Source organism: Pseudomonas sp. 22085, from assembly GCF_052045815.1.
Lineage (GTDB): Bacteria > Pseudomonadota > Gammaproteobacteria > Pseudomonadales > Pseudomonadaceae > Aquipseudomonas > Aquipseudomonas glycinae.
In genome coordinates, this window is record NZ_JBQEQA010000008.1 from 1 (window position 1) to 228,803 (window position 228,803).

Here is a 228,803-nt window from a genome sequence, read left to right on the forward strand (position 1 = left end):
GGCGGATGTCTTCGGTGCAGGGGCCGCTGATTGCAAACGCATTGAACAGCACGCTGCCCGCCGGATGATCATGACGAATCAGCTGCCCGAACTGGTTTCGCGACTGATCCCCGCTGCCGGGATGACCGTAGGTCAGGCGCTCGACACAACGCCGAGGCACGCCTGTTCCTTCTTCGAATATCGCAACGGGGCGCAGCAAACTGTCGTGTTCAATCTCGCGCTGCGTCTGACGGCTGTCCCAACGGAACAGCGTTTGTGCGGCGAGTCCCTTCAGCTCGACTTGCGTGCCGGCATCGACGCTGTCCGAGCGAATCACCGTGGCGTCCAAAGCAAATACCTGCTTCAGGTTGGCCGGCGTCAGCGGATTGCCGGCCTGCGACAGCCAAAGTCGCGGGTCCCACTGTTTCACCGCACGCCCCGCAGCGTCATGCAGGGTGCGGTTGATCCGGGACTCGACCGGTCCGTCCTCGATGTCTCGGCAATAGTCGACCGTGCGCACCGGCAAGCCGCGCGGGTCGATCACAGACATCCTCGGCGTATTGATGTGCAAGCTCATGGAGCGCGCTTCCCCGCAATCGGCATTCGGTGTGCCTCTGGCATCACAGCAAGCTCGGCGCTGTTTCGGCTACTGTCGGAAATGACAGTCCCGACCAACGGCACCTGTGCGCAATCCGTGAATGTCCATTCCCGCGCCCCTTCGGTAGGATGGTCATCACGAGTTCAAGGAGTGTTAGAACATGTTCATCGGCGTCTTGCTGGTCATCACCTGGCTGATCCTGCTGTTGCGCTACCCGGCCAAGGCCTTGCCGGTGTCGATGGCCGCCGCTGTCGGCCTGGGGCTGGTGGCGATGTGGGTGGTGTGGCTGGACAACCGCGAGGTCAAGCAACTGGCGCGCCTTGAACTGCGCATCGTTTATGCCCCCGAACACTGCCCCGCCGACCGTCCGCTGTTGCTCAAGTTGAACAATGGCAACGACGTGCCGCTGACCGAACTGCGCTGGCGCATTGCCGCGTACGCGCCGGGAGATACCGTGAACCTGGCCGACAATCAATACGCCGCCCCACGCTATCGCGGCCCAGGCGAATTGCAGGCGGGCGGCAACTGGGAAGACTGCCTGCCGATGCCGCCGTTGCGCCCCGGTTATCGCCCGCAAACCCTGGAGTTTCGCGCCGAGCGCTTGCAGGGCAGTTTCTCCGACTGATCCCCCCCCTCCCACTGTTTTGCACAAGGAATGCGCCATGCCCGTTGCGTTGATTACCGGTTGTTCCAGCGGCATCGGCCGCGCCCTCGCCGATGCCTTCAAAAGTGCCGGCTACGAGGTCTGGGCCAGTGCACGCAAAGTTGAAGATGTCGCGACACTCGGCGCTGCCGGATTTACCGCCGTTCAGCTCGACGTCAATGACAATGCCGCGCTGGAACAACTCGCCGAGCGAATCAATCAGCAACACGGCGGCCTCGATGTGCTGATCAACAATGCCGGTTACGGCGCCATGGGGCCGCTGCTCGACGGCGGTGTTTCAGCCATGCAGCGCCAGTTCGAAACCAACGTGTTTTCGATTGTCGGCGTGACCCGTGCGCTGTTCCCGGTGCTGCGCCGGGCCAAAGGCCTGGTGGTGAATGTCGGCAGTGTTTCCGGCGTGCTGGTCACGCCATTTGCCGGCGCCTATTGCGCCTCGAAAGCGGCGGTGCATGCGTTGAGCGATGCGTTGCGCATGGAGCTGGCGCCGTTCGGAATTCGCGTGATGGAAGTGCAGCCGGGGGCGATTCAGTCCAGTTTCGCCAAGAATGCCGGGCATGAGGCCGAACAACTGATCAACGAACAATCGCCGTGGTTTCCGTTGCGCGAAGGCATCCGGGCGCGGGCCAAAGCGTCCCAGGACAAACCGACGCCAGCCAGCGAATTTGCCGCCGAATTGCTCAAGGCTGTGCAGCAGAGCAAGCCACCGCGACTGATCCGCATCGGCAATGGCAGTCGGGCGCTGCCGCTGCTGGCAACGCTGTTACCCAAAGGCTTGCTGGAATCGACGTTGATGAAGCGCTTCGGCTTGCGCGGGCAGCTCTGAGATCGCGTCAGCCCCGTCGCGGGCAAGCCACGCTCCCACAGGTTTAGCGGTGCACTCAGATATTCAGTGCGACACAAAAGCCTGTGTGGCGAGCTTGCTCGCGAATGGCTACGACGCGGTCTGTCAGTTATCCACAACGTCCTGCGTCACCACAACGGTGCAGGTAATCCCCGCCGCCAGCAGCACCCCTTCCGGCACTTCATCAATGTGAATCCGCACCGGCACTCGCTGAGCCAGGCGCACCCAGTTGAAGGTCGGGTTCACATCGGCGATCAGTTCGCGGCTTTCCGGGTTGTCGCGGTCGTAGATGCCGCGGGAGATGCTTTCCACGTGACCCTTGAGGACTTCGCCGCTCATCAGTTGCATATCCGCTTTATCGCCGACCCGCACGTGAGGCAGTTTGGTCTCTTCGAAGAAGCCATAGACCCAGAAAGAGTTCATGTCGACCACGGCCATTTTCGCTTCGCCGATGCGGGCGTAGTCGCCGCGATGCACGTTAAGGTTTGTCACGTAGCCGTCCACCGCCGCCCGCACTTCGGTGCGTTTGAGGTTGAGTTCGGCGGCTTCCAGTTGCGCCTGGGCCTGTTGGTAATCGGCCAGTGCTGAGTCGGCGATGTTGCTGGCGTCGTCGCGGTTTTCCTTGGAGATCACCAGGTTGTCGAGGTCGGCGCGGCGATGGGCGTTGACCTTGCGCATCTCCCACGTGGCCTTGCGCGAAGCCACCAGCGACTGCGCCTGTTTCACCGCCAGGCGATAGTGCTCGGGGTCGATCTGCATCAGCAGATCACCTTTCTTCACCAACTGGTTGTCACGTACCGGCACGTCCACCACTTCACCGGTGACGTCGGCGGCGACGTTGATGATGTCGGCGCGCACCCGGCCGTCGCGGGTCCACGGGGTGTTCATGTAGTGCTCCCACAACGTGCGGCCGATCCACAGCGCCAGGGCCAGCACCAGCAGGGTCGCGAGCAGGCTGAAAAACTTTTTCATCAGAGCGTTCTCAACGGTAGACAGTCAGCGCCATCGCGCCGAACAGACAGGTAAACAGGCTCAGGCGCAGCAGCGCCGGGTGCCAGAAGAAGCGGTACAGATCGAACCCCGACAGAAACCGGTCCAGCGCCCAGGCCAGTGCCGCGGCGACGAAAAACATCAGGGTCATGGTCGGCATGTACACGCCGTGGAAGGCGATTTCACGAGGCATGGGCAAGTCCTTCGGGCTTGGCGATGGCATAGGCGGCAAGGGGTGATTGCGGGTCGAGCAACGAGGTGCGGATGAAGTGCAGGTAGCTTTTCACCCGCCGCAGTGCCGAGGTATCGAAGTGCGGTGCGAACGGTTCGTCAGTGGCGGCGACCCGACTGATGGCGTGATCGACCGCCACCAGTGCGCGTTCCAGATTGCTCGAATTCGGTTGCAGGAACAGCCGCACCAGCGAGCGCCCCATGACCCTGATCGCCTGACGCCATGGCTGGGATTCGGCATACGCCGGATGCACCGGCAGGATCGCCTGTTCCTTGCGCAGCTCGATAATCGCGTGGCCGACTTCCAGCACCACGAACATCCAGCGCAGCAGGTTCTTCTGCACCAACGGCTGACCCGCCGCCAGCCCATAGGCCTGATGCATCAGGTCGCGGGTACGGCTTTCGAAACTCGACGCCAGCCCCTTGAGTTTGCCGCTGATCGCGTACACCACTTGCCCGCGCAGGTCCTGCTCCAGGCGCTGCCACAACCAGCGGCTGTTCGGCGGCAGAATGATCGCCCCCGCCGCCGCGCAGACCAGCATGCCCATGACCATGGCGATGTAGTCGTTGATGAAGGTGTAGGGGTTGTAGATCGTCAGGTTGTCCGGCACCGAACCGGTACTGAAAAAAATCAGCAGGCCGAGACCGACACCGGCGTATTGCGGCCGCGAGGTGAGGAACGAGCCGAGCACGATCACCGGCGCGAGCATCACGCACAGCAGCGGGAAGCCATCGATCCACGGGAAGATGAAAAACATCTCGACGAAGCCGATCAGCGCTCCGAGGAACGTGCCGCAGGCCATCTGGAACGCCATGCGTTTCGGGTTCGGCGTCGCCGCCGACAGGCCCACGGTGGCGGCGGCGATCAGGGTCATGGTCGCGCCGCTCGGCCACGCGGTGGCGACCCAGTAACTGCCGAGCACGATCAGGATGAATGACGCGCGAATCCCTGAAGCCGCTGCGGCCCACCAACTGGTTTGCGGTGTGAACGGCTCGTCCCAGCACTCGCGTTCGTGGCGGTGATCGGCCAGCGACGCGTGGGTCTGTGCATAACTGTGCAGGTCATCGACGAAGCGATAGAGCAGTTCATACGCGGTGTGGAAATCCAGTTGCTCGGCGTCGCTCGGCTCGCTCTCCTGAAAGATCGCCCGCAGGCTGCGCACTCGCGCCGGCAAGGCTTCCTTGTAGACAGCGAGCGCCTGCACCAGACGCGCCGCGTCCGGGCTGGTCAGGGCGCGGCCGCTGAAGCCGTCGAGCACTTCGGCCAGATCCTGCAGACCCGGTTTGATCGCCGCTTCCACATGGTCGGCACCGTTGCGGCGCAGGCGCTCGAGCAACTGGTGCAGGGCGTTGAACCGGGTGGTAATGCCCATGAACTCGCTGTTCAGGCGACTGAGGCGACCGTTGCGCCGGCGCATGTGCGGGTCTTCGAACACGGTCACGCTGCGCAGCCCTTCCAGCCCGACCGCTTCGGCGATGAAGCGCACGTTGCTGGCCTCGAACGCCTCCGGCTTGCTGCGTCCGCGCAGGCCATCGGTGACGAACAACGCGAACACACCAAAGCGCTGATACAAGGCGTTGCGCATCGCCGCGCTGGCGGTCTGCGGCAGGATCGCGGCGCTGACCAGGGTCGAGCAGAGGATCCCCAGCGAGATCTCCAGCACCCGCCACACCGCCGCCATGAACGCACCGTCGGGATGGGCGAGCGCCGGCAAACCGACCATCGCCGCCGTGTAGCCGGCCAGCACAAAACCGTAGGCGCGGAAGTTGCGGCAACGGGCGGCGCCGGCCGAGCAGATGCCGACCCAGATCGCCAGCGAGCCGAGGAACAGTTCAGTGTTCTGGGCGAACAGCGAAATCAGCGTGACCATCATCGCCGACCCGGCCAGGGTGCCGAGGAAGCGATAGAAGCTCTTGGCGAACACCTGGCCGCTCTGCGGCTGCATGACGATGAACACGGTGATCATCGCCGTGCGCGGTTGCGGCAGTTCCAGGCGCATCGCCAGCCACAGGGTCAGGAATGCGGCAATCAACACCTTGAAGATGTAGACCCAGGTCACGCCGTCGCTGCGCGCCCAGTCGAAGAAACCCCGGCGCCATTCCAGGGAGTAGAGCCAGCGCAAAGGTGCGGGCAAGGGAGTCATTTGGTCGTGCTCAAAAATTCAGTCGAACCGTAGAAACTGTGGAAGCGGGCTTGCTCGCGAATGCGCTGTGTCAGNATGGGCTGCCTGACACTCCCTCTTCGCGAGCAAGCCCGCTCCCACAGGGGTTGTGTGTTCAACGCAGGAGGGCCGGGGTTTTCGGGGCGGCGGTCTGCTCAAAAGTCGGCACGTCGTTACCCGCACCAAGCCCACCGCCCAATGCCGTCACCAGTTCCGCATGAGCACTCAAACGCGCCGCCTGCACCTGCTGTTGAACCTGCTGCTGTTTGAACAGCAGGGTCTGGGCATTGAGCACGTTGAGGTAATCGGTGAGGCCGCGCTGGTAGGCGATCATCGCGATGTCGTAGGTCTTCTGCGCCGTGGCCACGGACTCGGCGGCGAATGTCTGCTGCTTGTCCATCGACTCGCGGCGGATCAGCTGATCGGAGATGTTCTTCAGCGCATTGACCAGGGTCTGGTTGTAATGCGCGACGGCGATGTCATAACCCGCCGACGCTTCGCCGAGCTCCGCACGCAGTCGCCCGCCGTCAAAGATCGGCAGCGAGATCGCCGGCCCGACGTTGTAGTTGAGCTTCTTGCCGGTCAGGAACTCCAGCGCCCCGCCGCCGGTGGCCATGTAGCCGAGGCTGCCGACCAGATCGACGTTGGGGTAGAACCCGGCATGCGCGACATCGATCCCGCGCGCCTGCGCCGCCACTTGCCAGCGACTGGCGACCACGTCCGGACGCTGGCCGAGCAGTTCGGCGGGCAGTGCCGACGGCAGTTTCAGCGCAGCGCCGAGGGACAGGGACGGCCGCTGCAACTGCGCGCCGGCGCCCGGCCCTTTGCCGGCCAGTGCAGCGATCTGGTTGCGGCTCAGGGCGATTTCTTCGTCCAGCGCATCCAGTTGCCGATGGGTTTCCGGCAGCGGGGTTTCGGCCTGGCTGACTTCAAAGTGGGTGCCGATCCCGCCGTCCAGGCGTTTCTGCGCCAGCTCAAGAATCTGCTGTTGCTGCTTGAGCGTCGCCGCGACGATGTCGCGCTGGGCATAGTGCAACGACAGTTCGATGTAGGCGCGCACGATGTTGTTCTGCAATTCGAGCTGCGCCTGACGCGCCTCGGCAGCGCTCATGTGCGCAAGATCCACCGCACGCTCGGTGCTGTTGCTTTCACGACCCCAGAGGTCGAGGGCGTAACTGAAACCCAGCGCAGCGTTGTTGTCCCAAGTCGTGGTATTGGCCAGCTCACCGGGGCCGTAGAACTGATCGGTCGGCCAGTTGTGGCGCTTGAGGGTCGACTCGCCATTGATCTGCAACGACTCGGCGGCTTCGGCGACACCGGCCAGTGACTGGGCCTGACGCACGCGCGCGGCGGCCATGGCCAGGGTCGGGCTGCCTTGCACGGCAAGGTCGATCCAGCGATTGAGTTGCGGGTCACCGTAGGCTTGCCACCATTGGGCGGTGGGCCAGTTTGCGTCACGGGCGGCGTGGGCGATGGCCTCGTCGGTGGCCAGTTCATTAGCCTCCAGAGCCTTGCCCTGCGGGGCAATTCCTCCGGTTCCAATGCAGCCGCCGAGACCTAACGAAAGAGCCAGAACACTGAGCGGCAAAAGCGCTCTGTTGATGCGACGCGGCACTGCTGCGAATTCCTGAGGTGGGAGATGTTTCGAGGTGGGCGCAATTCTAGGGGGGCGCCATGACGGCGATAAGCTGGGAATCCTGTGAATCTTTGTTACCGTTAACGAGATAATCCCTTGGTCGGGGGTCTCAGCCCCTGAAACTTCGTGTCACAATTTGCCATCTCCCTTGAGAGCACCCCATGGACACTTTGCAAAACATGCGCGCCTTCAGTTGTGTGGCCGAAGCCGGCAGCTTCACCGCCGCCGCCGTGCAGCTCGACACCACCACCGCCAACGTATCGCGCGCGGTCTCCAACCTTGAGGCCCACCTGCAAACCCGCTTGCTCAATCGCACGACCCGCCGCATCGCGCTCACCGAAGCCGGCAAGCGCTACCTGCTGCGCTGCGAGCAGATCCTCGCCTACGTCGAAGAGGCCGAAGCCGAAGCCAGCGAGGCCCACGCCCGCCCGGCCGGACAGCTGAAAGTCCACACCATGACCGGCATCGGCCAGCACTTCGTGATCGACGCCATCGCCCGCTATCGCAAGACCCATCCGGACGTGACCTTCGACCTGACCATGGCCAACCGCGTGCCGGACCTGCTCGACGAAGGCTACGACGTGTCCATCGTCCTCGCTCGCGAACTGCCGGACTCGGGTTTCGTCTCGCAACGCCTGGGCATCACCTACAGCATCGTCTGCGCCTCGCCGGCCTACGTGAAAGCCAACGGCTGCGCACAAAAGCCCAGCGACCTGCTGAACCACGCTTGCCTGCGCCTCGTGAGTCCGGTAATCCCCCTGGAAAAATGGGCCTTCGACGGCCCGGAAGGCCAGGAAATGGTCACCATCAACAGCTCACCCTTTTTGGTGAACTCCGCCGACGCGATGAAAACCGCGATCACCAGCGGGATGGGGGTCGGTGTATTGCCGGTGTACGCCGCGATAGAAGGCTTGCGCAATGGCTCGCTGGTACGGGTGATGCCGAACTACCGCTCGCAGGAACTGAACCTGTATGCGATCTACCCGTCGCGGCAGTACCTGGACGCGAAGATCAAGACTTGGGTCGAGTACCTGCGTGGGTCGTTGCCGGAGATATTGGCGGGGCATCAGGCGGAATTGGCGGCTTATGAGATGAGTGGGAGTCTGGGTGGAGCCAGGCTGGCGAACTGAGTTTACCGTCCTACAGACGGGGTGATTTGCGAGGACGTTTCCGACAAGTCGCGTCGGTTGCCCCTCGGAAACGAGGTGGGTAGGCTTTTGAGGGGCGCTGACGCATCAGCGGCCGGGTCTGGATAACGTCGAAGTACAACATCATCCCACACACAGCCAAGCCGCTCTGACCAATGCGACCTGCCAGCGACAACTGCATTCGCTGGCAGCTCGGATGGGACGCAGAGGGTCCCGGGCTGCATTCCCAAGCAGAGCGTGGGAACGATCAAAATAGAGCCGTGCTACTTCTTCACTTGCTCAAGACCTGAAACATTTTTGAATGCACCAATCGCTTTTAACCTTGGCTCAGTAGGACTGTTTTGAACTTCCAAGTTAAACCCAACTTCCAATGTACCTTTACTACGATCGAAAGTCATATTTACATTTCCACTACCGTAAACAGCCGGGAACGGCGTGATTTTTGTCCCCCCTGCGACCTCTTCGAACAAAGCATAACTAATATACATCCCTGAATCTGCCTCATAATCATGCCTACCATCAGGGATATCAGCTTTAAAGCTGAACGCCAGAGACCCTGATCGCTTGTCATCAAACTGCTGACGTGCACTGACGTAAACTTCCTCATTATCCGTTACAAAGATGTCAACCTCGCCGTTGAATGGTACAAGATTATCAATGAGAGCATTGGCTGTACCGCTCACATTTTCTTGTTGGTTTGAAAACAGAAAAAATTCATTCTTCATGGGAAGTCCTTTTATGTTGACTGTCGCGGAAAATGCGAAATAAAAGACTGCCATTATTATTAATTTCCGCACCTGTCAGAACTGACAGCCTTAGAGACCCATTCGCAATAAAAGCCTTTATCGGCGTTTCTTTTTGTTATAAGCGAAATCATCAAAAGTTCAGCGCAGTTTAGAACAGCAACACTGGAAGAGACTCCAGATGAACACGGAGCCGCTTCCGAAAAACCGTTTACTCACCCCAAAACCCAAGAGGCTGTTCGGCGCACAAGCCGCCAAGACAACCCGGAGCCAGAAATGTTAGCTTGCTTTGCATCAAGCCCGAACAAGAGCCAAAAACGATGAAAAAAACAGTCCTGGCCTTCAGCCGCATCACCCCGCCCATGATCGAACGCCTGCAGCAGGAGTTCGACGTCATCGTCCCCAACCCGAAGAACGGCGACATCAACGCCCAGTTCAACGAAGCCCTGCCCCACGCCCACGGCCTGATCGGCGTCGGTCGCAAACTCGGCAAGGCCCAACTGGAAAACGCCGCCAAACTCGAAGTGGTCTCCAGCGTCTCCGTCGGATACGACAACTATGACCTCGCCTACTTCAACGAACGCGGGATCATGCTCACCAATACCCCGGATGTCCTCACCGAAAGCACCGCGGACCTGGCCTTCGCCCTGATCATGAGCAGTGCCCGCCGCGTCGCCGAACTGGACGCCTGGACCAAGGCCGGCCAATGGCAGGCCAGCGTCGGCGCACCACTGTTCGGTTGCGACGTACACGGCAAGACCCTGGGTATCGTCGGCATGGGCAACATCGGCGCCGCCGTCGCCCGTCGCGGACGCTTCGGCTTCAACATGCCGATCCTCTACAGCGGCAACAGCCGCAAGACCGGACTGGAACAGGAACTCGGCGCACAATTTCGCAGCCTTGACCAACTGCTGGCCGAGGCCGACTTCGTTTGTCTGGTGGTGCCGCTCAGCGACAAGACCCGCCACCTGATCAGCCATCGCGAACTGGCGCTGATGAAGCCGGATGCAATTCTGGTGAACATCTCTCGTGGTCCGGTAGTGGATGAACCGGCATTGATCGAAGCCTTGCAGAACAACCGGATTCGCGGTGCAGGTCTGGATGTCTACGAAAAAGAACCGCTGGCCGAATCACCGCTGTTTCAGCTCAAAAACGCCGTGACTCTGCCACACATCGGATCGGCCACCCACGAAACCCGCGAAGCGATGGCCAATCGTGCCCTGACTAACCTGCGTAGCGCCCTGCTTGGCGAGCGCCCGCAGGATCTGGTGAATCCGCAGGTCTGGCGCGGATAAAAAAACGGGCAAGTACTGCGAGGTGCTTGCCCGTTCAATCGCGCTCCAATACATACTTTGAAAATCAACATATCAACGAAAAACATCATCGCGCTATAAACTTTCCGGACGTTTAAACACAACAACAAACACTCCGGAGAACAGCCACCTTGAGAACTTACAATACCGATCAACTAATCCGTTACAGCAAAGTCTTCCTGATGGCCTACATCAGTTTTTTTGGACTACTGGTGATGTACTCAAACTTGACAGACTACGCATCAAACTATGAGTACGTCGGACACATCCTGAGTATGGACACGACTCAGATCAACGAGAACATACGTTACAGAGCGATCGAATCGCCCATGATGCACCACCGGATCTATTGGTTCATCATTACCATGGAGTCAATCTATACCGCCTATTGCCTGGTTGGCACTTATCATCTCTATCGCAGCATCAACGACTCCGCCGCAGAGTTTCACGAGGCAAAGAAATATTCGATCACTGGTTTATTGATCGCCATCTTCATCTATTACGTCTGCCTGCAAAGTATCGGTGTTGAATGGTTCGACATGGACACTTCGCAAGCATGGAACGCGAAAGACTGGGCAAGGCACATTGTCGACTTCATATTGCCGGTACTGATTTTCATAACGTTGAAAAACGAGCGCTGAATAATCAACGCTCAAGATTCAATCAATATCAGGCCAATTTTCCTTGCGTGGAAACAACGGCAACTGGGGGTTTACGAAATACCAGTACATTCCCCAGCATCACCAGTACCAGCCCCGCCAATGCCGGTGCCGTCCACTGATAGCCCTCGGCAAATGCCGAAACGTTCAGCGCTACCACCGGGAACAGCACCGTGCAGTAAGCCGCGCGCTCCGGGCCCATCCGGCCGACCAGCGTCAGGTACGCGGTGAAACCGATCACCGACCCCGGGATCACCAGATACAGCAGTGCACCGATGTAGCGTGAGGTCCACTCCATCTCGAACGGAATGCCTTTGACCAGACACCACATCGAGAGCATCGCCGCGCCGTAGGCCATGCCCCAGGCATTGGTGGTCAACGGTTTGAGACCGGACTTCTGTTGCAGGCTGGACAACATGTTGCCCGCCGAGAAACACAGGGTGCCGCAGAGCGCCAGACCGAGGCCGAGCAGGGTTTGCGGACTGGCGTGATGCCCCGCCAGCTCAGGCCAGAACAACAGGCCCAGGCCAGACAGCCCCAGCGCCCCACCCATCAGCACATTGCGCGCAATGCGCTGGCCGAAAAACACTCGCGCATTCAGCGCGTTCCACAATGTAGCGGTGGAAAACACCACCGCCACCAGACCGCTGGGAATCCATTGGCTGGCGGTCAGGAAACACATGAAGTTGACGCAGAACAGACACAACCCCTGCGCCACGCAGATCAGATGCCCGCGCCGGTTCATCGGTTGCAGACGACGGCTGAGCAGCAACAACGCAAACAACACCAACGCGGCGAGACCGAAGCGATAGACGATCGACACCGGAATCGCCACCACGCCCAGTTGCCACTTCAGGGCAATCCATGTGGTGCCCCAGATCAGCACGGTCAACAAATACAACGACAGGTTCATGGCAGACACTCCTTGATTGGTTTTCAGTGTCCGCCCACCCCCTCGACCCTCGCTTGCATAAACTTGCGCTTTTGTCGGCGCGCAGGCTGGCAGCGCGAAATCCACGGAGTAGGATGCAAGGCGTTGAAGAGAACCGACCATGGCCGCCATCGATACCCTGCAAGTCTTTCAAGCCCTCAACAACTCGCCCAATGCACGCCTTGTGCACAGCGCCGAGCTGGGTGACGGCCTGTCCGCAGCCTTGTGGACCAATCATCACGACGCCCAGGAATACGAAGCGCCGAGCCATCACACCCTCTCCTGTTACATCGCTGGCGGCACCGGCACCTTCCGTCGTGGCGATCCGGGCCACAAGGGCGGCCCGGACAAGCTGTGCATCCTGCCGGCCGACCATGAATCGGGCTGGGTGATCAATGGCGATATCCGCTTGGCCCACCTGTATTTCAGCGCCGAACAATTTGCTCTGGGTTGCGTCACGCTGCTGGATCGCGAGCCCAGGGAAATGCAGCTGCGCGAACAGACTTTTCTGGAAGATCCGCAACAGGCGCGACGGTTTCGCCAGTTACTCACTCTGAATTGGGACGAGCCCGGCGAGCGTCTGCTGACCAGCAGCCTGGCCCACGAACTGATCAGCCATACCTTGTTGAGCCAGGTCGGCGTACGCCATGGCTTGCGCCTCAAGGGTGGACTGGCGCCGCATCAGCGTCGGCAACTGGTGGAGTTCATTGACAGCCAACTGGCCGAGCCGATCAGCCTCGGGCAACTGGCGGGGTTGTGTGCGTTGTCGGAATACCACTTCGCGCGGATGTTCCGGGTGAGCTTCGGTCTGCCGCCGCATCAGTATGTGCTGGCGCGGCGTTTGAGTCGGGCGCGGGAGTTGTTGCGGGGCACGGCGTTGCCGCTGGGGGAGATTGCCCTGGCGTGCGGATTTGCCAGTGCCAGCCACTTCACCAACCGCTTTCGCCAGGTGCTGGGTGGAACGCCCGGCGAGTATCGCCAGGCGTTCTTGCGCTAGTCCCAGGATTTTTACTGCCTGTCAGGGCCTTCATCGCGGGCAAGCCCGCTCCCACAAGGTTCTGCCTCGTTCCCGATAGGTGTGGTCGACCGAAAACCTGTGGGAGCTGGCTTGCCGGCGATGAACGATGACGCGGTTCTGGATCAGAACTCCAGCGTGCTCGACAACGAAATCTGCCGCGAATCGCCCATCGACACGAAGAAGCGGCTGGCCGCCGAGGTGTAGTAGGTGCGGTCGAACAGGTTCTTCACATTGAGCTGGAACTTGACCTTCTGCCCTTCCACCTTGGTGTCGTAAGTGGCGAACGCATCGGCCACGGTGTAACTCGGCAGATCGAAATCATTCACCGCGTTACCCGCTCGTTCACCGACATAGCGCGCGCCGGCGCCGACCCGAAGTTGATCGCCACCGATCACGCTACCGAAGTCGTAGACCGCCGACAGCGAGCCGGTATTTTTCGCCACGTTCTGCAGCCTGTTGCCTTTGTAGTCCGGATCTTCCGTAACCTCGGCGTCGGTATAGGCGTAGCTGCCGATCATGCTCCAGCGGTCGCTGAGCTGACCGGTCAGATCGACTTCCAGGCCACGGGAACGCACTTCACCGGCGGCGCTGTAGATCGTGGTCGGGCCTTCGGCGTTGGCCACCAGCACGTTGCGTTTCTTGATGTCGAACAGGGCGATGTTGCCGGTGATGCGACCCGGCATGTCCAGACGTGCGCCCAGCTCCCAGGACTTGGCTTCTTCCGGTGCGATGCTGCCGTCGAGCACGGTGCTGCTGCCGCTGAGCGGGGCGATGGTCGAGTTCGGTTTGAACGATTCGGTGTAGCTGCCGTAGAACGACAACGCGTCGGTGTAGCGATACACGAGACCTGCGCGCGGCACCCACTTCTGGCCGTTGCTGTCGGTGTTGGCCTTGAACGGCACGCCTTTGCCGGCGTACTGGTCGTACTCCTGGAAGCGCCCGCCGGCCACCAGAATCCACTGGTCGTTGAGGTGGATCGAGTCCTGCAGGAACACCGAATCACTGCGCAGCAGATCGGTTTGCGCACTGTCCGCCGGGCTGACGGTGGTGCCTTCGACTTCGCGGCCGTAGACCGGATTGACGTAGCTGAAAGTGCTCAGGCTTTTCTGGCGGATCAGGTCGGCGCGGTAGATCTTGCGATACTCGTCGTCGACGCCGAACACCAAGTCATGCTGCATGCCCAGCACGTTGACCTTGCCTTCGAGGCTGGCGGTGGTGAAGCGGTCGGTACTGATCGCGCCCTGAGTGCCGTCCATGCTGCGGGTCAGGGTGCCTTTTTTGGTGTCGATCGCGGTTACACGGACCTGGCTGGCGTCGTAGGTTTCGCGGTTCCAGCTGTAGCCGAAATGGGCTTTCCAGTCGTCGTTGAGTTCGTGGTCGGCCTCGAAGTGATACAGATCCGAACGCCCTTCCATGTCGTTGAATTTCTCGTCGAGCCGCTCGTTGCGAGAGATATCCAGCGGATGGTTGGTGCGTGGATCGATCAGGGTTCCACGATCAAACGGGGTCAGGAATTCACGGTGCTCGTAGGCGAACAGCAGCTTGGTGCGCTCGCCGTACCAGGCCAGCGACGGTGCGATCAGGGTTTCGCGGTGAGTGCCGAAGTTGCGCCAGTAATCTTCGTCTTCGTGATCCAGCACCATGCGATACGCGAGGCCGGAATCCCCCAGCGCACCGGTGCTGTCGAAGGAACCGCCGCTGCCATTCTTGCCGTCACCGTAAGTCGAGCCGCGCAGGGTCAGCGCGTTGTACTGGGTCAGTTCGGGCTTCTTGCTGACCATGTTGACCACGCCGCCCGGGTCCTGAATCCCGTAGAGCAGCGAGGCCGGGCCCTTGAGCACTTCGACGCGATCCACGGTCGCGTTCATGCCACGGCCCTGCACCACCGGCATGCCGTCGCGCATGATCGAGCCGTTGCGGTTGTCGCCGAAGCCGCGAGTCATCACCGAATCCTGAGTGCTGCCCAAGGTGTTGCCCTGGGTGATGCCGCTGACGTTGGCCAGTGCGTCATCGAGATTGCGCGGTGCCTGATCGCGAATGACCTGGGCCGCAATCACGTTGACGGTCTGCGGGATATCCTGAAGCGAAGCGGAAGAGCGCATCACCGAACTGGTTTCCGGTGGCTGGTAGCTCATCGGCTGGTCGACCACCGAGGTGATGGTGGTCGCACCGAGGTTCAATGCGCCTGCGGTCGGTTGCGGTTCGAGCGCCAGGGTATGGCTGTCGGTGCGGCGGAAGGTCAGGCCGGAGCCGGTGAGCAGATGTTGCAGCGCCTGTTCGGCACTCATCTGGCCGTTGATCGCCGGTGCGGTCAGGCCGTAAGGGGCGTCATCGGTGTAGACCACGCTCTGCCCGGTCACGCGACTGAAGTCGCTCAGGGCTTGCGGCAGCGGTTTGGCAGCCAGAGAAAAACTGAATTGCTTTTGCGGCTGACTGCTGACGGATTCAGCGGCCAGCGCCACGCTCAGCGGCAACAGCGCCAACGCCGAAAAACTCAATGCCGAAACGCCTAACCACTGTTTGACCGAACCCGATTTTGCCCTGGACTTCATTGCTCATGACCTGTGTAGAACCGCAACGGATGCGAATGACTCGCAGTTTCAGTCACTACACGGATGGCATCCGGGTTTACCTCACTACAAAGTTGAAAATATTTTCAGCGCAGGATGATCAGCTTGCCCAACACCTGATGTTGCTCGAATCCCAGCACTCCTTGCAGCGAATTCAGTACCGCTTGCGGATCCTTGCTCGGAAAGCTGCCGCTGACCTTGCGCGCGCCCAGCTCGTCATTGAGCAACACGATCCGTCCGGGGTAATAACGCCGCAGATCCTGCACCACATCGGCCAGCGTCGACTTGTAGTAAGTCAGCCAGCCCTGGCGCCACGCCAATTGCGCTTCGCTGTCCACGGCGTGGAGTTTTTCCGCGGTGCCTGCGCCGTACGCCACTTGCTGGCCAGCGGTCAGAACCTGCTGTTGGCCATCGCGGGATGGCGTCACGCCGACGCGTCCGGACAGCACTGTCACCTGGGCACCTTGCGGTTGCAGGCGCACTTCGAACTGCGTGCCCAACACTCGCGCCTGGCCTTTCTCGGCCTCGACCACAAAAGGATCGCCCGTGTGAGTCACGCTGAAAAATCCGGCACCCCGGCGAAGTTGCACATGCCGCTCGCCGTGACTGAAATCCACGGCGATAGCGCTGTCGCCGTCCAGCGTGACCTGCGATTGATCGGCCAGGATCACGGTGCGGATCTCGCCCGGTGCCGACACGTAATCGGCGCCCAGATCATCGATCCAGCGCTGCGGCTGCCAACCTGTGCCGAGGCTGATCATCAACAACAGGCAGGCCGCCATGGCCAGCGCGCCGGCCCAACGCCGGACCTGCGGACGACGCGGCCGGTCCATCACATTGAGCAAACCCTGCAACGCCAACGCGTCTTCATCGGCCAGAGTGCGCGCCGGCCCTTCGCTCAACTCCCAGACCACTTGCGCCTGGGCGTAGGCCTCGGCGTGAGCCGGATCGGCATGCAGCCATTGACTGAACGTCAGTTGATCGCCGGCGCTGGGGCGGTCGTGCAACAGGCTCAACCAGGCGAAAGCGGCCTGTTCCTGAGCAGGCGTCGGAATGACGCGTTCGATGTGATTCACGGTGCTTTCCCTGGCGTGCGTGGCGCGGGTTCGCGCAGGCTGGCCTTGCAGGCCTTGAGGGCGCGCATCATATGTTTTTCCACGGCGCTTTGGGACAGGCCCATGGCTTTGGCGATCTCGGCGTACTTGCGCCCATGGATGCGATTGAGCAAAAAGATCTGCCGCGTGCGCTCGGGCAACGCGCGCAAGGCCGCTTCGACATGACGTAAATCGTTGCCTGCTTCGAGCGCCGCCTGCGGTTCGCTGGCGGAGCTGTCCGGCTCATCCGGCTGCCAGCCTTCGTTGACTCGCACCCGCGTGCCTTCGCTGCGCAAATGATCGATGGCGATATTGCCGGCGCAGCGCAACAGATAAGTACTGAGTTCTTCGACCTGCACCAGCGGCCGACGCCAGAAACGCAGGAACAGGTCCTGCACCAGATCCGCCGCCGTCGCCCGACAGCCCACACGTCGGCTCACCAGCGCTTCCATCTGCGAACGCTGGGACAGGAACACCTGAAGAAAATACGCACGGGCACCATGGGGTTCGTCGTCGCGGTGCTCGGGGGGATGGCCGATCAACATGTCAGTTCAACGCCCATGCAGCGACCGGGCTGGCGAGCAGACTCGCGCCGGCCATGGTCAAGGCCAGGCGTGGGCGATAGGGCAACAACAGCACCAGCGTCAGCGCACTGAACATCAACACGGCGCACCAGTCGACCAGGCCAAAGCTCCAGCCCTTGCTGGCAACCGCCGCCCACAGCGACAGCCCCAGCAACAGCCAGCCTGCGAGTTTCAAATATTGCCGACGGCGAGCCGAAGCTTTGTGACCCAGCAGCTCTTCGTGATGCCGGGGCATCGCCAGGCACAGCGCCGTAAAAGCGCTATAACAGAGCAATAGCGGCAGTAGCATTCAGTTCGCCCCCTGCTCAAGGGAGATCGGCCGAGTCGTTTCGCGCGCTGTTTTTTTCACGTTGACGGTGTGTCCGGCGCGCTGCATTTGCCGCGCGGCCCAGGCGAGGAACAGACCACTGCCCAGACACGTCAGGTCGAAACCGGCCAAAACCCAATCGCCCGCGGGCACTGTCACGCCGAGGTGATGCGAGGAGGTCAATCCATTGAGAGCCGGCACCGCGAAAAACAGTGCGGCTCCGAGCGATAGCTGTTCGACCCAGGCCTTGCGCCCCGGGCGCAACATCGCATGCACCACGCTCAAGCCCCAGGCGATGAAGAACGCGTTCACTTCCCAGTCGGCACGCCCGGCCAGATTCACCGGCAGCAGACGATTGGCCCAGAAGAACACCGCCACTGCCGCCACAAGTCCGGCCATGCTGGCAATGTTCAGTACTTGCACCAGCCGCAACTCGAACGGCATCACACCGCTTTTGGCGTGTTTGAGCTGACGCTTGCCGAGCCAGATCACCAACCCGGTGCCGATCATCGCCGTGCCGGCCAGACCACAGATGAAATACAGCCAACGCAACACCGGCCCGGCAAAGTGCCCCATGTGCAAACCGTAGAAACTGCCGGCCACTGCCATCGCCATCGGCTGTTGAGATGGGGTGCCGATGATTTGCCCGCTGACGCCATGGAAAGTCACCGCGCTGCCGGCATCGTTCACCACCCGGTCGGAACCCGCACGGGACATCACCACCGAGGCGTTGGCATCGCCCGGATTGTTCACGCTGATACGCCCGACATGTCCACCCGACCATTGCTCGCTGGCCGACCGCAACAGTGGCGCCAGCGGTGCCAGTGTCGCCGGTTGACCGGCAGGCTCGGGAACGTTGGCGGCGGGAAACACCTCGTCGTAAAACGCCCGGACATTGTTGCCGTACGAAGCCAGAATGCTCGCCGGCATCACCATCGACATGAAGATCACCAGACTGCTGTAGGTGATCATCAGATGAAACGGCAGCACCAGCACACCCACTGCGTTGTGCCCGTCGAGCCACGAACGCTGGCCCTTGCGTGGGCGGAAGGTGAAGAAGTCCTTGAAGATTTTCTTGTGGGTGATGATCCCGGTGATCAGCGCGACGAACATCACCATGGCGGCAATCGTGGAGAGCCAGCGCCCCCACGGATAAGGCATTTGCAGCTGGAAATGGAAGCGGTAGAAGAACTCGCCGCCCATGCTTTCCCGGGCCTGCACTTCGGCGCCGGTTTGCGCGTCGAGAGTCTTGCTGATGAACTGGCCGCGCTCGCCGGGCCTGGCCGGGACCGGTTGCCAACGCACACCCAGGCCAGGATCGCGGGCATCAGGCAGGTCGATCAACCAGCGTGAAGCACCGGCCGCGTGCTGTTGCAGGTAGGTTTGCGCCAGGGTCAGGCTGGCCTCGGCATTCAACGGGCGGGCGGGGATTTCCGGTTGCATCCAGTGACTGGTTTCGTCCTTGAAATAGGCCAGGGTTCCGGTCAGGAAAATCGCGAACAACAGCCAGCCGAAGACCAGCCCGGCCCAAGTGTGCAGCCAGGCCATCGCCTGCCGGAAGCCCTCTTTCATGCCAGACCCAGACCGCGCGCAGCCCCGGAAACGGTCGCCAGAATCACGCTCGGCACCAGCAGACCGACCCACGCCGACCACGCCGTGCGACAGGCGAAACACCAGAGCACCGCCACCAGATAGACCAGAAACGAAACGGTCATGCCGGTCACCACCGCTTCTGCGCGGTTCAGCGGCAGCCACAGCGTCAGCGTGACACTCGCCAGCGCCGCGACCAGATAGCCGCCGAACACCGCCGCAAGCACCCGCGAAGTGACGGCCAGACGATAGGACAGGGGAAGTGTGGCGAGTTTGGCTTTCATGTTTCGACCCTGAAACGGTTAACGTCCGGCCAACACGCCGGACGACAGGTGAACAATATTAATGATAAATATTCTCATACGCAAAAGAGTCTGATTGCCGGACATCACCGACAACCCTACAATGCGAACCATTCTTGTTCTCTAACGCATCCCGCATGCGCCCGGAGTGATGCCGTTGTCGTCCGCCCATCCTGTCGAATCGCTCTATCAGGCCCACCACAGTTGGCTCACCGGCTGGCTGCGGCGCAAACTCGGCTGCCCGGACAGCGCCGCTGACCTGGCCCAGGACACCTTCATCCGGCTGCTGACCGCCCGCGAGCCGCCGGTGATTATCGAACCGCGCGCTTTCCTCACCACCCTGGCCAAGCGCGTGCTGTTCAACCATTACCGCCGCCAGGACCTGGAGCGCGCCTACCTCGACACCCTCGCGCAGATGCCGGAAATGGTTGCGCCTTCGGAAGAAGAGAAAGCGATCATCCTGCAAACCCTGATGGAGCTGGATCAGTTGCTTGATGGCCTGCCGCGCGTCGTCAAACGGGCATTTCTGCTGGCGCAGGTCGATGGCCTGACCTATCCGCAGATCGCCGCTGAACTGGGCATTTCCGTGGCCACGGTCAAACGTCATCTGAATAAAGCGGCAATGCGCTGCTACTTCGCCCTGTGAACCCGCCGATGGATTTTTCCGCGCAGGTCGCCGAACAAGCGGTGCACTGGCTGCTGGAAATGCAGCAGGGCCCGTTGAACCCGCGCCAGCAACAAGCCTGGCAGCAATGGATCGACGCCCACAGCGAACACCGCCGGGCGTGGGAGCACATTCAGCGGGTCAATTCTCGGTTGCGCGGATTGTCGTCGCCACTGGCCCACGCCGCACTGAATGCGCCGAAGTCCGGCAGCCGTCGTCAGGCGCTGAAGGTGTTTCTGATTCTCGGCGCTGGCTCGGCAGTCACCTGGGGAATGCGCGAGCACAATCCTCTGCCATCGCTGCTGGCCGATTACCGCAGCCCGATAGGTCAGCGACGCAAGATCTCGCTCGGCGCCGGCGGCCAATTGCAGCTCAACACCGCCAGCGCGGCGGATGTCCGGGGCGATGGCCTGATCCGCCTGCTCGAAGGCGAAATGCTGCTGACCGCCACGCAATCCTTCGAAGTGCAAACCGCCCAAGGCCTGTTGAAAACCCAGGGTGCGCGAATAAACGTGCGGCAGTTTGCCGACCGCACGCAGATCGCACTGTTTGAAGGTCGGGTCGAGTTGAATGTGCAAGGTCGCGCGCCGATGCTGCTGCCGGTCGCCCGACAACTGAGTTTCAGTACCACCGGCGTCAGCGCGACAAAACCGCTGGACGCCAACAGCGGCGCCTGGGCCGACGGCATGCTGGTGGCCGCGCACATGCGCCTGGGCGACTTCCTCGACGAACTCGGTCGCTACCGTCGCGGGCAGCTCCATTGCGATGCGAAAGTGGCGGACTTGCTGATCTCCGGGACTTATCCACTGGACGACAGCGAGCGGATTCTCGACCTGCTGGAAATCAGCCTGCCGGTGAAGGTGAAGCGTTTTACTCGCTATTGGGTGACGGTCGAAGCCAGAGCCTGATCGCTCCGCCCCCCTGTAAAAATAAATGAGCCGTTTTTCAGATCTGGCGTGACAGAGAAGGAAAGCCCCCTTGATTCAACCTTCTCAGGACCGTCCTCCATGCAACCCACCCGTCTCACGCCGCTGGCCCGAACCCTGCGCAATCTTGTCCTCGGCGCCAGCCTGAGCTTCAGTGCCCTGCCCCTTGCACAGGCTGCCGAAACCAAGGCTTATCACATCGCTCCGTCGTCGCTGGAAAATGCCCTCAACCAGTTCGGCCGTGAGGCTGGGGTGCTGATTTCCTTTGGCTCGCAGGTCACCAGCGGTGTGCAAAGCCGTGGACTGGAAGGCAGCTACACAGCGGAACAAGGTCTGAACGCGCTGCTCGAGGGCACTGGCCTGCAAGCCCGTGCCGAAGGTGGCAATGCCTTCAGCCTGCAGCCGTCGAATGACAGCGCACTGGAGCTGGACACCTCGAAAGTGGTCGGCGACTGGTTGGGTGAAGCGGCGCAGGTCAACGTCTTCGAACATCCCGGTGCCCGTGACGTGATCCGCCGCGAAGAATTCGAACGCCAGGGCGCGACTCAGGCCCGCGATGTGCTCAACCGCATTCCCGGCGTCAACGCGCCGGAAAACAACGGCACCGGCAGCCACGACATGGCGCTGAACTTCGGCATTCGCGGCCTCAACCCGCGCCTGGCCGCGCGTTCGACGGTGTTGATGGACGGCATTCCAGTGCCGTTCGCACCTTACGGCCAGCCGCAGTTGTCGTTCGCGCCGATCAGCATGGGCAACATGGACGCGGTGGACGTGGTGCGCGGCGGCGGCGCCGTGCGTTACGGCCCGCAGAACGTCGGCGGCGTGGTCAACTTTGTGACCCGGGCGATTCCGGACGAGCCGACCGTCAAGGGCGGCTTCCAGACTGAAACCAGTCCATCGTCCAGCCATGACGGCTTCAAGACCAGCGCCAACCTGCTGGCCGGCGGCACCAATGCCAACGGCCTGGGCGGCGCGCTGCTGTACTCCGGCACGCGCGGCGGCGACTGGCGCGAACACAGCGACACGGAAATTGATGACCTGATCCTCAAGGGCAAATACCAGCTCGACGAAGCCAACAGCTTCAACGCCATGGCCCAGTATTACGAAGGCAAGGCCGACATGCCCGGCGGCCTGAATGTCGCCGATTACGATGCCGATCCGTATCAGTCGACCCGGCCGAAAGACCAGTTCTGGGGCCGTCGCACGATGTTCAATGTCGGCTACCGCTATCAGGAAGACCGCCGCGAATTCACCGCCAATACTTTCTTCACCAAGACCCTGCGCAGCGGTTATCTGGACCAGGGCACCTTCCTCTCCCTGTCGCCGCGCGAGTATTGGGTTCGCGGTCTGGAAACCCGTTTCGCTCAAGGCTTCGACCTCGGCTCGACCAGCCATGAAGTCGGCGTCGGCTATCGCTATATCAACGAGGCCGGTCACGAACTGCGCTATCGCACGCCGATCAGCAGCAATGAGTACCCGACCACCAACAGCCGCAACGATCGAGACACCCGTGGCGGCACCGAAGCCAATGCGTTCTTCGTCGATGACCGGATCGACATCGGCAAGTGGACGATCACGCCGGGCGTGCGCTACGAGATGATCGAATCGCAGCAGACCAACAATCTGACCAACGTCAAATACAAGGGCGACTACAACACTGCGCTGCCAGCACTGAACGTGCTGTATCACCTGACCGACAGCTGGAACCTGTACGCCAACACCGAAGGTTCGTTCGGCAGCGTGCAATACAGCCAAATGCCCAACCGCGTCAGCAGTGGCGAAGTGAAACCGGAGAAGGCTCGCACCTGGGAAGTCGGCACCCGTTACGATAACGGCGCTCTGCGAGCGGAAATCGGTGCGTTCCTGATCAACTTCGACAACCAGTACGAAAGCAACCAGACCAATGATTCGGTGATCGCCCGTGGCGAAACCCGGCATCAGGGCATCGAAACCAGCGTCAACTACGCCCTCGACGACTTGAGCCCGGCGCTGACCGGCTTCGACGTCTACGCGACTTACGCCTATGTCGACGCGACCATTCGCGAAGACGGGCCGAACAAGGGCAATCGTGTGCCGTTTTCGTCGAAACACAAAGGAACGATCGGCGTCGGTTACACCGAAGGCCCGTGGAAGCTGAACCTGGACAGCAGCTTCCAGAGCGACCAGTTCGCCGACAACGCCAACACCTCCAAAGAAAGCGCCGACGGCAGCAACGGCAGGATCCCCGGCTACATGCTGTTCAGCAGCCGCGCCGGTTATGACTTCGGCCCACAGCTGTCGGACCTGAATGTGGCGGTGGGGGTGAAGAACATCTTCAACACCCAGTACTTCACCCGTTCGTTCGATGACAACAACAAGGGCAAGTATGTCGGCGAGCCGCGCACGGTGTACGTGCAGACTTCCGTTGCTTTCTGATTCCCGCTGAAAACAGAAAAGGCCTGCAATTGCAGGCCCTTTCTCATTGGGTGGCTTGGAAAATCAGCGCATCAACTGTTGATCGCTGCCTGTTCGTTCTCGTCAAACTCTTCCGCCAGCAGCTTGTCGTTGGCCTTGCTGGTGAAAGGCACCACAGCGGCTCGCGGTTTGCCGCGCAGTTTGCCAAACAGGTGCTCCAGCGCGTGCTCCAGCTTTTCAGCTGCACCATCGATCGCCTGTTCCAGCGAATCGGCTTTGTGGGTGACGGAAATCGGTTGATGGCCTTTTGGCCGCGCTTCCAGCTGACAGCGCAAATCATGAGGACCTGGCTTGTCACCGTTCTCGTCGCTCAGATGGACTTCGACACGGGTCAGGTCTTCCTCATAACGGTCGAGCGTGCTCTCAATGGTGGTTCGTACCCACTCCTCCAGTCGTTTGCTGCTTTGAATATGGTTATCGCTGTTGACTTGGATTTGCATAGTTCATCCCTTATTTCAGCTAGCTCGCAAGAGGCCTGGAACAGGATTTCGTGACCTCTTGATTACAACAATCGGCCCGCCGGACGAACATTTCAACCCCTGAAAAAAGATAAATATTCATTCGCAAAAAAAGCCGGACAACCGAGTAAAGCGCTGGTAAGGTCGGGAGTTGGGTCGCCCCGGCACCCCGAAAAATCTGCTCACAATTGGCCATCACCCAACGGGTGCAGACTGCGGAAAATCCCCGCCTCTTCCACCAGCCAGTCATGCACCGCCCGCACACCCGGATGGCTCAATGCCCCTGGCGCATAAAGCAAGACATAGCGCTTGTGATTGGGCACTGAAATCCCGAACGGCACGATCAACGTCCCTCGCTCCAGCTCGTCGTTGAGCAACGTGCGCCTTGCAATCGCCACGCCCATGCCGGCAATCGCCGCTTCGATGGTCAGGTGGTTGCGATTGAACGTGTGCCCGCGCCGCACATCGGCGCCCTCGAAACCGATGGCATTCAGATAAAACTCCCATTCCGCATATTCATAACTGCCGCGCCAGGCGGTGATGTCGTGCAACAGCGGAAAATGCACCAGATCCGCCGGCCCGTGCAGCGGCGGCCGTCCGCGCAGCAGGCCCGGCGCGCACACTGGGAAAATCTGCTCATCGAGCAAGGCTGTGGATAACAGTCCCGGATAACTGCCGTCGTTCAGGTCGATGGCCAGGTCGAAATCCCCCTCATGCAACGGCACGCTGCTGTCCTCGGCCACCAACCGCAACTGAATATCCGGGTAACGTTGTTGCAGGCGTGGCAAGCGCGGGGTCAGCCACTTGCTGAGGAACGACGGAATCGAGCGCACCCGCAGAATCCCACTGATCATCCCCGCATCCAGGCGACGCAATTCCGCATCGATGCTGCCGTAAGCCTCGTTGACCGTGATCGCCAGTCGCTGCCCTTCCGCGCTGAGCTCCACACCTCGTGCACGGCGGTGAAACAGGCGAAAACCCAGCCGCTCTTCCAGCTGTCGGATTTGCTGACTCACCGCCCCCGGCGTGATGTGCAGTTCCTCGGCACAGCGGGTGAACGACAGGTGCCGTGCGGCACAGGAAAACACCTGCAGCCAGACGTAAGTCTGGGCATGCAATTGACGGCTCATGGTTTAGTCCTGCTAAAGGCTTACTTAGGAAGTTTCGTTAGTCACGTTGAAGCGAGGTAGGCAGTATCGCCGACATTGCGCTTGTCCTACAAAAAATGGCAGCGATTCCTACTCCATTGCTTGTAAGGGTTTAGCATGGCTATCAGTGTTTTCGATCTATTCAAAGTCGGCATCGGCCCGTCCAGTTCCCACACCGTCGGCCCGATGCGCGCCGCCGCGACCTTCGCTCAAGCCCTGATCGACCAACATTTGCTGAACGATGTGCAGCGAGTGGAAATCCGTCTGTACGGCTCGCTTTCGGCCACCGGCGTCGGCCATGCCACTGACCGCGCGACGGTCATGGGTTTGATGGGCGAATGGCCGGACAGCATTGATCCGTCGACCATCGAGCCGCGCATCCAGCAACTGCGCGAGACCGGCCAACTGTCTCTGGCCGGTAAACGCTCAATCGCCTTCAACTGGCAGCACGATCTCCTGCTGCTGGACGAGAGCCTGCCCTACCACCCCAACGCCATGTCGCTGACAGCCTTTGGCGCATCCGGCCAACTGTTCGAGCAAACGTACTACTCGGTCGGCGGCGGTTTCATCATCGAAGCGGCCGAAGCCGAATCGGGTGTGGCGCCGGCCGGCGACGTCGAGTTGCCTTACGAATTCTCCAGCGCCGTCGAACTGCTGGCGCTGTGCAAGCAGCACAACCTGCGGGTTTCCGAACTGATGATGGCCAACGAAAGGGCCTGGCGTAGCGACGCCGAGATCCGTCAGGGCCTGCTGCACATCTGGTCGGTGATGCGCGAATGCGTCGAGCAAGGCCTGCGTCACGAAGGCATCCTGCCTGGCGGTCTGAACGTTCCGCGTCGCGCGGCGAAATTGCACCGCAGCCTGCTGGAAATCGGCAAGCCGAACGTCATCAGTTCGACCCTGTCGGCGATGGAGTGGGTCAACCTGTTCGCCCTCGCCGTCAACGAAGAAAACGCTGCCGGCGGGCGCATGGTGACCGCGCCGACCAACGGCGCTGCCGGGATCATTCCCGCCGTTCTGCACTACTACATGAAATTCAATCCGGACGCGTCCGACGACGACGTGGTCGCGTTCTTTCTGGGCGCGGCAGCGGTCGGCATCCTGTGCAAGAAAAACGCCTCGATCTCCGGCGCCGAAGTCGGCTGCCAGGGCGAGGTCGGTTCGGCCTGTGCGATGGCCGCTGCGGGTCTGGCCGATGTACTCGGCGCCACGCCTGAGCAACTGGAAAACGCCGCCGAAATCGGCCTGGAACACAACCTCGGCCTGACCTGCGACCCGGTCGGCGGGCTCGTGCAGGTGCCGTGCATCGAGCGCAATGCCATCGCTGCGGTGAAAGCGATCAACGCCACGCAAATGGCCCTGCGCGGCGACGGCAAACACTTCATTTCCCTCGACCGGGTGATCCGCACCATGCGCGATACCGGCGCCGACATGCATGACAAATACAAAGAGACTTCACGGGGCGGCCTGGCCGTGAGCTGGGTGGAGTGCTGAGGAGCACTCCCTGACCGCCCGTAACACGTGAGCCCGAGCAAGAATAATAACGAGGCAAAAACGATGACCGATGTACGCACACCTGCTGCCGAAAATCCCGCTGTAGACCGCACACGCAATAACGAAACCACCCACAAGGGCTGGAGCAAATTCGACACCACCTGGATGCTCGGCCTGTACGGCACGGCCATCGGTGCCGGCACCTTGTTCCTGCCGATCAACGCCGGTGTTGGCGGCTTCTGGCCGTTGCTGATCCTGGCGTTGCTGGCGTTCCCGATGACCTTCTTCGCGCACCGGGGCCTGACCCGCTTCGTGCTGTCGGGCCGCTCCGGTGACATCACCGAAGTGGTGGAAGAACACTTCGGCATCGGTGCCGGCAAGCTGATCACGCTGCTGTATTTCTTCGCGATCTTCCCGATCCTGCTGGTGTACAGCGTGGCGCTGACCAACACCCTCAGCAGCTTCCTCGAACATCAATTGCACATCGCCCCGCCACCGCGAGCGATACTGTCGCTGGCGTTGATCCTCGGTCTGATGGCCATCGTCCGCTGCGGTCAGAGCGTGATCGTCAAAGCCATGAGTGTGCTGGTCTATCCGTTTGTCGCCGCGTTGCTGTTGCTCGGCATCAGCCTGATTCCGAACTGGAACGGCGCGTTCTTCGCCAGTGCTCAAGAGCCGATGGAAATGTCGGTGTTCCTCAAGACCCTGTGGCTGGCGATCCCGGTGATGGTGTTCTCGTTCAACCATTCGCCGATCATTTCGGCGTTCGCTGTCGAGCAGAAACAGCGCTACGGCAACCAGGCCGAGCGCAAGAGCAGCGGCATCCTCGCCATGGCCCACGGCATGATGGTGGTGACGGTGATGTTCTTCTGCTTCAGTTGCGTGCTGGCGCTGTCGCCGACGGATCTGGCAGCGGCCAAGGCGCAGAACATTTCGATCCTGTCGTACCTGGCCAACCACTTCCAGACCCCGGTCATCGCCTACGCCGCGCCGCTGATTGCGCTGGTGGCGATCACCAAATCCTTCCTCGGCCACTACATCGGCGCCAGCGAAGGCTTCCAGGGCATGATCGTCAAAAGCCTGCGCAGCCGTGGCCGGGTGATGTCGGCGAGCTGGCTGAACCGTGTGACCGCGCTATTCATGATCCTCAGTTGCTGGGCCGTGGCGACCTTCAACCCGAGCATCCTCGGCATGATCGAAACCCTCGGCGGGCCGGTGATTGCCTGCCTCCTGTTTCTGATGCCGATGTACGCGATCCGCCGCGTGCCGGCCTTGCGCCAGTATTCGGGCCAGGTGTCGAACGTGTTCGTGGTGCTGATCGGCCTGATTGCACTGTCAGCGATCATCTACTCGGTTCTGCCCTGAAACGGGCCGCAAATGAAGAAGGCGAGCCATGGGCTCGCCTTTTTTTGGCCGGTTTCATTGTTCGACAATATTCCCGGCATGTCCCTTGCTACATCACTGAAGGAGACAGGACCACGGAAAAGGCCGATGGTCAGGTTTGGCGAACCAACCCGATCAAGGCCGGTCAACAACTGCACGTTCAATCAGGCGGTGACGCATCATGGACAATCCTTTTCAGATCATTACCGATGCCTTCGCGCCGGACTATCAGATCAACCTGAGCATTCAGGGGCTCGACGGCAGCATCATGCTGACCCTCTCCAAAAGCGGGCGGATCGTCGCCAAACGGATGATCAGCGCCGAACAGCGCAACGACCCCAAGCGCCTCAAGCGCCTGGTTCAGAGCATTCAATTCGGCATTGCCATCGAACAGGGCCACAGCGCCATGGCAATTCTCGACGCCATGACCCGCGGCGACGGAATCACTCCACCACTGCGTCAGGCCAAACATCAGCCCCGACCAGCCGCCGGCCTTTAAAGTTCGCCTTTCTCCACTTCCGGATGTTCACTGGAGCCCGTACCGATCTTGCGGTGCGGGTTCTCGATCTTCACCGAAGGGAATTGCGACGAAGCGTAACGCACCACCAGGATCGAGAACGCCAGCAGCAGAATCCCGCCGCACAGGTAGATGATGCCCATGTCCGGCGGATTGTGGTGCGAGACGTTGGAGATCAGCAGGCGCGTCAGTGCCGTAATCGCCACGTAGATCAGGAAGCGCACCGGCATGTGGTTGGTCTTGAAATAAATCCCGACCATCGCCCCCAGTTCCAGATAGATGAACAGCAACAGAATGTCATCGATCTTGATATGCCCTTCCTCGAGCATCCCGAGAAACTCCATCACCGCCGCCCAGGCGGTCACCGCACCAATGGCGAACAGCGCCAGGTAATGGAAGGTCTCGACGAACAGGTTGCCCAGGGACTCGGCCAGTTGATGCACGTTTTGCCGCAGTTTCTCGGCCCAGTTGATTTTCACGATGAAGGTTCCTTAGCCCGGTTCGAGCGGATGTTGCTTGCTGGACGTGACGGTTATTGCGCACGTACGCAGATGCATGCAGAAAAGAGGCCACGCCATCATGGCGAGCCGCCGCGAAACCCGCGCCGTGGCGTTTGGTCGCACCTGTGCGCAGACATCGGGCTGACAAAATCCGAATCCGGTCTACATTGAAAAGCCACTACCCAAAGCGCAGGGATTCGCTTATCCTTTTCGCTGTATATAGATACAGTAGTCGCAAAGACAACTTAATGTGAAGGCATGTGAGGTGGTGAATGGCCGTCGAAGTGGTATACCGCAGCAGCCGAGATCTGGAGCGCTTGTTCATGGATAAAGCCGAAGCTGACCGTCATGACAAAATGCTCGAACTGGCCGAACTGTTGGCCGAAGTGCTGGAAAAAGCCGTTCCATCGTTGAGCGAGCAGCAAGTGGAAGAAGTCGGGATCTTCATGGCGAAGAACCGCGATGTGTTCGCCCGGGCGTTCAAGAGCCAGCCTGACGCGTTGTCGGAGCTGATCAACGCACCGGCTGCACCGGTTGTGGCAACCGAGCCGGCAGACGTGGCTGAACCGGTAGAAGCGCCAGCCAAACCTGCCAAAGCGGCAAAGGCTGCGAAGTAATTGAAGCCTCTGAATTGAATAGCCCCTAAGTTGAAAGACTCAGGGGCTTTTTCATGCCCGGACAAACTTCAGCGGTACAACACCTTCTCCGCCAGCTCATCCGCCACCCGCGCGGGTGATCGTTTTTCCGCCTGGGCGTGAGCAAACACTTCGGTCAACCGCGAACTGATTTTCGACAGGTGCGCGGTAATGGTCGTCAGTTCTTCACCTCGATGCTTGAGGGAAACGTAGATCAGCCCGCCGGCATTGATCACGTAATCCGGCGCATACAGGATGCCGCGCCGTTCCAGTTGATCGGCGACGTCCAGATGCGTCAGCTGATTGTTGGCCGAGCCCGCCACCGCCGAGCAGCGCAACTGGGTGACCGTGTGGCTGTTGAGCACACCGCCCAAACCACACGGCGCGAGAATGTCGCACGGCGTGCTGAGCAACGCGTCGTTGGCGATCGGATGGGCGTTGAGCTGTTCCATCGCCAGTTGCACCTTGCCGTGGTCGATGTCGCTGACCAGCAGTTCGGCGCCGGCGGCGTGCAACTGTTCGGCCAAGGCATAACCAACATTGCCCAACCCCTGAATCGCCACGCGCAAGCCTTCGAGGTTGTCGCTACCGAGCCGTGCCATCGCAGTGGCGCGAATCCCGGTGAACACGCCCATCGCCGCATGCGGCGCAGGGTCGCCGGCCGAGGTGGTACTGGTGACATGCTGGGTCTGCTGGGCGATGCAATCCATGTCCGCCACCGAAGTGCCGCTGTCGATGGCGGTAATGTAGCGCCCGTCGAGCTGATCGATGCAACGGCCGAAGGCTTCGAACAGTGCGGCGCGGTTTTCCACGTGAACCGGCCGCACGATCACGGCCACCCCACCGCCCTGAGCGAGACCAGCCAATGCGGCCTTGTAGCTCATGCCCTGGGCCAGGCGTATGGCATCCTCGACCGCAGATTCGTCGTTCGGATAGGCAAGATAACGACACCCGCCCAGGGCTGGCCCGAGGCGACTGTTATGGATGGCAATGACCGCCTTCAATCCGGACACCGGATCAACGCTAAGGTGCAGCGATTCCAGGCGAGTGCTTTGCATGAGAGCGAACATCGGCAGGCTCCCGAATCACTTCTGGTAGACGCCAGTATAGGCTTGCGCCCGAAAATTGCTGAAGCGCACGGGAATAAGCCCCGACAGCGACCCACGCGTTGTGGCATAACCCGATGGCAGCGCGGCCCGGCACTGGACGAATGGTAAAGACGGGGTTAAAACGAGGCATACCCCGGAGATTGAGATGAGTCCGCGCCAACGTTTCTTCGATTGTCTGCACCGTTCACCGCCCGCGCTGTTCGAAGCAGCGTTGTGGATGGCCGCCGAACACGACAAACAAGCCGATCCCGAAGCGCTGCTGCAGGAATTCAAGGAACTGCAACAGCGGGTCAGCTATGGCTTGCCGTTGCTGCCGGTCAGCGAGCTGGCGCAACCGCTGCTGCGACGCATGGCCGATCTGGGGTTTGCCCAGGATGATTTCGTACCGCTGCGTCCGCAGGCGGCGATGGTGCACAAAGTCATACAGACCAAACGCGGCCAGCCGCTGGCGCTGGCCCTGATCGCTCTGGAACTGGCCCGTGGTCTGGAGATTCCATTGGTGGGCGTCAACTTCCCCGGGCATTTCCTGCTCAAGGTTCCCGGGGCCGATCACCTGCTCGATCCGTGCGGCGGACGGCGTCTGTATCCGAACGATTGCCGCGAACTGCTGCATCGCCAGTACGGCCACCAGATGAAACTCAGCGCCGATCACCTGCTGACTGCCGAACCGGTGCAGATGCTTCAGCGTCTGTCACGCAACCTGCGCCAGTTGCACCTGACCCACGACGACTTCATCGCCGCGCTGATCGATGCCGAGCGCGTGCTCGAGCTGGGCAACGCCAGCGCCGCCGACTACCTGGCGCGGGCCAGTCTGTACCAGCGTCTCGATTGCCCGAACGCCGAGCGTTTCGATCTGGAGCATGCGCTATTGCTCAGCGACGACCCGATTCAGCGACTTCGCCTGACGGAACGGCTGGGCCATCTGCCACCGAACGCGGTTGTCCACTGAACGGCGCAGTCACTGGCGAACGCACCTGAATGATCAGCAACGCCGCAATCACCGCCGGAATCGCGCAGAAGAAGAAAATCTGCTCCACCGGAATGTGCATCGCCAACAACAGGCTGCCGAACAACGGCCCGAGAATCGAGCCGAACCGCCCTACTCCCAAAGCCCAGCCAGTGCCGGTGGCGCGCACGTGGGCCGGATAGAAATTGCTGGCGAACGCGTTGAGCGTCAGTTGCCCGCCAATGATGCAAAACCCCGCCGCAAACACACAGGCCACCAGATAACGCGGATTGTCGTGGTTCAGGCCCAGCAGGATCGTGCACACCGCCGCGCCGGCCAACACGCCGGACAGCAGTCGCACCTTGCTTTTCAAGCGGTCGGCGAACCACGCCATGCAGATCGCGCCGAGCGTGCCGGCGAACAGGAACATCGACGTCACCAGGTTCGCTTCATTGAGTTTCAGCCCGCTTTCGAGCAGCAACGACGGCAGCCAACTGATCATGAAATACAGCAGGATCAGGCTGACGAAAAACGTCGCCCAGATCAGCAAGGTCGGACGTGCGTAACCATTGCGGAACAACTCCACCACGGTCAGTTTGCTGCCCTGCTCGCGTTCGTTCTGCTCGACCGATGCGGCGGGTGGTTGCCAGTCCGGCAGCATCCGCGCCGTGACCTTGCGCAGGCGCGTATACGGCGGCGCGTCACGCAGCAGACGTGGCAAGGATTCCGGAAGCATCCACCAGAGAAACGGGAACAACAGCAACGGCGTGACACCGCCGGCGAGGAACACCGCTTGCCAGCCGAAACGGTCGATGAAACCGGCCGCAACAAAACCACCCGCCGCACCACCGAAGGAGAAGCCGCAAGCCGCCAGCGTGACCATCAACGTGCGCAGGCGTGGCGGTGAATATTCCGACATCAACGCCATGGCGCTGGGCATCGCGCCGCCCATGCCGATGCCGCAGATGAAACGCGCGATCATCAGGGTATTCAGGGAATCGGCGAACACCATCAGCACGGTGAGGCTGGCGTAGATCAGCACGCAGGCGAGCAGAATTCGTCGAACGCCGAAGCGATCGGCCAGCGGCGTCACAGCGAGCGAACCGAGGGTCAGGCCCAGAAGGTTGGCGCTGAATACCGGACCGAATGCGGATTTTTCCAGGCCCCAGTCCTGCGCCAGTGCCGGCACTACGTAACCGAGCACTTGGGCGTCATAGCCGTCGGTGACCAGCAGCAAGGCGAGAAGAATCAGGAGCAACCACTGAAAGCGGGACACAGGACGGGCGTCGAGTGCCGCCCGAAAGCTGGCAATCTGGTTATGCATCGCAAGGTACCTGTTTTGTTTTTATGATTTTTTGCGGGTAACCGAAATGGCTCCCGTGCGCTGCACGGGAGCCATCAAATGCTACTTCGGCGTGTCCGGCTGGTTCGCCGGATGCGCCGCAATGAACGCCGGATGTTTAGCGGCCAGCGCAGCCACCCGACGAATCCGTGGATACGCCTCCAGCGAAACATTGAAACGCTCGGCCGCGTACAACTGTGGAATCAGGTACACGTCCGCCACACACGGCCACTCGCCAAAACAGAAGCCGCTGTCGCCGATCAACTGCTCCACCGTCGCCAGCCCCTGACTGATCCAGTGACCGATCCACTCGTTCACCTGCGCCTCGTCATGCCCCAGACCGCGCAGGCGATTGAGCACACTGACGTTGTGCAGCGGATGCACGTCGCAGCCGATCAACGCCGCCACACCGCGCACCCGGGCGCGGGCAACGAGGTCTTCGGGGAGCAACGGCACCTGTGGATAACGCTCTTCCAGATACTCGATGATCGCCGGCGACTGAATCAGCAACTTGCCTTCGTCAGTGCGCAGCGCCGGCACCCGGCCCTGGGGATTGATCGCCAGGTACGCCGGTTGCCGATGCTCGCCACCGGGCGGTGCGATCAGGTTGACCGGCAACGCCTGATAGTCGAGGCCCTTGAGTGCCAGCGCAATCCGCACCCGGTACGACGAGGTAGAACGGTAATAGGTGTAGAGATCCATGAGCCGCTCCTGTCAGCGCGCCGCCAGCACGGTGCCACGGCATTCGCCGAAACCGATCGAGGCAAAACCTTCGCGGGCGCAGCGGGCGCGCAGGATGATTTCGTCGCCGTCCTCAAGGAATTTGCGCACTTCGCCGGACGCCAGTTCGATCGGCTTTTTGCCGCCCTCGGTGATTTCCAGCAGGCTGCCGAACTGACCGCTTTCCGGCCCGGACAAGGTGCCCGAACCGAACAAGTCACCAGCCTGCAACTGGCAACCGTTGACGCTGTGGTGCGCAACCATTTGCGCAACGGTCCAGTACATGTAGCGGGTGTTGCTCAGGGTCAGGCGATGGGCCGGCAGGTTCTGCTCGCGCATTTTTTCGGTGAGCAGCAGCACTTCCAGCTCGATGTCAAAACCACCACCCTCCTGATCGCGCTTGTCGAGCAGGTACGGCAGCGGCTGCGGGTCACCTTGCGGACGCGCCGGTTGCGCGATGCGGAACGGCGCCAGCGCTTCGGCAGTCACCACCCATGGCGAGACGCTGGTGATAAAGCTCTTGGACAGGAACGGGCCGAGCGGCTGGTATTCCCAGGCCTGGATGTCACGGGCCGACCAGTCGTTGAGCAGGCAGAAACCGGCGATGTGTTCAGCGGCATCACCAATGGCGATCGGCTCGCCCATCTCGTTGCCCTGACCGATCCAGATCCCCAGTTCCAGCTCATAGTCCAGACGCGCGCACGGGCCGAAGGTCGGCTCGGTTGCGCCGGCCGGCAGGGTCTGGCCTTTCGGGCGGCGCACGTCGGCACCGGAAGCGCGCACAGTGGACGCGCGACCGTGGTAGCCGATCGGCACGTGTTTGTAGTTCGGCAGCAACGGGTTGTCCGGACGAAACAGTTTGCCGACGTTCTGCGCGTGTTCTATGCCGACGTAGAAGTCGGTGTAGTCACTGATGCGCGCCGGCAAATGCAACTGGCAATCGGCTGCCAGTGGCAGCAGTTTTGCGCCCTGGGCTTCAATGTTGCCGCGGTGAGTGCTGCCTTCGCTGAACAGTTCCAGCAGACGTTCGCGCAGGGCAACACGGGCATCGCGGCCGAGTTCGAAGAAGGCGTTCAACTGACCGCCGTGCATGGCTTCGACTGCACTGCGCGCGGCGCCGTCGAACAGACCGGCCTCCAACGCCACTTGCAGATCGAAGATGTGTTCGCCAATCGCCACGCCGGCGCGCGGTGCCGAGCCATTGGTGCTGAACACGCCCAGCGGCAGGTTCTGCAACGGGAAATCCGCGTGGCCGTTGGCCGAAGCGACCCAACTGCGGGTGATGGAATTCTGCGTCATGGGTTATCTCCGGGTCGGGTCAAACGTGGCGGGCAGCGTGGCCCAGCAAGCGTCGTAAGTGGATTGCAATTGCGGGCAGTCGAGGGCGAAGCGGCTTGGGCGCAGTACCTGGCTGGTCTCGAACATGAACGCCATGGTGTTGTCGATCTTCGCCGGTTTGAGGTCCGCGTTGATGGCTTTGGTGCAGGTCTCGCCGTCCGGGCCGTGGGCGCTCATGCAGCTGTGCAGGGACGCGCCGCCGGGCACGAAACCTTCGGCCTTGGCGTCGTATTCGCCCTGGATCAGGCCCATGAATTCATTCATCAGGTTGCGGTGGAACCACGGCGGACGGAAGGTGTTCTCGGCCACCATCCAGCGCGGCGGGAAGATCACGAAATCGAGGTTGGCCAGACCGTGGACGCTGGTCGGCGAGGTCAGCACGGTGAAGATCGATGGGTCCGGGTGGTCGAAACTGACGGTGCCGATGGTGTTGAAGCGGCGCAGGTCATATTTGTACGGCACGTTGTTGCCGTGCCAGGCGACCACGTTCAGCGGCGAGTGATTGAGTTCGGTACCCCACAACTGGCCGAGGAATTTCTGCACCAGGGTGGTCGGTTGTTGCAGGTTTTCGTAGGCGGCGACCGGGGTCAGGAAGTCCCGTGGATTGGCCAGGCCGTTGCTGCCGATCGGCCCCAGGTCCGGCAGGCGCAGCGGCGCGCCATGGTTCTCGGCGACGTAGCCGCGTGCCTGCGGGTCGAGCAGTTCGACGCGGAATTTCAGGCCCCGTGGCAGCACGGCGATTTCCAGCGGCGCCACTTCCAGCACACCCAGTTCGGTGGCAATACGCAAACGCCCCAGTTGCGGCACCAGCAACAACTCGCCGTCGGCGTTGAAGAACACGCGCTCCATCGAACGGTTGGCGCCATAGTGATAGATGCTGATGCCGGCCGGTTTTTCGGCGGCGGAGTTGGCCGCCATGCTCACCAGACCGTCGATGAAATCGGTAGGTTCGGCCGGGATCTCCAGCGGGTTCCAGCGCAGGCGATTGGGGGTGACTTCACCCAACGGACCGCCCGCCAGTTGCCGCTCGAGTTTGACGAATGCCGGGTGATTGGCCGACGGCTGGATCCGGTACATCCACGTGCGCCGCGCTTCACTGCGGGTCATGGTGAACGCGGTGCCGGAGAACAGTTCGGTGTAAAGACCGTATGGGGCTTTCTGCGGGGAGTTCTGGCCGACGGGCAGTGCGCCGGGCAACGCTTCAGAGCTGAATTCGTTGCCGAAACCGGACTGGTAAGCCAGGGCTGAATCGAGGTTCATGGAGCCTCCTGAACAGGGCGTCGGCATGGCCGGAGGCTCTGGATCAGAGGTCTTGGCACGCCGGGGTTGTTTTTATCGTAATTCAATTACGCATAACGTAATTTGCTCGCTATCCAGCGTCAAGCTATAAAGACGCCCATTCGTTCCGGGACACGGCAGCACCATGGAAAAAACCAGCGACAGCAACGGCAAACAGAAAGTCCGCTCCGCCGAAGTCGGCACCGACATCCTCAAGGCCCTGGCCGAGTTGTCGCCGTCCACTTCGCTGTCGCGTCTGGCCGAACATGTGCAGATGCCGGCGAGCAAGGTTCACCGTTATCTGCAGGCGTTGATCGCCAGCGGTTTCGCCGAACAGAACGCCGCCACCAACCATTACGGCCTCGGCCGCGAAGCGCTGCGCGTGGGCCTGGCCGCACTCAACAGTATGGACGTGCTGAAAGTCGCCGCCCTGCCGCTGGCCGAGTTGCGCGACGAACTCAACGAAACCTGTTTCCTGGCGGTATGGGGCAATCAGGGCGCGACCGTGGTGCACATCGAGCCGGCGGTGCGCGCGGTGACGGTAGTGACGCAATTGGGCTCGGTGTTGCCGCTGCTCAGTTCCTCCACCGGCCTGGTCTTCGGCGCGTACCTGCCGCAGCGGGAAACCGAGGAGTTGCGTGAACAGGAAATCGCCGTCGGCGGCCATCCGCTGGCGGACGAAAAAGCTTATGAGGCATTGTGCGAACAGATCCGCGCACGCGGTCTGCATCATGTCCACGGCTTGCTGATGCCCGGTGTGGACGCCTTGTCGGCACCGGTGTTCAACGCCCTCGGACAGGTTGCTGCGGTACTGACCATCGTCGGCCCGACCTCGCTGTTCCACGCCGACGAAAGCGGCCCGGCGGCGCAGCGGTTGCTGGCGGCGACGCGGGCCGTGAGTTGGCGGATGGGGTTTCAGCCAGCGTGAATGTTCATCGGCATAAACCGAGCATTCTCGCCCGCGCTACGGCGTGAGTCCTGCGCTCGACACCCAGTTTTGCGTGAATACGCCGGACATGCGTTTTGACTGTGTGCAACGAGATGAACAACGTGTCCGCAATTTGCTGATTGGAGCTTCCAGACGCAATCAATCCAAGCACCTGCGACTCTCGCAAACTCAGTGAACCTTCGTTATCCCCGTCATCAGCAAGTGAAGCGGCAAGCGTTGAACCGGGCCACAGGTTCAGCGCCTTCTGATCAAACTTCATCGACAAACGCTGCAAGTTGAAATGACCGGCCAACGTTCGCCCGTTGTCGAAGTAGCCCCGGGCAGAATCCAGATCATCGAGCTTCCAGGCCACCTCGCTCATGACCAACAGCAACTCGGCTTCAAGCACGACCATCCGGTTGGCATGAGCGTGCTCGAGCAAACGCTGCAGATGCGTCATCGGCTGCTGTGTCTGACCCAATCGCATCTCGGCCAGAATCAGCAAACACTCGATGCGCGGAATCAGCTCCAATGTCGCCGGCGGCGCCTGCCGTGAGCATGGGCCGCGATAGTGCCTGAGCACACGGCTCAGCGCCTCGCGAGCCAGTTCGGGTCGTCCTTGCTGCAACCAGAATTCACTGCTGACCTGCAACAGAACACCGCGATAAACCGTGTCCGGGATCTGCCGCTGTTGCATCAACCGTTCGGCATCCCGCAGGCGCATGAACGCCTGAGAATAATCACCCTGATCGGCAGCCAGTTGCGCCTGACCGAGAAAGCCATAAAGCACTCGCTTGTCAAAGCTGCGCAGGCAGTCGTCGAGCCCTTGCTGGAAGAATTCAGCCGCCCGGCCTTGTTGCCCCATACTCAATGCCAGCCTCCCGCGACGCAGGGCGATACGCCCCAGCAACGGCGTCGGTCGCTCGACGGAGGACGCGAGCATTTCGCAAAGATTGGCCAGCAACTCTTCGGCGCGAGCCGACACGCCCCGTTGCTCCAGCAGTTGGGCGTGATCAAGTTCCAGCAACGCTTCGAACAGCAATGAACCCTCAGCCCGGGCCAGGCACAGCGCTTCACGATTGATCGAATGAGCCATGTCCAGATCACCGCATAGCAACGCCTGCTGAGTGCGGCCCGACAAACACAGCAGGCGCGCCGTCCAGGCCTGCGGCGCCAGCTCGTTCAAGGCTTGCTCGAAATGCTCGCGCGCCTCGTCCATGTGCCCTTGCAAATGCAGCAGCCAGCCTTGCTGGGCCTGCCAGCGGGCGATCAGTTGCCGTTGCTGTTCCGCCGACCGGGGCGGCAGAAAACGCGCCAGTTGCCCGATGCAATCCGCCGCTTGAGCAAAGCGTCCGGCAAACAACAGCGCTGCCGTGACCAGGCCGACCAGTTGCGCCGACCCCAGCAGCAGCTCCTCGCCGTGCTGCTCGTAGAGACGCAACAACAGCACGACCGTCTGCTCCTCGAACAGATGCTCGAAGCTGAAGTGTTGCAGCAGACTGACCGCGACTTCGTACTCTTCAGCCAGCAACGCCTGTTCGAAGGCGCATTTCCAATGCTGTCCGGCGGCAAACCACTGACAGGCCCGGCGATGCCAGGAACGTCCAGCCGACCAGGGTTCATCACGCATCAAACGCGACAGCGGAGCGCACACCTGCAACCAGTCCGGCGACCCTTGCCAGGGTTCGATAAAACACCCAAGCGTTTGCAGAGTGCGCATCCATTGCGCCCCTTCGCCGGCACCGAACAGGTGATCGCACAGACTGGCGTTGAACCGCGGCAAATGCGCCAACACCCGCCAGGCCTCGGCCAGCTCCGGGCTCAAACCACTGAACAGTTCGTGTTGCAGGTAGTCCAGCAAGGTGTCCATGCGTTGCTGCGGCACGGTCTTTTGCAACCAGTCGCATTTTTGCATCAACAGTATCCGCACCCCGGCGCACCACCCGCCGCTGCGCTGGAGGATCCGCCCGGCCACGTCGTCGACCTGGGCTGGCGGCAGGTGCCGCAACAGTTGCGCGATCTCGCCGCGACTCAACGCCAGCGCCGCGCTTTCGCACTCGTACAAGGCGTCATCGAGCAGCAGGCGCGGCCAGTTGCATTGCGGGCGTCGACGGGTGCCGATCCACCAGGTGACGGCGGGACTGGCGAGCGTCAGCATCCGGTCGAGCAGCGCATCCAGTGCAGGCGCTTCAACACGGCAGTAATCGTCGAGAAAAACCCACACCGGTGAGGATCGGCGCGCCAGCTCGTTCAGCAGCGACGACTCATCCGCCGTCGCCCCTCCCAGGGACTGCGCCAGCCGCTCGCAAAATGCCGCGACACTCATTGACAGACCTGCCAGCGGCAGCCAGCACACCGTACATTCGGCGGGCGCCTGCAACAGGCATTCGCTCAAGAGCGTGCTCTTGCCGCTGCCGGCCGGTGCGCAGATCAGCCTGACCCGTGCCGAAGACTCAAGCAATGATGCCGTCAGACGTGGACGCGGAAGATGATGAGCTGAAAGTCTGGGCAGGAATCCCGGACGATCCGGAGCGTGAGTCATGGCGGTCATCGGGTACGCCTTCTTATCGTTGTACGCTCACCCTAGCCCTGTCACCGGCGCTTGTTTACGAGTATTCAGTACGCTGATTGGCAGCCATAAAAAAGGCGACCGTGCGGTCGCCTTTTCCCGAGTCTGTGTAGCGAAATCCTTACCGAACGCCCTCCGAGCGCAAAGCTGACGGAGTGTAATCGGCGGCTTTGGCTTCAAAGCCGAATTCGAAGCTGTGTTTCTCTTCGTTCTTCATCCCCAGGGCAATGTACCGGCCGGCGATGATGTCGTAGAGCGCTTCGAGGGTGTAGGCCTGGGTCTGGTGATCGTAGTAGTACTGAGCGTGGCCCTCGGCCACTCGCCACAGCTGTCCACGACCGTCGTAGTGATCGGCCAGCGCCACCTGCCAGCTGTCCTCGTCGATGTACATGTGCCGTTTGGCGTAGATGTGCCGCTCGTTCGGTTTGACTGTGCCGATCACTTCCCAGACCCGGTGCAGTTCATAGCGCGTCAGGTCCTGGTTGATGTGCCCGGCCTTGACGATGTCGTCGTACTTGAGGCTCGGCGAGTCGAGCTTGTAGCTGTTGTACGGAATGTACATTTCCTTCTTGCCGATCAGTTTCCAGTCGTAGCGATCCGGTGCGCCGGAGAACATATCGAAGTTGTCTGAGGTGCGCAGGCCGTCGGCAGCGGTGCCCGGCCCGTCATAGGCGACTTGCGGCGCACGGCGCACCCGGCGCTGGCCGGCGTTGTAGATCCACGCCAGTCGCGGCTCTTTCACCTGATCGAGGGTCTCGTGCACCAGCAGCACGTTACCGGCCAGACGCGCCGGGGCGGTCACCGACTGTTTGAAAAAGGTCAGGACGTTGGCGGCCTTTTCCGGATCGAGATCCTTCATCAGTTGCGGCACCGCGATCTCTTCTTCGAAGCGGATCGGCGTGTAGCTGCCGTTGGTCTGCGGGGTCACCTGAGTGATGATCCGTCGCAGATTGCCGCCGTGATAGCGGGTGATGTGATTCCACAGAACCTCAACGCCATTCTTCGGAATCGGGAAGGCGTAGTAGCGATTGCCGGTGAAATTGGCCAGACCGTTGCCGTCGTTGATCGTGGTGACGTTGAGCGCACTGCGCTTGGCCGACTCGTAGATTTCCGGTGGCACGGCCACGGTGCGATGGGTCGGGTAGACCGGGATCTTGTAGGTTTCGGGGTAGCGCTTGAACATCGCCACCTGCCCGTCGGACAGCTTGTCCTTGTACTTGTCGACGTTGGCGGCGGTGATGGTGAACAGCGGTTTTTCGCTGGCGAACGGGTCAGCCAGGAAGCCCTTGCTGTCGACCGCCCCGGCGTTTTTCGGGATACCGCCGGTCCAGGCCGGAATCGACCCGTCGGCATTGCCGGCCTTCTCGGCCCCCAGCGGCGTCAGGCTGGTGCCGAGCTTGTTGGCTTCGTCCGGCGACACCGCCGCGATCACGTTGGCGGCCAACAGGCTCAGGGCCAGGACACCGCATTGCAGAATCATCTTGCGCATTGCACTCATCCTTCTCGGGCAGATCAGAAGTTCACACCGAAGCTCAGGGCCACGAAGTCACGGTCTTCGAGGGTGTTGTAGTCACCACCGAAAAAATCGGTGTAACTCAGGCTCGCGGTATAGGTGTTGCGATAGTCGGCATCGACCCCGACGCTGACAGCCTTGGCGCCTTCGTTGAACAGACCGTTGGGGCCATAACCGGCGACATCGTGGGACCAGGACAGGTTGGGCTTGAGGTTGATCCCGCCGATCACGTTGGCGTAATCGAGGATCGCCCGGGCGCGATAGCCCCAGGAGGTGGAGGTGACAAAACCGTCGGTGTCACCGCCGAAACCGTACTGGCCGTAGACCGAGTCACGGCCGTAACGCAGCTTGCTGCGCGACTCCAGGCCGCCAACCCGCACCACCGCCGCTTCGCCGACCAGGGTCAGGCGCTGCGCCCCCCAGACCTGATCGATAAAGTGCGTCAGCGTGCTCTGGATTTGCGTCACTTCCTTGCGCCGATAACCCTTGTTGTCGGCACCGGGCGCGGTGACCAGCGGCGATGCAGCACCGCCGGCAATCGGATTGAGCAGCGCCAGAGTCAGGTCGTTGGTGTTGACCTGCACCGGCGCATTGGGCCGATAGCTGATCTCGCCGGTCCATGCCGTGCCGGTCGGCAGCGTGGTAGAGAAACTCGCGCCATACAGGCGGATGTCTTCCGGGTATTCGAGGTAGTACTGACCGCGCCCGAGCATCACGCTTTGTGCCAGTCCCGAACCGCTGCCGGGGGCCAGCCGGTTGGCGATCCCGACCATGCCCGGCAGCGCCGCGAGGGTCGACAAACCGGCCGTGCTGGTGCCCACCGTCGGCGTGCGGCTGTGGTAGTTCATGAAGTAGAGGCCGTACTCGGTGTCATCGCCGAGCCAGCGCAGTGCCGTACCCCATTGCCCGGAATCCCGCGCATCGCGGTCGCCGCCACGGGGCACGATCACACCTTCGCGGGTGACCTGGATCGGCTGACCGAAGGCTGCCGCCAGCGGCGCCAACGGAGCGATCGCCGGGCTGCCGACGGTGTAGCCGTTGTTGCAACCGTCCGCTGCCACATCGACGCCGAAAAACGTCCCGCAGTTGTCGAGGACTGTCTGATCCCATTCCAGTTGATAGAAGCCCTCGACCGTCAGTTGGTCGGTGAGCCCCTGAGAGGCGAACAACATGTTCACCGGAATCAGCCCCTCCTTGATCTCCGCACCCGGCCGACGGAACGCCGAAACGTCGATCGGGTTGATGCTGTTGATCGAGTTGCCGATGAAGGTGCTTTCGCCCCAGCTCACCACCTGTTTACCGGCGCGAACCGTGCCCGGCAGATCGGCGATGGAATAGTTGTGATAGACGAACGCATCGAGAATCTGCGCGCCCGAAGACTTCGCGCCCTCCTTGCGGCCCTTGTCGCTGATCGGTTTGAACTCGCGGTCTTCGTCCTTGAGTTCGAAGTCGTACCAGTACTTGCCGCGCACGAACACACCGGTGTCGCCGTACTTCAGTTCGAGGTCGTGAATGCCTTTGAAGATCTTGGAAAAGGTCTCGCCCTTCTTGAAGTTCAAACGCCCGTCATCACCGGTGGAAGACTGGCCCGTCCCGCCGTTGACCGTACCGACCAGCGACTTGTCGGCATCGCGCATGCCCCAACTCGCACCGACCGACAGCGACGAGTCGAACGTGCCTTCGATTTCCCCGATATTGAAAGCGACCGCGTGCGCCTGGGCACAGCAACCCAAAGCCACCGCAGCGGCAAGCGCCTGCGGAGTGAAGATGGCGCGCATTGTTGTTTTTGTCATGCGTCTTCCCCGGTGAGTGACAGAAGGCCCCACCCTACTGCCGCGCCACGTTGAGGATAAGCGCACCAAGGAGGTATTCATGCTGTCGCTCGAAAGGATGAACACCCGCCTGCGACAAGGCTTCGCGAGCGCCATGAACAGGCTGGATGCACCACTATCAACGCAACGGATAATGACGAAGCGGTGCACCGAACTGTTACATGCTCCGTAACAGTGCATGTCCGGAATCGCTATTTTTCCCCGAGGCGCCAGCCCTTATTCTGAGCGGGCTTTCACGGCAGACCGCCGGAAAGCACGAATCCCGCGACCGAGTCGTCGGCAATGATTTCTGATGGAGCGAAGCGTTTTTCGGTCCATCGCCCGGTGTTCACTGACGTTGATTTGTAGCTCCTTGATCCAACGTCTTACCTTGGCCGCTGCGTTTGCAGCGGCCTTTTTTATGGGCGATCGAAAGTTGCTGAATGCCCGTGCCCTGCATTTTTAAACTTCCTGAAATCAGACGTTTCCCAAGTTCGCATAGGACGTTTCTCTCAGGCTGAATAGCTTAAATAAGAGTTCTCTCACCGAAGAGAAACTTCACTCACATCCCTATGTAATGACTTACGCCCATCTCAGACTCGCGTCCGCCATTTCCAATGTAACTTTAAATGGCGAAACGTAGATTCCATGCCCCCCGTTTAAATTCAGAACAAGCACATTCAAAAGGATATGAATATGCAAAAGCCCCCGACATGGGAGTTGACCGAAGCCGTCCACACGACAGCCGTCGCGCCGTTGCACATCCCGGTTGCCTCGGCGACCGGTGCCACCCTTCCGCCCAGTGGCATGTTTGGCCCGCACGATTTCGGCCCGCAAAACATCGTCATCATCAACTCGAACACGATCGACGCCACCAAAAGATCCTACGCCCAGGAATATCAATCCCGCGCCAGCCAGCTGGCTCAGACCCTCGAACATGAATTGGCCGCCACCCGACTTGAAGGCTCCACCCACCCGTTGCCACCGGCCGAAGCAATCATTCGGGAGCTGGGCGTTCGCAATACTCTGATACTCAGGAAGTCCGCCGAGCTGCATCAGAAAACGGCGTTGGCCAACCTGTTTTATGGCGGTGACCCGTTCAATCGAAGCCTGCTTGATTTCTACCGGAAAGCTTCGACGATGGAAGCGCGAGTCATGCCCGGCGGACTGGCCATGCAGGCCTGGACGGCTTCGTACAGAGCCGCCCACGACGCGAGGCTGCTTGCGCAATCGATCCAGATGCTCAACCAGCAGCATGGGAATGTGCTCAATTGGCTGGCCTCGGTGCAGGCCAGCGATCAGGCACGCATCGCTGCGCAACAGGAGGCGCAAAGGGCCGCTGCCGAACTGGCGCGCATCAATGAACAGGCACGACTCGCAGCACTGGCAGAAACTGCGCGTCGGCAAAAAGAGCAGCAGGAAATCCAAGCCCGTGAGCAGGCGCGCCTGGCTGCGCTGGCTGAAGCGCAACGGCTGGCAGCTGAACAGGCACAAATCGCCGCCCAAGCCGCCGCGCAGCAGATTGCTGCCGAGCAGGCACGCCAGCAAGCGCAAGCCGATATCCAGCGCCGAAATGAAGAGCGCCTCCAGCTGGCTGAAAAAACCCGTCAGGAAAAACAGCAGAAGGCGTTGCGAAAAGCACAAAAAAGACAGCGCAAAAAAGCACGCAAGATCGCCAGGGAGCAGGCGCAACGGCAAGCCGAAAACGCCAAAACCGGACAACCTCCGTTCTTTGCCAATGCGGGTTCAATGGCCGCTTTGGGTCCCACCTTTACCGGCCCGCTCGGCGTTTTTGGCAACAACCTGGCCACGACTCTGGCGCTCAGGACATCGCTTCAAACCGCGGTGTCCCTTGCGCTGACCGCTATCTCCACCGCTGCCGCACCGCTGATCGTCGGGTTCGCGGCGTTGCTCGCCCCTTCAAGACTGGGGAACAGCGACCTGTATTCGGCCAGCGTTCCCTTGTCGGACCTCGCACCGGATCTGAACGCAGATCTTCAACACTTGGCGGCCGTCGGTGGAACAGTCGATCTGCCGGTCAGGCTGGGCTCGTCGACGATGGGGGACAAAGTCGAATTCGTCGTAGTCACGACGGACGGAGTGACAGTCCCCGCCCATGTTCCCGTGAGAGCCGCTCGCTTCGACGCCAGTAAAAACGTCTACGTTTCCACCGCCAGCGACACCAGCGGTCCCACGCTGACCTGGACGCCGTTGGTACAACCACAAGATACCTCGACCAACCTGCCGCTGGCCGATAACGATCCACCGGTCTACGACGGTGCTGAAGTTGTTCCAGACGAGGGACGAATCGATCCGTTTCCCGAGCTGGATCGGTATGGGTTTGGCGGGTTTATCACGGTCTTTCCGATTGAGTCCGGATTGCCGCCGTTGCTTGTGGTGTTCAGCAGTCCCTATGAGGGAGGCGTTGAAGGTGGCGAGCACAGTGGCCGCGCGTTTAACCCCGAGGAAACCGGTGGACCAATTCTTGACTTGGAGTGGTCCCCTGTAACTGCAACATTAAAAGGAGCAAGCACTGTGCGACTACACATCTCAAGATTTCCTGAATCGGCCGCCAATAAGGTAATGATTGATCGCCTGGAAAAAATCATCAGCGGAGAGCTTGAGATAACGGATACAGACAAGCGCTTCTACACTCATGAGTTGAGAGAGCTAGAAAGATTCAGAGCCTTGGGATATGGGGATAACGAACGACCTGATCCGAACTCTCCTGTGTGGAACAATGTTCACACAGCAACGCTGGAAGACTTCAAACTCAAAGACGATGCTTCGCTGCTGTACACACCTGAAGCGCTGGCCGCCGACGCAGAACAAGTGGAACTCGAATACCAAAAGTTGTTGAAGGAGATGTGGAAATGAATACTGTCGAACAAATCGTAAAAAACGAGTCTCTTGATGACATCGTTGCAGTGTTCGCGTTGATCAAAGAAAATGCACATCTGGACAGGATGATCAGACTCTATAACCGTGACATCCTCAAAGAGTATGGCGCACTCGAAAACGCCTACTCCCGCCTCTTCGACGCCGGGGTACTTGCTCTCGGAGAGCACGGCCTGGCGATCAAAGGCCCGAACTGGTCCCCACCAAAATTCATGATCGAAAACAGATACACCTGATCGGCAAATCGGCCACCAGGCTCTCACCTGGTGGCCACTTCGGGTTACAACGAATACTTCTGCAGATTCCCCATCATTTCCTTCAGCGCCTCGATGTTGTCCTTCGGATGCGCCGCACCTTCGAAATCACAGATCTGCTGCCAGTGCGCCGCGACGTCTTCCGGGGAAAACCCGACGCGTGGATCGAAGCCGGCGCCCAGGCTGCGCTCCCAGCGCACCTTGCCCATCCAGCCGCCGCCGACTTCGAACAGGCCCGAGGTTTCCTGGCACTGTTCACTGGCCAGGTACACCACCAGCGGGCTGACGAGTTCAGGCTTGAGTTGTTCGAACACTTGCGGCGGAATCAGGCCTTCGGTCATGCGGGTGCCGCCGGTGGGGGCGATGGCGTTGACCAGGATGTTGTTCTTGCGACCTTCGATGGCCAGGGTGCGGGTCAGGCCGTAGAGACCGAGTTTGGCCATGCCGTAGTTGGACTGGCCGAAATTGCCGTAGATGCCCGAGGTCGAGGCGGTGAAGATCACCCTGCCGTAGTTCTGCTCGCGCAGATGGGGCCAGGCGGCGCGGGTCACTTTATAGGCGCCTTCGACGTGGACGCGATAGACCAGATCCCAGTCGGCGTCTTCCATTTTATGGAAGGTCTTGTCGCGCAGGATCCCGGCGTTGTTGACCACGACATCGACGCGACCGAACACGTCGAGGGCGTTCTGTACCAGTTTGTCGCCGTCGGTAACCGAATCGTGGTTGGCTTCGGCGATGCCGCCGGCCTCGCGGATTTCCGCCACCACGCGGTCGGCGGCCGAAGCGTTGGCGCCTTCGCCCTGAGTCGAGCCGCCGAGGTCGTTGACCAGCACTTTGGCGCCCTGTTTGGCGAACAGCAAAGCGTGAGCGCGTCCCAGGCCACCACCGGCTCCGGTGACGATCACGATTTTATCTTCGAAACGCACAGACTCATTCATCGGGGCAACTCCAGCAGACCTGAGGGACAGTGTCCCTGAGTGTCAGGCACAGAGCGTGCGGTCACAACGAACACGGCTGGGGCTGAATGGTGCGCGATAAGGCTGAAGGATGATGAAAACGTGCCGAGGCGCCAAGCGCGTTCGGCACGAACTCAGGAACACGCTACCTTGCGCGGAGGCAGCACGAAGTGATCGCGAAATTCGAGGTAGTGCCTGAGCACCTGCACCGGCGCTTCTATTTGCGGGTAGTGACCGATGCCAGGCAACTGCACCGTGTCGGCGTCAGGGATCAGCTCGCGATACCGTTCAACCATGTGCGCCCCGGAAATCGGATCGACTTCGCCATCGATCACCCGCAACGGCACCTCGCCACGCTGCATTGCCGCGACCCAGCGATCACGCTGAACCCGTCGTTCGGGAATGTAGTGAATCAGCTTGTGCATGACCCGTTGCCCGCGATTGCATTCGATCAGGCTCCAGAAATCATCCATCTCGCTTTCACTGGGCCGGGTGTCCGGGCCGAAAATCTGCTGGAAACTCTTCACCAGCGCATCGCGGGTGAATGCCCGGCCGATCATCCAGCCCAAAGGGCTTAGCAGCAGCTTTTGCGCCAGCAGCGGCCGATGGGTTTCCGGGAACAGACCACCGTTGAGGAATACGCAACTGGCGACCTCGATCCGATCTTCGTAATGCCGGGCCAGCAGTTCCTGGGCAACACTGTCGCCGTAGTCGTGGGCCAGAATGTGCACCGGTTGTTCGACCTGCAGATGCGCCAGCAAGGCCTGTTGCAGATCGGCCTGCTCCAGCAGGCTGTAGGTGTGATTCAGCGGTTTGGCCGAGTCGCCAAAGCCGAGCATGTCGCAGGCAATCACCCGGTAGCGCTGGGACAGCGGCTGCCACAGGTAATGCCAGTCCCAGCTGGCCGTCGGAAAGCCGTGGATCAGCAGCAGCGGATCGCCCTGCCCGGCCGTCCAGTAGCGGATCGGCTGACCACGGAAGACAAACGTCTGGCTGCGCTTGCGCCAGACACTCAGAGGGATCTCGGCGAGAGGCATTAGAGTCTGTACCCCGGGTCTTGTTTATCGAGTTTGCGCAGCAGCGCCGGCCAGGCCAGCGCGCCTCCCATGCCTTGAGCACTTTTGGTGACGCCGGCAATCATTGCCTTGGCCCCTGCCAGAATCTGCGGTTCGATGGCGATCAGTTCGGCCCCGCCGGTCTGCGCCATGACCTGAATGTCGCAGGCACGCTGGAAGGTGAACATCATCAGAAACGTGTCGGCGATGGTGCCGCCACAGGTCAGCAGACCGTGGTTGTGCAGCATCAGGAAATTGTTGTCACCCAGGTCCGCCTGCAACCGCGCTTTCTCTTCATGGTTGAGGGCCACCCCTTCATAGGCGTGAAAGGCCAGGCTCGACAGTACGAACAGCGATTGCTGACTGATCGGCAACACGCCCTGCTTCTGCGCCGACACCGCGACACCCGAAGCGGTGTGGGTGTGCAGCACGCAGGCTACGTCGTGCCGCACTTCGTGCACGGCGCTGTGGATCGTGTAGCCGGCGGGATTGATCTCGTAGGGGCTGTCCATGAGTTTGTTGCCGGCCTGGTCGACCTTCACCAGACTGGACGCGGTGATCTCATGGAACATCAGGCCGAACGGGTTGATCAGGAAATCTTCGGTGCCGGGCACCTTGGCGGAAATGTGGGTGAAGATCAGATCGTCCCAGCCATGCAGCGCGACCAGACGATAACAGGCGGCCAGATCGACCCGGGTCTGCCATTCCGCGGCACTGACCTGGTCTTTGACATTCACGGATGAAGGGACGGGGGCTACGCTCACTGTATGCACCTCTGCGTTCTTATTGTTTTTGCGTATGTCAGCAGTCTAGTCAGCCCCGGATGATCGCGTAGTTGCATTGGCAGCCAGCTTGATGACTGAGCGAGTCAGCGACGCAAACCGCTTGGATCCACGTCAAAGCAACGACGCCAACAAAGGCGCGGCGAACAGATTGAGCAACCCCGTCAGCACCATCACCAACCCCGCCACCGAACCTTCTTCGCCTCCCACTTCATGGGCCCGGCTGACCCCGGCACCGTGCGCACCGACGCCGAACAATGCACCGCGCGCCAGGGCGCTGCGCAACGGCAGCCACTTGAGCAGCACACCACCGAGCATCGCGCCGAACACACCGGTGAACATCACGAACACCGCTGTCAGCTCAGGCACGCCACCCAGGTCTTGCGCCAGCGGCATGGCGAACGGCGTGGTGATCGAGCGCGGCACCAGCGACAGCGTCACCGAACTGTCCAGCGCCAGCGCTTTCGCGAGGCCGAACGAGGTGGCGATCGACGCCGCACTGCCGGCCAGCATGCCCAACAGCAACGCTGACCAATGCCGCACCAGCAAACGCCGCTGTTGCCAGATCGGCACCGCAAACGCCACGGTGACCGGGCCCAGTACCAGCATCAGCCAATGGGTGTTGCTCGAATATTCGGCGTAAGCGGTGTGCAGCGGCACGGCAAGCGCCAGCAGCAACGCGGGGACCAGAATCAGTGGCGACAGCACGTAACGCCCGGTCCGGCGATACAGCCAGCGACTGAACAGGTAGGCCAGCAACGTGAACGCCAGCCAGAACATCGGCATCAGCTCAAGCTTCATGGGACCGCCTCAGGCGCACGGCCAGTTCTACAGTGAACGCGGTCACCAGCATCACCATCAATGTGCTGGCCGCGATCACCAACAAGATCCGCCAGCCGTCATCACGCAGCAATGTGCCGTAATCCAGAAGGCTCATCAGTGCCGGAATGAAGAACAGCAGCATCTCGGCCATCAACAGGCCGGCGCCCATTTGCAGCGCCGCCGGTTTGATCCAGCCGAACGCAAAGCCCAGCAGCAATAGCGCCATGCCGATCACGCCGCCGGGAATCGGCCAGGCCAGCCACGCTGCGATCTGGCAGCCGAGCAGGTAAAAAGCGAGCAGCACGGCCAGTTCGGCCAGCAGGCGAGAGAGGTATTTAACGGTCGAGGCTTTCATCGGTGGGCTCCTTTCGGGTGCCTATTTTACGAAGCTACCTGCCATCTCCGAAGCGAATTGTTAGACTCAAATCCATTCCAATCTGGAATCGGGCCATGGAATTCAAACAGCTCAAAAGCTTTGTCGAAGTCATTCATCAAGGCGGCTTCACCCAAGCCGCGAAGACCCTGCACATCAGTCAGTCCGCCGTGAGCAAGCAGATCGCCCAGCTCGAACAGAGTCTCGGCACCCCGCTTCTCGAACGGCTCGGCTCGCAGATTCGCCTGACCGCCGCCGGCAGTGTGGTGTTGCATCGGGCCGAAGGAATGCTGCGCTTGCGCAATGAATTGCTCAGCGAACTGGATGACCTCAGCCAACTGGCACGGGGCGAGTTACGTCTCGGGCTGCCCTTGCTGGGCAGCGATGCATTGTTTGCCGGTTTGTTCGCCGAGTACCGTCGGCGTTACCCGAACATCAATGTGCAATTGCTTGAAGGTGGCAGCCGTAATATCGAACAGGCCGTGCTCAGCGGGGAGTTGGAGTTGGGTGGCAGCCTGCTGCCGAAAGATCCGCAGTTCGACTTCCAGCCGTTCTGTGATGAACCGCTGGATGCGCTGCTTCCGGTGGATCACCCGCTGGCGACAAAAGGCGAAATCGGTCTGGAGGAACTGGCCGATACGCCGTTCCTTTTGTATCAGCGCAGTTTCGTGCTCAACGATCGTTTGCTTCAGGCGTGCCAGCAAATGGGCTTCACGCCGAAAGAAGGCGGGCGCAGTGGTCAGGCGGATTTTCTCGCGGCGCTGGTCGCCGCCGGGCAAGGCGTGGTGTTGCTGCCCAGCGTGGTGGCGCGCGGTCTGGTGCGGCCAGGCGTGGTGCGCCTGACCTTGAACGCGCCGGACTACCTGCGCTGGGACATCGCTTTCATCTGGCGCCGGGGCGCCTATCTGTCGAAGGCTGCGCAGGCCTGGCTGGCGCTGCTGCGTGAACGCGGGATCAGCCCTTGAGCGTGGCGATCAACTGTTGCAGCCAAGGCTCGGCGTCGGATTCCGGGGTGACGCTTTCGCTGGCGTCGATGCGCAGCATGTCCTGCACCTCGCGTACGCCCAGTTCGCCGAACAACTCGCGCAGTTGCTCGCCGCCGCCGCAGAAAGTGTCGCCGTAACTGGCGTCACCCAAGGCGATTACCGCGCCGGGCAAGCCCCGCCAGGCCGCCGGTAACTGATTGCGAATGGCCGAATACAAAGGTTGCAGGTTATCCGGAAGCTCACCCATGCCGGTAGTCGAGGTCACGCCAAGCAAGGCTTCAGGGCCAAAAGCCTGGAGATCGGCAAGGCTGGCGCGCGAGTTGTAGAAGGTTTCAAAACCGGCGGCGTTCAACAGGCTCTGAGCGTGGCGAGCGACTTCTTCGGCCGTGCCGTACACCGAGCCGGAGAGGATGGCGACTTTCATCAATCTGATCCTGAAACTGAAAAAAAGAGCGCCGATAGTAACAGCCGGCGACGTCATGTTGCGATTGGCTCTCGATAAGCGCTGATGGCCAGTAGACAGCGCCGGGCGATCTTCTAGAATGCCTGCGGTCGATAACCTTGAAAGGATTCACAGATGATCAATGCCAGTCTCATGCAAATGGTGATCAACGCGTCGAACGATGGAATCGTGGTGGCCGAACGGGAGGGTAAGGACGACAACATCCTGATTTACGTGAACCCGGCCTTCGAACGCCTGACCGGCTACACCAGCGAAGAAATCCTTTATCAGGATTGCCGTTTCCTGCAGTCGGGCGATCGCGATCAGGAGAACCTGGCCCTGATCCGCAATGCTCTGCGCAACAACGGCTCGTGCCGGGAAATTCTGCGTAACTACCGCAAGGACGGCACGCCGTTCTGGAACGAGCTGTCTCTTTCAACGGTTAAAAATGTGGACGACGGGCAGACCTACTTCGTCGGCGTGCAAAAGGACGTCACCGTTCAGGTCAAGGCTCAGCAGCGGGTTGCGCAACTGGAAGCCCAGGTGGCGGCACTGGAAGCAGAACTTGCAGCCTTGAAAGCGACGAACGGCGCAAACAAAACTGCGAACTAAGTGTCAGTAACTACAATCACCAATGACTTTGTAATTATTCATTTCGAGTTAACCATGCAGCGCGACGCCCTCCTCACTCAGGATGAGCTGGATTTCATCCAGACCATGCAACACAACCCGCAACTCAATGTGCGGGATGCGACGTCGAGCCTGCTGGTCAATGGTGGTTCGCAGATCCGTGACCTGCTCACGCGTCTGGCGGCCCATGAGCAAGTCACCATCCAGGCCAACTTCGAAAATCAGCAGATGACGTTCCCGCTGCATCTGGTGGAAGACGAATTTCACGCCCTGCACCTGCGCCTGGGTGTACCGAGCATCTATGAAGACGGGCCGATGGTGCGTCCATGGCGCCTGACCCTGGAAGAGCCAGTGGCACTGGAAAATGCCAAGGGCCAGCCAGGTACGCTGTGGGTGCACGAGGTTTCGCACAAGGGTGTGCTCTTGGAAGTGCGCAACAAGACCAAACCGCCGAAGCATTTTGCCTTGTGGTTCAGCCCCTCGGGCTACGAGCGGATCGCCCTGCGCGGGACGTTCGAGCGGGAAACCGAAAGCGGCTTTTACGCTTACGAGCTGAGCCAGAGCGATGCCGACGAAACCGAGCGTCTGCGCCAGTTCATTCTGCAACAGCATCGTCTGACCCACCCTGCCCTGCACACCTGATACTCAGGTATCCAGCGTCCCCGCCAGAAACTGATTCATGCGCTGGCGCATGGTCGAACCTTCATTGCCCAGACAGCCGACCGATGATCCCGCCAGGCTGTCCTGGGCCAGATCGGCCGCATCGCCCGCCAGCAGCAACTGACAATCCAGACTCAGCGCCAACCGGTTCAGCCGCCGTGGAAGTTCGGCAGTCGGTGCGTGATTGGAAAACAGCACCAGGGCTTGAGGTTTGATCTTTTCGCACACCAGCGTCAGCTCATCGAACGGCTGACCGGTCGTGAGCACACGAACGCCCGCGTCATTGCCACTGAGGAACAGCGCCGCCACCAGCAATTCGAGCTCGCGACATTGACCGGCCAGCGCGCTGACAATCACCTTGCGCGGCTGCGAGCCACGCAGCACGACAATGCGCTGCAGCACCTTGGCTCTCAGAAAACCATCGAAGAACAACCACTCACTGGTTTGCCCGAATGCATCCTGACGCTGCAGCATTTGCAGCCACAGCGGCATCAGGATGTCCTGAAACACCACGGGCAAAGCATAGGAAGAGAAAATCTGACCGTAGACCCGATCAAGCAACTGATCGTCGAAAGAGCTGACCGCCTGCTGAACCTGCTCCTGCCACTGGATATAGTCCGCATGCACCAGGTCATCGGGAATCAGATGAGCCAGCACCTTCATCGGCTCGGTCTTGGCCAGGATCTTGCCCACCTTGCTCACGGCAACACCCCGGTCGATCCAGTCGACGATGCTGCGAACACGCTCGATATCGGTCATCGAATACAGGCGATGCCCACTCTCGGTGCGCGTTGGCTGGATCAATCCGTATCGCCGCTCCCATGCGCGCAACGTCACCGGGTTCACCCCGGTCAGGCGCGCCACTTCACGTATAGGGAAAAGATCCTCGCGCTCCAGCGCAACAGATTCCTGCGAAGCAGGGCGAACGTCTGTGATCACAGGCATTGGTGCGGACACGTCCTTGTTGGCAAAGTTGGATCCATTCTACTCCTGATGCCCCATGAAGGTTCAAGCGATCAAATGGAACGAAAGTCTCGGGTTCGTCACGGAAATAAGGAATAATCCTTGCTTGTCAAAAAACGCAGCCCTCTACCCCGGCGCTGCGTCAGGCGAAGTTCTTACCCGGAGCGACGCACATGCAATACGGAGATACACAATGTCTACTTCCCCCGTCACGCTGATGGTCGCGCGTCGTGTCGCCAATGGCCGTTATCAGGATCTGATCGCCTGGTTGCGAGAAGGCGAACAACTGGCCACCGACTTCCCCGGTTATCTCGGCTCCGGCGTACTGGCTCCGCCTCCCGGCGACGATGAATTCCAGATCATTTTCCGCTTCGTCGACGAACAGACCCTGCACGCCTGGGAACATTCGGCATCGCGCACTGCCTGGTTGGCCCGCGGCAGCGATCTGTTCGCCCACCCGACCGAACATCGGGTCAGCGGGATCGAAGGCTGGTTCGGAGCCGCCGGGCATCGCCCGCCGCGCTGGAAACAGGCCGTGGCGATCTGGCTCGCGTTCTTCCCGGTGTCGCTGCTGTTCAATTTCGTGCTGGGCCCGCTGCTCGCTGAAATGAGCCTGTTGCCGAGAGTCTTCATCAGCACGCTGTGCCTGACCCCGTTGATGGTCTACTTCTTCATTCCGCTGTCGACCCGCCTGCTGGCCGGCTGGCTCAACCCGGCGCCTGCACGCCCGCTGCCTGCCGCACCCTCCACGCAAAATCGCTGAAGCTGCCGCTCGCGTCGCTGTTATAGTTTTTGCTCTGACTTCGACGCGAGCCGTACATGACTTCTCCCACAGCTCCCATCCTCATCACCGGCGCCGGCCAGCGGGTCGGCCTGCATTGTGCGCAGCGTCTGCTGGAAGATGGTCATCGGGTGATCTTCACTTACCGCAGCGAACGGCCGGGCGTGAAGACCTTGCGGGATCTGGGCGCCCTAGGGTTGCACGCGGACTTTTCCAGCGAAGCTTCGATCCTCGCCTTCATCACCGAGCTGAAGTCACACACCGACAGCCTGCGCGCGATCGTGCACAACGCCTCGGAGTGGCTGGCGGAAACCGGTGACGGCGAAGCCGAAGCCTTCAGCCGGATGTTCAACATCCACATGCTGGCGCCGTACCTGATCAACCTGCATTGCGCGGAACTGCTGCAACGTTCGAGCCCTGCTGACATCATCCACATCAGCGATGACGTCACCCGCAAGGGCAGCAGCAAACACATCGGCTATTGCGCCAGCAAGGCCGGGCTCGACAGTCTCACGTTGTCCTTCGCTGCGCGCTACGCGCCGTCAATCAAGGTCAACGGCATTGCGCCGGCCCTGCTATTGTTCAATCCCGACGACGACGCGGCGTACCGTGCCAAGGCGCTGGCCAAGTCCGCGCTGGGCATCGAACCCGGCAGCGAAGTGATTTATCAGAGCGTGCGTTATCTGCTCGACAACCCGTATGTCACCGGCACGACCCTGACCGTCAACGGCGGGCGGCACGTCAAGTAATACGCCCCTGCGAGGATGCTCCATGACCCGTTCCCTGCCCGAGAATTACCGCGAGATCCTGATCGGTCTCGGTGAAAACCCTGACCGCGAAGGGCTGCTCGACACGCCGGTGCGGGCGGCCAAGGCCATGCAGTATCTGTGTCGCGGCTACGAACAGAGCGTCGACGAGATCGTCAATGGCGCGCTGTTTGCTTCCGACAGCGACGAGATGATCATCGTCGCCGACATCGAGCTCTATTCGTTGTGCGAACATCACCTGCTGCCCTTCATCGGCAAGGCCCATGTGGCTTATATTCCGACGGGCAAGGTGCTGGGGCTGTCGAAGATCGCGCGGCTGGTGGACATGTTCGCCCGCCGCCTGCAGATCCAGGAAAACCTCACCCGCCAGATCGCCGAGGCGGTCCGGCAAGTCACCGATGCTGCCGGTGTCGCGGTGGTCATCGAAGCCCGGCACATGTGCATGATGATGCGCGGTGTCGAGAAACAGAATTCGACCATGAACACCTCGGTCATGCTCGGCGCCTTCCGCGAGTCGAGCAACACCCGTCAGGAGTTCCTGCAATTGATTGGACGGAGCAAGTAAATGCCACAACTTCAACCGGGAATGGCGCGCATCCGGGTCAAGGATCTGCGCCTGCGCACCTTTATCGGGATCAACGAGGACGAAATCCTCAACAAGCAGGATGTGCTGATCAACCTGACCATCCTGTACGCCGCACAGGAAGCGGTGCGTGACAACGACATCGACCACGCGCTGAACTACCGCACCATCACCAAGGCGATCATCGCCCACGTGGAGGGCAACCGTTTTGCCCTGCTCGAACGCCTGACCCAGGAGCTGCTGGATCTGGTAATGGCCAACGAATCGGTGCTGTACGCCGAAGTCGAAGTCGACAAGCCGCATGCCTTGCGTTTTGCCGAATCGGTGTCGATCACGCTCGCCGCCAGCCGCTGAACGTGTCTGGCGCTCCGGGCGTCAGACTTTTATCATCCGCGCCACGATTTGACTGCACAGAGCCCATCATGACCGAGCAACAACGCCTCGAACTCGAAGCCGCCGCCTTCCGCCGACTGGTTGCCCACCTGGACAGCCGCAAGGACGTGCAGAACATCGACCTGATGAACCTTGCCGGGTTCTGCCGCAACTGCCTGTCCAAGTGGTACAAGGCCGAGGCCGACGAGCGCCGGATCGAGGTCAGCCTCGACGATGCCCGTGAAGTGGTTTACGGCATGCCGTACGCCGAGTGGAAAGCCCAATATCAGCAAGAAGCCAGCGCCGAACAGCAAGCGGCGTTCGCCAAAGGAAAACCCCATGAGTGATCTGAACACCCTGCGCGCCAGCCTCAAGAGCGGCGAACACGTTTTTGCCGACACCCTGTCCTTCATCGCCGCCGGTTACGACTACCAGCCGCAGGCGTTCAACAACGGCGGCGTGGAAAACGCCGCCGGGCAGAACGAAGGTTCGTGCAAGACTCTGGGTCTGGCGTTGCTGGAAGGCTTGAGCGATGAAGAAGCGCTGCTGGCGTTCGGCGAGCACTACCGTTCGGTCGTGGCAACGCCTGAAGGCAGCGATCACGGCAATATCCGTGCGCTGATCCAGCACGGTCTGGCGGGCGTGAAATTCGAAGCGCAACCGCTGACCCGCCGCTAATTCTTCGCGTCAGATCGTTCCCACGCTCCGCGTGGGAATGCAGCCGGGGACGCTCTGCGTCCCAAGGACGCAGAGCGTCCAGATGAGGCATTCCCACGCAGAGCGTGGGAACGATCACCGTCGTGGTGGCTGTGAATAACGGGCATGAAAAAACCGGCCAATTGGCCGGTTTTTTCGTTTCTGCGATCTTAGAACGAAGCGTTCTGCAGACCGTCCAGGTAACGCTCGGTGTCCAGTGCCGCCATGCAGCCGGCGCCGGCCGAGGTGATGGCCTGACGGTAAACGTGGTCGGCCACGTCACCGGCAGCGAAGATGCCTTCGACGCTGGTCGCAGTGGCGTTACCTTCACGGCCGCCCTGAACGACCAAGTAGCCGTCTTTCAATTCCAGCTGACCTTCGAACAGCGAGGTGTTCGGAGTGTGGCCGATCGCGATGAACACGCCGTCGACCTTGATTTCGTCGAAGCTGCCATCGTTGTTCTTCAGACGCGCACCGGTCACGCCCATGTTGTCACCCAGCACTTCGTCCAGGGTCGCGTTCAGCTTCAGCTCGATCTTGCCTTCGGCCACGCGGGCGTTGAGCTTGTCGATCAGGATCTTCTCGGCGCGGAAGGTTTCGCGACGGTGGATCAGGGTGACCTTGCTGGCGATGTTGGCCAGGTACAGGGCTTCTTCGACAGCAGTGTTGCCGCCACCGACCACGGCCACCGGCTTGTTGCGATAGAAGAAACCGTCGCAGGTCGCGCAGGCCGAAACGCCTTTGCCCATGAACGCTTCTTCCGACGGCAGGCCCAGGTAACGAGCGCTGGCGCCGGTGGCGATGATCAGCGCGTCGCAGGTGTAGGTGCCGCTGTCGCCGGTCAGGCTGTATGGCTTGGAAGCAAAGTCCACGGCGTTGATGTGATCGAAGACGATCTCGGTTTCAAAACGCTCGGCGTGCTCGCGCATGCGCTCCATCAGCACCGGGCCGGTCAGACCATGGACGTCGCCCGGCCAGTTGTCGACTTCGGTGGTGGTGGTCAGTTGACCGCCGGCCTGCATGCCGGTGATCAGCAGCGGCTTGAGGTTGGCGCGGGCAGCGTAGACGGCAGCGCTGTAACCGGCAGGGCCGGAACCGAGGATGATCACTCGCGAATGACGGACTTCAGACATGAACCTGCTCCTGTTGACCGGCCAAGTCACCTGGCCGGACGCCGGACTGCCGGCGGGAATAAAAAAGGACTGTGGATAACCTTGGGGAAGGCGTGAGCTCGACAGTCCTGTAAAAAGTTGGGTGCAGCGTATCGAGGGGGGCAAGATTAAGGAAATACGGTTTAACAATCCAGCTCATAGGTGGTCTCTATGCCGACACACTGACGAGATGGACGTCTTTGTTACAGTGAATGTCGATCCCGCCGCCGCGCTTTCACAGGTTCTGCAAAGTCGGTAAGGTCGGCGCGTTTTCCCTTGCTCGGAGCACCTTATGCCCGCCCCTGTTCTGTCCGGCCCGCAATACCTGCGCGAAGGCCTCAAACTGGTCTTGAGCCCGGGCCTGCGCCTGTTCGTGCTGCTGCCGCTGGCCATCAACCTGGTGCTGTTCGTCGGATTGATCTATCTGGCCGGCCACCAGTTCAGCCTGTGGGTCGACACGCTGATGCCGTCGCTGCCCGAATGGCTGAGCTTTCTCAGTTACATCCTGTGGCCACTGTTCGTGGTATTGGTGGCATTGATGGTGTTCTTCACCTTCACCATGCTGGCCAACGTGATCGCCGCACCGTTCAACGGTTTCCTCGCGGAAAAAGTCGAAGTCGTAGTGCGCGGCACCGACGACTTCCCGGCCTTCAGCTGGGGCGAACTGATCGCCATGATCCCGCGCACCCTGGCCCGGGAAATGCGCAAGCTCGGTTATTTCCTGCCCCGGGCGATCGGCCTGTTCATCCTCTCGTTCATCCCGGTGGTGAACATCGTCGCCGCGCCACTGTGGTTACTTTTCGGCGTCTGGATGATGGCGATCCAGTACATCGACTACCCGGCGGACAACCACAAGCTGGGCTGGAACGAAATGCTCGCCTGGCTGCGCCAGAAGCGCTGGCAGAGCATGAGCTTCGGCGGGATCGTCTATCTGGTATTGCTGATTCCGGTGGTGAACATCCTGATGATGCCGGCCGCGGTGGCTGGCGCGACACTGTTCTGGGTGCGTGAGCGCGGGGCCGAGAATCTGGTGACGCAACGCTGAAGTCGCGTCACAAATCCATCATCCGAACGTCACAACCACGACATGGCCTCAGCCGACACTGAGGCCATGACGACAGCTCTACATATCACCCTCATCAGCGAAACCTTCCCACCGGAAATCAACGGCGTGGCCAATACCCTTGGCCGTTTGTGCGACGGTTTGCGCGCACGCGGGCATCGGGTGGAACTGGTGCGACCGCGTCAGGCTGACGACCCGCAGCGCACTGAAGACGACTCGTTGCTGCTGTGCCGGGGCTGGCCGTTGCCGGGTTATCCGGGGTTGCAATGGGGTCAGTCGTCGATGCACAAACTGTTGCGGCGCTGGACCCGCCAGCGCCCGGATGTGCTCTATATCGCCACCGAAGGTCCGCTCGGGCTGTCGGCATTGCGCGCGGCACGGCGTCTGGGGATTGCGGTGGTCAGCGGTTTTCACACCAACTTCCAGCAATACACCCACCAATACGGGCTGGGATTGCTGACCCGTTTGCTCACCCATTACCTGCGCTGGTTTCACAACCGTTCGGCGCTAACGCTGGTGCCGAGCGTCAGCCAGCGCCTGGAACTGGAGCGTCGGCACTTCGAACGCCTGTCGCTAATGTCCCGGGGCGTAGACAGCCAGTTGTTTCACCCGGCCAAACGCCTGAATGCCTTGCGTGAGCAATGGGGTCTCGGCGAGCAGGACATTGCGGTCATTCACGTAGGACGCCTGGCGCCGGAGAAGAACCTCGGCCTGCTCAAGCGCAGCTTCGAGAAACTGGCCAGCACTTATCCACAGCTAAAGCTGAAGCTGATCGTGGTCGGCGACGGACCACAACGAATGGCACTGGAAAATGAACTGCCCGAGGCAATTTTCGGCGGCTCGCAACGTGGCGAAGCGCTGGCGGCGCACTATGCCTCGGGGGATGTGTTTTTGTTTCCGAGCCTGACCGAAACCTTCGGCAACGTCGTGCTGGAAGCGCTGGCCTCGGGCCTCGGGGTGGTGGCTTACGATCAGGCTGCGGCGGCCCAGCATATTCGCCATGGCTACAACGGCGTGCTGGCGATGCCCGGGGATGAAGAGGCGTTCTGCGAGGCAGCGGCGTGGCTGCTGGAAGAAAACGAAAGGTTGCGCTGCGTGCGCCTGAACGCGCGCCAACACGCCAGCCGTCAGGGCTGGGCAGCCATCGTCGAACAATTTGAAAACCATTTGCTGGGGGCTTGCCGCGACCTGCGCGACAAGCCGCCCACGTCGATCAAACCAGCGTCATCAACGCCTCACGGCTGAACGGCAGAATGTCCTGCTCGCGACCTTCGCGCACTTTCTGCGCCCAGTCCGGATCGACCAGCAGCGCACGCCCCACCGCCACCAGATCGAATTCGTCGTTGTTCAGACGCTCCAGCAGTTTTTCCAGACTGGCCGGTTGCGCGACTTTGTCAGTGTTGACCATGAACTGCAGGAACTCACCATCGAGGCCGACGCTACCGACGGTGATGGTCGGTTTGCCGGTCAGTTTGCGTGTCCAGCCAGCCAGGTTCAGGTCGGAACCGTCGAACTCCGGCTCCCAGAAACGCCGCGTCGAGCAGTGGAAAATGTCCACGCCGGCGTCGGACAACGGCTTGAGGAACTCGCCCAGGGCTTCGGCGGTTTGCACCAGACGCGCGGTGTAGTCCTGCTGTTTCCACTGCGAGAAACGGAAGATGATCGGGAAGCCTTCGCCAACAGCCGCGCGTACGGCCTGGATCAGCTCGATGGCGAAACGTGAACGGTTGGCCAGGCTGCCACCGTATTCGTCAGTGCGCTGGTTGCTGCCTTCCCAGAAGAACTGGTCGATCAGGTAACCGTGGGCGCCGTGGATTTCCACGCCGTCCATGCCGATGCTTTGGGCATCTTTGGCGGCTTGAGCGAACGCGGCGATTACATCCTGGATGTCCTGTTTGGTCATGCCGTGCACCACGACCTGACCGTCCTTGAGTTTTTCCGACGGGCCGTAACCCGGCACGCTCGCATCCGGCTCGGTGCCCAGACGACGCACATTGCCGACGTGCCACAGTTGCGGAACGATCTTGCCGCCTTCGGCGTGCACCGCATCCACGACTTTCTTCCAGCCGGCCAGCGCGGCTTCACCGTAGAAGTGCGGCACGTTCGGGTAACCGTTGGAAGCCTGGTGGCCGACGGTGGTGCCTTCGGTGATGATCAGGCCGACACCGGCCGCCGCGCGACGACGGTAGTACTCGATCACTTTGGAATTGGGTACGCCACCCGGGGAAAACGAACGGGTCATCGGCGCCATGACCACGCGGGTCGGCAGTTCGAGGGCACCGAGCTGGAACGGTTTGAACAGGGCTTGCACGGGCATGGGAGGCTCCACGAAAAATTGATCGACGGGCATGCGATTCATATGACGACGATAATATGCGGAGTTCCAATCAACCGATAGCACTATTGATCTGAATGATTAAGGGTCAAAAGGCAGGCGAAAAAAATCGCAGCGCGAGGGCTGCGATTTTGGTGTTTCAGCTCAGGGCTTTTTCAATCGCCGTAATCACCGAAGGATCATCCGGCGCCGTGCGCGGCGAGAATCGGGCCAGTACCCGACCGTCCTTGCCGAGCAGGAATTTCTCGAAATTCCAGGTGATGTCACCGGGAAACTCCGCGCCCTCGCCCGCCAGCAGACGGTACAGCTGATGACGGTCGTGGCCATTGACTTCGAGCTTTTTCGACAACGGAAAACTCACGCCATAGTTGAGGCTGCAGAATTCCTGGATCTCCTGCTCACTGCCCGGTTCCTGGCCGGCAAACTGGTTGCACGGCAGGCCCAGCACACTGAAGCCTTTGCCTTTGTATTGCTGATAAAGGTTTTCCAGCGCCGCGTACTGTGGGGTCAAGCCGCATTTGGAGGCGACGTTGACCACCAGCACGACTTGGCCCTTGAAGGGTGCCAGCGGTAGCTCCTGACCATCCAGGGCTGTCAACTTAAGGTCGTGAAAAGCACTCATGACGAACTCCAGATTCCCGTGTTCTACTCGAAACAGCCACTTGGCGAGACCACCAAGGACAGCCGCGGACTAAAAAGGCGCCCTCGGGCGCCTCTCCAGTACTCGAAAGCTTAGCGCAGAAAATCAGTGGTGATGGCCACCTTCGCCATGGACGTGACCATGAGCGATTTCTTCCTGGCTGGCGTCACGGATGGCAACGACCTTCACTTTGAAGTTCAGGCGCTGACCGGCCAGCGGATGGTTGCCGTCGACAGTGACGTCGTCGCCGTCCAGGTCACGAATGGTGACGATCTGCATCTGGCCGTCCGGCGCCGAAGCGTGGAACTGCATGCCGACTTCCAGCTCGTCAACGCCTTCGAACATGCTGCGGCTCAGGGTGCTGACCAGTTCAGCGGCGTATTCGCCGTAGGCATCTTCCGGCTCGACGGAAACTTCCAGATCGTTGCCGACTTCTTTACCTTCCAGGGCTTTTTCCAGGCCCGGGATGATGTTGCCTGCGCCATGCAGGTAGACCAGCGGAGCGCCGCCGGCGGAGCTGTCGATGACCTCACCAGCGTCGTTGGTCAGGGTATAGTCGATGGAGACAGCCTTATTGGCGGCGATCAGCATGGGGCGAGACCTTTTGCATAAGAATGAAGAACGGACAAGTCTAAACAAGGATTTGCCCGAAAGCGAACAGAACCCGGACAGACGGGATCGATTGGCGCCCGTGACCGTCACCGGATTCCATCAGGACGAGGACGGCCACTGGGTCGCCGAGCTGTCCTGCGGCCACACCCAGCACCTGCGCCACCTGCCGCCGTGGCAGTCCCGGGCCTGGGTCCTGGACGCCGCGCAACGTATTGAAAAAATAGGCCAACCCTTTGCTTGCGGTTGGTGCGCACAAGGCTCGGTTAGCGATAACCTTGGCGACTGAATTGCGGCAGATCGGCACACAGAGACGATCGCCATTGCCATGCACCCTTAGAGAATCCGCATGCAAACTTTTTTTATCGCGCCCACCGACTTTGGTGTGGGTCTGACCTCCATCAGCCTCGGGCTGGTGCGTACGCTGGAGCGGGCCGGGCTGAAAGTCGGCTTCTTCAAACCGATTGCCCAGCCGCATCCGGGCGACACCGGCCCTGAGCGTTCCACCGAACTGGTGGCCCGCACCCACGGCCTGAAACCGCCGCAGCCACTGGGCCTGGCCCACGTCGAGCGGATGCTCGGTGACGGTCAGCTCGACGAGTTGCTCGAAGAAATCATCACCCTCTACCAGCAGGCTGCCATCGGCAAAGACGTGCTGGTCGTCGAAGGCATGGTGCCGACCCGCAGCGCCAGCTACGCCGCGCGGGTCAACCTGCACCTGGCCAAGAGCCTGGATGCCGAGGTGATTCTGGTCTCGGCCCCGGAAAACGAAGTGCTGACCGAGCTGTCGGGCCGCGTCGAGTTGCAGGCGCAGTTGTTCGGCGGGCCGAAAGACCCGAAAGTCCTCGGCGTGATCCTCAACAAGGTCAAGACCGACGAGAGCATGGACGCCTTCGCCGCGCGCCTGAAAGAGCATTCGCCCTTGCTGCGCAGCGGTGATTTCCGTCTGCTCGGCTGCATTCCGTTCCAGCCCGAACTCAACGCCCCGCGCACCCGCGACGTCGCCGACCTGATGGGCGCCCAGGTGCTCAACGCCGGCGACTACGAAACCCGGCGCATGACCAAGACCATCATTTGCGCGCGCACCATGCGCAACACCGTCGATCTGCTCAAGCCCGGCGTACTGGTGGTGACCCCCGGCGATCGCGACGACATCATCCTCGCGGTCAGCCTCGCAGCCATCAACGGTGTGCCGCTGGCCGGCCTGCTGCTGACCAGCGACACCCTGCCCGACCCACGCATCATGGACTTGTGCCGTGGTGCTTTGCAGGCCGGTTTGCCGGTGTTGTCGGTGAGCACCGGCTCCTACGACACGGCCAACCTGCTCAACGGCCTGAACAAGGAAATCCCGGTCGATGACCGCGAACGTGCGGAGATCATCACCGATTTCGTCGCCAGTCACCTCGATGCCAACTGGCTGCACCAGCGCTGTGGCACGCCACGGGAAATGCGCCTGTCGCCGGCGGTGTTCCGCTATCAATTGATTCAACGTGCCCAGGCGGCCAACAAACGCATCGTCCTGCCCGAAGGCAGCGAACCGCTCACCGTGCAAGCGGCGGCGATCTGTCAGGAACGCGGGATTGCCCGTTGCGTGCTGCTGGCCAAACCGGTGGACGTCGAAGCCGTCGCCCGTGCCCAGGGCATCACGCTGCCGCCGGGGCTGGAAATCCTCGATCCGGATCTGATCCGCGAGCGCTACGTCGAACCGATGGTCGCCCTGCGCAAGAGCAAAAGCCTCAATGCGCCGATGGCCGAGCAACAACTGGAAGACACCGTGGTGATCGGCACCATGATGCTGGCGCTGGATGAGGTCGACGGACTGGTCTCCGGCATCATCAACACCACCGCCAACACCATTCGCCCGGCGCTTCAACTGATCAAGACCGCGCCGGGCTGCACGCTGGTGTCGTCGGTGTTCTTCATGCTGTTCCCCGAGGAAGTGCTGGTCTACGGCGACTGCGTGATGAACCCGCACCCGAGCGCCAGCGAACTGGCCGAAATCGCCCTGCAAAGCGCCGACTCGGCCGCCGCGTTCGGCATCACCCCGCGCGTGGCGATGATCAGCTACTCCAGCGGCGAATCGGCCACCGGCGAGGAAGTCGAAAAGGTCCGCGAAGCCACCCTGCTCGCCCACGAACAACAGCACTCTTTGCTGATCGACGGCCCGTTGCAGTACGACGCCGCCGCCAACGAATCCGTGGCCCGACAACTGGCGCCGAACAGCCAGGTGGCCGGTCGCGCCACGGTGTTCGTGTTCCCCGACCTGAACACCGGCAACACCACCCACAAAGCCGTGCAGCGCAGCGCCGATTGCGTCAGCCTCGGCCCGATGCTGCAAGGCCTGCGCAAACCGGTGAACGATCTGCCGCGCGGCGCGCAGGTCGACGACATCGTCTACACCATCGCCCTGACCGCGATTCAGGCTGCCAACCGACCTCTGGATATCTGACCCGATGCTGGCTTTTCTCCCTGCCACCCTGCGCGGCGTGATCGCCGCGCTGCTGCTGGCGCTGAACACGATCCTGCTGTGCTCGTTCCTGTTTCTCGTGGCGATGATCAAAGTGCTGCCGTTCGACCTCGCACGCCGCGCTTCGCGCTGGCTGATGAGCCACACCCACGAAGCCTGGATCAGCAACAACAAAGGCTGGATGAACCTGGTCCGCCGCACCCGCTGGCACCTCAGCGGTCTGCAAGGCCTGGACTATCAACACTCGTACCTGATCACCAGCAACCACCAGAGCTGGGTCGATATTCTGGTGCTGCAATACGTGCTCAACCGACGCATTCAGCCGCTGAAGTTCTTTCTCAAGCAGGAACTGATCTGGGTCCCAGTCATCGGCCTCGCGTGGTGGACACTCGGCTTCCCGTTCATGAAGCGCTATTCGAAAGCCTATCTGGAGAAGCACCCGGAAAAGAAAGGCAAAGACCTCGAAACCACCCGCAAGACCTGCGCGAAATTCCGCGACAACCCGGTGGGCATCTTCAACTTCGTCGAGGGCACACGCTTTACCGAAGGCAAACACGCGCAGCAGCAATCTCCGTTCAAACACCTGCTCAAGCCCAAGGCCGGCGGCATCGCATTCGTACTGGATGCGATGGGCGAACAGCTGGAATCGATCGTCAACGTGACCATTCACTACCCAGGCGGACGCCCTGGCTTCTGGGACCTGCTGTGCGGCAACGTCCGAGACGTAGTGGTGCACTTTGAAGAGCTGAAGATCCCGCCGCAGTTCATCGGCAGGAACTACGACCAGGACGGCGAGTACCGCCTGCAATTCCAGGGCTGGATCAATCAGCTGTGGCAGGACAAGGATGCGTTGCTGGAACAGATGCACCGCGAGTATCCAACGAAGTAATCAGGTGTCTGTAATACCCTCATCGCGGGCAAGCCCGCTCCCACAGTGATTTTCAGCGCACACAAATATTGTGTAAGGCAGGAACCCTGTGGGAGCTGGCTTGCCAGCGATAGCAATCTCAAAGGCAACAAAAAACCCGCAGACAATCACTTGTCTGCGGGTTTTCTTCTTTCAGCTGACGCTTAAATCGCGCCACGCTTGCGCAGCAGATCCAGCACTTGCTTGACGCTTTCATCCAGCGACAACGATTGGGTATCGATCACCAGATCAGCATCCAGCGGTACGTCATACGGGAACGACTCACCCGGAATGTTATCGCCACCGGCAGCGTACAGACCTTGCGGATCACGCTCGGCGCAGACAGTCGGCGAGGCCTGGACATAAACCGTCAGCAGACGCTCCCTGCCAATCAGATCCTTCGCCTGCTCACGACCTTCGGCACTCGGCGCCACAAACGCAGCAAGCGTCAACAGACCCGCTTCGTTGAACTGACGCGCCACATGCGCGGCACGACGCCAGTTCTCGGTGCGACCGGCGCGATCCTGCGGCAGACCTTTGTTGAGGTCATGACGCAGGTTCTGACCATCCAGCACGAACACCGCACGGCCCATATCGAACAGCTTGCGCTCGACGGCATAGGCCAGCGTGCTCTTGCCCGCGCCGGACAGGCCGCTGAACAGCACGGTGGCCGGTTGCTGGCCGAAACGCTGGGCGCGTTCTTCGGTCGCTACGTGGGCCAGTTTGCCGTGGTGCGTGGCCGTACCGTGAGTCACCGGCTGGGCGACGATCATGCCGGCGCCGACGGTGCCGTTGGTCAAACGGTCGATGACGATGAACGCGCCGGTGGTGCGATTGCTGTCGTAACCGTCGAGGGCGATCGGCGCGTCGAGCGCGATCTTCACCTTGCCGATTTCGTTGAGCTGCAACGCGCTCGCCGGGCCTTCTTCGAGGGTGTTGACGTCGACCTTGTTGACGATGCTGGCGATGGAGCCCGGCACGTAACTGGTAGCGCGCTTGATGTCGTATTTCTTGCCCGGCAGCATCGGCTCTTCAGCCATCCACACCAGCATCGCTTCGAAGCTGTCGGTGACCGGCGGAACATTGTCGGCGTGGACCAGCAGGTCGCCACGGGAGATGTCGATCTCGTCTTCCATGGTCAGCGTTACCGCTTGGCCAGGACCTGCGTGTTCCAGTTCGCCCTCGAAGGTGACGATGGATTTCACGCGGCTGCTCTTGCCCGACGGCAGGACCACGACTTCGTCGCCCTTCTTGACGATGCCGCTGGCCAAAGTGCCGGCGAAACCGCGGAAGTTCAGGTTCGGACGGTTGACGTACTGCACCGGGAAACGCAGATCGGTGAAGTTGCGGTCACCCGCCACTTCCACGGTCTCGAGGATTTCCATCAGCGACTGGCCGGTGTACCACGGCGAGCGCTCGGACTTGTTCACCACGTTGTCGCCCTTGAGAGCGGACATCGGCACGAAGTGCATGCTCGTCGGCTTCATCTTCAAGCCTTCGGCGAACTTCAGGTAGTCGGCCTTGATCGACTCGAACACGCCCTGATCGAAGCCCTTGAGGTCCATCTTGTTGATGGCGACGACGATGTGCTTGATGCCCAGCAACGAGGCAATGAAGCTGTGGCGACGGGTCTGGGTCTGCACGCCGTAACGGGCGTCGACCAGGATGATCGCCAGGTCACAGGTGGACGCACCGGTGGCCATGTTGCGGGTGTACTGCTCATGGCCGGGGGTGTCGGCGATGATGAATTTGCGCTTGGCGGTAGAGAAATAGCGGTAGGCGACATCGATGGTGATGCCCTGCTCGCGCTCGGCCTGCAGGCCGTCGACCAGCAATGCCAGGTCGATGTCGTCACCGGTGGTGCCGACTTTCTTCGAATCGCGGGTGATGGCTTCCAGGTGATCTTCGTAGATCATCTTCGAGTCGTGCAGCAGGCGCCCGATCAGGGTGCTCTTGCCGTCATCGACGTTACCGCAGGTCAAAAAGCGCAGCAGCTCTTTACGTTCGTGCTGGCCCAGGTAGGCGAGGATGTCCTCGCTGATCAAATCAGATGCGTGCGACATGACAACCCCTTAGAAATAACCCTGACGTTTCTTGTCTTCCATCGAGCCTGCGCCATCGTGGTCGATGACCCGGCCCTGGCGCTCGGAAGTTCGCGTCAGGAGCATTTCCTGAATGATGTCCGTCAGGCTTTCGGCCTCGGACTCCACCGCGCCCGTCAACGGGTAGCAGCCAAGGGTACGGAAACGCACTTTCTTTTTGACGATGCGCGCCTTGTCCTCGTCGGACAGGTGCTCGAGGATGCGCTCGTCGTCGATCATGATCAGCGTGCCGTTCTTCTCGATCACTTCGCGCTCTGCCGCGAAGTACAGCGGTACGATCGGGATGCCTTCGAGGTAGATGTACTGCCAGATGTCCAGCTCGGTCCAGTTCGACAGCGGGAACACACGAATGGATTCGCCCTTGTTGACCTTGCCGTTGTAGACGTTCCACAGCTCCGGGCGCTGGTTCTTCGGGTCCCAGCGGTGTTTGCTGTCGCGGAACGAGTAGACGCGCTCCTTGGCGCGGGACTTCTCTTCATCGCGACGGGCACCGCCGAAGGCTGCGTCGAAACCATGTTTGTCGAGTGCCTGCTTCAGGCCCTCGGTCTTCATGATGTCGGTGTGCTTGGCGCTGCCGTGGGTGAACGGGTTGATGTTCTGCGCCACGCCGTCGGGGTTGATGTGAGTGATGAGGTCCAGGCCAAGCTCTTCGACCATCTTGTCGCGGAACTTGTACATTTCCTGGAATTTCCAGCGGGTGTCGACGTGCATCACCGGAAACGGCAGTTTGCCCGGGAAGAACGCCTTGCGTGCCAGATGCAGCATCACGGCGGAGTCTTTACCGATGGAGTACAGCATCACCGGGTTGTCGAACTCGGCGGCCACCTCGCGGATGATGTGGATGCTTTCCGCCTCCAGCTGTTTCAGATGCGTCAGTTTGTCGACCATGGCTACTCACGAAAGCTTTCTTATGAACGGCCAGCGGGCCGTGTTCGAGCGGGGAATCCTAGCACAGCGACCTCTTCTAATCAGGACGCCGACTAGATCGAAAGGGTATATGAATATGCCTGCCCGTTCGGGCGCTCAGATCGGATTCGGGCAGTCGATAAAGATGTGTTCCAGAGCAAAGCGTTTCGCCAGATAGTCACCCAGCGCCTGCACGCCATAGCGTTCGGTGGCGTGATGGCCGGCGGCAATGAAGCTGATGTCGTTTTCCCGGGCGCTGTGGAATGTCTGCTCGGAAGCCTCACCGCTGAGGAACAGATCGACGCCGGCCGCGATCGCATTGTCGATGTAACCCTGGCCGCCGCCGGTACACCAGCCGACTCGACGGATCATCGCGCTGCCTTCGACCAGCAGCGGCTCGCGGCCCATGACTTCCTGCACTTTGCGTGCGAAGTCGCGCGGGGTCATCGGCTCGCTCAGCGAACCGACCAGACCGACGATTTTCAGATTGTCCGGATCCAGCGGCCCTTCGACAGTGATGTCCAACTGACGGGCCAACTGCACGTTATTGCCGACGTCCGGGTGCAGATCCAGCGGCAGGTGATAACCGAGCAGACTGATATCGTGCTTGAGCAGCGTCTTCAGACGGCGCTGCTTCATGCCGGTGATGCACGGGTTTTCGCCCTTCCAGAAATAGCCGTGATGCACCAGCACCAGATCGGCTTCGGCCTCGACGGCGGCATCGAGCAACGCCTGGCTGGCGGTGACGCCGCTGACGATGCGCATCACCTGCGGACGGCCCTCGACCTGCAGGCCGTTGGGGCAATAATCGGCAATTTTCGCACTGCCAAGGTAACGGTCGGCTTCTTCGACCAGGGTGCTCAGGGCGACGGCCATGAAAGACTCCTAAATATCCCGTTCAGAGGCGCGCGCGGCCTCGTATAATGCGCGACATTATGGGCGGTCTGCCCCCGCCTGCAACTTTTCCAGGACGTGCTTAATGCTCAAGGCGCTGCGTTTTTTCGGCTGGCCGCTGTTGGCCGGTGTGCTTATCGCTCTGTTGATTATTCAGCGTTACCCGCAGTGGGTCGGGCTTCCGAGCCTCGACGTCAACCTGCAACAGGCCCCGCAGACCACCAGCGTGCAGCAGGGGCCAGTGTCCTACGCGGACGCGGTGACCATCGCTGCGCCGTCGGTGGTCAACCTCTACACCACCAAAGTCATCAACAAGCCGAGCCATCCGCTGTTCGAGGATCCGCAGTTCCGCCGCTTCTTCGGTGACAATTCGCCGAAGCAGAAGCGCATGGAATCAAGCCTCGGCTCCGGCGTGATCATGAGCCCGGAAGGCTACATCCTGACCAACAACCACGTCACCAGCGGCGCCGACCAGATCGTCGTGGCGCTCAAGGACGGTCGCGAAACCCTGGCCCGAGTGATCGGCAGCGATCCGGAAACCGACCTCGCCGTCCTGAAGATCGACCTGAAGAACCTGCCGGCGATCACCGTCGGACGCTCCGACAATATCCGCATTGGCGACGTCGCACTGGCGATCGGCAACCCGTTCGGGGTCGGCCAGACCGTGACCATGGGCATCATCAGCGCCACCGGCCGTAACCAGCTGGGCCTGAACAACTACGAAGACTTCATCCAGACCGACGCGGCGATCAACCCGGGCAACTCCGGTGGTGCGCTGGTCGACGCCAACGGCAACCTGACTGGCATCAACACTGCGATTTTCTCCAAGTCCGGGGGTTCACAAGGGATCGGTTTTGCGATCCCGGTGAAACTGGCGATGGAAGTGATGAAGTCGATCATCGAACACGGCCAGGTGATTCGCGGCTGGCTGGGCATTGAAGTGCAACCGCTGACCCAGGAACTGGCCGAGTCGTTTGGCCTGTCCGGGCGTCCGGGAATTGTAGTGGCGGGGATTTTCCGCGATGGCCCGGCCCAGAAGGCCGGCCTGCAACTGGGTGACGTGATTCTCAGCATCGACGGCGAACCGGCCGGTGATGGCCGCAAGTCGATGAACCAGGTGGCGCGGATCAAGCCGACCGACAAGGTCACGATTCAGGTGATGCGCAACGGCAAGGAGTTGAAGCTGACCGCTGAAATCGGTCTGCGTCCACCGCCGGCGCCTGTGAAGGAAAAAGAAGAGTAAGACTTTGTTCGCGTCACTGACGCGAATAACAGACATTCTCAACAGGCATGTTATATTGTTTCAATTAGCACATTGGAACAACATAACATGTCGTCTCGAAAAAAGGCCTCCCTCCTCGGCCTGACCCTGGGCCTGCTGGGCGATCCCGCGTTTGCAGATGAACCGCAAACGCTTGAACTCGACGCCATCAGCGTCATCTCCGATTACGAATCCCCTGCCGGCCCGGTCAAAGGCTATCGCGCTACCCGCTCGTCCAGCGCCACCAAAACCGACACCGCGATCCGCGATATTCCGCAGGCCATCAGCGTGGTGCCCGCCAGCGTGCTCAAGGATTTGGGCAGCACCAGCGTAGAACGCGCGCTGGATTTCGCCGGTGGCGTGTCGAAGCAAAACAACTTCGGCGGCCTGACGCTTTACGAATACAGCGTGCGCGGCTTCACCACCTCTGAGTTTTACCAGGACGGCTTCAGCGCCAACCGTGGTTATCCGAGCACACCGGACGCCGCCAACATCGAGCGCATCGAAGTGCTAAAAGGACCGGCCGCCAGCCTGTATGGCCGAGGTGATCCGGGCGGCACGGTAAACATCGTCACCAAAAAACCGCAGCCAGCGGCCTTCACCACCCTGCAAACCAGCGCCGGCAGTCGGGATCGCTATCGCACCGCGCTGGACGTCAACACGCCGCTGGATGATCAGGGCGATGTGCTGTCGCGAATCAATCTCGCGGTCGAGGACAACAACAGCTTTCGCGACCACGTCGACAGTAAACGTGTATTCGTTGCCCCCTCTCTCAGTTGGCAGTTGAACCCGGACACCAGCCTGCTGGTGGAGAGCGAATTCGTGCGTCATAGCTCGACCTTCGACCGCGGCATCGTTGCACCTAACAATAAATGGAGCGGCGTCTCGCGCTCGACATTCCTGGGTGAGCCGAACGACGGCAACATCGACAACCACAACAACAGACTGCAAGCCACGCTTGAGCACCACCTCAACGATGCCTGGAAACTGCGCCTGGCCAGCCATTACAAGGAGGGCAAACTCTGGGGTTTCGCCTCCGAAAACCGTCCCTTGAATGCCGATGGCCACACCGTCAACCGCCGCTATCGCGAACGCGATACCAACTGGCACGACAGCATCACCCAACTGGAACTGCGCGGCCTGTTCGACCTCGGCACCTGGCAGCACGAACTGCTGATCGGCAGCGAGTACGAGAACTTCCGCAAGAACGAGCGCGTCACCACCATCGCCGGCGGGCCTTACGCCATCGATATCTATAACCCGGTGTACGGCCAACCCAAACCCAACGGCGCACGCTCCGGTACAGACTTCTTCGAACACGTCGAAAGCCATGCGCTGAACCTGCAGGATCAAATCGTCTTCAGCGAAAAACTGCGCGGGATGATCGGGGCGCGATTCGAGCACTTCGAGCAAACCATCGATGACCACAGCCGCAACACCACCAGCCGCCAGACCCACGACGCGCTCACCCAACGTGCCGGCCTGCTCTATCAACTGACACCGGACACCGGCCTGTTCGCCAACGCCTCGACCTCATTCAAACCGAACAACGGCCTCGATGCGGCTGGCAAATCCTTCGATCCGGAAGAAGGCGTGGGTTACGAAATCGGGATCAAGAACGAGCTGTTCGACGAACGTTTAAGCAGCACCCTCGCCTTCTTCCATATCGACAAGGAAAACGTCCTCGCCCTCGACCCGGGCACCGATACCAGCCGCGCCATGGGCAAGGCCCGCAGCCGGGGTTTCGATCTGCAGGTCACCGGGCAAGTCACCGACGCCGTCAGGGTGATCGGCGCTTTCGCCTGGATCGACGCCGAAGTGACCAAGGGGGATGCCGCGATCCCCGCCGGTAGCCGCATCCTCGGGGTCGCCAAACGCAGCGGCAGCGTGCTGGGTGTCTACGAGTTTCAGGACGGTCGCTTGCGCGGCTCGGATATCGGCGCGGCGTTCACTTACGTCGGTGACCGCTCAGGTGAGTCCGGCAGCGATTTCGAGCTGCCGGCCTATCACACCGTCGACCTGCTGGCCCATTACAAGGCCAGCGACACCGTCACTCTCGGCCTGAACCTGAACAACCTGTTCGACGAAAAGTACTACGAGCGCTCGTACAGCAGCTACTGGGTCAACCCCGGCGAGCCGCGCAATTTCACGGTCAGCCTGACATTCAACCTGTAAAAGGACGTCACCATGCATTACGGCAAACTCTTATTGATCATCGCTGCGCTGTTCGCTGGCCAAGCATCAGCGCATGGTCTGTGGACCGAACAACGACGCGGCAATATCGAAGTGATCTACGGCCACGGCGCAGAAGACAACGCTTTCAAAGCGCAGAAAATCAGCGGTGCATGGGCATATGACGTCAGCGGCAAGATGATCCCGGTCAACGTGCAACGCCTGACCGATCATGCGCGACTGCAACCGTTGAAACCGCCGGCGGTGATGGCCGTGGCCCTGAACAACGGCATGTGGTCGCAAACCGCCGACAAGAAATGGATCAATGAGGGACGCAGCAAGGTACCGGGCGCCATCGAGTCGACCGAGACCCTCAAGTACAGCCTGGCGATTTATCAGCCGGGAGCGAAGCTGCCCAAACTCAATCAGATCAAATTGCTGATCCTGCCAGAGGTCGATCCGCTGACCGTCGGCCCAGGGAAATCATTGCCGGTGCGGGTGTTGCTGGATGGCAAACCGGCAGCGGGCGTGAAGTTGATCGGTGACTACCGCAGCGCGCCGAATACCTTGAGCACTGAAACCGATAAGGACGGCCGCGCTCAGGTGCTGGTGCGTAACGAGGGATTGAATGTGATTGCGGCGCAGGTGGAGGTGCCGGTGAAGGACAATGCAGAGGTGAGCAGTCGGGGGTTGTTCAGTTCGTTGACGTTCCTGGGCGAACCGCATCACGAATGAACCAACGCTGATCCCTGTGGGACGAAACCCACAGGGATCAGCGTCGTTTCAGAGTTCGCCCAGACCGTCGATCAACGCCTGATTCTGTTCCGGCGTGCCGATCGAGATCCGCAGGAACTGGGCAATCCGCTCCTGCTTGAAGTGGCGCACGATCACGCCCTGTTCACGCAGTTTGGCTGCCAGCCCCGCCGCATCGTGTTGCGGATGCCGGGCGAAGATGAAGTTCGCCGCTGACGGCAGCACTTCAAAGCCCTTGGCCTGCAACTGCGCAACCACCCATTCGCGACTCTCGATGACCAGTGCGCAGGTCTTGTCGAAGTATTCGCGATCCTCGAACGCCGCCGCCGCACCGACATTCGCCATGCGATCGATCGGGTAGGAATTGAAGCTGTTCTTGATCCGCTCCAGCGCCTCGATCAGGTCCGGATGGCCGACCGCCAGACCGACCCGCAGGCCCGCCAGCGAACGGGACTTGGACAGGGTCTGGGTCACCAGCAGGTTCGGATAACGGTCCACCAGGCTGATCGCAGTTTCTCCGCCGAAGTCGATATAGGCCTCGTCGACCACCACCACCGAATCCGGGCTGGCCTTGAGAATCTGCTCGACCGCTTCCAGCGCCAGCAGGCAACCGGTCGGTGCGTTCGGGTTGGGGAAGATGATCCCGCCGTTCGGCTTGGCATAGTCCGCCGGGTTGATCTGGAACTTCGCATCCAGCGGCACCGCGTCGAATTTGATGCCGTACAGGCCGCAGTAGACCGGATAGAAGCTGTAGCTGATGTCCGGGAACAGGATCGGCTGATTGTGTTGCAGCAGACCGTGGAAGATGTGCGCCAGCACTTCGTCCGAACCGTTGCCGAGGAACACTTGATTGCTCTGTACGCCGTAGTACTTGGCGACGGCGTTTTTCAGCAGGTCGCTGTTCGGATCCGGATACAGACGCAGGTTGTCGTTGAGTTCGGCTTGCATCGCCGCCAGGGCTTTTGGCGACGGGCCGTACGGGTTTTCGTTGGTGTTGAGTTTGACCAGACGGGTCAACTTCGGCTGCTCGCCCGGCACGTAAGGCACCAGATTCTTGACGAACGGGCTCCAGAATTTACTCATGTTCAGTTCCCCTTCACGTCGTCTTTGATGCGGTATTCGGCGCTGCGCGCGTGGGCGCTCAGCGATTCGCCACGGGCCAGGATCGATGCAGTCTTGCCCAGCTCGGAAGCACCGGCCTCGGAGCAGAAGATGATCGACGAACGTTTCTGGAAGTCATACACGCCCAGCGGCGAGGAGAAACGCGCGGTGCCGGAGGTCGGCAGTACGTGGTTCGGGCCTGCGCAGTAGTCGCCCAGCGCCTCGGAGGTGTGGCGGCCCATGAAGATCGCACCGGCGTGGCGGATCTGCGGCAGCCAGGCCTGCGGGTCGGCGACCGACAGTTCAAGGTGTTCCGGGGCGATGCGGTTGGCGACTTCGATGGCCTGGGCCATGTCCCGCACGTGAATAAGGGCGCCACGGCCGTTGATCGAGGTTTCGATGATGGTCGCGCGATCCATGGTCGGCAGCAGTTTGTCGATGCTCGCGGCGACCTTGTCGAGAAACTCGGCGTCCGGGCTGACCAGAATCGCCTGGGCATCTTCGTCGTGCTCGGCCTGGGAGAACAGGTCCATGGCGATCCAGTCCGGATCGGTCTGGCCATCGCACACCACAAGGATTTCAGACGGGCCGGCAATCATGTCGATGCCGACCTGACCGAACACGTGACGCTTGGCAGTGGCGACATAGATGTTGCCCGGACCAACGACCTTGTCTACCTGCGGCACGCTCTCGGTGCCATAGGCCAATGCGGCAACGGCTTGTGCACCACCGATGGTGAACACCCGGTCGACGCCGGCGATGCACGCCGCCGCCAGCACCAGTTCGTTGACCTCGCCACGCGGAGTCGGCACTACCATGACCACTTCGGTCACGCCAGCGACCTTGGCCGGAATCGCGTTCATCAATACAGAAGACGGGTAAGACGCCTTGCCGCCTGGAACATACAGACCGGCGCGATCCAGTGGCGTGACCTTCTGACCCAGCACGGTGCCGTCGGCTTCGGTGTAGCTCCAGGAGTCCTGCTTCTGTTTTTCGTGATAGCTGCGCACGCGGGCGGCGGCTTTTTCCAGCGCTTCGCGTTGTGGGACAGTGATGCGGGTCAGGGCCAGCTCCAGACGCTCGCGCGGCAGGATCAGGTCCGCCATCGAAGCGACTTCGAGGCCGTCGAATTTCTGGGTGAACTCGACCAGCGCCGCGTCACCGCGCTCGCGCACAGCCTTGATGATGTCCAGCACCCGCTGATTGACCGAGTCGTCAGACACACTTTCCCAGCTCAGCAGATGATCCAGATGATGCGCGAAATCCGGGTCAGCAGCGTTGAGTCGGCGAATTGCAGTCGGTGCGGTCATAGCGAGAGCCTCATAGGAATGGCAAAAACTCAGGCGCCCTAACTTAGCAGTCGTTTCCGCTTGGGCACCTGAGATTCTGGCTATGAGGCGGATAGACGGGCGCGACTTAACGTCGCGCAGGTACATCAGCCGCGGTGTCGAGACTCCACTGCCTTGCGCAGGGTGTCGATCAACGCCTGGATTCGGGCGTGTTGCATTTTCATCGAAGCTTTATTGACCACCAGACGCGAGCTGATCGTGGCGATCAGTTCCTGGGGTTCCAGGCCGTTGGCGCGCAGGGTGTTGCCGGTGTCGACCACGTCGATGATCTTGTCGGCCAGGCCGATCAGTGGCGCCAGCTCCATCGAGCCATAGAGCTTGATGATGTCGACCTGACGGCCCTGCTCGGCGTAGTAACGCTTGGCGACATTGACGAATTTGGTGGCGACGCGCAGGCGGCCCTTGGGCTCGACCGCGCCGACCTTGCCGGCGGTCATCAGCTTGCACTGGGCAATCTGCAGATCCAGCGGCTCGTACAGGCCCTGGCCGGTGTATTCCATCAGCACGTCTTTACCGGCAACGCCGAGGTCGGCCGCGCCATGCTCGACATAGGTCGGCACGTCGGTGGCCCGCACGATCAACAGGCGAACGTCTTCCTGGGTCGTGGGGATGATCAGCTTGCGGCTCTTGTCCGGATTCTCGGTCGGCACGATGCCCGCTTCGGCGAGAAGCGGCAGGGTGTCGTCAAGGATGCGGCCCTTGGACAGTGCGATGGTCAACATGGGAAACGTCAGTCCTTATCAAGGTACTCATGTCCGGTCGCAATTGGCGCCGGACATACATCGAGGGAGTCACCCCCCCCGATCAAAACGAATTCAACGGACACTTCCCTGTGTCCAGATGCAGCGACTAGCCCGGAACGCGACGGATCCTGGCGCCCAGCATCTGCAGTTTTTCCTCGATGCACTCGTAACCACGGTCGATGTGGTAGATGCGGTCGATCAGGGTATCGCCTTCGGCCATCAGGGCCGAGATCACCAGACTGGCCGAGGCCCGCAGGTCGGTTGCCATCACTGGCGCGCCCTTGAGGATTTCAGTACCGGTCACGATGGCAGTGTTGCCTTCGACCTGGATCTTGGCGCCCATGCGGTGCAGTTCGTACACGTGCATGAAACGGTTTTCGAAGATCGTCTCGATCACGGCACCGGTGCCTTCGGCAATGGCGTTGAGCGAGATGAATTGCGCCTGCATGTCGGTCGGGAATGCCGGGTACGGCGCGGTGCGCACGTTGACTGCTTTCGGACGCTTGCCGTGCATGTTCAGCTCGATCCAGTCTTCGCCGCTGGTGATTTCGGCGCCGGCTTCACGCAGCTTTTCCAGAACCGCTTCGAGAATGGTCGGATCGGTGTCCTTGACCTTCACACGGCCACCGGTGACCGCAGCGGCTACCAGATAGGTGCCGGTCTCGATACGGTCAGGCATGACTTTGTAGAAAGTCGAACCCAGACGCTCGACGCCGTCGATGGTGATGGTGTCGGTGCCAGCACCGGAGACCTTGGCGCCCATGGCGTTGAGGAAGTTCGCCAGGTCGACCACTTCAGGCTCGCGGGCGGCGTTCTGCAACACGCTGCGGCCCTTGGCCAGAGCGGCAGCCATCATGATGTTCTCGGTACCGGTCACGCTGACGGTATCGAAGAAGAAGTGCGCACCGCGCAGACCACCTTCAGGGGCCTTGGCCTTGATGTAGCCACCTTCGACGTCGATGACCGCGCCCATGGCTTCCAGGCCACGGATGTGCAGGTCGACCGGACGCGAACCGATGGCGCAACCACCAGGCAGAGCGACTTCGGCTTCACCGAAACGCGCAACCATCGGGCCCAGCACCAGGATCGAGGCACGCATGGTTTTCACCAGTTCGTACGGGGCGATCAAGGTCTTGATGGTGCGCGGGTCGATTTCGACGCTGAGCTTCTCGTCGATCACAGGCTCGATGCCCATGCGACCGAACAGCTCGATCATGGTGGTGATGTCATGCAGGTGCGGCAGGTTGCCAACAGTCACCGGGCCATCGCACAGCAGGGTGGCGGCCAGGATCGGCAGGGCGGAGTTCTTCGCCCCGGAGATGCGGATCTCGCCATCAAGACGAGCGCCACCGGTAATAATCAATTTATCCATAAGAATCTCGACGCCCTAGGGCTCAGGTGCGCTCGGCCCAGGCCGCGCTGCTGAAAAATTTCATAGTGACCGCGTGGATGCTGCCATCGGCAATCCAAGGGTTCAAATGGGCATAGATGCTTTGCTGACGCTTGACCGGGCTCAACGCCGCCAGTTCATCACTAATCACGTTCAGCTGGAAGTTGCAGCCTTCGCCTTCAACTTCCACCTGCGTTCCTGGCAGCTTTCCTTCAAGGAAGCTCTTCACTTCTACGGCCTGCATGCTCAACCTCAATCGGCGCCCTGTGCGCACGGGTCGGACATCATACAAAAAAGCCCCGCGCCTGCGAACCCCGCTGCGCAGGACTCTGACGGGGGGCTTCTCTATTGATGCGGGTTCAGGGTTGCGCCAACAGCTCGGTCAGTTCGCTGACCTGAGCAATTTCGCGCATGTCTTCGGGCATCCCGCGAATGCTGACCGCCTTGCCGGCGGCCTTTGCGTCGCGAATGAAGCACAGCAGCAGCGACAGACCGACACTGCTGGACTTCTCCACCGCCGAGCAATCAATCACCAATGCCGGGGCATTGCACGATTTGATCAGCGCCCGGCCCTGCTCCCGCAGGTCAGGGCCGGTGCGGTAATCCAGCACACCGCTGAGCTGCAGCTGACTGGCTTCGTCCAGACGAATGGCCGACTCGGTCATTGGGCAGGTTTCTCGTTCTGCTCGGCCGACTGCTTGGCCTTGGCGACCTCCCCGGCCCAGCCGTTGATGGTCTTGTCCAGGTCGTTGCCATTGCGCTGCATCGCGTCGGCGAACTGGTCACGGAACAGCTTGCCGATGTTGATGCCGTTGATGATCACGTTGCGCAGTTTCCACTCGCCGTTGATCTTTTCCAGGGTGTACTGCACAGGATAGATCGCGCCGTTGTTACCTTTGACGGTCATGCCGACGCTGGTGCGGTCGCCCGATTCATCCTTGGGCGCATCGACGGTGATGCCCTGGTTGTTGTACTCGAGCAAGGCGTTGCCGTAGAACTGGAACAGGCCGCGCTTGAAGTTTTCCTCGAAGGTCTTCATCTGCGCCGGAGTTGCCTTGCGCGAATACTTGACCGTCATGATGCTCTTGGAAATGCCTTCGGCATCTACCACAGGACCGACGATGGTGTTCAGCGCCGTGTAGAAATCCTGCGGATCCTGCTTGTACTTCTCTTTATTGGCCGACAGATCGGCGAGCATCCGGTTTGTAGTGTCCTGAACCAGATCGTGCGCCGACTGTGCCGCCACGGCGTTAGCCACCAGCGGCAGCGTCGCAAGCAACACCAACAGGCCACGTCGCAAGGTAGAGATCATTCAAAAGCTCCTCATTTGGCGTCTTTGCTAACGGTATTGAGCAGGAATTTACCGATCAGGTCTTCCAGTACCAGAGACGACTGCGTGTCGTGGATGGTTCCACCATCCTTCAGGCGGGTGTCTTCGCCGCCCACGCTGATACCGATGTATTTCTCGCCCAGCAGACCCGCTGTCAGGATAGATGCTGTGGAGTCGGTCGGCAGATTGTCGACGCTTTTATCCACTTGCAGGGTCACCCGACCGGTAAAGCTGTCGCGATCCAGATCGATCGCGGTGACCTTGCCGATGGTCACACCCGCCATGGTCACTTTGGCTCTGACCGTCAGGCCGGCGATATTGTCGAAATAGGCGTAAAGCTTGTAGGTATCGGTGGTCGAAGTCGGAGACAGGCCACTGACCCGCAGGGCCAGCAGCAACAAGGCCAGGATCCCTGCCAGCAGGAACAGGCCGACACCGATTTCCAGGGTGCGGTTTTGCATCAGAAATCTCCAAACATCAAAGCGGTCAGAATAAAGTCCAGGCCGAGGACTGCCAGCGAGGCGTAAACCACGGTCTTGGTAGTGGCACGGCTGATCCCCTCGGAAGTGGGTTCGCAGTCATAGCCTTGAAATACGGCGATCCAAGTGACGACAAAAGCGAATACTGCACTTTTGATGATGCCGTTGAGCACATCGTCACCGAAGCTCACGCTGTTCTGCATGTTTGACCAGTAGGAACCTTCGTAGACGCCCAACCAGTCGACAGCGACCCATGAACCGCCCCAGATGCCGACCACGCTGAAGATCATCGCCAGCACCGGCAGGGAAATGAAGCCGGCCCACAGACGCGGAGCGATGATGTATTTGAGCGGGTCGACCCCGATCATTTCCAGGCTGGACAGCTGCTCGGTGGATTTCATGTTGCCGATTTCCGCCGTCAGCGCCGAACCGGCGCGACCGGCGAACAACAGCGCGGTCACCACCGGCCCCAGCTCGCGCAACAGGGTCAGCGCGACCATCTGGCCGACGGCCTGCTCCGAGCCGTAACTCGACAGGATGTTGAAGCCCTGCAGCGCCAGCACCATGCCGATGAAGATCCCGGACACCACAATGATCACCAGCGACATCACGCCGACCGAATGCAACTGCTTGACCAGCAGGCCGAAACCGCCGCCGATGCCGCCACGCCCGAGCAAGGCATGAAACAGGAACAGGGTCGAACGCCCGAACACTGCAACGCTGTCGATTCCGGCGAGGCCGAAACGACGCACACGCTCCATTAATGTAATTCTGCGCATCAGCGGCGCTTCCCCAGAAGATCTGCGCGGTAATCCGGCGCTGGAAAGTGATACGGCACCGGGCCGTCGGGTTCACCGGTCATGAACTGACGGATACGCGGATCGTCCGAGCTCATCAGTTCGTCCGGCGTGCCCTGCCCCAATACCTGGCCATCGCCGACCACATAGATGTAGTCGGCGATGCTCGCGGTTTCGGCGAGGTCGTGGGACACCACGATGCTGGTGATTCCCAGGGCATCGTTGAGCAGACGGATCAGGCGAACCAGCACGCCCATGGCGATCGGATCCTGGCCGACGAACGGTTCGTCGTACATGAGGATCTGCGGATCCAGGGCAATCGCCCGGGCCAGGGCAACACGACGCTTCATCCCGCCGGACAGCTCGTCAGGCATCAGCTCGATCGCACCGCGCAGTCCTACCGCCTGCAACTTGAGCAGCACGATGTCGCGGATCATCTCGTCCGGCAGTTCGGTATGAACGCGCAGCGGAAAGGCGACGTTCTCGAATACATCGAGATCGGTGAACAGCGCACCGCTCTGAAACAGCACGCCCATGTGCTTGCGCGCATCGAACAGATCGCTGCGCGACAGCTTCGGCAGGTTCTGGCCGTTGACCCAGACCTCGCCTTTGGATGGCCGCAACTGGGCGCCCATCAGGCGCAACAGCGTGGTCTTGCCACACCCGGAAGGCCCCATGATGCCGGTGACCTTGCCGCGCGGGATGCGGATATCGACGTTATTGAAAATGCTCCGCGCACCGCGCTTGAAGGAGACTCCCTTCAGCTCGACCGCGTAGGCGTTATCGGCACTCATCTAAACTCCTTGCGATGCAGCCTCTCACTCGGACGCCTGGCTTTCTTGAGAAAGCCCCTACATCCCGGGCAGGCCGAACTGGCGGCGAACTATATCACTGCAAAGGGCAAGCGCCCAAGGCCTGCACCGGTCCGCATTCTGCGAGTTGAAGGGCTCAAAGCCTTATTTGCAGAGTTTTGGTAACGAGGAATGACAAAGCGCGACGAACTTGCGTGAGGCTTTTCAACATAACCGCTATAATCGCCGCCTTTTCATCGGGCTATACGATTTCTGACATGAGCCAAACCAGCGACCTGATTCAATCGGCACAACGCACCATCCGCCTCGAAGTGGAAGCCATACAAGGCTTGCTGCCCCATATCGACGCCGATTTCGTACGCGCTTGCGAGATGATTCTGGCCAGCAAAGGCCGTGTTGTCGTGGTCGGCATGGGCAAGTCCGGGCACATCGGCAACAAGATTGCCGCCACCCTGGCCAGCACCGGCACCCCGGCGTTTTTCGTGCACCCGGCCGAAGCCAGCCATGGAGACATGGGCATGATCACTCGTGACGATGTGATTCTGGCCCTGTCGAACTCCGGTTCCACCAACGAAATCGTCACCCTGCTGCCACTGATCAAGCGCCTGGGCATCCAGTTGATCAGCGTCACCGGCAACCCGCAATCGCCACTGGCCAAGGCCGCCCAGGTCAATCTCAACGTTCACGTAGAACATGAAGCTTGTCCGCTCAACCTCGCGCCAACCTCTTCGACCACCGCGGCACTGGTCATGGGCGACGCCCTGGCCGTGGCACTGCTGGAAGCGCGCGGCTTCACCGCTGAAGACTTTGCCTTTTCCCACCCCGGCGGCGCACTGGGCCGACGCCTGCTGCTGAAAGTGGAAAATGTCATGCACGCCGGGCAGGAACTGCCTCAGGTTCAACGAGGCACGCTGCTCAAGGACGCGCTGATGGAAATGACCCGCAAGGGTCTGGGCATGACTGTGATTCTTGAAGCTGACGGCAAACTGGCCGGGATCTTCACTGACGGCGACCTGCGCCGCACTCTGGATCGCAGCATTGATATCCACAGCGCCACCATCGACCAGGTGATGACCGTTCACGGCAAGACCGCCCGTGCCGAGATGCTCGCCGCCGAAGCCCTGAAAATCATGGAAGACCACCGAATCAACGCGCTGGTTGTCGTGGATGAAGAGGATCGCCCGATCGGCGCCTTCAACCTCTCCGATCTGCTGCGCGCAGGAGTGATGTAAATGAGCACCGATCTGCTGCAACGCGGCAAAGTCATCAAACTGGCGGTTTTCGACGTCGACGGTGTTCTCACCGACGGGCGACTGTACTTCCTTGAAGATGGCAGCGAGTTCAAGACTTTCAACACGCTCGATGGTCAGGGCATCAAGATGCTGATGAACGCCGGCGTACAGACCGCCATCATCAGCGGTCGCAAGACTCCGGTGGTCGAGCGTCGGGCAAAGAACCTGGGCATCCCGCACCTGTTTCAGGGTCGCGAAGACAAACTGGTGGTTCTCGACGGTCTTCTGGAGCAACTGGGCCTAAGCTATGAACAAGTGGCTTACCTCGGCGACGATTTGCCCGACCTGCCCGTGATCCGCCGCGTAGGGCTGGGCATGGCCGTGGCCAACGCCGCCCCTTTTGTTCGCGAGCACGCACATGGCGTCACCCAGGCCCGTGGCGGCGAAGGTGCCGCCCGCGAATTCTGCGAACTGATCCTGCGCGCCCAAGGCAGCCTCGACGCCGCCAACAATGCGTACCTGTGAGTCCAACCATGTTTAGCAAAAAGTTTCGCAACATCTTGTTGTTCGGTTGTATCGCAGCGATATTCGGCGCTGTCGGCTACTGGAACATCAGCCCGGAACGTTTCCTCGACAAACCGCCGGTTTCGGCAGAGGAAAGCCCGATCGACTGGTATGCAACCAATACGCACACGATCCAGTACCTCGAAGACGGCAAAGTGCAGTACGAAATGACGTCCGACAAGGCCGAGCACGTCAAGGCGACCGACATTACACTGGTCACCAAACCCGATCTGAACATGTTCCGTGGCACCGATTTTCCATGGCACGTGACCAGTGAACGCGGCGAAGTGAACTCCGGTGGCACCGAGGTCGAGCTGATCGACTCCGTTCGGGTCAAGCGCACCGACGAAAAGAACCGCGACACACTGATTACCAGCACACGCATGACGGTGTTCCCTCAGCAGCAATATGCGCAGACCCAGCAACCCGTTAGAATCGACGGCGCTGGCGGTGTATCGACTGGCGTAGGAATGAAAGCGTATTTGAAGGAAAGCAGGATACACCTGCTATCGAACGTAAGAGGACAGTATGAGGCTCGTTAAAACCCTCCCTATTTTGCTCGGTCTGGGCGCAGCACTGGGAAGCGTGAGCGCCTGGGCTCTGCCGAACGATCAAGAGCAGCCAATCCGCATTCAGGCCGACGATGCCCAGCTGGACGACAAGAACGGCGTTGCCACTTATAAAGGCGACGTGATCATCACCCAGGGTTCGATGATCGTCAAAGGCAACACCGTGACCATGACCCGTGCGCCTAACGGTGACATCGATGTCGTGACTTCGGTGGGCAACCTTGCCTACTTCGAACAGTTGCAGACTGCCGGTGACACCAAGCCCGTCCAGGGCTGGGGCGTGACCATTCAGTACCACGCACAGCAAAACCGCGTCGTACTGATCGACAAGGCAAAAGTCGTCGACAAGGACAACAACACCACTCAGGGCGAGAAAATCGTCTATGACACGGTGAAAAAACTGGCCAGCGCCGGTCGAGCCACTGGCAGCAAGGTCACCGAAGCGCGTCCGCGCATCGACATGGTGATCCAGCCGAAGAAGAAAACCGACGAGAAACCCCAGTAATGGCAACTCTGAAAGCTCAGCACCTGGCCAAGGCCTATAAAAGCCGCCAGGTCGTGCGCGACGTCAGCCTTTCGATCGACAGCGGTCAGATCGTCGGCCTGCTCGGCCCGAACGGCGCCGGCAAGACCACGTGCTTCTACATGATCGTCGGCCTGGTTCAGGCCGATCAGGGTCGCGTACTGATCGACGACCTCGACGTCAGCCACCAGCCGATGCACGGTCGCGCCAAGGCCGGTATCGGCTATCTGCCGCAAGAAGCGTCGATCTTCCGCAAACTGTCGGTAGCCGACAACATCATGGCCATCCTCGAGACCCGTCAGGAGCTCGACAAGGCCGGTCGTCGCAAGGAGCTGGAAAGCCTGCTGCAGGAATTCCACATCAGCCACATTCGCGACAACCTCGGCATGAGCCTGTCCGGTGGCGAACGCCGCCGCGTGGAGATCGCACGCGCACTGGCTACGGCACCGAAGTTCATCCTGCTCGACGAACCGTTCGCCGGTGTCGACCCGATCTCGGTCGGCGACATCAAGCAGATCATCCACCACCTCAAGGCCAAGGGTATCGGTGTATTGATCACCGACCACAACGTCCGTGAGACGCTGGATATCTGCGAAACCGCCTACATCGTCAATGACGGCCAGTTGATCGCCGAAGGCGACTCCGCGACCATCCTCGCCAATGATCTGGTCAAGGAAGTGTATCTGGGTCACGAGTTCCGCCTGTAAGCGTGACAGCATTCGACCTGCCGTCCGGATGCTGTAACGTTGAAGCGCATTTTTTCTACGCTTTTATTGTTACAGCGCTCTAGGCAAACACGACAGTTTCAGGCATATAATTTGCTTAAGTTTGGCGCTTCGGCGCCCTGTAGTGGATGGCGCATAGCGCCGGCGAATAAGGTGTTAAGCCCCTGCCATGAAACCATCGCTAGTCTTGAGAATGGGCCAGCAGCTGACGATGACACCGCAGCTGCAACAGGCCATCCGCCTGCTCCAATTGTCGACCCTGGATCTGCAACAGGAAATCCAGGAGGCGCTGGAATCCAATCCGATGCTCGAACGCCAGGAAGACGGCGACGACTTCGACAACTCCGATCCCATGGCCGACAACGCCGAACAGAAGCCCAACACCGAGATCCAGGAACCTTCCTATCAGGAGGCCGCGCCGACAGTCGACAACCTCGAAGACGGCGAATGGAACGAGCGAATCCCCAACGAACTGCCGGTAGACACCGCCTGGGAAGACGTCTACCAGACCAGCGCCAGCAGCCTGCCGAGCAGCGACGATGACGAGTGGGACTTCACCACCCGCACCTCCGCCGGCGAGAGCCTGCAAAGCCATCTGTTGTGGCAGCTGAACCTGGCACCGATGTCCGACACCGATCGCCTGATCGCTGTGACCCTGATCGATTGCATCAACAATCAGGGCTACCTGGACGAAACCCTCGAAGAAATCCTCGACGCCTTTGATCCTGAGCTCGACATCGAGCTGGACGAGATCGAAGCCGTCCTGCACCGCATCCAGCAATTCGAACCGGCCGGCATCGGTGCACGCAACCTGGGCGAATGCCTGCTGCTGCAATTGCGCCAGCTGTCGGCCAAGACCCCCTGGCTGGCAGAGGCCAAGCGTCTGGTCACCGATTACATCGACCTGCTCGGCAGCCGCGACTACAGCCAGCTGATGCGCCGCATGAAACTCAAGGAAGACGAACTGCGCCAGGTCATCGAACTGGTGCAGAGCCTCAACCCGCGCCCCGGTTCGCAGATCGAGTCCACCGAAGCCGAATACGTGGTACCTGACGTCATCGTGCGCAAGGACAACGAGCGCTGGCTGGTCGAACTGAACCAGGAGTCGGTGCCGCGCCTGCGGGTCAATGCCCAGTACGCCGGTTTCGTGCGGCGCGCCGATACCAGTGCCGACAACACCTTCATGCGCAATCAGTTGCAGGAAGCCCGCTGGTTCATCAAGAGCCTGCAGAGCCGCAACGAAACCCTGATGAAAGTGGCCACCCAGATCGTCGAACATCAGCGCGGCTTTCTGGAGTACGGCGACGAAGCGATGAAGCCGCTGGTCCTGCATGACATCGCTGAAGCGGTGGGCATGCACGAGTCGACGATTTCCCGCGTGACCACGCAAAAGTTCATGCATACCCCGCGAGGCATATATGAGCTGAAATACTTTTTCTCCAGCCATGTGAGCACCTCAGAAGGCGGTGAATGCTCGTCCACGGCGATCCGCGCGATCATCAAGAAACTGGTTGCCGCGGAAAATCAGAAAAAGCCGTTGAGTGACAGCAAGATCGCTGGTTTACTGGAGGCACAAGGCATTCAGGTGGCTCGCCGCACCGTCGCCAAGTACCGCGAATCCCTCGGGATCGCGCCTTCGAGCGAACGCAAGCGGTTGATGTAAGCCACGTTACAGCGTTCCAGTGGCAGGCTTTTCGGCCTGCCGCTTTATGCACTGGCAACGAAGGAGAAGCTGTATGCAAGTCAACATCAGTGGACACCAACTGGAAGTTACCCAGCCTCTGCGCGAGTACATCGAGCTCAAGCTCAAGAAGCTCGAAGGGCATTTCGACAAGATCACCAACGTACAGGTCACGATGTGCGTCGAAAAGCTGAAGCAGAAAATCGAAGCCACGCTGCATATTCCCGGCAATGAGGTCGTCGCAAACGCGGAACATACCGATATGTACGCTGCGATCGACGCGTTGACCGACAAGCTTGATAAACAACTCAAAAAGCATAAGGAAAAGACCCAGAGCCTGCTCCAGGGCGCTACCGGTCGATAACCCCCACCCCCATGATCCGACTTGAAAGTATCCTGACCCCCGGCCGTTCCCTGGTGAACGTGCCGGGCGGCAGTAAAAAGAAAGCCCTCGAACAAATTGCCAACCTGATCGCCCGGGAAGTCCCGGATCTGGAGATGCAAGATGTCTTCGAGGCATTGATTGCCCGTGAAAAACTGGGTTCAACCGGTTTTGGCAACGGCATCGCCATTCCTCACTGCCGCCTCAAGGGCTGCGAAGCGCCGATCAGTGCGCTGATGCACCTTGATGCCCCTATCGATTTCGACGCAATCGACGGCGCGCCTGTGGATCTGCTGTTCGTCCTTCTGGTGCCGCAAGCTGCCACCGATGCGCACCTGGAGCTTTTACGCCAGATCGCCAGCATGCTCGACCGCAAGGACGTGCGCGACAGACTGCGCAGCGCGCCAAGCAACGAAGCCCTGTACCAGGTCGTACTGGAAGAGCAGAACAGGCCGTAATCATGCGCTTGATCATTGTCAGCGGCCGTTCCGGCTCGGGTAAAAGTACTGCCCTGGATGTCCTTGAGGACAACGGTTACTACTGCATTGATAACCTGCCGGCCGGCCTGCTGCCGGAGCTGGCCGAACGTGCCCTGATTCACACCGAACTGGCGCAGCCACTGGTGGCGGTATCGATCGACGCACGCAATCTGCCGAGCCATCTGAGCCGATTTCCGGAATTGCTCGAGGACGTACGCGCCAAGCATATTCAATGCGATGTCCTGTATCTGGATGCCGACGAAGAAACCCTGCTCAAGCGTTTCTCCGAAACTCGCCGCCGCCACCCGCTGAGCAACGCCAATCGTTCGCTGGCAGAAGCCATTCAGGATGAAAGCGCCCTGCTCGGCCCGATTGCCGATCTCGCCGATCTGAAGATCAACACCACCCATCTCAACCTGTACCAGCTACGCGACACCATCAAACTGCGCCTGTTGAACCAGCCGGAGCCGGGCACGGCGTTTCTGGTGGAGTCGTTCGGTTTCAAACGCGGCATGCCGGTGGATGCGGATCTGGTGTTCGATGTACGCTGCCTGCCGAACCCGTACTGGAAGCCGGAACTGCGCGCGCAATCAGGTCTCGATCAACCGGTCGCCGAGTATCTGGCCGCGCAGCCCGAGGTCGAGGAGATGTACCAGGATATTTACACGTACCTGCACAAATGGCTGCCGCGCTTCGCCGCGAGCAACCGCGCTTACGTCACCATTGCCATCGGCTGCACCGGCGGGCATCACCGTTCCGTTTACCTGACCGAACGTCTGGGCCAGGCGCTGCAGAAGACCCTGAAGAACGTCCAGGTCCGCCACCGCGACCTCAGCTAAAGGATTCACACCGCGATGCCTGCTCGGGAAATAGAAATCATCAATAAACTGGGCCTGCACGCCCGCGCATCGGCAAAATTCGTCGGCGTGGCGGGCCAGTTTCCCGATTGCACGATCAGAGTCGGCCGTACCCCGGAAACCACGGTTGACGGTAAAAGCATCATGGCGATGATGATGCTCGCTGCGGGCAAGGGCACCAAAATCCACCTGAGTACCGAAGGCCACCAGGAACAGGAAGCCATGGATGCGCTGGTTGCGCTGATCAACAACTACTTCGATGAAGGTGGCTGAAAACGCTTGAAGCGAGGGAGCCAGCTCCCTCCTGCGTTTCAGCCCAATGCCGTGTCCATCACCATCATCAGACAGAATCCGATCAACAAGCCCAGGCTTGCCAGCTTCTCATGACCATTGCGTCGCGACTCCGGAATGACCTCGTGAGTCACCACCAGCAGCATGGCACCCGCCGCCAACGCCAAGCCCAAGGGCAGCAATAACTCGGCAAGACTGACCAGCCAGGCACAGAGCAGCGCGAACACCGGCTCGACCAGACCTGACGCTGCGCCAATCAAGAATGCCTTGACCCGCGACATCCCGGCACCGGCCAGTACCAGTGCAATCACCAGCCCTTCCGGCACATCCTGCAAGGCAATGCCCATGGCCAGACTGTCTGCGTCCGGCACTCCACCACCCGCCGAGACACCGACCGCCATGCCTTCCGGGATGTTATGGGCAATGATGGCGAACACGAACAACCAGATCCGCGGCGGAATCACCGGATGCTCGACAGTGCCGATGAGCATTTCCGGCGAGGCGCCCGAGACCCGGCGATCAACCAGATAAAGGCCAAACGCCCCGAGCATGATGCCGAAACAGATCAGGCCGCTGGCGCCCCAAGGGCTCAACCCCAGACCTTCGGCGGCGGCGATTCCCGGCACGATCAGCGAAAACGCGGTCGCGGCCAGCATCACACCGGCGCCAAAACCCAGCAGCGTATCGCCCAGCGCCCGGGGCATGTTGCGGATCACCAGCACCGGAACCGCTCCAAGTGCGGTGCCGAGGGCGCAAATCGCGCCGCCCTGCAATGCCCGCGACAGCCTAGGTTCCAGATTCAGCCATTCCAGTCCGTGAGCGACCAGCAGGGTCATGCCCGCCAACAGCAACAGCGAACCGATTGCGTAACGAAACATACGCCCACTTCCGATCGCCAGTGTCTCAGTGCCCATAGTCAGCCTTGAATTGTTTTTATAGAAGACTTAAACCAGCGCGGCCTGATAGCGCGCAGCGACTTGCGGCCAGTTGATCACGTTGTAGAACGCGCTGATGTATTCCGGCCGACGGTTCTGATATCGCAGGTAGTAAGCGTGCTCCCACACGTCGAGGCCGAGAATCGGCGTGTTGCCGTTCATCAGCGGACTGTCCTGGTTACCGCTGCTTTCCACCACCAGTTGCTTGTCCGAGGTGACGCTGAGCCACGCCCAACCACTGCCGAAGCGGGTCAGCGCGGCCTTGGTGAAGGCTTCCTTGAAGCTGTCGAGGCCGCCCAGTTGCTCATCGATCGCCTTGGCCAGCGCACCGTCCGGTTTGCCACCGCCGTTGGGCACCATCACTTCCCAGAACAGCGAATGGTTGGCGTGACCGCCGCCCTGATTGATCACCGCCGCACGAAGTTTTTCCGGCAGTTGCTGGACACTGGCGACCAGTTTTTCCACCGGCCACTCCGCAAACTCGGTGCCCTCGACCGCGGCGTTCAGATTGTTGATGTAAGTCTGATGATGCTTGGTGTAGTGGATCTCCATGGTTTGCGCATCGATGTGCGGTTCCAGTGCGTCGTAGGCGTAAGGCAAAGCTGGCAGGGTAAAAGCCATTTCAGTGGACTCCATGGTGATGTGGGGCAGGCGCGCGCCGCGCATTGCCGGTATCCGGATGCAGCAAACGCTGGGTGCGCGGGTATTCGCCGTGTTCGCTGATGAAATTGAGCAGCTCGACGTAGGTCTTGCTGCTCTGGCGCAGCGCCGCTTCACGCAGCGCCGGGCGCAGGCGCTCGTCCTGCATGGTCTGCAACAGCCGTTGATGGATCGCGCACAGGTATTCGGCGCTCTCCTCCGGCTGATTCAGCCGCAGGTGCAAATCCGCCAGGTTGTGGTGGGAGATGACGCAGGCCGCCACCGCTTCGTCGGCATCGGCCCAGCGCTCGAACAACACCTGGGCCAACGCCAAGGCTTGCAGGTAGGCCTCGCGGGCGTCGATCAGCTCGCCCAGCATGAAGCAGCGATTGGCCCGTTCGATCGTGCGTTTCCAGTGCTCCATGGTGAACCTCCAAAGCGGTTGCGGTGCTTACACGCCGCCAGCGGTAAGTTTCTCGGGATTGAGCAACGCTTCCAGCTGGCTGCGCGACAGGTCGGTGTGCTCCAGCGCAACGTCGATCACCGGGCGACCCTGTTTGTAGGCCTGCTTGGCGATTTCGGCGGCTTTCTGGTAACCGATGATCGGGTTGAGCGCGGTGACCAGAATCGGATTGCGCGACAGCGCCTCCTTGAGGCGCGACTCGTTGACTTTGAAGCTGGCGATGGCCTTGTCAGCCAGCAGACGGCTGGAGTTGGCCAGCAACTCGATGCTGCTCAACAGGTTCTGGGCGATGATCGGCAGCATCACGTTCAGTTCGAAATTGCCCGACTGCCCGGCGATGGTGATTACAGTGTCGTTGCCTATCACTTGCGCGGCCACCATGGCAGTGGCTTCCGGGATCACCGGATTGACCTTGCCCGGCATGATCGACGACCCCGGCTGCAAGCCTTCCAGCTCGATCTCACCGAGGCCGGCGAGCGGGCCGGAGTTCATCCAGCGCAGGTCATTGGCAATTTTCATCAGCGATACGGCGGTGGCCTTGAGCTGGCCCGACACGGCCACGGCAGTGTCCTGCGAGCCGATCAGGGCGAACAGATTCTTGCCAGGGGTGAACTGGACATTGGTCAACTGGCTGAGCTGGCGGCTGAACCGCGCAGCAAATTCCGGATGCGCATTGATCCCGGTACCGACCGCTGTGCCACCCTGTGCCAGGGATTGCAGGCTTGGCAACAAGTCCTGCAGGTGACCGATATTAGCCTTGAGCTGCTGCGCCCAACCGTTCAACGCCTGGCTCATGCGCACCGGCATGGCATCCATCAAGTGGGTGCGGCCAGTCTTGACGTGGTGATGGACTTGCTCGGCCTTGCGTTCGATCACTTGCACCAGGTGCAGCAGTGCCGGCAGCAGTTGTTCGTGCAGGGCCAGCGCGGCGCTGACGTGGATAGTGGTTGGAATAATGTCGTTGCTGCTTTGCCCGCAGTTCACATGATCATTGGCGTTTACTGGCTCCTCGAGCAGACGACTGGCCAGCGTGGCGATCACCTCGTTGGCGTTCATGTTGGAGCTGGTGCCGGAACCGGTCTGGAAAATGTCCACCGGAAAATGCCGCATGAAGTCGCCCTCCAGCACCCCTTGGGCGGCATCGCTGATGGCTTTGCCTTGCGCGGCACTGATCTGGTTGAGTTCAACGTTGGCCCGGGCGGCAGCGGCTTTCGCCAGAATCAAAGCGCGAATGAACTGGGTCGGCATCGGCTTGCCGCTGATCGGGAAGTTATCCACGGCGCGCTGGGTCTGCGCGCCGTAGAGAGCGTCCACCGGCACCTGCAGTTCGCCCATGCTGTCGCGCTCAATACGTGTCTTGGTCATCTGAAAATCCTTGCACCAGTTCTATGAGAGGAATCGAGGGAAGCAACTCGCAGGTCGCCAATTGCCAGATGTAGCTTTGCCAGCGTTTGAGCCGGCACTTGCAAAGCGAGAGGCGCTCCATTTCACGCAAGGGCCGCCAGGCTTGATCGAGACACAGGCTGCGCCAATGCCACGGCAGCGCGATGTCGGTGGCCGTGTCGAGCAGCAGGCGGAAAGAGGTTTCAGCAACCATCCAGGGCGAGGTCGCCGTGCAGCAGGCCAGATACCGGCCTTCGGTCAGGTAGTGTTCAATCAGGCGAGGTTCATCGGGATCCATCGCGCAACGGATCTGGCAACTCATCCAGCGCCAGCTTTCGAGATACGGCTGCTCGTGCAAGGCAGAACTCATGACCCTGGGCTCACCCGATAATGAGATTTATTATTAGATGATAATGAGAAACAAAACAAGAGCAGCTTTTTTGCTGCCCTCATCAGATCGAAAAATTTGCAGACACAAAAAAAGGCGCGCCTCCCAATCGGGTGGCGCGCCTTTTTTGTACCTGCCTGCGGATTAGCTGCCCGCGACAGTCATCTTCTCGATCAACACCGAACCAGTGCGAATGTTGCTGCGCAGCTCCAGATCGTTACCGACCGCGACGATCTGCTTGAACATGTCACGCATGTTGCCGGCGATGGTCACTTCCTGCACCGCGAACTGGATTTCACCGTTCTCGACCCAGAAACCCGCCGCACCGCGCGAGTAATCACCGGTCACCATGTTCAGACCGTGGCCCATCAACTCGGTGACCAACAACCCACGCCCCATGCGTCGCAGCAAGGCGGCCTGGTCTTCATCCCCATGGGTGACGAACAGGTTGTGCACGCCGCCCGCGTTGGCGGTACTCGGCATGCCGAGTTTGCGACCGGAATAAGTGCCAAGAATGTACGACACCAACTCGCCCTTCTCGACGAACGGTTTGGCATAGGTCGCCAGGCCGTCACCATCGTAGGAAGCACTGCCCATGGCACGCATCAGGTGCGGACGCTCGTCGATGGTCAGCCATTCCGGGAACAGCTTCTGCCCCAAGGTGCCTTCAAGGAACGACGATTTGCGGTACAGACTGCCGCCGGAAATCGCCGACAGAAAGCTGCCGAACAACCCACCCGCCAGTTCTGCCGAAAACAAAACCGGCACTTCGCAGGTCGGCACCGGACGCGCTCCCAGGCGACTCGCCGCCCGCTGCGCAGCACGCTGGCCGATACTCACCGGATCCGCCAGCAAGCTGCCCTGGCGGTTCACGTCATACCAGTAGTCGCGCTGCATCTGGCCATCGGCCTCGGCGATCATCACGCAGCTCAGGCTGTGCCGGGTCGAGGCGTAACCGCCGATGAAACCATGGCTGTTGCCATACACGCGGCAGCCCTGATGAGTGCTCAACGTGGTGCCATCAGCATTCTTGATGCGCGCATCGGCGTCGAACGCGGCGGCTTCGCAGAGCAATGCCTTTTCAATGGCCTGCTCCGGGGTGATGTCCCATTGGTGGAACAGATCGAAATCCTGGATATCCCGGGCCATCAGCGCAGCATCAGCCAGCCCCGAGGCTTCGTCTTCGGAGGTGTGCTTGGCAATCGCCAGCGCCGCAGCAACGGTCTCGCGAATCGCATCCGGCCCGGTGGCGGAGGTGCTGGCCGAGCCTTTGCGCTGACCGACATACAATGTGATGCCGAAGCCCTGATCGCGGTTGAATTCGACCGTTTCGACTTCACGCTGACGCACCGACGTCGACAGGCCCTGCTCCAGCGACACCGCTACTTCGCAGGCACTGGCTCCCTGACGCCTGGCTTCGGCGATGATTTGCTCGACCTGTTCCTGCAGTGCCGGCAATGCCTGTGGGCCGACGCTTTCAACTGCACTCATGCTCATCTCCACTCAAATTCTGCTTTCGGCTGGGGCCTTCGAGCGACCGGGCCGGACAAGCGGCCCCCGACTGGTTATCATGGCGGCGTTTCTTTGCGGACTGCCACCATGGTTGATTCTTACGACGACTCCCTCGATACGGGAGAAAAAAGCAAATCCCAGGTCAAACGCGAGCTGCATGCTCTGGTTGACCTTGGCGAACGCCTTACAACGCTCAAGCCCGACTTGCAGGCAAAACTGCCACTGACCGACGCTTTGCGCCGGGCCCTGGCCGATGCGCCCAAGCACACCGCGAACATCGCGCGTAAACGGCACTTGCAGTTCATCGGCAAACTGATGCGCGATCAGGACACTGACGCGATTCTCACCTTGCTCGATCAACTCGATGCCTCAACCCGTCAGTACAACGAGCGTTTCCACAACCTCGAACGCTGGCGTGACCGCCTGATCGCCGGTGACGATGCCGTGCTGGAGAAATTCGTCGTCGATTATCCGGACGCCGACCGCCAGCAACTGCGTTCCCTGATCCGTCAGGCCCAGCACGAGGTTGCGCAAAACAAACCTCCTGCCTCGAGCCGCAAGATCTTCAAGTACATCCGTGAGCTGGACGAGACTCAACGCGGTCTGCGCTGATATTCGCCACCGGGTGGCCGCACCGCGCGCCACCCGAAGCTCCATTCCTTCTTATGCGCCCGTGCCACCCACGGTGATCGCATCGATTTTCAGGGTCGGCTGACCGACACCCACCGGCACCGACTGCCCGTCCTTGCCGCAAGTCCCCACGCCGCTGTCCAGCGCCAGGTCGTTACCGACCATCGACACCCGGCTCATCGCTTCCGGACCGTTGCCGATCAACGTTGCGCCTTTGACCGGCGCGGTGATCTTGCCGTCCTCGATCAAATACGCCTCGCTGGTGGAGAACACGAACTTGCCGCTGGTGATATCGACCTGACCGCCGCCAAGATTGGCGCAGTAGATGCCCTTCTTCACCGAGGCGATGATTTCCGCCGGATCGCTTTGGCCGCCGAGCATGTAGGTGTTGGTCATTCGAGGCATCGGCAGGTGCGCGTAGGATTCACGGCGACCGTTGCCGGTGCGGGCCACGCCCATCAGCCGCGCATTGAGCTTGTCCTGCATATAACCCTTGAGCACGCCGTTTTCGATCAGCGTGGTGCACTCGGTCGGGGTGCCTTCGTCGTCCACACTCAGGGAACCGCGACGACCGCTCAGAGTGCCATCATCGACAATGGTGCAAAGTTTCGAGGCAACCATTTCGCCCATGCGACCGCTGTAGGCCGAGCTGCCCTTGCGGTTGAAATCGCCTTCCAGACCGTGACCGACCGCTTCGTGCAGCAGCACGCCGGACCAGCCCGAACCCAGAACCACCGGCAAGGTGCCGGCCGGTGCCGGAATCGCTTCCAGATTCACCAGCGCCTGACGCAACGCTTCACGGGCATAGCTCATGGCGCGGTCTTCGGCGAGGAAATAACGGTAGTCGGTACGCCCGCCGCCGCCATGACCACCGCGTTCGCGACGGCCGTTCTGTTCGACGATCACACTGACGTTGAAACGCACCAGCGGACGCACATCGGCAGCCAGGCCACCGTCAGTCGAGGCCACCAGAATTCGCTCCCAGACCCCGGCCATGCTTACGCTGACCTGCTGGATACGCGGGTCGAGGGCGCGGGTCGCCACGTCGATGCGTTTGAGCAGTTCGACTTTTTCAGCGCGGCTCAGGACTTCCAGCGGGTTGTCCGGCGCATACAACTGGGCGACGTCCTGGCTGCTGAAAGCCTGCACTGTGCCGTTCTGCCCGGCGCGGGAAATCGAACGGGCCGCGCGGGCCGCCGCGCCGAGGGCTTCGAGGGTGATCGCGTTGCTGTAGGCGAAACCGGTTTTTTCGCCGGACTGCGCACGCACGCCGACGCCCTGGTCGAGGTTGAAACTGCCTTCCTTGACGATGCCGTCTTCCAGCGACCAGGACTCGGAAATCTGCCCCTGGAAATACAGGTCGGCCGCATCGATGCCTGGACCCGCCAGATCACCGAGCACGCCTTGCAGACTCTCGATCGTCACGCCGCCGGGCGCCAACAGGTGATCACTGACTGAGGACAACAACTCGCTCATAGGTTTTACGCCTTAAATTCGTGTTCTGAAGCAGGTCGCTGTGCGCCCTGCGAAAAAAACCGCCGATGACCCGTCACCGGCATTCGCGCCCGGATGGACGCCTGTTCATTACTGTCGCGTTCGGCCAGCAACACCGCTTCGCCTTGCTCCTGCTGCGCCAGCACGCGGCCCCACGGATCGACAATCGCCCCGTGGCCAAAGGTCTCTCGTGGCCCTGGATGTATCCCGCCCTGGGCTGCCGCCAGCACATAGCACTGGGTTTCAATGGCCCGAGCACGGATCAACACGTCCCAGTGTGCCGCACCGGTCACCGCGGTGAACGCCGACGGTGCGGTAATCAGGTCAGCCCCGGCTGCGCGCAATTCGCTGTACAGCTCCGGGAAACGCAGGTCGTAGCACACCGTCAGGCCCAGTCGCCCGACCGGGGTGTCCGCGACCACCACGCCACTGCCATAAGCATAGTCATCGGATTCGCGGTAACGGCCGCGATTGTCCGCCACGTCGACATCGAACAGGTGCAACTTGTCATAGCGCGCGACGATTTCGCCCTGATCATTCACCAACAGCGAGCAGGCATGGGACTTGGCCTCGGGCTGCCCCACCGGCGGCAACGGCAAGGTGCCGGCCACAATCCATAACTTGAGGTCTCGGGCGGTCTGTTTCAACCACGGCAGGATCGGGCCTTCGCCAAGCGCTTCGGCGCGACCGATATCGGCGATGTCGCGACGGCCCATGGCCGCGAAGTTTTCCGGCAGCACGGCCAGCTTCGCACCGGCATTGGCCGCCTGTTCGAGCAAACGTCGGGCATCGCGCAAGTTGGCCAGCACATCGCTCTGGCTGACCATTTGAATCACCGCTAAAGACATGGCGCACTCCGCAAGAGGTATGCGGCCATGCTACTCCATCGGTTCAGGGGCTGGCTGTTCAAAAAGGCTTGTCGAAGGTGATTTTCGGCTCTTTCCACGGGCCTTTGACGGTGTATTTGACGCTGGCGAACCGGGCCACGCGATCGCCGATCAGCTTATCGATCAGGAACAAAGCACCGCCGACCGCCGGTGCGCCGACAATCAGCGCGGCAATCGGCAGATTGTTGGTCACCGGCAAGGTCACCAGCAATTTGGCATCAACCTGATCGCCCACCAGATCCAGCGTGCCGTCCAGTTCCAGGTTGCTCGAAGGCCCGGTCAACTTGATCGGCTCTTTCGTCACATACACGCCATTGGTCGCCACCAGCAATCCCTTGACCCGGTCATAGCTCAAGCCTTTGCCGAACAGGTCGGAGAAGTCTAGGCGCAAACGCCGGCCAATCGAGTTGAAGTTGAGCAGACCGAATACCCGCAATGCCTGGGCGCCGCCCTCCACTTCAACAAACTGGCCTTTGTTGAGGGACGCATCGAGGGTCCCGGAGAAGCGCTTGGTCGCCAGCCACGCCGGCGAGCCCGGCCAGCGGCCGTCGACATCCATGTGGAATTCTTCGCTGGTCACGCTCGGTGCAAAGCCCCAGCCCTTGAGCACATCGGCGAGATTCTTGCCGCCGATCCGGCCCTTGTACCAACTGCTCGTAGCACCGGGCGCGCCTTCCCAGCCGCCGCTGCCCTGCAAAAGAATGCCCTTGAGGCCCAGATCGAGATTGTTCAGGGCGATGCCCTTGGCGGTCGGCCGAATCTTGAGCGACCAGCCACCGACCAGATCCTGGCCCTGGAACAATTGATTGATGGTGATATCCAGCGCCGGGATCTTGGTCGGATCGACCGAAGCCAGTGGATCCGGCGCGTTTTCGTCGGCCTGGACCGTCGGGTCCGGCGCCGGCAACCGCACGTATTGCAGGTTCACCGCAATCGGCGCGCCCTTGGCGTCAGGAATGCCCGCCGTGCCTTTGGCCTGCTGGCTGTCGAGGGCCAGTGCCCAGACACCGGGCTTGCGATTCACTTGCACGGCTGCCTGATCCAGCGTGGTGCCGAAGGCCGTGAGTTTGCCGATCTTGAAATCCGCGCTGCTGAGCAACTGCTTGGCGTTGGCACCCGGATCCTGGCCAGCGTATTTGTCCAGCAGGTCCTGCCAGGGCTTGACGTCAAGCTCGGACAGAACGCCGCGCACTCGCAGACCTTTGCTGCCCGGCAACACCGCTTCGCCGGCGCCGAGGAACAACTCGCCCCGACCATCGGCAAAATTTCCCGGTGGCGCGGCAAAGGTGAAATTGGCCAGTTGATCGTAATTGACCCAGAAACGCCGCTCCTGTCCTTGCAGGGTCATGCGGAATACCGTGTCACGCCCCACGTCGGCGGCCATGCCGAACGGCGCCGGCAGATCCACCGCCACACCCTTCATGCTGGAACTGACCATCAATTGGCTGTCGGCGCCGGCCAGATTCACTTGCAACTGGTAAGGAATCGTCCCGGACACCGGCAACGGTTGAGTCACGCCCAGCCAGTCAGTGAGTTTCTTGACCTCGACCTGCCCTGACGCCGCGACCCGGGTCTTGAGCTGGCCGGGAGCACCGTCGGCGAAGATCTGCGCCGAGACCGGTTTATCGAAGGCCCTGGCGCTGATGTTCTGACCGCTCAGGCCCTTGTCGCTGTCGAAGCGGAAATCACCCTTGAGCTGGCTCAGTTCGAGCTTCGGCTCGGCCAGCTTCAATCGCGCATTGGCGGTTTTGAAGTCGACGAGGATTTTCGGCTGATCGCCCTTGGCCAACGGCACATCGAGTTTGAGCTTGCCTTGCAGGTCACCCTCGCCTTCCCAGCCGGCAAAAGTGTCAGCGGTGCCGATCGGCGCTTCCTGAAGAATCTTCAAGCCATCGCCCAGCCCGCCGGCAAAGCTGCCGTCGAGGAACATATGGCTGTGCTCGCCGCTCGGCACATGGGGAATATTGACGAAGACATCGCTGACCTGGGTGTCGAGCAACTGCCCCTTGCTGGCCAGAATCCGCACACCGCTGTCTTCGATGAACACGTCACCGCTGACCTTGCTCACGTGCGGCCAGCCCGGCTGGAACGCCAGCTCGGCGTCGTGCACCTTGAAGAACAGGCTGATGCTGCGATCCGCTTCTCCGGCGTTCTTGTTCAGCGAACCCTGATACTGGAAGAAGCCCTGATCCACCGCGCCCTTGAGAATCGCCGTACGCAGCCATTCGTCGAGGGCCGGGCTCAGGACTTGCGGCAGGTACTTGGCGGTGTAGCGACCGTCGCCATCCACCAGACCGACCCGCAGATCCATGTAGTCTTCCTGGCTGTGATCGAAGTGCAGGCGGATCAGGAAGTCGCCGGCGATCTTGCCTTCCTCGCCGAGCACCTTCAAGTACGGCGCGATCAGGGTGAACCCTTCTTTATCGAGCTTCCAGGTCAACCGGGCGTTGGCCTGAATGTATTGCCACGGCTTGGCGAAAATCGGATCGAGGTGCAGGACGAAGTCCTTGCTGTCCATGCGCAGCTCGCCGCCGCCGAGATTGCCAGTAAGGCTGCCGCTGACATTCCGTGCCGCCGGCGCGCCGTGGTAGGCGTCGAAGCCGACTTGATCGAGGTTGGCGGCGAAGCTGAATTTGCTGTCGTCGGTGGCATTCGGCCGGAAATCCAGCAACACGTTACGCAGACTGCCGGTCACTTTCAGGCGCTCGACCACTGTGGCGAAGCCTTGGGGCAATGGGCCGAGGGCATTGAGCAAAGGTGTGATCGGCGTCAGGTCGAGCCGGTCAGCCTGCAGATGCCAGAGTTCTTCGGTGTTGTCGTTGGCGACAGTCTGTTTGATCTGGACATGGGATTCCCAACGGGTTTCGCCGACATTCATCGCCAGCGAATCCAGCGTGACAATGGCTCCCTCGGAACCGCGCTGGAAATAGCCATTGAGCGCCAGATTGTTGATCTGGATCGGCTTGCGTTCAGCGTAGGCGCCGGTCAGTTGCGGCGCATTGAGACGGATCGCGGCACTTTGCAGCGCCCCCTCGCGCCAGTTGACCCACAACTCGCCACCGGCCTTGATCGCGGAGAAATTCCACTGTTGAGTCAGGCGCTCGGGCAGCCATTTGGACCAGTCGCTCTGCGGCAGGCTGGCATAGCCTTCCAATTCGCTGTTCTGCCACTGATTCGGACGAAGGCGTGTGCGCAGGCTCAGCGCCACAGGCTGACCGTCGGGCAGGGTCAGGCGCGCATCGAGGCGTTGGCGGCTGGAACCGGTCTTTAGATTGAGGCCGACATAAGTGAGGGTCAGCGGCGCCTGCTCCAGCGGCTGCAACGTCACCTGACTGTCGAGCACCGACAGTTGCTGAATCATTTGCATGCGGTTGAACAGTTGTTCGGGATCCATGGGCTGATCCTGCTGCACCGGCAAGCCTTCCAGCGCCCACTTTCCGTCTTCGCCTTCCTTGAGGCTGATCTTCAGACCGTTGAGTTCAAGATGGGCGATGCGCACTTCCCGGGCCAGCAAACTGGCCCAAAGATCCGGCACCGCGCGCACCCGATCCAGGCGCAAGGCGTTGGCGCCGCTGCCGACCATCACGTCGTGGGCCAGCAGGATCGGGGCAAATCCGCTCCAGTTGCCTTCCAGCTCGCCGATCTGCAGCGGCATGCCCAGGGCAGCACTGGCCTTGTCTTCGATATCGGCGCGGTATTCGGCCACCAGTGGCGTGAGTTCCCGGCCGAGACTGACGTACAACGCCATCAATACCAGAACCAACGCGCACAGGCTCAGACCCCAGCGGGTCAGCGCAGCCAAAATGCGTGTCAGACGTTCCATGTCAGTTGGCTCCCATGGCAAAAATACTGCAAAAAGCTGAGGCCAGCCGTTTCAGGAAAAAGGTGATGCAGGGGTTCAGAGCAGCACCACGTCATATTGTTCCTGGGAATACATGGTTTCGACCTGGAAGCGTATGGTGCGCCCGATGAAACCTTCAAGTTCGGCCACGTTACCGGACTCTTCATCGAGCAGGCGATCCACCACTTTCTGGTTCGCCAGCACCCGATAACCCTCGGCCTGATAGGCCCGGGCTTCGCGCAGGATCTCGCGGAAAATCTCGTAGCAAATGGTTTCCGGAGTTTTCAGTTTGCCCCGGCCCTGACAGCTGCTGCACGGTTCACACAACACTTGCTCGAGGCTTTCGCGGGTGCGCTTGCGCGTCATCTGCACCAGGCCCAATTCGGTGATGCCGATGATGTTGGTCTTGGCGTGATCGCGCTCCAGCTGTTTTTCCAGGGTACGCAGTACCTGACGCTGGTGCTCTTCATCTTCCATGTCGATGAAGTCGATGATGATGATCCCGCCCAGATTGCGCAGGCGCATCTGCCGGGCAATCGCGGTCGCGGCTTCGAGGTTGGTCTTGAAGATGGTTTCTTCGAGGTTGCGATGACCGACGAACGCCCCGGTGTTCACATCGATGGTGGTCATGGCTTCCGCCGGATCGATCACCAGATAACCACCGGACTTCAGCGGCACCTTGCGCTCCAGGGCTCTCTGGATTTCGTCTTCGACGCCGTACAGGTCGAAGATCGGTCGTTCACCCGGGTAATGTTCCAGACGATCGGCGATTTCCGGCATCAGTTCGGCGACGAACTGCGTGGTTTTCTGGAAGGTTTCCCTAGAGTCGATGCGGATCTTTTCGATCTTCGGGCTGACCAGATCGCGCAGGGTACGCAACGCCAGGCCAAGGTCTTCATAGATCACGCTCGGTGCGCCGATGGTCTTGATCTGTTCGTTGATCTGATCCCACAGCCGGCGCAGGTAGCGGATGTCCATCAGGATCTCATCGGCCCCGGCACCTTCGGCGGCGGTACGCAAAATGAAGCCGCCGGCCTCCTTGATGCCTTCTTTGGCCACGCAATCGCTGACCACCTGCTTGAGGCGCTCGCGCTCGGCTTCGTCTTCGATCTTCAGAGAAATGCCGACGTGGGCGGTGCGCGGCATGTACACCAGATAGCGCGACGGGATCGACAGCTGCGTTGTCAGCCGCGCGCCTTTGGAACCGATCGGATCCTTGGTGACCTGCACCACCAGGCTCTGGCCCTCGTGTACAAGCGCACTGATGCTTTCCACCGCAGGACCTTCGCGCAGGGAAATTTCCGAGGCATGAATGAAGGCTGCACGATCCAGGCCGATGTCGACGAAGGCCGCCTGCATGCCCGGCAGAACCCGCACCACCTTGCCTTTATAGATGTTGCCGACGATCCCGCGTTTTTGCGTACGCTCGACGTGCACTTCTTGCAGCACACCGTTTTCGACCACCGCCACGCGCGATTCCATCGGCGTGATGTTGATCAGAATCTCTTCACTCATGGCAGGGTCTCGTTCAGGCATGTTCACGATAATGGCCGCATCTTGTCCGTTCGACGCTCATCGCGCGTTCAGGTTTTGCCAACAGGGTATGCCGAAATGGCCAAGCAGTTCTGCGCTTTCGCACACCGGCAAGCCGACGACCGCCGAGTAGCTGCCATTGAGGCCGGCGACGAACACCGCGCCGAGCCCTTGAATGCCGTAGCCACCCGCCTTGTCCCGGGGTTCGCCGCTGGCCCAGTAGGCGGCGGCTTCTTCGCGGCTGATCGAGCGGAACCGCACCAGACTGCGCACCACCCGCGACTCGATGCGCTCGCCGTCGAGCACGGCAATCGCCGTCAGCACTTCATGCTCCTTGCCGGACAACATCATCAGCATGGCGCATGCATCGGCTTCGTCCACCGGTTTGCCAAGAATTTTGCCGTCCAGCACCACCGCGGTGTCGGCGCCCAGTACGCAATACGCTACGTCGGAAACGACGGCGCGCCGCCCGGCCTCGGCCTTGCCGCGCGCCAGGCGCTCGACGTAGGCCGATGGGGATTCATTGGCGAGAGGGGTTTCATCGATATCCGCGCTGATGGCGGTAAACGGGATGCCGATCTGCGTGAGCAATTCACGCCGACGCGGCGATCCTGAGGCGAGGTAAAGCTTTTTCATCAAGACATCTCCCTGTTTGGTGCCCTGCCTCACAAATGCTGTTCCCTTTGGTCGGCGTCTGTTGTTGCCATACTGCGTTGCCGTTCCTCGCCATAGCACGCTATGACTCGTCACGGCGCCTTGTCTGGCAACAACAGCCGCTCGCCCAAAAAGAACTTCATTTGCGAGGCAAGGCACTGGTACGGGCAAATGCCTGACCGAATCAGTTGATTTTGTAGCGCCGACGCAATCCACGCAAAGCGAAGCTGACCCAAGGCCAGAGCAAGGCACTGACCAGTGCCGGCAGGACCAGTGCGAGGGTCGGCTGACGGTTGCCGGTCAAGGCACTGAGCCAGAGTTGTACGAGCTGGGCGAGGCCGAAGATCACCAGAATCACCAGGCACTGCTGCCACATCGGGAACATTCGCAGGCGTTGTTGCAACGACAGCACGAGGAACGTGATCAGTGTCAGGATCAATGCATTCTGACCGAGCAGATCGCCTTGCAGCACGTCTTCGGCCAGCCCCAGGCAGAACGCCGTGACCATGCCGACCGTATGCGGCAGGTACAAAGCCCAGAAAGTCAGGAGCAAGGCCAGCCACAGCGGGCGCAGGATTTCCATGAAAATGGGCAGTGGCGACACGCTGAGCAGTATGCCGACGATAAACGTCAGCCAGACGATCCAGCCGTTACGCGATGCGGTAGCTCCGACCATTATTCTTGCCTCCCGGTGGTCGCCGGCGCAGTGACAGGCGGCTTGGCCGCTGGTCGAGCAGCGGGCTGATTGGCCGGTGGCTTGCTGGCCGCGGGCGTGGCTGCAGGCGGTTTGCTCGCAGCAGGTTTGGCCGGCGTGGTGCCGGCAGCAGGCGCAGCCGACGGAGTCGTCGTGGCAGGAGTTGCGGCTGCGGCTGGCGGGGTGACGATTTTCGGCACCGTGGATGGAATCACCGGACCGCCACCAAAGGCATCGAGGTTTTCCTGAGCCTGCGCGGCATCGTTGGCGCGCTCTTCGGCAGTGCGGTTGTCACTGAATACCAGCAACAGGTAACGGCTGCGGTTGAGTGCGGCGGTCGGCACGGCGCGGACGATTGCAAAAGGCTGGCCGGAATCGTGGATGACTTCCTTGACCGTCGCCACCGGGTAACCGGCCGGGAAACGCTGGCCGAGACCGGAGCTGACCAGCAGATCACCTTCCTTGATATCGGCAGTGTCCGCCACGTGGCGCAGTTCCAGACGCTCGGGGTTACCGGTGCCGCTGGCAATCGCCCGCAGGCCGTTACGGTTCACCTGCACGGGAATGCTGTGGGTCGAGTCGGTCAGCAGCAGCACACGTGAGGTGTACGGCATCAGTTCGACCACCTGCCCCATCAGGCCGCGAGCATCGAGCACCGGCTGACCGAGCACTACGCCATCACGCTCACCTTTATTGATGATGATGCGATGGGTGAAAGGGTTGGGGTCCATGCCGATCAATTCGGCCACTTCGACCTTCTCGTTGACCAGCGCTGAGGAATTGAGCAACTCGCGCAGACGGACGTTCTGCTCGGTGAGGGCGGCAAGCTTCTGCATGCGACCCTGCAACAGCAGGTTCTCCGACTTGAGTTTTTCATTTTCGGCGACGAGCTCGGTGCGACTGCCGAACTGGCTGGCGATACCTTCCCACAACCGTCCGGGCAGGTCAGTAATCCAGTAGGCGTCCATCAGCACCAGAGAGGCCTGGCTGCGTACGGGTTTAAGCAGGCTGAAGCGCGCATCAACGACCATCAGCGCGACCGACAGCACGGCCAGCACCAACAGGCGCACGCCCAATGAGGGGCCCTTGGCGAAAAGCGGTTTAATAAGCCGCTCCTCCCAGGCAAATGTTCTGTTTATTCATACGGCATCAAACCGGCCTGGATGAAGACTGACAGAAGATAAACGCCAACAGGCAGCACTGCAAAGTGCTGCCTGTGCGCTCACCCACGTATTGCACCCGGCGATTATTCGCTGGAGAGCAGGTCCATGGTGTGCTTGTCCATCATTTCCAATGCACGGCCACCGCCGCGAGCGACGCAGGTCAGCGGATCTTCGGCAACGATTACCGGCAGACCGGTTTCCTGGGCCAGCAGCTTGTCCAGGTCACGCAGCAGCGCGCCACCACCGGTCAGCACCAGGCCACGCTCGGCGATGTCGGAAGCCAGTTCCGGCGGCGATTGCTCCAGAGCGCTTTTCACCGCCTGAACGATGGTTGCCAGCGACTCTTGCAGAGCTTCCAGCACTTCGTTGGAGTTCAGGGTGAATGCACGTGGAACGCCTTCGGCCAGGTTGCGACCACGAACGTCGACTTCGCGAACTTCGCCGCCCGGATAGGCCGTGCCGATTTCCTGCTTGATGCGTTCGGCGGTGGATTCGCCGATCAGGCTGCCGTAGTTGCGGCGCACGTAGGTGATGATCGCTTCGTCGAAGCGGTCGCCGCCAACACGCACGGATTCGGCATAGACCACACCGTTCAGGGAGATCAGCGCGATTTCGGTGGTACCACCACCGATATCCACGACCATCGAACCGCGAGCTTCTTCAACCGGCAGGCCGGCACCGATCGCTGCCGCCATCGGCTCTTCGATCAGGAACACTTCACGGGCACCGGCGCCAAGGGCCGATTCACGGATGGCACGACGCTCAACCTGGGTGGACTTGCATGGAACGCAGATCAGCACACGAGGGCTGGGCTGCAGAAAGCTGTTTTCGTGAACCTTGTTGATAAAGTATTGCAGCATCTTTTCGCAGACGCTGAAGTCGGCGATCACGCCGTCCTTCATCGGACGAATGGCAGCAATGTTGCCCGGCGTACGGCCGAGCATGCGCTTGGCCTCGGTGCCGACAGCGACGACACTTTTCTGGTTACCGTGTGTCCGAATGGCCACAACCGATGGCTCATTCAGGACGATACCGCGCTCGCGCACGTAAATAAGGGTGTTGGCAGTGCCCAGGTCAATGGAAAGATCGCTGGAAAACATGCCACGCAGTTTCTTGAACATGGGAAAGGGACCCTAGGCAACGCGTGGGTAAAAAAGTGCGGCAAACTCTAACAACGACAGGGATTTTGGGCAAGGCGCCAATATGTTAAATTGGCCGCTTTTCTGTGCACCAAGCCCCACAATCGCGGCCTTATGACCGTAGAAGTGCGGTAGTGTTCCGACAATCTAACACACGGACGCCGTCCGTCCTGTTTTCCACTGGAGAAACCCGATGGCGCTAGAACGCTCCGACGTGGAAAAAATCGCTCATCTGGCCAGCCTTGGCCTTAATGACGCCGATCTTCCACACATCACTTCGGCCCTCAACAGCATTCTCGGGCTGGTCGACGAAATGCAGGCGGTCAATACCGACGGTATCGAGCCGCTGGCCCACCCGCTGGAAGCCAGTCAGCGCCTGCGCGCCGATGTCGTGACCGAAAGCAATAACCGCGAGGCTTATCAGTCCATCGCACCAGCGGTCGAAAACGGCCTGTACCTGGTTCCGAAAGTCATCGACTAAAGGGAAAGAGCCTGCAATGCATCAATTGACTCTGGCCGAGATCGCCCGCGGTCTCGCCGATAAAAAGTTTTCTTCCGAAGAGCTGACCAAAGTCCTGCTGGCGCGTATCACCCAGCTCGATCCGCAGCTCAACAGTTTCATCAGCCTCACCGAAGAGCTGGCCCTCGAGCAGGCGAAAGCCGCCGACGTGCGCCGGGCCAATGGTGAGAGTGGCGCCCTGCTCGGTGCGCCGATCGCCCACAAGGATCTGTTCTGCACCCAGGGCATCCGCACCAGCTGCGGCTCGAAGATGCTCGACAACTTCAAGGCTCCATACGACGCCACCGTGGTGTCGAAGCTGGCCGCCGCCGGCACCGTGACTCTGGGCAAGACCAACATGGACGAATTCGCCATGGGTTCGGCCAACGAGTCGAGCTGGTACGGCGCGGTGAAAAACCCGTGGAACCTGGAACACGTGCCGGGCGGTTCGTCCGGAGGTTCGGCGGCGGCAGTTGCCGCTCGTCTGCTGCCTGCCGCGACGGCCACCGACACTGGCGGCTCGATCCGTCAGCCGGCCGCGTTCACCAACCTCACCGGCCTGAAGCCGACCTACGGTCGCGTGTCGCGTTGGGGCATGATCGCTTACGCCTCCAGCCTCGATCAGGGCGGCCCTCTGGCACGCACGGCCGAAGACTGCGCAATTTTGTTGCAAGGTATGGCCGGCTTCGATCCGAACGACTCCACCAGCATCGATGAGCCAGTGCCGGACTACGCCGCCGGTCTGAACGGTTCGCTGCAAGGCCTGCGCGTCGGTGTGCCGAAGGAGTACTTCGGTGCCGGTCTCGACCCGCGCATCGCCGAACTGATCCAGAACAGCATCAAGGAGCTGCAAAAGCTCGGTGCCGTGATCAAGGAAATCAGCCTGCCGAACATGCAGCACGCGATCCCTGCGTACTACGTGATCGCCCCGGCAGAAGCCTCCTCCAACCTGTCGCGTTTCGACGGCGTGCGCTTCGGCCACCGCTGCGCAGACCCGAAGAACCTGGAAGACCTGTACAAGCGCTCCCGTGGCGAAGGCTTCGGGCCTGAAGTGCAGCGCCGGATCATGGTCGGTGCCTACGCACTGTCCGCCGGTTACTACGACGCCTACTACCTGAAAGCGCAGAAGATCCGTCGCCTGGTGAAGAACGACTTCATGACTGCCTTTAATGAAGTCGACATCATCCTCGGCCCGACCACGCCAAACCCGGCCTGGAAACTCGGTGCCAAGAACAGCGACCCGGTCGCTGCCTACCTGGAAGACGTCTACACCATCACCGCCAACCTCGCGGGCCTGCCGGGCCTGTCGATGCCGGCCGGTTTCGTCGACGGTCTGCCGGTCGGCGTGCAACTGCTCGCTCCGTATTTCCAGGAAGGCCGTTTGCTCAATGTTGCGCACCAGTATCAGTTGAACACTGACTGGCACACCCGCACCCCAACCGGCTTCTGAGGAGACACACATGCAATGGGAAGTCGTGATCGGGCTGGAGATTCACACCCAGCTCACCACCCGGTCGAAAATCTTTTCCGGTAGTTCCACCCAGTTCGGTTCCGAGCCGAACACCCAGGCCAGCCTGATCGACCTGGGCATGCCCGGCGTGCTGCCGGTGCTCAACCAGGAAGCAGTGCGCATGGCGGTGATGTTCGGTCTGGCGATTGACGCCGAGATCGGCCAGCACAACGTGTTCGCCCGTAAAAACTATTTCTACCCGGACCTGCCGAAGGGCTACCAGATCAGCCAGATGGAATTGCCGATCGTCGGCAAGGGCCACCTGGACATCGCCCTGGAAGACGGCACGGTCAAACGCATCGGCATTACTCGCGCGCACCTGGAAGAAGACGCCGGCAAGAGCCTGCACGAAGAATTCAGCGGTGCCACCGGCATCGACCTGAACCGTGCCGGCACACCGCTGCTGGAAATCGTTTCCGAGCCTGACATGCGCAGCGCCAAGGAAGCCGTGGCCTACGTCAAGGCGATCCACGCGCTGGTACGTTACCTGGGCATCTGCGATGGCAACATGGCCGAAGGCTCGCTGCGTTGTGACTGCAACGTGTCGGTACGTCCGAAAGGTCAGGTCGAGTTCGGCACCCGCTGCGAGATCAAGAACGTCAACTCGTTCCGCTTCATCGAGAAGGCGATCAACTCCGAGATCCAGCGTCAGATCGACCTGATCGAAGACGGCGGCAAAGTGATCCAGCAGACCCGTCTGTACGATCCGAACAAGGACGAGACCCGTCCGATGCGCAGCAAAGAGGAAGCCAACGACTACCGTTACTTCCCCGATCCGGACCTGCTGCCGGTGGTCATCGAGGACTCGTTCCTCAACGACGTGCGCGCCACCCTGCCGGAGCTGCCACCGCAAAAACGCGAGCGCTTCCAGAGTGCGTTCGGTCTGTCGGCCTACGACGCCAATGTGCTGGCCACCAGCCGTGAGCAGGCGGACTACTTCGAGAAAGTGGCAGCCATCGGCGGCGACGCCAAACTGGCGGCGAACTGGGTGATGGTCGAGTTGGGCAGCCTGCTCAACAAGCAGAACCTGGACATCGAGGATTCACCGGTTTCGGCCGAGCAACTGGGCGGCATGCTGCTGCGCATCAAGGACAACACCATCTCCGGCAAGATCGCCAAGGTGGTGTTCGAAGCGATGGCCAACGGCGAAGGCAGCGCGGACGAGATCATCGAAAAGCGCGGCCTGAAGCAGGTTACCGACAGCGGCGCGATCTCGGCGGTGCTGGACGAAATGCTCGCGGCCAACGCCGAGCAGGTCGAGCAATACCGCGCGGCAGACGAAGCCAAGCGCGGCAAGATGTTCGGCTTCTTCGTCGGTCAGGCCATGAAAGCCTCCAAGGGCAAGGCCAACCCGCAGCAAGTGAACGAACTGCTGAAAAGCAAGCTCGAAGGCTGACGATGGCCCCGCGCCTGAGGATCGTTCCCACGCTCTGCGTGGGAATGCCGCCTCGGACGCTCCGCGTCCATTGCGGTGTGACGCAGAGCGTCACGGGGTGCATTCCCACGCCGGAGCGTGGGAACGATCACTTGGGAGCTTATGAATGAAACGTCTGCTCGGCGCCTGCGCCCTGCTCTCCTTGCTGGCCGGTTGCGCCAGCACCGATGTCATCGACCCGCACGGTTACGACCAGACCGGTGTCGCCTCCTATTACGGTGCCAAGCACCACGGTAAACGCACCGCCAGCGGCGAAGCGTTCAACCAGAATTCCCTGACCGCCGCCCACCGCCAGTTGCCGTTCGGCACCCGGGTGAAGGTCACCAACCTGAAAAACGATGAATCCGTCGTGGTCCGCATCAACGACCGCGGCCCGCACACTCGTGGTCGCCTGATCGATGTTTCACGTGCGGCGGCCGAACAGCTCGGTATGCTGCGCAGTGGAACCGCCCGCGTTCGGGTCCAGGCCCTCGACGACTGATGGAGCGTCCACCATTTTCGGACTGACCGACTTACCCCTGATCAGCGTGATCGAATTGCTCAGCGGGCTGTTCCTGCTGATCGTCGGCGCCGAACTGATGGTACGCGCCGCCGTGCGTCTGGCCGCGCGCCTGCATTTGCGGCCGCTGATTATCGGCCTGACCATCGTCGCCCTCGGCAGCAGCGCTCCGCAAATGGCCGTCAGCCTGCAAGCCGTGCAGGCGCACACGCCGGACATCGCCGTCAGCAGCGTGATCGGCAGCAGCATTTTCAACATTCTCGTCACCCTCGGCCTGTCGGCACTGATCATTCCGCTGCGGGTATCGCGACAACTGGTGCGCCTCGACATCCCGTTGATGATCGGCGCCAGCCTGCTGGTGTTCGTGCTGGCGTGGAATGAAGAGCTCGGGCGCTTCGACGGCATTCTGTTGCTCGGCGCCCTCGCCCTGTATCTCGGATTATTGCTGCGCCAGTCGCGGCACTCGACCCGCCCGCACTCCGATCAACCGCACGATCCGCAGGCACCGTGGTTCACCAGCCTGCTGATGATTGTCGGCGGTCTGGGCATGCTGGTGTTCGCCGGGCACTTGCTGCTGGGCGCCGCCGTGGTCGTGGCCACCGACCTGGGGTTCTCCGAACGGGTAATCGGCCTGACCGTGGTCGCGGTCGGCACCTCGCTGCCGGAACTCGCCACCTCGCTGATCGCCGCGCTACGCGGTCAGCGGGACATCGCGGTGGGCAACGTGATCGGCGCCAACCTGTTCAACCTGCTTGGGGTGCTGGGCCTCACCGCACTGATCGCGCCGACGCCGCTGTCGGTCTCGCCGAACGCACTGGATTTCGACCTGCCGGTGATGCTCGGCGTCGCGGCGCTGTGCCTGCCGGTGTTCTATTCCGGCTACCGCGTGACCCGGGCTGAAGGCTTGTTGCTGCTTGGTTTGTATCTGGCATACGGGCTGCACGTGGTGTCGTTCACCACCGGCATGCCACTGGCCGGCAAACTCGAGCGATTGATGCTGTTTTATGTGCTGCCGACGCTGCTGGCGTTTCTGTTTTTCACGTCCGTACGCGCCTGGCGCCGCCAACACCACAAGAGGGATGTGCCATGACCGAATCGAAGAAATCCGGGGTTGAAGTCCGCCGTCAGGTAATGGGCGACGCGTTTGTCGACCGCGCGCTGGGCAATGCCACCGAATTCACTCAACCCTTGCAGGATTTCGTCAACGAACACGCCTGGGGCGGCGTGTGGAATCGAGAAGGTCTGCCGCTGAAAACCCGCAGCCTGATCACCCTCGCCGCGCTGACTGCGTTGAAGTGTCCGCAAGAGTTGAAGGGCCACGTGCGCGGTGCGCTGAACAATGGCTGCACGGTCGATGAGATCCGTGAAGCGCTGCTGCATTGCGCGGTGTACGCCGGCGTACCGGCGGCGATCGATGCGTTCCGCGCGGCGCAGGAAGTGATCGACAGTTACCAGAAGCCCGAGTAAGCGCCGGCCTCAGATCCACCCGCCCCACTGCAGGAAGAAGATCCCGATATTGGTGGTGATCGCCGCCATCAACGTGGTCAGCACGATGATCGCCGCCGCCAGTTCATGATTGCCCTGCGCCGCACGGGCCATGACGAAACTGGCGGCGGCGGTCGGGCTGCCGAAGTACAGAAACAGAATTCCCAGCTCCGCCCCGCGAAAGCCCCAGAGCCACGCGCCCAGCGTGGCGATCACCGGCAGACCGACCATCTTCACCAGACTCGAACTGAGCGCCATCTTGCCGCTCTTGCGCAGCGCCGCCAGCGACAGCGTGCCGCCAATGCAGATCAGTGCCAGCGGCAGCGTGGTCTGCGCCAGATACTGGCCTGAGGTTTCCAGCCACCCCGGCAGACCGATCTTGAAATAAGCGAAGGGCGCCGCCGCGATCACGCTGATGATCAACGGATTGCTGACCACGCTTTTGCAGATGCTCCACGGGTCCGACTTGATCACCGGGCTGTAGACCGCGAGCACGATGGTCGACAGGGTGTTGTAGAACAGGATCACCAGCGCTGCGAGAATCGCCCCGAGAGAAATCCCGTAGTCGCCGTACATGCTCGCCGCCAGCGCCAGGCCGATCACCCCGTTGTTGCCGCGAAATGCGCCTTGGGTGTAGATGCCGCGATCTTCACGCGGGCAGCGGAAAATCGCCCAGCCCCAGGCCACGGCAAAACTGACCAGCGTCGCGAGAGCGAAATAGATCAGCAGCGCCGGTTGCAGTGCCGCGTGCAGGTCGGCGTGCAGGATGCCGAGAAACAGCAGCGCCGGCATGGTGACGTTGAACACCAGCGACGATGCCGTGTGGATGAAGTTGTCGTTGATCCAGTCGATGCGTTTGAGCAGCACACCGAGAAAAAGCATGGCAAACACCGGCGCGGTGATGTTCAGGGTTTCGAGGAAGATTGCCAGCATGCCGGGGAGCCTTGGAGGTGAGCGTCGTTAGGGGGCTAATGATAAGCCACTTTCACCCTGATCGTTCCCACGCTCTGCGTGGTAACGTCTCCTGTGACGCTCCGCGTCACGCTGTTGGGACGCGGAGCGTCCCCGGCTGCATTCCCACGCGGAGCGTGGGAACGATCAACGGGGTGGTCTCAGGTGATAGGCGCCGGATTGAACAACGTAATGTCGTTATGCAGCTTGTGCTTCTCCGCCCACGTCTGTTGCTTGCCGCTCGCCACATCCAGGTAGTAGTGGAACAACTCCCAGCCCAACTCCTCGATGGTTGCGCGCCCGGTGGCAATCCGCCCGGCATCGATGTCGATCAGATCCGGCCAGCGTTGCGCCAGTTCGGTACGGGTCGAAACCTTCACCACCGGCGCCATGGCCAGACCATAAGGCGTGCCACGCCCGGTGGTGAACACATGCAGGTTCATCCCCGCCGCCAGTTGCAAGGTGCCGCAGACAAAGTCACTGGCTGGCGTCGCACAGAAAATCAAGCCCTTCTGCTTGAAACGCTCCCCAGGGCCGAGCACGCCACTGATCGCACTGTTGCCGGACTTCACGATCGAGCCCAATGACTTCTCGACGATGTTCGACAACCCGCCCTTCTTGTTGCCCGGCGTGGTGTTGGCGCTGCGATCCGCTTCACCCTTGGCCAGGTAACGGTCGTACCAGTCCATCTCGCGTACCAATTCCTCGGCAACGGTTTTGGTCTGGGCCCGTGAGGTCAGCAGGTAAATCGCATCACGCACTTCGGTGACTTCGGAAAACATCACCGTCGCCCCTGCCCGCAGCAGCAAGTCCGAGGCGTAACCCAGCGCGGGGTTGGCGGTGATGCCGGAAAACGCATCGCTGCCTCCGCACTGCATGCCGAGGATCAGCTCGGACGCCGGCACGGTTTCCCGGCGGCGCTGGTCGAGTTTCTTCAGCCGGACTTCAGCCAACTCCATGATCTGCTCGATCATCTCGGTGAAACCGTGGCTGGAGTCCTGCAAGCGATACAGCCACGGCTCGCTCAGATCCACCGAGGCATCGTCCTCGTGCATCACCTGCCCGGCCTGCAATTTCTCGCAGCCCAGGCTGATCACCAACGCCTCGCCACCGAGGTTCGGGTTGCGCGCCAGATTGCGTACGGTACGGATCGGAATGTAGGCGTCGGTGGCGGTGATAGCCACGCCACAACCGTAACTGTGGGTCAGCGCCACCACGTCATCGACGTTCGGGTACTTGGGCAGCAGTTCGTCCTTGATCCGCTTCACCGCGTGATCCAGCACCCCGGTGACGCACTGCACGGTGGTGGTGATCCCGAGAATGTTGCGCGTGCCGACGGTGCCGTCGGCGTTGCGATAACCCTCGAACGTGAAGCCTTCCAGCGGCGCCTGGGTGGCCGGCACTTCGGTGGACAGCGGCAGGCTGTCCAGCGGTGGCGCGGTTGGCATGCGCAGTTGATCTTCCTTGACCCAACTGCCACGGGGAATCGGCTGCAACGCATAGCCAATGATCTGGCCGTAGCGGATCACCGTGCCGCCCTCGGGGATGTCCACGAGGCTGACCTTGTGACTCTGCGGCACAAAATCCACCGTCACCAGGCCATCGGCAAATGCGGTGCCGGCCGGAACGCCCTGGTCGTTGACCACTACCACTACGTTGTCCCGCTCGTGCAGGCGGATGTAGCGCGGCGAGTCGGAATGTTCAATCAACTGCATGACGCCGCTCCTCAGGAATGCGCTTGAGACAATTTGCCGGTGGCTTCGGAACCGCCATTGGTTGGCGGCTCTTTAAGTACCACACGTTTGATCGGGCCGACGATCACCAGGTAGCTGAACACCGCCACGAGTGCGTTGGCTCCGACGAACACCAGTGCCCATTTGAACGAACCGGTGGAACTGATGATGTAGCCGATGACGATCGGGGTGGTGATCGAGGCGATGTTGCCGAAGGTATTGAACAGGCCGCCACTCAGACCAGCAATCTGTTTCGGCGAAGTGTCGGAGACCACCGCCCAGCCCAGCGCACCCACGCCTTTGCCGAAGAAGGCCAGGGCCATGAAGCCGACCACCATCCATTCAACGTCCACATAGTTGCAGGCCACGATGCTGCTCGAAACCAGCAGGCCGGCAATGATCGGCGCCTTGCGGGCAAAGGTCAGCGAATGGCCCTTGCGCAGCAGGTAATCGGAAATCACCCCACCGAGCACGCCGCCGATAAAGCCGCAGATCGCTGGCAACGAGGCGATGAAACCGGCCTTGAGGATGGTCATGCCGCGCTCCTGCACCAGGTACACCGGGAACCAGGTCAGGAAGAAATAGGTGATGCCGTTGATGCAGTACTGGCCCAGATAAACGCCGAGCATCATGCGATTGGTCAGCAGCTGGCGGATGTAATCCCATTTCGGGCCGTCAGCCTTTTTGCCTTGTTTCTGGTCCATGTCGACCATGCCGCCGTTGTCGGCGATGAACTTCACTTCCGCTTCGTTGGCCATCGGGTGTTGGCGCGGGCTGTGGATAACCTTGAGCCAGACCAGCGAGAACACGATACCGAGCAGGCCCATGACGATGAACACGTGCTCCCAGCCAAAGGAGAACACGATCCAGCCCATCAGCGGTGCGAACAGCACGGTGGCGAAGTATTGCGCCGAGTTGAAGATCGCCGAAGCAGTGCCGCGCTCGGCGGTCGGGAACCAGGCCGCGACGATGCGTGCGTTGCCGGGGAACGATGGCGCCTCGGCCAGACCGACCAGAAAGCGCAGCATGAACAGCGCGACGATGGCCGTGGACATGCCGAACTCACCGACGAAGCCTTGCAGCACGGTGAACAGCGACCAGGTGAAGATGCTCAGGGCATAGACTTTTTTCGAGCCGAAGCGATCGAGCAGCCAGCCGCCGGGAATTTGCCCGGCCACGTAGGCCCAACCGAAAGCAGAGAAGATGTAGCCGAGGGTGACCGCGTCGATGCCGAGGTCTTTTTGCAAGCTGGAACCGGCGATCGCGATGGTGGCGCGGTCGGCGTAGTTGATCGTGGTCACCAGAAACAGCATGAGCAGGATCAAATAGCGGACGTGAGTCGGCTTGGACGATTGCATGTAGATGTACTCCCACTGATTATTTTTATGCGCGGGTGGATCTTCTTTGGTGTTTCTTTTGTGGGAACTGACCTGCCGGCGATGGCATCACTGCGGTCTGACTGAAAAACCGAGGTGATGCCATCGCTGACAAGCCAGCTCCCACAGATCAGGAACCGATGTAGCTGGTCTTCACGACCGTGTAGAACTCTTGCGCATAGCGGCCTTGCTCACGTGAGCCATAGGATGAACCCTTACGGCCACCGAACGGAACGTGGTAATCGACACCGGCGGTCGGCAGGTTGACCATCACCATCCCGGCCTGGGAATGACGCTTGAAGTGGTTGGCATACTTCAGCGACGTGGTCGCGATACCCGCCGACAGGCCGAATTCAGTGTCGTTGGCCATGGCCAGCGCAGCCTCGTAATCGGCCACGCGGACGATGTTGGCCACCGGGCCGAAAATCTCTTCGCGGCTGATGCGCATCGAGGCTTCGCTGTCGGCAAACAGGGTCGGCGCGAGGAAGTAGCCCTCGGTGTCACACGTCACCAGACCACCGCCGCTGACCAGACGCGCACCTTCGGACTGACCGATGTCGATGTACTTCATGTCCTGCTCAAGCTGTGCTTGCGAAACCACCGGACCGATGTCGGTGCCGGCCTTCAGCGCGTGGCCGACCTTGATCGACTTCATGCGCTCGGCCATGGCTTCGACGAACTTGTCGTGAATCCCGGCGGTGACGATCAAGCGGCTCGATGCTGTGCAACGCTGGCCGGTGGAGTAGAACGCGCTCTGCACCGACAGCTCGACCGCTTGCTTGAGGTCGGCGTCGTCGAGAATGATCTGCGGGTTCTTGCCGCCCATCTCCAGCTGAACCTTGGCCTGACGCGACACGCAATTGACCGCGATCTGCCGACCCACACCGACGGAGCCGGTGAAGCTGATGCCGTCGACTTTCGGGCTGTTGACCAGCGCTTCACCGACCACGCGACCGCTGCCCATCACCAGGTTGAACACGCCGGCCGGGAAGCCTGCGCGGGAGATGATTTCGGCCAGCGCCCAGGCACAGCCCGGCACCAGATCCGCCGGCTTCAACACCACGCAGTTGCCATAGGCCAGGGCCGGGGCGATTTTCCACGACGGGATGGCAATCGGGAAGTTCCAAGGGGTGATCAGGCCGACCACACCCAGTGCTTCGCGGGTGACTTCGACGTTGACGCCCGGACGCACCGACGGCACGTAGTCGCCGGACAGGCGCAGGCACTCGCCGGCGAAGAACTTGAAGATGTTGCCAGCGCGGGTCACTTCGCCGATGGCTTCCGGCAGGGTCTTGCCCTCTTCCCGGGCCAGCAGGGTGCCGAGTTCTTCGCGGCGCGCGAGGATTTCAGTGCCGACTTTGTCCAGCGAATCGTGGCGGGCCTGAATGCCCGAAGTCGACCACGCCGGGAATGCAGCGCGAGCGGCGTCGATGGCGGCATTGACTTGAGCCAGGTCAGCCTTGGCGTAATCGCCGATGGTATCGCTCAGCTCGGACGGGTTGATGTTCGCCGAGTAATCGTTGCCGGCGACCCATTCACCGTTGATGTAGTTGTCATAGCGCTTGGTCACGAATCATTCTCCTGACGCAAAAAGCCGCTGATTGCTCAGCGGCCTTGTTTATAGAGGTGTGTTACTGAGCACCTTGCTTGTCGATCAGCGCAGCGAGCATTTCGTACTCTTCGCCGGTCAAGTCGGTCAGCGGCGCCCGCACCGGGCCTGCGTCATAACCGGCGATCTTGGCGCCAGCCTTGACGATGCTCACGGCGTAACCGGCCTTGCGGTTGCGGATGTCGAGGTACGGCAGGAAGAAGTCGTCGATGATCTTGCCGACGGTGGCGTGATCTTCGCGGGCAATGGCGTGGTAGAAGTCCATCGCGGTTTTCGGGATGAAGTTGAACACCGCCGACGAGTAGACCGGTACGCCCAGGGCCTTGTAGGCAGCGGCATAGACTTCGGCGGTCGGCAGACCGCCGAGGTAGCTGAAGCGATCGCCGAGGCGACGACGGATCGACACCATCAGTTCGATATCGCCCAGACCGTCCTTGTAACCGATCAGGTTCGGGCAGCGCTCGGCCAGGCGCTCCAGCAGTGGAGCGGTCAGACGGCAGACGTTGCGGTTGTACACCACCACACCAATGTTGACCGACTTGCACACCGCCTCAACGTGGGCGGCAACGCCGTCCTGGCTGGCTTCGGTCAGGTAGTGCGGCAGCAGCAACAGACCTTTGGCGCCCAGACGCTCGGCTTCCTGAGCGTATTCGATGGCCTGACGGGTCGAACCACCGACACCGGCGAGGATCGGCACGCTGCTGGCGCAGGTGTCGACGGCAGTCTTGATGATTTCCGAGTATTCGCTGGCAGCCAGGGAGAAGAATTCACCGGTGCCACCGGCGGCGAACAGGGCTGAAGCACCGTACGGGGCCAACCATTCCAGGCGTTTGATGTAGCCAGCGCGGTTGAAATCGCCCTGAGCATTGAAATCGGTCACCGGGAACGACAGCAGGCCGGCGGAGAGGATGGACTTCAGTTCTTGTGGATTCATTATTCGAACACCCTGGTAGCAACGTTTTTTTGTGAGTGGACCGTTCAGCCTTCGCCGAAGTTGTAGGTCATCGTACAACTTAAAATATAACCGTCAACTGCATTTCATCGCTGGGGGCTTTTTTTGTCGGACAGAATTTCTTTTTGACGTAGGAAATTTCTCGACTAGGCTCGATTTAACTGTATATGCATACAGTTAAATAAAACCTGCCGACGACATATCAAGGAGAAAGAAATGTCCGGTCTTCAAACCACATGCGTTGAAAAAACCACACCGGTCATCGCCCGTTTCGATGATCTTTTCACCCCCGGCGGCATCGCTTTCAGTGCAGAAAATCCGCATATGCTGTTGCATATCGCCGACTCGCACAGCGATGTCGCCCCCGTCGCCACCCTGCCCGCTCACGCCTTGAAGGGCAAACCGCAGTTGCGCTTCGAAGGTGCGGAACACACGGCTATCGGCGATAACACCTTGCTGCGTTTCGTTGAAAATACCGCGCCGGTACTGGCGCAAAACGTGCCACTGCATCTGCCGAACGGATTGGCGCTGACCTACGGCCAGGTACTGGCACTGGGCGGTGATTTCTATGGCGTCGTCGATCGGCCGATCAACGAAGGCGCTTCTGCGGCAGATCGCCTTCAGCGCTTCACGGCAGCCTTCGACACCCTGGCCGCGCTGCCGGCGTCAAAGGCCGAGGCGACACAAATTCTTGCGATCATGCAAAAGGAGATCGACGCGGTTAAACAGGCGATCAAGGACGGCAGGCAACCTCATGAGGCCTACGACGCTTTAGGAGATACGTTGTCGGAGGAGTGGAACAAAATCACCGGCGGCGGCAGTTTTGTCTCGGCGCTGTTCCCTCTTGGTCGCTATCTGAAACTGGCGGCGAACAACGCCGACCATTTCGGCGAATGGGCCCGACAAGCCTACATCGCCGGGCACACCGTTGCCCTGCAAACCGCCGCTGCCGCCCACGCCACTCAGGACGAACTGCAACTGGAGCGGGCCTACGCGATGAACGCGTTCGCTGACCACTACCTCACCGACCTGTTTTCCTCCGGACATTTGCGGGTGCCGCGCAAGGCCATGGCCGCCGCGGTGACGCCGAGTGACCTGGGCTCGCTGATCACTCGCTTCATGCACGACGAAGACAGCAAGTTCGGCCTCAAGGTACGCAACGGACATGGCGAGCAATGGCGGGCATTCGGTGACAAGCGCTACTTCGACGCCACGGACGCCGACAACCGCAATCAGGTGAATCGGGCGGTACAGGATTCGGCGGACGAGGTGTATGCCGCGTATTCAACCGGCAATGTACCGACCACCTTCAACGCGCTGCAACGGGTGCCGGATCTGACGGCCGTGCTGGATCCGGCCAACAACTTCTCACCACTATTCCGCCTTCAAGGCAACAAAGTCCTGCGGCGCAAGGATGTCAACAATCTCAACGACATCGCCACCGTCGACGACTGGTGGGGCTGGAGCACTTACCTGCTGCTCAAGGACTATCACCCAAGCGGCAACACCAATTAAGGAGCGATTCGATGACGATTAAATTGAAACTGGAACTGGCCTCGGGCCAATCGTTGAAAGGCGCGCCGCTGCAATTGCTGCGCGACGGCGTGGCCATCGCCCGGGCGTCGGTGGATGCTCATGGCCAGGCGACGTTCGACGTCCGACCCGGCCCCGGCAAACTCGCGGTCAGGGTCGATCATTCGATTCTGCCCGGAAGCTGAAATGCCCGGACAAGATTGCCCCGGCGCGCCTCACGAATTCGCCGGGTAAAGTGCAACGACTGCCGCGAAGGATCGCGGCAGATCTTTCAAGGAGAACGAAGCATGACGTTTGCCGCTGCACACCTTCCGCAATTTCCCGATCACGCCAGCGACTCGATCATCCTGCGGCTGTCGACGCTGGATGACGACCTGATCGTTCGTGTACCCGATGGCCAGAACACACCGCCGAACTGGGATGTGTACCCGATCCTCGGCGATGATCCGCAAGAACCTGAATGGCAGGGGCTGTCGGAACCGACCGGCGTCTGGGATGACGCACTGGATGACATGGTCGGCCTGACCGGAATCGAATTGAGCATCCCGAAATTCGAACTGGAAAAGTACCTGAACAGCGTCGTCGAACTGCGTTACAAGTTTGCCGACGAGTCCAGTCTGGAGCCTTGTTCGGAGCCGCTGAAACTCTACATCGAAGCCTGATTTCTCACCCCTGCGCCTGCGCCTCTTCATGCGCCTGACGCAGCCGTTCGCGGCTGTTGGTCAGGTGCAGGCGCATGGCCGCGCGGGCGGCATCGGAATCCTGACGGGCGATGGCGTCGTAGATTTCTTCGTGTTCGCGGCTCAGGCGACTCATGTAGTGCTGTTGATCGTCATGGGCCAGGCGCGCCGAGTTCAGCCGCGTGCGCGGAATGATGCTGGTGCCCAGGTGGGTCATGATGTCGGTGAAATAGCGGTTGCCGGTGGACAGCGCGATTTGCAGATGGAACTGGAAGTCCGACGCCACTGCATCGCTGGCGTGGGCCACGCTGTCATTCAGCGCATCAAGGGCCGCGCGCATCGCAGCAAGTTGCTCGGTGCTGCGGCGCTGCGCGGCAAGGCCGGCGGATTCGACTTCGAGGCTGATACGCAGTTCGAGAATGGCCAGCACGTCACGCAGGGTGACCACGGTGGCCGGGTCGATCCGGAAACCGCTCGGGCTCGGGGTGTCGAGCACGAAGGTGCCGATGCCATGACGGGTTTCCACCTGCCCCGCCGCCTGCAGCCGGGAAATAGCCTCGCGCACCACGGTGCGGCTGACGCCGTGGGCGTCCATGATCGCCGACTCGGTTGGCAACTTGTCGCCGCGCTTGAGCAGACCGTCGCGGATCTGCTCGGTCAGCACCGTCACCAGTTCCTGAGCCAGGCTGCGGCGCTTGCGAGGGAGTCGCGGGGTGTCGATCGGGTTTTCCATGGTCTGCATCTTGTCTCGAAAGTTCGGCTTGTGGGCATCATAGCTCAAGCGGGTTGTACGATCACTTTCCGTTTCCACACAAATCCTGTGGGAGGCGGCAAGCCAGCCCCCCACAGGGTTTGTGTGGACATATCAGGCGGTCACGTTCTGCTCAACCAGGTGACCACTGTCTATCCGCACATGCCGTGGATGGAAGCGCTTGAGGCTGCTGCGATGGCCGACGCTGACGATGCTCAGGCCCGGTAACTGGTCGATCAACGCCTGATACAACGTGGCTTCGTCTTCCTCATCCATCGCCGACGTCGCTTCGTCCATGTACAGCCATTGCGGTGCGTAGAGCAGCGCACGGGCGAAGGCCAGACGTTGCTGTTCGCCCGGCGAAAGCATGCGCTGCCAGTGGTTGGCTTCGTCCAGTCGAGCCACCAGATGTGGCAAGCGGCAGGTTTCCAACACTTGTGCATAACGCTCGGGCGCGTAGGTGTCGCCCGGTTGTGGATAACTCAAGGCATCGCGCAGGGTGCCGATCGGCAGATACGGTTTCTGTGGCAGGAATAGATAACGCGAGGCCGGCAAGCGAATGCTGCCGTGCCCCGCCGGCCACAAATGGCCCATCGCCCGTAACAGAGTGGATTTACCGCTGCCGGAACGACCGCTGAGCATCACCCGCTCGCCCGCCTCCACGGTCATGTCGGCATTGGTCAGCAGGTGACGACCGTCGGCCAGATCGAGGCCGAGGTTATGAACCTTCAGCTCATCGCCCTGATTCTGCACGTCGATGGCCGGTGCACGTTCTTCGTTGTCGGTCATGGCCTGACGGAAGCTCAGCAGACGATCACAGGTGGCGCGCCACGCGGCGAGGTCCGCATAGGCGTTGATGAACCAGCTGAAGTTCTCTTGCACGTTGCCGAACGCCGAGTTGATCTGCATCAGCTCACCCAGCTCGATCTTGCCGGTCAGGTAACGCGGGGCCGCGACGATGAAGGGAAAGATGATTGCGATCTGGCCGTAACCCGAGGTGAAGAACGTCAGGCGTTTGGACACCCGCATGATGTCCCAGAAGTTGTGCCAGACCAGACCGAAGCGATTGCTCAAACGACGATTCTCGTTCGGTTCGCCGTTGTACAACGCAATGCTCTCGGCATTCTCACGTACCCGCACCATGGAGAAACGCAGGTCGGCTTCGAAGCGTTGTTGCTGGTTGTTCAGGCCGATCAGGCGTCGACCGATCAGGTGCGTCAGCCAGCTGCCGACCGCCGCGTACAGCAGCGCACACCAGAACATGTAGCCGGGAATCTCGACGCCGAACACCTCGATGCTGCCGGACACGCCCCACAGAATGATCGAGAACGACACCAGGCTGACCACCGTGCGGATCAGGCCCAGGGCCAGACTCAAGGTGTTGCTGGTGAAGGTGTTGAGGTCTTCGGAAATCCGCTGGTCAGGGTTGTCGGTGTAACCGCCCTGCTCCAGCTGGTAATAGTTCTTGTGCCCGAGCCAGCGCTTGAAATGGTTCTCGGTGAGCCATGCCCGCCAGCGGATGGTCAGCATCTGCGTCAGGTACAGGCGATACACCGCGCCGAGGATCGCTACCGCCGCAATGCCGCAGAAATACAGGATCAACTGCCAGAACGCCGCCTCGTCCTTCTTCTGCAGGGCGTTGTAGAAATCCTTGTACCAACTGTTGATCCACACCGAGATCGCCACGCTGAACAACGTCAGCGCGATCACGGCGATCAGCAACGTCCAGGCCTTGCCCTTCTCTTCGCTGCGCCAGTAAGGCGTGGTCATGGCCCACACCTTGCGAAAAAACTGCCCGCGCACAGTATCGTTGACCGCGGAATATTCAGCGTTCTGATTCATGAAAAAGGCTCGATAAAGAAAAGAACAGACACGCACCGATCATAGATGATCGGTGCGCTTTATCGCGAGGGCTGGCGATGGTCGTTCAGCGCAGGTTCAGCGACGAACCGGGCGCTTCTGCAGTTTGCGCTGCAGGGTGCGGCGGTGCATGCCCAAGGCGCGGGCAGTGGCGGAGATATTGCCTTCGTGCTCGGTCAGCACACGCTGGATGTGCTCCCATTGCAGACGGTCAACCGACATCGGGTTTTCCGGTACCAGGCTGTCGAGGTCGGCGTGTTCGGACAGCAGCGCTGCCAGCACATCGTCGGCATCCGCCGGTTTGCACAGATAGTTGCAGGCGCCGCGCTTGATCGCTTCAACCGCCGTGGCGATGCTCGAGTAACCGGTGAGGATCACCACGCGCATTTCCGGGTCCAGTTCCAGCAGTTTCGGCAGCAGGACCAGACCGGAATCGCCGTCCATTTTCAGGTCCAGCGCGGCATAGTCCGGCAGATCGGCCTGGGCAATGGTCAGACCTTCTTCGGCGGAACCGGCGGTGCTGACGCGGAAACCACGGCGAGCCATGGCACGGGCCATCACCCGGGTGAAGGTCGCGTCGTCATCGACCAGCAGCAAATGCGGCAGTTCTTCGCCTTCGACTTGGATTTCGTCACTCATGTTGCTCTCCTCGGGCGCCGTGGGGCAGGCGCAGCTCGGTGAGCGTGCCGCCTTCCTCATGACTATAGAGTTTCACTGAGCCGCCGGCGCGTGTCACGCTGGCCTTGCTCAAAAACAGGCCCAGGCCGAAACCTTTGCCCTTGGTGGTAAAAAACGGTTTGCCGATCTGCTCGGCGATGGCCAGGGGCACACCGGCGCCATGATCGCGGATGCTGATGGTCAGGTCTTCGGCGGTCCAGTCCAGGGTCACCTGAAGGTTTTCCGGGCAGGCATCGGCGGCGTTGTTCAACAGATTCAACAAGGCCTGGGTCAGATCCGGCGGCGGCGCCACCCGCGGCAACGGGCCCTGGCCCAGACGCTGGAAGCGATAACTGGCCTCGGGGCGCATCAGGTGCCAGCGATTGAGCGCTTCGTCGAGCCACTCGGTGACATCCTGCATCTCCACCGCCATCCGGCGATTGGCTTCGGCGGCACGCACCAGTTGTTGCAGGGTCTCCTTGCAGAGTTTTACCTGATCCTTCAGCACCTTCAGGTCTTCCTGAAGCATCGGGTCGGGGTGATCCTGCTGCATTTCGTTGAGCAACACGCTCATGGTCGCCAGCGGTGTGCCCAGTTCATGGGCCGCACCGGCGGCCTGAGTCGCGACGGCCAGCAATTGCTGATCGCGCAGGCCTTCTTCACGGCGGATCGCGCGCAATTCTTCCTGACGGCGCAGCTCTTCGGCCATCCGCGCGGCGAAGAAGGTGATCACTGCTGCCGCGAGGGCAAAACTCAGCCACATGCCGTAGATCTGCAGGTTCTCCCGGGCGACCGGCAGGGTTTCCAGCGGATAGAAATGCGTCAGCATCAATGTGTACAAGGCCAGCGCAATACCGGACAGCACCACCGAATAACGCCATGGCAGCGTCACCGCAGCGATGGTGAGCGGCACCAGATAATACGAAACGAACGGGTTGGTCGAACCACCGGAGAAATACAGCAAGGCACTGTGGATAACCAGATCGCAGGCCAGTTGCAGCGCGTATTCGAGCTCGGTCACCGGCCACGAAGTGCGCAGGCGTACGGCGGTGAACACACACAGCAGAATCGAACAGCCGAGGGTCATCACCAGTTGCACCCACGGCAACGGCAACAGTTCCAGCCAGTAGGCCAGGCCCACGGAACCGGCCTGTGCGGCGAGCACCAGGGTGCGGATGAAAGTCAGCCGCCAGAGGTTCTGGCGAGTGGCGGAAGTCAGTTGTACGGGGGCGAGCATGAGCTCTCCTGATGAGCGCTCCAGGCGGATCGCACGGAGTATAACCAAGGCGCGGGCTTGAGAGGCGAAAGTGCGGCAAACGACCACACCAAAAAGCAGTTGCAAGTTGCGAGCTTCAAGCTACGAGCAAAAGCTTGCGGCTGAATCTCATCGCTGGCCTTGTCATCTGTATAGAAGTTGTAACTGGGCGAACCGGATCATAAACGCTAGAGTCTGATGGTTTCACGCAGGCCCCCGAACCATCACCTGCGCCCTCATCAAGGAGCTTTCATGCACACATTTCGCCGCAGCGCCGCCCTTCTCGCCCTGACCGTCGGCAGCGTCGCCAGCCTTCCGGCCCTGGCCGCCGATGAGCTGCACTACAACCAGATTTCCCTGCGCGCCGAAGTCAGCCAGGAAGTGGCCCGCGACCTGATGATCGTGACCCTCTACACCGAAGAACAGAACACTGACCCGGGCAAACTCGCCGCCGACGTCAGCACCACCATGAACAAGGCACTGGCCCAGGCCAAGCAGGTCAAAGACATCACCCTGCGCCAGGGCAGCCGCAACAGCTACCCGATCTACGACACCAAGGGCCAGAAAATCACCGGCTGGCGCGAACGCGCCGAACTGCGCCTGGAAAGCGCCGACTTCGCCGCCCTGTCCAAACTCACCGGCGAACTGCTGACCGACCTGAAAATGGGCGGCATGGACTTCGCCATCGCCGACCCGACCCGCAAGGCCAGCGAAGACCAACTGCTCAAAGAAGCCGTCACCGCCTTCAAGGCCCGCGCCCAACTGGCCACCGACGCCCTGGGCGGCAAGGGTTACAAAATCGTCAACCTGAACCTCAACAGCAACGGCTTCCCGCAACCGTACATGCGCGCCCCGATGATGATGAAAGCTGCCGGCATGGATTCGGCGCCCGTCACGCCTGAAGTTGAAGCAGGCACCAGCCAGGTCAGCCTCACGGCCGATGGCTCGATTGAAGTGTTGATGCCGTGATTGAGTAACGGCTGAATGAAAACCGGCGATCAGTGATGATCGCCGGTTTTTTTATGCTCGGGATTTGAGTTGTCAGCTCTGCCGTCATCGCTGGCAAGCCAGCTCCCACCAGTTCTGCGGATTTATTGAAATCGCGCACGACCCTTTGGGAGCGGGCTTGCCCGCGATGAACGATGACGCGGTCTCAAGCTCGCGGATCAACCCGGTCCAGCGCGCGGTTCACTGCAAGCTCGGCCAGCATGATGATCTGCTGGATACCGAGCGCCGTACTGCGTTGTGGTCCGCTGAGCTCATTGGCGAAATTGCTCGCGATGGTACTGGCCGACGCCAGGGACTCGCAGGCATTGGCCAGCAGGCTTTCGGTGTCGACGTTGGGTGTGACCATATACATCGTGCTCGGGCGCGGTTTGGAAGGATTGGGGCACAGGTAATAGTCGAGGGCGCGTTTGATGGCTTCGCGGTTGCGGGCGAGGTCTTCGGCGCGCATGGCTTCTTCGAGGGGTGTGGGTGTTTCGAGGGGTGGGTCGGGGACAACCTTGTTCATTGATTAACTCCTTGCTGAATTGAAGCCACCCAATGCCGTTCTCACGCGGCGAAGAGGTGGCAGCTATGTGCGGGGTGAGAAACCGGGCAAGGAGATTCCGGCCAGACCAAAGCCTGCCCGCACACAGCCGCCATAAATCAATTACAGGCAGCAAAAGCTGGCGGCAATTATGGTCGGACTGACGTTTTAATAACACTCGCTTGCCTGGGTTCTCACACCCAATCACAGAGTTTTCTGCGACAACCAAAGACTAGGGATCGTGGTTCCGACGGACAACCTGAAAAAATTGTGGGAAGGTTCGGTGAATCCCACACATCCTTAAACATCCGAAAATGGAACGCGGAGCGTCCCGGGCTGCATTCCCACGCGGAGCGTGGGAACGATCAAGCAGTCCGCAGTTGCATTCAGCTTTCCGCTTTCTGATTTCGGCTTCCCGCTTCTCGCTTCCCACCACTCAACACGATGAGCGTTAGCTCGAGTACCGCTTTTGATCTTCGGGCGACGTCGGAAGGCTGAGTGGAGGGATTTATCCGGGGGTGGGAGCGCAGCGACCGTTTGGCGAAGCCAAACACATCGAGAGGAGGTGCAGCGAAGCAAACCGGAGGCGATGCCCCCGGATGAATCCCGTAGCGAAGGAACCCCGAGCCCCAGCGAGGGGCCGAACGTAGGAGCAAGCGTTTTTGGTTACTTTTTAGGCGTTTGTAAAAAGTGACCCGCCGTAAGGGCGGAACCATAAGAAGCCGTTACCGCAGCATCGGATATGCACACAATCACCCCAGATATACCGAGATAGACACCTCACCTAGAAAAACGATATTTCCGCGCCCACCGAAACCCCGGCTACCCTCCTCCCCACAACTACCTCCAGTGCACCCGGGGACTCCATGGATCGATTCACCTTCAAACCACTTCTAATAACCCTGGCCCTGACCGCCATAACCCCAATCGCCAACGCAGCCACAACCCTGGTCTATTGCTCCGAAGCCAGCCCCGCCGGCTTCGACCCCAGCCAATACACCAGCGGCACCGACTTCGATGCCTCCGCCGAAACCGTCTTCAACCGCCTCACCCAATTCAAACGCGGCGGCACCGAAGTCGAACCCGGTCTGGCGACCAAATGGGACGTAAGCCCGGACGGCCTCCAGTACACCTTCCACCTGCGCCAAAACGTAAAATTCCACACCACCGACTACTTCACCCCGACCCGAACCTTCAACGCCGACGACGTCCTGTTCACCTTCCAGCGCCTGCTCGACCCGGAGAACGCCTTTCGCAAGGCCTACCCCGCCGAGTCCCCGTACTTCACCGACATGGGCCTGAACACCACGATCAAATCCGTGGAAAAACTCGACGACAACACCGTGCGCTTCAACCTGAACAATGTCGACGCCGCGTTCGTGCAAAACCTCGCCATGAGCTTCGCCTCGGTGCAATCGGCCGAATACGCCGCCCAATTGCTGAAGGAAGGCAAAGCAGCAGACCTCAACCAGAAACCGGTCGGCACCGGCCCGTTCGTGTTCAAGCGCTATCAGAAGGACGCGCAGATCCGCTACGCCGCGAACAAGGACTACTGGAAACCGGAAGACGTGAAGCTCGACAACCTGGTGTTCTCGATCACCCCGGACGCCGCCGTACGCCTGCAAAAGCTCAAGACCGGCGAATGCCAGGTCAGCGGTTACCCGCGCCCCGCCGACATCGAAGTGATGGAAAAAGACCCGAACCTGCGGGTGTTGAAGCAACCCGGTTTCAACCTCGGCTTCCTCGCCTACAACACCACCCATCCGCCGCTGGATCAGCTCAAAGTGCGCCAGGCGCTGGACATGGCCATCGACAAACCGGCGATCATCAAGGCGGTTTACCAGAGTGCCGGACAGCTGGCGCAGAACGCCTTGCCGCCAGCGCAATGGTCGTTCGATCCGAACATAAAGGACGCGCCGCACGACCCTGCAAAAGCCAAAGCGCTACTCAAGGAAGCCGGGGTTGCACCGGGTACAACCATCAATCTCTGGGCCATGACCGTGCAGCGTGCCTCGAACCCGAATGCGCGGATGTCGGCTCAGATGATCCAGCAGGATTGGGAGAAAATCGGCATCAAGGCCAACATCGTCAGCTATGAATGGGGCGAGTACATCAAGCGCGCCAAGAACGGCGAGCACGACGCGATGATCTACGGCTGGACCGGTGACAACGGCGACCCGGACAACTGGCTGGGGGTGCTTTACAGCTGCGCGGCGGTGAAAGGCAGCAACTACGCCAAATGGTGCGACCCGGCCTACGACAAGCTGGTGCAGCAGGCCAAGGTGTCCACCGATAAATCGCAACGGGTAAAACTGTATCAACAGGCGCAACTCATCCTTAAACAGCAGGTGCCGATCACGCCGATCGCCAACTCCACGGTGTTCCAGCCGCTGCGCAAGGAAGTCACCGATTTCAAGATCAGCCCGTTCGGTCTAACCCCCTTCTATGGCGTGGGTATAAATAAGTAACACCCGGCCCCATTCCGGCGCGCACAACGTGACCAACGCACCGTTTTGGGGCCCCGTTTGCACCGTAAAAACCGGCCGCAAACGGTCAAATGCGTCAGAAGTTATACGGATGCGACATTAAGGTACGTTCGTGCCACGCTTTGACGCCGCCGAGCGCTCTGGATCTTGCATTGGGTATGGGCCCTGCATAAGTATCCGCAGGCACGACTCACGAGGTCGTACCTCACTACTAAAAAATGACAACAAATCATGAGGCCAACATGCTTAAACACGCGGTCATTCCGTTTTTAGTCGGCGCAGGCTTGTTAGCCTCCGCACCTTTCGCCACCGCTGCGACTAACCTGGTGTTCTGCTCCGAAGGCAGCCCGGCCGGTTTCGATCCAGGCCAGTACACCACCGGAACCGACTTCGACGCCTCAGCCGAAACCATGTTCAACCGTCTGACCCAGTTCGAGCGTGGCGGCACCGCCGTGACTCCTGGTCTGGCGACCAAGTGGGACATCTCGGATGACGGCCTGACTTACACCTTCCACCTGCGTGAAGGCGTCAAGTTCCACACCACCCCGTATTTCAAGCCGACTCGTGAGTTCAACGCCGACGACGTGCTGTTCACCTTCAATCGCATGATTAACAAGGATGACCCGTTCCGTAAGGCGTACCCGACCGAATTCCCGTACTTCACCGACATGGGGATGGATACCAACATCACCAAGATCGATAAAGTCGACGACCACACCGTCAAGTTCACCCTGAAAGAAGTCGACGCCGCGTTCATCCAGAACATGGCCATGAGCTTCGCGTCGATCCAGTCCGCCGAGTACGCAGCCCAGCTGCTGAAGGAAGGCAAGGCTGCCGACATCAACCAGAAGCCGATCGGCACTGGCCCGTTCGTGTTCAAGAGCTACCAGAAAGACTCCAACATCCGTTACACCGGCAACAAGGATTACTGGAAGCCTGAAGACGTGAAGATCGACAACCTGATCTTCGCTATCACCACCGACCCGTCGGTACGTATCCAGAAGCTGAAAAAGAACGAGTGCCAGGTCACCCTGTTCCCGCGTCCGGCCGACCTCGCGGCACTGAAAGCCGACCCTGCGCTGAAGATGCCTGACCAGGCCGGCTTCAACCTGGGCTACATCGCCTATAACGTGATGGACAAGGTCAAGGGCAGCAACGAGCCTAACCCGCTGGCCGACCTGCGCGTGCGCCAGGCGCTGGACATGGCCGTCAACAAGCCACAGATCATCGACTCGGTTTACCAGGGCGCAGGCCAACTGGCCGTCAACGCCATGCCACCGACCCAGTGGTCCTACGACACCACCATCAAGGACGCCAAGTACGATCCTGAGAAAGCCAAGCAGCTGCTCAAGGAAGCCGGCGTCAAGGAAGGTACCGAGATCGTCCTGTGGGCGATGCCGGTTCAGCGTCCGTACAACCCGAACGCCAAGCTGATGGCCGAAATGCTCCAGTCCGACTGGAAGAAAATCGGTCTGAACGTGAAGATTCAGAGCTACGAGTGGGGCGAGTACATCAAGCGCTCCAAAGGCGGCGAGAACCAGGCGATGATCATCGGCTGGAGCGGTGACAATGGTGATCCGGACAACTGGCTCAACGTGTTGTTTGGTTGCGACTCGCTGAGTGGCAACAACTTCTCCAAATGGTGCGACAAGAAATTCGACGGCCTCGTGAAAGAAGCCAAGCGCACCACTGACCAGGCCAAGCGCACCGAACTCTACAAAGAGGCGCAGCACGTCCTCAAAGATGCAGTCCCTATGACACCTATCGCTCACTCGACGGTGTATCAACCCATGCGCGCCAACGTGCAGGACTTCAAGATCAGCCCGTTCGGCTTGAACTCCTTCTACGGCGTCAGCGTCAGCAAATAAAAGAAGCAGCGGCGACGTTTTCAGCGTCGCCGCTGTTTTTTTGCCGAGAAGTCAGGAATTCGCCTACAGCCTTTTCTAACCAGTCTTACTAGGTTGGGTTAGGACGTGTTGCCTTTTCCTACGAGTCTTTAGGACTCAGCGCATTTACTGCCAGACCCACGGCCCCTACCGTCGGGTTCTGACCAGTGACTGCGTGGGCTATCGGTTTGCTGTTGGTTTGAGCTCAATGCAGCCACAACGTCCCTGGACGGGATCGCGGCGCATTGAAAAACACTAAAAAAGAGGGAGCGTCATGCGCCATACCTTGGTTTTTTCCGCATTGCTGGGCGCCGGCCTGTTGGCTGCCACGTCCGCCAGTTTCGCCGCCAGCAACAGTCTGGTGTTCTGCTCCGAAGGCAGTCCGGCCGGTTTCGACACCGCGCAGTACACGACGGCAACCGATAACGACGCCGCCGAACCGCTGTACAACCGACTGGCCGAGTTTGAAAAAGGCGCGACCAATGTCGTACCGGGCCTGGCAACCAGCTGGGACATCTCCGAGGATGGCCTCAAGTACACCTTTCACCTGCGTGAAGGTGTGAAATTTCACACAACGCCGTACTTCAAACCTACGCGCGATTTCAACGCCGACGACGTGCTGTTCACGTTTAACCGCATGCTCGATCCGCAACAGCCATTCCGTAAGGCTTATCCGACCGAGTTCCCGTATTTCAACGGGATGAGCCTCAACAAGAACATCGCCAAGGTCGAGAAGACCGGGCCGCTGACCGTGCAGTTCACGCTCAACAGCGTCGACGCCGCGTTCATCCAGAACATCGCCATGAGCTTTGCCGCCATTCTGTCCGCCGAGTACGCCGACAAGCTGCTGGCCGAAGGCAAGCCGAGCGACATCAACCAGAAGCCGATCGGCACCGGGCCGTTCGTGTTCAAGAGCTACCAGAAAGACTCGAACATCCGCTACACCGGCAACTCGCATTACTGGGATCAGAGCCGGGTGAAGCTGAAGAATCTGATTTTCGCGATCAATACCGACGCTTCGGTGCGTGTGCAGAAGCTCAAGGCCGGCGAATGCCAGATCACCCTGCACCCGCGTCCGGCCGATGTGCCGGCACTGAAGAACGACCCGAAACTGCAATTGATCGAGAAGCCAGGCTTCAACCTCGGCTACATCGCCTATAACGTGCGCCACAAGCCGTTCGACCAGCTCGAAGTGCGCCAGGCACTGGACATGGCGGTGAATAAACAGGGGATTCTCAACGCTGTTTATCAAGGCGCCGGCCAACTGGCCGTCAACGCCATGCCGCCGACCCAATGGTCCTACGACGACACCATCAAGGACGCCGCCTACAACCCGGAAAAAGCCAAAGAGCTGCTCAAGGCTGCCGGTGTCAAGGAAGGCACCGAGATCACCCTGTGGGCGATGCCGGTACAACGGCCGTACAACCCGAACGCCAAACTGATGGCCGAGATGCTCCAGGCCGACTGGGCCAAGATCGGGCTGAAAGTGAAGATCGTCAGCTACGAATGGGGCGAGTACATCAAGCGCACCAAGAATGGCGAGCACGACATCAGCCTGATCGGCTGGACCGGTGACAACGGGGACCCGGACAACTGGCTCGGCACGCTGTACAGCTGCGACGCCATCGGCGGCAACAACTACTCCATGTGGTGCGATCCGGCTTACGACAAGCTGATCAAGCAGGCCAAGGTCGTCACCGACCGCGATCAGCGCACCGTGCTCTACAAACAGGCCCAGCAACTGCTCAAGCAGCAAGTACCGATCACGCCTGTCGCCCACTCGACGGTCAACCAGCCGCTGAGCGCCAAAGTCGAAGGGTTCAAAGTGAGCCCGTTTGGTCGCAACGTGTTTTCGGGTGTCAGCATCGATTAAACACAAAACCGATTAGCCGCAATGCTGAGGGGCCGTCTACCCCCTCACGCAAGCGCTTTGCCGAAATTCGCCAATCAGGCCTTTTGCAAACGTTTGCGATGTGTGAATGAGTTCTAAACCAATAACCGGCCAACCCAAAAAAGCCGGCATAAAAAGAAAGTAAAGGAGCTTCACCCATGAAACTGAGCAATACCGCGATACTGGCCCTGGCCATCAGCAGCATCACCGCCACGGCTTACGCGGAAACCCAAAGCCAGGCGTTCACTCCGGTGACCGTCAACGAGAAGAGCGCCCAGGCTGAAGCCACCGGCTTCCTCGAAGGTCAGTCGATCAGCGGCTCGACCCGTAACTGGTACGCCAACGAACAACTGAAACGCGGCGGCAAGTTCACCTATCGCAAGGATGGCGTGGCCACTCCGACCGACCGCCGTATCAACTGGGTGCAGGGCACCATCGTCAAGTACAACTCGGGCTTCACCGAGGGCACCGTCGGTTTCAGCACCGAAGTGGCGGCGTACAACGCCATTGCGCTGGAGCGTGACCGCGAGAACCTGGCGTCCAACAACGGTGGCGCACCGGGCACCCGTCCAGGCGCGGGCAACAACCGTACCCTGACCCGTGAAGGCGGCGAAGCCCAGGGCCAGTGGAGCAAAGTCGGCCTGGCCAACGTCAAGGCGCGTATCTCCAACACCACCCTGACCGCCGGCCGCATGAACTTCAGCAGCCCGCAGGTCGACGTGATCGGCAACCGTCCGCTGCCATCGAGCTTCGAAGGTATCGCGATCCACAGCGAAGAGCTGAACAACCTGTCCTTCGACCTGGCCTCGTTCGACCGCGTTTCGCCGCGTACCGAAGAAAGCCTGAGCAAATTCCGCTCCGAATACGGCGCGATCGATGCCGAAGCCGACCACGTTCACACCGGCGGCATCTCGTATCAGCCGTTCGCCAGCCTGACCACCAGCCTGTGGGGCACCCAGGCCGAAGACCTGTGGAACCAGTACTACTTCGGCGCCACCCACGTGCTGGGTGACAGCTCGGTTCTGGCTCTGACCACCGGTCTGAACTACTACAAGACCGTGGACGAAGGTAAGAAAAAACTCGGTGAAATCGACAACGACACCTACTCCCTGTCGTTCGGTCTGACCCACCAGGCGCATACCCTGACCTTCTCCTACCAGGAAGTGAACGGTAACGAGTACTTCGACTACCTGCACGAAACCAACGGCATCTACCTGGCCAACTCCCTGCTGTCGGACTTCAACGGCCCGAACGAGAAATCCTTCCAGGTGGCCTACGGTCTGAACATGGCCGAATACGGCGTGCCAGGCTTGAAGTTCAACATCTACCAGGCCCGCGGCTGGGGCATCGACGGCACTCACTACAAGGGTGGCGGCTACGACGGCGTGCAGTCGATGGACGGCGAACACCACTATGAATACGGCATCGGCGCCTCTTATGCCGTACAGAGCGGTCCTCTGAAAGCCACTACCGTTCGTGCGACCTACACCGCGCACCGCGCCAGCGAAAACCAGGCTGACGGCAGCATCAACGAATTCCGTCTGGTGACCACCGTTCCGTTCAACATCCTGTAAAAACGCCAGCCGACGGCTGACTCAGTGACGAGTCGGCCGTTCGGCTTTTTGTCTTCAACCGATTGCAGAGGGTTCTTGATGAAAATGCTTCCCCTACGTGCGGCCATCGCGGCTGCGTTGCTGAGTGTCGCTGTCGGCGTCTCGGCCAAACCCTTGGTGGTCTGCACCGAAGCCAGTCCGGAAGGCTTCGATATGGTCCAGTACACGACTGCAGTCACTGCCGACGCGGTGGCCGAAACCATCTTCAACCGTCTGGCGGACTTCAAGCCCGGCACCACCGAAGTGATTCCGGCGCTGGCCGAGTCGTGGGACATCAGCGAAGACGGCCTGACCTACACGTTCCACCTGCGCAAAGGCGTCAAGTTTCACACCACCGAATATTTCAAGCCGACCCGCGACATGAACGCCGACGACGTGGTCTGGAGTTTCCAGCGTCAGCTGGACCCGAATCATCCGTGGCACAAGCTGTCGAGCGTGGGCTTCCCGTACTTTGAAAGCATGGGCTTCAAGGAACTGCTCAAAAGCGTCGAGAAAGTCGACGACAACACCGTCAAGTTCACCCTGACCCGCCGCGAAGCGCCGTTCCTGGCCGACATCGCCATGGCGTTCTCCTCGATCTACCCGGCCGAATACGCCGACCAGTTGCTCAAGGCCAACAAGACCGGTGACCTGAACAACAAGCCGGTCGGCACCGGGCCGTTCATCTTCCAGCGCTACAACAAAGACGCCCAGGTGCGCTTCAAGGCCAACCCGGACTATTTCCGTGGCAAGCCGCCGGCTGACGCGCTGATCCTGGCGATCGCCACCGACAACAACGTGCGCTTGCAGAAACTCAAGGCCAACGAGTGCCAGATCGCGCTGTACCCGAAACCGGATGACATCCCGAGCATCAAGAAAGACAGCAACCTGAAAGTCGACGAACTGGATGCGATGACCGTCTCCTACGTCGCCATGAACACCCAGCACAAGTACATCAGCGACGTGCGGGTGCGCAAAGCGATCGACATCGCCTTCGACAAGGAAGCCTACGTCAACGCCCTGTTCGGCAAAGGCAACGCCAGCGTGGCGGTCAACCCGTATCCGCCGACCCTGCTGGGCTACAACCACGAGCTGAAAAACCCGCCACGTGACCTCGACAAGGCCCGCGCCCTGCTCAAGGAAGCCGGTGTACCGGAAGGCACCACGTTCACCCTGTTCACCCGCAACGGTGGCGGCCCGACCAACCCGAACCCGATGCTCGGCGCGCAGATGATGCAGGCTGACCTGGCGAAAGTCGGGATCAAAATCGACATCCGCGTGATGGAATGGGGCGAGATGCTCAAACGCGCCAAGGCCGGCGAGCACGACATGGTCTCGGCCGGATGGGCGGGCGACAACGGCGACCCGGATAACTTCCTGACGCCTATGCTCAGTTGCGAAGCCGCCAAGAACGGCGAAAACTACGCGCGCTGGTGCAACGAGAAATTCCAGGCCCTGCTCGACGAAGCACGGGCTAAAGTAGATCCGGCCGAACGCGCCAGGCTGTATGAACAGGCTCAAGTGCTGTTCAATCAGGACCAACCGTGGATCAGCATGGCCCACACCCGCATGTTCACCGCAATGCGCAACAACGTAGAGGGTTATCACATCAGCCCTCTGACAACCAATAACTTCGCCACCACCCAGGTGAAGTAGATAAGAAAACTCCCGGTTTCCCTGACCCCAGGGAAACCGGGCACGCCTAACCGGCTGATGAGGTACCACACACGATGTTTAGTTTTATTGCCCGCCGACTGGGGTTATTGATCCCCACGTTTTTCGGCATCACCTTGCTGACTTTCGCGTTGATTCGCATGATTCCCGGCGACCCCGTGGAAGTGATGATGGGCGAACGTCGGGTCGACCCCGAAATGCACGCTCAGGCAATGGAACGCCTCGGTCTGAACAAACCGTTGTACGCCCAGTACCTGGACTACATTGGCAAACTGGCCCACGGCGACCTCGGTGAATCCCTGCGCACCCGTGAGAGCGTATGGACCGAGTTCACCTCCCTCTTCCCGGCGACCCTGGAACTGTCCATGGCCGCCCTGCTGTTCGCCGGCATCCTGGGCCTTCTGGCCGGGGTGATCGCGGCCCTCAAGCGAGGATCCCTGTTCGACCACGGGGTGATGGGCATCTCCCTCGCGGGTTATTCGATGCCGATTTTCTGGTGGGGCCTGATCCTCATCATGTTCTTCTCGGTGAGCCTGGGCTGGACCCCGGTGTCCGGGCGGATCGACCTGCTCTACGACATCGAGCCGCGCACCGGTTTCATGCTGATCGACACCCTGCTGGCCGATGATATGGGCGCCTTCCTCGATGCCCTGCACCACCTGATCCTGCCGGCCATCGTGCTCGGCACCATTCCGCTGGCGGTGATCGCGCGGATGACCCGTTCGTCGATGCTCGAAGTGCTGCGTGAAGACTACATCCGCACCGCCAAGGCCAAAGGCCTGTCGCCGTCGCGCGTGGTGTTCGTGCACGGCCTGCGCAACGCGCTGATTCCGGTACTGACCGTGGTCGGCCTGCAAGTCGGCACCCTGCTGGCCGGTGCGGTCCTGACCGAAACCATCTTCTCCTGGCCCGGCATCGGTAAATGGCTGATCGAAGCCATCGGCGCCCGGGACTACCCGGTTGTGCAAAACGGCATCCTGTTAATCGCCTGCCTGGTGATTCTGGTCAACTTCGTGGTGGACATCCTCTACGGCTTTGCCAACCCACGCATCCGTCATCAGCGCTGAGGTCAATACCCATGAGCACTCCAACTTCCTCAGTAGCCACCGCTGCCACCGCCGTGGATCAAAGTCTGCTGTACCCGTCTCCGTACAAAGAGTTCTGGCAGGCCTTCGCCAAGAACAAGGGCGCCGTCGCCGGCCTGCTGTTCATGCTGCTGGTGATTTTCTGCGCGATCTTCGCGCCGTGGGTCGCCCCGCATAACCCGAGCGAGCAATACCGCGACTTCCTGCTGACGCCGCCGGCGTGGCTCGAAGGCGGGCAGATGCAGTTCCTGCTCGGCACCGATGAACTGGGTCGCGACCTGCTGTCGCGCCTGATCCAGGGTTCGCGCCTGTCGCTGCTGATCGGTTTGTCGTCGGTGGTGATGTCGCTGATCCCGGGGATCCTGCTGGGCCTGTTCGCCGGTTTCTTCCCGAAAGTGGTCGGCCCGACCATCATGCGTCTGATGGACATCATGCTGGCCCTGCCATCGCTGCTGCTGGCCGTGGCGATCGTCGCCATCCTCGGCCCTGGCCTGATCAACACCGTGATCGCGATTGCCGTGGTGTCCTTGCCGTCCTACGTGCGTCTGACCCGTGCCGCCGTGATGGGTGAACTGAACCGCGACTACGTGACCGCCGCGCGCCTGGCCGGTGCAGGTCTGCCACGCCTGATGTTCATCACCGTGCTGCCGAACTGCATGGCGCCGCTGATCGTCCAGGCGACTTTGAGCTTCTCCTCGGCGATCCTCGATGCCGCCGCCCTGGGCTTCCTCGGCCTCGGCGTCCAGCCGCCAACCCCTGAGTGGGGCACCATGCTGGCTTCGGCCCGCGACTACATCGAACGCGCCTGGTGGGTGGTGAGTCTGCCTGGTTTGACCATTTTGCTCAGCGTGCTGGCAATCAACTTGATGGGCGACGGCCTGCGCGATGCGCTGGACCCGAAACTCAAGAACGCCGCCTGAGGAGATTCCCATGTCACTGTTAGAAATCAAGAATCTCAACGTTCGCTTCGGCGACAAGAACGCCACCCCGGTCGTGGACGGCCTCGACCTGAAAGTCGACAAGGGCGAAGTCCTGGCGATCGTGGGCGAGTCGGGTTCCGGCAAGTCCGTGACCATGATGGCGCTGATGGGCCTGATCGAGCACCCGGGGATCGTCACCGCCGATTCGCTGAGCTTCGACGGCAAGAACATGCTCAAGCTGAACAACCGCCAGCGTCGGCAGATCGTCGGCAAAGACCTGGCGATGGTGTTCCAGGACCCGATGACCGCGCTGAACCCGAGCTACACCGTCGGTTTCCAGATCGAAGAAGTGCTGCGCCTGCACCTGAAAATGTCCGGCAAGCAAGCGCGCAAGCGTGCGATCGAACTGCTGGAAAAAGTCGAAATCCCGGGCGCCGCCAGTCGTATGGACGCCTACCCGCACCAACTGTCCGGCGGCATGAGCCAGCGTGTGGCAATTGCCATGGCGATTGCCGGCGAACCGAAGCTGCTGATCGCCGACGAACCGACCACCGCACTCGACGTGACGATCCAGGCGCAGATCATGGATCTGCTGCTGGCGTTGCAGAAAGAGCAGAACATGGGCCTGGTGCTGATCACCCACGACCTCGCCGTAGTAGCCGAAACCGCTCAGCGCGTGTGCGTGATGTACGCCGGTCAAGCCGTTGAAGTCGGTCAGGTGCCGCAACTGTTCGACATCCCGGCCCACCCGTACAGCGAAGCGCTGCTCAAGGCGATTCCGGAACACAGCCAGGGTGCCGAGCGTCTGGCCACTCTGCCGGGCATCGTTCCCGGCCGTTACGACCGCCCGCAAGGCTGCCTGCTATCGCCGCGCTGCCCGTACGTGCAGGACAGCTGCCGCGCGCAGCGTCCGACCCTTGACCCGAAAAGCCACAGCCTCGCCCGCTGCTTCTATCCGTTGAACCAGGAGGTGGCGTAATGGCCGTCGTACTTACCGCCCGCGACCTGACCCGTCACTACGAAGTCTCCCGTGGCCTGTTCAAGGGCCACGCCACCGTGCGCGCCCTGAACGGCGTGTCGTTCGAGCTGGAAGCCGGCAAGACCCTTGCCGTCGTCGGTGAATCGGGCTGCGGCAAATCCACCCTCGCCCGCGCCCTGACCCTGATCGAAGAGCCGTCATCCGGCTCGCTGAAAATCGCCGGGCAGGAAGTGGCCGGCGCCGACAAGGCTCAGCGCAAACAACTGCGCAAAGACGTGCAGATGGTGTTCCAGAGCCCGTACGCATCGCTGAACCCACGGCAGAAAATCGGTGATCAACTGGCCGAGCCGCTGTTGATCAACACCAACCTGTCGGCCGCCGAACGTCGCGAGAAAGTCCAGGCGATGATGAAGCAGGTCGGCTTGCGTCCCGAGCACTACCAGCGTTATCCGCACATGTTCTCCGGTGGTCAGCGTCAGCGTATTGCACTGGCGCGCGCCATGATGCTGCAACCGAAAGTGCTGGTGGCGGACGAACCGACCTCGGCGCTGGACGTGTCGATCCAGGCGCAGGTGCTGAACCTGTTCATGGACATGCAGCAGGAGTTCAACACCGGTTACGTGTTCATCTCGCACAACCTGGCGGTGGTGCAGCACGTGGCCGATGACGTGATGGTGATGTACCTCGGTCGCCCGGTGGAAATCGGTCCGAAGCACGACATCTATGCCCGTCCTCTGCACCCGTACACCCAGGCGCTGTTGTCCGCGACCCCGACCATCCACCCGGATCCGGACAAGCCGAAAATCAAGATCGTCGGCGAGCTGCCCAACCCGCTGAACCCCCCACCTGGCTGCGCGTTCCACAAGCGCTGCCCATACGCCACCGCGCGTTGCAGCAGCGAAGAGCCGGCCCTGCGCCAGCTCGATACGCGTCAGGTTGCGTGCCACTACGCCGAGCAGTTCCTCGACGGCGCGGCATGAAAAAACCCGCCCTGTTTCCCGGGGCGGGTTGTTGATGAGTTGACCAAACCCCTTCTGCCCCGATTGCGCATCAATCGGGAAAGAAGGGGTTTTCTTTTGACCGGAATCTACGTCTGGCTATCGCCTTCGTCCGGATCATCGGTGTCCGGTTCATCGGTGGTCGAGTCGTCATCGTCGGCGCTGCCGCCCTGGCCCTGATCGCCGGGCTCGGACTCGGACTTGGCCAGCATCAGCGCGCTGTGCCCCACCTGCCCGCTGGAGGCCTGGGTATCGTGATCCTCGCACTCGGCCCAAGCCGTCGCGGTGCCGAGGGACAGCATCACCATCACTTTCAACAGCAGCAAAACCCGTAGCAACCTGTTTTTCATAGTCGAGTCCATCCTGTTCCAGGTGAGAAATTCATGCTGACCTGACGCTGATTGAAATCTAGTTCCGATCCGCCGGGTTCACCAGATAGGACGCTAACCCATGCCCGGAAATGCCGTGCGTGGACAGACCGCTTTCGAATAACACTCATAACCGGATCGGCTAAGCGAGGTAGCTTCTCTCCAATACTTGATGAGCAACTGATTCTGCAGCCAACAAAAAGCCCCCGAGGCTTGCGCATCGGGGGCTTGGGATGGAGCAACTCAGCGCTTAGTGATGCTCGCGCGTCGCACGGAATTTCACGTCCGGCCAGCGCTCTTCCATCAGGGCCAGGTTGACCCGGGTTGGCGCGAGGTAGGTCAGGTGACCGCCGCCGTCCAGTGCCAGGTTTTCCACAGCCTTGTTGGAGAATTCCTCAAGCTTCTTCTTGTCGCCGCATTCGATCCAGCGCGCGGAGTACACGGTGATCGGCTCGTAGGAGCACTCGACCTTGTATTCCTCTTTCAGGCGGCTGGCGACCACATCAAACTGCAGCACACCGACGGCGCCGAGGATGATGTCGTTGCTGCGCTCCGGGAAGAACACCTGGGTCGCGCCTTCTTCGGCGAGCTGTTGCAGGCCCTGGCGCAGTTGCTTGGATTTCAGCGGGTCGCGCAGGCGTACGCGGCGGAACAGTTCCGGGGCGAAGTGCGGAATACCGGTGAAGCCCAGGCTTTCGCCTTCGCTGAAGGTGTCGCCGATCTGGATCGTGCCGTGGTTGTGCAGACCGATGATGTCGCCGGCGTAGGCTTCTTCCAGCTGTTCACGCTCGGAGGAGAAGAATGTCAGGGCGTCGCCGATGCGCACGTCCTTGCCGGTACGCACGTGGCGCATCTTCATGCCTTTTTCGTACTTGCCGGAGCAGATACGCATGAAGGCGATGCGGTCGCGGTGCTTCGGGTCCATGTTCGCCTGGATCTTGAAGATGAAGCCCGAGAACTTCTCTTCCACTGGCTCCACGGTGCGCTCGTTGGCTACGCGCGGCAGCGGGCGCGGGGCCCAGTCAACCACAGCGTCGAGGACATGGTCGACCCCGAAGTTGCCCAATGCAGTACCGAAGAACACCGGGGTCAGTTGGCCGTCGAGGAATTCCTGCTGATTGAACTCGTGGCAGGCGCCCTGCACCAGTTCCAGCTGTTCGAGGAAACGCTCGTACTCGTCGCCCAGGTGTGCGCGGGCTTCGTCGGAATCGAGCTTCTCGATGATCTTGGTTTCGGTGCGTTCATGACCGTGACCGGCGGTGTAGACAATGATGTAGTCGTCGGCCAGGTGGTACACGCCCTTGAAGTCGCGGTAGCAACCGATCGGCCAGGTGATCGGCGCAGCCTTGATCTTCAGTACGGCTTCGATTTCGTCGAGCAGTTCGATCGGGTCGCGGATGTCACGGTCGAGTTTGTTGATGAAGCTGACGATCGGCGTGTCACGCAGACGGCAGACGTCCATCAGGGCGATGGTACGTGGTTCTACACCTTTACCGCCGTCGAGAACCATCAGGGCCGAGTCCACCGCGGTCAGGGTGCGGTAGGTGTCTTCGGAGAAGTCTTCGTGGCCCGGGGTGTCGAGCAGGTTGATCATGTGTTCGCGATATGGGAACTGCATGACCGACGTGGTGATCGAGATGCCCCGCTGCTTTTCCATCTCCATCCAGTCGGATGTCGCGTGGCGGTCGGATTTACGGGATTTCACCGTACCGGCCACAGCAATCGCCTTGCCCATCAGCAAGAGCTTTTCGGTGATGGTGGTTTTACCGGCATCGGGGTGGGAAATAATGGCGAAAGTGCGGCGTTTCGCGACTTCGGCGGCCTGTCTGGTCATGGGAAATCGCCTGGCGGTGATTCAAAAAAGGGCGTCGATTATAGCCCAACTCGATTCAATAACCGAACCGTTGAGCACATTAAGGGTGGCCAAATGCTGCCTCGGATGGGAACCTTTTAAAGCACGGAGACGTCCATCCCCTGTAACGACATTTCGTCAGGGGCTGAAAAATCAGCAAGTTAGCCTGACGAGGCTGCGCTCATGGCTGGCTTTCAGACCGCTTTTGCCGGGCTGAAAAAAAGCTGCTTCTCGCGAACACTGACTCCGGCAGCCAGGCATGGCATGCCACACGGAGCAGCGGTCGCCGACTAAAAAAAAGGAGTCCGCCTGTGGCTATCCGCTATGGCAAAGGGCTGATGGGAGGTGCGGTGGTGATCGCGCTCCTGGCCCTGCTGATCCACTGGATCGGCATCAACACGATCGAACACTACCGCGACGATTTGTTGTTTTACCTGCAAGCTCATCTGATTCTCGTCCTCGCTTCAATGCTGGCCGCCCTGGTCGTGGGCATTCCCGCCGGCATCTTCCTGAGCCGCCCGCACATGGTTGGCCGCGCCGAACGCTTCATGCAGATCTTCAACATCGGCAACACCGTGCCGCCGCTGGCCGTACTCGCGATTGCCCTGGGGATTCTCGGCATCGGCAGCGGCCCGGCGATCTTCGCTTTGTTCCTCGCCTCGCTGTTGCCGATTGTGCGCAACACCTATGAAGGCCTGAAAAACGTCCAGGGCTCGCTGAAAGAAGCCGCCGTCGGCATCGGCATGACTCCGCGCCAGGTGCTGTGGAAAGTCGAGTTGCCCAACGCCGTGCCGATCATCGTCGGCGGTGTGCGGGTGGCGCTGGCGATCAACGTCGGTACGGCGCCGCTGGCCTTCCTGATCGGCGCCAACAGCCTTGGCAGCCTGATCTTCCCCGGCATCGCCCTGAACAATCAGCCGCAACTGCTGCTCGGCGCCGCGTGCACCGCGCTGCTGGCCCTGCTGCTCGATGGCGTGGTCACCCTCGCCAGCCGCCTCTGGCTGGAACGCGGTTTGCGCCCGTCTTGAGGCTTTGCGAAGGAATATTTATGAAAAGACTTAGTTTGATTCTGGGCTGCGTGCTGCTCTTCGCAGGTATCGCCCAAGCCGCCGACAAACCGGTGATTCGCCTCGGCGCCCGAGTATTCACCGAGCAGACCCTGCTCGCGGAAATCACCGCGCAATACCTGCGCAGCAAAGGCTACGACGCGCAGATCACCGGCGGTCTGGGCAGCAACCTGGCCCGCAGCGCCCACGAAACCGGACAACTGGACATGCTCTGGGAATACACCGGCGTGTCGCTGGTGGCCTACAACCATGTCACCGAAAAACTCGACAGCGAACAGTCCTACGCCCGGGTGAAAGAACTCGACGCGAAAAAAGGCCTGGTCTGGCTGACACCGTCGAAATTCAGCAACACCTATGCCCTCGCTCTGCCGAAAAAAGTGGCCGAGGAATATCCGCAGATCCACACCATCAGCCAGTTGAACGACGTGTTGAAGGCTGAAGCCAAAACCAATCATCTGGTGGCGCTGGACACCGAGTTCGCCAATCGCTCCGACGGTCTGGACGGCATGGTCAAGCTCTACGACATGAACCTGACCCGCAAGAACATCCGGCAGATGGACGCGGGCCTGGTCTACACCGCGCTGCGTAACGGCCAGGTGTTCGCCGGTCTGGTCTACACCACCGACGGTCGACTCAACGCGTTCGGCCTGAAGCTGCTGGAAGACGACAAGCATTACTTCCCGGATTACACCGCAGCGCCGGTGGTGCGTCAGGCCTACCTTGATGCGCATCCGCAACTGGCGGAGCAACTCAAGCCGCTGGCCGAGCTGTTCGACGACGAAACCATGCGCCAGCTCAACGCGCGGGTCGACGTCGATCACGAGAGCCCGTCGAAAGTCGCTGCCGATTTCCTGCGCCAGCATCCACTGAATTAAAGGAGGAAAAGTCATGGAATTTTTGAACGCCTTTTCCCACCTCGACTGGCAGCAGGTGATGCATCTGACCTGGCAGCACATCACACTGGTCGGCATTGCTGTCAGCCTGGCAATCCTCATCGGCGTGCCGCTGGGCATCCTGATGACGCGCTTCCCGAGCCTCGCCGGCCCCTTGCAGGCCAGCGCCACGGTGCTGCTGACCGTGCCGTCGATTGCGCTGTTCGGCCTGCTGCTGCCGTTCTACTCGAAATTCGGCCAGGGCCTCGGCCCGATGCCGGCGATCACTGCCGTGTTCCTTTATTCACTGCTGCCGATCATGCGCAACACCTACCTCGCCCTGACCGGCGTCGAACCGGGCATCCGCGAAGCCGCACGCGGCATCGGCATGACCTTCGGCCAGCGCCTGCGCATGGTGGAGTTGCCGATCGCCGTGCCGGTGATCCTCGCCGGCGTGCGCACCGCCGTGGTGATGAACATCGGCGTGATGACCATCGCCGCAACCATCGGCGCCGGCGGTCTCGGCGTGCTGATCCTCGCCTCCATCAGCCGCAGCGACATGTCGATGCTCATCGTCGGCGCGCTGCTGGTCAGTCTTCTGGCGATCTTCGCCGACCTCATTTTGCAGTGGCTGCAACGTTCGCTGACTCCAAAAGGACTCCTCAAATGATCGAACTTCAAAACCTCAGCAAGACCTTCCAAAGCAACGGCAAAGATGTGAAAGCCGTGGACTCGGTAAGCCTGACCGTCAATGAAGGCGAAATCTGTGTGTTCCTCGGGCCATCGGGCTGCGGCAAAAGCACCACGCTGAAAATGATCAACCGCCTGATCAAGCCGACCTCGGGCAAGATCCTGATCAACGGCGAAGACACCACCGACCTCGACGAAGTGACCCTGCGCCGCAACATCGGCTACGTGATCCAGCAGATCGGTCTGTTCCCGAACATGACCATCGAAGAGAACATCGTGGTGGTGCCGAAACTGCTCGGCTGGGACAAACAGAAATGCCACGACCGCGCCCGCGAACTGATGAGCATGATCAAGCTTGAGCCCAAGCAATATCTGCATCGTTACCCGCGTGAACTGTCCGGCGGTCAGCAGCAACGGATCGGCGTGATCCGTGCGCTGGCGGCGGATGCACCGCTGTTGCTGATGGACGAACCGTTCGGCGCGGTCGACCCGATCAACCGCGAGATGATCCAGAACGAATTCTTCGAGATGCAGCGCGCGCTGAACAAGACCGTGATCATGGTCAGCCACGACATCGACGAAGCGATCAAGCTCGGCGACAAGATCGCGATCTTCCGTGCCGGCAAGCTGCTGCAGATCGACCATCCGGACACCCTGCTCGCCCATCCGGCGGACGACTTTGTCAGCAACTTCGTTGGCCAGGACAGCACCCTCAAACGCCTGCTGCTGGTGAAAGCCGAAGACGCAGCAGACAACGCGCCGTCAGTCAGCCCGGAAACCCCGGTGGCCGATGCGCTGGAGTTGATGGACGAACATGACCGTCGCTATGTCGTTGTCACTGACGCTGAGAACAAGGCACTGGGTTATGTGCGCCGTCGTGACCTGCATCGTCAGACCGGCACCTGTGCGCAGTTCCTGCGCGAGTTCAACGCCACGGCGGCATACGACGAGCATTTGCGCATCCTGCTGTCGCGCATGTACGAGTTCAATCGCTCATGGCTGCCGGTGATGGATGCCGAGCGGGTATTCCTTGGCGAAGTTACCCAGGAGTCGATTGCGGCCTACCTGAGTTCGGGTCGATCACGCGGCATGAAGACCAATATCGTGTCGCCAGCCGAGGCCGTGGCCTGATCAAAAGCAAAAGGGCTGTTCGACAGCCCTTTTTTTCGACTACCGGAACCTGAAAGCCGTGATTTTTTTGCCAACGAAGAGCCGGCAAGAAATATCAACACGTGAGAAGGCTGACCCCGTCCGCGAATGTCAGCCTTAACCAGCAACTTCCCCCTCATCTCCCCTTCTCGCCGCCAACGTCGCCGATGTTGAAGTGAACGCACTTATCTGAGACTTGGCAAACATCAGCGTCGAACGTGCAGGTATTTTTAACACCTGAAAATTATTGCGGAACATCTGACCGTCATCTCGGTCGGCTACAAAGAGTGATATCCACGACGCACGTCAGAAGCGTGCAAAAACGCGACATTTTTAGTTGATCTCAGGCCCCTCACGCCCTAAAGTTCGCGCCGAACGTCCATGCTGGAAACGATCCATCCGGCTCAAGTACTGACGACGAGACAGCAAGGCCAAGGGCAGCGACCCATGGCCTTTTTGCTTTCGGCGACATGCCTTGGGAAGTAGGCGAACCAAAGTGGGGATACGGAGGACGTTCATTTGCACCCATTGATTAACGACGTTTGCCACTAGGAGTCCCAAGTATGTCGATCCAGGTCGAAGACTATTTCGCGCGCGAAACCTTTCAGAAAATGAAGGCGTTCGCCGACAAACAGGAAACCCCGTTCGTGGTGATCGACACCGCGATGATCGCCCAGGCCTACGATGACCTGCGCGCCGGTTTCGAATTCGCCAAGGTCTACTACGCGGTCAAGGCCAACCCGGCCGTCGAGATCATCGACCTGCTCAAAGAGAAAGGCTCGAGCTTCGACATCGCCTCGATCTATGAGCTGGACAAAGTGCTGAGCCGTGGCGTCAGCCCGGACCAGATCAGCTACGGCAACACCATCAAGAAGTCCAAGGACATTCGCTACTTCTACGAGAAGGGCGTGCGTCTGTTCGCCACCGACTCCGAAGCCGACCTGCGCAACATCGCCAAGGCTGCACCGGGCGCCAAAGTCTATGTGCGCATCCTGACTGAAGGCTCGACCACGGCCGACTGGCCACTGTCGCGCAAATTCGGCTGCCAGACCGACATGGCCATGGATCTGTTGATCCTCGCCCGCGACCTGGGCCTGGTGCCGTACGGCATCTCGTTCCACGTCGGTTCGCAACAGCGCGACATCAGCGTCTGGGACGCCGCGATCGCCAAGGTCAAAGTGATCTTCGAACGCCTGAAGGAAGAAGACGGCATCCACCTCAAGCTGATCAACATGGGCGGCGGCTTCCCGGCCAACTACATCACCCGCACCAACAGCCTGGAAACCTACGCCGAAGAAATCATCCGCTTCCTGAAGGAAGACTTCGGTGATGACCTGCCGGAAATCATTCTGGAGCCGGGCCGTTCGCTGATCGCCAACGCCGGTATCCTGGTCAGTGAAGTGGTGCTGGTCGCGCGTAAGTCCCGTACCGCCGTCGAGCGTTGGGTTTACACCGATGTGGGCAAGTTCTCCGGCCTGATCGAAACCATGGACGAAGCGATCAAGTTCCCGATCTGGACCGAGAAGAAAGGCGAGATGGAAGAAGTCGTGATCGCCGGCCCGACCTGCGACAGCGCCGACATCATGTACGAAAACTACAAGTACGGCCTGCCGCTGAACCTGGCGATCGGTGATCGCCTGTACTGGCTGTCGACCGGTGCGTACACCACCAGCTACAGCGCCGTAGAATTCAATGGCTTTCCGCCGCTGAAGTCGTTTTACGTGTAAACGACGCTTCAACTGAAAAGGCCCATGCATGCATGGGCCTTTTTTATTTGCGCAGCCAGATCTCAAGATGATTGAGCATCGTCATGAACTCATCGGCGCCCTCTTGCGTTGCGGCCAGGTGGAAATTCAACTTTCCGAGTTTCGACGCGCGCCCTGCCTTCAATAACTCATTGAACACCGTGTCGATGTACAAGCCCGTTTCCTCGAGAAATAAGCTGACTTGCGAAATCACGGAAGCCAATCCGTTAAACAACGCAGCTATATCAGCTTTGTATTCGGCGCCCCTGACGAGCGGATCCGCGGACGAATAAGCCACGTCCCAAACCGGCGTCGTGCGCGCTTCGCGAAACAACTCCTCAACCACCGTCGGCTGGGTATGGCACTGGCACGAGCGATGATCCATTGCCCTGCCATACACCGACTTGAGCCCGAATGACTCGTCATGCACCTCGGCGATGATGTATTTCAGTTGGCGTATCGCGCCCCACAACGAGGAAAACCGAAGCGCCAGTTCGTGAACGAGGTCCGGGACATCGGTTGGGGGAAACAACTTCCAGGTCGGCGACCTGGATAAGCTGTACAACTTGAAATCCACCTGACTGAGAGGCTCATTCCTTGAAGTATTGCGGGTGATTTCCAGCGTTTCGGCAGTGAATGCAGCGAGATCCGCGACGTAAGTACTGCACAAGCGTCGAGCCTCTTCGGTGCGCTGCCAGAACTCCTGCAAGTAGTGCGCATTGAAACTGGCATTGTTCAAACGCGAATCGCTGGCCAGTACCGCCAGTTGATGACCGCTGGCTCTACGGCGTTCAAACACCAAAGGAATGTTGTTGAAGGTAGGGTGAAGAGAACCCAGGAAATTTGTATATCGGTCCAGTGTCCGCCGTTGTGCTGCGCAGAACTCGTACGCAAATGTATTCATGGCTGATCGGGAGACGGTGGGCACGACACCCACCGCCTCGACTCCTTACTGCTGAATCGTTTTCAGATACTGCCTGACGTCGGCAATCCGGGTGAGTGCGGCAGTCGTCCGTTGCTCGACAGGCTGCGACTTGTCCTGTTTGAAGTCCCGGGCGAAAAACTCGAACACGGCCACCAGATTCGAGAACTCATTCACGTAACTCCAACGCTCTTCGTCCAGTTGGTCGAGGACTTGCACCAGGTGAATTTTTCCATCGATCTGGGCGATCTCGTTGACATGCTTCTTCAACTGCTCCCTCAGATCAGCCGCCTTATCCTTGAGCTGGTTGTAACCCGCCAGCATGTTCAGATAGGAAATGGCCTCACCAATACCCGCGATCATTTTTTTCAGAGTATCGATGGCGAACAGTGCAATCTGGACCTGCGGTGGCGCCAGCCCCAGTGCTTTCAGGTTATCCAGTGTCAATCGGGCTTCCTGACCGATCTTCTCCACTCCGGCTTTAGCAATCAGCTCGAGCGCTTCAGACACCGATTTCATCTGTTTTTCGAAATCGGCGACTTTTTCTTCCGACTTGACCTTCAGTGCCTCCGTGAAGGCCCGATCCTGCTGCAGCGTCACCTTCCATTGCGCCGAAGCCGATCGGTCGTAAGCGGTACTCAAGCCGTTGTGCGTCATCTTCAAGTCGTCCGCGTGCTCGGAGACTTTCATCGATAAATTCTTGAGTTCGATTTCCATTTCCTCGCGGATGTCATCCGCCTCTTCCGGATATTCGAGAAGTTCGGCCTGAGATATTTTCAGCTTGTTCTGCGCGCGCTCCAGATTGATCGCTGTAGTCTGGGCCTGATTACGAAGTTCAAATGTGGCCTTCTGAATAGCCACCGTCAGTCCATTCATTGTGCGGACGGTACCCGGCAGATAATTGAACTCTTCACCGAGCATTTGCGCAGTGACATTGCTCGTTTGAACGGCCGCAGCGTGGGAACGCAAAGCAGCGATGTCAAAGTCCGAATCGGCTGAATGACTGTTTAGCGACAACATGATTGTGTTACTCCTGAATACCGCAAAGTTGCTTCCATACTCTTTATCTGCCGCATCAAAGACGTCCAATAGCTGATCGGAACTCACCTTGATCTGCTCCCACGGATCAATGATACCGAGAATCTGGTTCTTGAACTTCCTCAGGGAAGTGGCTTCCTCAAGCAGATCAACTTCTTTGACAGACGCACTGATATAGGTGCTCAACGCATTCCAGACCAGCATCAGGTTCTGCGTGGCAACTTCAGCCTCGATCGCCACGTAGTTGAGATTCTGCAAATCATCGCGCACTTTGTTCAGGGAACTCAGCGTCTGGTTTTTGCTGGCCATTACCTGGTTGGAAGCCTGTTGCTCTGCCTTCAACCGGTTTCGCTCCTTGCGGATTTTTTCAGCCTTGACGCCCTGGTAGATGCCGAGAATCAAACCACCGATATTCAGTGTCGCTGCCGACCTGATCGCTTCCTGAACCAACTGATCATATTGTTTGTTCAGCTCATCGATTTCTTTCGAGCGCTGGTCGATCTCCCCCTGCAGGGCCTGAATGTCTGCCTGATAAGTATTGCGCGATACGAACTCCAGTCGCAGTTTGATCTCCGGCAGCACGATCTCGCGCATATCAGAGCCAAAACTGTCGAGTTCCGATCTGACATGCTCGGCCTTCGCGTGGCACTGCATGACTTTAGCCAGCATGTCATTGAGATACGCTTTGATTTCCGGAACATCACCGGACGGCAAGCCCAGGTCGGGAAGGCCCGGTACCGTGCGCTTGAGCTGCACATACTCTTCGGGCGTATTGATATCGTATTCCTCCAGATACCTGGAGGCTTTCAGGTCCTCGTAGATCTCTACGATGCCTTTACCCGTACGAATAATGCTGCCGGCAAAAATCTTCAGATCAGTACCGGTGAGCATGATTTTCTCACGCAACGGGGACCAGCGTTTCGCATGGTCGTAGGTGTAGGTGAATGTGCGCAGGAAGTCTGTTGCCTTGAGACCAACGCCCCCCGCATCCCCGGTGCCGTAGTTCAGATAGGCAACAACGTCCGCCAGCCGAACCGGAAGCGACAGCCCCAGAACCTCATACTTGCGCAGGCTGATAATCTGCTCTTTGGTTAATTGAATACCGGTTTCCCGATTGTATTCTTCACCCTCGCCGAGCGAAGCACTTACAAACATCCGAGGCGCTTTTGCGGCGGCCTCGACGATCTTGCTGTCCATCTTGAACTCCATAAGAGACTCCTTGTCTTCTTCGGATATTTAATAAAAGTCATTTTAGATACGACATCATGGTTCGACTCATTTCAACTTGAGCGCCGACATCGCAAAACAACCCTAGAACAGCAAGACAACAATCAACAAGCACTCAAATATTAGTATTCAAGACAAATAAGCCACTCACCCGAATACTTATCCGAGAACAGCCATACAAACTTGACAAAACCTAACAACCGCAGAATAAATATTTACAAAACAACTAACTCTGCCAGCCGCAACTTGTAAGCGTCGGCCATGGCGCGGATTTGCGGATGTTGTGCATTCAACAAAGACATACTGGCAACACGCAGGAAATTCACATTGCCCGCGTCCAGCGCCTTGCGTAGCCAAACGAGAGCTTCGTCAATGCGCCCTTCATCGGCAAGCACCGCGGCGTGACTGAATTGGCCACGAAAATCGCCGCCCTCGGCCGCGCGACGATACCAGTCACGCGCCGTTGGCAGATCTTGCGGGCAGTGGAGTCCTTCTTCCAGATACCGGCCCAACAGGTTCATCGACTTGGCATGTCCCGACTCGGCGGCGCGGCGGTACAGAGCAAGGGCCTGCGCCTGGTTCTCGGGTGTTCCACGCCCGGTGGCGTGCAGGTTTGCCAGGTTGTACATCGCCCAATCCAGCCCTGCTTCGGCGGCCGTCTGGTAATGGCGCGCAGCAAGTTCGGCGCTGGCCACACAGCCCCATCCGTGCTCATGGCAGCGGCCGAGCATATTGCGCGCCATCAAATGACCTTGCCCTGCGGCAATTTCAAACCAGCGCAATGCCAGCGGCTGATCCTGAGCAATCCCGTGACCATCGAGCAGGATCTGCCCGAGCAGCGCCTGCGCTTCCAGCACGCCCTCACCCGCCGCCAGCAGAATCGCCTGAGCCGCGCGGGCAGGGCTTTCTTCGAGCATGGCCGTGAGGCGTTCGCCGTCGAGGACTTCTTCGCGACGTAACCGAAAGTCCGCCACTTACACCTCGACCCAGCGACGCAGCAGGTTGTGATAGGTGCCGGTGAGGCGGATCAGCGAAGGGTGATCGGGCATGTCTTGCGTGAGCTGCTGGATCGCACCGTCCATTTCGAACAGCAAGGCGCGCTGGCTGTCCTCGCGCACCAGGCTTTGAGTCCAGAAGAACGAGGCATAGCGCGCACCACGAGTCACCGCGTTGACCTTGTGCAGGCTGGTGCCGGGGTACAGCACCATGTCGCCGGCGGGCAGTTTCACCCGTTGGGTACCGAAAGTATCCTGGATTTCCAGCTCGCCGCCGTCGTAGTCCTCGGGCTCGCTGAAAAACAGCGTGGCGGACAGATCAGTGCGTACCCGTTCGATGCTGCCCTTGGGCTGGCGTACGGCATTGTCGATGTGGAAATCGAAACTGCCGCCCGCCGTGTAGCAATTGAGTAGCGGCGGAAATACTTTGTGCGGCAAAGCGGCGGACATGAACAGCGGATTTTTCCACAGCCGTTCAAGCATCGCGGCGCCGATTTCCTTGGCAAGCGGATGGCCTTCCGGCAGCTGCAGATTGTGCTTGGCCTTGGCCGATTGATAGCCGGCGGTGATCTTGCCATCGGCCCAGTCGGCCTGTTCCAGAGCCTCGCGGATGCGCTGCACTTCGTCTTTCTCGAACAGCGCGGGGATGTGCAGGAGCATGGCGACGTCACCAGATGGCAAAAAGATGCCAATGGTATTGATTCTTATTGACTGTGTAAAACCCGCTAGACGAATGAACTGGTAAAAACCGTAAGGTTAAATTGTAAAGAATGTAAATTTGTCGCGAATAGTAATATTTCGCAATTGATACGAATACCTGTTTACCCTATATTCCGCCGCCTCAAATCCTTGGGGAGGGGAATAAAAATGGCACGTCAACTCGCACAATTACCGGTCAGTTCACCGCGTCTGCTCGCTTCCGCCATCGGCGTGGCAATTACCGCCGGCTCCGCAGGCCACATGGTGTTCGCCGCCGAAAAAACCGACAGCAAAGCGACCGGCAATGCCATCGCCCTGGACGCCACCGCCATCACCGGCGAAGCCCAGGACTCGACGTCCTACCAGGTCGAGAAAGCCTCCTCGCCCAAGTACACCGCGCCACTGGTTGATACCCCGCGCTCGGTCACCGTTATCCCCCAACAAGTCCTGAAGGACACCGGCGCCCTGAACATGCAGGACGCGCTGCGCACCGTGCCGGGCATCACCTTCGGTGCCGGTGAAGGCGGCAACCCGCAGGGCGACCGTCCGTTCATCCGTGGTTTCGACGCCCAGGGCGACACTTACCTCGACGGCGTGCGCGACACCGGCTCCCAGAGCCGCGAAATCTTCGCCGTGGAAAACATCGAAGTCAGCAAGGGCCCGAACTCCGCCATCGGCGGTCGCGGCGCGGCGGGCGGCAGCATCAACCTGGTGAGCAAGAAAGCGCACCTGGGCAACTCGTTCGACGGTGGCTTCACCTGGGGCTCCGACCAGACCCAGCGCTACACCATGGATGGCAACTACCAGTTCAGCGACACCGCTGCCGGCCGTCTGAACCTGATGAGCCACGAGAGCAACGTCGCCGGTCGCGACAAGGTCGACTACGACCGCTGGGGCATCGCGCCGTCCCTGGCCTTCGGCCTGGGCACCGACACCCGCGTCAACCTCGATTACTACCATCTCGAAAGCAACGACACGCCGGATTCGGGCATTCCTTACACCATTCCGGCCGGTGGCTCGGCGGCGCGCACCAAGTCCAACCCGGACAAGCCGTACGCCGGCGGCGATCACAGCAATTTCTACGGTCTGGACCGCGACTTCCGCAAGGGCCGCACCGACACCGCGACCTTCGCCATCGAGCATGACCTGAGCGACTCGCTGACGATCAAGAACACCCTGCGTCATGGCACCAGCATGCAGGATTACATCCTGACCCAGCCGGACGACAGCAAGGGCAACGTCAACAACGGCAGCGTCTGGCGTCGTGCGAACACTCGCGTGAGCAACACCGAGACCACCACCAACCAGACCGATCTGTTCGGCAACTTCTACGTCGCCGGTTTCAAGAACAGCTTCTCCACCGGTGTCGAATACACCCGTGAGGAAAGCAGCAAATCCTCGTACAACGTCAACACCGACACCACGCCGCGCACCTCGGCCGTGACCACCAACTGCAACCCGGGCCTGATCGGCGCCGCCAGCGGCTACAACTGCACCTCGCTGTCGAACCCGAACCCGAACGACCCGTGGAACGGCGCGATCTCGCGCAACTACGCCGGCACCGACACCCAGTCCGATACCTACGCGCTGTATGCGTTCGACACCCTGGAGTTGTCCGAGCAATGGCTGGTGAACATGGGCCTGCGTTACGACCACTTCGAAACCGGCTACAAGACCTACACCGCCGCCGGCAACACCACCTCCAAAGGTTCTGACACCAGCGAGTTCGTCACCGGTCAGTTCGGCATCGTCTACAAGCCGGCAGAGAACGGCAGCATCTATGCGTCCTACGCCACCTCCGCCACACCGCCGGGCAACACCCTGGGTGAAGGTCAGGAAGGCAACCCGCTGGGCGGCACGCCGGATCGCAACGGCAACCTGCTCAAGAGCGACATGGAGCCGGAAACCACCAAGAACTACGAAATCGGCACCAAGTGGGATCTGCTGAACGATCGCCTGTCGCTGACCGCCGACATCTTCCGCACCGAGAAAGAAAACGCGCGAGTCCAGGTCGATACCACCTCTTACGAGAACGCCGGCAAGACCCGTGTTCAAGGTATCGAGTTGTCCGCCAGCGGCAAGATCACCGACAAGTGGCAAGTGTTCGCCGGTTACGCCTACATGGACAGCGAACAGGTGGACGGTGGTGACCTGCCGGCCAACAAGGCCAACAACGGCAACGAGCTGCCTAACACGCCGAAAAACAGCGCCAGCCTGTGGACCACTTACCAGGTCACGCCAAAGCTGACCATCGGTGGCGGTGCGTTCTACGTGGATGACGTGTTCGGCAGCGTGGCCAACACCACCATGGTCGATTCCTATGTTCGCTACGACGCGATGGCGGCGTACAAGCTGAGCAAGAACGTCGACCTGCAACTGAACGTGCAGAACCTGACCAACGAAACCTACTACGACAAGGCCTTCTCGACTCACTTCGCCAACCAGGCGGCGGGCCGTACGGCATTGCTGAGCACCAACTTCCACTTCTGATCGAAGAGGGAAGTACCGAGCCCCGTTCATTCATTTGAGCGGGGCTTTTGTGCGTAATAAAGAACGCTTCTCGATAGGCCACGGCATAATGCACGCCGTGAACACAATTTCCGAACGGACAAGGCAAGCGACGTGTTGAAGAAAACCCTGTTCCAGTTGCACTGGTTTTTTGGCATCACTGCCGGGCTGGTGCTGGCCCTGATGGGCATCACCGGCGCTGCCTATTCGTTTCAGGACGAAATTCTCAAAGCCCTCAACCCTTCAGTGTTGCAGGTCGAGAAGCAGGTCGCCGGCGTCCTGCCGCCCGCCGATCTGGTGGCACAGATCGAAGCGGCCTCGGGCAAGAAAGTCTCGATGCTTTCGGTCGAGACCGAAAGCGGCAGCGCCGGACGCGTCTGGTTCACCCCGCCCAAAGGCGAGCGCCGGGGCGAGATGCGCTACTTCGATCCCTACACCGCCGAGTTCAAGGGCGAGGCCACCGGCCAGGATTTCTTCGGCCTGATGCTGCAACTGCACCGGTTCCTCGCCATGGGCGATACCGGTCGCAACATCACCGGCGCCTGCACCCTGATGCTGCTGTTCTTCTGCCTGTCCGGCCTGTACCTGCGCTGGCCGCGCCAGTGGAACAGCTGGCGCGTGTGGCTGACCCTCGACTGGAAGAAAAAGGGCCGCAGCTTCAACTGGGATCTGCACTCGGTGTTCGGCACCTGGTGCATGCTGGTTTACCTGCTGCTGGCACTGACCGGACTGTCCTGGTCCTACGAGTGGTACAACAAGGGCCTGACCAGATTGCTTTCCGACGCGCCGCAAAACGAGCGCGTGCGCGGCGGTCGTGGCCCGGCCCCCGAAGGTCCGGCGCCGACTGCCGATTACGCCGCCATGTGGCTCAGCATCTACAGCACCGCAGGCCCAGGCCTCGCTTCCTACAACATCCGCATGCCGCCGGTGGCCGGCCAACCGGCGACCGTGTTCTACCTGCTCGACAGCTCGCCCCATGACCGCGCGCTGAACCAGATCACCCTCGACCCGGCCACCGGAGTGGTCAAACGCGTCGACCGCTACGCCGACAAGAGCTTCAAGGCGCAATTGCTGACCAGCATTTATGCGCTGCACGTCGGCAGCTATTTCGGGCTGGTCGGGCGGATCATCGTCACCGCCGCGGCCGTCTTGATGCCGCTGTTCTTCATCACCGGCTGGTTGCTTTATCTGGATCGCCGACGCAAGAAAAAGCAGATCAAGGATGCCCGCAAAGGCCTCGACCAACCGGCCGGCGATACGCCGGCGTGGCTGATCGGTTTCGCTAGCCAGAGCGGTTTTGCCGAGCAACTGGCGTGGCAGACGGCGGGTCAATTGCAGGCCGCCGGATTGCCGGTGAAGGTGCAGCCGCTGGCGAATGTCAGCGAACAGGATCTGTGCGAACCGAACAACGCGCTGTTCGTGGTCAGTACCTTCGGCGACGGCGAAGCACCGGACAGCGCTCGCGGTTTCGAGCGCAAGGTATTGAGCAAAGCCTCGACCCTCGACAGCCTCAACTACGCCGTACTCGGCCTTGGCGATCGGCAGTATCAACACTTCTGCGGTTTCGCCCGACGCCTGCATCAATGGCTGGGCGAACACGGCGGCAAGACCCTGTTCGCCCCGGTCGAAGTCGACAGCGGCGATCCTTACGCCCTGCGTCACTGGCAGACCCAGCTCGGCCTGCTCACCGGGCAAGCACCGGTCGACACCTGGCAGGCACCGAGCTACGAGAACTGGACACTGGTACGCCGCGAGCTGATGAACCCGGACAGCGCCGGCGCCCCGGTTTTCCTGCTCGGCCTGACCGCTCCGACTTCTCGCAGCTGGCTGGCCGGTGACCTGGTGGAAGTGCTGCCGCGCAACTGCCCGTGGGCCATCGAGCATTTCCTCGACGGTCTCGGCATCCGTGGCGAAACCAGCGTCAAGGTCAACGGCCTGCAAGAGCCGCTGGAAGTGGCCCTCGCCAGCCGCCAGTTGCCCGAGCACCGCGCCCATCTGGTGGGCCTGCACGCTCAGGCGCTGGTCGATGCGATGGTGCCGCTGGCGATGCGCGAATACTCGATCGCCTCGATTGCCGCCGACGGGGTGCTGGAACTGATCGTGCGTCAGGAACAGCATGCCGACGGCAGCCTCGGCATCGGCTCCGGCTGGCTGACCGAGCATGCTCCGGTCGGCGGCAGCATCAGCCTGCGGGTCCGTCGTAACAGCGGTTTCCATCTGCCGAACGCTCCGGTGCCGATGATCCTGCTGGGCAACGGCACCGGCCTTGCCGGACTGCGCAGCTTGCTCAAGGCACGGATCGCCGACAATCAACAGCGCCACTGGCTGCTGTTTGGCGAGCGCAATCGCGAGCACGATTTCCTCTGTCGCGCGGAGCTGGAAGAGTGGTTGATCAATGGCGATCTGGAACGACTGGATCTGGCGTTCTCGCGGGATCAGGCCGAAAAGATTTACGTGCAGGATCGCCTGCGCGAATCGGCCGGCGAGTTGAAGAAATGGCTGGCGGACGGTGCGGTAATCTACATCTGCGGCAGCCTTCAAGGCATGGCGTCGGGCGTGGATCAGGTGCTCAATGAAGTGCTGGGCGCCACTGAAGTCGAACGCCTGATCGAACAGGGTCGCTATCGCCGCGACGTTTACTGACCACACATGACAAATGTGGGAGCGAGCTTGCTCGCGATGACGGTTTTACATTCAACACATTGGTTGTCTGTTATACCGCTATCGCGAGCAAGCTCGCTCCCACAGTTTTTTTGCGCTGAACTCAGGTCGGTTGCAGCTTCTGCTCGAACACCGCAACACCCTCCAGATCCCGCAACACCACACTCATCTCCCCGCTCTGCCCCTCGATATTCACCTCACCGAAAAACTGAAACCCGGCAAACGGCGAGGCGTTCTGCGTCGGTGGTGCTTTCTGGAACACCACCTGCGGGCCAAAAGTCTTGTCCAGCGGATTGGGTCCGAAACTGCCGGCGTTCAACGGCCCTGCGACAAACTCCCAGAACGGTTCGAAATCCTGGAACGCCGCGCGCTCCGGGTGATAGTGATGCGCTGCGCAGTAATGCACATCCGCCGTCAGGAACACGAAATTGCGCACCTGTTGCGCGCGCAAAAAGCCCAGCAGCTCGGCGACTTCCAGCTCACGTCCCTGCGCCGGGCCGGGATCGCCGTTGGCCACCGCTTCCCAGCGCGCAACACCGGGGCTGACCTCGCCATCCGGCACGCCGAGACCGATCGGCATGTCGGCGGCGATGACTTTCCACTGGGCTTTCGACGCCTTCAGTCCGCGCTTGAGCCAGTTCAATTGCTCACGACCGAGGAATGGTTTTTCCGCCCCGAGATTGTCGTCGTTGGCGCCGCGATAACTGCGCATGTCGAGCACGAACACATCGAGCATCGGCCCGTAACTCAGCTTGCGATAAATCCTCCCGCCGCCATCGGCGGCCTGCAAACGCATCGGCGAATATTCGAGCCAGGCCTGACGCGCACGGCCGACCAGGGTGTGGATATTTTTTTCCTGATAACGCTCGTCGAGCTGCTTGCCCGGCGACCAGTTGTTGACCACTTCATGGTCGTCCCATTGCCAGATCTGCGGCACTTCGGCATTGAAGCGACGGACGTTTTCATCCATCAGGTTGTAGCGGTAATTGCCGCGATAATCGTCGAGGGTCTGGGCGACTTTGCTCTTGGCTTCGGTGGTGAGGTTGCGCCAGATCCGGCCACCTTCAGTGGTCAGTTGCGCCGGCACCGGGCCGTCGGCGTAGATGGTGTCGCCGCTGTGGATAAAGAAGTCCGGCAGGCGCATGCGCATGGCTTCATAGATGCGCATGCCGCCGATATCGGGGTTGATGCCGAAGCCCTGGCCGACGGTGTCGCCGCTCCAGACAAAACGGAGATTGCGCCGCGCCGTCGGTGCGCTGCGCAAATGGCCAAGCCACGGTTCGCTGGCGACGCCGGTGCGGGCATCCTTGAAATACACACGGTAGAAAATCGCCTGATCGGCGGGCAGCCCGGTGAGTTCGACGCGGGCGGTGAAATCGCTGCGGGCATCGGCCAGCGCCGAGACGACCCGGCGTGGATGGCGGAACTGACTGCGGGTGTCCCACTCCACCACCATCTGCGCCGGGCGGTCGGCGCGGCTCCAGATCATCGCCCGGTCGCCCTGCAAGTCGCCGGATTGCACGCCGTCAGTGAGTTGCGGTCGATCCTTGACCGACGCGATCACGGCCGGCGCCAGCCCCGGCATCAGCAGTCCGGCGCCGACGGCTTGCATCACGCGTCGGCGACCGGGATTGAAATCGCTCATGGTGTTCTCCCTGAAAAAAGGAAAACTTAAGCACTGCTAGATGAAAGGGGTGTGACACCTCACGCCTTCGCGGGCTCCAGCGCCAGCTCCAGGGCTTCCGGCCGCTTGACCAGCGCATACACCACCGCCGTCAGCAGGCTGCCCGCGACAATCGCCAGCAGGTACAACAGCGCATGGTTGATCGCATTCGGAATCGCCAGCACGAACAGGCCACCGTGGGGCGCCATCAGTTTGCAGCCGAAATACATCGACAACGCACCGGTCAGCGCACCGCCGGCAATGCTTGCCGGGATCACCCGCAACGGGTCTTTCGCCGCAAACGGAATCGCCCCTTCGGAGATGAAGCACAACCCGAGCACCAGCGCCGCTTTACCGGCTTCGCGCTCGGTCTGGGCAAACTTGCGTCGGGCGATGAACGTGGCGATGCCCAGACCAATCGGCGGCACCATGCCGGCGGCCATGGTCGCGGCCATCGGTGCATAACTCTGCGAGGCGAGCAGCCCCACCGAGAACGCATAGGCAGCCTTGTTGATCGGCCCGCCGAGGTCGACGCACATCATGCCGCCCAGCAGCACACCGAGCAGGATCGCGTTGGTGGTGCCCATGCTGTCGAGGAAATGGGTCAGCGCCGCGAGCATCCCGGCCACCGGTTTGCCGACCACGTAAATCATCACCAGCCCGGTGAACAGACTGGCGAACAGCGGGATGATCAAGATCGGTTTCAGCGCTTCAAGGCTTTGCGGCAGCGCCACATAACGACTGATCGCCTTGGCCGCGTAGCCTGCGATAAACCCGGCAACGATCCCGCCGATGAAGCCGGCGCCCAGGGTGCTCGCCAGCAAACCGCCGATCATGCCCGGCGCGAGTCCGGGACGGTCTGCAATCGACCAGGCGATGTAACCGGCCAGCAGCGGCACCATCAATTTGAACGCGGTCTCGCCACCGATCTGCATCAGCGCCGCCGCCAGTGTGCCTTCTTCCTTGAACGCGGTGATGCCGAACACGAACGACAAGGCGATCATCAGACCGCCCGCCACCACCATCGGCAGCATGAACGACACACCGGTCAGCAGGTGTTTGTAGACGCCGCTTTTCTCTTGTTTGGCCGGGGCCTTGCCGTCGCCGGCAGCGCTTTCCACGACACCTTCGGCCAGGGCTTTTTTCAGTGTGGCTTCGGATTGCTTCAACGCGATTCCGGTGCCACAGCGGTAGATTTTCTTGCCGGCGAAACGCTCGGTGGCGACTTCAATGTCAGCCGCCAGCAGCACCACGTCAGCCTCGGCAATCGCGGCTGCGCTCAGCGGATTGCGCGCGCCGACCGAGCCCTGGGTCTCGACCTGCAGGTCGTAGCCCAGACGCTTGGCGGCTTGCTGCAAGGCTTCGGCGGCCATGAAGGTGTGGGCGACGCCGGTCGGGCACGCGGTGACCGCGACCAGACGCGGCGCTTGAGCGCTGGCAACCACCGGCGGCGCTTCGGCAGCGACGTACACCTCGGCCTCGACAGCGCCACGCCGCAGCACGTCTTCGACATCCTGCAGGGCTTGCGCCGGTGCGATCCGAAAGACTTTCTTGCCGATGAACCGGGTCATGTCCACAGGTCCCGTGGCCACCAGCAACACCCACTCGGCAGCCTCGATGGTGGCCGCCGACAATTCACGTTCCGGGTGCGCGGCGTCTACCACTTCGACGCTGGTGCTCCAGCCCTGACGCTGGGCCGCGGCATCCAGCAACCGGGCGCACAGCACACTGGTGACCATGCCGTTCGGGCAGGACGTGACAATGGCTAACTTCATGACAAACCCTCTTATTGTTCTGTCAGGGGGCGCACGCGCACGCCCTGTTCGAGCTGCACCAGTTGCGCAGCATCGTGAATACCGAAACCGATCTGGGTTACCGCCTGCGCCGCAATTGCGGTGGCCGTGCGCAGGGTTTGTTCCGGCGTGTCGGCGCTGAGCAGACCGTGGAGCATGCCGGCCAGCAACGAATCGCCGGCACCGACCGTGCTGGCGACGCTGACCTTCGGCGGTGTCGCATGCAGCGCCGAGCCGACGCTGAACCAGTTCACACCGTCGGCGCCGTGGGAAATCACCACATGCTCGATGCCTTGAACGTGCAACCGATTGGCCGCTTCGGCCTGAGACGCGTGGGACAGCACTTCACAGCCCAGTGCATCGGCCAGCTCTTCGGTATTCGGTTTGATCAGCCACGGACCGGCCTTGAGCGCTGCGCGCAAAGCTTCGCCGCTGGTGTCCAGAGCGACTTTCAGGCCCAACGCTTTCAAGCGTCCGACCAGTTCGCGCAACCACTGTGCAGTGACTCCGCGCGGCAAGCTGCCCGCAACTACAACCGCGTCATGCCCCGGCGCGATCTGCACCAGACGCTCCAGCAACGCCTGTTGCGCCACTACGCCGACCACCGGCCCCGGGCCGTTGATGTCGGTGATGCGTCCATCCTGCTCAGCGACCTTGATGTTGCTGCGGGTCTCGCCGGGTACCCGGATAAACGCATCGGTGAAACCGCGTTTGGCGAACAGGGTTTCGAACGCTTGCAGATTGTCTTCGCCGAGAAAGCCGCTGACCGTCAGTTGATGACCGAGGTCGGCCAGCACTTGCGCGACATTCACGCCTTTACCGGCGGCGTGGGTGTGCATCTCGTCGCTGCGGTTGACCTGACCGGCCTCAAGACGTGGCAACTGCACCGTGAGGTCCAGCGCCGGGTTGAGGGTCAGGGTGAGAATCTTGGCCATTACAGGGCCTCCACTAATGCGCGCACTTCGTTGGCGCTGCCCAAGGCCAGGGTTTGTTGAGCAAGGGTTTGAGCCTGGGTCAGGCTGAGTTCGCGGATGCGTGCCTTGACCTCGGCGATGCTGCGCCCGGAGACGCTCAATTCATCCACACCGAGGCCGACCAGCACCGGCACCGCCAGCGGATCCGCCGCCAGCTCGCCGCAGACGCCGACCCATTTGCCGTGGGCATGGGCCGCGCGCACGGTGATGTCGATCAGTTGCAGCACCGCCGGGTGCAGGCCGTCAGCCTGGGCGGACAGGGTCGGATGACCACGGTCGATCGCCAGCGTGTACTGAGTCAGGTCGTTGGTGCCGACGCTGAAGAAGTCCACCTCTTTTGCCAGCACCGGCGCCAGCAGTGCGGCGGACGGCACTTCGATCATGATCCCCAGTTGCAGGTCGGCAACCGGGATTTCCAGACGCAGGCGTTCGGTCATGTCGCGGGCCTGACGCCATTCTTCGACACTGCCGACCATCGGGAACATGATCCGCAACGGACGGTTGTCCGCCGAACGCAGCAAGGCGCGCAACTGCGCTTCCATGATCTGCGGACGCTGCAAGGTCAGGCGAATCCCGCGTACGCCGAGGAACGGGTTTTCTTCCTTGGCAATCGGCCAATACGGCAGCGGTTTGTCGCCGCCGACATCAAGCGTGCGCACCACCAGCGGCCGACCGGCGAGGCCGTCGAGGACGCGGCGGTATTCGGCTTCCTGAGTCGCCTCGTCCGGTGCCTGTGGATGAGCCATGAAAATCAGTTCGGTGCGCAACAGACCGATGCCTTCGGCGCCCTGCTCCACCGCGCTGATGACGCCAGCGCTTTCGCCGATGTTGGCGAACACTTCCACGGCGTGGCCGTCGGTGGTGTGCGCCGGTTGATGACGTTGTTCGGCGGCGGCTTTCAGGCGTTGTTCGCGGGTGTCGCGTTCTTCGCTGGCGCGTTGCAGGGTCGCGGCATCCGCGTCCACATGCAGGCGACCGCGCTGGCCGTCGAGCAGCAACGGCGTGCCCGGCTTCAGCAGCAGCACTGCTGCGCCCGCACCGACCAGCGCCGGAATCCCCAGTGCGCGAGCCACGATGGCGCTGTGCGCGGTGGCGCCGCCACGGGCGGTGAGAATCCCCGCGACCCGCGCCGGATCCAGACGCGCCACGTCGGACGGGCCGACTTCATCCATCACCAGAATGTACGGTTGCTCAGGCTCGGCGGGCGTCTGCACGCCACACAGTTGCGCCAGCACCCGGCGACCGATGTCGCGCAGGTCGGCGGCACGTTCGGCGAGCAATGCGTCCTGCAACGCTTCCTGTTGTTTTGCGGCGGCCTCGATCACGGCCATCCAGGCTGCTTCGGCGCTTTCACCCTGCTTGAGACGGGTGTCGACTTCGTCGGTGAGTTCCGGGTCGTCGAGCATTTCCTGGTGGGTGATGAAAATCTCGCGGATCGCCTTGGCCTTGCTGCGTTCGATCAGGCCCTGAATGTCCTGACGCACGTCGGCCAGCGCTTGCTTGAGACGCTCGCGCTCGATGGCAGCGGACTCGCCGCGCAACGGGTAATCGATGGTTTGCTGGACCTGAATGTGCGCCGGGCCGATGGCGATGCCAGGGGCGGCAGGGATCGCTTGCAGCAGACTGCCGGAGGCCGGGGCGCTCAGGACTTCGGCGATGTCGGCGATGACTTCGCGTTGCTGACTCACGGCCGGCAGCGGTTCGACTTCTTCGCCGAGGCCTTCTTCGATGGCGGCCAGCAACGCCGGCAAAGCGTCGGCGGCGATGCTCGGTTCGGCGATGATTTCCAGCACCTGCCCACGACGAGCGCCGAGGCTCAGCAATTTGCTCAGGCTTTTCACCGATACGGCGCTGTCCTGACCGTCGACGATGCGCACACGGATTTCACCGTCAAAACTTTTCGCCAGTTGCGCGAGGATCTTCGCCGGCCGCGCGTGCAGACCATGGGCGTTGGCCAGTGCGATACGCGCACTCGGCCAGTCGGCCGGCAACTCGCCGCCGAGCACTTCGAGGACTTTGCGGCTGCTGGTGGCGCGGCCCAGTTCATGGCCACGACCTTCGATCAGCAACGCGCACAACCGTTCGAGTAACGCCTGATGCGCTTCACCGAGGCTGGCCAGACAGAACAGACCGCTGAGCGGCTGACCGAGGTAGCGCATCGGTTTGTCCGGGGTGACGAAGGCCAGGCCCGGACGCTTCACGGTCTGCTCGCTGTGCAGCCACCACAGGCCATCGCCCAGCGGCAGCGCTTCGACCTGCTGCAACACGCCAGCGAAACCGTTGCTCACGCAATCGGCCTGGCGCAGCAGTCGTGCCCCGCGCCAGACCAGCTCTTCGAAATCGTCGGCCGATACGCCGAGGCCGATCATCTGCGCATCCAGCGCCAGCTCTTGCGGCGCGCCTTGCAGCAGTTTCAGCAGCGCTTCGGGCGAACTGGCGCGGCGCAGGGCCTGGCCCAGATCGGTCTCGCCGAGAGCGCGGGTCAGCAGTTGCAGCAGGCGCAGGTGTTCGTCGGATTTGGCGGCGATGCCGATGGCCAGATAAACGATCTGGCCGTCGCCCCAGTCCACGCCGTCGGGAAACTGCATCAGGCGCACGCCGGTGGCGAACACCTGATCACGGGTTTCGGGCGTGCCGTGGGGGATCGCAATGCCTTGGCCGAGGAAGGTCGAGCCCTGAGCCTCCCGGGCCTGCAGGCCGGAGAGGTAGCCGTCGGCGACAAGTCCATCGGCGACCAGATGACTGGCCAGCAATTGCAAAGCGGCGGGTTTATCCACAGCCGACTGGCCCATGGATATCTGCTCTACAGTGAGCTCGAGCATGCGATCTCCTTTTTGGCGCGGTGGCGCGCCAGGTATTGTTTTGAATGGTTGCAGCTTAGGCGCTGTGAGCCATCCTTTTCAGGAGGCAGTTTTGGCGGTTTCACGGCAGAACCGGCCAAAGGCGTCTAAAACGTAGAAAATACGCTTGCTGAAACGTTTAATCTAGATTGATCGGCACGTTACTCGATAATGTCCCATCCTTGAAGTCCAACTTGTCGGATGCGCTGAGACAATGGTCGCCTGCCTGAATCGGGTAGGATTGGCGAAAATGTCGCGGCAAGCTCGAAAAAACAAGGAAATCCCGGGTTGAAACTCAGTGATATCGCGCGGTTGGCCGGAGTGTCCGTGACCACCGCCAGCTACGTCATCAATGGCAAGGCCGAACAGCAACGCATCAGCAACGCCACCGTCGAGCGGGTGCGGGCGGTGGTCGAACTGCACGGCTTTACCCCCAATCCACAGGCAGCCGGGCTGCGCAGTCGGCACACCCGGACCCTGGGTTTTATCCTGCCGGATCTGGAAAACCCCAGTTACGCGCGGATCGCCAAACTGCTGGAGCAAGGTGCCCGTGCGCGGGGTTATCAGTTGCTGATCGCCAGCTCCGACGATGCCCCCGACAGCGAACGGCAACTGCTGCAACTGTTCCGCGCCCGACGCTGCGATGCGTTGATCGTCGCCAGTTGCCTGCCGGCCGGTGACGACAGTTATCGCCAGTTGCAGACCAAGGGTTTGCCGATCATTGCCATCGACCGGGTGATGGATGCCGAACATTTCTGTTCGGTGGTCAGCGATGACCGCGAAGCCAGCCTGCACCTGACCGAAAGCCTGCTCGACCCGCAGCCGAAACAGATCGTGCTGCTGGGCGCTCGCCCGGAACTGAGCATCAGCCAGGAACGTGAAGCCGGTTTCAAACAAGCCCTGGCCGGGTTCAAGGGCGAAGTGCTGATCGAACACGCCGAATCCTTCAGCCGCGAGTGCGGCAAGCAGTTGATGGAAGAACTCCTGCAACGCCTCGGGCATTTGCCGGATGCGCTGGTGACCACGTCCTACGTACTGTTGCAGGGGGTGTTCGACGCGCTGCATGACTTCCCGTTAAAAAACCGCCCGCTGCGCCTCGGCACGTTCGGCGACACCCAGTTGCTCGACTTCCTGCCGCTGCCGGTCAACGCCATGGCCCAGCAGCACCAGTTGATCGCCGACAAGGCGCTGGAACTGGCGTTGGCGGCGGTCGAACAATCGGACTACCAGCCTGGCGTGCAAGCCATTGCCCGAACCTTCAAGCAGCGTATTCACCGGGACTGAGCCGTGGAGCTGATCGACAGCCACACCCATCTGGACTTCCCCGACTTCGACGCCGACCGCGCGGCACTGCTCACCGAAAGCCGCGCCCTCGGGGTGCGGCGAATGGTCGTGTTGGGTGTCTACGAAGGCAACTGGCAACGGGTGTGGGATCTGGTGCAAAGCGATGCCGATCTGTACGCGGCGTTCGGATTGCACCCGGTGTATCTCGATCAGCATCGGCCGCAAGACTTGCTGGCACTGGGCGACTGGCTGACACGGCTAAAGGGTCATCGGCAGCTGTGCGCGGTCGGCGAAATCGGCCTGGACTACTTCATCGAAACCCTCGACCGCGAACGCCAGCAAGCGCTTTTCGAGGCACAACTACAATTGGCGGCAGATTTTGAACTGCCGGCATTGATCCATGTGCGGCGCAGTCATGCGGCGGTGATCGCCACGCTCAAGCGCTTCAAGCTCAAGCGCGCCGGCATCATTCACGCCTTCGCAGGCAGCCGTGAAGAAGCGCGGGAATACATCAAGCTCGGTTTCAAACTTGGCCTCGGGGGGGCACCGACCTGGCCGCAGGCGTTGCGCATGCACCGGGTGCTGGCCGACTTGCCGCTGGATTCGGTGGTGCTGGAAACCGACTCACCGGACATGGCGCCCGCCATGTACCCCGGCATTCGCAATACGCCAGCGCATCTGCCGGCGATCTGCGACTCACTGGCCACTTTGATGAACATCAGTGTGCAACAACTCGCTGCCGCCAGTACCGCCAACAGTTGCGAGGTGTTCGGCTGGTAGTCAGTCGGCGTGGGCCTTGGCCGCGTCGAGAATCAGCGTCAGATGCTGGCGCTGCCGGGCATAACGAATCACCGCGAAGTACACGAAAATCGCGATCAGCGATCCGTTCAGCTGCTCGGTGACGCTGAGCAGACCCACCCATTCCATCACCAGGGCCACCAGCAGCGCGGTGCACACCGTCACCAGCGCACTGGCGCGCAGCAGGCCGAGTGAATCGAGCGAACGGAAACGTTTGATCTGCTTGGGGCAACGCAATTCCAGGCTTTTCTGGCAATGGGCACAGGTGAACGCTTCGTGGATCGAAATGGCATTCAGCTGCCAGGGCTTGAGCACCAGCGTGGTCTGGCAGTGGGCGCAGCGGCCCTGGACGCCCAGGGTTGCGACAGACATATGCGATCTCCTCCAAGTGGTCAAAGAACTGAGCTTGGTTCATTGAGGCCGAAAAACCAGCGCCTGGAGGAAAACAGGATTGGGCTTACAGATGTAGGCAAAAAAGTACTACAAGCCATTCCGAAAAAACCTGCCTCACAAGAGGCAGGTCAATTCAAACCCGGAACGCGCTGATCAGCTGTTTCAACTCGACCACCTGCGCCGACAACGCGCGGCTGGCGTCTTCGGTCTGATGCGCGCCTTCTGCGGTGCGCTCGCCGGCACGGTTGATCTCGACGATGTTCTGGTCGATATCGTGGGCGACGGCGGTCTGTTGTTCGACGGCGGCGGCGATCTGCTGGTTCTGGTCGACGATCATGCCGACAGCGCCGAGGATGTTTTCCAGCGCCTGCTGGACTTTTTCCGACTGCCCCACCGTGCCGTTGGCCATCTGATGGCTGACGCCCATGGCCTTTACTGCCGCGCCGACGCCGCCGTGGAGTTTGGCGATCATCTGCTCGATTTCTTCGGTCGATTGTTGGGTGCGCTTGGCCAGCGTGCGGACTTCGTCGGCGACCACGGCAAAACCGCGGCCCTGCTCACCGGCCCGCGCGGCCTCGATCGCGGCGTTGAGCGCCAGCAGATTGGTCTGTTCGGCGATGCTCTTGATCACTTCCAGCACGCGACTGATCGACTGACTGTCGCTGGCCAACTGGTTGATCACCAGCACCGATTGATCGATTTCGCTCGCCAGTGCAGCAATGCTGCCCTGCTGCGATTCCACCAACCCGCGACCGCTGATGGTTTCGTCGTTCACGCTGTGCGCACTGCTGACCGCTGCCGCTGCACTGCGTGCCACCTCCAGCGATGTCGCCGACATCTGGTTCATCGCGGTGGCCACCTGCTCAATCTGCGTGCGCTGCCCGGCGACTGCCTGATTGCTTTGCGCCGAGACGTTTTCCACCTGTCCCGCCTGTCGCTCGACCTCGCCAACGGTGTGGCCGACCCGCTCAATCAGGTCATGGATTTTCTTCACCGTACCGTTGAACACCTCGCCCAATTCGCCGAGTTCATCGCGGCTGTTGGCGCGGAAATTCACCGTCATGTCGCCCGCCGCGACCTTATCCATCATGGCCCCGAGGTTTTTCAGGGTGGCGCGGGTCGACGCGTAGAAGCCGCCATAGAGATAGAAAATCAGCACGAACACCACCGACAACGCCACAGCTTGCAGCACCATGTGCGTGCGGTTTTGCCCCAGGCGCTGCTGCAACTGGGTATCGAGGAATTTCAGGGTGGCGTCGTTGAGCTGATAGGTCTGGTCCATCAGCCCGGTGACCTGGTCATAAAACCCCTGCCATGGAGCGTCGAGCGTTTCGGCCATCACCACTTGTTCTTCGATCAGGGTGCCGGCCTGTTTCAGCGATGCCTTGCTGGCATCGGCCGGTGCGCTCAGGGAATCACGGGCGGCTTTGCTTGAGCCCAGCGCGTCCTGCAATTTCAGGCCGTACTCGGCCTGAAGTTTTTCGATCTGCACCAGCAACTCGTCGAAGCGGGTGCTCGACGAACTGTTGAGAAAGCCCTGGCCCAATGAATACGAACCCATCGCCCGCCCCTCGCCCAACGCCTGAGTAACAGCCGGCGTGATCGCGGTGATCAGCTCGCTGAGCTGGCGAATGTCGCCCTGATTGTCGCGACTCAATCCGGCCTGACTGGCCACGATCTGGCTGAAAACCTGCGCATTGCCCAGCAGCTTGCCGATCAGCGCACTTTTGCTTTGCAGGGAGTTTTCCGCTTGCTGGGCCTTGAACGCGGCGATCATTTCATCGCGTTTGGCCTCGAAGAATTTGATCTGCTCCGGATCCTCGGTCATCGGCGTCAGCCCTTGCAGGCGCGCCAGGACGTTTTGCTCAAGGCTGGTGATCTGCGCCTCGACATTGCCGGCCTTGCCGGACTGGCCGAGGGTGACGTTGATCTGCACCAGATTGTTGAGGGTTTCCAGATCCCGGCGCAGGGTCAGGCTGCTGCCCAGCAGGTCGAGGCTCTGCAGCTCCACCCGGGTGCCCTGGAATTCACGATAGGAGTCGCGCACCAGATAGAAATTGGTCACCAGCATCGGCACCAGGAACAGCACGCTGATCAGGCTGAACTTCATGCCGAAGCTCAAGCGGTTCATCAGCGAGACGGCGGGATAGAGCAAGCTCTTCACTGGATGTCTCCCTTGGTTTTTTCTTGTTTTTATTGGCAGGCGCGGGGCGACAGCAGATAGCCACTATCGGGCGCTATCTCTGTATAGCTCAAATCGAAGGGAGGTTTTGTAACTTAAGGTTAACGAGGGGGATTGCCCCCCTCGTCACGCGAACGGCCTACGCCAGCACCGTCCACAGGGCAAAGCCGGCATACCACAGCACCGCCGCCCGCAGCAGCAGTTCCCACAGGCAGTCGAGGGTGTTGATGCCTTCGGGACCGACAGCGGCCGGCGGGATTTCCCCGGCCGCCAGCCCGACCTTGTTGATCAGTTGCGCAGCGCTGATGTTCCAGTTCAGCAGCTCGTGCAGCATTACTCGGCTGACCGCGACGAAATTGCCCACCAGTGCAAGGCTCGCGGCCAGCAGGCGCACCGGCACCCAGTCGAAGGCATGACGCAGTTGCCCGGCGCGTTCGGCCACCGCCGGGTTCTGGGCGTTTTCTTCGGCCAGCGCCAGCAAGCGATAGCTCAGCGCCGCCACCGGACCGAGCAGGAAATACCAGAAAATCACCGCAAAAAAGCTCTGGTAGGCCTGCCACAACAGATGTCGTTGCACTTGCTCCAGCAATTGTTCGCCGCTTTCGGCGCAGATGTTCAGATCACGCTTGGCCACATGGGCAGCGGCCTGCAGATCCTCACGGCGCCAGGCGTCGCGGAACGGCCCGAGCTCGCCGAGCAGGTCACCCCGCCCCAGGCTGTAAATCACCACCAGCAAATGCACCGGCAACGCCAGCAGACCGTAGGCCACCGGCTCCAGCACCACCAGCAGCAATCCCAGCAGCGCTACCGGCAACAGCACCAGGATGGTCAGCACCAGCCACGGCTGTTTCGCCAACCCGCCGGTTTCAAGCTTGTGCAGTTCGCGGATCCATCCGCCATCGCGTTGCACCCGTTGGCGCAGAGCCGAGAACTTCTCGATCCAGACCGCCAGCAGTAACACCAGAAAACTCATTGTCCTTCCTCTTGTGCCAGGGCAGCGCGGTAGCGTGCCCAGTCGAATGCGGGTCCGGGGTCGGTCTTGCGACCGGGGGCGATGTCGCTGTGCCCGCAGATACGCTCGAGCGTGATCGCCGGGAACGCCGCCTGTATCTGCCGGGTCAGCACGGTCAACGCCTGGTACTGCGCATCGGTGAACGGCAGATCATCGGTGCCTTCCAGCTCGATGCCCACGGAAAAATCGTTACAGGTTTCCCGTCCCTCGAACACCGAAACGCCGGCATGCCAGGCACGCTCAAGACAGGAGACAAACTGGGTGACCTTGCCGTCACGTTCGATCAGAAAATGCGCAGACACGCGCAGGTCGGCGATCCCGGCAAAGTAGGGATGTTCCGTGACATCCAGACGATTCTGGAAAAATTCATGGACCTTGCCGGTGGCGAACTGCGCCGGTGGCAGGCTGATGTTGTGGATGACCAACAGGGAAACTTCGCCCGCCGGGCGTTCATTGAAGTTGGGCGAAGGGCAGACCTGCACCCCGTGACACCACCCGCTTGCGGGATCCAACTGCATACCGATTCCTTCAACGCCGACTGTGTTGGCGACCAGTATGCCGTGATCGGCCCCCGGCGCGCGATCACTTGCCGCGATTGAGCCGCCGCAGATTGCCGAGCACCGACTCCAGCGCCCGATCGAACAGCAAGGTGTCGTCCAGCGCCCGCACCGCGCCGCGACGAAATGCCAGGGCCAGTTCGGTGCGGTCACGCTCCAGCACTTTCATCCCGGTGCGGTCGACGAACACGTACTTGCCGGTCGCCTCGATGATCGCCGCCAGTTTGCAGCGCAGGGTGTGTTCTTCGTCTTCCTCGAACGCCACCCAACTGCCCAGACGCAGCTGATCGACCTGGCGCAAACCGGCGTCGTCGGCCGGCAAACGCGCCGGCGTGCGTGGCTTGAGACCGTCGTCGGCCATCTGCAAGACAATCGTCTGCGACACCTCGATCATTTCCGGCAGCACGGACTGATCCGGTCCGCTGGACGGCTCGAGCAGGCGCACATGCAGCGCTTCCAATTCACTGAAAAAGCCGCTGGTGGCAAACGGATCAAAAGCTGAAGTGCTCAGGCCGTCGCGCAATGACTTGAGCAACCCCGGCACCAGCGCCAGCAGACGCAGACCGGCTTCGGCGTCGTCGTGGCGCTGCACGCTCCAGATCAATTGCTCCATGGTCTGCACGTCGGCCTGCCATTCGGCAGACTGATCGCCGTGCTTGAGGCAGGTCAACAGCAACACCTTGCTCCAGGCCTCCTGCACGAACGTCACCACCGACGGTGGCAGGACTTTGCCCAGCAACGCCTGATTGAGCGCCTGCTCGACCCGTTGGCGGGCCATTTCGGTTTTCGCCCGGCCCTCTTCGGCATCGCGCAATCGCTGTTCAAGCAATTCACTGCGACGGCGCTCGTCACTGGTGAACGCAAGGAAGTCCGCCAGCAACTCGGAAAAAATCGCCGGGTCATCGACGAAATCCGTCAGCAGGCGCTGCACCACTTGCTCGATGCGCAGGTACAGGCTGTCGCGCGCATTGCCGTCGCACTCACCCCAGCCCATCGCCGCTTCGGCGATTTCATTGAGCAGGCGCCGCGCCGGGTGGCTGCTGCGGCTGAAGAAGCTTTTGTCGATCACCGCGACCTTCAACATCGGGATCTGCAACCGGGCAATCAGCGCCTTGAGCGAATCCGGCAGGTTGCGATCATCGAGGATACAGTCGAAGACCATGGCCACCAGATTGATCACGTCCTCGTCGGCCCCGCCGACGATTCGCGACTTGCCGCTGCGCACGCTGACCCGGGTCAGCAACTGTTCAAGCTGATGGCGCAAATCGAAGTCGTCCTGCACCGCCAGCGCCGGCACGTATTGCTGCAGGTGCGAAAGCAGGCGCAGCAGGTCGCGGGTGGAAATCGGTTGGGCGGGAGCGCTGGGCTCAAGGGTCGGTGCGACGCTGCCGCGCACATGCAGCAGCAACTCCTGCAACGCGGCGAAGACCTCCTGCACGCCCGTATCGGTCTGGGTTGGGTCGACGCCCTCGAGTTCACTCTGGACGCTGGCCACGGCCTGATCGATGGCACGACGGGCCGGTGCCGGCTTGAGCTCGGGCAACACGCCCGTGGCGATCAGCAGTTGGTTGGCTTCGGCATAGAGTTGATCGGTGTCGGCCAGCACATAGCGCTCGAACAATTTGAGCAGGATCAGTTTGACCTTGATCTCCACCCCCAGATTGCGCCCGGCTTGCAGGAAGTATTCGCAAAGCATCGCCGGGCCCAGCGGGTTGTAATGATCGTCGAGGGTCTTGCCCAACAGCGCATTGAATCGCGCGGTCAGTTGATCGAGGGCGAAACCGTCGCGATTCAGTACGCGGCCGACCATGGTTTCCACCGCGACGTTGCGCTCCATGTCATCGGTGCGCGCTGTCGTGTCCTCGTGCTGCAAAGCATGAGAGAGGACGGTGGGGACGGGATCGAATTGAGTGAGGCCGACGAAGGCCTCGAAGAACTGCTCGAGAAAACCGCGCTCGATGTTCTTGCGCTTGAGGCGCAGGTCGCGCATGGCCTCGAAAAAAATGTTCTGTTCGACGTCATTGCGTGCCCGATCGGCCATTTCGAACAGGGTGTCGTCGGCGTTATCGAACAACTCCTGCAAACCGTTGCGCAGGCGCTGGGCAGCCTTGTCGCGAACCTGAAGCAGAATCACGGGCAGGCGGGCGAGCGGCGAGTGAGTCGCCTGATCGGCAGTGACCTTGTGCAAAGGCACTACATTCCCGTCGTTGTGCATCCAAGCCTCCTGAAACGGTGATTCGCCGACGTCAAAGTCATGGCGTCAAATGCAAGGCGGATTATCTTGCAAAAGATGTCTCCGGCGCCATAGCCGTCAGGGTTTCCCCTATGCGCCGACACCTTCCAGTGACCACGAAGGAATGGGGATTGCTCAAGAAAATCGACCGGATGCAGCGCTGCGTAGCGGTTCTCGCCTTGGGTTGGCTGATGCCATGCCCCTATAATCGGGCCACTTAGTTTGTGGAGCCCGTTATGCCGAATCTACGTCTCGCCGATTTGACCGCCGAAATCGAAGCCAACGTGCGCCGTGCGTTGCTCGAAGACATCGGCAGCGGCGACATCACCGCGCAACTGATCCCGGCCGAACGCCTGGCCAAAGCCACCATCATCACCCGCGACGCCGCCGTCATCAGTGGCACCGCCTGGGTCGATGCGGTGTTCCGCCAGCTCGATCCACGGGTAGCGGTGCACTGGCAGGTGCGCGATGGCGAACGGGTTTCGCCGAATCAGCCGCTGTTTCATCTGGAAGGCCCTGCCCGTTCGCTGCTGACCGGCGAGCGCAGCGCCCTGAACTTCCTGCAATTGCTGTCGGGCGTGGCGACCCGCGCGCAGTACCTGGCGGACTTCGTTGCCGAGACTTCGGTGAAACTGCTCGACACCCGCAAGACCCTGCCGGGGCTGCGTCTGGCACAGAAATACGCGGTCACCTGCGGCGGTTGCCATAACCATCGCATCGGCCTGTACGACGCGTTCCTGATCAAGGAAAACCACATCGCCGCCAGCGGTGGCATCCCGCAAGCCATTGCCGCTGCGCACAAGATTGCCCCGGGCAAGCCGGTGGAAATCGAAGTGGAAAGTCTGGAAGAGTTGAAAGAGGCGCTGGCCGCCGGTGCCGACATCATCATGCTCGACGAACTGAGCCTTGATGACATGCGCGAAGCCGTGCGCCTGAACGCCGGCAAGGCAAAACTGGAAGCCAGTGGCGGCATCAACGAAAGCACGCTGCTGCCGATCGCACAGACCGGGGTGGACTACATCTCGATCGGTGCGATGACCAAGGACGTGAAGGCTGTAGACCTGTCGATGCGCCTGAGCATTTAAGGGCAGCGGCAAGATGCGAGCTACAAGCTGCAAGCCAAAGCGGTTGTGCTTTTACTTGTAGCTTGCGGCTTGTAGCTGGCAGCTCTCGTCAAACGACGAGATTGTTCATCTCGCAGTATTCTTCCCACTCGACGCCCAACACTTCAGCCGCTTCCTTGTGCAGCTCCAGGCGCTTGGCCTCGAACTCTTCAGGCGTACTGGTGTACTTGAGGGTCAACTCCCACGGCTGCAGGCCCTGGGCTTCGGCTTCATCTTCGAACGCCCACTGAATCTGGTCTTTCTGATCATCGGGACTCAGGTCCTTGATCTCTTCCTTCAGATCCGGAACATCAAGGATGTATTTTCTAAGCGCTTCTTCGTGACGTTGCTCTTGAGTTAATTCGTTCATGGCGTTCTCGCTGATCATGGGAATGGAGGATGGATCTGGATCATCAAGGATCTCTCTGACGCGGACTGTCCGGCCTTCGGAACCATTCGGGATCATCTGAAAACTGCTAAGCGATGCTCATGCAGACAACGAATATAGGACGTTTGGCGAGCGAATTACACGGGACTTTACATCTCTCCCACAAAAAGTTGACCTACGGAACATAAACCGGATTTCCAAGTCATAGCGATGTGCCATATCGGCACTCACCTTCGCTGTTCACAAGGAAACCCAGTGATGCGCAGCTTTTCGAAGATCTCTTCTGTTGTGTCCGCCACCGCCTTGACCGCCCTGCTGGGCACCCTGGCCCTGCCGGCCAGCGCAATGGCAGTTGAACTGAGTAGCAGCAGCCCTTCCTATGGCGACCAGATCTCCGCCATTCACAACGATTTCGGCAAAGACGTCGTGATCAAGAGCGGCATCGGAGTCGAGGAGCTGAAAAAGATGCGCGACACTATCAACGAGCAGTCGCGTCAGATTGAAGAATTCAAGCGCAGCAGCGGCTCCAGTTCGAGCTCCAGCAGCAGGGAGATCGACGATCTGAAGAACAAGGTCAAGGAACAGGATCGTCAGCTCGATACGCTCGGCCGTCAGGTTGAAGACCTCAAACGCAATAGCGGTTCCAGCTCCAGCTCGAACAACAGCGAAATCTCCAGCCTGAAGCAGAAGCTCAACGATCAGGATCGCGCGATGGACCAGCTCAAGCGTACCGTCGAGGAGTTGAGCCGCAAGGTGAAATAAGGGAAGTGGTGCCCGAGACAGGAATCGAACCTGCGACCTTCGCGTTACGAGTGCGCTGCTCTACCGGCTGAGCTACACGGGCGGTGGGCTAAACCTAGCACTGGTCTTGCAGGTCGGCAACTTCGCCGAATGACTCGATATTTCACGGACAAAAAAATGCCCCGCCGTTTTCACGGCGGGGCATCTTTCATTGCACTGGAGCTGCGGGGTGATTAAACGCCCGAAGCCTTGGCCGCTGCCACGTCTTTGATGGACAGCTTGATACGGCCGCGGTTGTCCACGTCCAGTACCAGCACTTCCACTTCCTGGCCTTCTTTCAGGATGTCGGTCACTTTCTCTACGCGAGCGTCGCTCAGCATCGAGATGTGCACCAGACCGTCCTTGCCCGGCAGGATGTTGACGAATGCGCCGAAGTCGACGATGCGTTCAACCTTGCCGACGTAGATCTTGCCGATCTCGGCCTCTGCGGTGATACCCAGAACGCGCTGACGAGCTGCTTCAGCGGCTTCCTTGGTTTCGCCGAAGATCTTGATCGAACCGTCGTCTTCGATGTCGATCGAAGCCTTGGTCTCTTCGCAGATCGCACGGATGGTCGCGCCGCCTTTACCGATGACGTCACGGATCTTGTCGGTGTCGATCTTCATCGCGATCATGGTCGGAGCGTTGGCCGACAGTTCGGTACGCGACTGGCCGATGATCTGGTTCATCTGGCCGAGGATGTTCAGGCGCGCTTCCAGGGCTTGGCCCAGAGCGATTTCCATGATCTCTTCGGTGATGCCCTTGATCTTGATGTCCATCTGCAGCGCGGTCACACCTTTGGCGGTACCGGCTACTTTGAAGTCCATGTCGCCCAAGTGGTCTTCGTCACCCAGGATGTCGGTCAGGACGGCGAATTTCTCGCCTTCCTTAACCAGACCCATGGCGATACCGGCAACCGGTGCCTTCATCGGAACACCAGCGTCCATCAGGGCCAGGGAAGCGCCGCAAACGGAAGCCATCGAGCTCGAACCGTTGGATTCGGTGATTTCCGATACCACACGGATGGTGTACGGGAACACGTCAGCGGCAGGCAGCATGGCCGAAACCGAGCGACGGGCCAGACGGCCGTGACCGATTTCGCGACGACCGGCGCCACCCATGCGACCACACTCGCCCACCGAGAACGGAGGGAAGTTGTAGTGCAGCATGAACGGGTCTTTTTTCTCGCCTTCCAGGGTGTCCAGCAGTTGTGCGTCGCGGGCAGTGCCCAGCGTCGCGACGACCAGAGCCTGGGTTTCGCCACGGGTGAACAGTGCCGAGCCGTGAGTCTTCGGCAGAACGCCGACTTCGATGTTCAGCGGACGTACGGTGCGAGTGTCGCGACCGTCGATACGTGGCTTGCCGTTGACGATGTTTTCGCGAACGGTGCGGTATTCGATTTCACCGAAAGCGGCTTTGACGTCGGCAGCCGAAGGCTGGCCTTCTTCACCGGACAGCTTGGCAACAACCTGGTCACGCAGCTCGCCCAGACGCGCATAACGGTCGGCCTTGATGGTGATGGTGTAAGCCTGGGAGATCGCTTCGCCGAACTCGGAACGGATAGCAGCCAGCAACTCGGTGGCTTCTGGAGCAGGCGCCCAGGTCCAGGTTGGCTTGGCCGCTTCGGCAGCCAGTTCTTTAACGGCGTTGATCACGACCTGGAACTCGTCGTGAGCAAACAGTACTGCGCCCAGCATCTGGTCTTCAGTCAGCTCTTTGGCTTCCGATTCAACCATCAGCACGGCGTCCGAAGTACCGGCAACGACCATGTCCAGGCTCGAGGCAGCTTGCTGCTCGTAAGTCGGGTTCAGCAGGTAGCCGGTGCTTTCGTGGAAAGCCACGCGGGCGGCGCCGATCGGGCCGTCAAAAGGAATGCCGGAGATCGCCAGGGCAGCCGAGGTACCGATCATCGCAGCGATGTCCGGATCGGTCTTCTTGCTGGTGGAAACGACGGTGCAGACAACCTGCACTTCGTTCATGAAACCTTCAGGGAACAGTGGACGGATCGGACGGTCGATCAGTCGGGAAGTCAGGGTTTCTTTCTCGGAAGGACGGCCTTCACGCTTGAAGAAACCGCCAGGGATCTTACCGGCAGCGTAAGTCTTTTCCTGGTAGTGAACGGACAGAGGGAAGAAGCCCTTGCCCGGATCGGCTTGCTTGGCACCGACTACGGTCACCAATACGCTGACGTCGTCGTCAACGGTGACCAATACTGCGCCGGAGGCCTGACGGGCGATACGGCCAGTCTCGAGGGTAACGGTCGACTGACCGAACTGGAATTTTTTGATTACCGGGTTCACGGTGTCCTACCTTCTTTGTGGCTCTTGGGGGAACTGGTTTCTTGCGAAATTCTTGGGCAATGCCGGGAATCGGCCCGACGCCTGTCCAGGGTAAAACGTGTATCCAGATAAAACTTGAGGCTGGGAGCCTGCCGGACGCCGGCGGAAACCCGCTGACGTCTGACAGACAACCAACCTCATAGCGCAATCGCTGATTAGCGACGCAGACCCAGGCGAGCGATCAGAGCGCTGTAACGGCTCACGTCCTTGCCTTTCAGGTAGTCCAGCAGCTTGCGACGCTGGTTAACCATGCGGATCAGACCACGACGGGAGTGGTGGTCTTTACCGTTGGCCTTGAAGTGACCTTGCAGTTTGTTGATGTTGGCGGTCAGCAGTGCAACTTGCACTTCTGGCGAACCAGTGTCACCAACGGCTTGCTGGTAGTCGGCAACGATTTGAGCTTTTTCTTGAACGTCGAGAGCCATGAGGCAATCCTTTTATCAGGAAACTGTTTCAAAAACAGTTTCAACAGGCCAGGGACAAATCCCTGTATCTATAAAGGAGTAGTGACCGTGCCTGTTGACAGCCACACTCGCCGGCCTGCTGTTACACAGACCGGTTTCCGGTCATTCTGACCGAATCAGTCGACGCGGCGCGATGCGCCCGTCTTCGCTCACTTCACCGATACCGATGAAGCGACCGTTGTGATCCTGTACCCGCACCATGCCGAACTTCGGAGCATCCGGGGCACGTACCGGCTGGCCGTTGAGCCAGTAGAACGCGCTCGCTTCCGAGAACTGCAGCAACGGCCAATCCTGCAGGCCGCTGTCCGATGGCATCAGGAAGCGGTCGACCGCTTCGTTGCCGCCTTCGGCATGTACCGCTTCCAGCTCTTCGAGGGTCACGGTCTGCGCCAGGGTGAAAGGCCCGGCCTGGGTACGACGCAGTTCAGCGACGTACGCACCACAACCGAGTTGCTCACCGATATCCTCCACCAGGGTGCGAATATAGGTGCCCTTGCTGCAATCCACCGCAAGACGCGCAGTATCGCCTTCGAAGGCCAGCAACTCCAAGCGCGCAATAGTAACAGAACGCGGTTCGCGCTCCACTACTTCGCCTGCACGGGCCAACTTGTACAGGGGCTGGCCATCACGCTTGAGAGCCGAGTACATCGGCGGTATCTGACTGATTTGCCCGCGAAATTTCGGCAGAACCGCTTCAATGTCGGCCTGACCAACGGTCACCGGACGTTCCTGCAAAACCTCACCTTCGGCGTCTGCCGTGGTGGTGGTCTTGCCCAGTTGCGCCAGGGTTTCGTAACCCTTGTCGGAATCGAGCAGGTACTGCGAGAACTTGGTCGCCTCGCCAAAGCACAACGGCAGCACGCCGGTGGCCAGAGGGTCGAGACTGCCGGTGTGACCGGCCTTTTCGGCGTTGAGCAACCAGCGAACCTTCTGCAAGGCTGCGTTGGAGGTGAACCCCAGCGGCTTGTCGAGCAGGATGATGCCGCTGACGTTACGACGGATACGTTTGACCTGAGCCACCGAGTTACTCCTTGGTGTCTTCGGGTTCTGCCGCAGCCACGTGCTGATTGTCCTCAGCCACGGCGCGCTCGATCAGGGCCGACAGGTGCGCACCCCGCACGACGCTTTCGTCGTAGTGGAAGTGCAATTGCGGCACGCTGCGCAGCTTCATTTCACGGGCCAGCTGCATGCGCAGGAAGCCGGCGGCAGCGTTGAGAACCTTGATGCTTTGCGCGATGTCTTCGGCGTTGTCCTGCCCCATCACGGTGATGAAGATCTTTGCGTGACCGACGTCACGGCTGACTTCCACAGCGGTAATGGTGACCAGGCCGACGCGCGGGTCTTTGACTTCACGACGGATCAGTTGGGCCAGCTCACGCTGCATCTGATCGCCGATACGTTGGGTACGGCTGTATTCTTTTGCCATGATTTGTTACCTGTTACTGCCCTGCGGTGAAACCCGCAAGGTCTGAAAGCGGCAAACGCCCGGCCTGACAAAAGCCAGACCGGGCGTTGCGTTTAGAGTCCTGACGCCGTGCCGCGCATTTGCATGCGGCGGCCCGACGTGGCCCTTGAAGTGCGCGAGTCAGAGGCTGCGAGCAACCTGAACCTTCTCGAAGACTTCGATCTTGTCGCCGACTTTGACGTCGTTGTAGCTCTTCACGCCGATACCGCATTCCATGCCGGCACGTACTTCGGAAGCGTCATCCTTGAAGCGGCGCAGGGATTCCAGCTCGCCTTCGAAGATAACGATGTCTTCACGCAGCACACGGATCGGACGGTTACGGTGAACAGTACCCTCGATCACCATGCAGCCGGCGATGGCGCCGAACTTAGGCGAACGGAATACGTCACGGACTTCGGCCACACCGAGGATGTTCTCGCGAACGTCGCTGCCAAGCATACCGGTCAGGGCTTTCTTGACGTCTTCGATGATGTCGTAGATCACGTTGTAGTAACGCATGTCCAGACCTTCCTGCTCGACGATCTTCCGTGCGCCGGCATCGGCACGCACGTTGAAGCCGAACAGTACAGCGTTGGAAGCCAGTGCCAGATTGGCATCGGATTCGGTGATACCACCGACGCCGCCACCGACCACGCGCACTTGCACTTCGTCGTTGCCCAGGCCGTTCAGAGCGCCCTGCAAGGCTTCCAGCGAACCACGGACGTCGGATTTGAGGACGATGTTGAGCGTCTTCTTCTCTTCCTGACCCATGCTTTCGAAGATATTTTCCAGCTTGCCGGCGTGAGCGCGAGCCAGTTTGACTTCGCGGAACTTGCCTTGACGGAACAGAGCCACTTCACGGGCTTTCTTCTCGTCGGCAACCACGCTCATCTCGTCGCCAGCGTCAGGCGTACCGTCCAGGCCGAGGATCTCGACCGGAATGGCCGGGCCCGCTTCCTTGATCGGCTTGCCGTTCTCGTCGAGCATGGCGCGCACGCGGCCATAGTTCGAGCCGACCAGCACCATGTCGCCTTGACGCAGCGTACCGTCCTGAACCAGAACAGTCGCCACCGGGCCACGGCCCTTGTCGAGACGCGATTCAACCACGACACCACGGCCAGGAGCCGAAGGCGTGGCGGTCAGTTCGAGAACTTCAGCCTGCAGCAATACAGCTTCGAGCAGTTCGTCGACGCCGGTACCCATCTTCGCGGAGACCGGGACGAATGGAGTGTCGCCACCCCAGTCTTCAGAGGTCACGCCGTGGGCCGACAGTTCGCTACGGATGCGATCGAGGTCGGCACCCGGCTTGTCGATCTTGTTCACCGCAACCACCAGCGGAACGCCGGCAGCAACAGCGTGCTGAACGGCTTCGATGGTTTGTGGCATCACGCCGTCGTCCGCCGCAACCACCAGGATCACGATGTCGGTCGCCTTGGCACCACGGGCACGCATGGCGGTAAACGCGGCGTGACCCGGGGTGTCGAGGAAGGTGACCATGCCGCGTTCGGTTTCAACGTGGTAGGCACCGATGTGCTGGGTGATACCGCCGGCTTCGCCAGCAGCTACCTTGGCACGACGGATGTAGTCGAGCAGCGAGGTCTTACCGTGGTCAACGTGGCCCATTACGGTCACGACCGGCGCACGAGGAACTGCTTCACCTTCGAACTTCAGGGACTCGGCCAGGGAATCTTCCAGGGCGGTGTCGCTGACCAGGGTCACTTTGTGGCCCAGTTCTTCGGCTACCAGTTGAGCAGTTTCCTGATCAAGCACCTGGTTGATGGTCGCTGGAGTACCCAGTTTGAACATGAACTTGATGATTTCGGCAGCCTTGACCGACATCTGCTGGGCGAGATCGCCAACAGTGATGGTTTCGCCGATCTTCACTTCACGCACGACAGGGCCGGTCGGGCTCTGGAAACCGTGAGCGTTGCGTTTTTTCAGCTTGGCCTTGCCGCGACCGCCGCGACGGAAGCCATCGCTTTCTTCGTCGGTAGTGCGTGGCGCCACACGTGGTGCCGGAGCCTTTTCCTTGACCGATGCGCGATGCGGAGCGTTTTTGCGCTCGCCATCACCACCGCCACGACGGTTGTTGTCGTCGGCACGCGGCTTGTCCGGGCGGCGCTGCTCGTCACGCTTGCGAGTGTCGGCAGCTGGGGCAGCAGCCACAACCGGCGCGGCTTCGCGCACTGGTTCGGCCACTGGCGCAGGTGCCGCGACAGCTTCGGCAGGAGCGGACGGCGCAGCAGGCTGGCGACGCGCTTCTTCTTCGGCGCGAACGCGGGCTTCTTCTTCAGCCTTCTGACGGGCAGCATTTTCTACTGCGCGACGTTCATCCAGTTCACGCTTGCGCTCGGCTTCGATTTCTTCCGGGCTACGCTGTACGAAAACTTTCTTCTTGCGGACTTCAACGCTGATGCTTTTGCTGCCAGCCACACGCAGGGTGCTGGTGGTTTTACGCTGCAGCGTGATCTTGCGTGGTTCTTCCACTTTCGCCTTGTGGCTGCTTTTCAAGTGGGTCAGCAGGGATTGCTTCTCACTGTCAGTCACATTTTCTTCGGCGGCGGTGTGCGGCAGACCTGCCTCACGCATCTGCTGCAACAGGCGCTCTACCGGTGTTTTGACCTCATCGGCCAGTTGTTTCACCGTGACTTGCGTCATGCACTTCTCTCCTCAGGCCGCGCCTAATTACTCGAACCAGTGGGCTCGGGCGGCCATGATCAACTTGCCGGCACGATCTTCGTCAATGCCGTCGATGTCGAGCAGGTCGTCAATAGACTGCTCGGCCAGGTCTTCGCGGGTAATTACGCCGCGCACCGCCAGTTCCATCGCCAAATCCTTGTCCATACCCTCAAGCGAGAGCAGGTCTTCGGCCGGATGGGCGTCTGCCAGCTTTTCCTCAGTAGCGATGGCTTTGGTCAACAAGCGATCCTTGGCACGAGCGCGAAGCTCGTTGACGATGTCTTCGTCAAAGCCGTCGATGTTGAGCATTTCTTCCAACGGTACGTAGGCAATCTCTTCCAGGCTGGTGAAGCCTTCGTCTACCAGCACCTGAGCCAGTTCTTCGTCGACTTCCAGCTCGTCGATGAAGTTGCGCAGGATGTCGCCGGTTTCCGCTTGCTGCTTAGCCTGGATGTCCGATTCGGTCATCACGTTCAGGGTCCAGCCAGTCAGCTGGCTCGCCAGACGCACGTTCTGACCACCACGACCGATGGCCTGAGCCAGATTGTCTGCGCCAACGGCGATGTCCATGGCATGGGCATCTTCGTCAACGATGATGGCCGCCACTTCTGCCGGCGACATGGCATTGATCACGAACTGTGCCGGGTTGTCGTCCCACAGGACGATGTCGACACGCTCGCCACCCAACTCGCCCGACACGGCCTGGACGCGCGAACCGCGCATACCGATGCACGCGCCCTGCGGGTCGATGCGTTTGTCCTTGGAGCGGACAGCGATCTTGGCACGCGAACCCGGATCACGGGATGCGGCCATGACTTCGATCAGACCTTCAGCAATTTCCGGCACTTCGATACGGAACAGCTCGATCAGCATTTCCGGCGCGGTACGCGACAGGATCAGCTGAGGACCGCGGTTCTCGGTGCGGATTTCCTTGAGCAGCGCACGCAGACGCACGCCAACACGGAAGGTTTCACGAGAAATGATGTCTTCACGGGCCAGCAACGCTTCAGCGTTATTACCCAGGTCGACGATCACGTTGTCGCGGGTCACTTTCTTCACGGTGCCGGAGATGATTTCTCCCAGGCGCTCGCGATAAGCGTCAACCACTTGAGCGCGCTCGGCTTCGCGCACTTTCTGCACGATGACCTGCTTGGCGGTCTGAGCAGCGATACGGCCGAACTCGATGGACTCGATCTTTTCTTCAACAACGTCGCCAACCTTGGCGCCAGGGTGCGTTTCAGCAACCTTGCTCGGCCAGGTTTCGATGGCCGGATCATCGAGATCATTCTCTTCGACGACCGTCCAGCGACGGAATGTTTCGTAGGAACCGGTGTGGCGGTTGATTTCCACACGCAGATCAACTTCGTCTTCAAAACGCTTTTTGGTAGCAGTGGCCAGAGCCAGCTCCAGCGCTTCAAAAATCACGCTTGCCGGTACACCCTTTTCATTGGATACCGACTCAACAACCAGCAGTACTTCTTTGCTCATCGTACGCCTCGCCTTTCGCAAGCCATTGGATCCGCGGGATCCGCGTCTCAGTCATAACTGGGAATAATGTTGGCCTTGTCGATCATATCGATCGGCAACAGGAACTCATGGTTTTCCACCTGCACCACGACGTCCTGCTCTTCTACACCGCGCAGAAGGCCCTGAAAGTTGCGTCGTCCTTCAAAAGGCGAGCGCAGCTTGATCTTCACTTGTTCACCGACATATTTGGCAAACTGCTCAAGAGTGAACAGAGGGCGTTCCATGCCTGGCGAGGAAACTTCAAGGGTGTATTCAACGGAGATCGGATCTTCAACATCCAGCACACCGCTGATCTGACGGCTGACGATGGCACAATCGTCCACCAGTACGCCGCCTTCCTTATCGATATAAACGCGCAACATTGAGTGACGACCTTGAGCCGAAAACTCAATACCCCAGCATTCATAGCCTAGGGCCACGACCACCGGGGCCAGCAAGGCCTGCAACTCTTCTAGCTTGCTCGACACCTGAACCCCCTCGTGCATGTATGTGCATGCTATGCAAAATAAAAAAATGGGCGAAACGCCCATCCTTGAAACGCCGTCGAACAGCGGCGTTGAAAGTGTCCAGCTAACAAAAAGCCCCTTAAAAGGGGCTCCTTAAACTGGTTGCGGGGGCCGGATTTGAACCGACGACCTTCGGGTTATGAGCCCGACGAGCTACCAGACTGCTCCACCCCGCGACAAAGCTGGGGCGGAAGTATACGACCGATCCCTCATAGGGTCAATGTAACCTTCCACCTGCAAGAAAGCCCGCAACAGCGGGCTCTCCTGACTAATTGGTACCGAGAAGGGGACTCGAACCCCTACACCCTATGGGCACAACCACCTCAAGGTTGCGTGTCTACCAATTCCACCACCTCGGCAATACTACGTTTGAAACCCTTCTTACTTCTGCTCTTGAGCTGGAGGTACGTCAGTCGCTGGAGTAGCCGACTTTTGCTCTTGAAGCACCGGGACATCATCAGAAGCCGGTTGTTGCTTTGGAACTTCCAACACTGCCGGGTTTGGCAAACCTGCTTGAGTCAGCTGATGAGCCTTCTCTTTAGCAAAGTATCCTAACCCCAAGCTGGTTATGAAGAAACCGGCGGCAAGTATAGCAGTAAACTTACTAAGAAAGGTAGAGGAACCTTGGCTTCCGAACACAGTATTTGAAGCACCTGCTCCGAAAGACGCGCCAGCATCCGCACCTTTACCCTGCTGCAGCAAAACCAGAGCTACTACGCCCAATGCACCCAGCAGATGAAAAACGACTACGACTGTTTCCAGCATTTTTTCAGTTTCCCGCGGCGCGACAAATCGCACCGAACTCATCTGCATTCAGGGAAGCTCCACCAATGAGCCCCCCATCGATATCCGGCATGCCGAACAGTTCGACCGCATTGGCCGCCTTCACGCTGCCGCCGTATAGAAGCCGCACACCTCGTGCCACTTCAGAATTCTCTGCCGCCAACTGCTCGCGAATGGCTTTATGCACATCCTGAGCCTGTTGCGGCGTTGCAGTCAGCCCGGTACCAATCGCCCAGACCGGCTCGTAAGCGATCACTGCGTTGGCAAAAGCACCGACACCCAGCTCCTCGATGATACTGCCCAGCTGACGCCCGACAACCTCAAGAGTTTTTCCGGCTTCACGCTGCTCCAGGGTCTCCCCCACACACAACACCGGAATCAAGCCACATGCCTGTGCCGCTGCGAACTTGCGATTCAGCATTCCGTCTCGCTCACCCATGATCTGGCGGCGTTCGGAGTGCCCGACAAGCACCAGGGAACAACCTGCATCCACTAACTGACTCGGCGCAATCTCGCCCGTCAACGCACCTTGCATGGATTCCACCGCAGAGTTCTGCGCACCGACCGAAATCGATTTACCTTTCAAGCCATCAATCACTTGATTGATATACAAGCAAGGCGGGAATACCGCGACATCAACACCGCTTGGCAAAGCCAGATGACGAAGGCCGTTGATCAGCTCAGCGACGCTGGCGCGGGTACCGTGCATCTTCCAGTTACCAGCTACCATAGGGCGACGCATGCTGTACCTCGTCGGTCAAAGTGGGCGCAGATGTTACCCAACACAATCATGGCTGGCAAGCCGAATCAGGCAGAAACTTCAGTTACCAGTTTTGCCAGTTCTTCGGCATACCCACGAACCTGGGTTTCGTCCTCGCCTTCGACCATTACACGCACCAAAGGCTCTGTCCCGGACTTGCGCAAAAGTACACGACCACGCCCCGCCATGGCCTGAGTTACACGCGCACTGGCTTCCTTGACAGCCGGATGCTCCAGCGGGCTATCGCCACCACCGAAACGCACGTTGATCAGCACCTGCGGGCACTTGCGCAACGCCTGGCGAGTTTGAGCAAGCCCCTCGTTACGCGTCTTCAGCGCCATCAACACCTGCAAAGCAGCGATGATCGCATCACCCGTGGTGGTGTGATTGAAGCACACGACATGCCCCGAGTTCTCGCCACCCACCAGCCAGTTACGCTCCAGCAGCTCGGCGATCACATATCGGTCGCCGACATTGGCGCGCACGAAAGGAATACCCAGATCTGCGAGCGCGAGCTCGAGCCCAAGGTTACTCATCAAGGTACCGACCACACCACCCTGCAACTTGCCTCGCTCATGCAGATCGCGCGCAATAATGAAGATCAGCTCATCGCCATCAACAATTGCCCCCGTGTGATCAACCATCAACACCCGGTCGCCGTCGCCATCGAATGCAATCCCCAGGTCAGCGTGCTCGGACAGCACCGCCGCCTGCAACTGTCCCATGTGAGTGGAGCCACAGTTGTCGTTGATATTCAGACCGTTGGGCTGCGCGGACAGAACCACAACTTCGGCACCCAGTTCACGGAATACGCTCGGCGCAACCTTGTAGGTTGCTCCGTGTGCGCAGTCGATGACGATCTTCAGGCCGGAGAAACTGGTGCCGGTCGGCACGGAGCTCTTGCAGAACTCGATATAGCGACCGGACGCATCATTAATGCGCGACACCTTGCCAATCTTGCTCGACTCGACAACGGTCATTGGCGTATCGAGCAGCTCTTCAATCATCAGCTCCAGCTCATCGGGCAACTTGGTGCCCTTGCCGGAGAAAAACTTGATGCCGTTATCGTCATGCGGATTGTGCGATGCACTGATCACGATCCCGGCCTCAGCCTGGAAGGTCCGAGACAGGTAGGCAATAGCTGGAGTCGGCATCGGGCCGAGCAGCATTACATCGGCGCCGGCAGATGTCAGGCCGGCTTCAAGTGCCGATTCGAACATGTAACCGGAAATCCGCGTGTCCTTGCCGACCAACACCTTGCAGGCGCCCATCTTGCGAAAGGCCATACCGGCAGCCCAGCCGAGCTTGAGCATGAAGTCCGGCGTGATCGGGTATTCCCCGACACGACCACGAATGCCGTCAGTACCAAAGTATTTCTTGCTCATAAGTGCCCCATCATTCTTATTCGGCTGATTCCACGGCCGCGAGCATTCGCACCACGTCCACCGTTTCCGCCACATCATGGACGCGCAATATACGCGCACCTTTCACCGACGCCAGCGCAGCCAGTGCCAAACCACCGTATAGACGCTCACCCACCGGACGATTCAATGCATGACCGATCATGCTTTTGCGCGAAACACCCACCAATAGTGGCCGCCCCAGCGCATGCAGGGCTTCCATATGCTTGAACAAGCTTAGATTGTGCTGCAGGGTTTTGGCGAAGCCGAAGCCCGGATCAAGAATGATCCGCTCGGCCGGAATACCTGCCAACTCACACTGAGTCATGCGCTCGGCGAGAAATTCGCCCACTTCCCAGGTGACATCCTGATAGCGCGGATCGTCCTGCATATCGTCAGGTTCACCGAGCATATGCATCAGGCACACGGGCAATCCCGTGGCAGCAGCAGCATCCAACGCGCCATCGCGCCTTAGCGAACGAACGTCGTTGATCAAACCAGCACCCAACCGCGCTGTTTCGCGCATGACCGCCGGAGTGGATGTATCGACCGATATGACCACATCCAGTTCGCGGTTGATCAGCTCGACGACGGGAGCGACACGCTCCAGTTCCTCCAATGGAGAAACCGCCCGCGCGCCTGGACGGGTCGACTCGCCGCCCACATCGATCAGCGTTGCACCCGCCGCAACCATGGCTTCGGCATGACGCAAGGCTGCATCGAGCTGGCTGTATCGGCCACCGTCGGAGAAAGAATCGGGAGTGACATTGAGAATGCCCATGACATGCGTCCGGGCCAAATCAAGAACCCGGTTGCCGCAAGGCAACCGGGTCAGGGACTTTACAGAAGTCATTTCAAACCTTAAACGTCGGCAGCCGGACCGCCAATCGGTGTTTCCGGGCGCTCGCCCTGAATGACAGGAGGCGTGCCAGTACCGGTACCTCCCGACCAGTCGCGAGGCTCGCGAGGTGTACGACCGGCCATGATGTCGTCGATCTGCTCGGCATCGATCGTCTCGTACTTCATCAAAGCATCCGCCATGGCATCGAGCTTGTCGCGATTGTCCGTCAGGATCTGCTTGGCGGTGCCGTAGCACTGATCGATGATGCTGCGTACTTCGGAGTCGATCAGCTTGGCTGTCTCACCGGAGAAGCTGGCATTCTGACCGCCACCACCACGACCGAGGAATACCTCACCCTCTTCTTCCGCATACATCAACGGGCCGAGTTTTTCCGACAAGCCCCATTTGGTCACCATGTTCCGCGCGATCTGACTCGCACGCATGATGTCATTAGAGGCACCAGTGGTCACACCGTCGAAGCCCAAGGTCATTTCTTCAGCGATACGGCCGCCGTACAGCGAGCAGATCTGACTGATAAGCGCACGCTTGGACAGGCTGTAACGATCTTCTTCCGGCAGGAACATCGTCACACCCAGCGCACGACCGCGCGGGATGATCGACACCTTGTAGACCGGATCATGCTCGGGCACAACGCGACCAACGATAGCGTGGCCTGCCTCGTGATAAGCGGTGTTCTGCTTTTCCTTCTCGGACATGACCATGGATTTGCGCTCGGCGCCCATCATGATCTTGTCTTTCGCCAGCTCGAACTCTTTCATTTCAACGATGCGCTTGCCGGCACGGGCAGCGAACAACGACGCTTCGTTCACCAGGTTCGCCAGATCGGCACCAGAGAAGCCCGGCGTGCCACGCGCGATGACAGCCGGAGCAACGTCGTCACCCATTGGCACCTTACGCATGTGAACCTTGAGGATCTGCTCGCGACCACGAATGTCCGGCAGGCCGACCACCACCTGACGGTCGAAACGGCCAGGACGCAGCAACGCAGGGTCCAGCACGTCAGGGCGGTTGGTCGCGGCGATGACGATGATGCCGTCATTCATTTCGAAACCGTCCATCTCGACCAGCAACTGGTTGAGAGTCTGCTCGCGCTCATCGTGACCGCCGCCCATACCGGCGCCACGATGGCGACCCACGGCGTCGATCTCGTCGATGAAGATGATGCATGGAGCGTGTTTCTTGGCCTGTTCGAACATGTCACGAACGCGGCTTGCACCGACACCGACGAACATTTCGACGAAGTCGGAACCGGAAATGGTAAAGAACGGCACTTTGGCCTCACCGGCAATCGCCTTGGCCAGCAAGGTCTTACCGGTACCCGGTGGCCCCACCATCAGCACGCCGCGAGGAATGCGACCGCCCAGGCGCTGGAACTTGCCCGGATCACGGAGGAACTCGACCAGCTCACCCACTTCTTCCTTGGCTTCATCGCAACCGGCAACGTCAGCCAAAGTGGTTTTCACCTGATCTTCGGACAGTAGACGCGCCTTGCTCTTGCCAAAGCTCATCGGCCCGCCCTTGCCGCCCGCACCGCCCTGCATCTGGCGCATGAAGAACATGAACACCGCGATGATCACCAGGATCGGGAAGCTGGCCACCAGAAGCTGGGTCCAGATGCTTTGCTGCTCAGGCTGCTTGCCTTCGACCACAACGTGGTTGTCGACCAGATCGCCGATCAGGCCATTGTCCTGAATTGCCGGACGAATGGTCTTGAAGCTGTCGCCGTCGTTGCGCTTGCCGGTAATCACGTAGCCGTCGACGGCCACGCGCTCGACCTTGCCATCCTTGACCTGCTGGATGAAGTCGGAATAGTTGAGGGTCTGCGGCTCGTTAGGGCTGGAGAAGTTGTTCATCACCGTCACCAGGACTGCCGCGATGATCAACCACAGGATCAGATTCTTTGCCATATCGTTCAATTAACTACCCTCTGAAGCAAGCTCCGCTACTGGCGCGCGCTTCGCATGATATTCACCGGCCTAACTTACTACATTACCTACAGCTCTGGCAGGCGCCGTCTGTAACCCTTTGTGAAACACTTTCTACACAATATGCGCTTATGCGCGCGGGGCGAAATACGAAAAACCTATCACCCCGCCAAAAAACCTCGTTTTACTCGCTACGACCGCGGTAGCCCCAAGCCAGCATGTATTGCTCGCGAGAGCTGCCGCGAGATGAATCCGGCTTGATCATCTGGATCTTGTCGAACTTCTTGCGAGCATCCTTCAGGTACGTATCGAATCCTTCGCCCTGAAAAATCTTGATCAGGAAATTACCGCCCGGCTTGAGTATCCGCTCCGCCAGATCAAGCGCCAGCTCGCAAAGAAACATGGCCTTGGGCATGTCCACTTCAGGCGTACCACTCATATTGGGGGCCATATCGGAAATCACAAGGTCAACCTGTGAATTACCTACAGCTTCAAGGATCCGCGCGAGCACTTCGTCCTGAGTGAAGTCACCCTGGATAAAGGTCACATCCGGAATACTGTCCATCTCCAGGATGTCCGAGGCGATCAATCGCCCCTGGCCACCGATCAGCCGACTGGTGACTTGAGACCAGCCGCCAGGCGCCGCACCCAGGTCAACGACGCTCATGCCCGGACGGATCAGCTTGTATTTTTCCTGGACCTCCAGAAGCTTGTAACTCGCACGCGAACGGTAACCGTCCTTCTGCGCCTGCTTCACATAGGGGTCATTGACATGTCTTTTCAGCCAACCAAGGCTTGTCTTGGAACGCGCCATTGGGCACCTCGTTGATTAGGGTCGTGATTAATTGGGCGGATCCACGAGCCCTCGGGTAAAATGGCCGCCATTTTACAGAATCCAGACGAAAGGGTCAGATTATGCCGCTCACTCCAGAGCAGAAGAAACAGTACAAATCCATTGGCCACCACCTGAAACCGGTTCTGACTGTGGCTGACAACGGTTTGACTGAGGGTGTTTTAGCCGAACTCGAACGCGCATTGGCAGATCACGAGCTGATCAAGATCAAGCTCAACATCCTCGATCGCGAGGCGCGCCTGGCGTCCGTTGCAGAGCTGTGCAAGGTCGGCAAGGCCGATCTGGTTCAAGTCATCGGCAAGATGGCACTGATTTACCGCAAGAACTTCAGCGTCAACAAGCAGCTGTCGAACGTCCATCGTTTCAAGTGATGGCAAGGGTCAAGGGTGTGCTTCGCGCACCCTGCCACTCCATCCCGGCACCGGCTGCAATACCAGCACCAGCCCGGAAAAACCCAACACGAGAAAGCTGAACACCTGCCAGCGCTGCGCATCCGGCCAGCCGCCACGCACTGCGACAAACATCGCACACGCATACAACGCCATCAGCAACACTTGCCCGCGAAAATCCCGCCATAGACTGTCAAGGCCCTCGGCCTGTACCAGCACCAAAGCCTGAAATATCACGCACGCGACGGCAAACCCCACCACCGCCACTTCAAACGTACTTGCAACTTCATCGATCAGCAGCGGTGCCAGGCCGATTTGACCCAGCACCGGTCGCAGACCGAGATGTACCAGCCACAGGCCACCGACCCACAACATCTGGGCCAGTTGCCAGAGCATTGCGCCCGCATGCAGCAGGCGCCCACCCTCAGATGTGACGGACTTCGACAATCTCGTACTCGATAACGCCACCTGGCGTCTTCACGACGACCGTATCGCCCTCTTCCTTGGCAATCAAGGCGCGAGCGATCGGCGAGCCGACGGAAATCTTGCCGAGTTTGATGTCCGCCTCATCCTCACCCACGATCTGGTAAGTCACGCTTTCATCAGTCTCGACGTTGGCGATTTCGACGGTAGTGCCGAAAATCACTTTGCCGGTGTGCGGAATGGTAGTCACGTCAATGATCACCGCGTTCTGCAGGCGACCTTCGATGTCACGGATCCGCGCCTCGACCATACCTTGCTGTTCGCGAGCGGCATGGTATTCGGCGTTTTCTTTCAAGTCACCCAACTCGCGGGCCGTACCGATGTCCTGGCTGAGCTTCGGACGAACGACCTTGGTCAGGTGAGCATGCTCTTCTTCCAGGGCCTTGGAGCCCTGGACGGTCATTGGGTATTTATTCATGCCTTCAATCCTGCGTGTAGATCCTGCAAGCGGCGTACGGTCTTCTCGGGACCGAACTTCAGCGCTTCACAGATAGCTTCGCCAGCAGCAATGGTGGTGGTGCAGTAAATCTTGTGCTGCAAGGCGTTACGGCGAATGGAATAGGAATCGGCGATCGACTGACGCCCCTCGGTGGTGTTGATGATCAGAGTGACTTCGTCATTCTTGATCATGTCGACCACGTGCGGACGCCCCTCGGTCACCTTGTTCACGCGACGCACTTTCAGACCTGCGGCTTCGATCAGCTTGGCAGTGCCGGCAGTGGCGACAACTTCGAAGCCCAAGTTGATCAGATCACGGGCCACGCCTGCAACCAGTGGCTTGTCATCATCGCGCACGCTGATGAATGCGGTACCGCCGGTCGGCAGCACTTCGCTGGCGCCCATCTGGGCTTTGGCAAAGGCTTCGCCGAAGGTGTCGCCGACGCCCATCACTTCACCGGTGGACTTCATCTCTGGGCCGAGGATCGGGTCAACGCCAGGGAATTTGGCGAACGGGAACACCGCCTCTTTCACACTGTAGAAGTTCGGGATGATTTCCTTGGTGAAGCCGATTTCCTTCAGGGTTTTACCGGCCATCACGCGAGCCGCGACCATTGCCAGGGAAATACCGATGCATTTCGACACGAACGGTACGGTACGGGAAGCACGCGGGTTGACTTCGATGACGTAGATGTCTTCGCCCTGCAGCGCCAACTGAACGTTCATCAGGCCGACCACGCCCAGTTCCAGGGCCATTTTCTTGACCTGTTCGCGCATCTCGTCCTGGATGTGTGCCGGCAGCGAGTACGGCGGCAGCGAGCACGCGGAGTCACCGGAGTGAACGCCCGCCTGTTCGATGTGCTGCATGATCGCGCCGATCACTACGTCCTTGCCGTCGCAGACCGCATCCACGTCCATCTCGATGGCGCAGTTGAGGAAGTGGTCGAGCAGCACCGGACTGTCGTTCGACACTTGCACCGCGTCACGCAGGTAACGCTTGAGCTCTTCTTCCTTGTAGACGATTTCCATCGCCCGGCCGCCCAGTACGTAGGACGGACGCACCACCAGCGGGTAACCGATCTTCGCAGCTGCGCGAACGGCTTCGTCTTCGCTGCGCACGGTGGCGTTTGGCGGCTGACGCAGGTTCAGACGCTCGACCATTTGCTGGAAGCGCTCACGGTCTTCGGCGCGGTCAATGGCATCAGGACTGGTGCCGATGATCGGCACGCCGGCTGCTTCCAGGGCGCGAGCCAGTTTCAGAGGCGTCTGGCCGCCGTACTGGACGATCACGCCCTTCGGCTTCTCGACGCGGCAGATTTCCAGCACGTCTTCCAGGGTCACTGGTTCGAAGTACAGACGATCGGAAGTGTCGTAGTCAGTGGAAACGGTTTCCGGGTTGCAGTTGACCATGATGGTCTCGTAACCGTCATCGCGCAGCGCCAGTGCCGCGTGTACGCAGCAGTAGTCGAACTCGATGCCCTGACCGATACGGTTCGGGCCACCGCCGAGGATGATGATCTTGTCGCGACCGGACGGCGCGGCTTCGCACTCTTCCTCGTAGGTCGAGTACAGGTAGGCAGTGTCGGTGGCGAACTCGGCCGCGCAGGTGTCGACGCGCTTGTAGACCGGGAACACTTCCAGCTTGTGGCGGTGAGTACGCAGGTTCTTCTCGGTGACGCCCAGCAGCTTGGCCAGACGCTGGTCGGAGAAACCTTTGCGCTTGAGCTTGTACATCAGATCGCGGTCGATAGCGGACAGACCGAGAGTCTTGACCTTCTCTTCGTCCTTGATCAGGTCTTCGATCTGCACCAGGAACCACGGATCGATCATGTTCATGCCGAAGATTTCTTCGACGGTCATGCCGGCGCGGAAAGCGTCCGCCACGTACCAGATACGCTCGGCGCCCGGCACGGTCAGTTCGCGCTTGAGTACGCTCATGCTTTCCGGGTTGCTCAGGTCGACTTTCTCGTCCAGGCCGCAAACACCCACTTCCAGACCGCGCAGGGCTTTCTGCAGGGATTCCTGGAAGGTACGACCGATGGCCATGACTTCACCGACCGACTTCATCTGAGTGGTCAGGCGCGCGTCAGCGTTGGCGAACTTCTCGAAAGCGAAGCGCGGCAGCTTGGTCACGACGTAGTCGATGGATGGCTCGAAGGACGCCGGGGTACGACCGCCGGTGATGTCGTTCTGCAGTTCGTCGAGGGTGTAACCGACCGCCAGCTTGGCCGCGATCTTGGCGATCGGGAAACCGGTGGCTTTCGAAGCCAGAGCCGACGAGCGGGATACACGCGGGTTCATTTCGATCACGACCATGCGGCCGGTGTCCGGGCAGATACCGAACTGAACGTTGGAACCACCGGTCTCGACGCCGATCTCGCGCAGTACCGCCAGCGAGGCGTTACGCAGGATCTGGTACTCCTTGTCGGTCAGGGTCTGAGCCGGGGCAACAGTGATCGAGTCACCGGTGTGCACGCCCATCGGGTCGAAGTTTTCGATCGAGCAGACGATGATGCAGTTGTCCTTTTTGTCGCGGACAACTTCCATTTCATATTCTTTCCAGCCGATCAGGGATTCGTCGATCAGCAGTTCCTTGGTTGGCGACAGGTCCAGACCACGGGCGCAGATTTCTTCGAACTCTTCACGGTTGTAAGCGATACCGCCACCGGTGCCGCCCATGGTGAAGGACGGACGGATGATGCACGGGAAGCCCAGGCGCTCGAGCACCGCGTTGGCTTCTTCCATGCTGTGGGCGATACCGGAACGCGGGCATTCCAGGCCGATGGCTTTCATCGCCTTGTCGAAACGCGAACGGTCTTCAGCCTTGTCGATGGTGTCGGCGTTGGCGCCGATCATCTCTACGCCGAACTTCTCCAGAACGCCTTCACGCTCCAGGTCCAGGGCGCAGTTCAGAGCAGTCTGGCCGCCCATGGTTGGCAACACGGCATCCGGACGCTCTTTCTCGATGATCTTGGCAACGGTCTGCCATTTGATCGGCTCGATGTAGGTGGCGTCGGCCATGTCCGGGTCGGTCATGATGGTGGCCGGGTTGGAGTTCACCAGGATGACGCGGTAACCCTCTTCGCGCAGGGCTTTGCAAGCCTGGGCGCCGGAGTAGTCGAATTCGCAGGCCTGGCCGATAACGATCGGGCCAGCGCCGAGAATCAGGATGCTTTTAATGTCTGTACGTTTTGGCATGGGTTTGTCACTCAAATCCGCAGGTCAGTCGGCAAGCCGTCTTGATCGATTTCTGAAGCCCCGAGGGGGCCGCCGGTTCCGGGGCCGCCCTCAAGGGCTTCTCGCTACAGTCTCAAGGCGAGCGCTTAGCGTCGCTTGGCCATCTCGTTGATGAAGCGGTCAAACAGAGGGGCCACATCGTTCGGGCCCGGGCTCGCTTCAGGGTGACCCTGGAAGCTGAACGCGCTCTTGTCGGTGCGCTCGATGCCTTGCAGGGTGCCGTCGAACAGCGATTTGTGGATCGCGCGGACGTTGGCTGGCAGGGTTTCTTCGTCAACCGCGAAACCGTGGTTCTGGCTGGTGATCATCACGACGCCAGTGTCCAGATCCTGAACCGGGTGGTTGGCACCGTGGTGGCCATGACCCATTTTCAAGGTCTTGGCGCCGGAAGCCAGAGCCAGCAGCTGGTGACCGAGGCAGATGCCGAAGAGCGGAATTTCGGTTTCCAGTACTTCCTTGATCGCCTTGATCGCGTAGTCGCAAGGCTCCGGATCACCAGGGCCGTTGGACAGGAACACGCCGTCCGGCTTCAAGGCCAGCACGTCGGCCGCCGGGGTCTGTGCCGGAACGACAGTGACGCGGCAGCCGCGCTCGACCAACATGCGCAGGATGTTGACCTTGACGCCGTAGTCGTAGGCAACCACGTGGTAAGGCAGCTCGGAGGCTTCGATGGTCGCGTGGCTGTCGGTTTTCAGATCCCAGACAGTGGAGCGCCATTCGTATTGGGTCTTGGTGCTGACGACTTTCGCCAGATCCATGCCCTTCAGGCCCGGGAAGCCTTGCGCCGCGGCGATGGCCGCTTCTTCGGAGATGTTGTCGCCGGCCATGATGCAGCCGTTCTGTGCGCCTTTTTCACGCAGGATGCGGGTCAGGCGGCGGGTGTCGATACCGGCGATCGCCACAACATTGTTGGCTTTCAGGTAATCGGACAGGGACATCGTGTTACGCCAGTTGCTCGCTACCAGCGGCAGGTCACGGATGACCAGGCCAGCGGACCAGACGCGATCGGACTCGGCGTCTTCCGGCGTGGTGCCGGTGTTGCCGATGTGCGGGTAAGTCAGGGTAACGATCTGTTGGGCGTAGGAAGGATCGGTAAGGATTTCCTGATAGCCGGTCATTGCGGTGTTGAACACCACCTCACCAACGGTCTGACCGTCGGCTCCAATGGCTTCGCCGCGAAAAATGCTGCCATCAGCAAGGGCGAGTATGGCTGGCTTAGTCAAGAAGACCTCCCGTAAATAACGCATGAAAGGGCAATCGCAGGTTGTAAAAAAGCGGAGTGACGTATGGACACGTCACCCCGCTTCTTCACTGAATTATTCTGCGCGCTTTTAGTGGACACACTAAAGCTGTAGCTTACAGAAAAAGGGATTTTTGGTCTACCGCCAATGAGGCCTGAAGGCCGGAGAATGCGACAGGGCGTCGCCCGGCGGAGCAAAACCGGCACAAACAGGGCATTTGCGCCGGTTTCAGAACATCTCAATGCAGGTCGAGCACGTCCTGCATGTCGTACAAACCAGGCTCGCGACCGTCAAGCCACAACGCCGCACGCACCGCGCCCTTGGCGAATGTCATGCGACTCGAAGCCTTGTGCGTGATCTCCAGACGCTCGCCCTCGCAGGCAAACAGCACTGTGTGATCGCCCACCACGTCACCGCCGCGAACAGTGGCAAAGCCGATGGTTTCACGGTCACGGGCACCGGTGTGACCTTCGCGACCATAGACCGCGACTTTTTGAAGATCACGATCAAGCGCATTGGCAATCACTTCACCCATGCGCAGGGCCGTACCCGACGGCGCATCGATCTTGTGGCGGTGATGGGCTTCGATGATCTCGATGTCCGCATCATCAGCCAATACCCGCGCTGCCATGTCGAGCAGCTTCAGCGACAGGTTGACGCCGACACTGAAGTTGGCGGCGAAGACGATCGGAATATCCTTGCCCGCCTCGGCCAGCAACTGCTTCTGCGCAGCGTCCAGCCCGGTCGTGCCGATCACCATCGCCTTGCCGGCCTTGCGGCAGAAGGCCAGGTTTCTCAGCATCACTTCCGGCAGGGTGAAGTCGATCAACACATCGAACTCTTCCGCCACCGATTCCAGATTTCCGGACAGCGGCACGCCGATTCGGCCCAGCGAAGCCAGCTCACCGGCATCCACACCGATCAGCGTACTGCCAGGACGAACAATCGCGGCCGTCAGACCGGTCAGCGGTGCGCGCTGCTGCACGGCCTCGACCAGAATCTTGCCCATGCGCCCGGCAGCGCCCATCACAGCTATACGTCGCATGCCGACTCCTTACAGATCGCCGAAGAAGCGTTTCACACCGTCGAACCAACCGGTGGTTTTCGGGGAGTGGCTGTTGTCGTCCGCCAGGGAGCTGCGGAACTCTTCCAGCAGTTCACGTTGACGACGGGTCAGGTTGACCGGAGTTTCGACGGCCACACGGCACATCAGATCGCCCGCCCCACCGCCACGCACTGGCGCAACACCCTTGCCGCGTACGCGGAACTGCTTGCCGGTCTGAGTTCCTTCCGGAATCTTCAGTTTGACGCGACCGTCGAGGGTCGGAATTTCCAGCTCGCCGCCCAGGGCCGCGTCGACGAAGCTGATCGGCACTTCGCAGAACAGATGCTTGCCGTCACGCTGGAAGATGTCGTGTTCGCGGACATTGATCACTACGTACAGGTCGCCGGTCGGGCCACCCTGAGTGCCCGCCTCGCCTTCACCGGACAGACGAATGCGGTCACCGGTGTCGACACCGGCCGGCACTTTGACGGAGAGGGTTTTGTATTCTTCGACGCGACCGTCGCCGTGGCAGGAATCGCACGGATCGGAAATGATCTTGCCCTGACCATGGCAACGCGGGCAGGTCTGCTGCACCGAGAAGAAGCCTTGCTGCATGCGTACCTGACCGATGCCGCCGCACGTCGGGCACGTCGATGGCGACGAGCCTTTCTTGGCACCCGATCCATCACATGGTTTGCAATTGACCAATGTCGGAACGCGGATATTCACGGTAGTACCGCGTACCGCTTCTTCCAGGTTCAGCTCCAGGGTGTAACGCAAATCGCTGCCGCGCTGAGCGCCGCCACGGGAACCGCCGCGACCGCCACCGAAGAAGTCACTGAAGACATCACCGAAGATGTCGGAGAAGTTCTGACCGCCGAAGCCTGCACCGCCGCCGCCCATGCTCGGGTCGACACCGGCATGACCATACTGATCGTACGCTGCACGCTTGCTGGAATCGGACAGCACTTCGTAGGCTTCGTTAGCCTCTTTGAACAGATCTTCCGACGCCTTGTCACCGGGATTACGGTCCGGGTGGTGCTTCATCGCCAGACGGCGATAGGCCTTTTTCAGGTCTGCTTCGCTTGAGCCGCGCTCAACACCCAACACTTCGTAATAGTCACGCTTAGCCATAAGTTCTTCATACTCTTGAGGACGTTCGGCAAACCCCTCCTGAGCTTCGCCAAACTCGTTGAGCCCCAATACAGGCCCGGACCCAACTCACGTCAATTCAACGATCCTGGTCTTTGGTTCATGCGGTATTTGCGGCGCGAAAAGCAGGAGCATTCCCGGCCATACCGCCAACACACGAAGCTCGTCGCATGCTGTAAAAATTCGCGTATTCCAGATACGCCAACGCGGGAGCAAGCTCCCGCGCGGCGACATCCTACCAGTCACCGCCGCAAGGCAGTCAACCGGGCGACCAACAACTTACTTGTGGTCTTTGACTTCTTCGAACTCGGCATCGACAACATCGTCAGCCTTTTCAGCTTTCTCGTCGTGCGGTGCTGCGCCTTCAGCAGGCTGAGCCTGTTCGGCGTACATCTTCTGAGCAACCGGTGCAGAGACTTTCGACAGCTCTTCAACCTTGGCGTCGATGGCAGCCTTGTCGTCGCCTTTGACGGCAGCTTCCAGGGCAACCACAGCCGCTTCGATTGCAGTCTTCTCTTCTGCAGTCACTTTGTCGCCAGCGTCGGCGATCATCTTGCGAGTCGAGTGAACCAGTGCATCACCCTGGTTACGGGCAGCGGCCAGCTCTTCGAACTTGCGGTCTTCCTCGGCGTTCAGCTCGGCGTCGCGCACCATCTTCTGGATTTCTTCATCCGACAGACCAGAGTTGGCCTTGATAGTGATCTTCTGCTCTTTGCCAGTCGCCTTGTCCTTCGCACCTACGTGCAGGATGCCGTTGGCGTCGATGTCGAAGGTCACTTCGATCTGCGGCACACCACGTGGAGCAGGTGGAATGTCGGCCAGGTCGAACTTGCCCAGGGACTTGTTCTGTGCGGCTTGCTTGCGCTCGCCTTGCAGGACGTGAATGGTCACGGCGCCCTGATTGTCGTCGGCCGTCGAGAACACTTGCGATTTCTTGGTAGGAATCGTGGTGTTTTTCTCGATCAGCGCGGTCATCACGCCACCCATGGTTTCGATACCCAGGGTCAGCGGGCTGACGTCGAGCAGCAGAACGTCTTTCACGTCACCGGCCAGAACGGCGCCCTGGATCGCAGCACCCATGGCAACAGCTTCGTCCGGGTTCACGTCTTTACGTGCTTCTTTACCGAAGAAATCCGAAACAGCTTTCTGCACCATCGGCATACGGGTCTGACCGCCGACCAGGATCACGTCGTCGATCTTGCTGGCGTCGATGCCGGCGTCTTTCAGAGCAATGCGGCATGGCTCGATGGTACGAGTCACCAGATCTTCAACCAGCGATTCGAGCTTGGCACGGGAGATCTTCACGTTCAGATGCTTCGGACCGGTCGCGTCTGCAGTAATGTACGGCAGGTTGACGTCGGTCGACTGCGAGGAAGACAGCTCGATCTTGGCTTTCTCAGCGGCTTCTTTCAGACGCTGCAAGGCCAGAGGATCGTTCTTCAGGTCCATGCCGGACTCTTTCTTGAACTCGTCGACGAGGTAGTCGATCAGGCGCATGTCAAAGTCTTCGCCACCCAGGAAGGTGTCGCCGTTGGTGGCCAGCACTTCGAACTGGTGCTCGCCGTCAACTTCAGCGATCTCGATCACGGAGACGTCGAAAGTACCACCACCGAGGTCGTAAACGATCACGGTGTGATCGCCCTTGGCCTTGTCCATACCGTAAGCCAGAGCAGCAGCGGTCGGTTCGTTGATGATACGTTTTACGTCCAGACCGGCGATGCGGCCAGCATCTTTAGTTGCCTGACGCTGACTGTCGTTGAAGTACGCCGGAACGGTGATCACCGCTTCGGTCACAGCCTCACCGAGATAGTCTTCGGCGGTCTTCTTCATCTTTTTCAGGACTTCGGCGCTGATTTGCGGCGGAGCCATCTGCTTGCCGGAGGCCTCGACCCAGGCGTCACCATTGTTAGCCTTGACGATCTTGTAAGGCACCAGCTTGATGTCTTTCTGTACAACTTCTTCTTCGAAGCGGCGACCGATCAGACGCTTTACTGCGAAAAGGGTGTTGTGCGGGTTGGTCACAGCCTGACGCTTGGCCGACTGACCGACCAGGATTTCGCCATCGTTGGCGTAAGCGATGATCGACGGCGTGGTGCGCGCGCCTTCAGCGTTCTCAATAACTTTGGCTTTGCCGTTTTCCAGCACGGAGACGCAGGAGTTGGTAGTCCCCAGGTCGATACCGATAATTTTGCCCATGTTCACTCTCCCGAAACTTTGGATTTTTTTGCCGCAGCAGTGGTGGCTGACTGCGGTAATACTTAAACGCTTGACTTGTAAATGGGGGCCTTGCGGCTAATTTCAAGCCTTCTCGTCAATCGAAGGCGAAACTGGCGCCGGCGCCTTGCTGACCACGACCATCGCCGGACGCAGCAGGCGACCGTTGAGCTGGTAGCCCTTCTGGAACACCTTCAGAATGCTGTTCGGCTCCAGGTCAGCACTTTCCTGCATGGCCATCGCCTGATGCTCCACGGCATTGAACGGTTCGCCTTCCTGCGGGCTGACAGCGACAAGCTGATAGCGCGTGAGGGTGTCGTGAAACATTTTCAGGGTCAGCTCGATGCCTTCGCGCATCGGACGGATGCTTTCGTCATCCGGGCTCGACAGCTCGAGACCACGCTCCAGGCTGTCGACGATCGGCAGCAGATCGCCGGCGAATTTTTCCAGCGCAAACTTGTGCGCCTTTTCGACATCCTGCTCGGCACGGCGGCGGACGTTCTGCAGATCGGCAGCTACGCGCAGCGATTGATCCTGCGCGGCGGCCAATTGCTCTTCGAGCACTTGTACACGGGTCGCCAGGTCATCACCCGAGGCCTCGGGCGCCTGATTGGCTTCTGGATTTTGCGTATCTACTGTCTGTTCGTCAGCCATAGAATTCTCCTTTCAATATCGTCCGCGAGTTCGATTCGCGCTTCTGCCCCGATATATGGGGCCGCAAAATCAGGCTTCAAGGGCTGACAACGATTAACCCTACAAAAAAGTGCTGCATTGGCATTCCCGGGCGCGACAGGCATTTGATCGGATCATCCTCATCGATCCAAGCGAGGGCATTGTCAGCCCGAAACAAAACACTGTATAAATAACCAGACCTGAAGCCTGGGAGCGGCCTTTATGCTGGTGCACCTGTCCGTACACAACTACGCCATCGTTGAACATCTCGATCTCGAACTTGATCGCGGCATGAGCGTGATTACCGGGGAAACCGGCGCCGGCAAGTCGATCATGCTCGACGCCCTGGGCCTGACGCTCGGTGATCGCGCCGACAGCGGCGTGGTTCGACCGGGCGCCGACAAGGCCGATATCCTGGCGACCTTCGACCTGGCCGACATCCCCGAGGCCAGCGCCTGGCTGGCGGAACGCGACCTGGAAATCGACGGCCCGTGCATCCTGCGCCGGGTCATCACATCCGAAGGTCGGTCACGCGGCTATATAAATGGCACGCCCTGCCCGCTTGGCGATCTCAAGGCACTCGGCGAGCTGCTGATCGATATCCACAGCCAGCACGAACACCAATCCCTGCTCAAGACCGATACCCACCGGCGCCTGCTCGACGAGTACGCCGGGGCTACCGATCTGGCACGCCAGGTACACTTGGCCGCCCAGCGCTGGCGCCAGACTCGCCAGGAGCTGGAACGCCTTTCCAACTCCGGCGACGAACAGCGTGCACGCCATCAACTGCTCAGCTATCAACTCGAAGAACTGGAAAACCTCGGCCTCGGTGAAAACGAGCTGGAAGAGCTGGAGCAGGAACACAAGAACCTGACCAACGCCGAAACCCTGCTCGGCATCTGCCGACAAGTGGTCGAGCAATGCAGCGAAAGTGATTCCGGCAATGTGCTGAATGCCTTGACGGCCAGCCTCAACCGACTGTCGAGCGTGAACAGCTCGGTGGGTGCGCTGGGTGAAGCGAGCAGCCTGCTGACCAGTGCACAAATCCAGGTCGAAGAGGCCGTCGGCGAGCTCAATCGTTTTCTCGACAACTTCGACGCTGATCCGGCGCGCCTGCAATATCTCGAGGAACGCCTGGACTCCATTTACACATTGGCACGCAAACACCGCATTCAGCCGACGGAAGTGGCAGAGATGCAGCAGAAGCTGCTCGACGAAATCGAAGCGCTGGACGCCAACGATGAATCCATCGAACGCCTCGCCGAAGAACTCGCTTCCTATGCCCGCCACTATCAGGAAAAGGCTCGGGAACTCAGTGAGCTGCGCCATCAGGCGGCCGGCAGCCTGGCAAGCGCGGTGGAGCAGGAGATTCAGCGCCTGGGCATGCCCGGCGGTCGCTTCACCATCGAACTGCGCGCCAACAATAGCAGCGAGTTGCAACCCAATGGTCTGGAACAAGTCGAGCTGCTGGTGAGCGCCAACCCGGGCCAACCCTTGAAAGCCTTGGCCAAAGTGGCGTCCGGCGGTGAGTTGTCACGGATCAGCCTGGCCATCCAGGTGATTACAGCCCAGACCTCTCGCGTACCGACATTGGTATTCGACGAAGTGGACGTGGGGATTGGCGGTCCGACGGCGGAAATCGTCGGCCAGTTGTTACGCCGCCTCGGGGATCGCGGACAGGTTCTGACGGTCACGCATTTGCCGCAAGTTGCGGCTCAGGGGCATCAGCACCTGTTCGTGCACAAGGTACGTGGCGAGCAGGCGACTCATACGGCCGTTTCTAAGCTGAGCAAGAATGACCGCATAGAAGAAGTCGCGCGGATGCTGGGCGGCATCGATCTGACCAAAGAGTCCTTGGCGCACGCGAAAAAGATGGTCGTAACCGCAAAGGTTTAAGAACCGCAGAAAGCACGAAGGCGACCCTCGGGTCGCCTTCGTTCGTTTCGCGAACCTGAAATTCGCGCGACATGCTTACTTTTTCTTGCGTACGTACAGGACGAGATTGTGATCAACCATCTCGTAACCGTGCTTCTCGACGATCGCCTTCTGAAGTTTTTCGATTTCTTCGTCGAAGAATTCGATGACTTCGCCCGACTCCACGTTGACCATATGGTCGTGGTGGCCACCATCGGCCAATTCGAATACCGCGTGGCCGCCGTCGAAGTTGTGACGGACCACGAGGCCAGCCGCTTCGAACTGGGTCAGAACACGGTAAACCGTGGCCAGACCGACATCCTCGCCAGCTTCCATCAACGCCTTGTAGACGTCCTCGGCACTCATGTGACGCTGCTCGGTAGAGTCGAGCATTTGCAGGATCTTGACCCGTGGCAGGGTCACTTTGAGGCCGGCTTTGCGTAGTTCGCTATTTTCAACCATGGTCAGCTTTCTCGCGATGCTGCTTCGCAGCTTCTCTTAATGCGGGTATGATCGGCGTTTACGTTGTCCCAGCCAAGATAGTGGAAGTCGCCCACCGATGCAAAACACCAAGCTCTTGCTAACCAGTTTCACCTTTGTGGGACTGCTCGCACTCGCCGGTTGTTCATTCCCCGGGGTTTACAAAATCGACATCCAGCAGGGCAATGTCGTCACGCAGGACATGATAGACCAGTTACGCCCGGGAATGACCCGGCCGCAAGTACGGTTTATCATGGGCAACCCTCTGCTTGCCGACACGTTCCATGCCAACCGCTGGGATTACCTGTACAGCCTGCAACCGGGGGGCGGTGAACGCCAGCAGGAACGCGTAAGTGTCATTTTCGACTCGAATGACCGCCTTGCCAGCCTGTCCGGTGACTTCATGCCGGGCGTCAGCCGTGACGAAGCCATTCTCGGCAAGGACAGCGGCACCAGCGTGACCGCTCCTGCTGAAAACGCCGAGCAGCCGAAACCGGAAAAACCGGCCAAGCCAGGCTCCTTGCTGGATCAGATCCAGAAGGACGTCGATGGTGTGGAAACCGTTCCGGTTCCAACGCCAGAACCGCTGGACACCTCGCCGCAGTAATTTGCGACGCAATAAAAAACCCGGAAATTCCGGGTTTTTTATTGCCTGCCGTTTGGCCAGCCTACTGGTTTCGCGCCTTGGCCTCGGCGGCCTTGGCGGCGCGCAGACGGCGCACCTCTTTCGGATCAGCCAACAGCGGTCTATAGATCTCGATGCGATCGCCTTCCTGGACCCGTCGAGCATCCGGATCAGCGATCACTTTGCCGAAGATCCCCAAGGGACAACCGTTCAGATCCAGCTCCGGAAATTCAACGTCAATCCCGGACGCCATCAGCGCCGCACGCACCGTCGTACCCTCGGCGACGCTGATCACACGCAAAACCTGACGATCAACGGCGGCATACACCACTTCGATTTGAATCACCGGCTCAACCATGCATCTGCTTGGCGCGCTGGCAGAACGCATCCACCAATGTATTGGCCGCCTGATTGAACAAAGGACCGAGCGTCGCGCGGACCAGCGGCCCGGCATAGTCGAAGGACAGATCCAGACTGATCTTGCAGGCTTTCTCGTTCAACGCCTTGAACACCCAGACACCGTGCAACTGATTGAATGGACCTTCCTCAAGATTCATCTCGATCGACTGTCCCGGCACCAGCGTATTGCGCGTCACGAAGTGCTGACTGAGACCGCCCTTGGCCACGCCAACACTGGCGCGCATATGCTCAGGCGAGCTTTCCAGGACTTCGGCAGACGAGCACCACGGCAGAAACTCCGGGTAACGCGCCACGTCATTGACCAGGTCATAAAGAAATTGCGCCGGATAAGGCAGCAGCGCCGATCGTTGAATATGTGTCGTCATGTAAGCGTCACTTCCAGAGCTGGGCGGCAAACACTACAAGGATGCCGATGGGCGCCACATAGCGCATCAAAAATAGAGACAGGGCGAACAGCGCCGGGCTGCGAATCGACAATTCGTCACGCACCGCTTCACGCCCCATCACCCAGCCGGCAAACAGCACAAAGCACAGCCCGCCGAGCGGCAACATGATCCGCGAGGTGAAGAAGTCGATCACACCAAAGAAATCCAGACCACCGGCCGCACCCCATAGGTAGAGATGGAACACCCCGCCATCGTTCACGAAAAATTTGGCTTCCTTCCAGATATTGAAGGAAAACACCGTGCCCAGACCGACGAACCAGCAGGTGAACGCCAGCCAGAACGTCACCCACGTACGACTGATTTTAGTCCGCTCGACCAGATAGGCGACCATCGGCTCCAGCAGGGAAATGGCCGAGCTCCAGGCCGCGATTGCCACCAGAACAAAGAACACCACGCCCATCAACTGGCCGAACAGCACGTTACCGAAAGCAAATGGCAGACTGACGAACATCAGCCCCGGGCCTTCACTCGGGTTCAAACCACCGGCAAACACAATCGGAAACAAGGCCAGACCGGCCACCAGCGAAACAAAGGTATCGAGCAGTGCCACACCCACAACCGTACCGGACAGCGAAGCTTCCTTGGTCATGTAGGCGCCGTAGATCATGATCGAGCCCACCCCAACGCTCAGGGAGAAGAACGCGTGGCCCATGGCCGGCAGCAAGCCGTCGAGGACTTTTTCCGGGTGGAAGTCGAACATGAAGTGCACGCCCTCCATGAAATGCCCGGTGGTCATGCTGTAACCCAGCAGCACCAGTACCATCACGAACAGCAGCGGCATCATGATCCGCAGGCTGCGCTCAAGCCCCGCGACGACGCCTTTGGCGATCACCACCGCAGACAGCAGCATGAAAACCGTGTGCCAAAGTGTCAGGCGCCAGGGGTCGGAGATGACATTTCCAAAATAGGCCCCGACCTGATCGGCCGTAGCCCCCTGAAAATCTCCGCGTCCCATATCAATGATGTAATCCAGCGACCAGCCGCCGACCACACTGTAGAAAGACAGGATCAGCAACGCCGTGATCATCCCGGCGAAGGCGCCCCACGACCATTTGCCCGAGTGCCCGGCTTCCCGCGCCAGCACCTTCAGGGCGTTCGCCGGACTCTGGCGGGCACGGCGGCCGATCAGGGTTTCAGCGAGCATCACCGGGATGCCGATCAGCGCGATGCACGCCAGAAACATCAGTACGAAGGCGCCGCCACCGTAGACCCCGACCATGTAGGGGAATTTCCAGATGCTGCCCAATCCCACGGCCGAACCGGTCGCGGCGAATATGAAAACCCAGCGGCTAGCCCAACTGCCGTGGACAGAAACCTTGTCTGTCGACATCGTTTATCACGCCCAAGCGTTAGAAAAAGAGGCCGCATTGTCCGGGATTCACTCAACCTGCTCAAGCACGCAGCATCACCGTAGCCGACAGCCGTTTATCTCCATATAATGCCGCCCCTATGGCTAAACAGAAGAAACACCCAACAGGGACCATCGCGCAAAACAAAAAGGCGCGACACGATTACTTCATCGAGCACAAGTTCGAGGCTGGTCTGGTCCTGGCCGGCTGGGAAGTAAAAAGTCTGCGGGCAAGCAAGCTGCAACTGGTCGACAGTTACGTGCTGCTCAAGGATGGCGAGGCCTGGTTGCTCGGCAGCCACATCACGCCTCTGATGACCGCCAGCACCCACGTCATTGCCGACCCGGTGCGTACCCGCAAGCTGCTGCTCAACCGCCGCGAGCTGGACAAGCTCGCCGCCGCCGTGCAGCAGAAGGGTTACGCCTGCGTGTGCCTGTCCTGGTACTGGAGCAAGCACATGGTCAAGTGCGAGATCGCGCTGGGCAAGGGCAAGAAGGAATACGACAAGCGTGATACCGAACGCGAACGCGACGCCGGTCGCGAGTTGCAGCGCGCGGTGCGCAACAAGGGCAAGGAAGACTGATTTTTCTGCCTGAATGACCGTTCCCGCGTCCTGCACGGGAGCGGTCATGTCTACATCCCTTTGCGTCGTTCGGCGCGAGCCATGCGTTGCACTTCCTGACGCACCTCTTCCAGCACTTCCTGCACATAGAGAATGTGTCGGCTGGATACCTCACGCGCCTGTTCCGCGCGCCCCTCGATAATCGCCAGATACAACTCCCGATGCTGCGTGATCAGCATGTCGCGGGTTTCCGTGCGCTGCTTGTACATGCCGCCGATGTTGGTCACCACGTTGCGCTTGAGCAGATCGAACAGCCCGCGAATGGTGTGCAGCAACACCGCGTTGTGACTGGCTTCGGCAATCGCCAGGTGGAATTTCGCATCCGCCGCACCCTCTTCCGCCCGGCTCACTTCGTCATGACGCGAATAGCAATCCTGTAACTCTTCAAACGCCGCCGTCAGCCGTTCACGATCCACGTCTGTGGCGCGCAACGCTGCGTAATAGGCGCACGATGCCTCCAGTGTGTGGCGAAATTCCAGCAGATCGCGCTGTGCCTCGGGATTGCTTTCCAGCAATTGCAGCAGCGGATCGCTGAACGTCGAACCGAGGCTTTCCACAACATAGTTGCCGCCGCCCTGCTTGCTGACCAGCAAGCCCTTGGCCGCGAGTTTCTGAATCGCCTCGCGCAACGAGGGCCGGGAAACGCCGAACTGTTCCGCCAGAGTCCGCTCGGCCGGCAGACGCTCGCCGGACTTCAGCGTGCCCTCGAGAATCATCCCTTCCAGTCGCTCGACAATGTCATCAGACAAACGGCGCTGACGTATCTGATCAAACCCCATCACTCAACTCTCCACCATCCCGACCGCTCGCCGGGCTCTCTATTCTGGCCTATCGACGCTGCGCCGACACCTGCCAGATGACGCCAATTCAACCGGTGCAATCCGACTCGCCGTCCGGTTGTTCGACAAAAGTTTTAGGGCGGCAAATTGACACACCGACATCAAGGCTTTTACCCTAGCCAACAGCGATTGTAAATTGGTCTTACCAATTAACCAAGAACGCTGACAGTGCCTGACCAACAACAATTAGGGGCCACCCCATATGCAAACCTGGCAACAGCTCTACAGCCCGCTCGGCAGTCTCGGCGTGTCCGCACTCGCGGCCGTCATCCCCATCGTTTTCTTCTTCCTCGCTTTGGCGGTGTTCCGCCTCAAGGGTCATGTGGCCGGCAGCATCACGCTCGCCCTGGCTATCGCCGTGGCGATCTTCGCGTTCCAGATGCCGGTCGACATGGCGTTTGCCGCCGCCGGATATGGCTTCGCCTATGGTCTATGGCCGATTGCCTGGATCATTGTGGCGGCGGTGTTCCTGTACAAACTGACGGTCAAGAGCGGTCAGTTCGAGGTCATCCGCAGTTCGGTGCTGTCGATCACTGACGACCAGCGCCTGCAGGTGCTGCTGATCGGTTTCTGCTTCGGCGCATTCCTCGAAGGTGCCGCCGGTTTCGGTGCACCCGTGGCGATTACCGCTGCGCTGTTGGTGGGACTCGGTTTCAACCCGCTGTACGCCGCCGGCCTGTGCCTGATTGCCAACACCGCCCCAGTGGCATTCGGCGCACTGGGGATTCCGATCATCGTGGCGGGCCAGGTCACCGGCATCGACGCGTTCAAGATCGGCGCCATGACCGGCCGCCAACTGCCACTGCTGTCGCTGTTCGTGCCGTTCTGGCTGGTGTTCATGATGGATGGCCTGCGCGGTGTGCGTGAAACCTGGCCGGCGGCGCTGGTCGCAGGCCTGAGCTTTGCCGTCACCCAATACTTCACTTCGAATTTCATCGGCCCGGAACTGCCGGACATCACGTCGGCCCTGGCCAGCCTGATTTCGCTGACACTGTTCCTGAAGGTCTGGCAGCCGAAACGTGCCGCCGGCCAGCACATCGTCGGCGCCGTGTCCGCTTCGGTGGTGACTGCCAGCGTCGGCGGTTTCGGCCAGAAGCGCACCACCGTCGCTTCGCCTTACAGCCTCGGGGAAATTTTCAAGGCGTGGTCGCCGTTCCTGATCCTCACCGTGCTGGTGACCATCTGGACGCTCAAGCCGTTCAAGGCCATGTTCGCCGCCGGCGGCTCGATGTACGCCTGGGTGTTCAACTTCGCGATTCCGCACCTGGATCAACTGGTAATCAAGACCGCGCCGATCGTTGCCGCCCCGACCGCGATTCCGGCCGTGTTCAAACTCGATCCGATTTCCGCGACCGGCACGGCGATTTTCTTCTCCGCGCTGATCTCGATGCTGGTGCTGAAGATCAATATCAAAACTGGTCTGACCACTTTTAAAGAGACCTTCTACGAACTGCGCTGGCCGATCCTGTCGATCGGCATGGTGTTGGCGTTTGCCTTTGTCACCAACTATTCCGGCATGTCCTCGACCATGGCTCTGGTGCTGGCGGCGACCGGCGCGGCGTTTCCGTTCTTCTCGCCTTTCCTCGGCTGGCTCGGCGTGTTCCTGACCGGATCCGATACCTCATCCAACGCCCTGTTCAGTTCGCTGCAAGCAACCACCGCACACCAGATCGGGGTCAACGACACCTTACTGGTGGCGGCCAACACCAGCGGCGGCGTGACCGGCAAGATGATCTCCCCGCAATCGATCGCCGTGGCCTGCGCCGCGACCGGTCTGGTGGGCAAGGAATCCGATCTGTTCCGCTTCACCCTCAAGCACAGCCTATTCTTTGCAACGATTGTCGGCCTGATCACCTTGGCCCAGGCCTACTGGTTCACTGGCATGCTGGTGCATTAAGACTACAAGCGACATGGAAATAACCGACGCCGGTTCGTGATTCCGGCGTCAGCAATTCACAACCCGGTCTGTAAGGCTGCTGAAAGCAATGCGTTCTATATTCGGCAGCCTCAACAGACGGATAACCGGGCCCACCCGGAGACACGCCTGATGAGCGAGCTTTTTTACAACGCTGTGCCCAACGCTACTCGCGTCGCACCGCCACTGCCCGAACCCCGGCAATATCCCAGCGAGAAACCGTCGCGGGTTTACCTGTTCGGCACGTGCGTGGTCGACCTGTTCTACCCGGAAGCCGGGATGGACGCGATCCACTTGCTGGAGCGCGAAGGCATCCGGGTCGACTACCCACAAGGGCAGAGCTGCTGCGGACAACCGGCCTACACCTCGGGTTACACCGAGCAGGCACGGACGGTGGCGCGCTCGCAACTGGCGCTGTTTGCCGGGGACTGTCCGGTGGTGGTGCCGTCGGGTTCGTGCGCCGGAATGATCCGCGAGCATTACGCCGACTTGTTCAAGGACGAGCCGGAAACGTTGACACAGGTTCAGGCCCTTGCGGACCGTACCTATGAGCTGGCCGAGTTTCTGCTGTTCGTCTGCAAGGTGCAGCTAAAGGACAGCGGCGAGCCGGTGAAAGTGGCGCTGCACACCTCGTGTTCGGCGCGACGGGAAATGAACACCCACCTGCACGGCCGCGAGTTGTTGGCGCAGTTGAGCAACGTGGAACGGGTCAACCACGATCACGAAAGCGAATGCTGTGGCTTCGGTGGGACATTCAGCGTCCGTATGCCAGACATTTCCGGCGCGATGGTGGCCGACAAGACCCGGGCGTTGAAGGAATCCGGCGCGCATCAGGTACTCAGTGCCGACTGCGGCTGCCTGATGAACATCAACGGCTCGCTGGAAAAACAGCAGGAAGCACTGCGCGGGCAACACCTGGCGAGCTTCCTCTGGCAACGAACCGGAGGTGCGCGATGAGCACTTCCACGATTATTCCTACGGTTGCCGTAGAAGAAGATTTCCGCACCCGGGCACACAACGCCCTGGGCGATTCGCAGTTGCGGAACAACTTCCGCACCGCGATGGATTCATTGATGACCAAGCGGGCAGCGGCTTTCAGCGATGCCCACGAAAGAGAACACTTGCGCGCCCTGGGCAACTCGATCAGGGCGCGCGCTCTCTCCAAGTTGCCCGATCTGCTCGAGCAACTGGAACAGAACCTGACCCGCAACGGTGTGACAGTGCACTGGGCGGAAACGGTGGACGAGGCCAATGGCATCGTCCTTTCGATCATCCGCGCTCACGAGGCGCGGCAAGTGATCAAGGGCAAATCGATGGTCAGCGAAGAGATGGAGATGAACCATTTCCTCGAGGCTCGGGACATTGAATGTCTGGAGTCCGACATGGGGGAGTACATCGTCCAGCTCGACCACGAGAAGCCTTCACACATAATCATGCCGGCAATCCACAAGAATGCCGGTCAGGTCGCGTCCTTGTTCCACGACAAACTTGGCGTGGAATACACCAAGGACGTTGACCAACTCATTCAGATCGGTCGCAGGGTCCTGCGGCAGAAATTCTTCGAAGCGGACATCGGCGTCTCCGGCGTCAACTTCGCCGTGGCCGAAACCGGCACCCTGCTGCTAGTGGAAAACGAAGGCAACGGCCGCATGACCACCACCGTGCCACCGGTTCACATCGCCGTCACAGGCATCGAAAAAGTCGTGGAAAACCTGCGCGACGTGGTGCCGCTGCTGTCATTACTGACCCGCTCGGCGCTGGGTATTCCGATCACCACCTACGTCAACATGATCTCCGGCCCGCGCAAGGAACATGAACTCGACGGCCCGCAGGAAGTGCATCTGGTATTGCTCGACAACGGTCGCAGCCAGGCGTTTGCGGACAGCGAACTGCGCCAGACCCTGAACTGCATCCGCTGCGGCGCCTGCATGAATCATTGCCCGGTTTACACCCGCGTCGGCGGCCATACCTATGGCGAGGTTTACCCCGGCCCGATCGGCAAAATCATCACCCCGCACATGGTCGGTCTGGCGAAAGTCCCGGATCATCCGAGCGCGTCTTCTTTGTGCGGCGCCTGCGGTGAAGTGTGCCCGGTGAAGATTCCAATCCCCGCGTTGCTGCGGCGCCTGCGCGAAGAAAACGTCAAAGCCCCGGACGCACCGCATCAGGTGATGCGCGGTCAGGGCAGCAAATACTCGCGCAAGGAACGTTTCATCTGGAACGCTTGGGCGAAGCTCAACAGCTCGCCGACTTTGTATCGACTGTTTGCGTTTTTCGCCACGCGCCTGCGCGCCCTGGCGCCGAACAATGTCGGGCCGTGGACGCAGAATCACAGCGCACCGAAACCCGCCGCCCGCTCACTGCATGACATGGCTCGCGAACACCTGGCCAAACGAGGAGACCGTTGATGAGCGCCAAACAAAACATCCTCGGCAAGTTACGGAAGAGTCTGACCGGCACCACACCGATTGCCGACAACTTTGACGTCGATCTGGTGACCCAGCCTTACACCTACAGCGCCGAACAACGGATCCCGCAACTGCGCAAACTGATGGAAGCGGTGCACACCGAAATCCACCTGACATCCGCTGATGGCTGGCCGGTGCTGCTGGCGCAATTGCTGCGCGACCGTCAGTTGCCGAGCTTGCTGATTGCACCGACTACGCCCCATGGGCAGCGCATCACACAGCACTGGGCGAACAATCCTGATCTGCCGGCGCTGAAGTCCTACGACCGCCCGATGGAAGAGTGGAAAGCCGAGTTGTTCAACGACACCCCGGCCAGTCTGACCGGCACCCTCGGCGCCATTGCCGCCACCGGCAGCCTGATTCTCTGGCCGACCCGCGAAGAACCACGGCTGATGAGCCTCGTGCCGCCGGTGCATTTCGCCCTGCTCAAGGCCAGCCAGATCCGCGACAACTTCTATCAGGTGCAGCAGGAATTCGAGTGGGCGCAAGGCATGCCGACCAACGCGCTGCTGGTGTCCGGCCCGTCGAAAACCGCCGACATCGAACAAGTCCTGGCCTACGGCGCCCACGGACCGAAAGACCTGGTGGTGTTGATCCTGGAGGACCAATGACCTTACCGGCGACTTTCCTGCGCGATGCGCAGCAGCTGATTCCGGCCGAACGGCGTTTCGACGATCCGCTGTCGACCCTGGCCTTCGGCACCGATGCCAGTTTCTACCGATTGATTCCGCAACTGGTGATCCGCGTCGAATCCGAAGACGAAGTAGTGGCGCTGCTGAAACTGGCCCAGCGCGATCAGGTCCCGGTGACCTTCCGCGCCGCCGGCACCAGCCTGTCCGGCCAGGCGATCAGTGATTCGGTGTTGATCGTGCTTGGGGATAACTGGAACGCACGTGAAATTCGCGGCCAGGGCACACAGATCCGCCTGCAACCGGGCGTAATCGGTGCCCAGGCCAATGCATGGCTGGCGCCATTCGGGCGCAAGATCGGTCCGGATCCGGCGTCGATCAACGCCTGCAAGATCGGCGGCATTGTCGCCAACAACGCCAGCGGCATGTGCTGCGGCACCGCGCAAAACACCTATCACACGCTGGCCGGGATTCGTCTGGTGTTGGCGGACGGCACACGTCTCGACACCGAAGATGCCGCCAGCGTCGAGGCGTTTCGAGTCAGCCACCGCGAACTACTGGAACGCTTGGCAACATTGGGCCGCGAAACCCGCGCCAATGCCGAACTCGCCGCGCGAATCCGCCACAAATACCGTCTGAAAAATACCACCGGCCTGTCGCTCAACGCCCTGGTGGATTTCGATGAGCCTGTGGATATCTTGAGCCACTTGCTGGTTGGCTCCGAAGGCACCCTTGGTTTCATCAGCGCGGTGACCTACGACACGGTGATCGACCACCCGAACAAGGCCTCGGCGCTGATCGTTTTCCCGGATGTGGAAACCTGCTGCAACGCCGTCACCGTGCTGAAAAGCCAACCGGTGTCCGCCGTGGAACTGCTCGACCGCCGCAGCCTGCGCTCGGTGCAGGACAAACCCGGCATGCCGGCTTTCGTACAGCAGCTGTCGAACAATGCCTGCGCGCTCTTGATCGAATCCCGCGCCGCGTCTTCCACTTTGCTGCAGGAACAACTGGCGCAGATCATGGCGTCGCTCAGCGGCTTCCCGGTGGAGAAACAGGTCGACTTCACCGAAGACCCGGTCGAAAACGCCCGCCTCTGGGCGATCCGCAAGGACACCTTCCCCGCCGTCGGCGCCGTGCGCAAGACCGGCACTACGGTGATCATCGAAGACGTCACCTTCCCGGTGGAACAACTGGCCATCGGCGTGAACCGTCTGATCGAACTGTTCGACAAACATCACTACGACGAAGCGATCCTTTTCGGACACGCGCTGGAAGGCAATCTGCACTTTGTCTTCACCCAAGGCTTCAACAGCCCGGAAGAAGTCGCACGCTATCAGGCGTTCATGGACGACGTGGCGCAACTGGTGGCCGTGGAGTTCGGTGGTTCGCTGAAGGCGGAGCACGGCACCGGACGCAACATGGCGCCCTTCGTCGAACTGGAATGGGGCAGCGACGCCTATCAATTGATGTGGCAGCTCAAACGCCTGCTCGACCCAAAGGGCATTCTCAATCCGGACGTGGTGCTCAGCGAAGATCCGCAGATCCACCTCAAGCACCTGAAACCGCTGCCGGCGGCCGACGAGATTGTGGATAAATGCATCGAGTGCGGTTTCTGCGAGCCGGTCTGCCCCTCGAAAGGCCTGACCCTGAGCCCGCGCCAGCGCATCGTGATCTGGCGCGATATCCAGGCGCGAAAGCGCGCCGGGATCGACACCACCGAACTGGAAAAAGCCTACGAATACCAAGGCATCGATACCTGCGCCGCGACCGGGTTGTGTGCGCAACGCTGCCCTGTAGGCATCAACACCGGCGAGCTGGTGAAAAAGCTGCGCAGCCGTCACGCAACCCATACGAAAACCGCCAACCTGATCGAAGGAAATTTCGCCACCACCCTGCAAGGTGCGCGTTTCACCCTGCATGTGGCCAACGGAGCGCGGATTTTGATGGGTGCACCGCGCCTGACGAAGCTTTCAGCGACCCTGACGCGGCTGTCCAAAGGTCAGGTGCCGCTGTGGACCCACGCGATGCCGCAGCCGGAAAAAGCCATTCGCTTCAGCCCGGCCGTGTCGGACGAACGCCCGCGCGTCGTGTATCTGGCAGCCTGCGTTTCGCGGGTGATGGGGCCGGCGGCGGGCGACAAGGAGCAGATGTCGCTGTACGACAAAACCCGTGGTCTGCTGGAAAAGGCCGGTTATCAGGTGGTGTTCCCGGACAATCTGGACAACCTCTGCTGCGGCCAGCCTTTCGCGTCCAAAGGCTATGCCGAACAGGCCGAGCACAAGCGTCAGGAACTGATCGGCGCATTGCTCCAGGCCAGTCGCGGCGGCCTCGATCCGATCTATTGCGACACCAGCCCCTGCACCTTGCGACTGGTGCAGGACGTGGGAAATGTTCGCCTGGATCTGTATGACCCTGTGCGATTCATCCGTACGCATCTGCTGGACCGGCTCGACTTCACGCCCCAGGAAGCACCGATTGCCGTCCACGTGACATGCAGCACTCAGCATCTCGGGGAGAGCCAGGCGCTGATCGAACTGGCGCGCAAATGCAGCAAGAACGTGGTGATCCCGGAAGGCATTCACTGCTGCGGTTTCGCCGGCGACAAGGGTTTCACCACGCCGGAGCTCAACAGCCACTCACTGCGAACGCTCAAGGATGCGGTGCAGCATTGCAGCGAGGGGATTTCCACCAGCCGCACCTGTGAGATCGGTCTGACGCAACATGGTGGAATCGACTACCACGGTCTGGTGTATCTGGTGGATCGGGTGACCCAAGCCAAAGCCCCCGCAACCGCCCTCTGAAGAAAAATAGAACCCTTGCGAGCGACCGCAGTCCACAGAACAGGCCCCGAACAATCGGGGCTTGTCCTCCATTCGGTTGCCCGTCCTGACGGCCAGCGAAGTCTGGATCCCTCAGTTCAAGGAGATACACATGAAGCGTTCTGTACTGTTAGGTCTGTTCGTTACTGCCTCGATGATGGCTTCCACTTCGTTCGCCGCAGACAAGCCTGCTGACTTGTGCGACGCCAACATCCAGGAGATCAATAATCTCAAAGGGCAGTTGTCATCGTCCCCGGAAAAAACCCAGATGGTTGAAACCAGCCTGAGCAAGGCCCAAGCCCTCAAAGCTCAAGGCAAAATTGATGACTGTGTGGCAGAAACCTCGAAAACCAAGCTGGAGATACAAAAAGCCAGCGGCACCAACAACTGATCGATGCTGACGGGCCAACCTGCGGGTTGGCCTCGTCGGCAGATTGACGTACACTGTGCACGCTTGTTGCCCGATCAGATTTACCAGGCAATGAGTTCGGGGCCGTTTAGGATTCGACGCCGGTTGCGAAACTCTAGGTGCATGCCGACTTGGTAACAGAAGTCGTAAATCCACTGTTGCAACTACTTATAGTTGCCAATGACGACCAATACGGTGCTGCTCTCGCTGCTTAATTGCAGCTGACATGCACTCCTGGTACCTTCGGGTCCAGCAATCATCAGGGGATGTCTGTAAACCCAAAATGATTGTCATATAGAACAGAATCGCCGTGCAGTACGTTGTGGACGAAGCGGCTAAAACTTACACAACTCGCCCAAAGCACCCTGCCCGTCGGGTCGCTGAGGGTTAACTTAATAGACACGGCTACGCATGTAGTACCGACAGCGGAGTACTGGCGGACGGGGGTTCAAATCCCCCCGGCTCCACCAACTCTCAACGACAAGGCCCGCCCAGTGCGGGCCTTGTCGCATCTGGAGATTCACCCTGAAGACCTCGTGCGCCAAGCATTGCTGATCATCGACGTCCAACCCAGCTTCTCCCCGCCGCAATGACTGATCGACGGCATTCAATCGCTCATCGGCAAACTGCCCAGCATCGCCACGGTCGAGCGCCATGATGAAACCCGCACACCGTTCCAGCGTCAGCTCGGCTGGCACCCGGCGGCGGACGATGACAGCCTGATCGCCGCAGACCGCATCTTCATCAAATACGGCTACGCGCCCTCCCCGGACACAATCGAATACCTGAAAAGCCTGAACCTGGATCGCGTGCTGGTCTGCGGCCTGCAAACCGAAACCTGCTGCCTCGCCGCCGGTTTTGCGCTGTTTGATGCCGGTTTGCAGCCGACGTTGCTCACGGATCTGACGGTGGGTTCGTCGCTGGATCGTTCGGGTGGGTTGGGTGTGCGGTTGTGGGAACATCACTTCAAGCACACGCTGACGTCGAGTGAGCTTCACTCCTGTCTACAGGCGTGCTAGGAAATTTCCCGCAGCACGCGTCGACTTTCATGAACTGGGTCAAGATGCTTCCGGACGCTAGTCTTCGCGCTCCGCTACAACCCGACAGATGGTTTACCAAAGGGATTCGCCGGGAGCCTGAAACCATGTGAAACCATGGAGCGTTGTCATGAAAAAGACACTCGATGCCAAATGAAAGAGGGGACAGATTGATTTCGTTCAAAATAAATCTGTCCCCTTTTCCCCTGCGGTGTGTCGCCACTTCTGTCGCCGCCTTGTCGCCGGGTCCCAGGCCGGCAACTGCGGGCGTTGTCGTCACTGTCGCCGTTGTCGCCACACCTACCTTAGGTTCCGCCGACATCGATCTGCTTATCCAGCAGTTGCGCGAAGTAGGGGTCATGCTGCAGCACCAGCAAAATGCCCTGCTAATTCGTCCCACACACTGGCAACAGGTGGACAAGATCAGCACACACTGGATAGCCGTGCTGCACTTTCTGCAAGACAATGAAAACGGTGACGCAGATGGCGTTGGTCGGTCGGCGTGATGGGCGAAACTTTGGCTACGGCCGCCAATTGAGCTATGCCGGCCCGCAGGCACTGAAAGATATGTTTGCGGGCGGCCACTTCGCCACGGTCAAAGCACACAGCGATCGCTGGCAGGCGTTTGTGAAATGGTGTCGGTCTACGGACGGCCCAGGTTACAACGATGCCCGCCAGATAGATCGCAGTACCTTGCAAAGCTACGCCGCGCACCTGCGCCAGCAGATCCAGCATGGCGAACTCTGCATCGCCACCGCGCAGAACCGCCTGAGTAGCGTCAACCGCACCCTCGCTGAGCTACGCGGTGATCAGTACGTGAAAATCGCCAGCCCGAGCAAGGCACTCGGCATGCAGCGATCAAGCGTACGCACCCGAGCACCGGATGGCCAAGACCACCAACAACTGAGTCGAGTGATTGAAGCGCTTCGCGAACAGCAGCACCACCGCGTAGCCGCGATTATCTGATTGGCCCGCGCAACCGGCATGCGCCTACGCGAAGCAGTCCTCGCTGACTTGCCACGCTTGCAACGTGAGGCTGAGTGTTTAGGTCGCATCAATATTCAGGACGGTACCAAAGGTGGCAGGTCCGGGGCTTCGGCACCGCGCTGGATCGAGGCCAATGAAGAGGTGAAGGCGGCGCTGCTGATCGCTTGTCATACCTCGCCGACCGGCAGCCGCAATTTGTTAGCCCGAGACGAAAGCTACGCTAAGTTCCTGCAACAGACAGCGCGCCCTGCTCGTGAATTACTTCAGGAACAAGGGTTGAAGGGGTTTCATGAATTGCGAGCAGCGTACGCCTGCGAACGTTACACACAGCTCACGGGCCACCCCGCGCCCATCAATGGTGGCCGATGCTATCGCATTGACCGCGGTCTTGATCAGAAGGCACGACGGCAAATCAGCATTGAGCTTGGGCATAACCGAATTGATGTGGTTTCGGCCTATGTAGGAGGAAGAACGTGACCAAACCCTTCGAAATGGAGATGTTTCTGAGTGGTGCCCTGACCGGCTCGCAGATCACACAGCGACGACACCTACGCCAAGCTCGAATCATGCAAGCTGCCATCCAGCAGCAATGGCAGCGCGAAAACCCTTGGACCTGGCAATGCAAACATGTGCGTTGGTTCCTGGCTCACTACTTGAAGGATCGCTCCGAGGCTACTCGATATTACTATCAACTCACCGCCATTTTGATCTGGCACCGAATGGGTAAGCCGGCTTTGCGCATCACCATGTGATCTACATATCCTGGACGTTCCATTGGTCCCCAGCGTTGGGATATTATCTTGCTACTGAAGAAACACCGAGCCCCCACGTTTTTTCCTGTGCCACATCACGAGAAAGTAGAGGGTTGCCAACCAACCGAGGCTGACAAAAGGCCTGGAAATCGCTATGGAAAACTTCGACGATGAGATTGGCAGAGCTATAGAAGCAGGCCAGGCCAATCTCCGGGCAATGACACTTGTACGTAACTGGTGTTTCCACGCCGAAATCACAAGGAGTGGTGGCAGGGGGATGATAGAAGAAATGACCAACCTCCCTATTGGTCACATGGGCATGCAATGCAAATACTCCAAATCGCACTCAATGCAAAGTTGGCGACTAGAAGATGCTGCTTATGACTTCTACATAAATAACTGCAAAGGGTGTACAAAACGTGTTCACGTAGGGCTCCCCAACATATCTGCCTTCATTGGACCAAGGGAACAAGCTGCTGATCTCCGAAAAAAAGAACGTGAGAAAGAAGAAAATTTAAGAAAACAAAACCAAGATCTTAGACGCCAAGCACGGGCAAAACTACGTCACGAGTCCTCATTAGAAGAAAGCTTCGTCCTTGACCTGCTGGACGAACTTGATCAGGACTCAATCGATAGCGAAGATCCTCGCCTCGAACAGCTTGCAAAGCTAGCACCTGAGACCTTCACTAGAAATATCATCCTACATGTACTACCCGATGTCTTATGTGGAAACTTACCTTATTCAATTTCAGCAGGTAAAGCATTACTCAAAGCCTCGCTGGAAGACGAGGAGCGGCTCCTAATCGCTATCCGATTGATAAAAGCGGGTGAAATGTCAACCTATGCCGTTGATATTGTTCTGTCTAAATCTGAGGCGATCCCCTCAACGGATCTCCCAATGATAGTACGCCGTTTTGCAACACTAGCCTTAGGTGCTCCCCCTGGACAAATATTCGGATCCGTCGTGCGAGAAAGCCTCGACAGCAGACCTATTCGTCAACTTTTCGCATCCAAATCAACAGAAATCAGCTCAAAAATAAAAGAGTTATTAAGTGATCCAAGATCGGACGCGGTGCAGGATGCCTTAGAGATTATACTTGCCACCAACGATAATGACTTACTCTTGCTGCATGCAAGAACGGTCATTTCGAAACTTATGCGCAGGCGAACATTATTCCCTAACGAGAGGAAATACAGCGCAACCATTTATTATTTACGGAAGGCTGCAGAAAAACTTCTAGAATTTTCTCCAGCCAATACCGACCTGCTTCTTGAGTCCTATCTCGCAGACAATGACGAAATAGGGCGGAAAGAATACTGCAAAGTCTACTACTCAGTTCTTAATCAACCCTATGATGAAGCTCCACGTATCGGCCAGGCACAACGAATAGCATTCAGAAGGCTATTATGGAGCGCGGTTCAAAGCCCTACAGACTCAGGAAGTGAAGCAGCCCATTTCTTTCTTAATCCACGAGAGCGTTTTGAAGAGATGGCCGCTTTTCACTTCGACGACATGATTGGGGCTGCTGCCACGCTGGGAAGAATACATGATGACGAACGAGAAAAAGGACTTGTTGATGTTCCCGATAATCTATTCTCTGAAATAGACAAAAGGAACAAACTTTCGGCAATTGATAGGTTACAAGGAGCATTAATCAGTTGGGCAGCGAAAGGCGCAAACTATAAAGGTGTCGAAGGCATCGAAGACTTTTTGCGGCTTTACCGAGGTTTGCCCAACGACCAAATTCTATTACGCGGAAAGATGATCGGCGCTATCTCTTTACTCCTCACGGATGTGCAAAGTATAAATCTTATACTATCAGATTGGTACCGCGCGATTTTGGACGAACATAGCTTCATCCGGGCCTCCGCGATTGAGGCATGGGAGAAAGTCCCAAGAAAATTAATCGAAAATTTCCCTAATCTCTTCATAGAATCAGTGGCCGTTCTCTTAACAGACCCTTATATAATTGTCCACAAGGCTGCCGTTCGCACTTTACGACACAACCCCTTACCCAAAGAACACTCTTTCATAATACAAAATAAGCTTTGGAGCTTAATCCTCCACTATTCAAATACAAACAAACAGGATGAGTTCACGGTGGACTGCATTGAAACACTGATATCCACTGGCATATCAGCAGAACAAATAGAGGGATCAACGGGCAAGTTTTTATCAGAAGTTACTTTAAGGCTTGAACAGGGCGCACTATACCGCGCAATCGAACACCTAGGGCGCAGCTTAAAAAACGCTCCGAATTTTACAAAGGTCGCGACTAAAGCAATTCAAGATAATTATATCCGATCTATCTCTATCGATTCCGCTTCTGCCATTATACTACGCGCGAGCAAAAACGAACTCAGGAACTGTTCAGACGATTTAATTTCAGCATTCAACAAACTTGACCTCTCCAACCCAACAAACTTCAGCGAGGCTTTGCTGTATATCGCCTCACTAAGCAGGGCCGGACTACAGGAGCTTGCTGAGGGCTGCCTATTAAAAATAACAGAAAACATCCCTAACGAAGACAGAGCTACACATTGGCTACTACAAGCTAGTTTAGTTTCCACATCCAGCTGCATTGAAAAAACCATCAAAAGCGGAATCACCAACAAAGAATTGTTCAGCAACTGGAAAAAGCTAACATCTGACCTGGAGAAAGAGAATGAGGCAAGAGCCAAAACTAGAAATTTTCCACCAGATTTTTTCTTTGAGAATTGAAATCTGGTCGGCACTTGAAGACATTCTACTGCCAACACACAGAGAATTCTCCGAATTAAATACGGCCTGTACCAAGCTGCAAAACAATCTTGCAACATTCACATCCTCAGACATAGTGGACGATTACAAGGCTCATTGCACTGCGGCTACAATATTCATACTGTTAGCAGAGTGGCGACACAGTATTCGCGTTGCGGCACCTGACTCCCAACGTTTCTTGCAGTCAGCGAAGCTTCACGTTTCCGATATAGATCGCAGTTTAAGTTTCACAATGAATTACCGATTACTAAAATTCTTTTCCACAGTGGAGAACCTTGTCAATCCAAGCGACTTATTTGCCATACAGAAAGATTTGCTCAACTGGCCTCTCCCTCTACCGCTTTTTTTGAAAAGCCGGAGCAGCGGCTTATCGATTCCACACACTAAACTACCAGATCAACCCGCTGAAAATCTCGATTCCACGATCGCCTTTCTAAAATTTGATATCGATGGCCAACCTGCAAAAAACTGGAATTATTTGAAACCAGGAATATCATACGATCTGGCCATTGAGGTCAGAGTGTCGAATTGGCCAAACGACGCACACTCACTTTCTCTCTCTCCAGTGACAATGGACTCAAGAGAGAGAAATTGGCTTCCGAGCTTTAGATTCTCGAAACCTGATGGCGTACACCCATTCACATTTACGGCGACTGGTCGAGCAGTTTTAGAAGTCGCACACTCATTTGGCTCACGGCCCTATGAGTTTCTCTACGCAGCTGAGTTTGACCAAATAAATGGTCGGCAAAAGGTCACTACGATAGGCCATAGACGACTTTTGCTAGAAGGCTGCGATGTTGTAGCCAACCCGCTTACCGGTTTCTCAAATATCGACCAATATCTTCTTAAAATAAGGAACGAGTTAAGAAGCCAACCTGGGATTAACCCTGACGACATTTCCAACGCTATGGTTTTACTTTCAGGGATTGGGAACATTGCTGGCCAAGCCCTGAGAGATGCAATCTTTGAGATTGGGACTTCTGAGCGTGCTTTTCAAATCAAGGCGACCGAAATGCTGCGAAACCGCAGCGATATTGGAGAAAACCTTCAAGCTCATGGCGAAGCCGCTGGAGGTATAACCGACCTGAGCTTTCACAGCATTCCTCTGGAATTGAAGGTGGAGCACAAGAAAGCTTTACTGCCAGAACACTTTTCGAAATATTTTGAACAAGCGGCCGCATATGCAATTGGGTTTGGCAAACGGATCGCTGTACTTTCCGTACTTGAAACTTCTGAGAAATTGACCCCCATCGGAGTTATCGAAGACGATATAAAAGTCTTTGCCCATCAATCAGGCCAATCAATTATTCTGATTATAGTGGCCGTTATTAGAGGCGGCTTTCCTAAACCAAGCTCATACTCACGTTGAAACAAATTACATCCTACTACCAAAAAAGCTGGCTCCCCATTAGGCGATCAAGACCCAGACTAATAAAAAAGGGCAACGGCCACCTCGCCTCGAGTTTCTCTGGGATCACTCTTGGCAAATCACACAACCGAAAGCCCCTACCTCAGCACACGCGGCAAAGTAAGACGAGAGGAGCCAATAGAGCTGCACAAAATAAGGGTCAACCCGTCCTCCGACGTTCATCCTGTCAAATTCTGCCGCTACGGCAGCCTTGCTGAGCGATGACGTCACAATCGCTACCCTCTTCATGGTATGCGGAGCACTACGACACTGGGTAACAGCGGCTTGGACGGCGGCCATGGTCCCTCTACAGACTCGCTGGATCCTAGTTCTTTGTCTGTCGTTGTTGTAACAGCGGTCCCATACCCCAAATTTCGCTGCCATTTTCGGTTCTGGAAGTGCCAGGTTTCCCAGGTTTTTCAGCGCCTGGCTGACCGAAATATGGAACGGGCTGGCACCCAGAGAAAGCGCCCCATGCTTGGCATGATAAAAGGTGATCCGAGGGGAAGCTGGGTCTGTTCTGAATCCGATGAAGTCAGCCCATTCTTCGTTGAGATCGTCACACACGATGACATCATCCTCTGCCGCAATAGGGCCAAGAATTGCCCCAAAGGTTGAAGTATCATCAAATTTCGTATGCGCTGCCGAGAACGTCCCTTTCTCACCCGTGACGTGAGCAAGCTCTTCACTTGCGAATAGGTAACCCAAGAAAGTAGCCCCTCCGCTCGTGAGGGAGTCGTCCTGGTACACGCTTCCGTCGATATAGGCGTACTGAGGTTGATCGAACAACACAATGAAGGCGTCGTTTTGATCGATGAAGCGTCTAAGCGGCAGGCGGTTTTCATCTGTTCCCAGTACATACTGTGTACTCTCGACAGAGACGTCCAAGATCGAAGGGACGTCCAGGCTCCTCAATGCGATTCGAGTTTTGTTCAGCGCGATTCCGCCAACCTCATCTCCTGTCACAGGATGCTTCAGCAACGCCTTCCCCCCTGCCTGCTCAACAGTAAGAACATGCGTCAGATCCTGAATGATGGCTTCAACCTCTACGCGTCCCAGCTCCCGATAGCCCGCACCGTTCGGCTTTACGAGTCGTACGGAGGCATCATCAAAAATGCTCTCCTGCAAGAGTGCAGTGTCTACCGCAAATTGTGTCGGCAGTGCACTGAGTTGGGATAGCTCTAAAGGTCGGGCAAAGGTGCTCAGGAAGGCTGAAGAATCGGCGCCGGCATTGGCCGTGATCTGGTCGATAATTGCGGTGGCAAAATCCACCAGATGCTCATGGCCAGATCGGTCAGACCGCTGGGAAATGCGTCCCGTCCGTGGGGTGGTGGAGAAATGCTCTCCGTCGTGGCGGAAGCTGTACCCGAGCGGCGCGAAACGGCTGGATGAAGTCAATCCAACATTGTTCAGAAGGTTCTCCCCTTCAAGCGTCTTCCCTCGCAGGGCTAGTCTAGAGGTCGTCATATGCCGGAGCCGAACGCGACCGAATACAGAGCTCTCGGTGGTTATCCCGGTATCGATATCCTGAGCATTGATACGTAAGAGATGCGCTTTGACAAACGCCGGGGTGAGATCCAGTTGGGATTTGAACACCGCAATGTGATCGCTGTACTCGACAATCAGCAAGTAGCCACTCACCTTTTCAAACACTTTGGTGGTATCGGCCAAGAAGGCTGGCTTACGATCAAACTGGAAACATACAGCCGACCAAAGGGCGTCACCATGCGGCTGGCGGACGTAGCAAAAATGGTTATTAGAAGGGGTAATCTGACCTTGCCGCACCGCTCGAAAAAGCTGATTAACTGCTTTAGCTGTGAGAGGGGCGCTTTGTTTGTAGAAATAGCAGGACTTGCTGGCTTGAAGCTCAGTGATCATAACCGTATTCCTACCGAGGCGTAGTGGCCTGTTGTCGATGCACAAGCCGCCAAAGTAGCCCAATGCTATTACAGGTGTCTAGCCGAGCAGGCATACCTACTTGCCTTCTTGAACTCCCCTCTCCTGACCGCTTCTGCCCCACCTATGCCAGGTTGCACAAAGCATCTTGAGAAGAAAAATAGAGGCGAAAAATTTACTACTCCGAATTTTCCTTCATGACATTGACTCATAGAGAAAACCTGAACAGAGCAGTTTTCACTAAAACCGTAATCCAATCGGTATTCCACAAACAAAACATGCGAACTATTATTCATAAAAATCATATATATACAGCAGCAGTTCAACTTACCCCGGCACTCCCAACGACAAGGCCCGCCCAATGCGGGCCTCGTCACATCTACACTTCCTCATCCCCAACACCTCCACCCAACCTCCTAGGAAATTTCCCTCAACCCGCGTCGAATTCCATGAACTGGTTCAAGATGCTTCCAAACGCTAGTCTTCGCGCTCCGCTGCAACCCGGCAGATGGTTTACCAAAGGGATTCGCCGGGAGCCTGAAACCATGGAGCATCGTCATGAAAAAAGACACCCCAAGCCTGCCTGATCAAACACCGTCTCACGAAGCCGAATCGAAAGAACCGGCTGTGCTTGCCCAGCCTCAGGAGTACGTGAGAAAGCCGCGTCGAACCCTGCCTTTCAACGAGATTTTTTCCGTGCGCACCGACGTGGATACGGCCACTCTGCTGACCCATGCCTGCGAAACCCTGGCGGCTCTCAACATGATGACTGCCAACATCGCCGATGATTTCACGGGCTCTCAACGCAGCCGGTTGCTGGCGATCCGGCAGCTGTCGATCATGACCGAAATGCTGGTCAATCGCGCCGTGGAGAACCTGGATCCGGTGAATCTGGTGCCTCGTACGACGGCGCCTGTCGTGCACTGACAATGACCGCTCGTCGATGACGCAAGTCGTTCATCGACATGAACTTTTCTTCACCCCGGCGGCGGTGATGGCCGTGTACATTGGCCTCGCTCATTCAAGAAACTACGGTTCGCCCGCGCTCCTGCGGGCTTTTTTTCGCCCGGAATCTGGCGGCGATTTGTATTTTCCTGCCCACCGGGCAATTCTGGTGATCAATCCCGAGACCCGGAGCACCCGATGCCGCTGCTGACCCTGCCCTGTCAACGCCTGACGCTCGCGGTACTCGACCCGGATCAAGCGCCGCTGGAAAGCGCGTTCTACCAGCGCAATCAACGTCACCTCGCGCCGTGGTCGCCGATCCGTACCACCGATTACTTTTCCACTGAACAGATCCGCCGACGCCTTGAAATTCAGGCGAGCGCCTTCGAAGCCGGGCTGGCGGTGCATATGGCGTTGCTGACCCCGGACGGCGCGCAAATGATCGGGGCCTGCAATTTCAGCGGGATCATCCGCGGTGCGTTTCAGGCGTGTTATCTGGGTTATCACATCGACGAGGCGCATCAGGGCAAGGGGTTGATGCAGGAAGCGCTGGAGGCGGCTATCGCCTATATGTTCGAGACCCAGAACCTGCACCGGATCATGGCCAACTACATTCCCGGCAATGAGCGCAGCGCCCGGTTGCTGGAGCGCCTCGGGTTCGAGCGTGAAGGCTATGCCAAGGCGTACCTGAACATTGCCGGGCGCTGGCAGGATCATGTGCTGACGGCGCGGGTCAATTCGCGTTTCGAAACGCAGGAGCAACGCTGGTCGCGGCCGCTGTCGTGACGTTCACAAATTATTAAGGATTGGCCGCGTAAGCTCGGGGTTCCGCTCACTTCCGGTTGCCTGAACCCATGTCGCGTGCCGCCTCTTCCCTGCTTCTGCTTGCCGCTCTGCTGTTCTTTTTCGCCCTCGGCAGCCATCAACTGCAAGGTTCCACCGAGGCCCGGGTTGCGGGCATTGCGATGGAAATGCACCTGGACAACGACTGGGTGACGCCGCGTCTGTTCGGCGAAC

The 228,803-nt window shown here is 60.0% G+C and carries 206 protein-coding genes, 3 tRNA genes, 1 other RNA gene and 3 pseudogenes (1 of these 213 running past the window's edge); 95 read left to right on the top strand and 118 right to left on the bottom strand.

Translation table 11 applies throughout. The features are described 5' to 3' along the window. Positions 1-556: pseudogene (locus tag ACTJK7_RS11495) on the bottom strand (hypothetical protein); the annotation flags it as partial. Between the two features lie 181 nt (positions 557-737). Between ACTJK7_RS11495 and ACTJK7_RS11500 the strand changes: the two are divergent. Beyond that, complete coding sequence (locus ACTJK7_RS11500; protein ID WP_064382468.1) at positions 738-1,202, top strand: hypothetical protein; 465 nt, start codon at positions 738-740, stop codon at positions 1,200-1,202. 37 nt (positions 1,203-1,239) lie between these two features. Continuing rightward, positions 1,240-2,064: an SDR family oxidoreductase gene (locus ACTJK7_RS11505; RefSeq protein ID WP_108559674.1), complete on the top strand. Its 825-nt coding sequence runs from the start codon at positions 1,240-1,242 to the stop codon at positions 2,062-2,064. A 123-nt stretch (positions 2,065-2,187) separates the two neighbouring features. Here ACTJK7_RS11505 and ACTJK7_RS11510 read toward each other — a convergent pair whose 3' ends face one another. The 4 genes from ACTJK7_RS11510 to ACTJK7_RS11525 all read right to left on the bottom strand — a co-directional run bounded on the left by ACTJK7_RS11510 (position 2,188) and on the right by ACTJK7_RS11525 (position 7,080). Further along, positions 2,188-3,054, bottom strand: coding sequence for an efflux RND transporter periplasmic adaptor subunit (locus ACTJK7_RS11510; protein ID WP_440780358.1), 867 nt, complete (start codon positions 3,052-3,054; stop codon positions 2,188-2,190). A gap of 10 nt (positions 3,055-3,064) precedes the next feature. Continuing rightward, entirely contained in the window at positions 3,065-3,265 is a 201-nt protein-coding gene (locus ACTJK7_RS11515; protein ID WP_003221811.1) for a DUF1656 domain-containing protein, read from the bottom strand. Next, positions 3,255-5,447, bottom strand: a complete 2,193-nt coding sequence (locus ACTJK7_RS11520; protein ID WP_440780360.1) for an FUSC family protein — start codon at positions 5,445-5,447, stop codon at positions 3,255-3,257. The genes ACTJK7_RS11515 and ACTJK7_RS11520 overlap by 11 nt, the downstream gene beginning before the upstream one ends. Before the next feature lie 133 nt (positions 5,448-5,580). Next, entirely contained in the window at positions 5,581-7,080 is a 1,500-nt protein-coding gene (locus tag ACTJK7_RS11525; protein ID WP_108559668.1) for an efflux transporter outer membrane subunit, read from the bottom strand. A 182-nt stretch (positions 7,081-7,262) separates the two neighbouring features. Here ACTJK7_RS11525 and ACTJK7_RS11530 point away from each other — a divergent pair, with 182 nt between their 5' ends. Then, complete coding sequence (locus ACTJK7_RS11530; RefSeq protein ID WP_064382473.1) at positions 7,263-8,231, top strand: LysR family transcriptional regulator; 969 nt, start codon at positions 7,263-7,265, stop codon at positions 8,229-8,231. Between the two features lie 281 nt (positions 8,232-8,512). On the opposite strand, the gene ACTJK7_RS11535 is transcribed toward ACTJK7_RS11530, so the two are convergent. Beyond that, the gene (locus tag ACTJK7_RS11535) at positions 8,513-8,974 is read right to left on the bottom strand and encodes a hypothetical protein (protein WP_108559666.1); all 462 of its coding nucleotides are present in this window, start codon (positions 8,972-8,974) and stop codon (positions 8,513-8,515) included. Positions 8,975-9,312: 338 nt separating this feature from the next. Between ACTJK7_RS11535 and ACTJK7_RS11540 the strand changes: the two genes are divergently transcribed. Together ACTJK7_RS11540 and ACTJK7_RS11545 are read left to right on the top strand one after the other, a co-directional pair. Beyond that, positions 9,313-10,287, top strand: coding sequence for a 2-hydroxyacid dehydrogenase (locus tag ACTJK7_RS11540; protein WP_064382475.1), 975 nt, complete (start codon positions 9,313-9,315; stop codon positions 10,285-10,287). Between the two features lie 149 nt (positions 10,288-10,436). Further along, positions 10,437-10,946 carry a DUF2165 family protein gene (locus tag ACTJK7_RS11545; RefSeq protein ID WP_064382476.1) on the top strand — a complete coding sequence of 170 codons (510 nt, stop codon included), beginning with the start codon at positions 10,437-10,439 and terminating at the stop codon, positions 10,944-10,946. Positions 10,947-10,974: 28 nt separating this feature from the next. Here ACTJK7_RS11545 and ACTJK7_RS11550 read toward each other — a convergent pair whose 3' ends face one another. Beyond that, entirely contained in the window at positions 10,975-11,877 is a 903-nt protein-coding gene (locus ACTJK7_RS11550; RefSeq protein ID WP_108559664.1) for a DMT family transporter, read from the bottom strand. 139 nt (positions 11,878-12,016) lie between these two features. Here ACTJK7_RS11550 and ACTJK7_RS11555 point away from each other — a divergent pair, with 139 nt between their 5' ends. Further along, positions 12,017-12,892, top strand: a complete 876-nt coding sequence (locus ACTJK7_RS11555) for an AraC family transcriptional regulator (RefSeq protein ID WP_064382478.1) — start codon at positions 12,017-12,019, stop codon at positions 12,890-12,892. A 143-nt stretch (positions 12,893-13,035) separates the two neighbouring features. Here the strand turns inward: ACTJK7_RS11555 and ACTJK7_RS11560 are convergent, their stop codons facing one another. The 6 genes from ACTJK7_RS11560 to ACTJK7_RS11585 all read right to left on the bottom strand — a co-directional run bounded on the left by ACTJK7_RS11560 (position 13,036) and on the right by ACTJK7_RS11585 (position 19,342). Beyond that, positions 13,036-15,465 carry a TonB-dependent siderophore receptor gene (locus ACTJK7_RS11560; protein WP_108559662.1) on the bottom strand — a complete coding sequence of 810 codons (2,430 nt, stop codon included), beginning with the start codon at positions 15,463-15,465 and terminating at the stop codon, positions 13,036-13,038. Positions 15,466-15,569: 104 nt separating this feature from the next. Beyond that, positions 15,570-16,559 (bottom strand): FecR family protein, encoded by a 990-nt coding sequence (locus ACTJK7_RS11565; protein WP_085654653.1) that lies wholly within the window; start codon positions 16,557-16,559, stop codon positions 15,570-15,572. Continuing rightward, positions 16,556-17,122, bottom strand: a complete 567-nt coding sequence (locus ACTJK7_RS11570) for an RNA polymerase sigma factor (protein ID WP_108559661.1) — start codon at positions 17,120-17,122, stop codon at positions 16,556-16,558. Before ACTJK7_RS11570 ends, ACTJK7_RS11565 begins: the two co-directional genes overlap by 4 nt. Position 17,123: 1 nt before the next feature. Further along, positions 17,124-17,450 carry a DUF3325 domain-containing protein gene (locus ACTJK7_RS11575; protein WP_108559658.1) on the bottom strand — a complete coding sequence of 109 codons (327 nt, stop codon included), beginning with the start codon at positions 17,448-17,450 and terminating at the stop codon, positions 17,124-17,126. Beyond that, on the bottom strand, positions 17,451-19,040 hold the full coding sequence (locus tag ACTJK7_RS11580; RefSeq protein ID WP_108559656.1) for a PepSY-associated TM helix domain-containing protein: 1,590 nt from the start codon (positions 19,038-19,040) through the stop codon (positions 17,451-17,453). Further along, a complete protein-coding gene (locus tag ACTJK7_RS11585) occupies positions 19,037-19,342 on the bottom strand; it encodes a DUF3649 domain-containing protein (protein WP_039769401.1) in 306 nt (101 codons plus the stop codon). Before ACTJK7_RS11585 ends, ACTJK7_RS11580 begins: the two co-directional genes overlap by 4 nt. 175 nt (positions 19,343-19,517) lie before the next feature. Between ACTJK7_RS11585 and ACTJK7_RS11590 the strand changes: the two genes are divergently transcribed. From ACTJK7_RS11590 to fecA, 3 genes are all read left to right on the top strand, one after another. Continuing rightward, complete coding sequence (locus ACTJK7_RS11590; RefSeq protein ID WP_085654726.1) at positions 19,518-20,006, top strand: sigma-70 family RNA polymerase sigma factor; 489 nt, start codon at positions 19,518-19,520, stop codon at positions 20,004-20,006. After that, on the top strand, positions 20,003-20,932 hold the full coding sequence (locus tag ACTJK7_RS11595) for a DUF4880 domain-containing protein (protein ID WP_108559654.1): 930 nt from the start codon (positions 20,003-20,005) through the stop codon (positions 20,930-20,932). Before ACTJK7_RS11590 ends, ACTJK7_RS11595 begins: the two co-directional genes overlap by 4 nt. A gap of 99 nt (positions 20,933-21,031) precedes the next feature. Continuing rightward, complete coding sequence (fecA, locus tag ACTJK7_RS11600; RefSeq protein ID WP_108559652.1) at positions 21,032-23,365, top strand: TonB-dependent Fe(3+) dicitrate receptor FecA; 2,334 nt, start codon at positions 21,032-21,034, stop codon at positions 23,363-23,365. A 71-nt stretch (positions 23,366-23,436) separates the two neighbouring features. Here fecA and ACTJK7_RS11605 read toward each other — a convergent pair whose 3' ends face one another. Together ACTJK7_RS11605 and ACTJK7_RS11610 are read right to left on the bottom strand one after the other, a co-directional pair. Next, positions 23,437-23,844 (bottom strand): HPF/RaiA family ribosome-associated protein, encoded by a 408-nt coding sequence (locus ACTJK7_RS11605; protein ID WP_011332524.1) that lies wholly within the window; start codon positions 23,842-23,844, stop codon positions 23,437-23,439. Positions 23,845-24,044: 200 nt separating this feature from the next. Further along, on the bottom strand, positions 24,045-24,992 hold the full coding sequence (locus tag ACTJK7_RS11610; protein ID WP_011332523.1) for a LysR substrate-binding domain-containing protein: 948 nt from the start codon (positions 24,990-24,992) through the stop codon (positions 24,045-24,047). Between the two features lie 135 nt (positions 24,993-25,127). Between ACTJK7_RS11610 and ACTJK7_RS11615 the strand changes: the two genes are divergently transcribed. The 3 genes from ACTJK7_RS11615 (at position 25,128) to ACTJK7_RS11625 (ending at position 28,386) form a co-directional block, all read left to right on the top strand. Further along, positions 25,128-26,504: an L-serine ammonia-lyase gene (locus ACTJK7_RS11615; RefSeq protein ID WP_074691739.1), complete on the top strand. Its 1,377-nt coding sequence runs from the start codon at positions 25,128-25,130 to the stop codon at positions 26,502-26,504. Positions 26,505-26,567: 63 nt separating this feature from the next. Next, entirely contained in the window at positions 26,568-27,869 is a 1,302-nt protein-coding gene (locus ACTJK7_RS11620; RefSeq protein WP_108559650.1) for an HAAAP family serine/threonine permease, read from the top strand. 199 nt (positions 27,870-28,068) lie between these two features. After that, entirely contained in the window at positions 28,069-28,386 is a 318-nt protein-coding gene (locus ACTJK7_RS11625; protein WP_108559648.1) for a DUF3509 domain-containing protein, read from the top strand. Here the strand turns inward: ACTJK7_RS11625 and ACTJK7_RS11630 are convergent. Then, a complete protein-coding gene (locus ACTJK7_RS11630; RefSeq protein ID WP_007957255.1) occupies positions 28,383-28,883 on the bottom strand; it encodes a phosphate-starvation-inducible protein PsiE in 501 nt (166 codons plus the stop codon). The two genes, ACTJK7_RS11625 and ACTJK7_RS11630, sit on opposite strands and share 4 nt — an antisense overlap. Positions 28,884-29,176: 293 nt before the next feature. On the opposite strand from ACTJK7_RS11630, the pseudogene ACTJK7_RS11635 reads away from it, so the two are divergent. Then, positions 29,177-29,434, top strand: a pseudogene (locus ACTJK7_RS11635) (YebG family protein); the annotation flags it as partial. A 155-nt stretch (positions 29,435-29,589) separates the two neighbouring features. On the opposite strand, the gene ACTJK7_RS11640 reads toward ACTJK7_RS11635, so the two are convergent. Beyond that, positions 29,590-30,609 carry a Glu/Leu/Phe/Val dehydrogenase family protein gene (locus tag ACTJK7_RS11640; RefSeq protein ID WP_108559646.1) on the bottom strand — a complete coding sequence of 340 codons (1,020 nt, stop codon included), beginning with the start codon at positions 30,607-30,609 and terminating at the stop codon, positions 29,590-29,592. Between the two features lie 184 nt (positions 30,610-30,793). On the opposite strand from ACTJK7_RS11640, the gene ACTJK7_RS11645 reads away from it, so the two are divergent. Further along, positions 30,794-31,597, top strand: a complete 804-nt coding sequence (locus tag ACTJK7_RS11645) for a SirB1 family protein (RefSeq protein WP_108559644.1) — start codon at positions 30,794-30,796, stop codon at positions 31,595-31,597. Here the strand turns inward: ACTJK7_RS11645 and ACTJK7_RS11650 are convergent. From ACTJK7_RS11650 to hmgA, 4 genes are all read right to left on the bottom strand, one after another. Further along, positions 31,521-32,918, bottom strand: coding sequence for an MFS transporter (locus ACTJK7_RS11650; protein ID WP_108559642.1), 1,398 nt, complete (start codon positions 32,916-32,918; stop codon positions 31,521-31,523). The two genes, ACTJK7_RS11645 and ACTJK7_RS11650, sit on opposite strands and share 77 nt — an antisense overlap. An 81-nt stretch (positions 32,919-32,999) precedes the next feature. Continuing rightward, positions 33,000-33,638: a maleylacetoacetate isomerase gene (gene maiA, locus ACTJK7_RS11655; protein ID WP_108559640.1), complete on the bottom strand. Its 639-nt coding sequence runs from the start codon at positions 33,636-33,638 to the stop codon at positions 33,000-33,002. 12 nt (positions 33,639-33,650) lie between these two features. Next, positions 33,651-34,955: a fumarylacetoacetase gene (gene fahA / locus ACTJK7_RS11660; protein ID WP_064382493.1), complete on the bottom strand. Its 1,305-nt coding sequence runs from the start codon at positions 34,953-34,955 to the stop codon at positions 33,651-33,653. A 3-nt stretch (positions 34,956-34,958) separates the two neighbouring features. Next, positions 34,959-36,254 carry a homogentisate 1,2-dioxygenase gene (gene hmgA, locus ACTJK7_RS11665; RefSeq protein ID WP_085608108.1) on the bottom strand — a complete coding sequence of 432 codons (1,296 nt, stop codon included), beginning with the start codon at positions 36,252-36,254 and terminating at the stop codon, positions 34,959-34,961. 163 nt (positions 36,255-36,417) lie between these two features. On the opposite strand from hmgA, the gene ACTJK7_RS11670 reads away from it, so the two are divergent. Beyond that, complete coding sequence (locus ACTJK7_RS11670; protein WP_440780363.1) at positions 36,418-37,200, top strand: IclR family transcriptional regulator; 783 nt, start codon at positions 36,418-36,420, stop codon at positions 37,198-37,200. A 4-nt stretch (positions 37,201-37,204) separates the two neighbouring features. Here the strand turns inward: ACTJK7_RS11670 and ACTJK7_RS11675 are convergent, their stop codons facing one another. The 3 genes from ACTJK7_RS11675 to ACTJK7_RS11685 form a co-directional block, all read right to left on the bottom strand. Continuing rightward, on the bottom strand, positions 37,205-39,751 hold the full coding sequence (locus ACTJK7_RS11675) for a LuxR C-terminal-related transcriptional regulator (protein ID WP_323150621.1): 2,547 nt from the start codon (positions 39,749-39,751) through the stop codon (positions 37,205-37,207). Between the two features lie 139 nt (positions 39,752-39,890). Continuing rightward, positions 39,891-41,258 carry a DUF1329 domain-containing protein gene (locus tag ACTJK7_RS11680; RefSeq protein WP_440780364.1) on the bottom strand — a complete coding sequence of 456 codons (1,368 nt, stop codon included), beginning with the start codon at positions 41,256-41,258 and terminating at the stop codon, positions 39,891-39,893. A 23-nt stretch (positions 41,259-41,281) separates the two neighbouring features. Continuing rightward, the gene (locus ACTJK7_RS11685; protein ID WP_440780366.1) at positions 41,282-43,075 is read right to left on the bottom strand and encodes a DUF1302 domain-containing protein; all 1,794 of its coding nucleotides are present in this window, start codon (positions 43,073-43,075) and stop codon (positions 41,282-41,284) included. Positions 43,076-43,789: 714 nt separating this feature from the next. On the opposite strand from ACTJK7_RS11685, the gene ACTJK7_RS11690 reads away from it, so the two are divergent. Both ACTJK7_RS11690 and ACTJK7_RS11695 read left to right on the top strand, forming a co-directional pair. Then, on the top strand, positions 43,790-45,970 hold the full coding sequence (locus tag ACTJK7_RS11690; protein WP_440780367.1) for an S-type pyocin domain-containing protein: 2,181 nt from the start codon (positions 43,790-43,792) through the stop codon (positions 45,968-45,970). Continuing rightward, positions 45,967-46,227, top strand: a complete 261-nt coding sequence (locus ACTJK7_RS11695) for a hypothetical protein (protein ID WP_440780368.1) — start codon at positions 45,967-45,969, stop codon at positions 46,225-46,227. Before ACTJK7_RS11690 ends, ACTJK7_RS11695 begins: the two co-directional genes overlap by 4 nt. A gap of 44 nt (positions 46,228-46,271) precedes the next feature. On the opposite strand, the gene ACTJK7_RS11700 is transcribed toward ACTJK7_RS11695, so the two are convergent. The 5 genes from ACTJK7_RS11700 to ACTJK7_RS11720 all read right to left on the bottom strand — a co-directional run bounded on the left by ACTJK7_RS11700 (position 46,272) and on the right by ACTJK7_RS11720 (position 50,215). Beyond that, positions 46,272-47,183, bottom strand: coding sequence for an SDR family oxidoreductase (locus ACTJK7_RS11700; protein ID WP_440780370.1), 912 nt, complete (start codon positions 47,181-47,183; stop codon positions 46,272-46,274). A 152-nt stretch (positions 47,184-47,335) separates the two neighbouring features. Beyond that, positions 47,336-48,238, bottom strand: a complete 903-nt coding sequence (locus ACTJK7_RS11705; protein WP_064382502.1) for an alpha/beta fold hydrolase — start codon at positions 48,236-48,238, stop codon at positions 47,336-47,338. Continuing rightward, complete coding sequence (locus tag ACTJK7_RS11710) at positions 48,238-49,020, bottom strand: class II aldolase/adducin family protein (RefSeq protein WP_039769359.1); 783 nt, start codon at positions 49,018-49,020, stop codon at positions 48,238-48,240. The genes ACTJK7_RS11705 and ACTJK7_RS11710 overlap by 1 nt, the downstream gene beginning before the upstream one ends. 132 nt (positions 49,021-49,152) lie before the next feature. Next, positions 49,153-49,839 (bottom strand): LrgB family protein, encoded by a 687-nt coding sequence (locus ACTJK7_RS11715; RefSeq protein ID WP_007957226.1) that lies wholly within the window; start codon positions 49,837-49,839, stop codon positions 49,153-49,155. Further along, positions 49,829-50,215, bottom strand: coding sequence for a CidA/LrgA family protein (locus ACTJK7_RS11720; RefSeq protein WP_085654636.1), 387 nt, complete (start codon positions 50,213-50,215; stop codon positions 49,829-49,831). The genes ACTJK7_RS11715 and ACTJK7_RS11720 overlap by 11 nt, the downstream gene beginning before the upstream one ends. A 95-nt stretch (positions 50,216-50,310) precedes the next feature. Here ACTJK7_RS11720 and ACTJK7_RS11725 point away from each other — a divergent pair, with 95 nt between their 5' ends. Further along, a complete protein-coding gene (locus ACTJK7_RS11725) occupies positions 50,311-51,198 on the top strand; it encodes a LysR family transcriptional regulator (protein WP_085654634.1) in 888 nt (295 codons plus the stop codon). Here ACTJK7_RS11725 and ACTJK7_RS11730 read toward each other — a convergent pair. Then, positions 51,188-51,643 carry a flavodoxin gene (locus ACTJK7_RS11730; RefSeq protein ID WP_108559628.1) on the bottom strand — a complete coding sequence of 152 codons (456 nt, stop codon included), beginning with the start codon at positions 51,641-51,643 and terminating at the stop codon, positions 51,188-51,190. The genes ACTJK7_RS11725 and ACTJK7_RS11730 overlap by 11 nt on opposite strands. Before the next feature lie 153 nt (positions 51,644-51,796). On the opposite strand from ACTJK7_RS11730, the gene ACTJK7_RS11735 reads away from it, so the two are divergent. Both ACTJK7_RS11735 and ACTJK7_RS11740 read left to right on the top strand, forming a co-directional pair. Continuing rightward, positions 51,797-52,273: a PAS domain-containing protein gene (locus tag ACTJK7_RS11735; protein WP_064382506.1), complete on the top strand. Its 477-nt coding sequence runs from the start codon at positions 51,797-51,799 to the stop codon at positions 52,271-52,273. A 54-nt stretch (positions 52,274-52,327) separates the two neighbouring features. After that, a complete protein-coding gene (locus tag ACTJK7_RS11740; protein ID WP_039769347.1) occupies positions 52,328-52,933 on the top strand; it encodes a hypothetical protein in 606 nt (201 codons plus the stop codon). A 3-nt stretch (positions 52,934-52,936) separates the two neighbouring features. On the opposite strand, the gene ACTJK7_RS11745 is transcribed toward ACTJK7_RS11740, so the two are convergent. After that, a complete protein-coding gene (locus ACTJK7_RS11745) occupies positions 52,937-53,896 on the bottom strand; it encodes a MerR family transcriptional regulator (protein ID WP_064382507.1) in 960 nt (319 codons plus the stop codon). Positions 53,897-54,107: 211 nt separating this feature from the next. Here ACTJK7_RS11745 and ACTJK7_RS11750 point away from each other — a divergent pair, with 211 nt between their 5' ends. From ACTJK7_RS11750 to ACTJK7_RS11775, 6 genes are all read left to right on the top strand, one after another. Continuing rightward, positions 54,108-54,677, top strand: a complete 570-nt coding sequence (locus ACTJK7_RS11750) for an antibiotic biosynthesis monooxygenase (protein WP_011332499.1) — start codon at positions 54,108-54,110, stop codon at positions 54,675-54,677. Positions 54,678-54,733: 56 nt separating this feature from the next. Next, positions 54,734-55,444: a dihydromonapterin reductase gene (gene folM / locus ACTJK7_RS11755; RefSeq protein WP_064382508.1), complete on the top strand. Its 711-nt coding sequence runs from the start codon at positions 54,734-54,736 to the stop codon at positions 55,442-55,444. A gap of 22 nt (positions 55,445-55,466) precedes the next feature. Next, entirely contained in the window at positions 55,467-56,027 is a 561-nt protein-coding gene (gene folE, locus ACTJK7_RS11760) for a GTP cyclohydrolase I FolE (RefSeq protein ID WP_108559626.1), read from the top strand. After that, positions 56,028-56,399 (top strand): dihydroneopterin triphosphate 2'-epimerase, encoded by a 372-nt coding sequence (gene folX, locus ACTJK7_RS11765; protein ID WP_007957207.1) that lies wholly within the window; start codon positions 56,028-56,030, stop codon positions 56,397-56,399. Between the two features lie 68 nt (positions 56,400-56,467). Then, positions 56,468-56,764: a DUF1244 domain-containing protein gene (locus ACTJK7_RS11770; protein ID WP_064382510.1), complete on the top strand. Its 297-nt coding sequence runs from the start codon at positions 56,468-56,470 to the stop codon at positions 56,762-56,764. Next, complete coding sequence (locus ACTJK7_RS11775; RefSeq protein WP_011332495.1) at positions 56,757-57,095, top strand: HopJ type III effector protein; 339 nt, start codon at positions 56,757-56,759, stop codon at positions 57,093-57,095. The genes ACTJK7_RS11770 and ACTJK7_RS11775 overlap by 8 nt, the downstream gene beginning before the upstream one ends. Positions 57,096-57,283: 188 nt before the next feature. Here ACTJK7_RS11775 and trxB read toward each other — a convergent pair whose 3' ends face one another. After that, positions 57,284-58,246, bottom strand: coding sequence for a thioredoxin-disulfide reductase (trxB, locus tag ACTJK7_RS11780; RefSeq protein ID WP_039769336.1), 963 nt, complete (start codon positions 58,244-58,246; stop codon positions 57,284-57,286). Positions 58,247-58,556: 310 nt separating this feature from the next. Between trxB and cysZ the strand changes: the two genes are divergently transcribed. Beyond that, a complete protein-coding gene (gene cysZ, locus ACTJK7_RS11785) occupies positions 58,557-59,309 on the top strand; it encodes a sulfate transporter CysZ (RefSeq protein WP_011332493.1) in 753 nt (250 codons plus the stop codon). Between the two features lie 42 nt (positions 59,310-59,351). Beyond that, positions 59,352-60,572 (top strand): glycosyltransferase family 4 protein, encoded by a 1,221-nt coding sequence (locus ACTJK7_RS11790; protein WP_440780373.1) that lies wholly within the window; start codon positions 59,352-59,354, stop codon positions 60,570-60,572. On the opposite strand, the gene ACTJK7_RS11795 is transcribed toward ACTJK7_RS11790, so the two are convergent. The 3 genes from ACTJK7_RS11795 to ACTJK7_RS11805 form a co-directional block, all read right to left on the bottom strand. Beyond that, positions 60,541-61,644, bottom strand: a complete 1,104-nt coding sequence (locus tag ACTJK7_RS11795; RefSeq protein ID WP_064600676.1) for an NADH:flavin oxidoreductase — start codon at positions 61,642-61,644, stop codon at positions 60,541-60,543. The two genes, ACTJK7_RS11790 and ACTJK7_RS11795, sit on opposite strands and share 32 nt — an antisense overlap. A 157-nt stretch (positions 61,645-61,801) precedes the next feature. Next, entirely contained in the window at positions 61,802-62,284 is a 483-nt protein-coding gene (locus ACTJK7_RS11800; RefSeq protein WP_007959082.1) for a glutathione peroxidase, read from the bottom strand. Between the two features lie 123 nt (positions 62,285-62,407). Beyond that, positions 62,408-62,893, bottom strand: a complete 486-nt coding sequence (locus tag ACTJK7_RS11805) for an FKBP-type peptidyl-prolyl cis-trans isomerase (RefSeq protein WP_011332490.1) — start codon at positions 62,891-62,893, stop codon at positions 62,408-62,410. On the opposite strand from ACTJK7_RS11805, the gene ACTJK7_RS11810 reads away from it, so the two are divergent. Genes ACTJK7_RS11810 through ACTJK7_RS11820 form a run of 3 tightly spaced genes read left to right on the top strand, consistent with a single transcriptional unit; the run spans position 62,862 to position 66,267 of the window. Further along, a complete protein-coding gene (locus ACTJK7_RS11810; protein WP_170928952.1) occupies positions 62,862-63,200 on the top strand; it encodes a DUF3565 domain-containing protein in 339 nt (112 codons plus the stop codon). The genes ACTJK7_RS11805 and ACTJK7_RS11810 overlap by 32 nt on opposite strands. Before the next feature lie 60 nt (positions 63,201-63,260). Continuing rightward, positions 63,261-65,360, top strand: coding sequence for a phosphate acetyltransferase (gene pta / locus ACTJK7_RS11815; protein ID WP_108559618.1), 2,100 nt, complete (start codon positions 63,261-63,263; stop codon positions 65,358-65,360). A gap of 4 nt (positions 65,361-65,364) precedes the next feature. Continuing rightward, complete coding sequence (locus tag ACTJK7_RS11820; protein WP_108559616.1) at positions 65,365-66,267, top strand: acyltransferase; 903 nt, start codon at positions 65,365-65,367, stop codon at positions 66,265-66,267. A 182-nt stretch (positions 66,268-66,449) separates the two neighbouring features. On the opposite strand, the gene cysN is transcribed toward ACTJK7_RS11820, so the two are convergent. From cysN to ACTJK7_RS11835, 3 genes are all read right to left on the bottom strand, one after another. Beyond that, entirely contained in the window at positions 66,450-68,348 is a 1,899-nt protein-coding gene (gene cysN / locus ACTJK7_RS11825; RefSeq protein WP_236195812.1) for a sulfate adenylyltransferase subunit CysN, read from the bottom strand. Positions 68,349-68,357: 9 nt separating this feature from the next. Continuing rightward, the gene (cysD, locus tag ACTJK7_RS11830; protein WP_007912374.1) at positions 68,358-69,275 is read right to left on the bottom strand and encodes a sulfate adenylyltransferase subunit CysD; all 918 of its coding nucleotides are present in this window, start codon (positions 69,273-69,275) and stop codon (positions 68,358-68,360) included. A 135-nt stretch (positions 69,276-69,410) separates the two neighbouring features. After that, positions 69,411-70,169, bottom strand: coding sequence for a Nif3-like dinuclear metal center hexameric protein (locus ACTJK7_RS11835; RefSeq protein WP_011332485.1), 759 nt, complete (start codon positions 70,167-70,169; stop codon positions 69,411-69,413). A gap of 103 nt (positions 70,170-70,272) precedes the next feature. Here ACTJK7_RS11835 and algW point away from each other — a divergent pair, with 103 nt between their 5' ends. From algW to ACTJK7_RS11850, 3 genes are all read left to right on the top strand, one after another. Next, on the top strand, positions 70,273-71,430 hold the full coding sequence (gene algW, locus ACTJK7_RS11840) for a Do family serine endopeptidase AlgW (RefSeq protein WP_011332484.1): 1,158 nt from the start codon (positions 70,273-70,275) through the stop codon (positions 71,428-71,430). Positions 71,431-71,517: 87 nt separating this feature from the next. After that, positions 71,518-73,623: a TonB-dependent siderophore receptor gene (locus ACTJK7_RS11845; protein WP_323150628.1), complete on the top strand. Its 2,106-nt coding sequence runs from the start codon at positions 71,518-71,520 to the stop codon at positions 73,621-73,623. 12 nt (positions 73,624-73,635) lie between these two features. After that, positions 73,636-74,355 (top strand): DUF4198 domain-containing protein, encoded by a 720-nt coding sequence (locus tag ACTJK7_RS11850; protein WP_085654632.1) that lies wholly within the window; start codon positions 73,636-73,638, stop codon positions 74,353-74,355. 48 nt (positions 74,356-74,403) lie between these two features. On the opposite strand, the gene hisC is transcribed toward ACTJK7_RS11850, so the two are convergent. From hisC to ACTJK7_RS11900, 10 genes are all read right to left on the bottom strand, one after another. Beyond that, positions 74,404-75,456 (bottom strand): histidinol-phosphate transaminase, encoded by a 1,053-nt coding sequence (gene hisC / locus ACTJK7_RS11855; protein ID WP_108559610.1) that lies wholly within the window; start codon positions 75,454-75,456, stop codon positions 74,404-74,406. Positions 75,457-75,458: 2 nt separating this feature from the next. Then, the gene (hisD, locus tag ACTJK7_RS11860) at positions 75,459-76,784 is read right to left on the bottom strand and encodes a histidinol dehydrogenase (protein WP_108559608.1); all 1,326 of its coding nucleotides are present in this window, start codon (positions 76,782-76,784) and stop codon (positions 75,459-75,461) included. 125 nt (positions 76,785-76,909) lie between these two features. Next, positions 76,910-77,545 carry an ATP phosphoribosyltransferase gene (gene hisG, locus ACTJK7_RS11865; protein ID WP_007953554.1) on the bottom strand — a complete coding sequence of 212 codons (636 nt, stop codon included), beginning with the start codon at positions 77,543-77,545 and terminating at the stop codon, positions 76,910-76,912. A gap of 127 nt (positions 77,546-77,672) precedes the next feature. Further along, positions 77,673-78,938, bottom strand: coding sequence for a UDP-N-acetylglucosamine 1-carboxyvinyltransferase (gene murA, locus ACTJK7_RS11870; RefSeq protein ID WP_064382523.1), 1,266 nt, complete (start codon positions 78,936-78,938; stop codon positions 77,673-77,675). A gap of 22 nt (positions 78,939-78,960) precedes the next feature. Further along, positions 78,961-79,200: a BolA family protein gene (locus ACTJK7_RS11875; RefSeq protein WP_007953556.1), complete on the bottom strand. Its 240-nt coding sequence runs from the start codon at positions 79,198-79,200 to the stop codon at positions 78,961-78,963. Between the two features lie 115 nt (positions 79,201-79,315). Beyond that, on the bottom strand, positions 79,316-79,621 hold the full coding sequence (locus ACTJK7_RS11880; protein WP_064382524.1) for an STAS domain-containing protein: 306 nt from the start codon (positions 79,619-79,621) through the stop codon (positions 79,316-79,318). Continuing rightward, on the bottom strand, positions 79,618-80,268 hold the full coding sequence (locus ACTJK7_RS11885; RefSeq protein WP_064382525.1) for an MlaC/ttg2D family ABC transporter substrate-binding protein: 651 nt from the start codon (positions 80,266-80,268) through the stop codon (positions 79,618-79,620). Before ACTJK7_RS11885 ends, ACTJK7_RS11880 begins: the two co-directional genes overlap by 4 nt. A gap of 11 nt (positions 80,269-80,279) precedes the next feature. Then, entirely contained in the window at positions 80,280-80,747 is a 468-nt protein-coding gene (mlaD, locus tag ACTJK7_RS11890; RefSeq protein WP_007953559.1) for an outer membrane lipid asymmetry maintenance protein MlaD, read from the bottom strand. Further along, positions 80,747-81,544 carry a lipid asymmetry maintenance ABC transporter permease subunit MlaE gene (gene mlaE / locus ACTJK7_RS11895; protein ID WP_007953561.1) on the bottom strand — a complete coding sequence of 266 codons (798 nt, stop codon included), beginning with the start codon at positions 81,542-81,544 and terminating at the stop codon, positions 80,747-80,749. The genes mlaD and mlaE overlap by 1 nt, the downstream gene beginning before the upstream one ends. Next, positions 81,544-82,356 carry an ATP-binding cassette domain-containing protein gene (locus tag ACTJK7_RS11900; protein WP_011332478.1) on the bottom strand — a complete coding sequence of 271 codons (813 nt, stop codon included), beginning with the start codon at positions 82,354-82,356 and terminating at the stop codon, positions 81,544-81,546. Before ACTJK7_RS11900 ends, mlaE begins: the two co-directional genes overlap by 1 nt. Positions 82,357-82,631: 275 nt before the next feature. Between ACTJK7_RS11900 and ACTJK7_RS11905 the strand changes: the two genes are divergently transcribed. From ACTJK7_RS11905 to ACTJK7_RS11950, 10 genes are all read left to right on the top strand, one after another. After that, a complete protein-coding gene (locus ACTJK7_RS11905; protein ID WP_064382526.1) occupies positions 82,632-83,606 on the top strand; it encodes a KpsF/GutQ family sugar-phosphate isomerase in 975 nt (324 codons plus the stop codon). Next, complete coding sequence (locus ACTJK7_RS11910; protein ID WP_108559604.1) at positions 83,607-84,131, top strand: KdsC family phosphatase; 525 nt, start codon at positions 83,607-83,609, stop codon at positions 84,129-84,131. 8 nt (positions 84,132-84,139) lie between these two features. Beyond that, a complete protein-coding gene (lptC, locus tag ACTJK7_RS11915) occupies positions 84,140-84,712 on the top strand; it encodes an LPS export ABC transporter periplasmic protein LptC (RefSeq protein WP_007953568.1) in 573 nt (190 codons plus the stop codon). Further along, entirely contained in the window at positions 84,699-85,244 is a 546-nt protein-coding gene (lptA, locus tag ACTJK7_RS11920; RefSeq protein ID WP_108559600.1) for a lipopolysaccharide transport periplasmic protein LptA, read from the top strand. Before lptC ends, lptA begins: the two co-directional genes overlap by 14 nt. Then, positions 85,244-85,969 (top strand): LPS export ABC transporter ATP-binding protein, encoded by a 726-nt coding sequence (gene lptB / locus ACTJK7_RS11925; protein WP_007953572.1) that lies wholly within the window; start codon positions 85,244-85,246, stop codon positions 85,967-85,969. Before lptA ends, lptB begins: the two co-directional genes overlap by 1 nt. A gap of 187 nt (positions 85,970-86,156) precedes the next feature. Further along, complete coding sequence (locus tag ACTJK7_RS11930; RefSeq protein WP_064382529.1) at positions 86,157-87,650, top strand: RNA polymerase factor sigma-54; 1,494 nt, start codon at positions 86,157-86,159, stop codon at positions 87,648-87,650. A gap of 73 nt (positions 87,651-87,723) precedes the next feature. Beyond that, complete coding sequence (hpf, locus tag ACTJK7_RS11935; RefSeq protein ID WP_011332471.1) at positions 87,724-88,032, top strand: ribosome hibernation-promoting factor, HPF/YfiA family; 309 nt, start codon at positions 87,724-87,726, stop codon at positions 88,030-88,032. Between the two features lie 11 nt (positions 88,033-88,043). Further along, positions 88,044-88,508 (top strand): PTS IIA-like nitrogen regulatory protein PtsN, encoded by a 465-nt coding sequence (gene ptsN / locus ACTJK7_RS11940; RefSeq protein ID WP_064382530.1) that lies wholly within the window; start codon positions 88,044-88,046, stop codon positions 88,506-88,508. 2 nt (positions 88,509-88,510) lie between these two features. Then, positions 88,511-89,368, top strand: a complete 858-nt coding sequence (gene rapZ, locus ACTJK7_RS11945) for an RNase adapter RapZ (protein WP_064382531.1) — start codon at positions 88,511-88,513, stop codon at positions 89,366-89,368. A gap of 15 nt (positions 89,369-89,383) precedes the next feature. Then, the gene (locus tag ACTJK7_RS11950) at positions 89,384-89,659 is read left to right on the top strand and encodes an HPr family phosphocarrier protein (RefSeq protein ID WP_064382532.1); all 276 of its coding nucleotides are present in this window, start codon (positions 89,384-89,386) and stop codon (positions 89,657-89,659) included. Between the two features lie 38 nt (positions 89,660-89,697). Here ACTJK7_RS11950 and ACTJK7_RS11955 read toward each other — a convergent pair whose 3' ends face one another. The 6 genes from ACTJK7_RS11955 to pmbA all read right to left on the bottom strand — a co-directional run bounded on the left by ACTJK7_RS11955 (position 89,698) and on the right by pmbA (position 94,976). Continuing rightward, positions 89,698-90,591 (bottom strand): ZIP family metal transporter, encoded by an 894-nt coding sequence (locus ACTJK7_RS11955; protein WP_440780380.1) that lies wholly within the window; start codon positions 90,589-90,591, stop codon positions 89,698-89,700. Positions 90,592-90,621: 30 nt separating this feature from the next. Next, positions 90,622-91,233: a superoxide dismutase gene (locus ACTJK7_RS11960; protein ID WP_108559596.1), complete on the bottom strand. Its 612-nt coding sequence runs from the start codon at positions 91,231-91,233 to the stop codon at positions 90,622-90,624. A gap of 1 nt (position 91,234) precedes the next feature. Beyond that, complete coding sequence (locus ACTJK7_RS11965) at positions 91,235-91,675, bottom strand: hypothetical protein (protein WP_007953590.1); 441 nt, start codon at positions 91,673-91,675, stop codon at positions 91,235-91,237. 27 nt (positions 91,676-91,702) lie between these two features. Continuing rightward, on the bottom strand, positions 91,703-93,079 hold the full coding sequence (locus tag ACTJK7_RS11970; RefSeq protein WP_108559594.1) for a class II fumarate hydratase: 1,377 nt from the start codon (positions 93,077-93,079) through the stop codon (positions 91,703-91,705). Beyond that, positions 93,060-93,467, bottom strand: coding sequence for a FagA protein (locus tag ACTJK7_RS11975; protein ID WP_108559592.1), 408 nt, complete (start codon positions 93,465-93,467; stop codon positions 93,060-93,062). Before ACTJK7_RS11975 ends, ACTJK7_RS11970 begins: the two co-directional genes overlap by 20 nt. 162 nt (positions 93,468-93,629) lie before the next feature. Then, positions 93,630-94,976 carry a metalloprotease PmbA gene (gene pmbA, locus ACTJK7_RS11980; RefSeq protein ID WP_064382538.1) on the bottom strand — a complete coding sequence of 449 codons (1,347 nt, stop codon included), beginning with the start codon at positions 94,974-94,976 and terminating at the stop codon, positions 93,630-93,632. 108 nt (positions 94,977-95,084) lie between these two features. Here pmbA and yjgA point away from each other — a divergent pair, with 108 nt between their 5' ends. After that, complete coding sequence (gene yjgA, locus ACTJK7_RS11985) at positions 95,085-95,609, top strand: ribosome biogenesis factor YjgA (RefSeq protein WP_007953598.1); 525 nt, start codon at positions 95,085-95,087, stop codon at positions 95,607-95,609. 51 nt (positions 95,610-95,660) lie between these two features. On the opposite strand, the gene tldD is transcribed toward yjgA, so the two are convergent. The 8 genes from tldD to mreB all read right to left on the bottom strand — a co-directional run bounded on the left by tldD (position 95,661) and on the right by mreB (position 107,014). Further along, positions 95,661-97,103 (bottom strand): metalloprotease TldD, encoded by a 1,443-nt coding sequence (tldD, locus tag ACTJK7_RS11990; RefSeq protein ID WP_440780382.1) that lies wholly within the window; start codon positions 97,101-97,103, stop codon positions 95,661-95,663. 5 nt (positions 97,104-97,108) lie between these two features. Further along, on the bottom strand, positions 97,109-97,969 hold the full coding sequence (locus tag ACTJK7_RS11995; RefSeq protein ID WP_108559590.1) for a carbon-nitrogen hydrolase family protein: 861 nt from the start codon (positions 97,967-97,969) through the stop codon (positions 97,109-97,111). Between the two features lie 58 nt (positions 97,970-98,027). Then, positions 98,028-101,831: a YhdP family protein gene (locus ACTJK7_RS12000; protein WP_440780383.1), complete on the bottom strand. Its 3,804-nt coding sequence runs from the start codon at positions 101,829-101,831 to the stop codon at positions 98,028-98,030. A 75-nt stretch (positions 101,832-101,906) separates the two neighbouring features. Then, the gene (rng, locus tag ACTJK7_RS12005) at positions 101,907-103,364 is read right to left on the bottom strand and encodes a ribonuclease G (RefSeq protein ID WP_064382542.1); all 1,458 of its coding nucleotides are present in this window, start codon (positions 103,362-103,364) and stop codon (positions 101,907-101,909) included. Between the two features lie 57 nt (positions 103,365-103,421). Continuing rightward, the gene (locus ACTJK7_RS12010) at positions 103,422-104,018 is read right to left on the bottom strand and encodes a Maf family protein (protein ID WP_236195802.1); all 597 of its coding nucleotides are present in this window, start codon (positions 104,016-104,018) and stop codon (positions 103,422-103,424) included. Positions 104,019-104,220: 202 nt separating this feature from the next. Beyond that, entirely contained in the window at positions 104,221-104,712 is a 492-nt protein-coding gene (gene mreD / locus ACTJK7_RS12015) for a rod shape-determining protein MreD (RefSeq protein ID WP_064382544.1), read from the bottom strand. After that, positions 104,712-105,836: a rod shape-determining protein MreC gene (gene mreC, locus ACTJK7_RS12020; RefSeq protein ID WP_108559584.1), complete on the bottom strand. Its 1,125-nt coding sequence runs from the start codon at positions 105,834-105,836 to the stop codon at positions 104,712-104,714. Before mreC ends, mreD begins: the two co-directional genes overlap by 1 nt. Before the next feature lie 140 nt (positions 105,837-105,976). Beyond that, positions 105,977-107,014 (bottom strand): rod shape-determining protein MreB, encoded by a 1,038-nt coding sequence (gene mreB, locus ACTJK7_RS12025; RefSeq protein WP_002555108.1) that lies wholly within the window; start codon positions 107,012-107,014, stop codon positions 105,977-105,979. Between the two features lie 211 nt (positions 107,015-107,225). On the opposite strand from mreB, the gene gatC reads away from it, so the two are divergent. The 6 genes from gatC (at position 107,226) to ACTJK7_RS12055 (ending at position 112,442) form a co-directional block, all read left to right on the top strand. Further along, a complete protein-coding gene (gene gatC / locus ACTJK7_RS12030; RefSeq protein WP_007953612.1) occupies positions 107,226-107,513 on the top strand; it encodes an Asp-tRNA(Asn)/Glu-tRNA(Gln) amidotransferase subunit GatC in 288 nt (95 codons plus the stop codon). Positions 107,514-107,529: 16 nt separating this feature from the next. Beyond that, a complete protein-coding gene (gene gatA / locus ACTJK7_RS12035) occupies positions 107,530-108,981 on the top strand; it encodes an Asp-tRNA(Asn)/Glu-tRNA(Gln) amidotransferase subunit GatA (protein ID WP_108559582.1) in 1,452 nt (483 codons plus the stop codon). A 10-nt stretch (positions 108,982-108,991) separates the two neighbouring features. Further along, on the top strand, positions 108,992-110,437 hold the full coding sequence (gene gatB / locus ACTJK7_RS12040) for an Asp-tRNA(Asn)/Glu-tRNA(Gln) amidotransferase subunit GatB (protein WP_440780385.1): 1,446 nt from the start codon (positions 108,992-108,994) through the stop codon (positions 110,435-110,437). 145 nt (positions 110,438-110,582) lie between these two features. Next, on the top strand, positions 110,583-110,957 hold the full coding sequence (locus ACTJK7_RS12045; RefSeq protein ID WP_011332454.1) for a septal ring lytic transglycosylase RlpA family protein: 375 nt from the start codon (positions 110,583-110,585) through the stop codon (positions 110,955-110,957). A gap of 46 nt (positions 110,958-111,003) precedes the next feature. After that, a complete protein-coding gene (locus ACTJK7_RS12050) occupies positions 111,004-112,065 on the top strand; it encodes a calcium/sodium antiporter (protein WP_108559580.1) in 1,062 nt (353 codons plus the stop codon). After that, complete coding sequence (locus ACTJK7_RS12055) at positions 112,062-112,442, top strand: carboxymuconolactone decarboxylase family protein (RefSeq protein WP_011332452.1); 381 nt, start codon at positions 112,062-112,064, stop codon at positions 112,440-112,442. Before ACTJK7_RS12050 ends, ACTJK7_RS12055 begins: the two co-directional genes overlap by 4 nt. Before the next feature lie 9 nt (positions 112,443-112,451). Here the strand turns inward: ACTJK7_RS12055 and ACTJK7_RS12060 are convergent, their stop codons facing one another. The 5 genes from ACTJK7_RS12060 to kdgD all read right to left on the bottom strand — a co-directional run bounded on the left by ACTJK7_RS12060 (position 112,452) and on the right by kdgD (position 119,063). Then, positions 112,452-113,393, bottom strand: coding sequence for an AEC family transporter (locus tag ACTJK7_RS12060; RefSeq protein ID WP_064382550.1), 942 nt, complete (start codon positions 113,391-113,393; stop codon positions 112,452-112,454). A 179-nt stretch (positions 113,394-113,572) separates the two neighbouring features. Continuing rightward, the gene (garD, locus tag ACTJK7_RS12065) at positions 113,573-115,126 is read right to left on the bottom strand and encodes a galactarate dehydratase (protein ID WP_064382551.1); all 1,554 of its coding nucleotides are present in this window, start codon (positions 115,124-115,126) and stop codon (positions 113,573-113,575) included. 11 nt (positions 115,127-115,137) lie between these two features. Continuing rightward, complete coding sequence (locus ACTJK7_RS12070; protein ID WP_041475503.1) at positions 115,138-116,502, bottom strand: MFS transporter; 1,365 nt, start codon at positions 116,500-116,502, stop codon at positions 115,138-115,140. Positions 116,503-116,650: 148 nt separating this feature from the next. Beyond that, positions 116,651-118,090 (bottom strand): aldehyde dehydrogenase family protein, encoded by a 1,440-nt coding sequence (locus ACTJK7_RS12075; protein WP_011332449.1) that lies wholly within the window; start codon positions 118,088-118,090, stop codon positions 116,651-116,653. Positions 118,091-118,151: 61 nt separating this feature from the next. Beyond that, on the bottom strand, positions 118,152-119,063 hold the full coding sequence (gene kdgD, locus ACTJK7_RS12080; protein WP_011332448.1) for a 5-dehydro-4-deoxyglucarate dehydratase: 912 nt from the start codon (positions 119,061-119,063) through the stop codon (positions 118,152-118,154). Positions 119,064-119,297: 234 nt separating this feature from the next. Here kdgD and ACTJK7_RS12085 point away from each other — a divergent pair, with 234 nt between their 5' ends. The 3 genes from ACTJK7_RS12085 to ACTJK7_RS12095 all read left to right on the top strand — a co-directional run bounded on the left by ACTJK7_RS12085 (position 119,298) and on the right by ACTJK7_RS12095 (position 121,276). Further along, positions 119,298-120,596, top strand: a complete 1,299-nt coding sequence (locus ACTJK7_RS12085) for a phospholipase (RefSeq protein WP_108559578.1) — start codon at positions 119,298-119,300, stop codon at positions 120,594-120,596. A gap of 11 nt (positions 120,597-120,607) precedes the next feature. Then, the gene (locus ACTJK7_RS12090) at positions 120,608-120,799 is read left to right on the top strand and encodes a hypothetical protein (RefSeq protein WP_440780386.1); all 192 of its coding nucleotides are present in this window, start codon (positions 120,608-120,610) and stop codon (positions 120,797-120,799) included. Between the two features lie 102 nt (positions 120,800-120,901). Beyond that, on the top strand, positions 120,902-121,276 hold the full coding sequence (locus ACTJK7_RS12095) for a hypothetical protein (RefSeq protein ID WP_236195800.1): 375 nt from the start codon (positions 120,902-120,904) through the stop codon (positions 121,274-121,276). A 4-nt stretch (positions 121,277-121,280) separates the two neighbouring features. Here ACTJK7_RS12095 and ACTJK7_RS12100 read toward each other — a convergent pair whose 3' ends face one another. The 4 genes from ACTJK7_RS12100 to ACTJK7_RS12115 all read right to left on the bottom strand — a co-directional run bounded on the left by ACTJK7_RS12100 (position 121,281) and on the right by ACTJK7_RS12115 (position 125,799). After that, positions 121,281-122,027, bottom strand: coding sequence for a FadR/GntR family transcriptional regulator (locus ACTJK7_RS12100; RefSeq protein WP_085654724.1), 747 nt, complete (start codon positions 122,025-122,027; stop codon positions 121,281-121,283). Positions 122,028-122,159: 132 nt separating this feature from the next. Further along, positions 122,160-123,887 carry an ABC transporter ATP-binding protein/permease gene (locus ACTJK7_RS12105; protein WP_064382555.1) on the bottom strand — a complete coding sequence of 576 codons (1,728 nt, stop codon included), beginning with the start codon at positions 123,885-123,887 and terminating at the stop codon, positions 122,160-122,162. A gap of 96 nt (positions 123,888-123,983) precedes the next feature. Beyond that, complete coding sequence (locus tag ACTJK7_RS12110; protein WP_003221630.1) at positions 123,984-124,544, bottom strand: response regulator transcription factor; 561 nt, start codon at positions 124,542-124,544, stop codon at positions 123,984-123,986. Further along, entirely contained in the window at positions 124,537-125,799 is a 1,263-nt protein-coding gene (locus ACTJK7_RS12115) for an ATP-binding protein (protein WP_064382556.1), read from the bottom strand. The genes ACTJK7_RS12110 and ACTJK7_RS12115 overlap by 8 nt, the downstream gene beginning before the upstream one ends. A gap of 270 nt (positions 125,800-126,069) precedes the next feature. On the opposite strand from ACTJK7_RS12115, the gene ACTJK7_RS12120 reads away from it, so the two are divergent. After that, complete coding sequence (locus ACTJK7_RS12120) at positions 126,070-126,786, top strand: SIMPL domain-containing protein (RefSeq protein WP_064382557.1); 717 nt, start codon at positions 126,070-126,072, stop codon at positions 126,784-126,786. 184 nt (positions 126,787-126,970) lie between these two features. Here ACTJK7_RS12120 and ACTJK7_RS12125 read toward each other — a convergent pair whose 3' ends face one another. Beyond that, a complete protein-coding gene (locus tag ACTJK7_RS12125) occupies positions 126,971-127,330 on the bottom strand; it encodes a DUF6124 family protein (RefSeq protein ID WP_440780388.1) in 360 nt (119 codons plus the stop codon). An 884-nt stretch (positions 127,331-128,214) separates the two neighbouring features. Between ACTJK7_RS12125 and ACTJK7_RS12130 the strand changes: the two genes are divergently transcribed. From ACTJK7_RS12130 to ACTJK7_RS12170, 9 genes are all read left to right on the top strand, one after another. Beyond that, a complete protein-coding gene (locus ACTJK7_RS12130; RefSeq protein ID WP_440780389.1) occupies positions 128,215-129,816 on the top strand; it encodes an ABC transporter substrate-binding protein in 1,602 nt (533 codons plus the stop codon). 260 nt (positions 129,817-130,076) lie between these two features. Continuing rightward, positions 130,077-131,702, top strand: coding sequence for an ABC transporter substrate-binding protein (locus ACTJK7_RS12135; RefSeq protein ID WP_064382560.1), 1,626 nt, complete (start codon positions 130,077-130,079; stop codon positions 131,700-131,702). Between the two features lie 292 nt (positions 131,703-131,994). Then, complete coding sequence (locus tag ACTJK7_RS12140) at positions 131,995-133,593, top strand: ABC transporter substrate-binding protein (RefSeq protein ID WP_440780391.1); 1,599 nt, start codon at positions 131,995-131,997, stop codon at positions 133,591-133,593. A gap of 176 nt (positions 133,594-133,769) precedes the next feature. Next, positions 133,770-135,185 (top strand): OprD family porin, encoded by a 1,416-nt coding sequence (locus tag ACTJK7_RS12145; RefSeq protein WP_011332436.1) that lies wholly within the window; start codon positions 133,770-133,772, stop codon positions 135,183-135,185. 78 nt (positions 135,186-135,263) lie between these two features. Then, positions 135,264-136,859, top strand: a complete 1,596-nt coding sequence (locus tag ACTJK7_RS12150) for an ABC transporter substrate-binding protein (protein WP_085654606.1) — start codon at positions 135,264-135,266, stop codon at positions 136,857-136,859. Positions 136,860-136,933: 74 nt separating this feature from the next. Continuing rightward, entirely contained in the window at positions 136,934-137,944 is a 1,011-nt protein-coding gene (locus tag ACTJK7_RS12155; RefSeq protein WP_007953665.1) for an ABC transporter permease subunit, read from the top strand. An 11-nt stretch (positions 137,945-137,955) separates the two neighbouring features. Continuing rightward, positions 137,956-138,882, top strand: a complete 927-nt coding sequence (locus ACTJK7_RS12160; protein WP_011332434.1) for an ABC transporter permease subunit — start codon at positions 137,956-137,958, stop codon at positions 138,880-138,882. A 10-nt stretch (positions 138,883-138,892) separates the two neighbouring features. Beyond that, complete coding sequence (locus ACTJK7_RS12165; protein WP_011332433.1) at positions 138,893-139,861, top strand: ABC transporter ATP-binding protein; 969 nt, start codon at positions 138,893-138,895, stop codon at positions 139,859-139,861. Further along, positions 139,861-140,841 (top strand): peptide ABC transporter ATP-binding protein, encoded by a 981-nt coding sequence (locus tag ACTJK7_RS12170; RefSeq protein ID WP_007953682.1) that lies wholly within the window; start codon positions 139,861-139,863, stop codon positions 140,839-140,841. The genes ACTJK7_RS12165 and ACTJK7_RS12170 overlap by 1 nt, the downstream gene beginning before the upstream one ends. A gap of 107 nt (positions 140,842-140,948) precedes the next feature. Here the strand turns inward: ACTJK7_RS12170 and ACTJK7_RS12175 are convergent, their stop codons facing one another. Both ACTJK7_RS12175 and ACTJK7_RS12180 read right to left on the bottom strand, forming a co-directional pair. After that, positions 140,949-141,209: a hypothetical protein gene (locus ACTJK7_RS12175; RefSeq protein WP_064384136.1), complete on the bottom strand. Its 261-nt coding sequence runs from the start codon at positions 141,207-141,209 to the stop codon at positions 140,949-140,951. A gap of 268 nt (positions 141,210-141,477) precedes the next feature. Beyond that, on the bottom strand, positions 141,478-143,061 hold the full coding sequence (locus ACTJK7_RS12180) for a peptide chain release factor 3 (RefSeq protein WP_323150637.1): 1,584 nt from the start codon (positions 143,059-143,061) through the stop codon (positions 141,478-141,480). Between the two features lie 356 nt (positions 143,062-143,417). On the opposite strand from ACTJK7_RS12180, the gene ACTJK7_RS12185 reads away from it, so the two are divergent. The 5 genes from ACTJK7_RS12185 (at position 143,418) to ACTJK7_RS12205 (ending at position 148,584) form a co-directional block, all read left to right on the top strand. Further along, positions 143,418-144,107 carry an ABC transporter permease gene (locus ACTJK7_RS12185; RefSeq protein ID WP_170928954.1) on the top strand — a complete coding sequence of 230 codons (690 nt, stop codon included), beginning with the start codon at positions 143,418-143,420 and terminating at the stop codon, positions 144,105-144,107. 20 nt (positions 144,108-144,127) lie between these two features. Next, positions 144,128-145,021 carry a glycine betaine ABC transporter substrate-binding protein gene (locus tag ACTJK7_RS12190; protein ID WP_440780394.1) on the top strand — a complete coding sequence of 298 codons (894 nt, stop codon included), beginning with the start codon at positions 144,128-144,130 and terminating at the stop codon, positions 145,019-145,021. A gap of 13 nt (positions 145,022-145,034) precedes the next feature. Next, positions 145,035-145,688: an ABC transporter permease gene (locus tag ACTJK7_RS12195; RefSeq protein WP_007953690.1), complete on the top strand. Its 654-nt coding sequence runs from the start codon at positions 145,035-145,037 to the stop codon at positions 145,686-145,688. Then, entirely contained in the window at positions 145,685-146,839 is a 1,155-nt protein-coding gene (locus ACTJK7_RS12200; RefSeq protein ID WP_039769215.1) for an osmoprotectant ABC transporter ATP-binding protein OsmV, read from the top strand. The genes ACTJK7_RS12195 and ACTJK7_RS12200 overlap by 4 nt, the downstream gene beginning before the upstream one ends. A gap of 581 nt (positions 146,840-147,420) precedes the next feature. Further along, positions 147,421-148,584, top strand: coding sequence for a type III PLP-dependent enzyme (locus ACTJK7_RS12205; protein ID WP_039769212.1), 1,164 nt, complete (start codon positions 147,421-147,423; stop codon positions 148,582-148,584). A gap of 43 nt (positions 148,585-148,627) precedes the next feature. Here ACTJK7_RS12205 and ACTJK7_RS12210 read toward each other — a convergent pair whose 3' ends face one another. The 4 genes from ACTJK7_RS12210 to ACTJK7_RS12225 form a co-directional block, all read right to left on the bottom strand. After that, positions 148,628-149,539: a hypothetical protein gene (locus ACTJK7_RS12210; RefSeq protein WP_234420598.1), complete on the bottom strand. Its 912-nt coding sequence runs from the start codon at positions 149,537-149,539 to the stop codon at positions 148,628-148,630. A 12-nt stretch (positions 149,540-149,551) separates the two neighbouring features. Then, positions 149,552-151,771 (bottom strand): alpha-xenorhabdolysin family binary toxin subunit A, encoded by a 2,220-nt coding sequence (locus ACTJK7_RS12215; RefSeq protein ID WP_108559563.1) that lies wholly within the window; start codon positions 151,769-151,771, stop codon positions 149,552-149,554. A 233-nt stretch (positions 151,772-152,004) separates the two neighbouring features. After that, positions 152,005-152,763, bottom strand: coding sequence for a tetratricopeptide repeat protein (locus ACTJK7_RS12220; protein ID WP_234420597.1), 759 nt, complete (start codon positions 152,761-152,763; stop codon positions 152,005-152,007). Continuing rightward, positions 152,764-153,444, bottom strand: coding sequence for a Fe2+-dependent dioxygenase (locus tag ACTJK7_RS12225; protein ID WP_039769208.1), 681 nt, complete (start codon positions 153,442-153,444; stop codon positions 152,764-152,766). 207 nt (positions 153,445-153,651) lie between these two features. Between ACTJK7_RS12225 and ACTJK7_RS12230 the strand changes: the two genes are divergently transcribed. Next, positions 153,652-155,973, top strand: a complete 2,322-nt coding sequence (locus ACTJK7_RS12230; RefSeq protein ID WP_064382571.1) for a TonB-dependent receptor — start codon at positions 153,652-153,654, stop codon at positions 155,971-155,973. 132 nt (positions 155,974-156,105) lie between these two features. Continuing rightward, positions 156,106-158,634 carry a PepSY domain-containing protein gene (locus ACTJK7_RS12235; RefSeq protein ID WP_440780396.1) on the top strand — a complete coding sequence of 843 codons (2,529 nt, stop codon included), beginning with the start codon at positions 156,106-156,108 and terminating at the stop codon, positions 158,632-158,634. Positions 158,635-158,755: 121 nt separating this feature from the next. Here ACTJK7_RS12235 and ACTJK7_RS12240 read toward each other — a convergent pair whose 3' ends face one another. Genes ACTJK7_RS12240 through ptsP form a run of 4 tightly spaced genes read right to left on the bottom strand, consistent with a single transcriptional unit; the run spans position 158,756 to position 165,904 of the window. Then, positions 158,756-160,297 (bottom strand): alkaline phosphatase D family protein, encoded by a 1,542-nt coding sequence (locus tag ACTJK7_RS12240; protein WP_440780397.1) that lies wholly within the window; start codon positions 160,295-160,297, stop codon positions 158,756-158,758. 59 nt (positions 160,298-160,356) lie between these two features. Beyond that, positions 160,357-162,090 (bottom strand): PTS fructose-like transporter subunit IIB, encoded by a 1,734-nt coding sequence (locus tag ACTJK7_RS12245; RefSeq protein ID WP_440780398.1) that lies wholly within the window; start codon positions 162,088-162,090, stop codon positions 160,357-160,359. Positions 162,091-162,101: 11 nt separating this feature from the next. Continuing rightward, complete coding sequence (pfkB, locus tag ACTJK7_RS12250) at positions 162,102-163,043, bottom strand: 1-phosphofructokinase (RefSeq protein WP_108559559.1); 942 nt, start codon at positions 163,041-163,043, stop codon at positions 162,102-162,104. Beyond that, positions 163,043-165,904 (bottom strand): phosphoenolpyruvate--protein phosphotransferase, encoded by a 2,862-nt coding sequence (gene ptsP / locus ACTJK7_RS12255; RefSeq protein ID WP_440780399.1) that lies wholly within the window; start codon positions 165,902-165,904, stop codon positions 163,043-163,045. The genes pfkB and ptsP overlap by 1 nt, the downstream gene beginning before the upstream one ends. Before the next feature lie 306 nt (positions 165,905-166,210). Between ptsP and cra the strand changes: the two genes are divergently transcribed. Then, positions 166,211-167,206 carry a catabolite repressor/activator gene (cra, locus tag ACTJK7_RS12260; RefSeq protein ID WP_440780400.1) on the top strand — a complete coding sequence of 332 codons (996 nt, stop codon included), beginning with the start codon at positions 166,211-166,213 and terminating at the stop codon, positions 167,204-167,206. 3 nt (positions 167,207-167,209) lie between these two features. Continuing rightward, positions 167,210-167,986, top strand: a complete 777-nt coding sequence (locus ACTJK7_RS12265; protein WP_440780402.1) for a TatD family hydrolase — start codon at positions 167,210-167,212, stop codon at positions 167,984-167,986. On the opposite strand, the gene ACTJK7_RS12270 is transcribed toward ACTJK7_RS12265, so the two are convergent. The 5 genes from ACTJK7_RS12270 to ACTJK7_RS12290 all read right to left on the bottom strand — a co-directional run bounded on the left by ACTJK7_RS12270 (position 167,987) and on the right by ACTJK7_RS12290 (position 174,363). After that, the gene (locus ACTJK7_RS12270) at positions 167,987-168,376 is read right to left on the bottom strand and encodes a hypothetical protein (RefSeq protein ID WP_011332417.1); all 390 of its coding nucleotides are present in this window, start codon (positions 168,374-168,376) and stop codon (positions 167,987-167,989) included. A 154-nt stretch (positions 168,377-168,530) separates the two neighbouring features. Next, positions 168,531-170,561: a methyl-accepting chemotaxis protein gene (locus ACTJK7_RS12275; RefSeq protein ID WP_064382580.1), complete on the bottom strand. Its 2,031-nt coding sequence runs from the start codon at positions 170,559-170,561 to the stop codon at positions 168,531-168,533. A gap of 157 nt (positions 170,562-170,718) precedes the next feature. Beyond that, complete coding sequence (ampE, locus tag ACTJK7_RS12280) at positions 170,719-171,552, bottom strand: regulatory signaling modulator protein AmpE (protein ID WP_064382581.1); 834 nt, start codon at positions 171,550-171,552, stop codon at positions 170,719-170,721. Next, the gene (ampD, locus tag ACTJK7_RS12285) at positions 171,549-172,109 is read right to left on the bottom strand and encodes a 1,6-anhydro-N-acetylmuramyl-L-alanine amidase AmpD (RefSeq protein ID WP_323151045.1); all 561 of its coding nucleotides are present in this window, start codon (positions 172,107-172,109) and stop codon (positions 171,549-171,551) included. The genes ampE and ampD overlap by 4 nt, the downstream gene beginning before the upstream one ends. A 64-nt stretch (positions 172,110-172,173) precedes the next feature. Further along, on the bottom strand, positions 172,174-174,363 hold the full coding sequence (locus tag ACTJK7_RS12290; RefSeq protein ID WP_323151044.1) for a DUF1631 domain-containing protein: 2,190 nt from the start codon (positions 174,361-174,363) through the stop codon (positions 172,174-172,176). Positions 174,364-174,617: 254 nt separating this feature from the next. Here ACTJK7_RS12290 and nadC point away from each other — a divergent pair, with 254 nt between their 5' ends. Continuing rightward, entirely contained in the window at positions 174,618-175,466 is an 849-nt protein-coding gene (gene nadC / locus ACTJK7_RS12295) for a carboxylating nicotinate-nucleotide diphosphorylase (protein WP_011332412.1), read from the top strand. A gap of 88 nt (positions 175,467-175,554) precedes the next feature. On the opposite strand, the gene ACTJK7_RS12300 is transcribed toward nadC, so the two are convergent. Continuing rightward, positions 175,555-175,854 carry a DUF6388 family protein gene (locus ACTJK7_RS12300; RefSeq protein WP_064384138.1) on the bottom strand — a complete coding sequence of 100 codons (300 nt, stop codon included), beginning with the start codon at positions 175,852-175,854 and terminating at the stop codon, positions 175,555-175,557. A 276-nt stretch (positions 175,855-176,130) separates the two neighbouring features. Here ACTJK7_RS12300 and ACTJK7_RS12305 point away from each other — a divergent pair, with 276 nt between their 5' ends. Next, positions 176,131-176,634: a hypothetical protein gene (locus ACTJK7_RS12305; RefSeq protein ID WP_108559549.1), complete on the top strand. Its 504-nt coding sequence runs from the start codon at positions 176,131-176,133 to the stop codon at positions 176,632-176,634. A 6-nt stretch (positions 176,635-176,640) separates the two neighbouring features. Here the strand turns inward: ACTJK7_RS12305 and ACTJK7_RS12310 are convergent. The 16 genes from ACTJK7_RS12310 to rlmE all read right to left on the bottom strand — a co-directional run bounded on the left by ACTJK7_RS12310 (position 176,641) and on the right by rlmE (position 192,155). Further along, positions 176,641-176,716 (bottom strand) — tRNA-Thr (locus tag ACTJK7_RS12310). Between the two features lie 130 nt (positions 176,717-176,846). Next, positions 176,847-178,952: a polyribonucleotide nucleotidyltransferase gene (gene pnp / locus ACTJK7_RS12315; protein ID WP_011332410.1), complete on the bottom strand. Its 2,106-nt coding sequence runs from the start codon at positions 178,950-178,952 to the stop codon at positions 176,847-176,849. Positions 178,953-179,146: 194 nt separating this feature from the next. Then, complete coding sequence (gene rpsO / locus ACTJK7_RS12320) at positions 179,147-179,416, bottom strand: 30S ribosomal protein S15 (protein WP_011332409.1); 270 nt, start codon at positions 179,414-179,416, stop codon at positions 179,147-179,149. 141 nt (positions 179,417-179,557) lie between these two features. Then, positions 179,558-180,475, bottom strand: coding sequence for a tRNA pseudouridine(55) synthase TruB (gene truB / locus ACTJK7_RS12325; RefSeq protein WP_007953739.1), 918 nt, complete (start codon positions 180,473-180,475; stop codon positions 179,558-179,560). Between the two features lie 4 nt (positions 180,476-180,479). Continuing rightward, positions 180,480-180,881, bottom strand: coding sequence for a 30S ribosome-binding factor RbfA (gene rbfA / locus ACTJK7_RS12330; protein WP_007953741.1), 402 nt, complete (start codon positions 180,879-180,881; stop codon positions 180,480-180,482). A 159-nt stretch (positions 180,882-181,040) separates the two neighbouring features. Continuing rightward, a complete protein-coding gene (gene infB / locus ACTJK7_RS12335) occupies positions 181,041-183,557 on the bottom strand; it encodes a translation initiation factor IF-2 (protein ID WP_007953742.1) in 2,517 nt (838 codons plus the stop codon). A gap of 27 nt (positions 183,558-183,584) precedes the next feature. Next, positions 183,585-185,066 carry a transcription termination factor NusA gene (gene nusA, locus ACTJK7_RS12340; protein ID WP_039769175.1) on the bottom strand — a complete coding sequence of 494 codons (1,482 nt, stop codon included), beginning with the start codon at positions 185,064-185,066 and terminating at the stop codon, positions 183,585-183,587. A 47-nt stretch (positions 185,067-185,113) separates the two neighbouring features. Continuing rightward, positions 185,114-185,572, bottom strand: coding sequence for a ribosome maturation factor RimP (gene rimP, locus ACTJK7_RS12345; RefSeq protein ID WP_064384139.1), 459 nt, complete (start codon positions 185,570-185,572; stop codon positions 185,114-185,116). Between the two features lie 138 nt (positions 185,573-185,710). Further along, positions 185,711-185,787 (bottom strand) — tRNA-Met (locus ACTJK7_RS12350). A gap of 97 nt (positions 185,788-185,884) precedes the next feature. Beyond that, positions 185,885-185,970 (bottom strand) — tRNA-Leu (locus ACTJK7_RS12355). Positions 185,971-185,992: 22 nt separating this feature from the next. Beyond that, on the bottom strand, positions 185,993-186,376 hold the full coding sequence (gene secG, locus ACTJK7_RS12360; RefSeq protein WP_011332406.1) for a preprotein translocase subunit SecG: 384 nt from the start codon (positions 186,374-186,376) through the stop codon (positions 185,993-185,995). Between the two features lie 4 nt (positions 186,377-186,380). After that, positions 186,381-187,136 carry a triose-phosphate isomerase gene (tpiA, locus tag ACTJK7_RS12365; protein WP_007953744.1) on the bottom strand — a complete coding sequence of 252 codons (756 nt, stop codon included), beginning with the start codon at positions 187,134-187,136 and terminating at the stop codon, positions 186,381-186,383. Positions 187,137-187,201: 65 nt separating this feature from the next. Then, positions 187,202-188,539 (bottom strand): phosphoglucosamine mutase, encoded by a 1,338-nt coding sequence (gene glmM / locus ACTJK7_RS12370; RefSeq protein WP_064382585.1) that lies wholly within the window; start codon positions 188,537-188,539, stop codon positions 187,202-187,204. Positions 188,540-188,555: 16 nt separating this feature from the next. Next, positions 188,556-189,407, bottom strand: coding sequence for a dihydropteroate synthase (gene folP, locus ACTJK7_RS12375; protein WP_108559545.1), 852 nt, complete (start codon positions 189,405-189,407; stop codon positions 188,556-188,558). An 8-nt stretch (positions 189,408-189,415) separates the two neighbouring features. Further along, on the bottom strand, positions 189,416-191,323 hold the full coding sequence (ftsH, locus tag ACTJK7_RS12380; protein WP_011332403.1) for an ATP-dependent zinc metalloprotease FtsH: 1,908 nt from the start codon (positions 191,321-191,323) through the stop codon (positions 189,416-189,418). A gap of 202 nt (positions 191,324-191,525) precedes the next feature. Then, the gene (rlmE, locus tag ACTJK7_RS12385) at positions 191,526-192,155 is read right to left on the bottom strand and encodes a 23S rRNA (uridine(2552)-2'-O)-methyltransferase RlmE (protein ID WP_064382587.1); all 630 of its coding nucleotides are present in this window, start codon (positions 192,153-192,155) and stop codon (positions 191,526-191,528) included. A 101-nt stretch (positions 192,156-192,256) separates the two neighbouring features. On the opposite strand from rlmE, the gene ACTJK7_RS12390 reads away from it, so the two are divergent. Further along, entirely contained in the window at positions 192,257-192,565 is a 309-nt protein-coding gene (locus tag ACTJK7_RS12390; RefSeq protein ID WP_011332401.1) for a YhbY family RNA-binding protein, read from the top strand. A 9-nt stretch (positions 192,566-192,574) separates the two neighbouring features. Here the strand turns inward: ACTJK7_RS12390 and ACTJK7_RS12395 are convergent, their stop codons facing one another. From ACTJK7_RS12395 to grpE, 8 genes are all read right to left on the bottom strand, one after another. Then, the gene (locus ACTJK7_RS12395; RefSeq protein WP_440780404.1) at positions 192,575-192,979 is read right to left on the bottom strand and encodes an MFS transporter; all 405 of its coding nucleotides are present in this window, start codon (positions 192,977-192,979) and stop codon (positions 192,575-192,577) included. A gap of 28 nt (positions 192,980-193,007) precedes the next feature. Further along, positions 193,008-193,484 (bottom strand): transcription elongation factor GreA, encoded by a 477-nt coding sequence (greA, locus tag ACTJK7_RS12400; protein ID WP_440780406.1) that lies wholly within the window; start codon positions 193,482-193,484, stop codon positions 193,008-193,010. Next, positions 193,481-196,702 (bottom strand): carbamoyl-phosphate synthase large subunit, encoded by a 3,222-nt coding sequence (gene carB / locus ACTJK7_RS12405; RefSeq protein ID WP_039769162.1) that lies wholly within the window; start codon positions 196,700-196,702, stop codon positions 193,481-193,483. The genes greA and carB overlap by 4 nt, the downstream gene beginning before the upstream one ends. Positions 196,703-196,827: 125 nt before the next feature. Continuing rightward, entirely contained in the window at positions 196,828-197,964 is a 1,137-nt protein-coding gene (carA, locus tag ACTJK7_RS12410; RefSeq protein WP_085654578.1) for a glutamine-hydrolyzing carbamoyl-phosphate synthase small subunit, read from the bottom strand. Between the two features lie 256 nt (positions 197,965-198,220). Next, entirely contained in the window at positions 198,221-199,027 is an 807-nt protein-coding gene (gene dapB, locus ACTJK7_RS12415) for a 4-hydroxy-tetrahydrodipicolinate reductase (RefSeq protein ID WP_085654576.1), read from the bottom strand. Between the two features lie 9 nt (positions 199,028-199,036). Further along, positions 199,037-200,161: a molecular chaperone DnaJ gene (gene dnaJ / locus ACTJK7_RS12420; protein WP_041475136.1), complete on the bottom strand. Its 1,125-nt coding sequence runs from the start codon at positions 200,159-200,161 to the stop codon at positions 199,037-199,039. A gap of 297 nt (positions 200,162-200,458) precedes the next feature. Next, positions 200,459-202,375: a molecular chaperone DnaK gene (dnaK, locus tag ACTJK7_RS12425; RefSeq protein WP_011332395.1), complete on the bottom strand. Its 1,917-nt coding sequence runs from the start codon at positions 202,373-202,375 to the stop codon at positions 200,459-200,461. 102 nt (positions 202,376-202,477) lie between these two features. Next, positions 202,478-203,047, bottom strand: a complete 570-nt coding sequence (grpE, locus tag ACTJK7_RS12430) for a nucleotide exchange factor GrpE (protein ID WP_011332394.1) — start codon at positions 203,045-203,047, stop codon at positions 202,478-202,480. Between the two features lie 240 nt (positions 203,048-203,287). Between grpE and recN the strand changes: the two genes are divergently transcribed. After that, entirely contained in the window at positions 203,288-204,961 is a 1,674-nt protein-coding gene (gene recN, locus ACTJK7_RS12435) for a DNA repair protein RecN (protein WP_011332393.1), read from the top strand. A gap of 75 nt (positions 204,962-205,036) precedes the next feature. Here the strand turns inward: recN and fur are convergent, their stop codons facing one another. Continuing rightward, entirely contained in the window at positions 205,037-205,441 is a 405-nt protein-coding gene (gene fur / locus ACTJK7_RS12440) for a ferric iron uptake transcriptional regulator (RefSeq protein WP_064382593.1), read from the bottom strand. 97 nt (positions 205,442-205,538) lie between these two features. On the opposite strand from fur, the gene ACTJK7_RS12445 reads away from it, so the two are divergent. Further along, positions 205,539-206,066, top strand: a complete 528-nt coding sequence (locus tag ACTJK7_RS12445; RefSeq protein WP_064382594.1) for an outer membrane protein assembly factor BamE — start codon at positions 205,539-205,541, stop codon at positions 206,064-206,066. A gap of 61 nt (positions 206,067-206,127) precedes the next feature. On the opposite strand, the gene ACTJK7_RS12450 is transcribed toward ACTJK7_RS12445, so the two are convergent. The 3 genes from ACTJK7_RS12450 to ACTJK7_RS12460 are packed head-to-tail and all read right to left on the bottom strand — an operon-like array spanning position 206,128 to position 208,280. Next, entirely contained in the window at positions 206,128-206,442 is a 315-nt protein-coding gene (locus ACTJK7_RS12450) for an RnfH family protein (protein WP_085654574.1), read from the bottom strand. Beyond that, on the bottom strand, positions 206,435-206,869 hold the full coding sequence (locus ACTJK7_RS12455) for a type II toxin-antitoxin system RatA family toxin (RefSeq protein WP_003221509.1): 435 nt from the start codon (positions 206,867-206,869) through the stop codon (positions 206,435-206,437). The genes ACTJK7_RS12450 and ACTJK7_RS12455 overlap by 8 nt, the downstream gene beginning before the upstream one ends. 7 nt (positions 206,870-206,876) lie before the next feature. Next, positions 206,877-208,280, bottom strand: a complete 1,404-nt coding sequence (locus tag ACTJK7_RS12460) for a sodium-dependent transporter (protein ID WP_440780408.1) — start codon at positions 208,278-208,280, stop codon at positions 206,877-206,879. A 119-nt stretch (positions 208,281-208,399) separates the two neighbouring features. Here ACTJK7_RS12460 and smpB point away from each other — a divergent pair, with 119 nt between their 5' ends. Further along, positions 208,400-208,882, top strand: a complete 483-nt coding sequence (smpB, locus tag ACTJK7_RS12465; RefSeq protein ID WP_007953781.1) for an SsrA-binding protein SmpB — start codon at positions 208,400-208,402, stop codon at positions 208,880-208,882. Positions 208,883-208,932: 50 nt separating this feature from the next. Here the strand turns inward: smpB and ACTJK7_RS12470 are convergent, their stop codons facing one another. Then, a complete protein-coding gene (locus tag ACTJK7_RS12470; RefSeq protein ID WP_039769141.1) occupies positions 208,933-209,700 on the bottom strand; it encodes an FCD domain-containing protein in 768 nt (255 codons plus the stop codon). 262 nt (positions 209,701-209,962) lie between these two features. Here ACTJK7_RS12470 and ACTJK7_RS12475 point away from each other — a divergent pair, with 262 nt between their 5' ends. The 13 genes and pseudogenes from ACTJK7_RS12475 to ACTJK7_RS12535 all read left to right on the top strand — a co-directional run bounded on the left by ACTJK7_RS12475 (position 209,963) and on the right by ACTJK7_RS12535 (position 224,906). Continuing rightward, the gene (locus ACTJK7_RS12475) at positions 209,963-211,657 is read left to right on the top strand and encodes a lactate permease LctP family transporter (protein ID WP_440780409.1); all 1,695 of its coding nucleotides are present in this window, start codon (positions 209,963-209,965) and stop codon (positions 211,655-211,657) included. A gap of 150 nt (positions 211,658-211,807) precedes the next feature. Further along, positions 211,808-212,632: a (Fe-S)-binding protein gene (locus tag ACTJK7_RS12480; RefSeq protein WP_011332387.1), complete on the top strand. Its 825-nt coding sequence runs from the start codon at positions 211,808-211,810 to the stop codon at positions 212,630-212,632. Continuing rightward, positions 212,629-214,083: a LutB/LldF family L-lactate oxidation iron-sulfur protein gene (locus ACTJK7_RS12485; RefSeq protein ID WP_064382599.1), complete on the top strand. Its 1,455-nt coding sequence runs from the start codon at positions 212,629-212,631 to the stop codon at positions 214,081-214,083. The genes ACTJK7_RS12480 and ACTJK7_RS12485 overlap by 4 nt, the downstream gene beginning before the upstream one ends. After that, positions 214,083-214,754: a LutC/YkgG family protein gene (locus ACTJK7_RS12490; RefSeq protein WP_108559533.1), complete on the top strand. Its 672-nt coding sequence runs from the start codon at positions 214,083-214,085 to the stop codon at positions 214,752-214,754. The genes ACTJK7_RS12485 and ACTJK7_RS12490 overlap by 1 nt, the downstream gene beginning before the upstream one ends. After that, complete coding sequence (locus tag ACTJK7_RS12495; RefSeq protein ID WP_440780410.1) at positions 214,751-217,573, top strand: FAD-binding and (Fe-S)-binding domain-containing protein; 2,823 nt, start codon at positions 214,751-214,753, stop codon at positions 217,571-217,573. The genes ACTJK7_RS12490 and ACTJK7_RS12495 overlap by 4 nt, the downstream gene beginning before the upstream one ends. A gap of 130 nt (positions 217,574-217,703) precedes the next feature. Next, positions 217,704-217,982 (top strand): hypothetical protein, encoded by a 279-nt coding sequence (locus tag ACTJK7_RS12500; RefSeq protein WP_108559530.1) that lies wholly within the window; start codon positions 217,704-217,706, stop codon positions 217,980-217,982. Positions 217,983-218,080: 98 nt separating this feature from the next. After that, positions 218,081-218,470, top strand: a transfer-messenger RNA (tmRNA) gene (ssrA, locus tag ACTJK7_RS12505). 123 nt (positions 218,471-218,593) lie between these two features. Then, positions 218,594-219,019 (top strand): isochorismatase family protein, encoded by a 426-nt coding sequence (locus tag ACTJK7_RS12510; protein WP_440780437.1) that lies wholly within the window; start codon positions 218,594-218,596, stop codon positions 219,017-219,019. A gap of 188 nt (positions 219,020-219,207) precedes the next feature. Continuing rightward, entirely contained in the window at positions 219,208-219,543 is a 336-nt protein-coding gene (locus ACTJK7_RS12515; protein ID WP_440780411.1) for a hypothetical protein, read from the top strand. Further along, a pseudogene (locus ACTJK7_RS12520) lies at positions 219,521-220,501 on the top strand (integrase domain-containing protein). Before ACTJK7_RS12515 ends, ACTJK7_RS12520 begins: the two are co-directional and overlap by 23 nt. Further along, the gene (locus ACTJK7_RS12525; RefSeq protein WP_440780412.1) at positions 220,498-220,776 is read left to right on the top strand and encodes a hypothetical protein; all 279 of its coding nucleotides are present in this window, start codon (positions 220,498-220,500) and stop codon (positions 220,774-220,776) included. The pseudogene ACTJK7_RS12520 and the gene ACTJK7_RS12525 overlap by 4 nt, the downstream one beginning before the upstream one ends. A gap of 154 nt (positions 220,777-220,930) precedes the next feature. Beyond that, positions 220,931-223,498: a hypothetical protein gene (locus ACTJK7_RS12530; protein ID WP_440780414.1), complete on the top strand. Its 2,568-nt coding sequence runs from the start codon at positions 220,931-220,933 to the stop codon at positions 223,496-223,498. Continuing rightward, entirely contained in the window at positions 223,443-224,906 is a 1,464-nt protein-coding gene (locus ACTJK7_RS12535; RefSeq protein WP_440780415.1) for a hypothetical protein, read from the top strand. The genes ACTJK7_RS12530 and ACTJK7_RS12535 overlap by 56 nt, the downstream gene beginning before the upstream one ends. A 105-nt stretch (positions 224,907-225,011) precedes the next feature. On the opposite strand, the gene ACTJK7_RS12540 is transcribed toward ACTJK7_RS12535, so the two are convergent. Further along, on the bottom strand, positions 225,012-226,823 hold the full coding sequence (locus ACTJK7_RS12540) for a hypothetical protein (RefSeq protein WP_440780416.1): 1,812 nt from the start codon (positions 226,821-226,823) through the stop codon (positions 225,012-225,014). A 576-nt stretch (positions 226,824-227,399) separates the two neighbouring features. Here ACTJK7_RS12540 and ACTJK7_RS12545 point away from each other — a divergent pair. The 3 genes from ACTJK7_RS12545 to ACTJK7_RS12555 form a co-directional block, all read left to right on the top strand. After that, on the top strand, positions 227,400-227,768 hold the full coding sequence (locus tag ACTJK7_RS12545) for a DUF6124 family protein (protein ID WP_064382603.1): 369 nt from the start codon (positions 227,400-227,402) through the stop codon (positions 227,766-227,768). A 216-nt stretch (positions 227,769-227,984) separates the two neighbouring features. Continuing rightward, positions 227,985-228,572 (top strand): ribosomal protein S5-alanine N-acetyltransferase, encoded by a 588-nt coding sequence (gene rimJ, locus ACTJK7_RS12550; RefSeq protein ID WP_440780417.1) that lies wholly within the window; start codon positions 227,985-227,987, stop codon positions 228,570-228,572. Between the two features lie 68 nt (positions 228,573-228,640). Continuing rightward, positions 228,641-228,803, top strand: partial view of an ArnT family glycosyltransferase gene (locus ACTJK7_RS12555; protein ID WP_440780418.1) — the 5' portion only. Its footprint extends 1,271 nt past the window's final position; only the first 163 of its 1,434 coding nucleotides appear in the window; the start codon lies at positions 228,641-228,643; its stop codon lies beyond the right edge, outside the window.

What these genes read in the sequence shown, in the direction of transcription:
- ACTJK7_RS12045 (WP_011332454.1), top strand. Translation starts at nt 110,583, where the DNA reads ATGAAACGTCTGCTCGGCGCCTGCGCCCTGCTCTCCTTGCTGGCCGGT.
- ACTJK7_RS12225 (WP_039769208.1), bottom strand. Translation starts at nt 153,444, where the DNA reads ATGCTCCTGCACATCCCCGCGCTGTTCGAGAAAGACGAAGTGCAGCGC.
- nadC (WP_011332412.1), top strand. Translation starts at nt 174,618, where the DNA reads ATGCCGAATCTACGTCTCGCCGATTTGACCGCCGAAATCGAAGCCAAC.
- ptsP (WP_440780399.1), bottom strand. Translation starts at nt 165,904, where the DNA reads ATGCTCGAGCTCACTGTAGAGCAGATATCCATGGGCCAGTCGGCTGTG.
- ACTJK7_RS11645 (WP_108559644.1), top strand. Translation starts at nt 30,794, where the DNA reads ATGAGTCCGCGCCAACGTTTCTTCGATTGTCTGCACCGTTCACCGCCC.
- ACTJK7_RS12270 (WP_011332417.1), bottom strand. Translation starts at nt 168,376, where the DNA reads ATGTCTGTCGCAACCCTGGGCGTCCAGGGCCGCTGCGCCCACTGCCAG.
- ACTJK7_RS11900 (WP_011332478.1), bottom strand. Translation starts at nt 82,356, where the DNA reads ATGAGTGCCGATAACGCCTACGCGGTCGAGCTGAAGGGAGTCTCCTTC.
- ACTJK7_RS12105 (WP_064382555.1), bottom strand. Translation starts at nt 123,887, where the DNA reads ATGAATCAGAACGCTGAATATTCCGCGGTCAACGATACTGTGCGCGGG.
- ACTJK7_RS12230 (WP_064382571.1), top strand. Translation starts at nt 153,652, where the DNA reads ATGGCACGTCAACTCGCACAATTACCGGTCAGTTCACCGCGTCTGCTC.
- ACTJK7_RS12240 (WP_440780397.1), bottom strand. Translation starts at nt 160,297, where the DNA reads ATGAGCGATTTCAATCCCGGTCGCCGACGCGTGATGCAAGCCGTCGGC.
- ACTJK7_RS12115 (WP_064382556.1), bottom strand. Translation starts at nt 125,799, where the DNA reads ATGCTCGCCCCCGTACAACTGACTTCCGCCACTCGCCAGAACCTCTGG.
- ptsN (WP_064382530.1), top strand. Translation starts at nt 88,044, where the DNA reads ATGATCCGACTTGAAAGTATCCTGACCCCCGGCCGTTCCCTGGTGAAC.
- ACTJK7_RS12135 (WP_064382560.1), top strand. Translation starts at nt 130,077, where the DNA reads ATGCTTAAACACGCGGTCATTCCGTTTTTAGTCGGCGCAGGCTTGTTA.
- ampD (WP_323151045.1), bottom strand. Translation starts at nt 172,109, where the DNA reads ATGCAGTTGGATCCCGCAAGCGGGTGGTGTCACGGGGTGCAGGTCTGC.
- ACTJK7_RS11555 (WP_064382478.1), top strand. Translation starts at nt 12,017, where the DNA reads ATGGCCGCCATCGATACCCTGCAAGTCTTTCAAGCCCTCAACAACTCG.
- ACTJK7_RS11705 (WP_064382502.1), bottom strand. Translation starts at nt 48,238, where the DNA reads ATGCCTCTCGCCGAGATCCCTCTGAGTGTCTGGCGCAAGCGCAGCCAG.
- ACTJK7_RS12190 (WP_440780394.1), top strand. Translation starts at nt 144,128, where the DNA reads ATGAAAAGACTTAGTTTGATTCTGGGCTGCGTGCTGCTCTTCGCAGGT.
- rapZ (WP_064382531.1), top strand. Translation starts at nt 88,511, where the DNA reads ATGCGCTTGATCATTGTCAGCGGCCGTTCCGGCTCGGGTAAAAGTACT.
- ACTJK7_RS11845 (WP_323150628.1), top strand. Translation starts at nt 71,518, where the DNA reads ATGTCGTCTCGAAAAAAGGCCTCCCTCCTCGGCCTGACCCTGGGCCTG.
- maiA (WP_108559640.1), bottom strand. Translation starts at nt 33,638, where the DNA reads ATGGATCTCTACACCTATTACCGTTCTACCTCGTCGTACCGGGTGCGG.
- garD (WP_064382551.1), bottom strand. Translation starts at nt 115,126, where the DNA reads ATGCAGTTGATTGAACATTCCGACTCGCCGCGCTACATCCGCCTGCAC.
- gatA (WP_108559582.1), top strand. Translation starts at nt 107,530, where the DNA reads ATGCATCAATTGACTCTGGCCGAGATCGCCCGCGGTCTCGCCGATAAA.
- ACTJK7_RS11795 (WP_064600676.1), bottom strand. Translation starts at nt 61,644, where the DNA reads ATGCCCGTGCAAGCCCTGTTCAAACCGTTCCAGCTCGGTGCCCTCGAA.
- carB (WP_039769162.1), bottom strand. Translation starts at nt 196,702, where the DNA reads ATGCCAAAACGTACAGACATTAAAAGCATCCTGATTCTCGGCGCTGGC.
- ACTJK7_RS12500 (WP_108559530.1), top strand. Translation starts at nt 217,704, where the DNA reads ATGAAGCGTTCTGTACTGTTAGGTCTGTTCGTTACTGCCTCGATGATG.
- ACTJK7_RS11700 (WP_440780370.1), bottom strand. Translation starts at nt 47,183, where the DNA reads ATGAATGAGTCTGTGCGTTTCGAAGATAAAATCGTGATCGTCACCGGA.
- ACTJK7_RS12070 (WP_041475503.1), bottom strand. Translation starts at nt 116,502, where the DNA reads ATGCAATCGTCCAAGCCGACTCACGTCCGCTATTTGATCCTGCTCATG.
- ACTJK7_RS11510 (WP_440780358.1), bottom strand. Translation starts at nt 3,054, where the DNA reads ATGAAAAAGTTTTTCAGCCTGCTCGCGACCCTGCTGGTGCTGGCCCTG.
- ACTJK7_RS11850 (WP_085654632.1), top strand. Translation starts at nt 73,636, where the DNA reads ATGCATTACGGCAAACTCTTATTGATCATCGCTGCGCTGTTCGCTGGC.
- rlmE (WP_064382587.1), bottom strand. Translation starts at nt 192,155, where the DNA reads ATGGCGCGTTCCAAGACAAGCCTTGGTTGGCTGAAAAGACATGTCAAT.
- ACTJK7_RS11540 (WP_064382475.1), top strand. Translation starts at nt 9,313, where the DNA reads ATGAAAAAAACAGTCCTGGCCTTCAGCCGCATCACCCCGCCCATGATC.
- hisG (WP_007953554.1), bottom strand. Translation starts at nt 77,545, where the DNA reads ATGTTGACCATCGCACTGTCCAAGGGCCGCATCCTTGACGACACCCTG.
- tpiA (WP_007953744.1), bottom strand. Translation starts at nt 187,136, where the DNA reads ATGCGTCGCCCTATGGTAGCTGGTAACTGGAAGATGCACGGTACCCGC.
- infB (WP_007953742.1), bottom strand. Translation starts at nt 183,557, where the DNA reads ATGACGCAAGTCACGGTGAAACAACTGGCCGATGAGGTCAAAACACCG.
- ACTJK7_RS12130 (WP_440780389.1), top strand. Translation starts at nt 128,215, where the DNA reads ATGGATCGATTCACCTTCAAACCACTTCTAATAACCCTGGCCCTGACC.
- ACTJK7_RS11970 (WP_108559594.1), bottom strand. Translation starts at nt 93,079, where the DNA reads ATGACCAAGACACGTATTGAGCGCGACAGCATGGGCGAACTGCAGGTG.
- gatC (WP_007953612.1), top strand. Translation starts at nt 107,226, where the DNA reads ATGGCGCTAGAACGCTCCGACGTGGAAAAAATCGCTCATCTGGCCAGC.
- ACTJK7_RS12095 (WP_236195800.1), top strand. Translation starts at nt 120,902, where the DNA reads ATGACGTTTGCCGCTGCACACCTTCCGCAATTTCCCGATCACGCCAGC.
- cysD (WP_007912374.1), bottom strand. Translation starts at nt 69,275, where the DNA reads ATGGTCGACAAACTGACGCATCTGAAACAGCTGGAGGCGGAAAGCATC.
- ACTJK7_RS12125 (WP_440780388.1), bottom strand. Translation starts at nt 127,330, where the DNA reads ATGAACAAGGTTGTCCCCGACCCACCCCTCGAAACACCCACACCCCTC.
- yjgA (WP_007953598.1), top strand. Translation starts at nt 95,085, where the DNA reads ATGGTTGATTCTTACGACGACTCCCTCGATACGGGAGAAAAAAGCAAA.
- pta (WP_108559618.1), top strand. Translation starts at nt 63,261, where the DNA reads ATGCAAACTTTTTTTATCGCGCCCACCGACTTTGGTGTGGGTCTGACC.
- ACTJK7_RS11805 (WP_011332490.1), bottom strand. Translation starts at nt 62,893, where the DNA reads ATGCTGATCGCCGCCAATAAGGCTGTCTCCATCGACTATACCCTGACC.
- trxB (WP_039769336.1), bottom strand. Translation starts at nt 58,246, where the DNA reads ATGTCTGAAGTCCGTCATTCGCGAGTGATCATCCTCGGTTCCGGCCCT.
- ACTJK7_RS12145 (WP_011332436.1), top strand. Translation starts at nt 133,770, where the DNA reads ATGAAACTGAGCAATACCGCGATACTGGCCCTGGCCATCAGCAGCATC.
- ACTJK7_RS11670 (WP_440780363.1), top strand. Translation starts at nt 36,418, where the DNA reads ATGGAAAAAACCAGCGACAGCAACGGCAAACAGAAAGTCCGCTCCGCC.
- nusA (WP_039769175.1), bottom strand. Translation starts at nt 185,066, where the DNA reads ATGAGCAAAGAAGTACTGCTGGTTGTTGAGTCGGTATCCAATGAAAAG.
- ACTJK7_RS12155 (WP_007953665.1), top strand. Translation starts at nt 136,934, where the DNA reads ATGTTTAGTTTTATTGCCCGCCGACTGGGGTTATTGATCCCCACGTTT.
- kdgD (WP_011332448.1), bottom strand. Translation starts at nt 119,063, where the DNA reads ATGAATCCACAAGAACTGAAGTCCATCCTCTCCGCCGGCCTGCTGTCG.
- ACTJK7_RS12480 (WP_011332387.1), top strand. Translation starts at nt 211,808, where the DNA reads ATGAGCGAGCTTTTTTACAACGCTGTGCCCAACGCTACTCGCGTCGCA.
- ACTJK7_RS12055 (WP_011332452.1), top strand. Translation starts at nt 112,062, where the DNA reads ATGACCGAATCGAAGAAATCCGGGGTTGAAGTCCGCCGTCAGGTAATG.
- ACTJK7_RS12195 (WP_007953690.1), top strand. Translation starts at nt 145,035, where the DNA reads ATGGAATTTTTGAACGCCTTTTCCCACCTCGACTGGCAGCAGGTGATG.
- ACTJK7_RS11695 (WP_440780368.1), top strand. Translation starts at nt 45,967, where the DNA reads ATGAATACTGTCGAACAAATCGTAAAAAACGAGTCTCTTGATGACATC.
- ACTJK7_RS11835 (WP_011332485.1), bottom strand. Translation starts at nt 70,169, where the DNA reads ATGGCCGTCGCCCTGAGCACCCTGGTCGAAGAAGCCGACCGTTACCTT.
- hpf (WP_011332471.1), top strand. Translation starts at nt 87,724, where the DNA reads ATGCAAGTCAACATCAGTGGACACCAACTGGAAGTTACCCAGCCTCTG.
- ACTJK7_RS11930 (WP_064382529.1), top strand. Translation starts at nt 86,157, where the DNA reads ATGAAACCATCGCTAGTCTTGAGAATGGGCCAGCAGCTGACGATGACA.
- ACTJK7_RS12100 (WP_085654724.1), bottom strand. Translation starts at nt 122,027, where the DNA reads ATGGAAAACCCGATCGACACCCCGCGACTCCCTCGCAAGCGCCGCAGC.
- ACTJK7_RS11820 (WP_108559616.1), top strand. Translation starts at nt 65,365, where the DNA reads ATGCTGGCTTTTCTCCCTGCCACCCTGCGCGGCGTGATCGCCGCGCTG.
- ACTJK7_RS11580 (WP_108559656.1), bottom strand. Translation starts at nt 19,040, where the DNA reads ATGAAAGAGGGCTTCCGGCAGGCGATGGCCTGGCTGCACACTTGGGCC.
- ACTJK7_RS11975 (WP_108559592.1), bottom strand. Translation starts at nt 93,467, where the DNA reads ATGAGTTCTGCCTTGCACGAGCAGCCGTATCTCGAAAGCTGGCGCTGG.
- ACTJK7_RS12000 (WP_440780383.1), bottom strand. Translation starts at nt 101,831, where the DNA reads ATGGAACGTCTGACACGCATTTTGGCTGCGCTGACCCGCTGGGGTCTG.
- folX (WP_007957207.1), top strand. Translation starts at nt 56,028, where the DNA reads ATGCCACAACTTCAACCGGGAATGGCGCGCATCCGGGTCAAGGATCTG.
- dapB (WP_085654576.1), bottom strand. Translation starts at nt 199,027, where the DNA reads ATGCGACGTATAGCTGTGATGGGCGCTGCCGGGCGCATGGGCAAGATT.
- folE (WP_108559626.1), top strand. Translation starts at nt 55,467, where the DNA reads ATGACCCGTTCCCTGCCCGAGAATTACCGCGAGATCCTGATCGGTCTC.
- ACTJK7_RS11810 (WP_170928952.1), top strand. Translation starts at nt 62,862, where the DNA reads ATGGAGACAGCCTTATTGGCGGCGATCAGCATGGGGCGAGACCTTTTG.
- ACTJK7_RS12395 (WP_440780404.1), bottom strand. Translation starts at nt 192,979, where the DNA reads ATGCTCTGGCAACTGGCCCAGATGTTGTGGGTCGGTGGCCTGTGGCTG.
- ACTJK7_RS11690 (WP_440780367.1), top strand. Translation starts at nt 43,790, where the DNA reads ATGCAAAAGCCCCCGACATGGGAGTTGACCGAAGCCGTCCACACGACA.
- ACTJK7_RS12085 (WP_108559578.1), top strand. Translation starts at nt 119,298, where the DNA reads ATGTCCGGTCTTCAAACCACATGCGTTGAAAAAACCACACCGGTCATC.
- dnaJ (WP_041475136.1), bottom strand. Translation starts at nt 200,161, where the DNA reads ATGGCTAAGCGTGACTATTACGAAGTGTTGGGTGTTGAGCGCGGCTCA.
- ACTJK7_RS11770 (WP_064382510.1), top strand. Translation starts at nt 56,468, where the DNA reads ATGACCGAGCAACAACGCCTCGAACTCGAAGCCGCCGCCTTCCGCCGA.
- hisD (WP_108559608.1), bottom strand. Translation starts at nt 76,784, where the DNA reads ATGACCGCACCGACTGCAATTCGCCGACTCAACGCTGCTGACCCGGAT.
- ACTJK7_RS11605 (WP_011332524.1), bottom strand. Translation starts at nt 23,844, where the DNA reads ATGCAAATCCAAGTCAACAGCGATAACCATATTCAAAGCAGCAAACGA.
- ACTJK7_RS12110 (WP_003221630.1), bottom strand. Translation starts at nt 124,544, where the DNA reads ATGAGTGACGAAATCCAAGTCGAAGGCGAAGAACTGCCGCATTTGCTG.
- ACTJK7_RS11675 (WP_323150621.1), bottom strand. Translation starts at nt 39,751, where the DNA reads ATGACCGCCATGACTCACGCTCCGGATCGTCCGGGATTCCTGCCCAGA.
- ACTJK7_RS11620 (WP_108559650.1), top strand. Translation starts at nt 26,568, where the DNA reads ATGACCGATGTACGCACACCTGCTGCCGAAAATCCCGCTGTAGACCGC.
- gatB (WP_440780385.1), top strand. Translation starts at nt 108,992, where the DNA reads ATGCAATGGGAAGTCGTGATCGGGCTGGAGATTCACACCCAGCTCACC.
- ACTJK7_RS11725 (WP_085654634.1), top strand. Translation starts at nt 50,311, where the DNA reads ATGGAATTCAAACAGCTCAAAAGCTTTGTCGAAGTCATTCATCAAGGC.
- ACTJK7_RS11535 (WP_108559666.1), bottom strand. Translation starts at nt 8,974, where the DNA reads ATGAAGAATGAATTTTTTCTGTTTTCAAACCAACAAGAAAATGTGAGC.
- tldD (WP_440780382.1), bottom strand. Translation starts at nt 97,103, where the DNA reads ATGAGCGAGTTGTTGTCCTCAGTCAGTGATCACCTGTTGGCGCCCGGC.
- ACTJK7_RS12445 (WP_064382594.1), top strand. Translation starts at nt 205,539, where the DNA reads ATGCAAAACACCAAGCTCTTGCTAACCAGTTTCACCTTTGTGGGACTG.
- ACTJK7_RS12175 (WP_064384136.1), bottom strand. Translation starts at nt 141,209, where the DNA reads ATGAAAAACAGGTTGCTACGGGTTTTGCTGCTGTTGAAAGTGATGGTG.
- ACTJK7_RS11570 (WP_108559661.1), bottom strand. Translation starts at nt 17,122, where the DNA reads ATGTTGATCGGCCATCCCCCCGAGCACCGCGACGACGAACCCCATGGT.
- rpsO (WP_011332409.1), bottom strand. Translation starts at nt 179,416, where the DNA reads ATGGCTCTCGACGTTCAAGAAAAAGCTCAAATCGTTGCCGACTACCAG.
- ACTJK7_RS12535 (WP_440780415.1), top strand. Translation starts at nt 223,443, where the DNA reads ATGAGGCAAGAGCCAAAACTAGAAATTTTCCACCAGATTTTTTCTTTG.
- pfkB (WP_108559559.1), bottom strand. Translation starts at nt 163,043, where the DNA reads ATGGCCAAGATTCTCACCCTGACCCTCAACCCGGCGCTGGACCTCACG.
- ACTJK7_RS11880 (WP_064382524.1), bottom strand. Translation starts at nt 79,621, where the DNA reads ATGACCGAGTCGGCCATTCGTCTGGACGAAGCCAGTCAGCTGCAGCTC.
- ACTJK7_RS12470 (WP_039769141.1), bottom strand. Translation starts at nt 209,700, where the DNA reads ATGGGGTTTGATCAGATACGTCAGCGCCGTTTGTCTGATGACATTGTC.
- ACTJK7_RS11550 (WP_108559664.1), bottom strand. Translation starts at nt 11,877, where the DNA reads ATGAACCTGTCGTTGTATTTGTTGACCGTGCTGATCTGGGGCACCACA.
- ACTJK7_RS11790 (WP_440780373.1), top strand. Translation starts at nt 59,352, where the DNA reads ATGGCCTCAGCCGACACTGAGGCCATGACGACAGCTCTACATATCACC.
- greA (WP_440780406.1), bottom strand. Translation starts at nt 193,484, where the DNA reads ATGAATAAATACCCAATGACCGTCCAGGGCTCCAAGGCCCTGGAAGAA.
- grpE (WP_011332394.1), bottom strand. Translation starts at nt 203,047, where the DNA reads ATGGCTGACGAACAGACAGTAGATACGCAAAATCCAGAAGCCAATCAG.
- hisC (WP_108559610.1), bottom strand. Translation starts at nt 75,456, where the DNA reads ATGAGTAAATTCTGGAGCCCGTTCGTCAAGAATCTGGTGCCTTACGTG.
- folM (WP_064382508.1), top strand. Translation starts at nt 54,734, where the DNA reads ATGACTTCTCCCACAGCTCCCATCCTCATCACCGGCGCCGGCCAGCGG.
- ACTJK7_RS11995 (WP_108559590.1), bottom strand. Translation starts at nt 97,969, where the DNA reads ATGTCTTTAGCGGTGATTCAAATGGTCAGCCAGAGCGATGTGCTGGCC.
- ACTJK7_RS12060 (WP_064382550.1), bottom strand. Translation starts at nt 113,393, where the DNA reads ATGCTGGCAATCTTCCTCGAAACCCTGAACATCACCGCGCCGGTGTTT.
- ACTJK7_RS12390 (WP_011332401.1), top strand. Translation starts at nt 192,257, where the DNA reads ATGCCGCTCACTCCAGAGCAGAAGAAACAGTACAAATCCATTGGCCAC.
- ACTJK7_RS11640 (WP_108559646.1), bottom strand. Translation starts at nt 30,609, where the DNA reads ATGTTCGCTCTCATGCAAAGCACTCGCCTGGAATCGCTGCACCTTAGC.
- ACTJK7_RS11750 (WP_011332499.1), top strand. Translation starts at nt 54,108, where the DNA reads ATGTCTACTTCCCCCGTCACGCTGATGGTCGCGCGTCGTGTCGCCAAT.
- ACTJK7_RS11775 (WP_011332495.1), top strand. Translation starts at nt 56,757, where the DNA reads ATGAGTGATCTGAACACCCTGCGCGCCAGCCTCAAGAGCGGCGAACAC.
- ACTJK7_RS12185 (WP_170928954.1), top strand. Translation starts at nt 143,418, where the DNA reads ATGGGAGGTGCGGTGGTGATCGCGCTCCTGGCCCTGCTGATCCACTGG.
- ACTJK7_RS11615 (WP_074691739.1), top strand. Translation starts at nt 25,128, where the DNA reads ATGGCTATCAGTGTTTTCGATCTATTCAAAGTCGGCATCGGCCCGTCC.
- ACTJK7_RS12140 (WP_440780391.1), top strand. Translation starts at nt 131,995, where the DNA reads ATGCGCCATACCTTGGTTTTTTCCGCATTGCTGGGCGCCGGCCTGTTG.
- fur (WP_064382593.1), bottom strand. Translation starts at nt 205,441, where the DNA reads ATGGTTGAAAATAGCGAACTACGCAAAGCCGGCCTCAAAGTGACCCTG.
- ACTJK7_RS11885 (WP_064382525.1), bottom strand. Translation starts at nt 80,268, where the DNA reads ATGATCTCTACCTTGCGACGTGGCCTGTTGGTGTTGCTTGCGACGCTG.
- ACTJK7_RS11965 (WP_007953590.1), bottom strand. Translation starts at nt 91,675, where the DNA reads ATGGAGCACTGGAAACGCACGATCGAACGGGCCAATCGCTGCTTCATG.
- glmM (WP_064382585.1), bottom strand. Translation starts at nt 188,539, where the DNA reads ATGAGCAAGAAATACTTTGGTACTGACGGCATTCGTGGTCGTGTCGGG.
- ACTJK7_RS12540 (WP_440780416.1), bottom strand. Translation starts at nt 226,823, where the DNA reads ATGATCACTGAGCTTCAAGCCAGCAAGTCCTGCTATTTCTACAAACAA.
- ACTJK7_RS11720 (WP_085654636.1), bottom strand. Translation starts at nt 50,215, where the DNA reads ATGAAAGCCTCGACCGTTAAATACCTCTCTCGCCTGCTGGCCGAACTG.
- ACTJK7_RS12090 (WP_440780386.1), top strand. Translation starts at nt 120,608, where the DNA reads ATGACGATTAAATTGAAACTGGAACTGGCCTCGGGCCAATCGTTGAAA.
- ACTJK7_RS11560 (WP_108559662.1), bottom strand. Translation starts at nt 15,465, where the DNA reads ATGAAGTCCAGGGCAAAATCGGGTTCGGTCAAACAGTGGTTAGGCGTT.
- dnaK (WP_011332395.1), bottom strand. Translation starts at nt 202,375, where the DNA reads ATGGGCAAAATTATCGGTATCGACCTGGGGACTACCAACTCCTGCGTC.
- secG (WP_011332406.1), bottom strand. Translation starts at nt 186,376, where the DNA reads ATGCTGGAAACAGTCGTAGTCGTTTTTCATCTGCTGGGTGCATTGGGC.
- cysZ (WP_011332493.1), top strand. Translation starts at nt 58,557, where the DNA reads ATGCCCGCCCCTGTTCTGTCCGGCCCGCAATACCTGCGCGAAGGCCTC.
- ACTJK7_RS11585 (WP_039769401.1), bottom strand. Translation starts at nt 19,342, where the DNA reads ATGAAAGCCAAACTCGCCACACTTCCCCTGTCCTATCGTCTGGCCGTC.
- hmgA (WP_085608108.1), bottom strand. Translation starts at nt 36,254, where the DNA reads ATGAACCTCGATTCAGCCCTGGCTTACCAGTCCGGTTTCGGCAACGAA.
- ACTJK7_RS12215 (WP_108559563.1), bottom strand. Translation starts at nt 151,771, where the DNA reads ATGGAGTTCAAGATGGACAGCAAGATCGTCGAGGCCGCCGCAAAAGCG.
- ACTJK7_RS12455 (WP_003221509.1), bottom strand. Translation starts at nt 206,869, where the DNA reads ATGACGACACATATTCAACGATCGGCGCTGCTGCCTTATCCGGCGCAA.
- ACTJK7_RS11800 (WP_007959082.1), bottom strand. Translation starts at nt 62,284, where the DNA reads ATGAGTGCTTTTCACGACCTTAAGTTGACAGCCCTGGATGGTCAGGAG.
- ACTJK7_RS11625 (WP_108559648.1), top strand. Translation starts at nt 28,069, where the DNA reads ATGGACAATCCTTTTCAGATCATTACCGATGCCTTCGCGCCGGACTAT.
- lptB (WP_007953572.1), top strand. Translation starts at nt 85,244, where the DNA reads ATGGCAACTCTGAAAGCTCAGCACCTGGCCAAGGCCTATAAAAGCCGC.
- murA (WP_064382523.1), bottom strand. Translation starts at nt 78,938, where the DNA reads ATGGATAAATTGATTATTACCGGTGGCGCTCGTCTTGATGGCGAGATC.
- ACTJK7_RS11735 (WP_064382506.1), top strand. Translation starts at nt 51,797, where the DNA reads ATGATCAATGCCAGTCTCATGCAAATGGTGATCAACGCGTCGAACGAT.
- ACTJK7_RS12490 (WP_108559533.1), top strand. Translation starts at nt 214,083, where the DNA reads ATGAGCGCCAAACAAAACATCCTCGGCAAGTTACGGAAGAGTCTGACC.
- mlaD (WP_007953559.1), bottom strand. Translation starts at nt 80,747, where the DNA reads ATGCAAAACCGCACCCTGGAAATCGGTGTCGGCCTGTTCCTGCTGGCA.
- ACTJK7_RS11960 (WP_108559596.1), bottom strand. Translation starts at nt 91,233, where the DNA reads ATGGCTTTTACCCTGCCAGCTTTGCCTTACGCCTACGACGCACTGGAA.
- ACTJK7_RS12120 (WP_064382557.1), top strand. Translation starts at nt 126,070, where the DNA reads ATGCACACATTTCGCCGCAGCGCCGCCCTTCTCGCCCTGACCGTCGGC.
- ACTJK7_RS11685 (WP_440780366.1), bottom strand. Translation starts at nt 43,075, where the DNA reads ATGACAAAAACAACAATGCGCGCCATCTTCACTCCGCAGGCGCTTGCC.
- mreB (WP_002555108.1), bottom strand. Translation starts at nt 107,014, where the DNA reads ATGTTCAAGAAACTGCGTGGCATGTTTTCCAGCGATCTTTCCATTGAC.
- ACTJK7_RS11650 (WP_108559642.1), bottom strand. Translation starts at nt 32,918, where the DNA reads ATGCATAACCAGATTGCCAGCTTTCGGGCGGCACTCGACGCCCGTCCT.
- ACTJK7_RS12300 (WP_064384138.1), bottom strand. Translation starts at nt 175,854, where the DNA reads ATGAACGAATTAACTCAAGAGCAACGTCACGAAGAAGCGCTTAGAAAA.
- ACTJK7_RS11745 (WP_064382507.1), bottom strand. Translation starts at nt 53,896, where the DNA reads ATGCCTGTGATCACAGACGTTCGCCCTGCTTCGCAGGAATCTGTTGCG.
- ACTJK7_RS11910 (WP_108559604.1), top strand. Translation starts at nt 83,607, where the DNA reads ATGAGCACCGATCTGCTGCAACGCGGCAAAGTCATCAAACTGGCGGTT.
- ACTJK7_RS11515 (WP_003221811.1), bottom strand. Translation starts at nt 3,265, where the DNA reads ATGCCTCGTGAAATCGCCTTCCACGGCGTGTACATGCCGACCATGACC.
- ACTJK7_RS12485 (WP_064382599.1), top strand. Translation starts at nt 212,629, where the DNA reads ATGAGCACTTCCACGATTATTCCTACGGTTGCCGTAGAAGAAGATTTC.
- ACTJK7_RS11610 (WP_011332523.1), bottom strand. Translation starts at nt 24,992, where the DNA reads ATGAGCCGTCAATTGCATGCCCAGACTTACGTCTGGCTGCAGGTGTTT.
- ACTJK7_RS11530 (WP_064382473.1), top strand. Translation starts at nt 7,263, where the DNA reads ATGGACACTTTGCAAAACATGCGCGCCTTCAGTTGTGTGGCCGAAGCC.
- ampE (WP_064382581.1), bottom strand. Translation starts at nt 171,552, where the DNA reads ATGAGTTTTCTGGTGTTACTGCTGGCGGTCTGGATCGAGAAGTTCTCG.
- ACTJK7_RS11905 (WP_064382526.1), top strand. Translation starts at nt 82,632, where the DNA reads ATGAGCCAAACCAGCGACCTGATTCAATCGGCACAACGCACCATCCGC.
- cysN (WP_236195812.1), bottom strand. Translation starts at nt 68,348, where the DNA reads ATGTCGCACGCATCTGATTTGATCAGCGAGGACATCCTCGCCTACCTG.
- rimJ (WP_440780417.1), top strand. Translation starts at nt 227,985, where the DNA reads ATGCCGCTGCTGACCCTGCCCTGTCAACGCCTGACGCTCGCGGTACTC.
- ACTJK7_RS11875 (WP_007953556.1), bottom strand. Translation starts at nt 79,200, where the DNA reads ATGCAGGCCGTAGAAGTGAAGAGCTTCCTTGAAGGAAAGCTGCCAGGA.
- ACTJK7_RS12495 (WP_440780410.1), top strand. Translation starts at nt 214,751, where the DNA reads ATGACCTTACCGGCGACTTTCCTGCGCGATGCGCAGCAGCTGATTCCG.
- lptA (WP_108559600.1), top strand. Translation starts at nt 84,699, where the DNA reads ATGAGGCTCGTTAAAACCCTCCCTATTTTGCTCGGTCTGGGCGCAGCA.
- rbfA (WP_007953741.1), bottom strand. Translation starts at nt 180,881, where the DNA reads ATGGCAAAAGAATACAGCCGTACCCAACGTATCGGCGATCAGATGCAG.
- lptC (WP_007953568.1), top strand. Translation starts at nt 84,140, where the DNA reads ATGTTTAGCAAAAAGTTTCGCAACATCTTGTTGTTCGGTTGTATCGCA.
- ACTJK7_RS11730 (WP_108559628.1), bottom strand. Translation starts at nt 51,643, where the DNA reads ATGAAAGTCGCCATCCTCTCCGGCTCGGTGTACGGCACGGCCGAAGAA.
- mlaE (WP_007953561.1), bottom strand. Translation starts at nt 81,544, where the DNA reads ATGCGCAGAATTACATTAATGGAGCGTGTGCGTCGTTTCGGCCTCGCC.
- recN (WP_011332393.1), top strand. Translation starts at nt 203,288, where the DNA reads ATGCTGGTGCACCTGTCCGTACACAACTACGCCATCGTTGAACATCTC.
- rng (WP_064382542.1), bottom strand. Translation starts at nt 103,364, where the DNA reads ATGAGTGAAGAGATTCTGATCAACATCACGCCGATGGAATCGCGCGTG.
- ACTJK7_RS11680 (WP_440780364.1), bottom strand. Translation starts at nt 41,258, where the DNA reads ATGCGCAAGATGATTCTGCAATGCGGTGTCCTGGCCCTGAGCCTGTTG.
- ACTJK7_RS12475 (WP_440780409.1), top strand. Translation starts at nt 209,963, where the DNA reads ATGCAAACCTGGCAACAGCTCTACAGCCCGCTCGGCAGTCTCGGCGTG.
- ACTJK7_RS12160 (WP_011332434.1), top strand. Translation starts at nt 137,956, where the DNA reads ATGAGCACTCCAACTTCCTCAGTAGCCACCGCTGCCACCGCCGTGGAT.
- folP (WP_108559545.1), bottom strand. Translation starts at nt 189,407, where the DNA reads ATGACTTCTGTAAAGTCCCTGACCCGGTTGCCTTGCGGCAACCGGGTT.
- ACTJK7_RS12200 (WP_039769215.1), top strand. Translation starts at nt 145,685, where the DNA reads ATGATCGAACTTCAAAACCTCAGCAAGACCTTCCAAAGCAACGGCAAA.
- ACTJK7_RS11955 (WP_440780380.1), bottom strand. Translation starts at nt 90,591, where the DNA reads ATGGGCACTGAGACACTGGCGATCGGAAGTGGGCGTATGTTTCGTTAC.
- ACTJK7_RS12450 (WP_085654574.1), bottom strand. Translation starts at nt 206,442, where the DNA reads ATGGTTGAGCCGGTGATTCAAATCGAAGTGGTGTATGCCGCCGTTGAT.
- ACTJK7_RS12010 (WP_236195802.1), bottom strand. Translation starts at nt 104,018, where the DNA reads ATGAAAAAGCTTTACCTCGCCTCAGGATCGCCGCGTCGGCGTGAATTG.
- ACTJK7_RS11575 (WP_108559658.1), bottom strand. Translation starts at nt 17,450, where the DNA reads ATGCTACTGCCGCTATTGCTCTGTTATAGCGCTTTTACGGCGCTGTGC.
- ACTJK7_RS12305 (WP_108559549.1), top strand. Translation starts at nt 176,131, where the DNA reads ATGCGCAGCTTTTCGAAGATCTCTTCTGTTGTGTCCGCCACCGCCTTG.
- ACTJK7_RS11740 (WP_039769347.1), top strand. Translation starts at nt 52,328, where the DNA reads ATGCAGCGCGACGCCCTCCTCACTCAGGATGAGCTGGATTTCATCCAG.
- ACTJK7_RS11500 (WP_064382468.1), top strand. Translation starts at nt 738, where the DNA reads ATGTTCATCGGCGTCTTGCTGGTCATCACCTGGCTGATCCTGCTGTTG.
- ACTJK7_RS12245 (WP_440780398.1), bottom strand. Translation starts at nt 162,090, where the DNA reads ATGAAGTTAGCCATTGTCACGTCCTGCCCGAACGGCATGGTCACCAGT.
- ACTJK7_RS12460 (WP_440780408.1), bottom strand. Translation starts at nt 208,280, where the DNA reads ATGTCGACAGACAAGGTTTCTGTCCACGGCAGTTGGGCTAGCCGCTGG.
- ACTJK7_RS12545 (WP_064382603.1), top strand. Translation starts at nt 227,400, where the DNA reads ATGAAAAAAGACACCCCAAGCCTGCCTGATCAAACACCGTCTCACGAA.
- ACTJK7_RS12205 (WP_039769212.1), top strand. Translation starts at nt 147,421, where the DNA reads ATGTCGATCCAGGTCGAAGACTATTTCGCGCGCGAAACCTTTCAGAAA.
- fahA (WP_064382493.1), bottom strand. Translation starts at nt 34,955, where the DNA reads ATGACGCAGAATTCCATCACCCGCAGTTGGGTCGCTTCGGCCAACGGC.
- algW (WP_011332484.1), top strand. Translation starts at nt 70,273, where the DNA reads ATGCTCAAGGCGCTGCGTTTTTTCGGCTGGCCGCTGTTGGCCGGTGTG.
- ACTJK7_RS11520 (WP_440780360.1), bottom strand. Translation starts at nt 5,447, where the DNA reads ATGACTCCCTTGCCCGCACCTTTGCGCTGGCTCTACTCCCTGGAATGG.
- mreD (WP_064382544.1), bottom strand. Translation starts at nt 104,712, where the DNA reads ATGGTCGGAGCTACCGCATCGCGTAACGGCTGGATCGTCTGGCTGACG.
- ACTJK7_RS12290 (WP_323151044.1), bottom strand. Translation starts at nt 174,363, where the DNA reads ATGCACAACGACGGGAATGTAGTGCCTTTGCACAAGGTCACTGCCGAT.
- ACTJK7_RS12150 (WP_085654606.1), top strand. Translation starts at nt 135,264, where the DNA reads ATGAAAATGCTTCCCCTACGTGCGGCCATCGCGGCTGCGTTGCTGAGT.
- ACTJK7_RS11950 (WP_064382532.1), top strand. Translation starts at nt 89,384, where the DNA reads ATGCCTGCTCGGGAAATAGAAATCATCAATAAACTGGGCCTGCACGCC.
- pmbA (WP_064382538.1), bottom strand. Translation starts at nt 94,976, where the DNA reads ATGAGTGCAGTTGAAAGCGTCGGCCCACAGGCATTGCCGGCACTGCAG.
- fecA (WP_108559652.1), top strand. Translation starts at nt 21,032, where the DNA reads ATGCAACCCACCCGTCTCACGCCGCTGGCCCGAACCCTGCGCAATCTT.
- smpB (WP_007953781.1), top strand. Translation starts at nt 208,400, where the DNA reads ATGGCTAAACAGAAGAAACACCCAACAGGGACCATCGCGCAAAACAAA.
- ACTJK7_RS12180 (WP_323150637.1), bottom strand. Translation starts at nt 143,061, where the DNA reads ATGACCAGACAGGCCGCCGAAGTCGCGAAACGCCGCACTTTCGCCATT.
- ACTJK7_RS11715 (WP_007957226.1), bottom strand. Translation starts at nt 49,839, where the DNA reads ATGAAGCTTGAGCTGATGCCGATGTTCTGGCTGGCGTTCACGTTGCTG.
- ACTJK7_RS12530 (WP_440780414.1), top strand. Translation starts at nt 220,931, where the DNA reads ATGGAAAACTTCGACGATGAGATTGGCAGAGCTATAGAAGCAGGCCAG.
- ACTJK7_RS12170 (WP_007953682.1), top strand. Translation starts at nt 139,861, where the DNA reads ATGGCCGTCGTACTTACCGCCCGCGACCTGACCCGTCACTACGAAGTC.
- ACTJK7_RS12165 (WP_011332433.1), top strand. Translation starts at nt 138,893, where the DNA reads ATGTCACTGTTAGAAATCAAGAATCTCAACGTTCGCTTCGGCGACAAG.
- ACTJK7_RS11505 (WP_108559674.1), top strand. Translation starts at nt 1,240, where the DNA reads ATGCCCGTTGCGTTGATTACCGGTTGTTCCAGCGGCATCGGCCGCGCC.
- ftsH (WP_011332403.1), bottom strand. Translation starts at nt 191,323, where the DNA reads ATGGCAAAGAATCTGATCCTGTGGTTGATCATCGCGGCAGTCCTGGTG.